Annotated in this window: 204 protein-coding genes, 3 tRNA genes and 1 riboswitch (1 of these 208 cut by a window edge); of the genes, 78 read left to right on the forward strand and 129 right to left on the reverse strand. The window is 36.6% G+C overall.

Annotated features, from left to right (window positions below):
* Positions 1-165 precede the first annotated feature (165 nt).
* Positions 166-1,848, forward strand: coding sequence for a malate dehydrogenase (quinone) (mqo, locus tag F9B76_RS05175; RefSeq protein WP_159991152.1), 1,683 nt, complete (start codon positions 166-168; stop codon positions 1,846-1,848).
* A 98-nt stretch (positions 1,849-1,946) separates the two neighbouring features.
* Here mqo and yghU read toward each other — a convergent pair whose 3' ends face one another.
* Positions 1,947-2,741: a glutathione-dependent disulfide-bond oxidoreductase gene (yghU, locus tag F9B76_RS05180; RefSeq protein WP_201289278.1), complete on the reverse strand. Its 795-nt coding sequence runs from the start codon at positions 2,739-2,741 to the stop codon at positions 1,947-1,949.
* Between the two features lie 314 nt (positions 2,742-3,055).
* Here yghU and F9B76_RS05185 point away from each other — a divergent pair, with 314 nt between their 5' ends.
* On the forward strand, positions 3,056-3,964 hold the full coding sequence (locus tag F9B76_RS05185; RefSeq protein WP_159991153.1) for an HAD-IIA family hydrolase: 909 nt from the start codon (positions 3,056-3,058) through the stop codon (positions 3,962-3,964).
* A gap of 95 nt (positions 3,965-4,059) precedes the next feature.
* On the opposite strand, the gene F9B76_RS05190 is transcribed toward F9B76_RS05185, so the two are convergent.
* Both F9B76_RS05190 and gloB read right to left on the reverse strand, forming a co-directional pair.
* Positions 4,060-5,736, reverse strand: coding sequence for a lytic transglycosylase (locus F9B76_RS05190; RefSeq protein ID WP_243140608.1), 1,677 nt, complete (start codon positions 5,734-5,736; stop codon positions 4,060-4,062).
* A 5-nt stretch (positions 5,737-5,741) separates the two neighbouring features.
* The gene (gloB, locus tag F9B76_RS05195) at positions 5,742-6,524 is read right to left on the reverse strand and encodes a hydroxyacylglutathione hydrolase (protein WP_159991154.1); all 783 of its coding nucleotides are present in this window, start codon (positions 6,522-6,524) and stop codon (positions 5,742-5,744) included.
* A gap of 18 nt (positions 6,525-6,542) precedes the next feature.
* Between gloB and F9B76_RS05200 the strand changes: the two genes are divergently transcribed.
* Together F9B76_RS05200 and rnhA are read left to right on the forward strand one after the other, a co-directional pair.
* Positions 6,543-7,265, forward strand: coding sequence for a class I SAM-dependent methyltransferase (locus F9B76_RS05200; RefSeq protein WP_159991155.1), 723 nt, complete (start codon positions 6,543-6,545; stop codon positions 7,263-7,265).
* Positions 7,262-7,702 carry a ribonuclease HI gene (gene rnhA, locus F9B76_RS05205; protein ID WP_159991156.1) on the forward strand — a complete coding sequence of 147 codons (441 nt, stop codon included), beginning with the start codon at positions 7,262-7,264 and terminating at the stop codon, positions 7,700-7,702. The genes F9B76_RS05200 and rnhA overlap by 4 nt, the downstream gene beginning before the upstream one ends.
* Before the next feature lie 4 nt (positions 7,703-7,706).
* Here rnhA and F9B76_RS05210 read toward each other — a convergent pair whose 3' ends face one another.
* Entirely contained in the window at positions 7,707-7,928 is a 222-nt protein-coding gene (locus F9B76_RS05210; protein ID WP_159991157.1) for a hypothetical protein, read from the reverse strand.
* A 264-nt stretch (positions 7,929-8,192) separates the two neighbouring features.
* Between F9B76_RS05210 and arsC the strand changes: the two genes are divergently transcribed.
* The gene (gene arsC, locus F9B76_RS05215; RefSeq protein WP_159991158.1) at positions 8,193-8,537 is read left to right on the forward strand and encodes an arsenate reductase (glutaredoxin); all 345 of its coding nucleotides are present in this window, start codon (positions 8,193-8,195) and stop codon (positions 8,535-8,537) included.
* Positions 8,538-8,631: 94 nt separating this feature from the next.
* Here arsC and F9B76_RS05220 read toward each other — a convergent pair whose 3' ends face one another.
* The 13 genes from F9B76_RS05220 to glpK all read right to left on the reverse strand — a co-directional run bounded on the left by F9B76_RS05220 (position 8,632) and on the right by glpK (position 20,062).
* On the reverse strand, positions 8,632-9,024 hold the full coding sequence (locus F9B76_RS05220) for a YchJ family protein (protein WP_159991159.1): 393 nt from the start codon (positions 9,022-9,024) through the stop codon (positions 8,632-8,634).
* 99 nt (positions 9,025-9,123) lie between these two features.
* Positions 9,124-9,453, reverse strand: a complete 330-nt coding sequence (locus F9B76_RS05225; protein ID WP_159991160.1) for a DMT family transporter — start codon at positions 9,451-9,453, stop codon at positions 9,124-9,126.
* Positions 9,454-9,659: 206 nt separating this feature from the next.
* Positions 9,660-10,265, reverse strand: a complete 606-nt coding sequence (locus F9B76_RS05230) for a nitroreductase family protein (RefSeq protein ID WP_159991161.1) — start codon at positions 10,263-10,265, stop codon at positions 9,660-9,662.
* 148 nt (positions 10,266-10,413) lie between these two features.
* Positions 10,414-11,478 (reverse strand): sulfate/molybdate ABC transporter ATP-binding protein, encoded by a 1,065-nt coding sequence (locus F9B76_RS05235; RefSeq protein WP_159991162.1) that lies wholly within the window; start codon positions 11,476-11,478, stop codon positions 10,414-10,416.
* 10 nt (positions 11,479-11,488) lie between these two features.
* A complete protein-coding gene (cysW, locus tag F9B76_RS05240; RefSeq protein WP_159991163.1) occupies positions 11,489-12,343 on the reverse strand; it encodes a sulfate ABC transporter permease subunit CysW in 855 nt (284 codons plus the stop codon).
* Positions 12,340-13,164 carry a sulfate ABC transporter permease subunit CysT gene (cysT, locus tag F9B76_RS05245; protein WP_159991164.1) on the reverse strand — a complete coding sequence of 275 codons (825 nt, stop codon included), beginning with the start codon at positions 13,162-13,164 and terminating at the stop codon, positions 12,340-12,342. The genes cysW and cysT overlap by 4 nt, the downstream gene beginning before the upstream one ends.
* 18 nt (positions 13,165-13,182) lie before the next feature.
* Positions 13,183-14,190 carry a sulfate ABC transporter substrate-binding protein gene (locus F9B76_RS05250; protein WP_159991165.1) on the reverse strand — a complete coding sequence of 336 codons (1,008 nt, stop codon included), beginning with the start codon at positions 14,188-14,190 and terminating at the stop codon, positions 13,183-13,185.
* 428 nt (positions 14,191-14,618) lie between these two features.
* Entirely contained in the window at positions 14,619-15,812 is a 1,194-nt protein-coding gene (locus F9B76_RS05255) for an NRAMP family divalent metal transporter (RefSeq protein ID WP_159991166.1), read from the reverse strand.
* A 39-nt stretch (positions 15,813-15,851) separates the two neighbouring features.
* On the reverse strand, positions 15,852-16,589 hold the full coding sequence (gene pxpA, locus F9B76_RS05260; RefSeq protein ID WP_159991167.1) for a 5-oxoprolinase subunit PxpA: 738 nt from the start codon (positions 16,587-16,589) through the stop codon (positions 15,852-15,854).
* Complete coding sequence (locus F9B76_RS05265) at positions 16,576-17,505, reverse strand: 5-oxoprolinase/urea amidolyase family protein (RefSeq protein WP_159991168.1); 930 nt, start codon at positions 17,503-17,505, stop codon at positions 16,576-16,578. Before F9B76_RS05265 ends, pxpA begins: the two co-directional genes overlap by 14 nt.
* The gene (gene pxpB / locus F9B76_RS05270; protein WP_159991169.1) at positions 17,502-18,143 is read right to left on the reverse strand and encodes a 5-oxoprolinase subunit PxpB; all 642 of its coding nucleotides are present in this window, start codon (positions 18,141-18,143) and stop codon (positions 17,502-17,504) included. The genes F9B76_RS05265 and pxpB overlap by 4 nt, the downstream gene beginning before the upstream one ends.
* 188 nt (positions 18,144-18,331) lie before the next feature.
* Positions 18,332-18,520: a YqaE/Pmp3 family membrane protein gene (locus F9B76_RS05275; protein ID WP_159991170.1), complete on the reverse strand. Its 189-nt coding sequence runs from the start codon at positions 18,518-18,520 to the stop codon at positions 18,332-18,334.
* Positions 18,521-18,580: 60 nt separating this feature from the next.
* A complete protein-coding gene (gene glpK / locus F9B76_RS05280) occupies positions 18,581-20,062 on the reverse strand; it encodes a glycerol kinase GlpK (RefSeq protein WP_159991171.1) in 1,482 nt (493 codons plus the stop codon).
* Between the two features lie 392 nt (positions 20,063-20,454).
* Between glpK and F9B76_RS05285 the strand changes: the two genes are divergently transcribed.
* Positions 20,455-21,240 (forward strand): transporter substrate-binding domain-containing protein, encoded by a 786-nt coding sequence (locus F9B76_RS05285; protein WP_201289279.1) that lies wholly within the window; start codon positions 20,455-20,457, stop codon positions 21,238-21,240.
* Positions 21,241-21,331: 91 nt separating this feature from the next.
* Here the strand turns inward: F9B76_RS05285 and F9B76_RS05290 are convergent, their stop codons facing one another.
* The gene (locus F9B76_RS05290) at positions 21,332-22,273 is read right to left on the reverse strand and encodes a YoaK family protein (RefSeq protein ID WP_159991172.1); all 942 of its coding nucleotides are present in this window, start codon (positions 22,271-22,273) and stop codon (positions 21,332-21,334) included.
* 161 nt (positions 22,274-22,434) lie between these two features.
* Here F9B76_RS05290 and bioB point away from each other — a divergent pair, with 161 nt between their 5' ends.
* The 3 genes from bioB to F9B76_RS05305 are packed head-to-tail and all read left to right on the forward strand — an operon-like array spanning position 22,435 to position 25,582.
* Positions 22,435-23,400, forward strand: a complete 966-nt coding sequence (bioB, locus tag F9B76_RS05295; protein ID WP_159991173.1) for a biotin synthase BioB — start codon at positions 22,435-22,437, stop codon at positions 23,398-23,400.
* Between the two features lie 18 nt (positions 23,401-23,418).
* Entirely contained in the window at positions 23,419-24,282 is an 864-nt protein-coding gene (locus F9B76_RS05300) for a DMT family transporter (RefSeq protein WP_159991174.1), read from the forward strand.
* A gap of 40 nt (positions 24,283-24,322) precedes the next feature.
* A complete protein-coding gene (locus F9B76_RS05305; RefSeq protein WP_159991175.1) occupies positions 24,323-25,582 on the forward strand; it encodes an APC family permease in 1,260 nt (419 codons plus the stop codon).
* A gap of 47 nt (positions 25,583-25,629) precedes the next feature.
* On the opposite strand, the gene F9B76_RS05310 is transcribed toward F9B76_RS05305, so the two are convergent.
* From F9B76_RS05310 to F9B76_RS05335, 6 genes are all read right to left on the reverse strand, one after another.
* Positions 25,630-26,604 carry an IS30 family transposase gene (locus F9B76_RS05310; protein ID WP_159991176.1) on the reverse strand — a complete coding sequence of 325 codons (975 nt, stop codon included), beginning with the start codon at positions 26,602-26,604 and terminating at the stop codon, positions 25,630-25,632.
* 195 nt (positions 26,605-26,799) lie between these two features.
* Positions 26,800-28,242, reverse strand: a complete 1,443-nt coding sequence (locus F9B76_RS05315) for an MFS transporter (protein WP_159991177.1) — start codon at positions 28,240-28,242, stop codon at positions 26,800-26,802.
* 56 nt (positions 28,243-28,298) lie between these two features.
* Positions 28,299-28,757 (reverse strand): universal stress protein, encoded by a 459-nt coding sequence (locus F9B76_RS05320; RefSeq protein WP_159991178.1) that lies wholly within the window; start codon positions 28,755-28,757, stop codon positions 28,299-28,301.
* A 205-nt stretch (positions 28,758-28,962) separates the two neighbouring features.
* Positions 28,963-29,682, reverse strand: coding sequence for a DNA polymerase III subunit epsilon (gene dnaQ, locus F9B76_RS05325; protein WP_159991179.1), 720 nt, complete (start codon positions 29,680-29,682; stop codon positions 28,963-28,965).
* A 3-nt stretch (positions 29,683-29,685) separates the two neighbouring features.
* Positions 29,686-30,468 carry an enoyl-ACP reductase FabI gene (fabI, locus tag F9B76_RS05330; RefSeq protein WP_159991180.1) on the reverse strand — a complete coding sequence of 261 codons (783 nt, stop codon included), beginning with the start codon at positions 30,466-30,468 and terminating at the stop codon, positions 29,686-29,688.
* Between the two features lie 178 nt (positions 30,469-30,646).
* A complete protein-coding gene (locus tag F9B76_RS05335; protein WP_243140609.1) occupies positions 30,647-32,509 on the reverse strand; it encodes an LTA synthase family protein in 1,863 nt (620 codons plus the stop codon).
* Between the two features lie 444 nt (positions 32,510-32,953).
* On the opposite strand from F9B76_RS05335, the gene F9B76_RS05340 reads away from it, so the two are divergent.
* Complete coding sequence (locus F9B76_RS05340; protein WP_159991182.1) at positions 32,954-33,106, forward strand: hypothetical protein; 153 nt, start codon at positions 32,954-32,956, stop codon at positions 33,104-33,106.
* Between the two features lies 1 nt (position 33,107).
* Here F9B76_RS05340 and tenA read toward each other — a convergent pair whose 3' ends face one another.
* Positions 33,108-33,770, reverse strand: a complete 663-nt coding sequence (gene tenA, locus F9B76_RS05345) for a thiaminase II (protein WP_159991183.1) — start codon at positions 33,768-33,770, stop codon at positions 33,108-33,110.
* Between the two features lie 252 nt (positions 33,771-34,022).
* Between tenA and F9B76_RS05350 the strand changes: the two genes are divergently transcribed.
* Positions 34,023-35,219: a glycosyltransferase gene (locus F9B76_RS05350; protein ID WP_159991184.1), complete on the forward strand. Its 1,197-nt coding sequence runs from the start codon at positions 34,023-34,025 to the stop codon at positions 35,217-35,219.
* Between the two features lie 244 nt (positions 35,220-35,463).
* On the opposite strand, the gene F9B76_RS05355 is transcribed toward F9B76_RS05350, so the two are convergent.
* From F9B76_RS05355 to mltA, 6 genes are all read right to left on the reverse strand, one after another.
* The gene (locus F9B76_RS05355; RefSeq protein ID WP_159991185.1) at positions 35,464-36,408 is read right to left on the reverse strand and encodes an ABC transporter substrate-binding protein; all 945 of its coding nucleotides are present in this window, start codon (positions 36,406-36,408) and stop codon (positions 35,464-35,466) included.
* 39 nt (positions 36,409-36,447) lie between these two features.
* On the reverse strand, positions 36,448-37,194 hold the full coding sequence (locus F9B76_RS05360) for an ABC transporter permease (protein WP_201289280.1): 747 nt from the start codon (positions 37,192-37,194) through the stop codon (positions 36,448-36,450).
* Positions 37,188-37,934: an ABC transporter ATP-binding protein gene (locus F9B76_RS05365; RefSeq protein WP_159991186.1), complete on the reverse strand. Its 747-nt coding sequence runs from the start codon at positions 37,932-37,934 to the stop codon at positions 37,188-37,190. Before F9B76_RS05365 ends, F9B76_RS05360 begins: the two co-directional genes overlap by 7 nt.
* Positions 37,935-38,252: 318 nt before the next feature.
* Positions 38,253-39,743 (reverse strand): DASS family sodium-coupled anion symporter, encoded by a 1,491-nt coding sequence (locus tag F9B76_RS05370; protein WP_159991187.1) that lies wholly within the window; start codon positions 39,741-39,743, stop codon positions 38,253-38,255.
* Between the two features lie 378 nt (positions 39,744-40,121).
* On the reverse strand, positions 40,122-40,817 hold the full coding sequence (locus F9B76_RS05375) for a DsbC family protein (RefSeq protein ID WP_159991188.1): 696 nt from the start codon (positions 40,815-40,817) through the stop codon (positions 40,122-40,124).
* 127 nt (positions 40,818-40,944) lie between these two features.
* Positions 40,945-42,201 carry a murein transglycosylase A gene (mltA, locus tag F9B76_RS05380; protein ID WP_159991189.1) on the reverse strand — a complete coding sequence of 419 codons (1,257 nt, stop codon included), beginning with the start codon at positions 42,199-42,201 and terminating at the stop codon, positions 40,945-40,947.
* A gap of 134 nt (positions 42,202-42,335) precedes the next feature.
* Here mltA and rpe point away from each other — a divergent pair, with 134 nt between their 5' ends.
* From rpe to rarD, 9 genes are all read left to right on the forward strand, one after another.
* Entirely contained in the window at positions 42,336-43,025 is a 690-nt protein-coding gene (gene rpe, locus F9B76_RS05385; RefSeq protein ID WP_159991190.1) for a ribulose-phosphate 3-epimerase, read from the forward strand.
* A gap of 23 nt (positions 43,026-43,048) precedes the next feature.
* Complete coding sequence (locus F9B76_RS05390; RefSeq protein WP_159991191.1) at positions 43,049-43,741, forward strand: phosphoglycolate phosphatase; 693 nt, start codon at positions 43,049-43,051, stop codon at positions 43,739-43,741.
* A gap of 251 nt (positions 43,742-43,992) precedes the next feature.
* The gene (gene trpE / locus F9B76_RS05395) at positions 43,993-45,513 is read left to right on the forward strand and encodes an anthranilate synthase component I (RefSeq protein ID WP_159992119.1); all 1,521 of its coding nucleotides are present in this window, start codon (positions 43,993-43,995) and stop codon (positions 45,511-45,513) included.
* An 11-nt stretch (positions 45,514-45,524) separates the two neighbouring features.
* Positions 45,525-46,094 (forward strand): anthranilate synthase component II, encoded by a 570-nt coding sequence (locus F9B76_RS05400; protein WP_159991192.1) that lies wholly within the window; start codon positions 45,525-45,527, stop codon positions 46,092-46,094.
* A 1-nt stretch (position 46,095) separates the two neighbouring features.
* Entirely contained in the window at positions 46,096-47,130 is a 1,035-nt protein-coding gene (trpD, locus tag F9B76_RS05405; RefSeq protein ID WP_159991193.1) for an anthranilate phosphoribosyltransferase, read from the forward strand.
* Positions 47,127-47,918, forward strand: a complete 792-nt coding sequence (gene trpC, locus F9B76_RS05410) for an indole-3-glycerol phosphate synthase TrpC (protein ID WP_159991194.1) — start codon at positions 47,127-47,129, stop codon at positions 47,916-47,918. Before trpD ends, trpC begins: the two co-directional genes overlap by 4 nt.
* An 89-nt stretch (positions 47,919-48,007) precedes the next feature.
* Positions 48,008-48,466, forward strand: a complete 459-nt coding sequence (locus tag F9B76_RS05415) for an HIT family protein (RefSeq protein ID WP_159991195.1) — start codon at positions 48,008-48,010, stop codon at positions 48,464-48,466.
* 153 nt (positions 48,467-48,619) lie between these two features.
* Positions 48,620-50,293 carry a DEAD/DEAH box helicase gene (locus F9B76_RS05420; protein WP_159991196.1) on the forward strand — a complete coding sequence of 558 codons (1,674 nt, stop codon included), beginning with the start codon at positions 48,620-48,622 and terminating at the stop codon, positions 50,291-50,293.
* Positions 50,294-50,373: 80 nt separating this feature from the next.
* Positions 50,374-51,252, forward strand: a complete 879-nt coding sequence (gene rarD / locus F9B76_RS05425; RefSeq protein WP_159991197.1) for an EamA family transporter RarD — start codon at positions 50,374-50,376, stop codon at positions 51,250-51,252.
* Between the two features lie 77 nt (positions 51,253-51,329).
* Here the strand turns inward: rarD and F9B76_RS05430 are convergent, their stop codons facing one another.
* Positions 51,330-51,755 carry a hypothetical protein gene (locus tag F9B76_RS05430; protein WP_159991198.1) on the reverse strand — a complete coding sequence of 142 codons (426 nt, stop codon included), beginning with the start codon at positions 51,753-51,755 and terminating at the stop codon, positions 51,330-51,332.
* Positions 51,756-51,993: 238 nt separating this feature from the next.
* Between F9B76_RS05430 and F9B76_RS05435 the strand changes: the two genes are divergently transcribed.
* Positions 51,994-53,154, forward strand: coding sequence for a class I SAM-dependent methyltransferase (locus F9B76_RS05435; RefSeq protein ID WP_159991199.1), 1,161 nt, complete (start codon positions 51,994-51,996; stop codon positions 53,152-53,154).
* A 62-nt stretch (positions 53,155-53,216) separates the two neighbouring features.
* Here F9B76_RS05435 and F9B76_RS05440 read toward each other — a convergent pair whose 3' ends face one another.
* The gene (locus tag F9B76_RS05440; RefSeq protein WP_243140610.1) at positions 53,217-54,380 is read right to left on the reverse strand and encodes a tRNA nucleotidyltransferase/poly(A) polymerase-related protein; all 1,164 of its coding nucleotides are present in this window, start codon (positions 54,378-54,380) and stop codon (positions 53,217-53,219) included.
* A gap of 235 nt (positions 54,381-54,615) precedes the next feature.
* Positions 54,616-56,631 (reverse strand): lytic transglycosylase domain-containing protein, encoded by a 2,016-nt coding sequence (locus tag F9B76_RS05445; RefSeq protein WP_159991201.1) that lies wholly within the window; start codon positions 56,629-56,631, stop codon positions 54,616-54,618.
* A 38-nt stretch (positions 56,632-56,669) separates the two neighbouring features.
* On the opposite strand from F9B76_RS05445, the gene F9B76_RS05450 reads away from it, so the two are divergent.
* On the forward strand, positions 56,670-57,257 hold the full coding sequence (locus F9B76_RS05450) for a 5-formyltetrahydrofolate cyclo-ligase (protein WP_159991202.1): 588 nt from the start codon (positions 56,670-56,672) through the stop codon (positions 57,255-57,257).
* Positions 57,258-57,260: 3 nt separating this feature from the next.
* Here the strand turns inward: F9B76_RS05450 and F9B76_RS05455 are convergent, their stop codons facing one another.
* Positions 57,261-58,088, reverse strand: a complete 828-nt coding sequence (locus F9B76_RS05455; RefSeq protein ID WP_159991203.1) for a helix-turn-helix transcriptional regulator — start codon at positions 58,086-58,088, stop codon at positions 57,261-57,263.
* 146 nt (positions 58,089-58,234) lie between these two features.
* On the opposite strand from F9B76_RS05455, the gene F9B76_RS05460 reads away from it, so the two are divergent.
* Entirely contained in the window at positions 58,235-59,056 is an 822-nt protein-coding gene (locus F9B76_RS05460) for a cysteine hydrolase family protein (protein WP_159991204.1), read from the forward strand.
* Positions 59,057-59,218: 162 nt separating this feature from the next.
* Positions 59,219-60,058 carry an integrase core domain-containing protein gene (locus tag F9B76_RS05465; protein WP_159990754.1) on the forward strand — a complete coding sequence of 280 codons (840 nt, stop codon included), beginning with the start codon at positions 59,219-59,221 and terminating at the stop codon, positions 60,056-60,058.
* 432 nt (positions 60,059-60,490) lie between these two features.
* Here F9B76_RS05465 and metF read toward each other — a convergent pair whose 3' ends face one another.
* The 3 genes from metF to metK all read right to left on the reverse strand — a co-directional run bounded on the left by metF (position 60,491) and on the right by metK (position 64,118).
* Positions 60,491-61,327 carry a methylenetetrahydrofolate reductase [NAD(P)H] gene (gene metF, locus F9B76_RS05470; RefSeq protein ID WP_159991205.1) on the reverse strand — a complete coding sequence of 279 codons (837 nt, stop codon included), beginning with the start codon at positions 61,325-61,327 and terminating at the stop codon, positions 60,491-60,493.
* Between the two features lies 1 nt (position 61,328).
* Complete coding sequence (gene ahcY / locus F9B76_RS05475; RefSeq protein WP_159991206.1) at positions 61,329-62,726, reverse strand: adenosylhomocysteinase; 1,398 nt, start codon at positions 62,724-62,726, stop codon at positions 61,329-61,331.
* A 133-nt stretch (positions 62,727-62,859) separates the two neighbouring features.
* Positions 62,860-62,936, reverse strand: a riboswitch (S-adenosyl-L-homocysteine riboswitch).
* Positions 62,937-62,951: 15 nt separating this feature from the next.
* Positions 62,952-64,118, reverse strand: a complete 1,167-nt coding sequence (gene metK / locus F9B76_RS05480) for a methionine adenosyltransferase (RefSeq protein ID WP_159991207.1) — start codon at positions 64,116-64,118, stop codon at positions 62,952-62,954.
* A gap of 445 nt (positions 64,119-64,563) precedes the next feature.
* On the opposite strand from metK, the gene F9B76_RS05485 reads away from it, so the two are divergent.
* Positions 64,564-65,460, forward strand: a complete 897-nt coding sequence (locus F9B76_RS05485) for a lysophospholipid acyltransferase family protein (protein ID WP_159991208.1) — start codon at positions 64,564-64,566, stop codon at positions 65,458-65,460.
* A 221-nt stretch (positions 65,461-65,681) separates the two neighbouring features.
* On the opposite strand, the gene tpx is transcribed toward F9B76_RS05485, so the two are convergent.
* Positions 65,682-66,179: a thiol peroxidase gene (gene tpx, locus F9B76_RS05490; RefSeq protein ID WP_159991209.1), complete on the reverse strand. Its 498-nt coding sequence runs from the start codon at positions 66,177-66,179 to the stop codon at positions 65,682-65,684.
* A 106-nt stretch (positions 66,180-66,285) separates the two neighbouring features.
* On the reverse strand, positions 66,286-66,945 hold the full coding sequence (gene pyrE / locus F9B76_RS05495; protein WP_159991210.1) for an orotate phosphoribosyltransferase: 660 nt from the start codon (positions 66,943-66,945) through the stop codon (positions 66,286-66,288).
* Between the two features lie 457 nt (positions 66,946-67,402).
* Between pyrE and F9B76_RS05500 the strand changes: the two genes are divergently transcribed.
* A complete protein-coding gene (locus tag F9B76_RS05500) occupies positions 67,403-68,251 on the forward strand; it encodes a DMT family transporter (protein ID WP_243140611.1) in 849 nt (282 codons plus the stop codon).
* A gap of 8 nt (positions 68,252-68,259) precedes the next feature.
* A complete protein-coding gene (locus tag F9B76_RS05505) occupies positions 68,260-69,042 on the forward strand; it encodes an exodeoxyribonuclease III (RefSeq protein ID WP_159991211.1) in 783 nt (260 codons plus the stop codon).
* A 292-nt stretch (positions 69,043-69,334) separates the two neighbouring features.
* Here F9B76_RS05505 and F9B76_RS05510 read toward each other — a convergent pair whose 3' ends face one another.
* The 9 genes from F9B76_RS05510 to ppk2 form a co-directional block, all read right to left on the reverse strand.
* Entirely contained in the window at positions 69,335-70,855 is a 1,521-nt protein-coding gene (locus F9B76_RS05510) for an acetyl-CoA hydrolase/transferase family protein (RefSeq protein ID WP_159991212.1), read from the reverse strand.
* A gap of 112 nt (positions 70,856-70,967) precedes the next feature.
* Positions 70,968-71,741 (reverse strand): 7-carboxy-7-deazaguanine synthase QueE, encoded by a 774-nt coding sequence (locus F9B76_RS05515; RefSeq protein ID WP_243140612.1) that lies wholly within the window; start codon positions 71,739-71,741, stop codon positions 70,968-70,970.
* Positions 71,731-72,159: a 6-carboxytetrahydropterin synthase QueD gene (queD, locus tag F9B76_RS05520; RefSeq protein WP_159991213.1), complete on the reverse strand. Its 429-nt coding sequence runs from the start codon at positions 72,157-72,159 to the stop codon at positions 71,731-71,733. Before queD ends, F9B76_RS05515 begins: the two co-directional genes overlap by 11 nt.
* Positions 72,160-72,161: 2 nt before the next feature.
* Positions 72,162-72,815, reverse strand: coding sequence for a 7-cyano-7-deazaguanine synthase QueC (gene queC, locus F9B76_RS05525; protein WP_159991214.1), 654 nt, complete (start codon positions 72,813-72,815; stop codon positions 72,162-72,164).
* A 253-nt stretch (positions 72,816-73,068) separates the two neighbouring features.
* Complete coding sequence (locus tag F9B76_RS05530) at positions 73,069-73,257, reverse strand: hypothetical protein (RefSeq protein ID WP_159991215.1); 189 nt, start codon at positions 73,255-73,257, stop codon at positions 73,069-73,071.
* 13 nt (positions 73,258-73,270) lie between these two features.
* Positions 73,271-74,281, reverse strand: a complete 1,011-nt coding sequence (locus F9B76_RS05535) for an asparaginase (RefSeq protein WP_159991216.1) — start codon at positions 74,279-74,281, stop codon at positions 73,271-73,273.
* A 9-nt stretch (positions 74,282-74,290) separates the two neighbouring features.
* Positions 74,291-75,535: a mechanosensitive ion channel family protein gene (locus tag F9B76_RS05540; protein ID WP_159991217.1), complete on the reverse strand. Its 1,245-nt coding sequence runs from the start codon at positions 75,533-75,535 to the stop codon at positions 74,291-74,293.
* Complete coding sequence (gorA, locus tag F9B76_RS05545) at positions 75,535-76,887, reverse strand: glutathione-disulfide reductase (protein ID WP_159991218.1); 1,353 nt, start codon at positions 76,885-76,887, stop codon at positions 75,535-75,537. The genes F9B76_RS05540 and gorA overlap by 1 nt, the downstream gene beginning before the upstream one ends.
* Positions 76,888-77,179: 292 nt before the next feature.
* Entirely contained in the window at positions 77,180-78,283 is a 1,104-nt protein-coding gene (gene ppk2 / locus F9B76_RS05550; RefSeq protein ID WP_159991219.1) for a polyphosphate kinase 2, read from the reverse strand.
* A 306-nt stretch (positions 78,284-78,589) separates the two neighbouring features.
* Between ppk2 and thiD the strand changes: the two genes are divergently transcribed.
* The 3 genes from thiD (at position 78,590) to F9B76_RS05565 (ending at position 81,646) form a co-directional block, all read left to right on the forward strand.
* A complete protein-coding gene (gene thiD, locus F9B76_RS05555; RefSeq protein ID WP_159991220.1) occupies positions 78,590-79,405 on the forward strand; it encodes a bifunctional hydroxymethylpyrimidine kinase/phosphomethylpyrimidine kinase in 816 nt (271 codons plus the stop codon).
* A gap of 240 nt (positions 79,406-79,645) precedes the next feature.
* Positions 79,646-80,323, forward strand: coding sequence for a protein-L-isoaspartate O-methyltransferase family protein (locus F9B76_RS05560; protein ID WP_159991221.1), 678 nt, complete (start codon positions 79,646-79,648; stop codon positions 80,321-80,323).
* 399 nt (positions 80,324-80,722) lie between these two features.
* Positions 80,723-81,646: a cation diffusion facilitator family transporter gene (locus tag F9B76_RS05565; protein WP_159991222.1), complete on the forward strand. Its 924-nt coding sequence runs from the start codon at positions 80,723-80,725 to the stop codon at positions 81,644-81,646.
* Positions 81,647-81,843: 197 nt separating this feature from the next.
* Here the strand turns inward: F9B76_RS05565 and F9B76_RS05570 are convergent, their stop codons facing one another.
* Together F9B76_RS05570 and dprA are read right to left on the reverse strand one after the other, a co-directional pair.
* Positions 81,844-82,128, reverse strand: coding sequence for a putative quinol monooxygenase (locus tag F9B76_RS05570; protein WP_159991223.1), 285 nt, complete (start codon positions 82,126-82,128; stop codon positions 81,844-81,846).
* A 224-nt stretch (positions 82,129-82,352) separates the two neighbouring features.
* Positions 82,353-83,501 carry a DNA-processing protein DprA gene (dprA, locus tag F9B76_RS05575; protein WP_159991224.1) on the reverse strand — a complete coding sequence of 383 codons (1,149 nt, stop codon included), beginning with the start codon at positions 83,499-83,501 and terminating at the stop codon, positions 82,353-82,355.
* 135 nt (positions 83,502-83,636) lie between these two features.
* On the opposite strand from dprA, the gene def reads away from it, so the two are divergent.
* Together def and F9B76_RS05585 are read left to right on the forward strand one after the other, a co-directional pair.
* Positions 83,637-84,143, forward strand: coding sequence for a peptide deformylase (gene def / locus F9B76_RS05580; RefSeq protein WP_159991225.1), 507 nt, complete (start codon positions 83,637-83,639; stop codon positions 84,141-84,143).
* 275 nt (positions 84,144-84,418) lie between these two features.
* Positions 84,419-85,612, forward strand: coding sequence for an amino acid aminotransferase (locus F9B76_RS05585; RefSeq protein ID WP_159991226.1), 1,194 nt, complete (start codon positions 84,419-84,421; stop codon positions 85,610-85,612).
* Between the two features lie 575 nt (positions 85,613-86,187).
* Here the strand turns inward: F9B76_RS05585 and F9B76_RS05590 are convergent.
* Complete coding sequence (locus F9B76_RS05590; protein ID WP_159991227.1) at positions 86,188-97,497, reverse strand: YadA-like family protein; 11,310 nt, start codon at positions 97,495-97,497, stop codon at positions 86,188-86,190.
* A 643-nt stretch (positions 97,498-98,140) separates the two neighbouring features.
* The gene (galU, locus tag F9B76_RS05595) at positions 98,141-98,974 is read right to left on the reverse strand and encodes a UTP--glucose-1-phosphate uridylyltransferase GalU (RefSeq protein WP_159991228.1); all 834 of its coding nucleotides are present in this window, start codon (positions 98,972-98,974) and stop codon (positions 98,141-98,143) included.
* Between the two features lie 249 nt (positions 98,975-99,223).
* Here galU (F9B76_RS05595) and pgi point away from each other — a divergent pair, with 249 nt between their 5' ends.
* The 15 genes from pgi to F9B76_RS05670 all read left to right on the forward strand — a co-directional run bounded on the left by pgi (position 99,224) and on the right by F9B76_RS05670 (position 116,656).
* Entirely contained in the window at positions 99,224-100,786 is a 1,563-nt protein-coding gene (gene pgi / locus F9B76_RS05600) for a glucose-6-phosphate isomerase (protein WP_159991229.1), read from the forward strand.
* 137 nt (positions 100,787-100,923) lie between these two features.
* Positions 100,924-102,033 carry an LPS O-antigen chain length determinant protein WzzB gene (locus F9B76_RS05605; protein ID WP_159991230.1) on the forward strand — a complete coding sequence of 370 codons (1,110 nt, stop codon included), beginning with the start codon at positions 100,924-100,926 and terminating at the stop codon, positions 102,031-102,033.
* Positions 102,033-102,836 carry a DUF4422 domain-containing protein gene (locus tag F9B76_RS05610; protein ID WP_159991231.1) on the forward strand — a complete coding sequence of 268 codons (804 nt, stop codon included), beginning with the start codon at positions 102,033-102,035 and terminating at the stop codon, positions 102,834-102,836. The genes F9B76_RS05605 and F9B76_RS05610 overlap by 1 nt, the downstream gene beginning before the upstream one ends.
* A 3-nt stretch (positions 102,837-102,839) precedes the next feature.
* The gene (locus F9B76_RS05615; RefSeq protein WP_159991232.1) at positions 102,840-103,721 is read left to right on the forward strand and encodes a LicD family protein; all 882 of its coding nucleotides are present in this window, start codon (positions 102,840-102,842) and stop codon (positions 103,719-103,721) included.
* 33 nt (positions 103,722-103,754) lie between these two features.
* Positions 103,755-104,756, forward strand: a complete 1,002-nt coding sequence (locus F9B76_RS05620; RefSeq protein WP_159991233.1) for a glycosyltransferase family 2 protein — start codon at positions 103,755-103,757, stop codon at positions 104,754-104,756.
* A 23-nt stretch (positions 104,757-104,779) separates the two neighbouring features.
* A complete protein-coding gene (locus tag F9B76_RS05625; protein ID WP_159991234.1) occupies positions 104,780-105,940 on the forward strand; it encodes an O-antigen polymerase in 1,161 nt (386 codons plus the stop codon).
* A gap of 212 nt (positions 105,941-106,152) precedes the next feature.
* Complete coding sequence (ispD, locus tag F9B76_RS05630) at positions 106,153-106,884, forward strand: 2-C-methyl-D-erythritol 4-phosphate cytidylyltransferase (RefSeq protein ID WP_159991235.1); 732 nt, start codon at positions 106,153-106,155, stop codon at positions 106,882-106,884.
* Entirely contained in the window at positions 106,881-107,927 is a 1,047-nt protein-coding gene (locus tag F9B76_RS05635; RefSeq protein WP_201289281.1) for an NAD-dependent epimerase/dehydratase family protein, read from the forward strand. The genes ispD and F9B76_RS05635 overlap by 4 nt, the downstream gene beginning before the upstream one ends.
* A 158-nt stretch (positions 107,928-108,085) precedes the next feature.
* Complete coding sequence (locus F9B76_RS10525; protein ID WP_423805513.1) at positions 108,086-108,388, forward strand: acyltransferase family protein; 303 nt, start codon at positions 108,086-108,088, stop codon at positions 108,386-108,388.
* A 1,080-nt stretch (positions 108,389-109,468) separates the two neighbouring features.
* Positions 109,469-110,536, forward strand: a complete 1,068-nt coding sequence (locus tag F9B76_RS05645) for a glycosyltransferase (protein ID WP_159991236.1) — start codon at positions 109,469-109,471, stop codon at positions 110,534-110,536.
* Between the two features lie 4 nt (positions 110,537-110,540).
* Entirely contained in the window at positions 110,541-111,584 is a 1,044-nt protein-coding gene (locus F9B76_RS05650; protein WP_159991237.1) for a glycosyltransferase family 2 protein, read from the forward strand.
* 18 nt (positions 111,585-111,602) lie between these two features.
* On the forward strand, positions 111,603-112,652 hold the full coding sequence (locus F9B76_RS05655; protein ID WP_159991238.1) for a glycosyltransferase: 1,050 nt from the start codon (positions 111,603-111,605) through the stop codon (positions 112,650-112,652).
* A gap of 9 nt (positions 112,653-112,661) precedes the next feature.
* On the forward strand, positions 112,662-113,108 hold the full coding sequence (locus tag F9B76_RS05660; protein ID WP_159991239.1) for an oligosaccharide repeat unit polymerase: 447 nt from the start codon (positions 112,662-112,664) through the stop codon (positions 113,106-113,108).
* 6 nt (positions 113,109-113,114) lie between these two features.
* Positions 113,115-114,596 carry a flippase gene (locus tag F9B76_RS05665; protein WP_159991240.1) on the forward strand — a complete coding sequence of 494 codons (1,482 nt, stop codon included), beginning with the start codon at positions 113,115-113,117 and terminating at the stop codon, positions 114,594-114,596.
* A gap of 359 nt (positions 114,597-114,955) precedes the next feature.
* On the forward strand, positions 114,956-116,656 hold the full coding sequence (locus tag F9B76_RS05670; protein ID WP_159991241.1) for a DUF262 domain-containing protein: 1,701 nt from the start codon (positions 114,956-114,958) through the stop codon (positions 116,654-116,656).
* A gap of 35 nt (positions 116,657-116,691) precedes the next feature.
* On the opposite strand, the gene glf is transcribed toward F9B76_RS05670, so the two are convergent.
* The 4 genes from glf to wbaP form a co-directional block, all read right to left on the reverse strand.
* Positions 116,692-117,858 (reverse strand): UDP-galactopyranose mutase, encoded by a 1,167-nt coding sequence (gene glf / locus F9B76_RS05675; protein WP_423805503.1) that lies wholly within the window; start codon positions 117,856-117,858, stop codon positions 116,692-116,694.
* 101 nt (positions 117,859-117,959) lie between these two features.
* Complete coding sequence (locus F9B76_RS05680; protein WP_201289282.1) at positions 117,960-118,538, reverse strand: nucleotidyltransferase family protein; 579 nt, start codon at positions 118,536-118,538, stop codon at positions 117,960-117,962.
* 33 nt (positions 118,539-118,571) lie between these two features.
* Complete coding sequence (locus F9B76_RS05685; protein ID WP_159991242.1) at positions 118,572-119,240, reverse strand: hypothetical protein; 669 nt, start codon at positions 119,238-119,240, stop codon at positions 118,572-118,574.
* 22 nt (positions 119,241-119,262) lie between these two features.
* Positions 119,263-120,687 carry an undecaprenyl-phosphate galactose phosphotransferase WbaP gene (wbaP, locus tag F9B76_RS05690; protein WP_159991243.1) on the reverse strand — a complete coding sequence of 475 codons (1,425 nt, stop codon included), beginning with the start codon at positions 120,685-120,687 and terminating at the stop codon, positions 119,263-119,265.
* Between the two features lie 190 nt (positions 120,688-120,877).
* On the opposite strand from wbaP, the gene galU (F9B76_RS05695) reads away from it, so the two are divergent.
* Positions 120,878-121,759, forward strand: a complete 882-nt coding sequence (gene galU, locus F9B76_RS05695) for a UTP--glucose-1-phosphate uridylyltransferase GalU (protein WP_159991244.1) — start codon at positions 120,878-120,880, stop codon at positions 121,757-121,759.
* 116 nt (positions 121,760-121,875) lie between these two features.
* Here galU (F9B76_RS05695) and F9B76_RS05700 read toward each other — a convergent pair whose 3' ends face one another.
* The 4 genes from F9B76_RS05700 to rfbB all read right to left on the reverse strand — a co-directional run bounded on the left by F9B76_RS05700 (position 121,876) and on the right by rfbB (position 126,177).
* Positions 121,876-123,468 (reverse strand): SWIM zinc finger family protein, encoded by a 1,593-nt coding sequence (locus F9B76_RS05700; protein ID WP_159991245.1) that lies wholly within the window; start codon positions 123,466-123,468, stop codon positions 121,876-121,878.
* A gap of 30 nt (positions 123,469-123,498) precedes the next feature.
* The gene (rfbC, locus tag F9B76_RS05705) at positions 123,499-124,044 is read right to left on the reverse strand and encodes a dTDP-4-dehydrorhamnose 3,5-epimerase (RefSeq protein WP_159991246.1); all 546 of its coding nucleotides are present in this window, start codon (positions 124,042-124,044) and stop codon (positions 123,499-123,501) included.
* Positions 124,045-124,204: 160 nt separating this feature from the next.
* Positions 124,205-125,095, reverse strand: coding sequence for a dTDP-4-dehydrorhamnose reductase (gene rfbD / locus F9B76_RS05710; RefSeq protein WP_159991247.1), 891 nt, complete (start codon positions 125,093-125,095; stop codon positions 124,205-124,207).
* Positions 125,096-125,118: 23 nt separating this feature from the next.
* Positions 125,119-126,177 carry a dTDP-glucose 4,6-dehydratase gene (gene rfbB, locus F9B76_RS05715; RefSeq protein WP_159991248.1) on the reverse strand — a complete coding sequence of 353 codons (1,059 nt, stop codon included), beginning with the start codon at positions 126,175-126,177 and terminating at the stop codon, positions 125,119-125,121.
* A gap of 323 nt (positions 126,178-126,500) precedes the next feature.
* Between rfbB and F9B76_RS05720 the strand changes: the two genes are divergently transcribed.
* On the forward strand, positions 126,501-127,661 hold the full coding sequence (locus F9B76_RS05720; RefSeq protein WP_159991249.1) for an iron-containing alcohol dehydrogenase: 1,161 nt from the start codon (positions 126,501-126,503) through the stop codon (positions 127,659-127,661).
* Between the two features lies 1 nt (position 127,662).
* Here the strand turns inward: F9B76_RS05720 and galE are convergent, their stop codons facing one another.
* Entirely contained in the window at positions 127,663-128,676 is a 1,014-nt protein-coding gene (gene galE / locus F9B76_RS05725) for a UDP-glucose 4-epimerase GalE (RefSeq protein ID WP_159991250.1), read from the reverse strand.
* A 299-nt stretch (positions 128,677-128,975) separates the two neighbouring features.
* Between galE and F9B76_RS05730 the strand changes: the two genes are divergently transcribed.
* Complete coding sequence (locus tag F9B76_RS05730; protein WP_159991251.1) at positions 128,976-129,494, forward strand: exonuclease domain-containing protein; 519 nt, start codon at positions 128,976-128,978, stop codon at positions 129,492-129,494.
* 206 nt (positions 129,495-129,700) lie between these two features.
* Here the strand turns inward: F9B76_RS05730 and F9B76_RS05735 are convergent, their stop codons facing one another.
* The 8 genes from F9B76_RS05735 to tyrS form a co-directional block, all read right to left on the reverse strand.
* Positions 129,701-131,296 (reverse strand): inorganic phosphate transporter, encoded by a 1,596-nt coding sequence (locus F9B76_RS05735; protein WP_201289283.1) that lies wholly within the window; start codon positions 131,294-131,296, stop codon positions 129,701-129,703.
* 594 nt (positions 131,297-131,890) lie between these two features.
* Positions 131,891-131,978: transfer RNA gene (locus F9B76_RS05740), tRNA-Ser, on the reverse strand.
* A gap of 222 nt (positions 131,979-132,200) precedes the next feature.
* Positions 132,201-132,821 carry a riboflavin synthase gene (locus tag F9B76_RS05745; RefSeq protein ID WP_159991252.1) on the reverse strand — a complete coding sequence of 207 codons (621 nt, stop codon included), beginning with the start codon at positions 132,819-132,821 and terminating at the stop codon, positions 132,201-132,203.
* A complete protein-coding gene (ribD, locus tag F9B76_RS05750) occupies positions 132,821-133,960 on the reverse strand; it encodes a bifunctional diaminohydroxyphosphoribosylaminopyrimidine deaminase/5-amino-6-(5-phosphoribosylamino)uracil reductase RibD (protein WP_235914872.1) in 1,140 nt (379 codons plus the stop codon). The genes F9B76_RS05745 and ribD overlap by 1 nt, the downstream gene beginning before the upstream one ends.
* A 29-nt stretch (positions 133,961-133,989) precedes the next feature.
* The gene (nrdR, locus tag F9B76_RS05755) at positions 133,990-134,445 is read right to left on the reverse strand and encodes a transcriptional regulator NrdR (protein ID WP_159991253.1); all 456 of its coding nucleotides are present in this window, start codon (positions 134,443-134,445) and stop codon (positions 133,990-133,992) included.
* 105 nt (positions 134,446-134,550) lie between these two features.
* A complete protein-coding gene (gene glyA / locus F9B76_RS05760) occupies positions 134,551-135,795 on the reverse strand; it encodes a serine hydroxymethyltransferase (RefSeq protein ID WP_159991254.1) in 1,245 nt (414 codons plus the stop codon).
* A 24-nt stretch (positions 135,796-135,819) separates the two neighbouring features.
* A complete protein-coding gene (locus F9B76_RS05765; protein WP_159991255.1) occupies positions 135,820-136,452 on the reverse strand; it encodes a YbhB/YbcL family Raf kinase inhibitor-like protein in 633 nt (210 codons plus the stop codon).
* 77 nt (positions 136,453-136,529) lie between these two features.
* Positions 136,530-137,753 (reverse strand): tyrosine--tRNA ligase, encoded by a 1,224-nt coding sequence (gene tyrS, locus F9B76_RS05770; RefSeq protein ID WP_159991256.1) that lies wholly within the window; start codon positions 137,751-137,753, stop codon positions 136,530-136,532.
* A gap of 195 nt (positions 137,754-137,948) precedes the next feature.
* Between tyrS and F9B76_RS05775 the strand changes: the two genes are divergently transcribed.
* Positions 137,949-139,058, forward strand: coding sequence for an anhydro-N-acetylmuramic acid kinase (locus F9B76_RS05775; RefSeq protein ID WP_159991257.1), 1,110 nt, complete (start codon positions 137,949-137,951; stop codon positions 139,056-139,058).
* Between the two features lie 193 nt (positions 139,059-139,251).
* Here the strand turns inward: F9B76_RS05775 and erpA are convergent, their stop codons facing one another.
* The 7 genes from erpA to pmbA all read right to left on the reverse strand — a co-directional run bounded on the left by erpA (position 139,252) and on the right by pmbA (position 145,954).
* A complete protein-coding gene (gene erpA, locus F9B76_RS05780; protein ID WP_159991258.1) occupies positions 139,252-139,617 on the reverse strand; it encodes an iron-sulfur cluster insertion protein ErpA in 366 nt (121 codons plus the stop codon).
* Positions 139,618-139,883: 266 nt separating this feature from the next.
* Positions 139,884-140,930, reverse strand: coding sequence for an N-acetyl-gamma-glutamyl-phosphate reductase (argC, locus tag F9B76_RS05785; protein ID WP_159991259.1), 1,047 nt, complete (start codon positions 140,928-140,930; stop codon positions 139,884-139,886).
* A gap of 155 nt (positions 140,931-141,085) precedes the next feature.
* The gene (rpsI, locus tag F9B76_RS05790; RefSeq protein ID WP_159991260.1) at positions 141,086-141,478 is read right to left on the reverse strand and encodes a 30S ribosomal protein S9; all 393 of its coding nucleotides are present in this window, start codon (positions 141,476-141,478) and stop codon (positions 141,086-141,088) included.
* A 9-nt stretch (positions 141,479-141,487) separates the two neighbouring features.
* The gene (gene rplM, locus F9B76_RS05795; RefSeq protein ID WP_159991261.1) at positions 141,488-141,916 is read right to left on the reverse strand and encodes a 50S ribosomal protein L13; all 429 of its coding nucleotides are present in this window, start codon (positions 141,914-141,916) and stop codon (positions 141,488-141,490) included.
* Between the two features lie 359 nt (positions 141,917-142,275).
* On the reverse strand, positions 142,276-143,382 hold the full coding sequence (locus F9B76_RS05800; RefSeq protein ID WP_159991262.1) for a TRAP transporter substrate-binding protein: 1,107 nt from the start codon (positions 143,380-143,382) through the stop codon (positions 142,276-142,278).
* 20 nt (positions 143,383-143,402) lie between these two features.
* Complete coding sequence (locus F9B76_RS05805; protein WP_159991263.1) at positions 143,403-144,509, reverse strand: TRAP transporter substrate-binding protein; 1,107 nt, start codon at positions 144,507-144,509, stop codon at positions 143,403-143,405.
* Positions 144,510-144,625: 116 nt separating this feature from the next.
* On the reverse strand, positions 144,626-145,954 hold the full coding sequence (gene pmbA, locus F9B76_RS05810) for a metalloprotease PmbA (RefSeq protein WP_159991264.1): 1,329 nt from the start codon (positions 145,952-145,954) through the stop codon (positions 144,626-144,628).
* Between the two features lie 93 nt (positions 145,955-146,047).
* On the opposite strand from pmbA, the gene yjgA reads away from it, so the two are divergent.
* The 4 genes from yjgA (at position 146,048) to F9B76_RS10265 (ending at position 150,604) form a co-directional block, all read left to right on the forward strand.
* Positions 146,048-146,587 (forward strand): ribosome biogenesis factor YjgA, encoded by a 540-nt coding sequence (gene yjgA, locus F9B76_RS05815; RefSeq protein ID WP_159991265.1) that lies wholly within the window; start codon positions 146,048-146,050, stop codon positions 146,585-146,587.
* Positions 146,588-146,610: 23 nt separating this feature from the next.
* Complete coding sequence (locus F9B76_RS05820) at positions 146,611-147,285, forward strand: alpha/beta hydrolase (RefSeq protein ID WP_159991266.1); 675 nt, start codon at positions 146,611-146,613, stop codon at positions 147,283-147,285.
* A 318-nt stretch (positions 147,286-147,603) separates the two neighbouring features.
* Positions 147,604-148,995 (forward strand): glutamate--tRNA ligase, encoded by a 1,392-nt coding sequence (gltX, locus tag F9B76_RS05825; RefSeq protein WP_159991267.1) that lies wholly within the window; start codon positions 147,604-147,606, stop codon positions 148,993-148,995.
* A gap of 643 nt (positions 148,996-149,638) precedes the next feature.
* Positions 149,639-150,604, forward strand: a complete 966-nt coding sequence (locus F9B76_RS10265) for a histone (protein ID WP_201289284.1) — start codon at positions 149,639-149,641, stop codon at positions 150,602-150,604.
* Between the two features lie 194 nt (positions 150,605-150,798).
* Here the strand turns inward: F9B76_RS10265 and F9B76_RS05835 are convergent, their stop codons facing one another.
* Together F9B76_RS05835 and F9B76_RS05840 are read right to left on the reverse strand one after the other, a co-directional pair.
* Positions 150,799-154,257 (reverse strand): acyl-[ACP]--phospholipid O-acyltransferase, encoded by a 3,459-nt coding sequence (locus F9B76_RS05835; RefSeq protein ID WP_159991268.1) that lies wholly within the window; start codon positions 154,255-154,257, stop codon positions 150,799-150,801.
* Entirely contained in the window at positions 154,254-154,895 is a 642-nt protein-coding gene (locus F9B76_RS05840; protein ID WP_159991269.1) for a MerR family transcriptional regulator, read from the reverse strand. Before F9B76_RS05840 ends, F9B76_RS05835 begins: the two co-directional genes overlap by 4 nt.
* Positions 154,896-155,119: 224 nt before the next feature.
* On the opposite strand from F9B76_RS05840, the gene F9B76_RS05845 reads away from it, so the two are divergent.
* Positions 155,120-155,689 (forward strand): YggT family protein, encoded by a 570-nt coding sequence (locus tag F9B76_RS05845; protein WP_159991270.1) that lies wholly within the window; start codon positions 155,120-155,122, stop codon positions 155,687-155,689.
* A 113-nt stretch (positions 155,690-155,802) separates the two neighbouring features.
* On the opposite strand, the gene F9B76_RS05850 is transcribed toward F9B76_RS05845, so the two are convergent.
* The 7 genes from F9B76_RS05850 to F9B76_RS05880 form a co-directional block, all read right to left on the reverse strand.
* Positions 155,803-156,747 (reverse strand): carbohydrate kinase family protein, encoded by a 945-nt coding sequence (locus F9B76_RS05850; protein WP_159991271.1) that lies wholly within the window; start codon positions 156,745-156,747, stop codon positions 155,803-155,805.
* Between the two features lie 8 nt (positions 156,748-156,755).
* On the reverse strand, positions 156,756-157,772 hold the full coding sequence (locus F9B76_RS10355; protein WP_243140613.1) for a zinc-ribbon and DUF3426 domain-containing protein: 1,017 nt from the start codon (positions 157,770-157,772) through the stop codon (positions 156,756-156,758).
* 3 nt (positions 157,773-157,775) lie between these two features.
* Entirely contained in the window at positions 157,776-158,684 is a 909-nt protein-coding gene (gene prmA, locus F9B76_RS05860) for a 50S ribosomal protein L11 methyltransferase (protein WP_159991272.1), read from the reverse strand.
* A gap of 86 nt (positions 158,685-158,770) precedes the next feature.
* Complete coding sequence (accC, locus tag F9B76_RS05865; RefSeq protein ID WP_159991273.1) at positions 158,771-160,120, reverse strand: acetyl-CoA carboxylase biotin carboxylase subunit; 1,350 nt, start codon at positions 160,118-160,120, stop codon at positions 158,771-158,773.
* Positions 160,121-160,132: 12 nt separating this feature from the next.
* Positions 160,133-160,591, reverse strand: coding sequence for an acetyl-CoA carboxylase biotin carboxyl carrier protein (accB, locus tag F9B76_RS05870; RefSeq protein WP_159991274.1), 459 nt, complete (start codon positions 160,589-160,591; stop codon positions 160,133-160,135).
* 54 nt (positions 160,592-160,645) lie between these two features.
* Positions 160,646-161,080, reverse strand: a complete 435-nt coding sequence (aroQ, locus tag F9B76_RS05875) for a type II 3-dehydroquinate dehydratase (protein ID WP_159991275.1) — start codon at positions 161,078-161,080, stop codon at positions 160,646-160,648.
* An 80-nt stretch (positions 161,081-161,160) separates the two neighbouring features.
* Positions 161,161-161,730 carry a TlpA family protein disulfide reductase gene (locus tag F9B76_RS05880; RefSeq protein ID WP_235914871.1) on the reverse strand — a complete coding sequence of 190 codons (570 nt, stop codon included), beginning with the start codon at positions 161,728-161,730 and terminating at the stop codon, positions 161,161-161,163.
* A 496-nt stretch (positions 161,731-162,226) separates the two neighbouring features.
* On the opposite strand from F9B76_RS05880, the gene mpl reads away from it, so the two are divergent.
* The 4 genes from mpl to aroE are packed head-to-tail and all read left to right on the forward strand — an operon-like array spanning position 162,227 to position 166,933.
* Entirely contained in the window at positions 162,227-163,594 is a 1,368-nt protein-coding gene (gene mpl / locus F9B76_RS05885) for a UDP-N-acetylmuramate:L-alanyl-gamma-D-glutamyl-meso-diaminopimelate ligase (RefSeq protein ID WP_159991276.1), read from the forward strand.
* A 10-nt stretch (positions 163,595-163,604) separates the two neighbouring features.
* Positions 163,605-164,174, forward strand: coding sequence for a YqiA/YcfP family alpha/beta fold hydrolase (locus tag F9B76_RS05890; protein WP_159991277.1), 570 nt, complete (start codon positions 163,605-163,607; stop codon positions 164,172-164,174).
* Between the two features lie 15 nt (positions 164,175-164,189).
* Entirely contained in the window at positions 164,190-166,091 is a 1,902-nt protein-coding gene (locus F9B76_RS05895; protein ID WP_159991278.1) for a ribonuclease catalytic domain-containing protein, read from the forward strand.
* Positions 166,091-166,933, forward strand: coding sequence for a shikimate dehydrogenase (aroE, locus tag F9B76_RS05900; protein ID WP_159991279.1), 843 nt, complete (start codon positions 166,091-166,093; stop codon positions 166,931-166,933). The genes F9B76_RS05895 and aroE overlap by 1 nt, the downstream gene beginning before the upstream one ends.
* 134 nt (positions 166,934-167,067) lie before the next feature.
* On the opposite strand, the gene F9B76_RS05905 is transcribed toward aroE, so the two are convergent.
* Positions 167,068-167,475: an OsmC family protein gene (locus F9B76_RS05905; protein WP_159991280.1), complete on the reverse strand. Its 408-nt coding sequence runs from the start codon at positions 167,473-167,475 to the stop codon at positions 167,068-167,070.
* Positions 167,476-167,659: 184 nt separating this feature from the next.
* Between F9B76_RS05905 and lptG the strand changes: the two genes are divergently transcribed.
* From lptG to F9B76_RS05925, 4 genes are all read left to right on the forward strand, one after another.
* On the forward strand, positions 167,660-168,814 hold the full coding sequence (gene lptG, locus F9B76_RS05910) for an LPS export ABC transporter permease LptG (RefSeq protein ID WP_159991281.1): 1,155 nt from the start codon (positions 167,660-167,662) through the stop codon (positions 168,812-168,814).
* Entirely contained in the window at positions 168,804-169,643 is an 840-nt protein-coding gene (locus tag F9B76_RS05915; protein WP_159991282.1) for a symmetrical bis(5'-nucleosyl)-tetraphosphatase, read from the forward strand. Before lptG ends, F9B76_RS05915 begins: the two co-directional genes overlap by 11 nt.
* A 418-nt stretch (positions 169,644-170,061) precedes the next feature.
* Positions 170,062-170,859 (forward strand): sulfite exporter TauE/SafE family protein, encoded by a 798-nt coding sequence (locus F9B76_RS05920; RefSeq protein WP_159991283.1) that lies wholly within the window; start codon positions 170,062-170,064, stop codon positions 170,857-170,859.
* Positions 170,860-170,871: 12 nt separating this feature from the next.
* Positions 170,872-171,624 (forward strand): SDR family oxidoreductase, encoded by a 753-nt coding sequence (locus F9B76_RS05925; protein WP_159991284.1) that lies wholly within the window; start codon positions 170,872-170,874, stop codon positions 171,622-171,624.
* Positions 171,625-171,755: 131 nt separating this feature from the next.
* On the opposite strand, the gene F9B76_RS05930 is transcribed toward F9B76_RS05925, so the two are convergent.
* From F9B76_RS05930 to F9B76_RS05960, 7 genes are all read right to left on the reverse strand, one after another.
* Positions 171,756-172,502, reverse strand: a complete 747-nt coding sequence (locus tag F9B76_RS05930) for a lysophospholipid acyltransferase family protein (protein ID WP_243140614.1) — start codon at positions 172,500-172,502, stop codon at positions 171,756-171,758.
* 10 nt (positions 172,503-172,512) lie between these two features.
* Positions 172,513-173,802 (reverse strand): dihydroorotase, encoded by a 1,290-nt coding sequence (locus tag F9B76_RS05935; RefSeq protein ID WP_159991285.1) that lies wholly within the window; start codon positions 173,800-173,802, stop codon positions 172,513-172,515.
* Positions 173,799-174,752: an aspartate carbamoyltransferase catalytic subunit gene (locus tag F9B76_RS05940; protein ID WP_159991286.1), complete on the reverse strand. Its 954-nt coding sequence runs from the start codon at positions 174,750-174,752 to the stop codon at positions 173,799-173,801. Before F9B76_RS05940 ends, F9B76_RS05935 begins: the two co-directional genes overlap by 4 nt.
* Positions 174,745-175,263: a bifunctional pyr operon transcriptional regulator/uracil phosphoribosyltransferase PyrR gene (gene pyrR / locus F9B76_RS05945; protein ID WP_159991287.1), complete on the reverse strand. Its 519-nt coding sequence runs from the start codon at positions 175,261-175,263 to the stop codon at positions 174,745-174,747. Before pyrR ends, F9B76_RS05940 begins: the two co-directional genes overlap by 8 nt.
* Positions 175,264-175,342: 79 nt before the next feature.
* Positions 175,343-175,747 carry a Holliday junction resolvase RuvX gene (ruvX, locus tag F9B76_RS05950; RefSeq protein WP_159991288.1) on the reverse strand — a complete coding sequence of 135 codons (405 nt, stop codon included), beginning with the start codon at positions 175,745-175,747 and terminating at the stop codon, positions 175,343-175,345.
* A complete protein-coding gene (locus tag F9B76_RS05955; protein WP_243140615.1) occupies positions 175,740-176,321 on the reverse strand; it encodes a YqgE/AlgH family protein in 582 nt (193 codons plus the stop codon). The genes ruvX and F9B76_RS05955 overlap by 8 nt, the downstream gene beginning before the upstream one ends.
* 61 nt (positions 176,322-176,382) lie before the next feature.
* On the reverse strand, positions 176,383-176,547 hold the full coding sequence (locus F9B76_RS05960; protein WP_159991289.1) for a rubredoxin: 165 nt from the start codon (positions 176,545-176,547) through the stop codon (positions 176,383-176,385).
* A 111-nt stretch (positions 176,548-176,658) separates the two neighbouring features.
* Between F9B76_RS05960 and thiE the strand changes: the two genes are divergently transcribed.
* The 3 genes from thiE to argJ all read left to right on the forward strand — a co-directional run bounded on the left by thiE (position 176,659) and on the right by argJ (position 179,919).
* Complete coding sequence (gene thiE / locus F9B76_RS05965) at positions 176,659-177,312, forward strand: thiamine phosphate synthase (RefSeq protein ID WP_159991290.1); 654 nt, start codon at positions 176,659-176,661, stop codon at positions 177,310-177,312.
* Positions 177,305-178,588, forward strand: coding sequence for a glutamate-1-semialdehyde 2,1-aminomutase (hemL, locus tag F9B76_RS05970; protein WP_423805504.1), 1,284 nt, complete (start codon positions 177,305-177,307; stop codon positions 178,586-178,588). The genes thiE and hemL overlap by 8 nt, the downstream gene beginning before the upstream one ends.
* A 107-nt stretch (positions 178,589-178,695) precedes the next feature.
* Positions 178,696-179,919: a bifunctional glutamate N-acetyltransferase/amino-acid acetyltransferase ArgJ gene (argJ, locus tag F9B76_RS05975; RefSeq protein ID WP_159991291.1), complete on the forward strand. Its 1,224-nt coding sequence runs from the start codon at positions 178,696-178,698 to the stop codon at positions 179,917-179,919.
* A 156-nt stretch (positions 179,920-180,075) separates the two neighbouring features.
* On the opposite strand, the gene proB is transcribed toward argJ, so the two are convergent.
* The 6 genes from proB to ilvD form a co-directional block, all read right to left on the reverse strand.
* Positions 180,076-181,206 carry a glutamate 5-kinase gene (gene proB, locus F9B76_RS05980; RefSeq protein WP_159991292.1) on the reverse strand — a complete coding sequence of 377 codons (1,131 nt, stop codon included), beginning with the start codon at positions 181,204-181,206 and terminating at the stop codon, positions 180,076-180,078.
* 179 nt (positions 181,207-181,385) lie between these two features.
* Positions 181,386-182,501, reverse strand: a complete 1,116-nt coding sequence (gene obgE, locus F9B76_RS05985) for a GTPase ObgE (protein WP_159991293.1) — start codon at positions 182,499-182,501, stop codon at positions 181,386-181,388.
* Positions 182,502-182,729: 228 nt separating this feature from the next.
* Positions 182,730-182,990: a 50S ribosomal protein L27 gene (gene rpmA, locus F9B76_RS05990; RefSeq protein WP_159991294.1), complete on the reverse strand. Its 261-nt coding sequence runs from the start codon at positions 182,988-182,990 to the stop codon at positions 182,730-182,732.
* A gap of 17 nt (positions 182,991-183,007) precedes the next feature.
* On the reverse strand, positions 183,008-183,319 hold the full coding sequence (gene rplU / locus F9B76_RS05995; RefSeq protein WP_023950718.1) for a 50S ribosomal protein L21: 312 nt from the start codon (positions 183,317-183,319) through the stop codon (positions 183,008-183,010).
* A 225-nt stretch (positions 183,320-183,544) separates the two neighbouring features.
* Positions 183,545-185,548, reverse strand: a complete 2,004-nt coding sequence (locus F9B76_RS06000; RefSeq protein ID WP_159991295.1) for an LTA synthase family protein — start codon at positions 185,546-185,548, stop codon at positions 183,545-183,547.
* Between the two features lie 290 nt (positions 185,549-185,838).
* Positions 185,839-187,704: a dihydroxy-acid dehydratase gene (ilvD, locus tag F9B76_RS06005; protein WP_159991296.1), complete on the reverse strand. Its 1,866-nt coding sequence runs from the start codon at positions 187,702-187,704 to the stop codon at positions 185,839-185,841.
* A 304-nt stretch (positions 187,705-188,008) separates the two neighbouring features.
* On the opposite strand from ilvD, the gene F9B76_RS06010 reads away from it, so the two are divergent.
* Positions 188,009-188,770, forward strand: coding sequence for an EI24 domain-containing protein (locus F9B76_RS06010; protein WP_159991297.1), 762 nt, complete (start codon positions 188,009-188,011; stop codon positions 188,768-188,770).
* Between the two features lie 161 nt (positions 188,771-188,931).
* On the opposite strand, the gene F9B76_RS06015 is transcribed toward F9B76_RS06010, so the two are convergent.
* The 4 genes from F9B76_RS06015 to metX all read right to left on the reverse strand — a co-directional run bounded on the left by F9B76_RS06015 (position 188,932) and on the right by metX (position 192,934).
* Entirely contained in the window at positions 188,932-189,765 is an 834-nt protein-coding gene (locus F9B76_RS06015) for a hypothetical protein (protein WP_159991298.1), read from the reverse strand.
* A gap of 117 nt (positions 189,766-189,882) precedes the next feature.
* Positions 189,883-191,103, reverse strand: a complete 1,221-nt coding sequence (locus tag F9B76_RS06020) for an AmpG family muropeptide MFS transporter (protein WP_243140616.1) — start codon at positions 191,101-191,103, stop codon at positions 189,883-189,885.
* Between the two features lie 78 nt (positions 191,104-191,181).
* Positions 191,182-191,757, reverse strand: a complete 576-nt coding sequence (gene metW, locus F9B76_RS06025) for a methionine biosynthesis protein MetW (RefSeq protein WP_159992132.1) — start codon at positions 191,755-191,757, stop codon at positions 191,182-191,184.
* Between the two features lie 22 nt (positions 191,758-191,779).
* On the reverse strand, positions 191,780-192,934 hold the full coding sequence (metX, locus tag F9B76_RS06030) for a homoserine O-succinyltransferase MetX (protein WP_423805505.1): 1,155 nt from the start codon (positions 192,932-192,934) through the stop codon (positions 191,780-191,782).
* 316 nt (positions 192,935-193,250) lie between these two features.
* On the opposite strand from metX, the gene gshA reads away from it, so the two are divergent.
* Positions 193,251-194,813: a glutamate--cysteine ligase gene (gshA, locus tag F9B76_RS06035; RefSeq protein ID WP_159991300.1), complete on the forward strand. Its 1,563-nt coding sequence runs from the start codon at positions 193,251-193,253 to the stop codon at positions 194,811-194,813.
* Between the two features lie 200 nt (positions 194,814-195,013).
* Here gshA and F9B76_RS06040 read toward each other — a convergent pair whose 3' ends face one another.
* Positions 195,014-195,505 carry a c-type cytochrome gene (locus tag F9B76_RS06040; RefSeq protein ID WP_159991301.1) on the reverse strand — a complete coding sequence of 164 codons (492 nt, stop codon included), beginning with the start codon at positions 195,503-195,505 and terminating at the stop codon, positions 195,014-195,016.
* A gap of 160 nt (positions 195,506-195,665) precedes the next feature.
* Between F9B76_RS06040 and F9B76_RS06045 the strand changes: the two genes are divergently transcribed.
* A tRNA-Arg gene (locus F9B76_RS06045) sits at positions 195,666-195,740 on the forward strand.
* Positions 195,741-195,822: 82 nt separating this feature from the next.
* Here F9B76_RS06045 and F9B76_RS06050 read toward each other — a convergent pair.
* From F9B76_RS06050 to F9B76_RS06060, 3 genes are read right to left on the reverse strand one after another with little or no spacing between them, the layout of a single operon-like run.
* A complete protein-coding gene (locus tag F9B76_RS06050; protein ID WP_159991302.1) occupies positions 195,823-196,488 on the reverse strand; it encodes a DUF799 domain-containing protein in 666 nt (221 codons plus the stop codon).
* A complete protein-coding gene (locus F9B76_RS06055; protein WP_159991303.1) occupies positions 196,485-196,901 on the reverse strand; it encodes a DUF4810 domain-containing protein in 417 nt (138 codons plus the stop codon). Before F9B76_RS06055 ends, F9B76_RS06050 begins: the two co-directional genes overlap by 4 nt.
* Before the next feature lie 15 nt (positions 196,902-196,916).
* A complete protein-coding gene (locus tag F9B76_RS06060) occupies positions 196,917-197,591 on the reverse strand; it encodes a CsgG/HfaB family protein (protein WP_159991304.1) in 675 nt (224 codons plus the stop codon).
* A gap of 438 nt (positions 197,592-198,029) precedes the next feature.
* Here F9B76_RS06060 and F9B76_RS06065 point away from each other — a divergent pair, with 438 nt between their 5' ends.
* Positions 198,030-199,244 (forward strand): sugar transporter, encoded by a 1,215-nt coding sequence (locus tag F9B76_RS06065; RefSeq protein WP_159991305.1) that lies wholly within the window; start codon positions 198,030-198,032, stop codon positions 199,242-199,244.
* 136 nt (positions 199,245-199,380) lie between these two features.
* Here F9B76_RS06065 and trhP read toward each other — a convergent pair whose 3' ends face one another.
* The 8 genes from trhP to hemA all read right to left on the reverse strand — a co-directional run bounded on the left by trhP (position 199,381) and on the right by hemA (position 207,985).
* Positions 199,381-200,796, reverse strand: coding sequence for a prephenate-dependent tRNA uridine(34) hydroxylase TrhP (gene trhP / locus F9B76_RS06070; protein ID WP_159991306.1), 1,416 nt, complete (start codon positions 200,794-200,796; stop codon positions 199,381-199,383).
* 204 nt (positions 200,797-201,000) lie between these two features.
* Positions 201,001-201,897 carry an archaetidylserine decarboxylase gene (gene asd, locus F9B76_RS06075; RefSeq protein WP_159991307.1) on the reverse strand — a complete coding sequence of 299 codons (897 nt, stop codon included), beginning with the start codon at positions 201,895-201,897 and terminating at the stop codon, positions 201,001-201,003.
* Between the two features lie 173 nt (positions 201,898-202,070).
* Positions 202,071-202,775, reverse strand: a complete 705-nt coding sequence (locus F9B76_RS06080; protein WP_159991308.1) for a fumarylacetoacetate hydrolase family protein — start codon at positions 202,773-202,775, stop codon at positions 202,071-202,073.
* A 494-nt stretch (positions 202,776-203,269) separates the two neighbouring features.
* Positions 203,270-203,836: a UbiX family flavin prenyltransferase gene (locus F9B76_RS06085; protein ID WP_159991309.1), complete on the reverse strand. Its 567-nt coding sequence runs from the start codon at positions 203,834-203,836 to the stop codon at positions 203,270-203,272.
* On the reverse strand, positions 203,829-204,158 hold the full coding sequence (gene grxD / locus F9B76_RS06090) for a Grx4 family monothiol glutaredoxin (protein ID WP_159991310.1): 330 nt from the start codon (positions 204,156-204,158) through the stop codon (positions 203,829-203,831). The genes F9B76_RS06085 and grxD overlap by 8 nt, the downstream gene beginning before the upstream one ends.
* 197 nt (positions 204,159-204,355) lie before the next feature.
* Complete coding sequence (gene prmC / locus F9B76_RS06095; protein ID WP_159991311.1) at positions 204,356-205,186, reverse strand: peptide chain release factor N(5)-glutamine methyltransferase; 831 nt, start codon at positions 205,184-205,186, stop codon at positions 204,356-204,358.
* 343 nt (positions 205,187-205,529) lie between these two features.
* Entirely contained in the window at positions 205,530-206,609 is a 1,080-nt protein-coding gene (prfA, locus tag F9B76_RS06100; RefSeq protein ID WP_159991312.1) for a peptide chain release factor 1, read from the reverse strand.
* Positions 206,610-206,695: 86 nt separating this feature from the next.
* A complete protein-coding gene (hemA, locus tag F9B76_RS06105; RefSeq protein WP_159991313.1) occupies positions 206,696-207,985 on the reverse strand; it encodes a glutamyl-tRNA reductase in 1,290 nt (429 codons plus the stop codon).
* A gap of 207 nt (positions 207,986-208,192) precedes the next feature.
* On the opposite strand from hemA, the gene F9B76_RS06110 reads away from it, so the two are divergent.
* A tRNA-Phe gene (locus F9B76_RS06110) sits at positions 208,193-208,268 on the forward strand.
* Between the two features lie 226 nt (positions 208,269-208,494).
* On the opposite strand, the gene F9B76_RS06115 is transcribed toward F9B76_RS06110, so the two are convergent.
* Both F9B76_RS06115 and F9B76_RS06120 read right to left on the reverse strand, forming a co-directional pair.
* Positions 208,495-209,181 carry a nucleotidyl transferase AbiEii/AbiGii toxin family protein gene (locus tag F9B76_RS06115; RefSeq protein WP_159991314.1) on the reverse strand — a complete coding sequence of 229 codons (687 nt, stop codon included), beginning with the start codon at positions 209,179-209,181 and terminating at the stop codon, positions 208,495-208,497.
* On the reverse strand, positions 209,171-209,500 hold the full coding sequence (locus tag F9B76_RS06120; protein WP_159991315.1) for a hypothetical protein: 330 nt from the start codon (positions 209,498-209,500) through the stop codon (positions 209,171-209,173). Before F9B76_RS06120 ends, F9B76_RS06115 begins: the two co-directional genes overlap by 11 nt.
* A 462-nt stretch (positions 209,501-209,962) precedes the next feature.
* Between F9B76_RS06120 and F9B76_RS06125 the strand changes: the two genes are divergently transcribed.
* Positions 209,963-211,198, forward strand: a complete 1,236-nt coding sequence (locus F9B76_RS06125; protein WP_159991316.1) for a chloride channel protein — start codon at positions 209,963-209,965, stop codon at positions 211,196-211,198.
* Here the strand turns inward: F9B76_RS06125 and F9B76_RS06130 are convergent.
* The 5 genes from F9B76_RS06130 to rpmH all read right to left on the reverse strand — a co-directional run bounded on the left by F9B76_RS06130 (position 211,168) and on the right by rpmH (position 215,096).
* Entirely contained in the window at positions 211,168-212,370 is a 1,203-nt protein-coding gene (locus F9B76_RS06130; RefSeq protein WP_159991317.1) for a Bcr/CflA family efflux MFS transporter, read from the reverse strand. The two genes, F9B76_RS06125 and F9B76_RS06130, sit on opposite strands and share 31 nt — an antisense overlap.
* A 246-nt stretch (positions 212,371-212,616) precedes the next feature.
* Entirely contained in the window at positions 212,617-214,245 is a 1,629-nt protein-coding gene (yidC, locus tag F9B76_RS06135; protein WP_159991318.1) for a membrane protein insertase YidC, read from the reverse strand.
* 70 nt (positions 214,246-214,315) lie between these two features.
* Positions 214,316-214,546, reverse strand: coding sequence for a membrane protein insertion efficiency factor YidD (gene yidD / locus F9B76_RS06140; protein ID WP_163764055.1), 231 nt, complete (start codon positions 214,544-214,546; stop codon positions 214,316-214,318).
* A gap of 11 nt (positions 214,547-214,557) precedes the next feature.
* Positions 214,558-214,920 (reverse strand): ribonuclease P protein component, encoded by a 363-nt coding sequence (gene rnpA, locus F9B76_RS06145; protein WP_159991319.1) that lies wholly within the window; start codon positions 214,918-214,920, stop codon positions 214,558-214,560.
* 41 nt (positions 214,921-214,961) lie between these two features.
* The gene (gene rpmH, locus F9B76_RS06150) at positions 214,962-215,096 is read right to left on the reverse strand and encodes a 50S ribosomal protein L34 (protein ID WP_023951589.1); all 135 of its coding nucleotides are present in this window, start codon (positions 215,094-215,096) and stop codon (positions 214,962-214,964) included.
* Between the two features lie 570 nt (positions 215,097-215,666).
* Between rpmH and dnaA the strand changes: the two genes are divergently transcribed.
* The 5 genes from dnaA to nrdG all read left to right on the forward strand — a co-directional run bounded on the left by dnaA (position 215,667) and on the right by nrdG (position 224,195).
* Entirely contained in the window at positions 215,667-217,352 is a 1,686-nt protein-coding gene (gene dnaA, locus F9B76_RS06155; protein ID WP_159991320.1) for a chromosomal replication initiator protein DnaA, read from the forward strand.
* Positions 217,353-217,355: 3 nt separating this feature from the next.
* Complete coding sequence (gene dnaN, locus F9B76_RS06160) at positions 217,356-218,468, forward strand: DNA polymerase III subunit beta (RefSeq protein WP_159991321.1); 1,113 nt, start codon at positions 217,356-217,358, stop codon at positions 218,466-218,468.
* 80 nt (positions 218,469-218,548) lie between these two features.
* The gene (gyrB, locus tag F9B76_RS06165; protein WP_159991322.1) at positions 218,549-220,993 is read left to right on the forward strand and encodes a DNA topoisomerase (ATP-hydrolyzing) subunit B; all 2,445 of its coding nucleotides are present in this window, start codon (positions 218,549-218,551) and stop codon (positions 220,991-220,993) included.
* A 475-nt stretch (positions 220,994-221,468) separates the two neighbouring features.
* Positions 221,469-223,598 (forward strand): anaerobic ribonucleoside-triphosphate reductase, encoded by a 2,130-nt coding sequence (gene nrdD / locus F9B76_RS06170; RefSeq protein WP_201289285.1) that lies wholly within the window; start codon positions 221,469-221,471, stop codon positions 223,596-223,598.
* Positions 223,599-223,706: 108 nt separating this feature from the next.
* Positions 223,707-224,195, forward strand: a complete 489-nt coding sequence (gene nrdG, locus F9B76_RS06175; protein ID WP_159991323.1) for an anaerobic ribonucleoside-triphosphate reductase-activating protein — start codon at positions 223,707-223,709, stop codon at positions 224,193-224,195.
* Between the two features lie 283 nt (positions 224,196-224,478).
* On the opposite strand, the gene F9B76_RS06180 is transcribed toward nrdG, so the two are convergent.
* The 6 genes from F9B76_RS06180 to F9B76_RS06205 all read right to left on the reverse strand — a co-directional run.
* A complete protein-coding gene (locus F9B76_RS06180) occupies positions 224,479-225,384 on the reverse strand; it encodes an endonuclease NucS domain-containing protein (RefSeq protein ID WP_159991324.1) in 906 nt (301 codons plus the stop codon).
* A 40-nt stretch (positions 225,385-225,424) separates the two neighbouring features.
* Positions 225,425-228,529 (reverse strand): type I restriction endonuclease subunit R, encoded by a 3,105-nt coding sequence (locus tag F9B76_RS06185; RefSeq protein ID WP_159991325.1) that lies wholly within the window; start codon positions 228,527-228,529, stop codon positions 225,425-225,427.
* A gap of 308 nt (positions 228,530-228,837) precedes the next feature.
* The gene (locus F9B76_RS06190; protein ID WP_243140617.1) at positions 228,838-229,431 is read right to left on the reverse strand and encodes a restriction endonuclease subunit S; all 594 of its coding nucleotides are present in this window, start codon (positions 229,429-229,431) and stop codon (positions 228,838-228,840) included.
* On the reverse strand, positions 229,344-230,045 hold the full coding sequence (locus F9B76_RS10360; protein ID WP_159991326.1) for a restriction endonuclease subunit S: 702 nt from the start codon (positions 230,043-230,045) through the stop codon (positions 229,344-229,346). The genes F9B76_RS06190 and F9B76_RS10360 overlap by 88 nt, the downstream gene beginning before the upstream one ends.
* A gap of 284 nt (positions 230,046-230,329) precedes the next feature.
* Positions 230,330-230,656, reverse strand: coding sequence for a hypothetical protein (locus F9B76_RS06200; RefSeq protein WP_201289286.1), 327 nt, complete (start codon positions 230,654-230,656; stop codon positions 230,330-230,332).
* Positions 230,653-230,686: the 3' end of a type I restriction-modification system subunit M gene (locus tag F9B76_RS06205; protein ID WP_243140618.1), read on the reverse strand. It continues 620 nt past the right edge of the window; the window shows 34 of its 654 coding nt (coding positions 621-654); its start codon lies beyond the right edge, outside the window; its stop codon occupies positions 230,653-230,655. Before F9B76_RS06205 ends, F9B76_RS06200 begins: the two co-directional genes overlap by 4 nt.

The raw sequence follows: 230,686 nt of genomic DNA on the forward strand, positions 1-230,686 counted from the left end.
CGTTCCCCAATACGTACTTTTCTTATAAAATACATCAAAATCCCTTTTCTTCATTTAAAAATGTATCTTTATATTTGAAATCGTTATCTACACTAGAATCAATTTTTCTCTTTCACTATTATCAGTTACAATAAAACCCTTTTAAATTTAATGGTTTTTCAAGATATGAAAAAGTTTCTGACTTCCATATTTTCGCTGTTTATTTTATTTATTATCGCAGCGATTATATTCCTTAAATGGCCACTTCATAAGACCAGTATTCCTCCAGCAGAGAATGAAGAAGCCGTAGATGTTGTCATGGTAGGCGGTGGTATCATGAGTATGACACTCGCTACCTATTTACAAGAATTAGCCCCTGATTGGCAAATCCATGTCTTTGAACGTCTTGATCAGGTTGCCCTAGAAAGCTCAAACGGCTGGAACAATGCTGGGACAGGACACTCCGCCTTTGCTGAACTAAACTATACTCCTATGGTGAATGGTGAAGTTCCTACAACTCGCGCCGTTAATATTGCCGAGCAATTTGAAGTATCTCGCCAATTCTGGGCATATCAAGTACAACAAGGTGTGCTAGGTAACCCCCGTGATTTTATTAATCCTACGCCTCATATGAGTTTAGTTTGGGGGGATGAAAATATTGCATTCCTTAAAAAACGTTATGATGCCTTGATTAAAAATCCCCTCTTCTACGGAATGGAATTTTCTACAGATCAAGAGAAAATTAAAGAATGGGCTCCTTTAACAATGGAAGGTCGTGATCCTAACCAAAAAGTAGCCGCTACCTATATGCCACTCGGAAATGATGTTAATTTTGGCGTTATCACGACCCAATTAGCAGCAAACCTTCAGAAAAAAGACTCTTTCCATCTTCACCTTAAACATGAAGTCCGTGGTTTAGAGCAAAATGAAGATAAAACATGGAATGTCGCTGTTTATGATTTAAACACAAACACACAAAAAACCATTAAAGCAAAATTTGTCTTTATTGGTGCAGGTGGTGCGGCATTAAAAATGCTTCAACTTTCTGGTATTCCTGAAGCTAAAAACTACGCAGGCTTTCCTGTAGGTGGTCAGTTCCTCTATTTTGAAGAGCCTGAAATTGCTAATCGCCACCACGCTAAAGTCTATGGTCAGGCAGAAACAGGCGCTCCGCCTATGTCAGTACCACACTTAGATAGTCGCTACCTTGATGGAAAACGTGCCATTTTATTTGGGCCTTTTGCCTTATACAGCACCAAATTCCTTAAATCTGGCTCATGGTTCGACCTATTCTCATCCATGAATACCGATAATATCCTTGGTATGCTAACAGTAGGGGTGCATAATCTTGATCTTGTTAAATACCTTGTCGAACAAAATACCTTATCGATGGATGACCGACAAGCTGAACTTATCCGCTACTATCCTAATGCTAAACAAGCGGATTGGAAATTAATCACTGCTGGTCAGCGTGTTCAGATTATTAAAAAGCGTGAAGATGGCTCTTCTGTTCTACAATTTGGTACAGAAGTTGTCGTTGATCAAGATCGTACATTAGCTGCCTTATTGGGGGCTTCTCCTGGCGCATCAACCTCTCCTCCTATTATGCTAAAACTGATGGAACAAGTATTCCCTGTTCAAATGAAGCAAGACTGGGCGGAAAAAATTAAAACAATCATTCCTTCATACGGACAAAAAATTAATTCTAGTGCAGAATTAACCAATCAAATTCGTCGTATGACAAGTGATATACTACAACTACCTTATATTGATGTCCCTACACATCTAGGGCAAGAACCAGTAGTAGAACCTACACCAACAAGTGCTGCACCCTCTCGAAATTTAAACAATGAGATGCAAGCACCTTAAAGGGTAAGCATCAATTTTAGTAATGTTATCTTAAATAAAAACCTCTTATTTATCACAAATGAGAGGTTTTTTATTATTGAAGTGTACGCTGATAGATATTAAATCACCCGATACTCTTTATGTAAGGCTTTTTGCACAGCAGGTCTTGCTTCTATTTGTTTTGCCCAACGTAATAGATGAGTATATTGTTGAACATTTAAGAACTCTGCAGCCTCATACAAAGCCCCCAATACTAATCGTCCGTACCAAGGCCAAATAGCTATATCAGCAATACTATACTCATCACCACAAATAAAGGATTTATCCGCTAGGTGTTTATCCAATAAATCTAATTGACGTTTGGTTTCCATTGTAAATCGGTTAATTGGATACTCCAATTTTTCAGGAGCATACGCATAAAAGTGTCCAAAGCCACCACCTACGTAAGGCGCACTACCCATTTGCCAAAATAACCATGACAGGCAAGTTGTACGACCTGCTAACGTTGTAGGAATAAACACATTAAATTTATCCGCTAAATACAATAAGATCGCACCAGACTCAAAGACAGGCTGAGCTGGTTCTACAGAATAATCTTTTAAGGCAGGAATTTTTGAATTCGGATTAATAGCAACAAAATTACTTCCAAACTGATCCCCTTGAGAGATATTAATTTTATAAAGGTCATATTCAGCACCCGTAATCCCCTTTGCTAAAAGTTCCTCTAATAGCATAACCACTTTAATCCCATTAGGCGTACCCAAGGAATAAAGTTGAAGAGGCGCATTTCCTTTTGGTAGCGTTTGCTCAAAAGTAGCTCCTGCCGTAGGTCTATTGGTACTGGCAAACTGCCCACCATTTGGACTATCCCATTTCCATACTTTTGGCGGTGTATAGGCTTGTGTTGTCATCATCACTCCTTAATAATTAAAAATAATCGACTAACATCTGCTAGTCCTTAACAATATTGATACATCAACCTATATTAAACATACCATATAAAAAGTCCTATCTATCAAAGAATTCCCCCTTCATTACGCTCTCTTATTTATTGAATAGTTTTGATACAGTCATTTTGAAATCATATTGACCTATTTTCTATGCGATGACGATACGAACTATTATCTTCTTTTATTTATTAAAAAGAGATATACCTTCCTCTATTTTGTTGCTTGCTATTCTTAGAAAAGCATGAAAAAATACTATTTTCTGTTGATTCTGATTGATTATGCAGCATACACTCACGGCGGATAATTTACTTTCTACCTATAAAGCAATTACCAACATATTTTCATCTCAAACGATTTTCCCATCACACTATCAGCAGCATCAACATCTAGGCGATATTGCACATCTGTATAAGGCATTCTTTTTTGATGCCTTTGGTGTACTTAATATAGGGGAAAAAGCAATCCCTTTAGCTGTAGAACGTATTCAAGATTTAAGACAAAAGGGCAAAAAGCTTTTTATTGTTAGTAATGCCGCTAGTGTGACAAAAGATCAACTATATAAAAAATATACAACATTAGGATTTGATTTTACGCCTGAAGAAATTATCAGCAGTAGAGATGCACTTGCTGTCTATCTCCGTCAACACCCCGTTGAATATTTTGGTGTTATTGCCCCTCAACAGACTAATCTATCTGATTTACAAGGTTCATTTATTAATCTTCAAGAAAATACTGACTCTATCGATCAATTAAACGGTTTTTTACTCTTATCAAGCCAAGACTGGACAGCAACCCAACAACAGCAACTTATCCAAAGTTTACAAAAAAAGAAACGCCCTATTCTCTTGGCAAATCCTGACTTAGTTGCTCCACGAGAACATAACTTTTCTATAGAACCGGGATTGCTCGCCTACGATATTTGGAAAAAAACAGGGATTAAAGCACTCCCTTTTGGAAAACCCTATGCCAATATTTTTGACATTGCCAAAGCAAAGCTCCCTAAAGACATTCATCTCCAGCAGGTCTTAATGGTAGGTGATACTTTATTTACAGATGTCCTTGGTGGCTGTATGGCAGGTGTCAATACTGCTATGGTTACTGACAATGGGTTTGCCAGTATGATTGATTGGAAAAGTACAATTCAAGAAACAAAAATCTGTCCCAACCATATTATTCATTTTATTTAAGTTTCAAAATAAATATTAAGCACTTCATAAGGTGAATTTATGATTATTTACTCTACACTCACCTTATGAATATTATTAAAATCTAAGTATATCGATTAACTATTTACCCCAGAACCAGGCATACGCAAACGTTCACCTGTTCTAATAGATCGTTCTCCTAGATTATTTAATGCACGAATATCATCTACTGTTGTACCATAACGTTTAGCAAGCGAATACAAGGTTTCTCCTGCCAATACCGTGTGTACCATCGGTGAAGGGCTACGTTGTGCATACATCGCTGTACTAGCAGGTCTAACCATACCCGCTGATTGACGTGTTGAATAATCTGCTGTTATTGCCGTTGCTCTATCAACAGCATTAGTTGCTACTGTTCTAGCACCAGCCGCATTAGGCATATTGACTGATGAGCGAGCTACTAAACTACCAATCAAATCTTCTTGATCTGATGATGCTGTGCTCGCTCGCAAAGAAGGGGTTGGCACACTAGGTGTATTAGCAACTATCATACGATTTGCAGAAGTAGAAGGGTTTCCTAAACGAATAGCCGTATTGTTTTGACGTAGAGCAGGTGCTTCAGGCATATTGACTTGATTACTTGCTAACATCGTACCACTTGCTGCGATAGGATTTTGTATATCTCTAGTATCAATACCAGAAGGGGAAGCCGTTGGAGAAACCCCCGTACCTTTTGGCACAATCATTGTTTGATAGGCCACCGCATTTTGTTGTTTACGACCATAGCCATTTAATGACTTTAACTTATCTACTGAAATACCATGACGTTGTGCAATGCTTGCTAAAGACTCATTAGAAGATGGGGTATATCCTTGCCAAGAAGAAAGCTCCCCTTTATGTTTACTCAAGTTTTTCTTATATTGTTCTGCATTTTTCTTAGGTAAGAGAATACGAGGCTGATGTTGTGCAAGCATCACGGGGCGTTTATTTGATGAATTTAATAAACGAAACTCTTCTTCTGAAATCCCTGCAAGGCGAACGATCATACTCACATCAATATCTTTACTTTTGGGGACTTCCACAAAATACGGGGTATCTGGAATATTAGGTAAACTGATACCATATTTAGCAGGATTAGCAATAATCCGCTTAATCGCCATCAACTTAGGCACATAATTACGGGTTTCATCTGGCATACGTAAAGACAAATAGTCTGTCTGTAATCCTTGTGAAGCATTACGATCTCTTGCTCGGCGAACAGCCCCCTCACCCCAGTTATAAGAAGCTAAGGCTAAGTGCCAATCCCCCCCTTGAAATTCATAGAGGTATGATAAATAATCCAGTGCCGCTCGTGTCGAATGGACGGGATCTCGGCGTTCATCTTTCCACCAGTTTTGCGCTAATTTATAGTGCGTACCAGTACTCGGAATAAATTGCCATAATCCAGCGGCTTTAGAGCGTGATAGTGCCGTAATATTATAAGCACTCTCTACAAATGGTAAAAGTGCTAGCTCAGATGGCATACCGCGTTTTTCTAGTTCTTTAGCAATATAGTAAATATATGGACGTGAACGTTGTGCCATTAATTGAACAGATTGTGGGCGAGCAGCATAGTAATTAACCCAATAATCCACTTTAGGATCTTTTTTCAATTCAGGCATATCAAAGCCCTTACGTATGCGTTCCCATACATTGGCTTGTTGTCTATTCAATTCCGCATTCGCATGAGCAGAACGGTGGGATTTATGCGTTGATGCACAGCCCGTCATCACTACCGTTGCGACAATAACCGCATAACGTAAGATTTTCATCATATTCTCTAAAAACTATTTTTCCATTCACGCAAAGCTGCTAGCACCGCTTCAGGAGAAGATAAGGGATGCCCCTTATAGTGTTCAGCTGCACGCTTAATTTCACGCTGTTCAACCCTTAAAAAAGGATTAACATTTAACTCTCGAGCCAATGTTGTCGGAAGGGTTGGTAAACCTTGATTACGCAAAGCCTCTGCCTCTTGCTTCCACTGTTGTAAGACCTGATTATCAGGATCGACAACTTGTGCCCATTTAATATTTGATAATGTATATTCATGTGCACAAAACAACAAGCTATTTTCACTCATTTTTTTAAATTTATCAAGGCTTTGGAGCATTTGTCTAGAATTTCCTTCAAATAATCTTCCTGAACCACAAGAAAATAGCGTATCCCCACAAAAAATCATTGTTGGATAGTTCTCTGCCATCGCAATATAAGCCACATGATCAAGGGTATGACCAGGGACATTTAGGACATGAAAAGCAATCGGTATAAAGGGAGGGTTGATAATATCTCCCTCTTGCACATAATGATGAATTCCTTTAATACCAGATCCTTTAGGACCATATACCTTAGCACCCGTTTCATCTACTAAAGCAAGAACACCGCCTGTATGATCAGCATGGTGGTGTGTAATCAATATTTGTTGTAAATTTAGCTTATTTTCTTGTAAAAATAAGAGAACTGGCTCTTTTTGTCCAGGGTCAATCACACAAGCATTGTTGTTATAAATAATTATCCATATATAATTATCATTAAAAGCAGAAATAGGTTTAATTTGAATTCTCATATCAATAAGGCATCATTAATGGATAAAGCGTTAGCCCAGCAATTGTATCAATGGTTTAATACCGAATTAGGTAAATCTATTCTTCAGTACGAACAAGAAAAATTAAATGAAAAAATCAATAATTTATTTGGTTATCTTGCTGTACAACTCGGTATGCCATCTGTTGATTTTTTAGCAGAAAACCGTATCCGTCACAAATGGATTGTAGCAAGTTTTGATAATTCTTGTGCAACTTACCCTGCTCCTTATGTACAAGGGATAAGCGGTCGTATTCCCCTAGAAGACCACTCTACAGACCTTATTTTACTCCCTCATACACTTGAACTACATAAAAACCCGACTAAATTACTTGAAGATGTTCATCGTGTTTTAGTTCATAATGGCCATGCTGTTATCATTGGTTTTAATCCAAATCATCTATGGGGTTTGCGTCGTTTATACAAATCTGCAGCAACCAGCCCTATTCCATACCATCGCTTAATTTCCCAATATCGTATTAAAAACTGGTTTAAACTACTGGATTTTGAGATAGTGGATAATACCCAAAAAACAGATAAGAAACCATTAAAGTTAAACTATTGGCAATTTATTGCTAATAATCCGTGGCTGGCTAAGGAAGGGGCTTTTTATATTTTAGTTGCTAAAAAAAGAACCCTTGGTCTTCATCTGATTGGACCCGCACTCAAAAAAAATCAACATAAGAACATTATTGTCGTTACTCAACAGGTACATAAAAAATGAGTACAGAATTTATTGATATTTGGACTGATGGTGCTTGTAAAGGCAACCCGGGTCCTGGCGGATGGGGGGCTGTTTTACAATATGGCCCCCATACAAAAGAAATTTATGGCGGAGAAAAAGAGACCACCAATAACCGTATGGAAATGACAGCAGTTATTGAGGCATTAAAACTGCTTAAACGTCCTTGTAAAATCCGACTACATATTGATTCCCAATATGTTAAAAAGGGTATAACCGAATGGATAGAAAACTGGAAGAAAAAAGGTTGGAAAACCGCAGATAAAAAACCCGTCAAAAATCAAGAACTGTGGCAAGCACTTGATACACTACGCCAGCAACACGACATCACTTGGATTTGGGTAAAAGGACACGCTGGTGATGTAGGTAATGAAAGAGCAGATGCCTTGGCAAACCAAGGCATTGCTGAGCTAGCTTGATGATTTATTCAATACACCCTGCACGGCGAGCATGGACACGATAAGCATCTGCCGTGGTGTTTTCTTGATATTGCGCCAGAAAGTTTTCGCCTGGATTACGTTTAACCGTAGGACTTTTAATAATATGTCCCATAATTTGAGCACATTCTGCTGTTTTTGTCTCATCAACAGGAGCATGAGTACACGCTGCTAATAAAACAATAAGGGGAAATATAATTTTTTTCATTTATGCCTCTTTATACAAAAGATTTATCTATTTTACACGATTGTTTTTTGTAGTTGAGTAATTTTTATAGAATAGGGTTATCCTGTTTCAGAACAATCTATACCAAACTATATGACAAGAAATCATATCCTATTTCTACCTTCTATTTTTATCAATAAATAAAACTTATTATTACGTTAGCGTAACAATAAGGATTTAGCCCCCTTTGCTATTTCTTCTCCTATCCACTACAATACTCTTTTTTACTAAAAGATTAAACTCACCATGACAAAAGTAACGATTTACCATAATCCCAAGTGTAGCACTTCTCGTAATACCTTAGCCTTAGTTAGAGAAGCAGGGATTGAACCAACTATTATTGAATACCTCAAAAATCCTCTTGATAAAGCAGGTATCGTACAAATTCTTAAAGATTCTGGTCTTAGTGCCAAAGCCCTTATTCGTACAAAAGAAACGTTATATCAAACACTTAATTTAGATAACGCTACCGAAGAGCAACTTATTCAAGCTATGGTAGAGCATCCTGTCTTAATGAATCGTCCTATTGTTGTGACAGAAAAAGGAACACGCCTTGCTCGCCCAATTGAACTTGTCAAAGAGATTTTATAAACATAGCGGTATAAAATTTCTATTTTTAGAATAAAAGTATATTACCGCTCTTATACTTTGCTTAAGAAAACGAATACCTCTCTAAAGTATTCGTTTAACAAACAGTAGGATCTTTAAAGTACCATCGTTGAGCAATCTTAATAAAAGTAGAAACCTCATAATGTACTTTTAGCTCGCCCTCCTCTTGATAATAGGCTTCAAACGTTACTTTCGCCTGATGTGTCCCTTGTAAGTGTTTTGTTTGTATTACCTTTAATCCTTGCCAATCAGTTTGTATACTCCATTGTCGAATTGCCTCATAATCAAGCTGTTTTTGTTGAATCGGTAATGTAGTTTGAATAATATAATCAATCTGGTGTAATACATAAGCACTATAACGAGAACGCATAAGTTGCTCTGCTGCTTTAGGGAATTGCTGCCACAAATGAAACGGCTCACAACAGACAGTATATGGTTGATATGAACCACAAGGACATTGTTTAGACACGTTTTTTTCCTATTATTAAGACACGATACCTTATATTAAACCGATATATTTCAAAAGTGATATACCTAGATGCTACCTTAGTACCAATAGTCATCGTCTCTAATGACTTACCGTTTTTGAAAAAACATTGATAATAATAACACCTGCTAAGATAAAACCTAAACCAATGATAGCAGGTATATCTAATGTTTGTTTATATAAGAAATATCCGATAATAGCGAGTAGGACTATCCCTGCACCAGACCAAATAGCATAAGCAATACCAAGTGGAATTTGTCGTAAAGCAAGTGATAACATATAAAAACAAATAATATAGCTCATCACTGTTATTACACTTGCTCCTAATTTAGTAAATCCATTAGAAGCTTGTAAGGCAGAAGTAGCAATAATTTCAAAACAAATAGCTATCGCTAAATATACCCATGACATAAAATTCTCCAAAGAATAACCAAGCTCGTATTATAACCATTTTGCCCCTATTAATAATTTTTAGAAATGATATAGTTGCAAGGCACAAAAACTATCTCATCCTCATACTAAAAAAGGTAAACCTTCATAAAAGATTTACCTTTTAAGCAAATGATTCATTTATTGTTTTATATACTTCTACAATAAGGACGCATTTAATAAGTATATTATACACCAAATACTTTAAAACGTTCTTCGTCATTTAAGTATTCTTTTTGACCAGCTGCTGCTTCAATACTACCAAATGGCATTTGAGCACGTAGTTTCCAAGAGCTTGGGATACCCCATTGTTGAGCAACTACCTCATCAATTAGAGGATTGTAGTGTTGAATACTGGCACCAATACCTTTTTCAGCTAAAGCTACCCAAACTGCATATTGAGCAATACCACTTGCCTGTTCTGACCAAATAGGGAAATTCTCAGCATAAGGGGGAAATTGATTTTGGAGATTTTTAATGGTCTCTTGCTCTTCAAAGAAAAGAACAGTACCAAACCCAGCTTTGAATGCACCATTAATTTTTTGTTCAGTATTAGCAAAAGCATCTGCTGGTACAACATTACGAAGAATATCTAATGTAGTGTTCCAAAGTTTTTCATGTGCTTCACCAAATAACACAACAACACGCGAAGTTTGCGAATTAAATGCAGAAGGGGCTTCTTTTACCGTATTTTTAATCAGTTCAACAATTGCTGTTTTCTCTAATTGAACATTTTTCCCTAAAGCATAAATAGAACGGCGTTGTTTTTGTAAATCATAAAATGTTTGGCTCATCTTAGTTCCTTTTTAATAATCTATTTAAAAATTATCTCTGTTAAATAAACAGAAGTATTTTGCATGAATAGATAAATGAAATCAATAGTCTTATAAGGAACATATCATTAACTATTAGTTAATGATTAAACAATTTTATACGATTTAACTATCTACTTTTAGGGAAAAATTGTATAAACTTAGGTGTTAAATACACTAAATCATCCACTTTAAACGTGCTTGATACATCAGTTTGTACCTCAATAAAACGATAGGTACTCGGTTCTAAAATAGTTAAACGTAAAAAAGCACCGACATCATGAATATGTTTAATCACACCTTGTAGCATAGCCTCTTGCTTATCTTGAGAAATAGTCCATTGATACGGACGGATATAAGCCGTAACAGCTGTTCCTACTGGGGTATCAGATAATAAATGTTCTTTATCTAGCTTATAGCGATATTGTTTATAGCACCAAGTGTTATCCGCTATTATCTCCCCTTCAAAAGCATTTACCTCCCCAATAAACTCTGTAACAAATGCGGTTTTAGGCGAATGTTGTAATGTACTTGCATCACCAATTTGCTCAATATTACCATGGTTCATTACCACAATTTGATCTGATATTTCTAATGCTTCTTCTTGATCATGTGTCACCAATAAACTCGTAATATGTAGCTCTTGATGAATATCTCGTAACCATTGACGTAACTCTTTGCGTACCTTAGCATCTAAAGCACCAAAGGGTTCATCTAAAAGTAAGATTTTAGGTTCTACAGCAAGTGAACGAGCCAAGGCAACACGTTGCCGTTGTCCTCCCGATAACTGATGGGGTAAGGCATGAGCAACATGAGGTAGTTGAATAAGTTTGAGTAAATGATGTACTTTTTCACGAATTTCATCCTTAGAAGGACGTAATTTTCTCGGTAAAACATTTAAACCAAAAGCAATATTTTCAAAAACTGACATATGCCGAAATAAAGCATAGTTTTGAAACATAAACCCAATATGCCTATCTTGTACTTTTTGATGCGTTACATCTTGTTCATGTAGAAAAATTTGACCGCTATCCGCTGTTTCCAAACCGGCAATAATCCGTAAAAGCGTTGTTTTTCCACAGCCAGATGGCCCAAGCAAAGAGACCAAAGAGCCTGTTTTCACTTGTAAATCAATGTTCTTTAAGGCATGAAAATCACCAAAAAACTTATTAATCTGTTTAACTTCAATACTCATAATCTTTATTTTATTTGTTTAAATGGATAGTATCTTTTCGATGTTGAAGGTATGTGAGCAAATGCTGCAAAAGCAATGTCAGTAATGCTAAAAAGGCTAATAAACTGGCACAAGCAAATGCCCCAACAAAGTTATATTCGTTATAAAGGATCTCTACTTGCAAAGGTATTGTATTCGTTAAACCACGGATATGCCCTGATACTACACTAACAGCACCAAACTCACCCATTGCTCGTGCATTAGTAAGAATTAAGCCATACAAAAGTGCCCATTTTATATTTGGTAAGGTAACTTTCCAAAAAATTTTCCAAGCAGAAGCACCTAAAATTAATGCTGCCTGCTCTTCTTGATCACCTTGACTTTGCATAAGAGGGATAATCTCTCTTGCCACAAAAGGAAACGTAACAAACAAAGTCGCTAGTACAATACCGGGAACAGCAAAAATAACCTGAATACCATATGATTCTAACCATCCTCCAACATAACTATTTACGCCAAATAGCAACACAAACATAAGACCAGCTACGACAGGAGAGACGGCAAAGGGTAAATCTAATAAAGTGGTAAAAAACTGTTTTCCTCTAAAATCATAGCGTGTTAATAACCATGCTATCGCAATACCAATTACTGCATTTAAGGGGACAACAATCGCTGCTGTTAATAACGTTAGCTTAATAGCTGCTAAGGCATCAGGATCATTCAAAGCCGCCCAATATAAATCTAATCCTTTATTTAATGCCTCCGTAAAAATAGAAATAAGCGGAATAATCAACATCACTAAAAGGAATAGACAAACAACACCTATTAAACTATATTGCACCCATTTTGGCTCAGTTGCTTTATGGGACTGGGATACCGTTCTCATACTCTTGCCCCTAAACGTTTACTTAGTAACCATTGTGCTTTATTAAATATAAATAAAATCACAAAAGAAATTACCAACATAAAGAGAGCAATAGCTGAAGCCCCCTGTGTATCAAACATCTCTAATTTACTCGTAATAATGACAGGTAAAATTTCAGAACTAAAAGGAATATTCCCTGCAATAAAAATCACTGAACCATATTCACCGGTTGCTCGTGCAAATGCCATACCCGATCCCATCACCAAAGCAGGTAATAACTCAGGTAAAATCACTCTTCTAAAAATAGTTAAAGAACCGGCCCCCAATGTTTGAGCGGCTTCCTCAAACTCAACAGATAAATCTTCTAGCACTGGCTGAACTGCCCGAACAATAAAGGGTAAACTCACTACTACCAATGCTAACCAAATACCTATCGGCGTAAAGGCTATTTTAAAGTTAAACCATTTACCTAACCATCCATTAGGTGCATATAACGTTGCTAAGGCAATCCCTGTTACAGCTGTCGGTAAAGCAAAGGGTAAATCTACCAAGGCATTAATGAGTCCTTTTCCAAAAAATTGATACCGCACAATTACCCATGCAATTAATGTACCAAAAATTACATTCGTTAATACGGCTAAAAATGATATTTTCAATGTTAAATAAATAGCCGATAAAACTTGCGGATGAGTAATGGTTGAATAAAAAGTCTTCCATCCCATCCCCCAAGTGCTATACGCCAGCATAGCAAAGGGGATAACGACCATTAAAGAAAGGCTAAAGAGACTAATCCCAAAACTTAGACCAAATCCCGGTAATATGGCACGCGATTTTAAAAACATAAATATCAATCTGCGCTATTAAGGTTGCTGAATCTGGTCAAAAACACCACCATCAGCAAAATAGGTTTTCATAATCTCAGGCCATGAGCCAAAAACATCATTGGCACGGAAAGTTTCCATAGCAGGGAAGCGTTCTTTATATTTTGCTAAGATATCAGGATTACTCGGACGTAAATAAAGGCTAGCCGCTAACTCTTGTGCGGGTTCACTCCATAAATAATCAAGATATGCTTTTGCAATGTCGGCAGAACCCTTTTGTGCAACTACCGTATCCACAACAGCAACTGGATTTTCCGCTTTAATAGAGTATGTTGGATACACTAACTCAAATTCGTTTTCGCCAAATTCCTTAGCCGCCATATTCGCTTCATTTTCAAATGTTAATAATGCATCACCTATATTACGTTTTACAAATGTTGTTGTCGCAGCACGTCCGCCATTATCAAGCACAGGTACATTTTTAAATAAAGCTTTTACATATGCTTTTGCTTTATCATGATCATCATTATTTGCTTTAAGTGCAGCACTATATGCGGCTAAGAACGAATAGCGACCATTGCCTGATGTTTTGGGGTTAGCAATAATAACCTGTACCCCTTCTTTTGTCAGATCAGTCCAGTCTTGAATATTTTTAGGATTGCCTTTACGCACTAAAAAAACGGTTGCACTCGTAAAGGGTACCGCATGATTAGGAAATTCTTTATCCCAACCAGCGTGGATTAGTCCTTTACTTTCTAATAACTCAACATCAGAGCTTTGATTCATCGTGACAACATCTGCCTGTAAACCATTTGCCACACTTAATGCCTGCTTGCTTGATCCACCATGAGACTGTTGAATATTAAGCGTAGCCCCATTATGTTTAGCAGCATATTCTTTGAGAAAAAGAGGGTTATATTCTTTATAAAAATCACGCATCACATCGTAAGATACGTTTAAAAAATTTTTTTGAGCAGACTGTGCCACTACTGAGCCAACTAAGCTAGCACCAATCACTAATACAGAAAGCTTTTTTAGTAATGTCATTTATATATGTCCTAATAAAAGTTATTTTGAATAAAGAGACTATACAAAATTTCGAGCCTATTTGCTCAATTGATTTATTCTAATCTTATAATTTGCAGTTATATAAAATATTTTCTATTTTCTTATTTTAATATAAAATTAAGTGATATAGCGGAAAATAATACGTACAATTTTTCCTCTTATATCCTTAACCATGTCCTATTAATAAGGTTTTATATCACACTATTTTCATATACCCTATGACAGACTAATTACTAAAACTGATAAAAATCATTGTGTTTTATGAATAAAGTGATCTAAACTTTACAAGCAACTTATAACGATTTACCCTATTTTTATAGATACACTTAAATTTATCCTCTCAATAGAAAACCCACCTATTTCTAAGTGGGTTTTGGCAGCTAATCCGCTATAAAATCATCAAGAGATTATACAAACAACTTCCCAAAAGATTCATAAAGCGTTTTAATACTAAGTATTCCCATAGCAATTACCACTATCCAACCACTTAGTGTCATCCATACAGGGTGTTTATAGTTTCCAACAATATGATGATTACTTGCTGCTAATAAGATTAAACCTAGTGCAATCGGTAGAATAAAACCATTTAATGTTCCTACCAGTATTAAAACTTTTTCTGGTTTACCAATCGCTACCAATACAATTGTTGAAATCACAATAAAAGCAATAATCCATTGATTACGGTATTTTGCAACAACTGAACTAAAACCAGAGATAAAAGACACAGAAGTATAGGCAGCCCCAATGACTGAAGTAATAGATGCCGCCCAAATCACAATACCAAAAATGATTTTTCCTGCACTACCAGCTACATAAGCAAAAGGGGTTTCTGCAGGATTTCCTGCGTTTAATGCAATCCCCTTACTAACGACACCCAATACAGCTAAAAAGAGAATAACACGCATGATAGAAGCAATCAAAATTGCCGTAACCGAACTGCGGCTGACTTCAGGTAATGCTCTTTCTCCTTGAATACCTGCATCTAATAAACGATGGGCTCCTGCAAAAGTAATATAGCCCCCTACCGTTCCGCCTACCAAGGTAACAATAGTGATGGGATTAATTTGTTCAGGGATAAAGGTACGATGAAGTGCATCTGCTACAGGTGGATCTGTTTTAAACATCACATAAAGCGTTAAGGCAATCATCACAAAACCCATTAATTGCGCAAAACGATCCATTACAATACCCGCTTCTTTTCGTAAGAAAACTAGGATTGCCACAATACCACTAATCACTGCCCCCAATTCAGGAGAGAGTCCAAAAATAGAATTTAATCCTAATCCTGCTCCACCCACATTACCAATATTAAAGGCTAAACCACCCATGACAACTAAAGCAGAAAGAAAATAACCAGCACCGGGAAACACCGTATTTGCAATTTCTTGTGCACGCTTACCCGATACAACAATAATTCGCCAAATATTTAGCTGAGCCCCAATATCTAATAAAATAGAGATTAAAATTACAAAACCAAAACTAGCTAATAACTCATTCGTAAAAGTAGCCGTTTGTGTTAAAAACCCTGGGCCAATTGCTGATGTCGCCATCAGAAAAGCAGCACCTAGCACCGCATTACGGCGTTGAGAGCCTGATGACATAAAAATACCTCCGTAAATTAAATAAATCCTATCGTTTCACTACGCTGTAATAACAATATGATGTTTTTGTAATTCCGCTACGATTCGTTGTGCAAAAAGTAAGGAATGCTCATTATCGCCATGTAGGCAAATACTATCTGCCTTAACAGGAACAAAACTTCCATCTATCGCTCGAACCTTTTCTTCCATCACCATCTGTAGCACTTGTGTAATAGCCTCTTCATCTGATTCAACCATTGCATTAGGTTGATTGCGTGGCACTAATGAACCATCTGGCATATAGTGACGATCAGCAAATACTTCTGAAATAGTGGCTAAGCCCTCTTCTTCTGCAACACGCAACATCAGACTCCCCGCCAATCCCATCAGTTTTAATTGAGGGTTAAATTGTTGAATTGTTCTGACAATTAATTGTGATAATGCGGTATCTTTTGCTGCTTGGTTATACAATGCACCATGTGGTTTAACATAGCTAATCGCTATTCCTTGTGCATCCGCAATCGCTTTTAAAGCTCCTAACTGATACCTCAAATACGCCATTAATGCTTGAGGTGCTAGTTGCATCGCCGTACGCCCAAAATTTTCCCGATCAGGAAAACTTGGATGCGCACCTATACGAACATTATTTTCTTTAGCAAATTTCACTGCTTTGTGCATTTCTACTGCATTTCCAGCATGAAGACCACAGGCAATATTGGCAGATGACAATAATTTTAATAATGCCTCATCATAGGGAAACCCTTCTGCAATATCTGCATTTAAATCAATACGTTTCATCAACAATACTCCTTATCTGATCAAGATAAACATCATTTTTACGACGTAATTTTGCGGCTTGTGCTAAATCAACTGCCTCAAACTGAATAGCAGTGCCTAGTCGTACTTGAGCAAGTGCACCAAGGTCTGCATCAATCACATGAGCAATTTTGGGGTAACCACCTGTTGTTTGTGCATCTGCCATTAGAATAATAGGCTGCCCATTAGGAGGAACCTGAACACTCCCAAACTGAATAGCATGAGACAACATTTCAAGCGGTTTTTCAAGATTTAATACTGCCCCCTGAAAACGATACCCCATTCGATCACTATTACTTTGTAGTGTCCATTTTGTTTGCCACCAATTATATTGTGACTTACGCGTAAACGCTTGATATTCCGAAGAAGGTAAAGCATAAATCGTATTTTTTAATGGAATAGGTGCAATACCTACTTTTTGCAATAAAAGACCATCATTTTTTGTGAGAAGCTGATCGCCAACAGCTAAAATCCGTCCATTGATTCCCCCTAATTTGGCACGAACATCGGTACTACAAGAATTCAACTCTTTGGGAATATCAAATCCACCACGGACACATAGGTAGCCATACATCCCAATTTTGGCATGATGTAACTTGAGCACTTGCCCTGCTTTTGCCTGATAACGCCAATAAGTAAAAATAGGTTCATCATCAAGGGTCATCTCATAAAAAGCACCCGTTACACAGAAACTGATTGCTTCATGAAACTTTAAGCTAATACCACCAAGAGGCACTTCAATCGCAGGCGTATTTTCTTCATTACCTAATAATAAATTACCGGCTTTAAGTGCCAATTTATCCATTGCACCACATTGGCTAATACCAAACTCTCGTAAGCCAAACCGTCCAATATCCTGAATAGTTGCACGAGAAGATACTGCTAATACTTCCATCATAATTCAATACGCTCCACAACAAATTTTACCGTATCACCTGCTTGTAATAATGTTGGTTTTTCTCGAGTTTTATCAAAGAGAGCTTGTTCAGTATGCCCAATTAATTGCCATCCCCCTGGTGAGGCAAAAGGATAAATACCCGTTTGAGCCCCTCCTATTCCCACAGAGCCAGCAGGCACTTCTGTACGAGGATTGGCACGTCTTGGCGTATGTAATGACTCAGGTAAACCACCTAAATAAGGAAACCCAGGTTGAAAACCAATCATATAAACTGTATAAGTAGGTGCTGTATGTCGATCAATAATTTCTTGTGGTGAGCAATGATGATACTCAGCAACCTCTATAAGATCCTGACCGACTTCACCCCCATAAATAACAGGGATTTCGATATGATTTCCTTGAAAAGTATTAACCGTTAATGTTTGCCATGATTGTTCTAAACGTTGAATCAGTGGTGTGAAATCTGTCATAAAATCCATAAAAACGGTGAGATTATTCATACCCACAACAACTTCAACGATATCTTCTTCCTGTTGTAGCTGATGTGCAAACGCCCATAAACGGCGTTGTTGATCTAGCGTAGCCGGTGGGGGTAAAACACAGACAACCGCTGATTCACTAATAGGAGTAATATGCATACAATTTTCCTCATATTGTTATTTTTTGTCATACATTCTCTTTGAAGACCAGTATTGTTGTCAATAATTTTGCATAAACCTAAGGAAAACCCTAATACTAAACACAAATTGAATAACACGACAAAAAATACCTATTATCGGCATGATAATAGGTACTTATAGAAAGTTTTTGATGTTTTAAACAAAAACTACTTATTTAACATATGCTTTAGTTTCTTATCTGTTTCATATTGGTTTAGTGCATAAACCGACCATAATGCAGCTGGAATCCAACCAATTAATGTCAATTGAAGAATTAAACATAAAATACCCGAAAAAGGTCTGCCAATAGTAAAAAATTGCAACCACGGCAAAAATATCGCTAGAATTAAACGCATATCAATACTCCTAAAAATATAGTAGAGATTTTCATTCAAAAAAAGTAATTTTTAATTAAGCTATTCACTCAATACACGATGGACGGCTTTTTTCCATAAAGAAAGTCTATTCATTCGCTCATCTTCACTCATCACAGGTTCAAAGCAACGATCTAATTGCCACATAGAAGACAAATCACTTTCTGTAAAAAAACCACAGCTTAAACCTGCTAGTTTAACCGCACCAAAAGCGGTTGTTTCTGTTAAAGTGGGGCGTAGCACTGGAACGCCCAAAATATCCGCTTGGAATTGCATTAATAAATTATTCGCACTTGCTCCCCCATCAACCCTTAATTCTGTTAAAGGGGTTGGTGCATCTTGTTGCATCGCATGAAGTACATCTGCCACCTGAAAAGCAATGGCTTCAAGTGCAGCACGAGCAATATGGGCTTTTTGCGTTCCCCTGCTTAATCCACTAATACTTGCTAAAGCATCTGCTCGCCAGTACGGCGCACCTAATCCTGTGAAAGCAGGAACAAGCACAACTCCATCCGTATGATCAACCTGAGCAGCAAGACTTTCCACCTCTGCACTTTCCTTAATAAAACCTAAATTATCTCGTAGCCATTGCACAATAGCACCAGCCATAAATACACTACCTTCCAATGCATATTGTGTAGGCTTACCTTTCTGTTTCCAAGCAACCGTACTCAATAACTGATGACGACTTTTAATCACTTGATCGCCTGTATTTAACAGCATAAAGCAACCCGTACCATAGGTATTTTTAGCTAATCCTGCTTGATGACAATCATGACCAAATAAAGAAGCCTGTTGATCCCCTACCGCAGCAAAAATAGGAATACGAGTACCAAACAATGCTGTATCAGTATAAGCAATTTCTTGCCCTGACGGTACAATTGACGGCAAGAGTGAAATAGGAATTTTAAAGAGCGAGAGAAGTGGTAAAGACCATTCTTGTTGATGAATATCCATCAGCATTGTTCGAGAGGCGTTGGAAACATCTGTCACATGAATACCTCCTTGAGTAAGATTCCAGATAAGCCAACTATCTATCGTACCAAATGCTAATTCACCTTTTTCAGCCAACTCTCTTGCTTGGGGAATCGCATCTAAGATCCACATGAGTTTGCTTGCACTAAAATAAGGATCTATCATCAATCCAGTAATATGCTGAATATGGGCAGAATGTCCTTTATCATGCAGTTGCTGACAAACTACAGACGTTCGGCGATCTTGCCATACAATCGCAGGGGCAATAGGTTTGCCTGTTTTCCTATGCCATACTACCGTTGTTTCTCGTTGATTAGCAATACCAATTGCTTTTATATCTGAAACGGTAATATCTCCCTTTTTCAATACATCACGAATGGTTTGTAATTGAGATAACCATAACTCTTCTGCATCTTGTTCTACCCATCCTGCGTAAGGTGTTGTAATATGGATAGGGTATTGTGCACTCGCCACTACCTTACCCTCTTGGTCAAAAAGAATACTACGGCTAGATGTTGTGCCTTGATCAAGTGCTAATAAATAAGACATTTTATGATGACTACTCACTAAAAATTACTATTCCCTGAGTTTAACCCAGATTATGCATGAGAAAAGTTTATTCTTACTGAATCCATCATCTATTATCATTAAAACCGTAGTACATAATAAACGACATAGGCACTTTCTAATAGCAGCATTTTATATGAGATAAATATAAAGCATACTTTTTTATTCTATTTGCAAAGGTTTAGTTTACACATCAAGTAAACTTACTTTCATAAAATCAACCATACCTATCCACTCAACTAGTAACGTAGTAAAGAGACTTTTTATAAAATACTTTTCATTAAAGCCTACCTTTTTAATGATAATGCTAGAATAGTACTCCTATTTAATGATATATTCACTCACTATTTTACTTTTTATATGGGGATACAACGATGTTATTTAAAAAATTTATTCGTTCTGTAGCAGTACTCACACTCATGACAAGTAGTGTTGCTGTTCATGCTCAAGAACAACGCCTTATCCGTTTTGGAAATGATGCAACATACCCTCCTTTTGAATATACAGCACCCAATGGTGAGATCATTGGTTTTGATATTGATATTGCTAAAGCCATGTGTGAAAGACTAAATGCTAAATGTACTTTCCAAAATCAAGCATGGGACGGTATTATTCCTGCATTAAGAGCTAAAAAATTTGATGTTATCGCCTCCTCTATGAGTATCACTGAAGAGCGCAAAAGAGCCGTTGCCTTTACACAAAAAATTTGGAATACACCTAATCCACTAATTGGTCGTGAAGATATTAAAGCAGAACCCACTAAAGAAGGCACAAAAGATTTAGACCTGGGTGTACAACAAGGTACGATTCAAGATAAGTATGCAACAAAATACTTTACTGATGCGCATATTAAACGTTATAAAACTTTTGAAGATGCCATTAAAGATTTAGTTACTGGTCGCCTACATGTTGTTTTTGGTGATAGTGGTGCGGCAGGTGAATTCTTAAACGGTCCAAGCGGAAAGGGATTTGCCATTATTGGTACACCTATCGCGTCTTCTTCTGATGTCTCTATCTTTGGAGAAGGCACTGGCTTTGCTGTTCGTAAAGAAGATAAACAATTACTAGAAGATTTAAACCGTGCATTTGATGAAATCCGTGCAGATGGAACATATGACAAAATTGCTAAAAAATACTTTGATTATGATGTTTATAATTAAATCTATTTTTTGATAATAAATAGTTTAGCTATTTGTCATTAAGTTATTAAAATCCTCGTTAGCCTATAAAAATCACTAACGAGGATTTTATTTATTCACTAACTTTTTGAGGTTCTGCTGTAGGTATGATTTCATCTGCATGATCCTCTTCTGTACGAAGCACTTCTTCTGTTTCTATTGTTGATAATTCTTCCGCTTCTGCTATCTCTGCTGTCGTAGGCTCATTTAACAATGTCGCTATCGTAGCAGGCTGTTCCAATACAACAGGTGGTTGGTTCAAGGCAAATAAAATTGTTTTAATATCATCAATCAAAGGACCAGCTGATAAATACACCAAAATAGATGCCATCATACAGGTAAACATAAACCCCCATGTTTTAAACCCATAAGCCCCCACTAAACCACCAATAAAAAATAGAATAAGTACTTTAACCAATAATTTAAATTTCTTATAATCAGACTGTACAGGTTGAATGGTAGGATCTTTTTTACTCGCCCGATTCCAATAAAACATCTTACCCAACTCCATACCAATATCCGTTACCGTACCAGTAACATGAGTAGAGCGTAATTTATATTGCGAAATATCTGTTGTAATGGCATTTTGTAATCCCATGATATAGCATAAGGTCGCCACCGTTAACGATGTCCATAACCAGCTATAATCCCACTGAATCCCATCTAAAAGCCCAAAGAAAATTAAGGCACACGCCTCTATAAAAATAGGTAGTGCATATTCACTTTGTAAATAACAATGTCGTGCAAAATTGATAATAATAGCGGTTGTCGCTGAACCAGCCATAAAAGCCATTACCGCCCCTAAGCACCACAACACCATACTAAACTCACCTAAAATGGCCATATCTGACATTTGGGAAACAATACCTGACATATGGGAAGTATATTGATTGATTGCTAAAAAACCACCTGCATTAATCGCACCAGCCACAAAGGATAAAAAATAGGCTAACTCGGCATTGGCTGAAGCACTTCTTACTTTTCCTGATAATCGTCTAGAATAGGCTAAAAACATAAGACCCCTTAGGATTTATTTAGCATTAATAACAATAAAAAACAGCAATTCCCTCTAATTTCGTACAAATAAACCTTTAAAGCAAGAAAAATTAAAATTGCAAAATAACAAATGCCTTATTAAGATGTCTTATTTAAAAACAGAGAAGGATAACTGAGATTATGGACGCTATTGCTGTCTCTCGCAAAACAAGCACTCGTTGGACACCCAAACAAGTTTTATCACTTTTTGAGCTTCCCTTTATGGATTTATTATACCAAGCCCAAGAAGTACATCGCACTCATCATGACCCACATCAAATACAACTATCTAGTCTTTTATCCATTAAAACAGGTGGTTGCCCTGAAGACTGTAAATACTGTCCACAGTCTGCACAAAATAATACCGATGTAGAAAGAGAACGTCTATTAGCTTTACAAGAAGTTCAAAAAGCCGCTCAAAACGCAAAAGACAGTGGTGCGACACGCTTCTGTATGGGAGCTGCTTGGCGAGGGCCAAAAGATCATCACTTAGAAGATGTGATTGAGATGGTCAAAATGGTTAAATCAATGGGGCTAGAAGCCTGTGTTACCTTGGGTATGCTAAAAGAAGGACAAGCTGAAAAACTCAAAGAAGCAGGGCTAGATTATTATAATCACAATTTAGATACCTCACCAGAATTTTATGGGCAAATTATCACAACACGCACCTATCAAGATCGTTTAGATACCCTAGAACGTGTACGTCATGCAGGGATAAAAGTTTGTTGTGGCGGAATTGTTGGTTTAGGCGAATCACGCGCTCAACGTGCTGGGTTACTTAGTCAGCTCGCCAATCTTAACCCACCTCCTGAATCCGTACCTATAAATCAATTGGTAAAAGTAGCAGGCACACCATTGGCTGAAGTCGAAGATATTGATGAATTTGAATTTATTCGCACCATTGCCGTTGCTCGTATTATTATGCCTACCTCTCATGTTCGACTTTCAGCAGGTCGAGAATCCATGTCAGATGGGACACAAGCATTATGTTTCTTAGCTGGTGCTAACTCTATTTTTTATGGTGAAGAATTACTCACCACAGCTAATCCCAAGGTAGAAGCGGATAAACACTTATTAAATCGTTTAAATTTGATTCCTCGTACTTAACAATAGAGCCTTAAAAATATGGAATATTTAGTTTTTAGTATTTTGTGTAGCGTTACTGTTTCGGTACTCTTAAAAATAGCAAGGCAATATCAAGTCGATATTCGTCAAGCGATTGCGTTTAATTATCTTATGGCAATTAGCTTAACTTATTTTATACTGAAACCAAATTTCTCTAATACGGTACATCTATCCGAACAGCAACCTTGGTTAATCTTTATTAGTTTAGGTATTTTATTACCAACAATCTTTTTAGTGATGTTTCGAGCAGTAGAAACCGCAGGGATTATTCGCTCTGATGCGGCACAACGACTATCACTCTTTATTCCTATTATTGCCTCTTTTACTATTTTTGCTGAAAGTATATCATCTTCTCGTTTAGTCAGTCTTGGGGTCGCCTTTTTAGCCCTTTTTTGTTTACTCTATAAACCAGCTTCCCATACTCAGCATAAACAACAATATGCCGCCCTCTTTCTTATAGGCACATGGCTAGGGTATGGGACAATTGATATATTATTCAAGCAACTCTCTAAGGCAGAGATAGCCTTTCCTATCGGTTTAATTATTAGCTTTGGACTTGCTGCTATTCTGATATTTAGTTATTTATTCTTTAAGCGAATCACCTTTAATCTACGCTCTGTTATCGCCGGTCTTATACTAGGGTTATTTAATTTTGGGAATATTCTTTTCTATATCCGTGCCCATCAGGTCTTTAAAGATAACCCCACACTTGTCTTTACCACCATGAATATCGGTGTTATTAGTATTGGTACAATTGTGGGGGCATTGGTATTTAAAGAAAAAATCTCTACTATTAATGCACTTGGTATTATACTAGCCATTACTGCTGTTTGCTTATTGTATTTTTGGGCTATGAAGATATAGTAGAAAGAAGTACATTAAAATAATAATTCAAGGGGGAGACATGACTATACTAAAGAAAAAAATATCACTTCTAAGTGGTGTTGCTATTGCTGTTTCTATGGTGGTAGGTTCTGGTTTATTTGGCTTGCCGGGACTGGCTATCCAACAAACAGATGCATTAACCGCCTTGCTTGCTTGGTTAGGTGTTATCGCACTGATGCCTGCCTTAATTTATGTTTTCTCTTGGTTAGGTTGCCGTTATCCCTCTGCCGAAGGAATTTCCCTTTATGCCAGTAAAGGTCTTGGGCATTGGAGTAGAGCAGGGATTATGATGATTACTTGTGGAACATTAGCGGTAGGAATGCCTGCATTTTTTCTTGTCGGTGGTAGCTATATTGCGGTATTACTTGGGTTAAATGATACGCAATGGACTATCCCTTGTGCATTACTTCTTGCTGTAGCGACAACAATAATTAATTTATACGGGGTAGAAAAATTAGGATTTATTAATAAAGTTATTGTTATTTTAGTATTAGCAGTCGTTATTTATCTTTCTATCCGCCTTTTACCGGCTATCACTATCATTTCTCCAACTATAACATCAGAAGCAATTTTTTCAATACCTATCTCTCAGTTATGGTTAGCTATGTCAATAGTATTCTGGGCTTTTCAGGGTTGGGAAAATATGACTTTTGGTTTTGAAGAAATCAAAAACCCTAAAGTTAATATTCCATTAATATACTGGCTAAGTTTTATGATTGTCTCAATCGTTTACGCTATATTTGCTCTTGCTGTATTCATTGGTGCAGCGCAAGGGGTAAATGTGAGTGGATTAAATGGTATTGTCGGATTATTACCTGAAGGATTAGTAGGACGATTGATATTAATTATTATGGTGTTTATTCTTATTGCCAACGCTAATGCTTGGGTTTTTGGTAGTTCACGAGCGTTTTTTTCTGCAGCAACAATGCATTTACTTCCTAGCCAACTTCGCTATGTCAATCATAATGGAATACCTATCACAATGCTTTATACACTACTTACCCTGTACTGTACGGTTATCTTAATCATCTATATTGGGGGAATAGACATACACTATGCTTTTTTTTTACTCACTACTCAAGGATTTATTATTTTATACGGTGGTGCTGTTATTGCTTTTATGAAAGAAGTATCATTTTGGTGGCAAAAAGTAATTGGGATAATTGCTGGAATAAGCTGGATATTCTTAATGCAAGGATTTGGTTGGTTAGTACTTTATCCTTTATGTCTTATGCTAATAGGCACATTATTATATCGCTACCACTTGATTTCTGACTAAATATACCCTTAACATTTTCTTTATATTTTTTCATTTGTCAAATTAAGCTAGACATTTTTAGACATTGCTTTTTTAAGAGCCTCTTTTAAATAGATCAGAAAAACATGGTAAGGGGTTTTATAACCGAGAGATTTTCTAGGTATCATGTTTATTTTATTAGCAATACTGGACAAATATGATTGAGTCATTCCTATAAAATCAGTCTGTTTTGGTAGTCCATGTCGGCGTAATAATCCATTAGAATGTTCATTAAGTCCTCTCTGACTTGGACAGCCTGGATCGGCAAAGAAAATATCAATATCATGTGCATTGGCAATCGTTTTCCAGTCAGAGAACTCTTTGCCTCTATCAAAGGTGATGGATTTAAATAAATGAGGTAGAGTTGAAAAAGAAGACATCCAGCGACTGATTGCCTTTTGTATATCCTGTGCTTTTCGTCCATCTGTTTGTAAGGTAATAATAGCTTTAGACTTTCTCTCAACCAGTGTTATCACCGCACTTTGATGATTTTTCCCTACGATAGTATCACCTTCTAAATGCCCAAATTCTTCCTTAAACGCTGGATAATATTTGGCTCGTTCATGAATATCCCTTACAAAAGCTTGTTTACCCCGTGTTTCTTTTCGTCCATTGGCTCTACGCTTACCTTTCCAAGGTAAATCCTCTTTCTTAAAAACACCTCGTTCCACTAAGCGATACAGTGTTCTCATCGAGCAAGAAATTTTCTTGTGATAGACCCCTTTAATCACATCAAAGTTCCACCCCTTATCCAAATGGGCTTGTATTAACGCTCTCTCTTTTTTGGATAATTGGGTTTTACCCCGCCCACAATAGCGCTTATTCTTTTTATACTGTTCATAATACTCATAGGCAGAGTAACCCTTTTTTAACATCGCTATTACCCTATAGATCGTTTGCCTTGATCGATTTAATGCCTTAGCTATATCTATTACTTTTTTACCAATTTGGTAATATGCCTCTATCATAACCAATTCATTTGTGCTAAGATGAGTGTAAGTCATTTATGTTAGTTCCTTTTCAGTAAATGTGGTGTTTATCTGAATCTAATGTAAATGGCTTTTTTTGTCCAGTTTTTTGTCTAGCTTAATTTTACAAATTGGGTTTTATTTATGAAACAATATTAAAAACTATTTAATACTTAAATAGTTCTTATATCACTATACCTTATTAGTAAGTATTATTACTTTTACATTAAACTAACTTAAAGATTTATTCTGGTTATCTATTTCAATATTTTCTTCTGTCTTATCCTCTACCGCCTTATAAGTAGTTTCCTCTGCTACAGAACGCTTTTCTTCAACACTAGGGATATCACCCTCTTCTACTACCACGCCCCCTACAGGTACTTCAGTATTTAATACTAAATCTTTTACCTGTTCCATCATTTCTTCATCATGCGAAATATCTTGACTGATATCCACACGAGGATCTAGCTCATGCACCACAGGGGCAGGTGTAATATCCACTGCCATCGGTACATATTGGGCATTCTCAATATTAGGACGATAATTTGCTCGCATTTTACTCACAAAAAGTCCCATAATCAACGCACAAGAGGCCACATACACCATATACATAGAAGAACCCCCACCATCCATCAGCATTCCTGCGATAGATGGACCAATTGTTGCTCCTACACTAAATGCCAACAGCAACGCACCACTTAATCCAACTCGCATCGCTGGTGATACATGCTCATTTGCTAATGCTACCGATAAAGGATAAAAAGTAAACTGTAAGCACCCCATACAGGCAATAACAATCAATAATAGGTGATAACTCGGATTATGGATTAAAACAAGTGGAAGTGTAAATAAGACCAAACCAAATGCACTCACTCTCAGTATTCTCAAACGATTAAACCGATCACTCAAGTAACCCATTGGATATTGTGCCAATAACCCTGCTAAAACACAGACAGAAAGAAAAATAGAAACTTGGTCATTACTCAAGCCTGCCTTATTAGCATACACTGCCGCCAAACTATAAAAAGAGCTCGTAATTGCCCCACCAAGGAATAAAACAACCATAGGAACAGGTACAATCTTAAAATATACTCTAAGATTTAAAGGGGCTTGTGAGGCTAAAACAGGGTGAGCTCGGCGTGTTAAAGCAATCGGAATTAAACATAAACTCATTGACATTGCAACGGCATTTAACACCGTCATATTTAATTCAGGAAAAGCACCAATTGACATTTGTCCAAGCACAATGCCTAAGCTACTCATCATCATATAGACAGAAAAAATAACCCCTCTATTATGTCCTTCTGACTGATCATTCAACCAACTCTCTAGTACCATATACTGTGTAACCATCGCAATCCCGACAATCACACGGAATAATAACCAAATTTCCATCGTAGGGATTAAGGTTTGAGCTAATACCATCACAGAAACAATGGCAGCACTCGCCACATAGGCTCGGATATGTCCAAAAGCACTGATTAGTTTATGCCCTATACGAACCCCTAATACCAAACCCAAATAATAGGCTGAAATTAAAAGCCCTACCCAAGATTGAGAAATGCCATCTTGTGTTAATCGTAAAGACATAAAAGTGTTATATAACCCCGTCCCTACAGATAACAACAAAATGGCAAAATAAAGTGAAGCAAAAGAAAAAATAATACGAATCATTGGTACATAACGATAAAACCAATCAAGTTATGTACCCATAACCCGATTAAACGAGATTAATTTCCTTGACCACCTGCACGGTAAACAAAGACTGAGCTAGAAGCTAAAGAAATCACTTTAGTTGTCACACTACCTAATAGAAAACGTGATAATCCACTACGCCCATGTGTTGCAATAAAGATTAAATCACAACCTTGTTTTTTAGCAGTTTCTACAATACCTTCCGCAACATTATGGTTTGATACGATAACAGAACTAGCTTTCACATCCGCCGCATCTGCACGTTCTAACACTGGTTTAAGAAAGGCTTCTGCCTCTTGTTTGGCAGCATCTTCATAATTACTCTCAGAAATCGCTGCTGCCATACCATCAAAGCCAAGTAATGCTGAAACAGGTTGTGTAACATAGATAGCAACAATTTCTGCACCGACTTGACGAGCAAAAGTAACACCCGCATTAGCCGCTAATGAAGAAATCTCTGATCCATCAACAGGAAGAAGTATTTTTTTGTACATAACAGTGCTCCTTTAAAAAAATAAAATGGGTTGTTATCATTATTATCGTCAATCATACCATACTATTCCTATTAGGTAAGCAATCTCTTACCAATTACTATTTATACAGTCTTAATATGACAATATTAGGTCTCTATCCTTATTTTTATAGGCTTTATAAATCAATAATAAGAAACACTACTTACGATAATATTTATTTTAATAACTAGTCATGCTGTGAAGGTGTCCACAGTGTTGTACCACCAGAGGCTTTTTCTAGTGCCTCTACATAGGCTTGGTGTGCGGATAACTCTTCTTCATTCGCATAAATAATAGGCAAAGCATTAACAGTTGCTGCATCTAATTGTCGCACTATATCTGCCTTTTTCTCATTATTTTCATGCATTTCTAAACTCAAACCAAACTGTTGGCGTGTCATGGCAATATAAACATCAGCCAATAACTCTGAGTCTAGTAAAGCCCCATGAAGCTCACGATGACTATTATCAATTTCAAAACGTGCACATAACGCATCTAAACTAAGACGCTTAACGCCAGGAATTAATTCCTTAGCGAGCACTAATGTATCCAGAAACTTGGGGACATATTGATGGATAGAAGGATACCCTGCAAGTGCAAATTCATGATTTAAAAAACCAATATCAAATGGGGCATTATGTGCAATCATTTCTGCCCCTTTAATATATTCAATAATCTGCTGAATCTGCTGATCAAAAGTAGGATATTGAGATAAAAAATCCGTTGTTAAACCATGCACTTTAAGTGCATCTGGCTCACTATCCCGTTGAGGATTAAAATAGAGGTGTAGATTATTGCCCGTCAATCGACGATCAATAAGCTCTACACACCCTAATTCAATAATACGATTACCGTCTTCTGTTTTAAGACCTGTTGTTTCCGTATCAAAGACAATCTGTCTCATCATAAACTACACAATACCTGATACAACGGTAGAGAAACCATTATCGACATAGATAATTTCACCCGTAATACCTGAGGCTAAATCAGACAATAAGAATGCCGCAGCATTACCAACATCTTCAATCGTAACATTGCGGCGTAATGGTGTATTCGCCTCTACTGTTTCTAGAATTTTTGAGAACCCTTTAATACCAGAAGCGGCTAATGTTTTAATAGGCCCTGCTGAAATACCATTAGCACGGATCCCTTTAGGCCCAACACTGCTTGCAACATAGCGTACACTAGACTCAAGTGATGCTTTGGCTAAACCCATGGTATTGTAGTTAGCAATCGCTCTTTCTGCCCCTAAGTAAGTAAGGGTTAATAACGAACCTTTATTTTTTTCAAGTAACGGAAGTGCAGCTTTCGCTAAGGCAGGAAAACTATAGGCAGAAATATCATGGGCAATATGGAAAGACTCTCGTGAAAACCCTTCTAAAAAATCACCTGAAATCGCTTCACGTGGTGCAAAACCAATAGAATGAACCAAACCATCTAAACCATCCCAATGTTCAGATAACATGGCAATGGCATGAGCAATACTCTCATCAGAGCTGACATCACAGGGAATAACAATATCACTACCAAAAGACTTGGCATATTCAGTTACTCTATCTTTAAAGCGATCACTAACATATGTAAAGGCTAAAGAAGCGCCTTGATCATGACATGCTTTAGCAATACCATATGCAATTGAATAGTCAGAAATAAGACCAGTAATGACGATTTTTTTATTAGCTAAAAAACCCATTTCTCTATCCTACGATAAAAATATACTGTTTAAAGAAAAACAATATAGTAAACACAGTATCTGGATATACTAAAATCCGTATAACCATCAACTATTAAATATGATGAAAACCAAATTTTAACATAACGTTAGAGGGCTATACGGATAAAAACTTCATTATTACCTAATAGAAGTATATTTAGTGATGCAAAGAAGGTAATGTGTACCATCCTTTATCGTACATCATAGATGGCCATATTGCATGAGCACGGGCTAATGTAATAAGTGTTTCATCCATTGATTGTACAGGGGTATATGTTTCAGGAGCGGTATAGATAACTTGTTGTGCAGGTAATAAGGGCTGCAATACCGTCAGAATATCCCCTTTAAGATACCCATAATTATCATTGTATTGCATCATCGCTCTACCGCCAGACATAGCTAACGTTAAATCTTGACCAATCATAGGGTGTTCTGCTTGAATACCCGCTAATGATAATAGCGTAACAGGCAAATCTAACTGACTCATAATACGATCATCTTGCTTAACAGGAACTCCTCCTCCAAGGATAAGTGCCGGAATATGAAAATGTTTTAAAGGCACTAGCGATTGTCCCCAAACACGAGAGTCGTGGTCAGCCACAACTAAAAATAATGTATCTTTCCAATACGGCGATTGTTTTGCTTTTTCAAAAAATTCACCAATACACCAATCCACATAACGGACAGAGTTTTCTACACTTGCCTCTTCACCAATAGGTGTAATACGTCCTTTCGGATACTCCCATGGAGTATGATTTGTAACAGTAAAAGCAAGGCTTAACTTAGGGGTTTCCAGATCATCCATTAAAACTTCATGTAATTTGGCAAACATATCTTCATCTGATACCCCCCATGTTCCCTCAAAAACAGGTTGGCTAAAACTCGCACGATCATAAATCTCTTTAAACCCATTCCCTAGGAAGAAAGAACGCATATTGTCAAAATGCGACTCACCTCCATAGATAAAACTTGAACGATACCCTAATGGATTTAATAATTGAGCCAAGGTAAAAAAACGAGATTGTGATTTATTTAACCGTAATACAGCATCTGATAAAGTAGGCGGAAAACCACTACTCACCGCCTCTAAACCTCGAACAGAACGAGTTCCTGTCGCATAGCACCGCTTAAATGCCCAACCTTCCTGCATTAAACGATCAAAACAAGGGGATAAATTTTGCCCTCCTAAACTACCAATATATTGCGCACCTAAACTTTCTTGAACAATCAATACAATATTCTTATAGCGTTGTGTTGCTTTTTGCTCTGATAAACTATTTTCCACTGAAGTAGGTACTTGTAAATGCAAGGAAGGAATATGTAAATTATTAGCAATAGGTGTTATTGACGCCGCTTGATTAACAAGTTTAATCACCTCCTCATCATTCATATTCACATACGCATCACGAGCAGAACGTTCATTTTTAATACTATAAATCGCATAATACACACTATAGAGAGAATTCAGTGGTAATGTATTGACCATACTATCACCACAATAAGCAACCGTAGATGGATTAATTGGGCGATGTTGTAATGTTCCTCTAATCATGAGTGTAATGATTGCCGCACTGACTAAGAACTCAACGACTTGCCATATAAAAGTAGTGCTTCCCCAACTGGGCGATGGTGATTTAAAAAGCTGATATGCCCCATACATAAGTAAAGCAACACTTATTGTTCCCACTATTAGTACAGCTTTAAATCCTTTCCATAACATACCTAGCACTTCTTGCGGGTGCTTTAAATAATCCACAAAAAGTCGGTTAGGTCGAGTATCATACTCCATAATAAACTGAGCAGAAGCAACCTCCGTAATTAAAACGAGTAAGCTCACCAAACAAAACCAAAAAGTTGTTAAAGATTGTGCAATAGCATTACCATCTAACCAAGGTGCAAACAAAGCAACCGGAGCAATTAAAATACCGAGTGTTGATAAATCAATCCGTAAACCACCGATAAAAAGAGGCGATAAAGCATATTGTCGTACACGATGCCATTGCCAGATAACTAAACCCATTCGCGACAAAGTCAGTATCAGTATCAGAGCTATTGAAAAAGTTAAAATTTGCGCATACATAGTGGTCACTAGATAAAAATAAAAAGAGTATTTATTATAAAAGAAACTGTTTATCTATTTTTACTTCTATTACAAATACCATCATATCCCCCTATTGACTTTTATACAAAACTTTATTAGAATGGATAACACTGCTTAGTTTATTAACCCAACAAACTATATTAAAAATATCCTTATTTAAGCAGTCCATTTTCAGGTAAAGTTAGCACGCTATTTATTATTATCCTCTCACTAAGTCGTGCATAAAACAATCCCATTTACACATAGATTATTACTTTTAAGATGTCTGTTTTATTCATACGCCTGAAATATATTTACGTTAATCTACATCTTATTGATATGTGATTAGCTTCTCCAATAATTATTTTTACAAAGGAACTTTTTATGAAATTATTAACTCGTTTACGTGATGAATTTTCTTCACAAATTATCGCTCATACAACTGGTTCAACCATCAGTAAAGTACAGCGAAATGCTAAAGTCGCTTCTGCATTATTATCAAAAGCGACCAAAGTAAGTGCTAGTACCAAAAATTAATTTAGGCTAATTGGTGTAAACCCATTTCCCAAAAAGCCACTTCCATTCGAGTGGCAGTTTTAAATATATCAATCAGCTTATCTTGTTGTGCAGGTGTCAATCCAGACACCATGCACTCAAATTGTTGCTTAGCAATCTCAACAGCTTCTGTGTATTCTTTACTACTATACATCGCTATCCAAGGATAATAAGGATTATTTTCCTCAATGGTAAAAGGCTGTGCCAACAACCATTCTACTGTTTCAGCGTAACCAACTAAGCAAGGCATCAATGCCGTATATAACTCTGGCAAAGAACCACTCAAACCACAATCTAACACATACCGTGTATAAGCTACGCAAGCACTGGATTCTGGTTCTTGCAAAAGCTGCTCCTCTGTAATGCCCCATTCTTTACAATAATCAATATGTAGCCCAATTTCCGTATCTAATAGTGCATTAATACCTGTTTGGGCATAACGCATTTGAGCAAAAGAATGACTTTTATAAATCGCTAATCCCCACGCTCGAGTAAAGTGCAATAAAAATAAATAATCTTGTTTTAAATAATGCTGAAAGCTTTCTTTTTCTAGCGTACCTTTTGCTAGCAAACGAACAAACTCATGTTGTGTATAGGCTTGCCACTCTTGTTTAGCAGCTAATTTTAATTGTTCAAAAAACATCATACTCTCCTGATCATTATCTCATTCGGTGTAATGCATATTTTTACCACAACATGGAAGGATAAGACAATTTTTTACTTATTCTATGTTGAAAATTATTCAATACGGATAATGAAATACTATTCCACCTTTACTTGGCTAGAAGTCACCTCACTTCACAAGCAAAAACAAAATATCTCTAGTCCCTAAATACGCTTTATCGCTTATTTTCATTATAATATGCCATTAGTTGATTGTTAAAAGTAAATATAGGTTATGGCAACGAAATCTGATAAAAAAACCATTTGTCTCAATATGATTGTCAAAAATGAATCAGCCATTATTGAACGCTGCTTAGATTCATTGATTAACCAAATTGATTATTGGGTCATTATCGATACAGGCTCCACAGATAATACACAACAAATTATCAAAGATTATATGCAGAAACATAATATTCTGGGGGAATTGGTGGAGCGCCCTTGGGTTAATTTCTCCCATAATCGTAGTGAAGCATTGGAATTAGCTGAAGATAAAGCGGATTATATTTTATTGTGCGATGCCGATATGGTTTTAGAAGTTATTGATCCTAAGTGGAAATCAGAATTAAAAGGCGATCCTTCTTATTTAGTTGTGCAAAAAAATAATACATTAAGATACCATAATATTAGATTAGTAAATGGTCGATTAAAAGGAAGAGAGCGTTTTCGCTATTGGGGCGCTACGCACGAATATTGTGATTCTATTGATGGGAATAATTCTTCTGCCTTTATAAGGGGAATTGAATTTGCAGATTATCAAGATGGTGGGGCAAAAAATGATAAATTTGTGCGTGATATAAGATTACTTACCGAAGAAATTAATCGACTCAAAGCATTGGAAAATGCGACTGAAGAAGAAAAAAATAATGCAATGGAAGTTGGGTTATGGCACCGCAGAGAAGGGTTAATTCAGCGTTGTACATTTTATTTGGCTCAAACTTGGCGTGATTTAGAAGAAAACCAACAGGCATTAGAAACATATAAACAGCGTGTAGCACTTGGTGGTTGGGTGGAAGAAATTTATTATTCATTACTACAAATAGCACTGCTAAAAATTAAATTAAATAATTCTTTAGATGATATTCATCAGGCATTTTTAGAGGCTTATGAATATCGTCCCCAACGAGCAGAAAGTCTCTATTTTTTAGCTCGTCATTTACGTTTAAATAATCGTATTAAATTAGCTTATATTTATGCTTTGACAGCAGTGAACATACCCAAAAATGAAGATCGATTGTTTATTAATTATGAGGCTTATGGTTGGCAAGCAAAAGATGAATTAGCAGTTGCTGCCTATTGGGTGGAAAATTATCAGCTTTGTTATGATTTATGTCTTGAATTACTTGATAATCCTTCTATTCCTGAAAGAGATAAGCAACGTTTTAAAGAAAATCTTAAGTTTGCAGAAGAAAAATTAGCTCTAAAACAGTAATTAACTAATATGAATAAAAAATTGGTCGGTTTAAATATGATCCGTAATGAAAGCAATATTATTGAATCCATTAAAATTTTTCATCAATAGACAATAAGAACAGAAAGTTTAGCACTTAAATATCTTCATTTAGTTGAAGATTCACCCTTACCTACGGCAGCAAGATTGATTCTTGAACTGGCTAATAAGTTACGTCAATAATAAGGGCGATAGTAATATATCACCCTTTTATTTATCCTACCTATTAAGGTGCTATTGCATAGCTCTCAACAGGCAGTACTTTTTTAATCAATGATTGTTGATGCATAAACTCTGCAAAATCAGCATAACGCTTTTCTACTAATTTAGCAGGCTCTTTGGTTAAATACGGTAAAGTATCTTTCCATGCACGGCGATTAAGCTCAGTATCTAATACTGCGGGTTTATAGCTAATAAAATCATGCCATGCCTGCTCTGTATCTTGGTGAATATATTGTACAGCTTGCGTTAATGCCTGATTAAAACGCTTCCATTTATCCGTTTGGTTTCTATCTTTATTATTTACAACCAAAATTAATTCCTCATACACAGGAACACCATGTTCTTCTACAAAAAATGCTCGTCCCGGATGCTGCTCTATATCCATTTGATTCAATTCAAAATTACGAAAAGCACCGATTACCGCATCTGTTTTTTGAGTAATTAAAGAAGGGGATAAAGACCAATTCACATTAATTAACTCAACATCTTTTAATGATAAACCATGATAGTTCAACATAGCACCAAGAAGCACTTCTTCAAAACCACCTACAGAAAAACCAACTTTTTTTCCTTTTAAATCCTTAATAGACTGGATATCACTCTTATCCAATACCACTACAGAATTCAATGGATTATCTACTAATGTTGCTACACGCGTTAAAGGCAATCCCTCATCAATTTGCATATGTAATTGTGGTTGATAAGTTACCGCCATATCAGCTTTACCTGCAGCCACTAATTTAGGTGGCATAGAGGGATCAGCAGGCTCAACCATTTCAACCGCAAGTCCTTGTTCTTTAAAAAAACCCTTTTGTTGTGCAATCACTAAAGGGGCATGGTCAGGATTAACAAACCAATCCAATAAAACAGTTACTTTCTCACTCGCTTGTGCATGAAGAGAAAATACCGCTAAACTACTGGCTAATACAACTTTTTTTAAAATTTTCATATAGTTCCTTTGATGAAATAAATACCCTAAATATATAGCCTATTTTCCTGCCCATGGGATACTTTTACGCAAAATATAATCCATACTAAAATAGACAAGTAATGCCATGACGGCTAAAACAAAAAGGCAAGCAAACATCACATCTACTTGCATTCTTGCATTGGCTTGCAACATTAAATAACCAAGTCCTGAACTAGAACCTACCCACTCCCCTACAATCGCCCCAATAGGTGCAATAGAAGCAGCCACACGCAAACCTGATGCTAATGAAGGTAAAGAGGCTGGTAACCGAATATAACGTAATTGTTGCCATGCACTCGCTTGCATAGTCTGTGCAAGGTACAACCATGTACGAGGTGTTTGCCGTAAACCATCATAACATGCCGCCGTTACGGGGAAAAAGATTATCAAACTCGCCATAATGACCTTGGAAACCATGCCATACCCAAACCATAGCATCAATATAGGCGCTAAAGCAAAAACAGGAATAGCTTGGCTGATAACTAAAACAGGCATTAACCACGGACGGATCGCTCGCACCGCCTGTAATAATAAAGCACTCAAAAAACCAGCTGTACTACCTAATAAAAGCCCAAGGATAATTTCGATTGCAGTTGTTAAAGTATGTTCAGCAATAAGCGCATAACGCTCTGTTAAAACCATATAGACATCAAAAGGGCTTGGTAGAATAAATCGAGGGACATGAGTAATCCATATAATCCCTTGCCAGAAAACTAATAACCCAGTCGCAATAATTAACAAACGAATAAAACGGTGCATTAGCATAATAATGTCTCACTCTCCATCAAGGTTAAGAGCTGATTCTGCCAAAATAACACCTTATGATCATCAAGTTGCCTTGGGGTTGTTGAATCTAACTGTACAATCGAAGAAAGAAATGGCGACTTATGTTGCATTAGCCAGACCTCTTGACTTAATCGTAAGGCTTCTAATGGATCATGCGTTATTAATAATACTGTCTTATCTCTTAATAACTGTACAAATAGTTGTTGTAATTGTAGTCGTGTTACCGCATCTAAAGCCGAAAAGGGTTCATCCATTAGCACAATAGGCTTTTCTTCCATTAAGGTACGAGCAAGTGCCACTCGCTGTCGTTGCCCCCCTGACAATTGATAAGGCATTCGTTGTGCAAAAGCAGCCAAACCCACTTTCGCTAATAGATCTAAGGCTTTAGCTTTTATAAAATCAGACTTCTCTTGTCGTAAGTGATAGCCTAAATAAACATTTTCAATAACTGTTAGCCAAGGTAAAAGCAAATCATCTTGCGCCATCCAAGCAATACGATGATGCAAATCATTACCATCATCTGCTTGGATAGTTCCTATTAATTGTTCTTTTTCTAATAAACCAGCTATCGCTTTTAGTAAGCTACTCTTTCCTATGCCTGAAGCACCCAGAATACTATGCCATTTTCCTGCCGAAAAATGAGCCGATACCCCATTAAAAAGAACTGTCTGTTCATATTGCAAACCTACTTCCTGTAATAAGATACCGGTTACTTTCATTTGCTCCCTCTTCCCATCCTATATTTATATCAAATAGCATATTCAAAAAATTATGCCATATTTTTACTTTATTTTCCTAAGATATAATATTAGTTTAACAGTATAGAACGGATAGATTTTTATAAAAATAATGTTTAAAAATGGAATAAGAAAAAATATACCCTATATCTAAACTAATTTTGATAAAAAGAATAACATTATTATTCTAAAAATACAGAAAAATAATAGATATAGAGTACATGATTGAACACAACAAAAAGGGAAGAAGTTTCCTTCTTCCCTCTCGTTGCATTCACAATAAAAACGACATCAACACAACTATAAGATTCCCAACCATTTCCAGTAAGTACCTGCAAATACCAGCATTAGAAGATACCCAACAAGAGTAATCGCTATCCCCACCTTAGCAAATTGCTTCGCATTAAATGTTTCTGTCCCTAAACAAACCATATTTTGTGGAGCATTAATAGGAAGAATAAACCCATAACTAATCACAAAGCCTAATACCATTGTCATGCCAATACGATTAATATCACCGGGAAGTTTTTCTATTAAAGAAATCATTATAGGAATCATCGAAGAAGAAAGCGCCGTGGCACTTGCAAAACCAAGGTGAATAACAATCAAAAATGCTGCCAATATTGCAAAAACTACTAAAGGCCCAAAAGCATCTAATCCTGTTTTACTAATAATTTGAGACCCTAGCCAATCCCCCGCTTGTGTTTGAAGAATCGTTGTTCCTAAGCTAATACCCACACCAAACACAATGACTGTTCCCCAAGGTACTCGACTTTGAATATCTTTCCAGCTAATAACACCAATTTTAGGTAAAAGTAAAATCGCCAAAGCCACCGTTGTCGTTGCCGTTGTACTGTAATTATGTAATTTACCTTCTGTTGCCCAAACACAAATCAGAGCTAGTGTAACAAGCAATAAACGTTTTTGTGCAGAAGTCATTGCACCTAATTCTGCAATTTGTTTTCTGACCGTTTCCTGACCACCTTGAAGCCCTTTCACTTCTGGAGGAAAGAATTTCATTGTGATAATGACAAGTACAACTGACATGATAATAGACCATGGCACACCGGCGATAAACCAATTTACCCATGCGACACGTTCGCCAAGCTTACTCTCCATAAAACCTACTGTTAATAAGTTTTGTGCTGCCGCTGTCTGGATACCCACATTCCATATACTGATACTCTGTGCTACCACAATCATTAAGCCTGCAGCCAAATTAGAACGTTTATCCACACCAAAAGCAGCAATAATACCCAAAATCACCGGTATCATGGCAGCACTACGGGCAGTCGCACTTGGGACAACAAGACTCAATATAATTGTTACCAATACCGTACCAATAAAAATAGATTTTGTACTTGTACCGACCAGATTCATGGTTGTTAATGCAATTCTTCTATCTAAACCAGTATAAGTCATGCAAGCAGCTAAAAATAATGCCGCCGCCACCAATGCTAAAGCGGCATTACTAAAACCACCTAAGGCTAACGATAAAGATTCTTTTGTTCCCCATAAAGTACCTACCGCTGCGTTAGGATTAATACTAGGCGATAAGCCAACTAGAAAGATAATTAAACCTAATATAATAATGGAACTAGCTTCATACGAAATCGCTTCGGTAATCCACACTACTACCGCAAAAATCAAAATTGCCAACGCTCGATGACCCGCAATAGTTAAGCCGTCAGGGGTAGGGAGTAAAAGAATAACGATTAATGCAATAAACCCAGCTAACAAACCAAAGGGAAACTTCCCCGGTGCAAAGAATGGTTCTTTTGGTGTATTCATCGAAAACCTCTTTAATAAAGTATCATCAAAATATATTGACCATATCTATGGTAAATATACACAGCAATTGAGTCATTTGTATTTCACTTCTTTCATACTATATAAACATCTTGTTAAGAGTAATATATGGTACCTACAACCTACTCAATACTCTTAGTTAAGTGAATACCTAACTAAGCCAAATTATACTCTGCCCCCCTATTACTTATCCTAGTATTTTTACCTTCTTTACAAAACGCAACGGTACATTTCTAATCAATAATATTTTAAATCTAAAATATAAAAATCCTTAAAAAACAAAAAGTTACAAATCCATAAAAATAGAGCGACAGGATTCACACTGTCGCTCTGCACATATCAATAAACTAGACAACAGTATTATTTTTTTAAGGCTTCTTCAATCATTGATGCATTGACAAAACCATTAAAACGTTCACCATTACCTAATAAAATCATTGGTGTTCCTCGCATTTGGAATTTTCTCGATACTGCTAATGCATCAGGAATGGGTGCATCACACTCTTTTGCCGATTCTGGTGTTTCACCTTTATGCATCCAGTTTGCCCAAGTTACATTTGGATCAGAAGAGCACCAAATATTATTTGCCTTTTTCACAGAGTCTCTACCTAAAATTGGCACAATAAACGTATAGATTGAGGCATTATCAATTTTATCGAGTTCTCCATATAAACGTTTACAATAGTGACAATTAGGATCTTCAAAGGTAATAATTTTTCGCTCACCGTTACCATTAACACGCTTAATCGCTTTATTCAAAGGCAATGCCTCTATATCCTTTAGACTTAACTGTTTTATTTTGGTTTCAGTTAAATCTACTTTACTCTGAGTATCAATCAAATTACCTGCCAAAATATATGTCCCTGCTTTATCGGTATAAAGGATAGTTTCATCCGTTACTACCTCATAAATATTAGGATACTTAGTCGGTTCTACACTCTCAATATTGATATCAAAAGCTTTCTCTAAATTTTTCTTGATGGTATCTGTTTCTGCTGCCATCACTGCAGAACCTAAAAAAAGACTGAATAGGGTTAATTTTTTGATTAATTTCATTATTTCTCCTAGTTGAGTATCTCACTATAGCGGCTTATTGTACCTTAACACTACACAAAACAATACTATCTCACCGCCCTAAAAAATAAAAACACATTATTTTATAATGTAACTATCTCATAAAAACTTATCTAGCACTAGGCGATCCTGCTTCTCTTGGCCATAAAATCCACATTTTACCTTGTTGCTTCATACGACCTGCCATTTGCCCTGCCTGATCACCACTTCCCCAGAAAAAGTCTGCTCGAGCAGCCCCTTTAATAGCAGCCCCCGTATCTTGTGCAAATACCACACGTTGTAGCGGCTCATTACTATTAGGCTGAGTTGTCGCTAAAAATACAGGACTACCTAATGGGACATAGGTTGGATCAACGGCAATAGCGTGCTGAGCAATCAATGGAATACCATAAGCCCCTTTAGGTCCAGCAATTTGATCACGAATACGCTCTTCCCTAAAAAATACCATTGCCTGATTACTATTTAACATCTCAGGAACACGATCAGGATTCTGTTGCGCCCATTTTTTAATATTCTGCATAGAGGCTTGTTGCACAGGAAGCTCACCTTTATCGGCTAACCATTTCCCAATTGAGGAATACTGTCTGCCATTATGATCGGCATAAGCAAGACGGAAAGAAGAACCATCTGTCAGCTGTACTCGACCAGATCCTTGTACTTGTAAGAAAAACGCTTCAACAGGATCATCTAACCAAGCAATGACAGGTGGTTTATCTGTACGTTGTTCAATTTCTGCACGCGTATCATAAGGAACAACCTTATTATCAACAACTTTTCCTCGGATACGCTTACCTGCTAATTCAGGGTAAACCTTACCTAAATCAATCGTTAATAAATCAGAAGGAGGGGCATACATTGGCCATTGATAGACACCATCTCTTGAACGAGAGCCATTAACAATAGGCTCATAATAACCCGTCACCAAACCCTGAGAGCCCTGACTACCTATTACTGCCCAAGGCTGTAAGTATTGTTGTAAAAAGTTTTTCGCTTCTTGTCCATCAACATTTACCCCCTTTTGAGCCACCGCTTGGCAAACAGGGTACCATACTTGAGGGGTAGCTCTTGCAGGAATTGTCAAAGAACCTGATATCGGTCGCATTAACCCTCGGCAATTATTCACCAATGCTAACCAAATATTTTCACCATCTTCTTGAGACCATCCCGGTAAATCTCCCCAATTTACCGCCTGATACTGTGCATTAAGTGTTCGAGAAGGCGTAGTTTTAAACACATCACTAGCAGGGATATTAAGTGGGGCATAAATATCTATACTCTCATCGGCTACCCCTTGATAATCCGCATAATCTGAACGTGTTGAACACGCAGCCAACAACACAGCACTACATAGCAATAATTTTTTCATACCTATATTCTCAATATCCTTATGGCTAAGAAAATATCTAGCCCATCGTAAATAAAACCATAATCTAAACAGTAGTAATATAATACTTTATTCCCAATTCTTTCACGATTTCCTTATTTCTATACTTACAAATTATGACAGTTAATCACGATATTCGTATTGCACCTAGTATTCTTTCTGCCGATTTTGCTCGCTTAGGGCAAGAAGTACAAGATGTTATTGCGGCAGGAGCAGATTGGATTCACTTTGATGTGATGGATAATCATTATGTTCCTAATCTCACTATTGGCCCTATGGTCTGTCAAGCAATACGCCCCTACACCCAAGCACCGATTGATGTCCATCTAATGGTAGAACCTGTTGATAGCCTAATTCCCATGTTTGCAAAAGCAGGTGCTAATATCATTACATTTCACCCAGAAGCCTCAAAACATATTGATCGTAGCCTTGCCCTTATTCGTGATCATGGTTGTCAAGCAGGACTTGTTTTTAACCCTGCCACCTCTTTACATTATTTAGACTATGTCATGGATAAAATCGATATTATTTTATTAATGTCTGTTAATCCCGGATTTGGTGGACAATCCTTTATTCCTGCGACATTAGATAAAATCCGAGCCACTCGCCAACGTATCCAAGACCATCAAGCAAAAGGGGGACAACCCATTCGCCTTGAAGTAGATGGAGGAATTAAAGTGGATAATATTGCCGAGGTTTATGCCGCTGGTGCAGATACCTTTGTGGCTGGCTCTGCTATTTTTGGTCAAAAAGATTATGCAGATGTTATTGCAAAAATGCGTGCTGAAATTGCTAAGGTTGCTTAAATAGTATGCTATAGGAAAGTATTATGAATACCTTATCCTCACGCTATCGTGCGGTTTTATTTGATTTAGATGGTACGCTAGTTGATAGTATCCCCGATTTAGCGAGTGCAACCAATGCAATGCTCAACGACCTTGGTATGGCGACACTCCCTTTAGCACAACTAAGCCAGTTTGTTGGTAAAGGGTCGGATATGCTTATAAAGCGAGCATTAGCCAATAAACTCATACCTGATGAGCCTGAAGAAACCCTATTTTCTCGTGCTAGACAACTCTTTAAAAAACATTACCATCACGATAATGGCACACAAAGTCAGCTTTATCCTTATGTGGTAGAAGGTCTTCATACATTACAAAAAGCAGGACTTCTCCTCGCTGTTGTCACCAATAAACCAGAAGAGTTTACTCACCCTCTACTTGATAAAATGGGCATTACCCATTTCTTTGATTGTATTGTTAGTGGCGATACTTGTTCTCGCAAAAAACCCTTTCCCGATCCTCTATTTTATGCGTGTAAAAAACTAAATATATCCCCTCAAGAAGCCTTATTTATCGGCGATTCTATTAATGATGCCCAAGCTGCACAAGCCGCACAAATGGATGTTTTACTCCTTCCTTATGGTTACAATGAGGGAATTTCTGTGCAAACTTTAAAAGTTAATGCTATAGTAGAGGACATACGTTTTGTTGCAGAATGGATTTCTGCACAAAATAACTAGTTTTTAACCTTGATTCTTTTATGATGCATAATATTCTGACTTTCAACACTTTTTCTTATACCTATTATGGGTATTGGTGGTGTTCGTCTGTCGGGTTTATGGTGTCTCAAACAAAAGCGGTGTCACGCTAATGTTTAAAGGCTCAAATCGTTAAAAACAGCTTATTAATAAACCCGGCAACCTTAATGGAAAGACCGGGTTTTTTTATAGCAACTCGGTTAAACCATCAATTACTTTAGAAGACAAATATGATGACTGAAATTGAATTTAATGCATTAGCAGCTCAAGGCTACAACCGCATTCCCTTAATTAAAGAGACCTATGCTGACCTAGATACTACCTTGGGTATTTATTTAAAACTCGCCCATTCTGGAAAAGAGTCAGGCAAAATGAGTTGCTTACTAGAGTCTGTTGTAGGTGGTGAACGGTTTGGACGCTACTCTTTTATTGGCTTACCCGCCAAAACAGTGATTAAATCACAAGGACAACATACTGAGGTATTACATCAAGGTAAAGTTGTTGAAACCCATGAGGGCGATCCATTAGCCTTTATTCAAGCCTACCAAAAACGATTTAAAGTGGCTCTTCGCCCCGGTATTCCTCGCTTTGCAGGTGGTCTAGCAGGATATTTTGCTTACGATACTGTTCGCCATATTGAGACCAAACTAGGGCCAACCGTTAAACCTTTCCCCGAAGGATTGGATAACGTTCCTGATATTCTACTGATGCAAGTAGATGAAATGGTTATTGTGGATAATGTGATTGGTCGTACTTATCTTATTGTCTACGCCGATCCTACACAGGAAGAGGCTTACTCACAAGCACAAAAACGCTTACTTGAACTACGTATCCTTTTGCGTAAACCCGTAGAAATTCCTTATAGCTTACCAAGTCTTGTTACCGAAGAAATTCGTAGCTTTAAGAAAAAAGATTTTATTGCTGCTGTTGAAAAAGCCAAAGAACATATTGCTGCTGGCGATTTAATGCAAGTACAAATCGGACAAGTAATTGCAAAACCTTTCCGTGATTCCCCTCTCTCACTCTACCGCTCTCTTCGTAGCCTTAATCCTTCTCCTTATATGTATTACTGGAATTTTGGGGATTTCCATGTGGTAGGGGCATCACCTGAAATTCTTGTTCGTCAAGAACAGTTTATTGATGAACATCAGGCAACACAATCTAAGATTACTATTCGTCCATTAGCAGGTACTCGTAAACGTGGCGATAGCCCAGCAGAAGATATAGCACTTGCTCAAGAACTTAAAAATGATCCTAAAGAGATTGCTGAACACTTAATGTTAATTGATTTAGCACGTAATGATATTGGACGAGTTGCAAAAGTAGGCTCTGTTAAAGTAACGGATCAAATGACCATTGAACGCTATTCTCACGTGATGCACCTTGTTTCTAATGTAGAAGGCACACTCAATAACAATATGGATGCTATTGATGTATTACGGGCTACTTTCCCAGCAGGTACGCTAACAGGCGCACCCAAAGTGAAAGCGATGGAAATTATTGATGAACTTGAGCCTGTTCGCCGTGGTATCTATGGTGGTGCAGCAGGGTATCTCAGCTATAACGGGGCAATGGATATTGCCATTGCTATTCGTACAGGATTAATTAAAGATGGTATGCTTTATGTCCAAGCTGCCGCTGGTATTGTTGCCGATTCTGATCCTGAAAAAGAATGGTTAGAAACCGAACATAAAGCGCGTGCCGTATTACGTGCCGCCGAACAAGTGCAATATGGTTTAGATCAACCTATCTAAAAGGATTTACTATGTTATTAATGCTAGATAATTACGACTCATTCACCTATAACCTTGTTCAATATTTTGGTGAATTAGGGCAAGAGGTTAAGGTACTTCGCAACGATCAAACGACTATAGAAGAAATTGAAGCTCTTAATCCTGATTATATTTGTATTTCTCCCGGGCCATGCGACCCTAAACAAGCGGGGATTTCAATGGATGTGATTCGTCACTTTGCAGGCAAAAAACCCATCCTAGGCGTTTGTTTAGGTCATCAAGCCATAGGTGAAGTTTTTGGTGGCAATATTGTTCGTGCTAAAACGATTATGCATGGCAAAGCTAGCAAAATTACGCATACCAATACCGATATTTTTAGCCAGATTCCCTCTCCTTATTCAATTATTCGTTACCATTCACTCGCTATTGATCGTGACACCCTACCCGATTGTCTTCGTATTACTGCCGAAACAGAAGATGGCGAAATCATGGGAATTGCTCATAAAACCCTTCCTATCTATGGCGTACAATTTCACCCTGAGTCTATCCTCAGCGAGCATGGACATCAACTTCTCCAAAATTTCTTAAACGTAGAGGTTTAGCATGAGTATTTCCTATCAAGAAGCGCTTACCCGTTGTATTGAGCATAGAGAAATCTTTCAAGAAGAGATGACCGAATTAATGCGTGCCTTAATGCGTGGAGAAATGCCTGAACCCATTGCTGCTGCATTACTCATGGGATTACGCGTCAAAAAAGAAACAGTTGGTGAAATTTCTGCAGCCGCCCGTGTCATGCGTGAATTTGCAACACCAGTACAAATTGATAATGCCGATCAAGCCTTAGACATGTGTGGAACAGGTGGTGATGGTAGCCATACCTTTAATATCTCAACCACAGCAATGTTTGTTGCTGCTGCAGCAGGTGTACCTATTGCTAAACATGGCAATCGTAGTGCCTCCTCTTCTAGCGGTAGTGCAGACGTACTCGAAGCCTTAGGAGCAAACATTGATATTAAAGATCCTCAAAAAATCCGCGAATGTATGCAAGCAACCAATATTGCCTTTATGTTTGCACCCTACCATCATAGCAGCATGAAAAACATCGCACCCGTACGTAAATTGCTAGGGGTAAGAACAATGTTCAATATTCTTGGGCCTCTTACTAACCCTGCTGGTGCTAAGAACCAGTTAATGGGTGTTTTTCACCCCGATCTTGTAGGTATTCAAGTAAGGGTACTCAAAGAACTAGGGTCTAAACACGTTCTTATTCTTCATGGAATGGACGGTTTGGATGAAGCCTCATTAGGTGCAAAAACACGTATTGGGGAACTAAAAGACGGCCATATTAGAGAATATGATATTCACCCAGAAGACTTTGGTTTATCTATGCACTCCACTAAAAATATGCGTGTTAAAGATACACTAGAATCACGCGATGTTATTCGAGGGGTACTCAATAATAATCCCGGACCTAGCCGTGATATTGTCGTACTCAATGCTGGACTAGCTATCTATACAGGAAATAAGGCAACGAGTATTGAACAAGGTATTCAACTCGCCAATGAACTTATCAGTAACGGAGCAGCACTCGCTAAAATGCACCAATTCTGTGAGTACACAAGGAAGTTAGCATCATGAATGATATTCTTGAGAAAATTCTTACGGTCAAACGCGAAGAGGTCGCTGTCTTACGACAAATGCGTAGTGAGACAGATTTACTTGCTGAAGCAACAGCACGTCAGGATATTAGGGGCTTTGCTAACCATCTAAGAGAACAAATTTCTGCCAACCAAAATGCAGTGATTGCAGAAATTAAAAAAGCCTCCCCTTCAAAAGGGGTTATCCGTGAAAACTTTAACCCCACCGAGATAGCAACCAGTTATGCAGCACATGGTGCAACTTGCTTATCTGTATTAACCGATCAACAATTTTTCCAAGGTTCACCTGATTATCTTCGACAAGCCCGTGCTGCTTGTGCATTACCTATTTTGCGTAAAGACTTTATGATTGACCCTTACCAAGTTATTCATGCTAGGGCATTAGGTGCAGATTGTATCTTGTTGATTGTTGCCGCATTGTCCGATACACAGTTACAGGAACTTGAAGATACCAGTATAGAACTGGGTATGGATGTCTTAATCGAAGTACATAATCGTGAAGAGTTAGAACGTGCTTTACAGCTTAAAAGCCCACTTATCGGTATTAATAACCGTAATTTACGCACTTTTGAGGTTAGCCTAGATAATACCGTAAACTTACTTAATGATATTCCTACCGATAGAATGGTCATTACTGAAAGTGGTATTCATACACGAGAAGATGTACAGACTATGAATAAGCATCAAGTCTATGGTTTTCTTGTGGGTGAAGCCTTTATGCGAGCAGATAATCCCGGCGAAGCACTCGCTAAATTATTTGATATATAAAGTATTTGTCGTATATAGGAAATAATAGGGTGGATAAATAAATCTACCCTATTTATATCAAAGAAAATACAATCTTTAGAGAAAATTTTATGTCAGATCATTGTATCTTATGCCAAACAGTCGGCGGAAAGCTTATTTATCAAAATGATTTTATCCGTATCATTAATGCACAAGAACCACATTACCCTGCTTTTACACGCGTTATCTTACAGCAGCATCAAGTAGAAATGACTGACTTACCTCATCAAGATAGACAACGCTTAATGGACTATGTTTATCTTGTTGAACAAGTACAACGAGATATTTTGCAACCATATAAAATTAATCTAGCCCAATTTGGTACGATGGTACCTCATATACATTGGCATATTATCCCCCGTTACCAAGAAGATTTACATTATCCTGCTAGTATTTGGAGTCAAAGTGATAAAGATATGAACGCATCTGACTATCTTACCTTTTTAGAAAAACAGCATACCTTTCTTGAGACTTATCACCAAACACTACAAGAACGATTACATCAATTCGACAGTAAAACAACTAAATAATTGATTTTTCTATATTTTTCTTTACATCTTTTACTAATTAAGGTATGCTTTTTCTCTTTCATATTGATTCATCGCACCTACCTTCTTGATCCTACTATATGTATTGGATTGTTCTGGTCGGCTCGATGACCGACTTTACAGGAACAATTCCCTATGTCATTTGACACCTTGGGCTTAGCCCCCGTTTTGCTTAACGCGATTAAAAAAGCAGGATTTACACAACCTACCCCCGTCCAATCAGCCGCTATTCCTATGGCACTCAATGGGCATGATCTTATCGTTACCGCACAAACAGGCAGCGGTAAAACAGCTGCATTTATGCTACCTGCCCTACAGAAAATAGCCACCCAAACACCAAGTAAAGATAAAAAAGCCAGTGTACAAATGCTTGTTCTCACACCTACGCGTGAATTAGCATTACAAGTGGCAGAAGCAGCTAAGATCTATAGTTCTGGGATAAAAGATTTACGCATAGCAACCGTTGTAGGGGGTATGCCTTATGGAGCACAGATTAAAGCACTTTCTCGCCGAGTAGATATTTTAGTCGCCACACCGGGACGACTAATTGATCATCTACAAGCCAAACGCGTGAATTTATCTAAAATTCATAGCCTTGTACTGGATGAAGCTGACCGTATGCTCGATATGGGTTTTATTGATGATATTGATCGTATCGTGGCGCAGACTCCCAAAAACCGACAAACGCTTATGTTCTCTGCAACCTTTGAGGGAAGTATTGTACGTTTAGCCCAAGAAATACTTAATGATCCGCAAAGAATTTCGATTGCCGATCAAAAAGATAAACATACCAATATTAAACAATGTCTCTTATATGCAGACGATCTTGGACATAAATTCCGATTATTAGATTATTTATTACGTGATGCACGTTTAGAGCAAGCAATTGTCTTTACCGCAACAAAACGTGGTGCAGATGATTTAGCCGAACGCCTAGAAGATGCTGGGTTTGCTGCTGCTGCTTTACATGGTGATATGAATCAACGACAACGTACCCGTACTTTAAATTTCCTACAAAAAGGACGTATTCAAGTGCTTGTCGCAACCGATGTTGCTGCCCGTGGGATAGATATTCAAGGTATTACACACTCTATTAACTATGATTTACCCATGCAAGCCGAAGATTATGTACACCGTATCGGTCGTACAGGACGTGCCGGACGTGATGGATTAGCATTCACGCTTGCTACACATAGTGAGCGTTTTAAAGTACGCCGTATTGAAAAATTTATTGGTCAAACCATTGAAACAGATACCATCCCAGGTTTAGAGCCAACACCAAAACCTATCAAAACCAAAGAGAGCAAATCACGTCATAAAGCAGATTCGCGTAAAAACAAATCTTCACAAGAAAAAGAATTGGCACGTGATGGTTTTGCTCATCGTAAAGGGTTAAAAACAGAAAAAAATAGTGAGAAAATCAGTAAATCCACTCGTACCAAAGCGATTACTACTCATCAAGAAAACTTTTTTGAAGATAGCAATCCTTTTCAAGCATCACGTCCAACCACTACATCTCGTACTAAACGTATAAAAGAAGAACGCACACCACACCACACACTAGAGGGCGATTTTGAAATATTAAGTGCTTCTGAAGCCAGACAACTGAAAAAACAACTGGGGAAAGCACCTAAATTTGCAGATTATGAACGTGGCGCTCGTAGTAGTAAAGCAAAATACAATCGAGAAACAAAACGTACTCGCACCAGCCGAGATGATCCTAAACGTGGTAAACGTACGACAGCAGAAGCAAATCGCGCAGAGACACGCAAGAAAGTGAGTCGAAGCCATAAACGCAAAGCACGTTAATACGGGTAAATATTGATTAAGGGGCTATTAGCATAGCGATAGTAACAATAATATATAAGGTTATCAATTAAGGTAGTTTTATGTTAAAAGGCATTTGTTTTTCATTATTTTCTTCTTGCCTATTTAGCTATTTATATTATTTTTCAACACTATTATTACCGCTAAGTGGTACAGATGTTTTTGGTTATCGTGTTCTTTTAACCGCCCCTTTTGTCGCACTAGCTATTATTCTATTTAAACAACAAGGTAAATTTATCCATCATTTGAAACGGATACAAAAACACCCTCTACTTATCCTTATTTTTATGATAAATGGTGGTATTATTGGCTTTCAAATGTGGCTATTCCTATGGGCACCAAATAATGGTAGTGCAATAAGTGTTTCTATCGGCTATTTATTACTTCCTATCGTCATGGTAGCCGCAGCACGTTTTATTTTTAAGGAACATATTTCACCCTTAAAATTTACAGCCGTTATGGTCGCTATGATAGGTGTTATCATCACTATTTTGACTAAAGGCGAACTATCTTGGGAAGCCTCTGCTATTTGTATTGGTTACACCACTTATTTTAGTTTACGAAAAAAACTTAAAATGATGGATATTACCGCCTTTTTTATTGAAATACTACTATTACTTCCCCTCTGCTTATACTTTATCTGGCAGACCGATATACAAAGTGTTCAGCTCCAAAACCCCTCTATTTTCTATCTTTTACCTATTTTAGGCTTAATCAGCGGAACAGCTTTAATTTCTTACATACTAGCCAGTAATTATTTACCTATTAATCTATTAGGATTATTAGGTTATATCGAGCCTATTATTATGTTCTGGATAGCCATTCTAATTGGTGAAACAATGGATAGCGATACCTATCCATTATTTGTATGTCTTATTATGGCGATGGTTTTGATTGTTATAGATGGAATAAGATATGCTAGGCAAGCAAAGTATAAATAAGGATATTTACGTCCAATATTATTTATATTTAAAATAACCAAAAAGTGGGCTTGCCTTGCCCACCAATTATTACTGCTCTATCTAGCCCCATCAAAAACAGATTTAAAATCATCTATTTTTATAATATCATTTTCCTTAACCACCTTAATATCCGTAATTCCTTTCCAGCCCATATCAAGATACTCAACACGATACCATTGACTATTATCTTTAGGGGTAATATTAATGATTTTACTTTTAGCATTCTCTTCTAACTCATCTTGCGCACCTGTACGTAAAGCCTCAGTGGCATAGCAAGTATCTTCACAATCATACTCATAAAGGTCTTGTAGTTTTTGTAAAAAATGGGCTGTCCCTACTTTTTTATTTTTAGCTAAATCCTTTATTCCAAAAACATATTGTGTATAAAAATTTGAAATAGCAGATTGAGCATCATTAACACTAATAGCAAAAACTTGAGTTGAAACCAATAAAGCTAATAAAGCTATTGTCATTTTTTTCATTTTTCACCTATTATATAAATAATTAAAACAAAATATTTCTATCCATAATAACAAGACTCCCCCTTTTCTACAAGTTCCTCCTTACTCTATAATAGTATGCTAAGTTAAACCATACTTATACTATAAAATCTCTTTTACATATAGCTTAGATTTAGGTTCGAGCGATTAAACGGTATAATGAGGCATCTTAATTTAGTTTTTTAAAACTTACCTCAAAGAATTTTTATATATCAATATAATGAGTAAACCACTACCCACCCCTCACCCTGAAGCTATCCATCATAGCCAAGCCTGCTTTGAAGCCATCAAAACTAAATATGCACCTGCAACACAGATTCCTTTTGAAGCATGGATGGATACCGCCTTATATCTACCTTATTGGGGATATTACACCGGGGGGCTACCTAAGCTTAGTGGAGAAAATACCGCTCAATCGGCTTTACAAGGCGACTTTACCACAGCACCAGAATTAAGCCCTTGGTATGGTCGTGCATTAGCAATACAAGTACAACAAGTGCTTGATGCTTCACAGAGCCATACTATTCTTGAGTTTGGTGCGGGTAGTGGAAAACTTGCCCTATCTATACTAGAACAACTTAATAACCCCAGCATTCATTATTTTATTCTTGAACTATCAGCAGATTTGCGTGAACGTCAAAAGGCAACACTTCATCACTATACCCATCAAATCACTTGGTTAGACCAGCTACCTAGCTCCTTTGAGGGCTGTATTATTGCTAATGAAGTATTAGATGCTATGCCTGTCAAATTAGTACAATGGAATCAGCACCATCAGCTTGAAGAGGTTTATGTATCATGGGAAAATGGTTTGCCAAGTTATAAAAACTTACCTGCTTCTACTGAGCTTTCGCAAATAATGTCAGCCCGTATGCCAGCACTCCCCCATTATCAAACTGAAATTAATCTTCGTGGTGAAGCATGGGTAAAGGCAATGGGGAGTTACCTTAAAAAAGGAGGGGCACTCTTAATTGATTACGGTTTTCCTCGTCATGAATACTATCACCCTCAGCGACATCAGGGAACATTAATGTGCCATTTCCAGCATCATGCACATGATAACCCACTTATTTATGTAGGCTTACAAGATATTACCGCTCACGTTGATTTTACGGCTATAGCTGATGCTGCACTTGAGGGAGGATTAGAGGTATTAGGTTATACTAGCCAAGCACGTTTTTTAATGAATTGTGGTTTATTAAACTTACTTAGTCAGCTTGATCCTCAAAATGTACAACACTATGCACAACAAATAGGGCCTGTACAAAAATTACTATCCGAAGCTGAAATGGGCGAACTATTTAAGGTGATGTTATTAGGGAAAGAGTTAGATATAGATCCCATTGGATTTATGAATGGAGATAGAAGGTATATGCTTTAGTATTATAAGAAATAGTTTAAATATAAATTATTTCTTATAATTCATTTACTTAATAACAAAAATCACCCCAACAATACCCCTTCTCTCGCCTCTCTTACCGCTATTTTAATCTGTTCTACTTGCCCTTTATATTGTTGGGCAATTTGCCCTGCTTCTACTGATTTTACCTTTTGAAGTACCGTTTTCCAGAAATCCAAATAGGCAATACTTTGCACCACAGACATTTGATGAATAATCGTACATACTTCAATCAACTGCCATAGTCTTTCTGGTTTACGAATACCATCTACTTGTTCAATAAAACTAACTATTTGATGGGCTTGGTCTGATGTCATTGGCAGCTGTTGAATCCCTTGTAATTCAGAAAATCCCTTATACACAATCGGTAGATAATGCGCATAGTCTGCCTGTTCTTTTGCTACCCGTAATTGTTGAGACAATCGTTTTACTTGTTCACTTTTCCATACCAATAAAGCATAGCGTTGTGAAAGCGTTAGTCTTCTTTTCGCACTTTCTACTAAGTATTCTCCTATTGAAGTATCCCAATGTAATAAGGGAATCACAACAGACAATGCCCCTATATCGGCTAAAAAGGTAAAACAGCGTTGTGGTTCTTTTTCCATCAAGGCACGAGAAATTTCTTTCCATACTCGCTCTGCTACTAGAGCATTCACCTCACCATTACACACCATTTGCCGACATAGTAAGATAGTTTCAGAAGCCACAGAAAATGTACTCAATCGACTTAAAAATCGCCCTAATCGTAAAATCCGTACAGGGTCTTCAACAAAGGCTTCACTCACATGGCGAAATAATTTTATATTTAAATCATTAACCCCCTGATAAGGGTCATAAATATTTCCCTGTTGATCTGTTGCTATCGCATTAATCGTAAAGTCTCTACGCTTTAAGTCTTCCGCCAGACTAACATCTTTCCCTGTATAAAAAGTAAACCCCTGATACCCTCGTCCTGATTTTCTTTCTGTACGAGCAAGGGCATATTCTTCCTTTGTAATAGGGTGTAGAAAAACAGGAAAATCACCGCCAACAGGGATAAATTGCCGAGCCACCATCTCTTCTGGTGTACTGCCTACCACTACCCAATCTTTATCACCTGATGGTAAATGTAGCAAAGCATCTCTTACCGCACCACCGACACAAAAAATAGATAATCCTTCTGTGTATTGATCAGATTCAAAGGCTAGGTTAGAAAGCGTTATTGTCACGGTGATATCCTTATTTTTACTGAAAATCTTTATGGATGAGCGAGAATACCTACACTCCCTATTACCAATCATAGTATGGGTTTTCTAGCCCTCTATATAATACTTTACTAATTTCATAAAATATATAAATACAAAAAAAGCACAAAATAGTGATTAACCAAGCGAAAGAGCAAAACCCCTAACCCTTATGGCAATATTCACCAATAAGGGTAGTATTTATATACCCAATATTTTATTAAGGTGCAATTGTCCCCAAGCGATTTTTCAGTGATTTCACTTTTCCTTTATTAAACAAAGCGTCATACCATACCGCATTTGCCAAAACATTCTTCACATAAATCCGTGTTTCTGTAAAAGGAATGGTTTCTGCAAAAATAGCGCCCTCTACAGGATGTGTTAATGCTGATCGCCAACGTTTCGCCCGATTAGGTCCTGCATTATAGCCAGCCGTAGCCAAGACCTCTTTCCCATCTAAGTCAGCTTGTATCATGCTTAGATAATTTGTACCTAAAATAGTATTCACTTCAAAATCATTCACGCGACTAGGTGAAAAATCACTCATTCCTATTTTATTAGCTACTAGCTTTGCCGTTCCCGGCATTAATTGCATCAAACCTGATGCCCCCACCGTTGATCGGGCAACCGATACAAAACGAGACTCTTGACGAATTAAGCCATATACCCAAGAGGGAGCAATACCCACACTTCTCGCTTGCTGTCCTACTCGACCTTCAAATGGTGCTAAAAAGCGTTGATGAAAATTCACTTCTCGCTTAGTGAGCATAGAGGTATTAATCGCTCTATCATAAATATGTTCATTCTCTGCCCATTGTGCAGCCGCTAATAAGTCTCTATCCCCTAATCCCACAATGGCATAGTTCCACTCGGCTACCGCTTCATTACGCCAACCTAGTGAAAATAAAGCAACTGCTTTTTGTAAACCTGTATTTTGCTTAATATGATTTAGTTCAGCGGTACTAACAGGCGCTGCTTGTGTAGGAAAAGTAATATGACCATGTAATGCTTCTTGCCCTAATAAACCATAAAAATCATATTGCCCCTCTAATTGTGCAAATAAAGCATTGGCTTGTGCTGTATGCCCTCTTTCTTTTAAGGCACGAGCTTTCCAGTACGTCCATACAGTTTCTTTTTGCTGCGTAGAATCCATTAAATTAATCGCTTTTTCTACCCATGCCCAATCAATTTTAGGTTGACGTAATGCGGCTCTTACTCGCCATGCCGCATTATATGGACTGAGCTGAATATCTTTGCCTAACCGGTACCATTGATCTGCCCGATCCTCCAGATTTAAGACAGATACCAAGGCAAACTGTGTATAAGCCCATTGCTGGTCTTTAGCACTTAATAAAGCCGCACCCTGTGTTTTTAAAAAATGAATACCATTCTCTCGATCTTGTCTTGCTAAACGACTAAATGCCAATGTTCTTAACTCTGCCTGCTCTATATTCTTTGCAGGACCAAATTGAGTATCTAACCATTGTTTAGGATTATTTATTATTGCATTAAACTGCTGAAAACCCTCTGTAGTAAAGGCTACTCGAGCATAACGCTGAGCCATTGCTTTATTATCATACTCTACCGCTTCTCTCAAAGGTTCTCTTAGTTTATGTAAATCAACTAAACCTTTTGATTTTAAAGTATTTAACATTGCACCACAGGCATCATTATTCTTAGCACTTGCCAAGGCTTCCGATATGGATACTGACTGACCCAATGCTGCTTTTGCCTGATAATAGGCACAAATACCAGAAGCATGGTTAATTGTCGGTTTACCTAACTGTACTGCCGTTCTAAAATCCCCTTGCTTTGCCGCAGCTACTACCCAATCAGCTTTTAAGCGTGCAGAGACATAGGTATTAGGATACTGCTTAAAAAAAGATTGTAATAGGGTCACAGGTATATTAGTTTGACTTAATTGTTGGCGTAAGTACCAATACATAGGATATGCCCCTAGTTCATGATCATTTTGTGCTGCTATGGCATAATTTGGTAACAAATCCCATTGGCGATTTTTCATGGCTTGATAGGCTTGAATCACACTTTGCCGAGCAGCCATATCCACAGATTGAATAGGCTTATATTCAATAGGGTGCTTAGCATTAATAGGGCTTGCTTGATGTGTTGTTCCCAGCTCTGTACTGGCATGAACAGTTGATTTATTGGATGAAGAACAACCAAGTAACAAGCCAAATATCGATAAATATAAACCTTTTACAAGCTTTTTTTGCATATAATAAATCCTTTAGATGCTCGCTTTAGTTAGACAAAATGATATGTTCCACTGATTATACTGTTTTACGCCAACAACTTTTAGCAAAACGCAAGAATCTCAGCGTATCACAACGTATCCAATGTAGCCAAATATTAAACAATACCTTATTACCTTTTATTGAACAGCATTTTCCTAAGGGCTCTTTAATTACCGCCTTTTGGCCCTTTGGTGATGAAATTGACATTAAAGAAACGTTATACCAATTGGATAAGAAAGGCTATATACTCGCCCTCCCGCGTGTGGTTGAGCGGGATGCCCCCCTACGCTTTTATTATTGGACAAGTCAAACACCTATGAAAATCGGGCATTTTAATATCCCAGAACCTCAAATGACCGAGGAGATACAGCATATTCCCGATCTAGTGCTCACGCCCTTACTTGGCTTCACACACCATAAAGATAGGCTAGGCTATGGTAAAGGATATTATGATCGTACATTAAGCAAATGGTTACAACAAAAAGAAAATCTTGCTACTATTGGCATTAGCTGGGATGAAGGGCTTATTGATGATCCTTCTTATCAACCTGCACCCCATGATGTACCTTTACAACGAATTTTGACACCATCTGGGTGGGTAGCATAAAAATTAACTCATCTCTCTATGTTTCATCAACCATTCTGTTGGTGTTAAACCAAATTCTCGCTGAAAAATACGTGTTAAGACAGAGTTATGACTATACCCCACTTTCTCTGCCACAATAGAAACAGGTAGCCCTTTTAATAAGAGCATTTGAGCAACAGCAATCCGCCAATTGGCAAGGTAACTCATTGGAGGGATACCCATTACCGCTTTAAAATAGGAAGAAAAAGAAGAGCGTGACATCAATGCTTTTTCTGCCATCATTTCTACTTGCCAGTTTTTTTCGGGATATTGGTGAATCTCCAATAAAAGCCCACTCAAATACTTATCTGTTAATCCTTGTAGTAGACCTATTTGAAGTAATTTTTTTGCTAAACAGCAACGTACTACTTGTATCGTAAAAAAAGCACATAAATGATGTACTGCTGCTTGGTAACCACAGGTTTGTTTTGTATTTTCCTCAAAAATCTGGTTGGCGATTACTTGTAACTCTGGACTATCCTCTAATGCTAAAACAACTATATTATTTAAGGTTTGTGTAATGGGATTCCGTACACCACTCCCAAAATCAAAGCTAATACAAAAAATATCTAAACCTGTATTATCCAATGGTTGAATATGATGCAATACCTGAGAAGGAGAAAAAATAATACTTGGTTTATGAATATATTGACTTTTCCCATTATATAGTTGTAATTGACAAGCCCCCTGACGAATAAAATGTAAATACCCCTTATTTGGCTCATCAAAACTTCCTCTTCGGCATAGATTACCAATAAAGAACAAATCAGTACGAAATGGAAAATAGGTAAAAAGGTGGGTTAATGCATCCATTTTTACTCCTTTTGGTGTGATGGTCGAATTTTTTGGATAATCAGTCAAAACAAAAGAAAATGAACATTCTACAATACACTCTCACACTAAATTAGCACAAATTGTTGCTTTATTTAACTGTTATCTACCCTAAAAAGGAATGCAAAATGTCTGAAAAAATTAATGAAAATCGACGTCAAGCCTTAACTAAAGGTACTAATATTGCTATGGCAGCAACTGTTTTAGGTGCAATGGGTGTAACGAGTACAGCCACTGCAATGGAACAAAAAGCAAATGATAAATATGCTGAACCAAAAGAATACGATTTGAAACGTTTTCCTATGACCATTGATAAACAACGTGTTGCCTTAGTGGTTGTTGATCCTCAAAATGATTTCCTTAGCCCTAATGGCATTATGTGGGGAGTTTTAAAAGAAACTATCCAGAAAAACAATACTATTGAAAATATTGAAATGCTCTTTAAAACTGCTAAAGAAGTCAATATGCCTGTATTTGTTTCACCCCACCACTACTATCCAACCGATGATTTTCATTTTGGTAGTCCCGGTGAACACTTTATGCACGACAGTGGTATGTTTGCTCGCAAAGGTCCTTATACAATGGAAGGTTTTGAAGGCTCAGGGGCAGATTTTGTTGAACGATACAAACCCTATATCTTTGATGGTAAAACAGTGATTGCTTCACCCCATAAAGTATTTGGTCCTGAAACAAATGATTTAGTGTTTCAATTACGCAAACGTAAAATTGATCAAGTTATTCTAGCTGGTATGGCAGCCAACTTGTGTATTGACTCACATATGCGCGAATTAGTAGAGCAAGGATTTGAAGTAACCGTTATTAAAGATGCGACTGCTGGTCCTACTATTCCAGAGGGAGATGGCTATCTTGCAGCATTAGTTAATTACCGTATTATTGCTAATGATCTTTGGACAACAAAAGAAGCCGTCGAAAAGATGAAAAAAGCATAATTCATCACTTATCCCCTTTTCTCTATAAAATAACTCACTCCTAAGTAAACTGTACGCTGAAAGTTGAATAATCAACCCAAAGCGTACAGTTTTTAGTGATTCTTTATGAATCATTTGTAGAATAAACTAGCGTTGTTTACATTATTTTAAGATAATAGTACGATGAATATACACAAAAACACTCGCTTATTACCTCGCCAAAGAGAAGAGATTTGGCTAGCCTATACTCAAAACAAACAAAATGTCACTTCTTTAGCGAAAGAATACAAGGTTTCTCGCCCCACTATCTATAAGATACTCAAACTCGCTCGTGGTCGATTATTAAAACCTCAGACCAGTATCAATAATCGGTTTAGACAGGCTAAATTTGGGATTAAGCGCTTAGCTAAAGTAGAAAAGTCCATCCAAGAACGATTAAAGAAACAAGCTAAACGCTATAATAAATCCTATCCTGGCGAAATGGTTCATGTCGATACAAAACGCTTGCCTTTACTGAAAGGACAACACACGCAAAGTCAAAGGGAATATCTGTTTGTGGCTATCGATGATTACTCGCGTGAATTATATGCGGCTATTATGCCAGATAAAACCGCCTTTAGCGCAGCTACGTTCTTAACCCAACATCTGATAGACCCTTGTCCTTATACCATAGAGGTTATTTACTCAGATAATGGAACAGAATATAAAGGAACAAAAGAACATGAGTTTGGTAAAGCTTGTTATCAACATCATATCAATCAAAAATTTACTAAAGTCGCCAATCCTAAAACCAATGGAAAAGCAGAACGGGTAATTAGAACCTTGATGCAAATGTGGCATGATAAACATGAATTTACCGATAGCCAGCATAGAAAACAGGAGCTTACCCGATTTATTAATTTCTACAACACCGTAAAACCACATAGTGCTCTTGTTTACCAAGATCAACTTGGTCATAAACGGACACTGACACCTTACGAATATTTAGAAATTTATTTTGCAAATAGTGTAAACAACGCTTGAGTTTTTAACAAATCATTTATTCCACTTAGCAATAACTGAAATATTTTTTAAAATAAATGACACATAGGTTATATAAAATACAAATACATATAGAAAATATTGAGACTATACTGCATTATTAAATAATATTTATTGTAGGTTATTCCCATCACTAAGACAGGCTTTAGATCCACTCATCAAATTCATACCAATAATCATTTCTTTGTTATATTCTCTATTATCCATAACCGATCTATTACGAATACCATTAGAAAATTTAATAAAGTCATAACTTTTTCTAAACTAATTAATAAACCAGTATTTCTTGTTTAATCATCTCTGTAAGACTTTAACTACAGCATCCACTCTTCTAAATTAAGCCCTAGAAAAATAACTCCTTGATGAAATACATCATCTAGGAGTTATTAGAGAGTAGAATTGACAAGAATAGCTTTATATTTTTAAATTCTGCCAAATCGCTAAGGTTGCCTTAGACTGATTTAACGTATAGAAATGAATTCCTGGCACTCCATTATCAATAAGCTTCTGACAAAGCTGTGTTACGACATCTATACCAAAGGCTCGAATAGAGGCTTGATCATCACCAAACTCTGCTAATCGTAAGCGTATCCACCGTGGGATCTCTGCCCCACACATTTGTGAGAAACGACTTAGCTGTGAATAATTGGTAATCGGCATAATCCCTGCATAGACGGGAATAGTCACTCCTTTTGCCGTTAATCGATTCACAAATTCATCATAAGCATCTGGATTATAGAAGTACTGTGTAATCGCACTATCTGCACCAGCATTTACCTTAGTGATAAAGTGATCTAAATCCTCACTGGGTGAAGTCGCTTGTGGATGCATTTCTGGATAAGCCGCTACTTTGATATTGAAATAATCACCATAGTGCTGACGAATAAATGCCACCAAATCACTCGCATGACGTAATTCAGAACTGGCTAAACCCATACCTGAAGGTAGATCCCCTCTAAGCGCAACAAGTTGTGTGACACCAATCTGCTTAAATTGCTCTAAATACGCCAAAATTTGCTCTGGCGTATTTCCCACGCACGATAAATGAGGCACTGCTTCTAAACCACGGTTTTTAAGCATTCTCACCGTTTCTATTGTGCCTACCTGCGTTGAACCACCAGCTCCAAAAGTTACACTCATATAGCTAGGACGAATAACCTGCAATTCTTGAGTGGTTTTTTGAAGCCGTTCTGCCGCTGCTACATCACGAGGCGGGAAAAACTCTACACTAAAAAAATTATCTCTTGCCATTTTAGTAACGATAGTGTTCTGGTTTATAAGGCCCTTCTACAGGTACTCCGATATAATCCGCTTGTTTTTGCGTTAGGGTAGATAGCTGTACACCTAATTTTTTGAGATGTAAGCGTGCTACTTTTTCATCTAAATGTTTTGGTAAAATATATACCTTACCTGCTTCATAATGCTCTCCACGAGTGAAAAGCTCAATTTGTGCAATCGTTTGATTAGTGAAAGAAGCCGACATCACAAAAGAAGGATGCCCAGTAGCACAACCCAAATTAACCAAACGACCTTTTGCCAATAAGATAATACGTTTACCATCAGGGAAAATCACATGATCCACTTGAGGTTTAATTTCTTCCCACTGTAAATCCTCTAATGCAGATACTTCAATTTCATTATCAAAGTGTCCAATATTGCACACAATCGCTTCATTTTTCATTTTTTCCATATGTGCACGTGTAATAACATTGTAATTACCTGTCGCTGTTACAAAAATATCTGCCTTATCGGCGGCATCTTCCATCGTAACAACTTTAAATCCTTCCATAGAGGCTTGTAAGGCACAAATAGGATCAACCTCACATACCCATACTTGAGCACGTAAAGCAGCAAGTGCTTGAGCACAACCTTTACCCACATCACCAAAACCAACAACCACGGCAACTTTACCTGCAACCATCACATCAGTCGCTCGTTTAATACCATCAACTAAAGATTCACGGCAACCGTATAAATTATCAAACTTAGACTTTGTGACAGAATCATTCACATTAATCGCCGGGATTTGTAGCTCACCTTTTTGAGCCATTTGGTATAAACGATGTACTCCTGTCGTTGTTTCTTCTGTTACCCCTTTAATTTGTGCTAAACGGGTAGAATACCATGTGGCATCTTGTGCTAACTTAGCTTTAATAGCAGCAAACAGTACACGCTCTTCTTCACTTTGTGGGTTATCTAGTACAGAAATATCTTTCTCTGCTTTTGCCCCCAAGTGTAATAAAGTTGTTGCATCACCACCGTCATCTAAGATCATATTGGCTTGTTCGCCCGGCCATTCAAAAATCTGATGAGTATATTGCCAATAATCTTCTAGACTTTCCCCTTTAACCGCAAAAACAGGAATACCACGAGCAGCAATCGCAGCGGCAGCATGGTCTTGCGTAGAGAAAATATTGCATGATGCCCAACGCACTTCTGCCCCTAATGCCACTAGTGTTTCAATCAATACACCTGTTTGGATAGTCATATGTAAACTACCTGCAATACGAGCCCCTTTTAATGGTTGTGAGGCAGCAAACTCTTCACGTGTTGCCATAAGACCTGGCATTTCTGTTTCAGCAATAGATAATTCTTTACGCCCCCAATCTGCTAAAGAAATATCGGCAATTTTATAATCAACTGTACTCATATTTATCCTTTACATATAAATGATTAAACGTTTTCATTCTACCGTACTTACTCTCTATTTCTGTACAAATAGTCGGTATTCCACAAAACTTATACAACAAAAAAGCACTCACCTTATACTGACTTTTTTGCAGATAAGATGAGCGCCGTTATATTGATAATCATCTGTTTGAGCCTAGCAGAAAAATCTGTTGCAACGCCCCTCAAACAGTGAAAAAAGAATAGGCTACAAACCAACTGCCGCTCTTAAAGTAGCCGCTTTATCAGTCGCCTCCCACGAGAATTCAGGTTCTGAACGACCAAAATGTCCGTATGCTGCTGATTTACTATAGATAGGACGTAATAAATCTAGCATCTGTACAATTCCTCTTGGACGTAAATCAAAATGCTCGCGTACAAGTTTTTCTAATTCAGTATCAGGAATAACACTTGTACCTTCTGTATAAACCGTAATATTAATAGGTTCAGCTACACCAATTGCATAACTCACTTGAATTTGACATTGGCGCGCTAAACCAGCAGCTACAATATTTTTAGCAACATAGCGTGCTGCATACGCTGCCGAACGATCTACTTTTGAAGGGTCTTTACCTGAGAATGCACCACCCCCATGAGGGCAAGCACCACCATAGGTATCCACAATAATCTTACGACCTGTTAAACCACAATCCCCTTGAGGTCCCCCAATCACAAAAACACCCGTAGGATTTACAAAGAATTTTGTATTGGGTGTGATTAAACCCTCAGGGAAACTTGGTTTAATAATTTCTTCAATAACCGCTTCTCGAATATCCGCTTGCTTGATTTCTGGGTGATGTTGTGTAGAAAGCACCACGGTATCCACTTCTACAGGTTTACCATCTACATAACGGAAAGTAACTTGAGATTTGGCATCAGGACGTAACCATGATAGCGTACCATTTTTACGCAATTCACTTTGACGCTGTACTAAACGATGTGCATACCAAATTGGCGCTGGCATTAAGTCAGGTGTTTCATCGCAAGCATAACCAAACATCAGCCCCTGATCCCCTGCTCCTTGATTAAGAATTTCTTCTTGAGAACGATCAACCCCTTGAGCAATATCAGGAGATTGTTTATCATAAGCGACCAACACCGCACAACCTTTATAGTCAATACCATAATCGGTATTATCATAACCAATACGTTTAATGGTCTGACGGGCAATATCAATATAATCAATATTAGCGGTAGTGGTAATTTCTCCTGCCAATACCACTAAACCTGTATTACACAGTGTTTCTGCCGCAACACGTCCATTGGGATCTTGTTCTAAAATGGCGTCTAAAATCGCATCAGAGATTTGATCTGCTACTTTGTCGGGATGCCCCTCCGAAACAGATTCTGACGTAAATAAGAAATCATTAGACATAAAAAAAGCGTCCTTAAAATGAAAAAACGAAAAGAGAACGCGAAGCAACTTGGAAGAAAGTGCGACGCTTTAGCGGTTTTTATGATTCGCCCCGCAAGTTGTCTGTTTAACTCAGCGAATAATATTTGCATTTATCAAAAATACAGTCTGCCTATTGTACTCTAATTTAGATTCAACGTGGTTATTTCACTCTTTTTCTAAGATAATCATTACTCCCTATCCTCTTTATCATCATGATTGAATAGATAGTTATAGCCTATTTATCATAAACAACCCATACCTGTCTTTAGTTTATTTTTATACTTTTTATACCGTAGATTTCTCTTGATATGCTGATATAACACCTTATTTATTAACCTTTTTCAGCACTTCAACAGGATAACAAGGTATCCTATCCAATATTCTTTTAAAATAATAAAATTACGGATTCCTCCTTATCAAATATATGGAAAAGACTTTTAAATATCGTGTGCTTGAATTTATTTTTAAAAGCATTAGCCGTCTCTCTCATAAAAACAGACTACGTTTAGGGGCAACAATATCGTGGTTTTTTCCTAAAGTGGCCAAACGTCGTGCACGAATTGTTTATACAAATTTACGTTTAGCATTTCCTGAAGCATCAGAAGCACAAATTCATACTTGGGCAAAGCAGAACTTCCGTCTCACCACACAGTCTTTTATCGACAGGGCGGTATTATGGTATGCCCCAAAAGCAAAAATAGATGAAATTTGTCAGCTATACGCCTGCCCTGAATTTGAGTCTATTCGACAAGGGAAAGAGCCTCTATTATTACTAGCCCCTCATTTTATCGGGTTAGATGCAGCTGCTTCCTATCTTTCTGCTATGTTCCCTGAAAGCTGTTCAATGTATAAATCACAACATGACCCTGCATTTGATGCCATTATTGCCAAGGGAAGAGCAAGATTTAACAAAGTTCACCTACTTAGCCGACAAGATGGTTTTAGAGGTTTAGTACGTTACCTCAAAAATGGTTTTCCGCTGTATTATTTACCCGATATGGATTTTGGGAGAAAAGAATCTATTTTTGTTCCTTTCTTTAATATCCCTAGTGCCACATTACCCAGTACAGCACAAATTGCACAATTATTTAAACCTAATGTTTGCCCTATTGTAACGGCATTAGATATAAAAACAGGAATTTACCATATCAAGTTTCTATCCCCTCTTAAAGACTTTCCAGGGGAAGATTCTATTGAAGAAGCAACCGCTCGTATTAATCGCTTACTAGAAGAGTGGATTCGAGAAGACCCTGCTCAGTATTACTGGGTACATCGCCGCTTTAAAACCCGCCCTGAGGGAGAAAAAAGCTTTTATGACTAAATGATTTTATAGTTGTATTATTTAAAATATTACGCTTCTATCGTTAGTTAAAATATCTTTTTATATCATCGGTAGCTATTAAAATAACAAGTACCTGTACTCATTTTTCATAAAGAGTAATAAACTTTCGTACTAAAGCCTATAAAAATCTTTATAAATAAAATTTTTAAATTGAAAAAATAAAACAATAATTTTACAAAGATTTCACAGGCTTTTATTATTTATAATACCGCTACTGCAGCATCATAATTAGGTTCATTCTTAATTTCTGAAACCAATTCGCTATGTAATACCTGATTATTTTCATCTAATACAATCACGGAACGAGCGGTTAAACTAGCAATTGGTCCTGTTACCATATTAACACCTAATTGATCATGTACTTCTTTATGACGGAAAGTAGAAAGCATTTGTACATTTTCGATACCTTCTGCCCCACAAAACCGTGCTTGAGCAAAAGGTAAATCCGCTGAGATACATAATACAACCGTATTATTTAAGTTAGCTGCACGTTGGTTAAACTCTCGTACAGACATGGCGCAAACACCCGTATCAACACTAGGGAAGATATTGAGCACTTTGCGTTTACCAGCAAAACTTTCTAAGTTAATATCGGCTAAATCTTTATTGGTAAGGGTAATACCCTCTACTTTTTCACCCTTTTGAGGAAAATGTCCTTTAATCTCAATAGGATTACCCATCATTGTAACGGTTGTCATAAAAACTCCTGTTTGATTTCAATATAAAATATAAATACTTTATCACTATTGAATAAGCATTATCAAAGTGCCTATCAAAAAGAATAAATTTATTCAAATATATAAGCTATACCCCATACTTATCACGATAGGCTTGTACACTATCTTTATAAGAGGCAAATGTATTATCTTGTATTAATAATTGCATAATATCATTTAAAGAAGCAATACTAACAACTGGAATACCATATTTTTGCTCTACTTCTTGCACCGCAGAATGGGGCGATAAAGCATCATCTGCCCCAGCTCGTTCCATACGGTCAAGAGCAATCAATACAGCCGCTGGTGTTGCGCCTGCTTGGCGGATAATTTCAACAGATTCTCTCACCGATGTACCTGCCGTAATCACATCATCAATAATTACCACTTTACCTTGTAGTGGTGCACCGACTAATACACCACCTTCACCATGATCTTTTGCCTCTTTACGGTTAAAAGCAAAAGGGACATCTTTTTCTTGCTTAGGGTGATTTCCCAAGGCAACCGCTGTTGTTGCCGCTAAGGAAATACCTTTATAAGCGGGTCCAAATAGCATATCAAAAACCACACCAGAATCTACTAAAGCATTCGCATAAAATGTAGCTAATTGTCCTATTGATCGCCCAGTATTAAATAAACCTGCATTAAAAAAGTAAGGACTTAACCGCCCTGATTTTACTTTGAATTCTCCAAATTTTAAAACACCTTGTTCCAAGGCAAAACGTACAAAATCAAGACGATTACTCATATATTTTTCCCAAAAGTAAAGTGAAAGGGTAACAAGTACCTCTAATAATATATTTTCCTATTTTCATAAAATATTTATAAAAATACTTTATAAACCTCTATTTTAATCTTATTACACCTTGAATATCATTATTTTTAAACGAAACAGCATATTAGAAATATATTCCCTCTTTAAGCAATAGCGCTATTTTTCCTAAAACTGCAGAATAATCCTATTATTCAACCCTAATCAAATTCCTTTAAATTCTCTATTTAAAATACTTATTTTAAAAATACGGCAAACTACATTGGTTTGATTTAGACATAAACTAATTTTTATTTTATACAGCTGAATACACCAACAAATATCACAAATACTTTTCTCTTACTTTAAAACCTTTTATCAATATCATCTAAATATGCTATAACTATCTCTTATACTTTTTATAAAATACCCCTAAAGAAAAAGGAAGCGTCAATTGCCACACCATACAAAAGGTTTAATCTTCGCCCATATCGCCGCTGTATTATTTGGTATGACAGGTATTCTGGGGGCATTGATCAGTACAGATGCCAACTTTATTACCTTTGGGCGAGCAAGCTTTGCTTTTATAGCGCTTGCACTTGTTGGCTATACATTAAAAGTACCTTTAAATCCTATGATGAGTCGTCCACTTCGCCGTTCTCTTTTCTTATCAGGTACATTATTAGCAATACATTGGATCACTTTCTTTTATGCCATCAAAGTAGGGGGCGTTGCTATGGCAACCTTAGGTTTTGCGAGTTTTCCTGCTTTTATTACACTTATTGAACGCTTTATACTTAAAGATACTATTAGCAAAAGTGCTTGGGTACTAGTTGCCATTGTTATTATTGGCTTATTGCTTGTCTCTCCCGAAATGGATACAAAAAATATCAATACAACAGGGCTTCTTTGGGGCATTTTATCGGGGTTTAGTTTTGCTAGCCTTGCGGTGATTAATCGCACGATTGGTCATGCACTTAACCCCCTTGCTATTGCTTTCTGGCAAAATCTTATTGTTGCTCTTGTTACCATACCACTTGTTCTTTGGAGTCCCCCTCTCTTAACCTCTTCTGATATACTGTGGCTCTTTATTTTGGGAGTGATATGCACCGCTCTTTCTCATTACTTATTTGTAAGCAGTGTACAATATATCAGCGCACGCACAACAGGGTTAATTATTGCTTTAGAACCTGTTTATGCAATTGTCGTCGCATGGTTATTGTTTGGTGAAGAACCAACACTCAAAATGATAATTGGTGGATTACTGATTATCGGTGCGGCTATTTATCCTAAAACAACATAGGACTTATTGTGTTAAGAATTACCTCTATCAATGTCAATGGTATTCGCTCTGCCACTAAAAAAGGGCTAATGGAATGGTTAGCAAAACACCAAGCCGATATTGTTTGCTTACAAGAAATCAAAATTAGTGATGCAGATCTCACCGATGATTTACGCCATCCTCTGCACTATCAAGGACAATTTAATCATGCCGTCAAAAAGGGTTATAGTGGAGTAGGTATTTATACGCACTTACCCGTTAAAACCTATACTTTAGGCATGGAGAGTGAAGAGTTTGATACCGAAGGTCGTCTTATTTGTGCTGATTTTGGCACATTTACAGTGGTAAGTGCCTATTTACCCTCTGGTTCTAGTAGTCCAGAACGTCAAGAAGCTAAGTTTCGTTTTCTAGATCAATTTGGACCGTGGATTGATAAAATGATGCAGCACTATAAAGAAACAGGGCATGACTATATTATCTGTGGCGATTGGAATATTGCGCATAAAGAAATAGACCTTAAAAACTGGAAAGGCAATCTTAAAAACTCTGGTTTTACCCCTGAAGAGCGTGCTTGGATGAGTGATTTGTTTGATCGCCGTGGTTTTGTAGATGTTTTCCGTACGCTTAACCCCTCTGCAGATCAATATACGTGGTGGAGTAATCGTGGTCAAGCATGGGCAAAAAATGTTGGTTGGCGGATTGATTACCATGTAGCAACCCCCGGTATTGCTGCCAAAGCAAAAGCAGCCTCTATCTATAAAGATGAACGCTTTTCAGATCATGCACCATTGACAATTGATTATGATGTTTAAGCAAATAAAAAGATTGAATACTTTTTATTTAAATTATTTTATAAAATATCGCTCAAAACAGTTGGTGATAGTTCAGTAAAATAACTCTCTCAAATTGGTTAGAGAGTTGCTAAAACAACTCTCCTCTTCTTAGTCACTAAATATCATTAATTTATCCATTTATCTTAAATCATTAACTACCTATCCCCTCTCTTTATAGTTTTTCTTTTCTCCAACAAAAAAAGACGAACATCCATAGGATATTCGTCCTTTATTTTACCTAACTACTTAGAAATAATTCACTTCAATAAAATTATTTCATTGAGCCTGTTTTAAGGTATTTATCATGCCAGCTAAGTGCTTCTGAAAGAATATGAGGTGTATGTTGTGCGCCTGATTCTTGGGCACGGTTAAAGTAATCCCATAATTTTTCTTTGTAATCAGGGTGAGCACAATTCTCAATAATTGCCTTAGCACGTTGGCGAGGCGCTAAACCACGCAAATCAGCAAGACCTTGTTCAGTCACGATAATTTGTACATCATGCTCGGTTTGATCAACATGAGAAACCATTGGCACAATACCCGAAATATCACCATCTTTAGCAACAGATGGGCGAACAAAGAATGATAGGAAGCTATTACGGGCAAAATCACCAGAACCACCGATACCATTCATCATTGAACTACCCATAACGTGTGTAGAGTTCACATTACCATAGATATCAGCTTCTAGCATACCATTGATAGCAATTGTACCTAAACGGCGAATCACTTCTGGATGATTACTGATTTCTTGAGGGCGAAGAATAATACGCTCACGGTAGAAATCAATATTTTCATTTAGATCATCGACTGCTTCTGGGCTTAGTGATAAGGCAGTAGCAGATACTTTGGTTAATTTACCTGATTTAATTAAACCTAACATACCATCTTGAATCACCTCAGTATAGGCAGTTAAGTTTTCAAACTCACCATGTTCCAAGCCTGAAATAACAGCATTAGATACATCACCGACACCTGATTGTAACGGAAGTAAGTTTGGAGGTAAAATACCTTTTTCTACTTCTTTCTCCAAGAAGTTAAGAATATGACTAGCGATTTTTTTCGCTACTTCATCAGGCTCACTAAAGCTATTCACACGGTCTCTATCATTGGTTTCAACAATACCAATAATCTTATCCGCAGGGCAATGATAATAAGGATCACCGATACGATCATCTGTTTTATGAATTAAGATAGGTTCACGATGAGGTGGCAATGGTGTACCTGCAATATCATGCATCCCTTCTAATTTTTCGCTAAGCGCATAATTGACTTCGATCAGCACTTTATCCGCTTGCTCAATCCATGTTTTATTGTTACCCACAGAAGCAGACGGGATAAGTGAACCATCTTCACGGATGCCAACTACCTCAATAACAGCAATATCTAACTTGCCATAGTAACCTGCTTGCACTTGTTGAGTAACGTGTGATAGGTGAATATCAATATAATTAATATCACCCGCATTAATTTTTTTACGACAAACGGGATCACCTTGGAAAGGCATACGCAACTCGATACCATCCACTTCGGCTAATACACCGTCTAATTCTGGTGCAGTTGATGCACCCGTTAATAATTTAATTTTAAATGCTTCTCCTTTTGCATGAGCGGCACGAATACGCTCTGCTAAAGCACCAGGGATTCTTTTAGGATAACCTGATCCCGTAAAACCACTCATACCAAGTGTTGCACCAGGGGGAATAAGCGCTGCCGCTGCCTCTGGTGTCATTAATTTACTGTGTAATTCTTTACATTTAATTCGAGATAATGATTGAAAGTTGTCTGCCATAATAAGTCTCTTTTTAAAATTAAAAATAATAAAGTATGAGCTTTCATTATAGCAAAGCATTTTTTTGTGGCAACTCTTTTCTTATTATTTAGAAATAAAATTAAACGCTCCTTTACTGTATATTCGCTAATTTATGCGTTTGCAAGCTCAATTGCCAGTGTGGTTTTATGGTTTCTTTGGCGTGCTTTTCTTCTTCATTTCGTGCATTTAATTGCCCTATTAATGCCAATGTTTGCAAAATATTCATCTGCCCCCCTTCTTCCAAAGGCGATAAAAAATAATGTTTTGCCTGAATTTTATTCGTAATATGCTGACACCATGCGATAAACCGTGCTTGAGCAAGTTGAATTTGTTCTGGTGCTAGAGGTGGTTCATATTGTGATGATTCCTTTGTCTCTGTCGTAACAGGTTGCCCTATTTTAAAAATATCTACGACAATTCTTACCTCATCTGCTTGAGCAATACAGTCTTTTTCATAACGTTCTTCATAGCAATATTTAGGGCTGACAGCAATATAATCAATAAGCGGTGAAATAGTATGTAAGGCATTACTTTCAATACATAAAAAATACCCTTTTGCTTTCAGTGCAGACAGCAACACCTCTAAATGAGGATGAATACTAGGCTCTCCTCCAGTAATAATGATATTTTTTGCTGTATAAGTCGCTATTGCTTGAAAAATATCATCTATACTCATATGCTGATATCGTAAATAATCCGTATCGCACCATGAACAGGCTAGACTACATCGCCCTAAACGAATAAAAATGGCAGGCATTCCTGTGTTATGCCCTTCTCCCTGTAAACTCTCAAAAATCTCAACAATACGAAAAGAAGGGGAAGAAGTCATCACAGGTTTAAGCATGATAGGAGACTTAACCATCATTTTCATCATACTCACTATAAGAGTTTGGTGTTTCCCATAACCGTACGCGTGTAACAGGTAGTTGATGGGATTGAAGTACCTTAAAAATATGGCGGCTCATCACCTCAGCGGTTGTTCTTTGTGTTAGTGCATAGGTCTTTAATTGCCATTCTTCTAGCATTTTGGCGATAGTGGCTTCTCTTTCATTATATTGGTTATATAGAAAGGCATGATCCATTTTATCGACAATATGTGTTTTGACTACGGCTTTTAAATCACTAAAGTCAATCACCATACCCTCTTTAGGCCCACTATCATGGAGCTTACCACTAACCTCTACTTCCAATTTATAGGTATGTCCATGCAAGTTCTTACACTTCCCATCATGCCCGTCTAGTAGATGTGAACTATCAAATGTAAATACTTTAACAACTTTCATCTTTACTCTTTTGTCGCTAAATACGTCATTAATCCTTGGTTACGAAGTTGGCAACTAGGGCATTCACCACACCCCCCTACAACACCAAGGTAACAAGTATGTGTATGCTCTCTGATATAGTCTAAATAACCCAAACTATCTGCCAATGCCCATGTTTGTGCTTTTGTTAAATACATTAAAGGCGTATGCAACTGAAAAGCATAATCCATCGCCAGATTAAGGGTAACATTCATGGATTTGATAAAAACATCTCGACAATCAGGATAACCACTAAAATCCGTTTCACAGACCCCAACAATAATATGTTTAATTGCTTGGGATTTCGCATAAATTGCTGCATATAAGATAAATAAAGCGTTACGTCCATCTACAAAGGTATTTGGCATACCTTTTGTATCTGATTGAATGGTCGCTGTATTATTCATCAACGCATTATCCGTAATCTGCTGAATAAGCGATAAATCAAGAATAGTTTGGGGAACACCTAAATCTTGAGCGATCCACTTTGCTTTTTCTAATTCAATGGCATGGCGTTGACCATAGGCGAAACTAATGGTTTGAACATTTTCTTTGCCATAAGTGGCAATTGCCTGTAATAAACAGGTTGTTGAATCCTGACCACCTGAAAAGATGACCAAGGCTTTTTCTTGAGACATGATAAGTTCCTTAGTTTTGATTTCGTTATCGTGATAAAACACATAACGGCATGGGAGGATTGCGAACCATGCATAAATAAACAAGTATTATAACGAATAGTTATCGTGTATTCTATCTTTTAGCACGTACTTACCTTATACGCTTACTATTCATTAACGATACAGCAGAAAATGATACCTATTTACCCTTTTCCTGTAGCGGTAAGTTAGGCAAACGACTATCTGCATTCACCATTTACCTAATAACGATACATTACCGCTCTGTTATATCTATTACACTTGCCTTATTCGCTGAGATTTTATCCTCTTGCACTTTCACCTGTTGCTCAATTTCTTGTGCATATTTATTCAACTTAGGTTTTATCCAAAGATTCCATATTAGCCAATGAAATACAAGTGTTGCAAGCACTAGACCAACGCCCAACATAAGGTATAACCACATTTACTCTCTCCCATTAATACGCATTGTAAAGATGCAGATATTTTTGTAAAGCCTGCTCAACCTGCTGACGATTGCCTTGCGTTGCCCATAGAATAGCACTCAGTAATAAGCGAGTCTTACGAGGGCATAAAAAGCCAGCCATTATTACACCAAGTTGCTGCAAATCAACTTCTGCACCCTTATAACCATACACCGCATTGGTGGTGCTACCTGAGCCTGTCCGAGAGGTCATAATAACAGGCATTTTCTGGATGATAGGCGGTAAAGTATCTCGCACTTTTTCAGAAACATGACCACTACCTACCCCTGCAATAACTAAACCTTGATAATTAAGTGACGGTAAAGCAGAATATAGCTCTGTCGCTTCATCCAGTACTGTTTCAATCAGCAATACCTTATCACTGGTTTGGCTAGGTACAGGTAAAATTGCTCTTTCACTAGGCGCACGAAATATTCGAACACCCCCCTCTTGTATATAACCTAAAGGTCCAAATACAGGAGAAGTAAATGTTGCTAATGATACAGTATGGGCTTTTTTCACAAATCGTGCTTGGTGAATTTCATCATTCATTACAACCACAACACCATGATTTCGTACCTTTGGACTCATTGCGACTTGAATCGCTGCTAATAGATTAGCAGGACCATCTGCACCTGCTTTATTTGGAGAACGCATTGCTCCTGTTAAAACAAGCGGGGCAGCATAGGGCCAATATAAATCAAGAAAGAAAGCTGACTCTTCTAAAGTATCCGTTCCTTGTACCAGTACCACACCAGACGCACCACTATCAATTTGTTGTTTTGCCCATGTTAAAGCAGCAAATAAGTGTTCAAATTGAATAGAGCCACTCGCCAAATTTGCCAAAGTATGAAGGCGAAGATCAACAGAAAGTGCCGAAAGTCCCGGTACACTAGCGACAAGTTGTTCCGCACCCAATGTAGAGCTAACACCTTTCTCATTATCCTTAGCCGTCATTGTAATAGTACCACCCAGTGTACCGACTGCCACCATACGCTTTGTCATCTCTCTGTCCTATTGTATGTGTTGTGCAAATGCTTCTCGCATATCATAGCCCGTTGGATTCTGATAAATACGTAAGTCAAATTCACTCACTACTGCAAAAATATGATCAAAAATATCCGATTGAATATCCTCATAGTTTACCCAAGCCACATCATTACTAAAACAATATATTTCTAGTGGAATACCCTCTGAGGTTGGTGCTAATTGTCTCACCATAACCGTTAAATCTTGACGAATCTTAGGATGGTTTTTGAGATAACGCACTAAATAGGCACGGAAAGTACCAATATTGGTTAATCGTCTGCCATTTAATCGTAACGATAAGTCAGCCGTTTTATTCGCCTCTTCAAGCTCGCCCGATTTAGTAATAATATATTCAGCTAATAAAGGGCTCTTCGTTAAACGAGAGACATCTTCTTCTGAAATAAAATGCACTGAACTAGCATCAATCATAATCGCTCGTTTAATACGACGGCCACCAGACTCTGTCATTCCGCGCCAATTTTTGAAAGAGTCAGAAATCAAGGCATAGGTCGGAATGGTTGTAATAGTATTATCCCAATTTTGTACCTTAACTGTTGTCAGCCCAATATCAATCACTGAACCATCAGCATTGTATTTACTCATTTCTAACCAATCACCTAAATTCAGCATATTATTAGCCGATAACTGAATCCCTGCAACAAGTCCCAAAATAGGGTCTTTAAATACGAGCATTAAGACAGCCGTCATAGCTCCCATACCAGAGAGAATAATCAATGGCGATTGTCCAATAAGGATAGAGATAATACTGATACCAATACCAATTGAAATGAGTATTTTAAGCGTCTGCACCAACCCTCTTACGGGGAAGTGTGTCGCAAATCCACGATCAAAACACCACTTGGTTAAAGTATCTAAGAGTGCAAAACTGATAAATAAAACAATCAGTAATGTCCAACTCTCTGTTGAAACTTCAGCAATACTACGTACTACACCAGGTTCAAACCATATTTGTGCTAATTTATTAATCACTAAAGAGACCAATAAATAATTAATATAGACAAATAGCTTGGTCTCTCCTAAACGTCTTAAAAAGATAAAACGTGAATTGACACATACTTTTTGCAATAAGCGCCGTGTCAATAGATAGGCAACGTAATAAATAACAAAAGCAGCAATAATCAATCCTAAAGCAACCAAACCAACTGAGAGATGATCGGTATAAAAGGTAATATTATTTGCCAATAACCATTCTTTAATTTGAACTTGCATTATTTCTCCACAGGGGTACGCATCGTAACAAACTCTTCTGCTGCGGTTGGGTGAATTCCAATGGTACTATCAAAAATCGCTTTTGTTGCACCTGCTTTGAGGGCAACCGCAAACCCTTGAATAATTTCACCAGCCTCATCACCTACCATATGAACACCAACAACCTTATCACTGGCTTTATCAACAATTAATTTCATTAAGGTACGCTCATTTTTACCTGTCATGGTATGTTTAAGTGCTTTAAAATCAGAGCGGAAAATCAGAATATCACCATATTTTTCACGGGCTTGTGCTTCACTCAATCCAACCGTAGCCACATTCGGTGTCGTAAAAATAGCCGTTGGAATATTATCATAGCTCATCTGACGTGTACCATCACCAAATAGGGTATCAACTACTACCATACCTTCAGCCAAAGCAACTGGTGTTAAGTCTAAATGACCGACTACATCACCTACCGCATAAATAGATGGAATATTGGTTCTAAAATGTTCATCAACCAGTATTTCACCTCGTTTACCTGTTTGGATACCAAGTGCCTCTAGATTTAATCCTTTGGTATTAGGACGGCGACCTGTTGCAAAAAAGACTTGATCCACTTCTTCCGTACGACCATCTTTAAACGTTGCCAAAATACCCGTAGCGGTTTTTTCTAATGAGGCAATATCGCTATTCACACGTAAATCCACCCCGTGTTTTATCATTTCTTGCATCACAAAATCTTGTAAATCTTCATCAAAAGAGCGAAGGATTTTTTCAGATCGATATACTTGGATGACTTTAGCACCTAATCCATTAAAAATAGAGGCAAATTCACTGGCAATATAACCACCCCCAACAATTAATAAACGCTTAGGAAATACAGGCAAATCAAATACTTCATTAGACGTAATCGCTAATTCTTTACCAGGAATATCAGGAACAACAGGCCAACCACCCGTGGCAATAAGAATATGTTTAGCCGTATAAGTCTTTTCCCCTACTTTTACGGTATTAGCATCAACTAATGCACCATGTCCTTTTAGTAATTGCACACCAGAGTTTTTAAGTAAATTACCATATACCTCATTAAGACGAGCAATTTCAGCCGCGCGATTATGTTTAAGTTTTTCCCAATCTAATGTAGAGGATACTTGACTCCAGCCAAATCCTTCCGCTGAACTAAACGCACCAGGAAAACTAGAGGCATAGCTATATAGTTTTTTAGGGATACATCCTACATTGACACATGTACCTCCTAAAAAGGTACTTTCTACAACCGCTACTTTTACACCTTTGGCAGCTGCCATACGAGAAGCTCTAACACCACCACTTCCAGCACCAATCACTAATAAATCAAAATCCATCTTCATAACTCCACAATAAAACCAATGTTCTTTTGTAACCCTGTATTTTACTCAATTTTTATAAACTCTGCGATATATTGATAAAGGGAAACAGATAGAGATGCCAAGCATTTTTTATATTTAAAATACCAGTAATTTTGGCTAAATATAAACTATCTGTCAGAAAACACACCCTATTTTTGCTATAGTCCCTCAATCCTCATTCGGGGAAATTTCAAATATTAAAGAATATTATCACTCCATATATACCAGCAAAAAACGCCTTACAAAAGGCGTTTTTTATACTATAACGGTAAAATTACTTTGATTTAGACACGTCAGTATCAGCCGTCTCATACATCGCATTAGAACGACCAACAATGAGTGAATCTATCTTACCAATCTTGTCAATATTCTTATTCTTATAGGTAAAACGATGCAATACAAAACGTAAAGCATTTAATCGTGCACGTTTTTTACAATTGGATTTAATCACCGTCCACGGCGCATCACTAGTGTCCGTATGGAAGAACATCGCTTCTTTTGCCTTCGTATAATCATCCCACTTATCTAAAGATGCCATATCAATAGGGGATAATTTCCATTGTTTTAAAGGATGTGATTTACGCTCACGGAAGCGACGGCGCTGTTCATCTCTTGTTACAGAGAACCAAAACTTAATTAAAGAGATACCACTACGCACAAGATTACGCTCAAACTCTGGCACTTCACGCATAAACTCCTGATATTCTTCATCAGTACAGAATCCCATAACACGCTCTACACCTGCACGGTTATACCAAGAACGGTCAAAGAGTACAATCTCCCCTTTTGTAGGTAAGTGCTGCACATAACGTTGGAAATACCATTGCCCTGCCTCGGTTTCAGTTGGTTTTTGAAGAGCAACAACACGTGCTGTACGGGGGTTCAAATGCTCCATAAAGCGTTTAATCGTTCCCCCTTTACCTGCGGCATCTCGTCCTTCAAACAAAATAACAATTCGGGATCCTGTTTCTTTCACCCATTGTTGAAGTTTTAATAATTCAACTTGTAAATTATATTTTTGAAACTCATAATTACGGCGAGACATTAAATAGCGATAAGGATAAACACCCATTTCTTGCCAGTTCTCAACTAACTCATTATCAGGATTATCTGATTTTTCACTTTCTAATTTACGCTTTTCTTCTTGTAAGAGTTTAAATAGTGCTCTTTTATCATCTAAAGATAACCCACCCAAAAGGTTCTTCACATTGGTTGAGTTTGTCTCCTGATCCAGTACACCAACAACTGCTGCACTTTCTTTATCAATTCTGGCACGAACACGATTTTTAACAACATTACGGCGAGTTTGTGCTTTCGTATTTCCTGTCGCAATATCTCCCTCAGAAGCATGACGACTAGTAACTTTTTTTGTTGCCATAGATTTTCCTTATGCTTGTTGAAATAAAAATAATCCCACATCTCTTTTAAGAGTGTTTTAAACGCATTTTACTCCTATTTGTTTATAAAATTGATGAAAAAGTATGTAAAATGATAAAACTTTCTTAACAAACCTCTTTTATAAAAGGGTTTTTAACACTTTCTACTTTCTCGTGATTATTTACGTTAAAATAAGTATAGGTATATTCTCCCTTAGCATAAAGATAAGATAAGCAAAAAACAGTAAAAATCGATTGCTTAATAAGATACTTCTTTATGCCAAACAATACTTTACAAAGAGGTAGGTATGATTAAAAATACATTAACCATTGCTGGGGTTGATCCTTCTGGTGGAGCAGGAACACTTGCTGATGTCAAAACGATGTCTGCTCTTGGCACTTTTGCTTGTGCAGTTATTGCCGCACTCACCGCACAAAATACGCAGAATGTAACAGGCATTCAGCCTATCCCTCCTGATTTTATCCGTTTACAGATAGATACCTTATTTCATGATGTCCGTATTGACGGGGTAAAAATTGGTATGTTAGGACAGACCCCCGTTATTCATACCGTAGCAGATAGTCTTGAAAAATATCAACCTCCTTTTGTTGTACTCGATCCCGTTATGGTCGCTAAAAGTGGTGATTTATTACTTGAAGAAAAAGCCGTTGCCTCTCTTATAGAGGTATTAATACCACAAGCCCATATGATTACGCCTAATTTACCCGAAGCAGGTGTCATTCTCAAAAGTAGCACACCAGAAAGTATTAAGGAAATGTATCATTTTGCGGAAAAACTCCATAAACGAATGGCTAGCTCTGATGAACGATGGGTACTCCTTAAAGGAGGGCATCTTCCTAGCCAAGATACAGTAGATTTACTGTTTAATGGCGATAAAATGATAGAGATTCAACACTCCAAGATTCAAACTAAAAATACACATGGAACAGGTTGTTCCCTCTCTTCTGCCATTTGTGCGTTACAGGCTCGATTACAAAATATTCCTCTCGCAACACAGCAAGCAGTTGATTTTATTTATCAATCTATTCAACATGCTGATGAATTAAGCGTTGGTCATGGTCACGGCCCTATACATCATTTTCATGCTTTATGGTCTCAATAGGTAAAATCATGCTTTAACCCTAAATAGCTTGGTGTTATCAGCCCAAATAAAGCACCGATAGATCATAATTCTCTTTAAGCCTAATATTACAAAACCTTAGTGATGTATTTTTGTTAGAATGGGTGATAAGATTTTAAGAAAGGCTTGTTTGATAGCGTTAATGACACATGGTTTTATCGCCTATTTCTTGATACACAAGCCTATTTTCTCTGTTTAACTTTTATTTTTAAAGCGTTTGTTATGAGTACTCTATCTCCTTTATTAGAAAAAAGTCGTTTCAATATGATTGCACAACAAATCCGCCCTGCTGGTATTTTAGATGAAAAAGTATTAGAAACCTTATCTACTTTATCTCGGGACGCTTTTGTCGATGAACAATACCAAAATATCGCCTATACCGATACAGAGATTCCTATTGTTGTAGAAGGCATCAAAACCAATGAAACAATGCTAACACCTATTTTAGAGGCACGTTTAGCAGAGGCACTTCAGTTAGCTCCCTCAGATACTGTACTTGAAATTGGTACAGGTAGTGGCTTTCAAGCAGCATTACTTGCTCAACTCTGTAAACATGTTACCAGTGTTGAGGTTGATCCTAAGATTGCCCAATTTGCTATTGCTAATCTACAAAAAAACCATATCACCAATGTTAAGGTAGAAATCGGTGATGGTCAAAATGGCTGGGGAACAACAGAGTTTGATGCGATTGTGGTAACTGGCTCATTACCAGAAATATCAAATACCTTAAAATATAAACTCGCGGAAGGCGGACGTTTAGTTGCCGTCATTGGTACTGGTCCTTCTATGTCTTTAGTGAGGGTTACTCGCCAAAGTGCCACTGATTTTACGGAAGAGCATTTATTAGAGACCTATATTAAACCTCTAAATGGCCCCCATATTTCACATTTTAAATTTTAAGTAAGCTATACTGCTACTTTTTCTAAATATGCGTACTAGTATTTCTTCAAATTAAACGAAGTAGCAGAAACTAATAGAGAAGCTACCTAAAACTTAAATTTTCAAAGGTAAAACCTATAGAGTAAAAAACACCCCAAGGTAAATACTCAAAGGGACGATTCTACAGAAAATAGGATAAAAGGGAATGGTTATTCTATTCCCTTTTGTGCATGATATTTCTATCTTTTTAAAAAGAGATACCTTTTAAATTCGTAACTGATTTATCCCTAGTAAATTAAAGGCAAATCCCTTTCTTAATAAGCCATTCTTTTGTATGATTACTATTAGAAAGAGGAAGATTTATCCTCTCTTTTCTATTGTAAAATAACATTTCCTGTCCCCTATAACTTAATATTTAATATGGATACAACAACCTCCACATCAATAAATGCCACTATACAACGGCAAAAAGCGGCAAGCAAATCGACATGGGTAAGTGTTATTGTTAATATTTTCTTATGCGTTGTACAAATTATCACAGGGTATCTTACGGCATCCAGTGCGTTAGTAGCTGATGCTATTCATTCACTATCTGATTTAATCTCTGATGCGGCCGTACTCATTGCAAATCGTTTTGCTAACATCCCTCCTGATGAAAACCACCCCCACGGCCATTATCGTTATGAAAATATAGCCAGTTTCTTTATTGGTTTATTATTACTGAGCGTTGGTCTGGGGATGATTTGGAATAGTGTTCATCAGCTCTTATTAAGTGAGAAAACACCAACTGATATACACTATGCAGCCCTCTTTATTGCTCTTTTTGTACTCATTGCCAAAGAGGGTTTATTTCGTTATTTATTAGCGATTGGCAAAAAAGTCGGTTCTACTATGCTGATAGTGAATGCATGGCACGCTCGCTCAGATGCTTTATCTTCACTCATTGTTTTTATTGCTATTATTGCCTCTATCATGGGGGTTTTATGGGCAGACAGTGTTGCTGCCTTATTAGTTGGTGCAATGATTGCTCATATGGGGCTTCAATTTACATGGAATGCTTTACAAACCCTAAGCGATCTTGCCGTTAGCCCAGAGGAACAGCAAGAAATAGCTAAAATCATTCAACAGACCGAAGGGGTTATTCAATTTCATCAGCTCAAAACACGAAAATCTGGTGATTTTATCCATGTTGAGGTACATTTAGAGTTTCCTGAAGAAACCACTATTAAAACAGCACATGATATAGGATTAGCTGTTAGCCATCGCTTAAAAGCAAAAGGTAATATTATTGATGTGACAACACATTTTGATCCTATTTCTACAGATCATCATTCTTTAGATTAAAGAATTTCTTATCAATTGGGCTTATTAAAACCCTATTACAATAAACCTCAGAAAACTTCTAACACTTTTATATAAACCAAGGTATCTTAATCCTTCTAAGCATCATTAAGATACCTCTTTTCTTGATTAAAAATATGATACGATTAGATGAATAAATAAAGAAAAAACTAAGTAAAAATTAATTCTCTATCGCTTATTTAGATAAAATTTACAATATTAATATCTAAACCATTTTCCAACATTTCTTCTAGTTTAGGCGCATTCTGTTGAAAAAATAAAGAGTTCAGATGAGCATCTAACTCCACTTGACTTGTCCAGCGTTCAATAAAACAATAATGTCTTTCTTTTCCTGAAACAACACCACAATCATAGCTTTGGCAACCTACATGAGTTCGACTTTCAGAAATAAACTGTTTTACCAAATTTTCAAATTTTGCTTCAAAGCCTTGCTTTACTTGGCAAATTGCGTAAACACCAATCATTATTTACTCCTTTTTAATCATAAAGAATTAGTTAATTCTATCACTATTTTTACGCATTAAAAATGGCTCTACTACCGTCCAAACTACTTGAAACAATATAATACTGATATTGTCATTCAAGCTATCATAACATCACCTAATAATCCTGATAATATAGTGTATCCTCTAAGCAAAATGGCATACACTAATTTGTACACCTCCTAATTATTTGGCTTGTAACCTTATCAATCAAGTAGATGATTTGCCAAATGCACTTGCTGATACCGACCATCACGCAATCGAATAATCCATCCATCTAATTCCATTTGTAACAAACGAGCCGCTATCTCATCTAACGCAAGAGAAGAAGCTTGTTGTAACGCCATTAATTCCGTTGGATCAAATCCCATTAAATCCAATAATTGTTGATTGATAGGGTCTATTTCTTTATTCGATTGTTTTGCATCAGGTTCTGGTGCTTTATGATGAATAGGGTAGCCTAACTCTTCTAAAATATCTTGCCCTGTTTCAACTAATTTTGCCCCCTGCCGTATTAAACGATGACAACCACGAGACAAAGGAGAATGAATTGAACCAGGAATGGCAAAAACATCTTTCCCCATTTCACTTGCCAATTGAGCCGTAATTAAAGAACCACTTTTTTGAGCTGCCTCTACCACAACAACACCTTTGGATAGCCCTGCTACAATACGATTACGCATCGGAAAATGAAATGCTTGTGAGCGTGTATCCAAGGGAAACTCTGTGACTAAAGTCCCTTGTTCCCGAATACGCAAAGCTAAGTTTTTGTGTTCTGCTGGATATAAACGGTTAATTCCTGTTCCCATAATGGCAATCGTTGCCCCTTCTTGACCTGAAGCAAGTGCCCCCTCATGAGCTGCTGCATCAATACCTAAGGCTAAACCACTAATAATACTCCATCCTTGTTGAGCAAGATATTTTGCAAAAGCATGTGCATTTTGTACTCCTCCCAGAGTAGCATTTCGTGAACCCACTATCGCTAAAGCTGGTTTCTGAAAAGCCGCTAATTGACCATCAACATAAAGCACGACTGGGGGATCATGTGTATCCAATAAAGATTGAGGGTAATGCTTATCAGCTAATGTTAAGAGATAATGATCTTTTTTTTGCAACCATTCCTTAGTTTGTTCAATCTTTGCTAGTATTTCAGATGAGCATGGTGCACTTAGCTGACGGGCTAACTGTTCACCCACAACGGTTATTAACGCCATATATTTTGCTTCAAAAATGGCTTGCGGCAGACCAAACCGAAGTAATAAATTCTTAGCTGTCACCGAACCAACTCCTGGCTCTAGGGTTAAACGTAACCAAGCATTTAGCTCCTCATCTGATAAGACTGCTGTATTTTGCATAAACAAATCCCTTGAAATTTAGGAAAATATACTTATTATAAAATTGATTTATCCTTTTTAATATGGTGATGAATCAACTTATCCATTCGTATTTCTACTATAATCTCTTTTTTATTGATACGATTATTATTCATTATGGCATTACTTCCTATCTTACATTATCCTGATGCACGCCTACATACTGTTGCAAAACCCGTTGAAAAGGTTGATGACCGCATTCGTCAAGTTGTCAAAGATATGACAGAGACAATGTATGAGTCTTCTGGTGTAGGTTTAGCTGCCACACAAGTAGATATACATGAGCGTATTGTCGTTATTGACGTATCAGAAGAAGGTAATGATTTACGCGTACTGATTAATCCTGAAATTACATGGAAAAGTGAAGATACCATTATCTATGAAGAAGGGTGTTTATCTGTCCCTGGGATTTACGATAAAGTAACTCGCTCTGCTAAAGTAAAAGTAAAAGCGCTCAATGAAAAAGGTGAAGAATACGAATTCCATGCAGAAGGATTACTAGCTGTATGCGTTCAACATGAATTAGATCACCTAATGGGTAAAGTATTTATTGAACGATTATCTGCTTTAAAACAAAGTCGTATCAAGACAAAAATTAAAAAACAAGCTAAACAACAAGCATAATCAAAAGGTTAATCTCTGAAAGCTATTTATTATCTGTTTTCAGAGATTTTTTTGCTAAACAAGAAAACCATATTAATAGTATTAAAAAATTTTAGCGTCAAGCAAAGTAAGTACTTTGAACATATAATATATCAGCGGTAGTTCTGTACTACTTTAGTGTTTTATACTATCATCTGAATCAATAATTTTTCTTTCATGTAAAATATCTTTTATAAATTAAAAAATTATTTATTATTTTGAATTTCAAATAATCTTTGATATAAAAAGAGGTATTTATGTTCCAACATGTTGCTTACTATGCAGGGGATCCCATTTTAGGTTTAGTTGATAAGTTTAATGCTGATCCTCGCCCCCATAAAGTTAATCTCAGCATTGGTATTTATTTTGATGAAAAAGGTAAACTACCCGTTTTATCATGTGTACGTACCGCAGAAATTGAGCGTGCAAGAGAAGCACAACCGCGTAGCTATCTACCCATGGAAGGTTTAGCAAGCTACCGACAAGCTATTCAACATTTTGTTTTTGGAAAAAACAACCCTGCTTTACTTAACAACCGTATTGCCACTATTCAAACTATCGGTGGATCAGGCGCACTCAAAATAGGCGCTGATTTTCTCCATCAATGGTTTCCTCATGCTAAAGTCTATGTAAGCGATCCTACATGGGATAACCATAAGAGTATTTTTGAAGGAGCGGGATTTAGTGTTAGCACATATCCTTACTATGATGCTCAAACCATTAGTGTTAAATTTGAAGAAATGGTTAGCTTCTTCAAAACACTACCAGCAGATAGTATCCTTATCCTACACCCTTGCTGTCATAACCCAACAGGCGTAGATCTCAATCCTCAACAATGGGATGAGGTACTCCAGATTATCCAAACCAATAAACTGATTCCTTTTATGGATATTGCTTATCAAGGCTTTGGTGATAGTTTTGAAAAAGATGCCTATGCTATTCATAAAGCGATTGAGATGGGCTTATCATTTTTTGTTAGTAACTCTTTTTCTAAAAATCTATCACTATATGGTGAACGTGTTGGTGGTCTTAGTGTTGTTTGCCCCTCAACAGAAGAAGCGCAATTAGTCTTTGGTCAGCTTAAAGCAGGTGTTCGCCGTATTTACTCTAGCCCCCCTTCTCATGGTGCTTATATTACGGCTCAAGTCATCAATACTCCAGCACTTTTCCAAGAGTGGGAACAAGAAGTTGCGCAAATGCGAGAACGGATTAAAACTATGCGTCAACAACTATACCAAACACTTAAAACAAAACTACCTCATCGTTCATTTGAGTATTTTATCCAACAACGTGGTATGTTTAGTTATACAGGTTTAACACCCGAACAAGTTCAACGCTTACAAGATGAATTTGCCATTTACCTAGTCGGCTCTGGACGTATGTGTATAGCAGGGTTAAATACAAGCAATATTGAGTATGTAGCAAATGCCATTGCAGAGGTACTTGCTTAAAACCTATCTCTATCTAAAAAAGAGAAATAGTCTATTTAACTATTTCTCTTTTTTGTTATATACAAAGTATTGCTTATCTATTCTATTTCTTCTACAGCAGTGAATATATTGACTAAATAAATAGATATTTTATAGGTTTAATAGACTTAAACATAGAAGCATAACATTCTAATAAGTTTAAGATAAAGATATACACTACCATACTTTGCTTATCATTTTCCATCTATCTATAACAAGATAATAAAGCCCATTTAAGAATAATATTCTTATTATTTATGCTAGGGATAGCCACACTATTTAACTATTTTAGGAATATAAAATAAGTCATGTACACACGTTTTAGCCATTTCTTGTGCACGTTGTAGTTATACGCACACGTTTTAGCCGTTTCTTGTGCACGTTGTAGTTATACACACACGTTTTAGCCGTTTCTTGTGTAGATAAGTTTTATAAACTGGGTGTTAAAAACACAGTACAAAAAAGGTCGGAATAGATACTATTCCAACCTTTTAATTTATTATTAATGAGTATGTATATAACTAACCTTTTATTGGTAAGCTATATACATCACTAGATTACCACTGATAACCAATACCAGCGGATGCTCCTACATCTCCTCGAGTATTTGCATTACCTTGCGCTTTAATGATAATCTTACCGTTATCACTAATTCGCGAGAAACCTACTGCTACAGCACCTTCATTTTTGTAAGTCCCTGCTGAAGCAGCCAACATAGACTTACCAGGAAGGAAGGCTTGTGGTAAGCCTACTGCCGCATTGGCTCCTGCAATACCAGCACGAAGGTCTTTATTATTACGGTCAATTCGGTTATAAATATCACCAGTTCTTTGGTTCAATTGATTAACATTCACCGCATCAGTACCATTCACACCTGGTGCAACATTGGTAATACGCTGACCACCTCCACTAATACCGCTTGAGGTAATACTTGGACCATTATTAATCGTTAAACCACCTTGATTCAAGGTTGTACCGCCAATATTGACACTACCATTACTATCCAATGTTACGTTATTGGCCAATTGGGTTTTTAAGCCTCCTTTACCATCATTAACAACACGGATATTATCCTTGGTAGTAGCATCTTTAGCACCACCCGTAATATTTAAGTTAGAACCCAGTGTACGATTCACCGTAATACCATCATCGCCCGTAAATTTAAGACCATCATCCATTGTGGCAACTTCACGGGTAGTATTATTCCCATCAGTATATTTAATACGGTCAATTTCTTTACCCGCATCTTTTTCAGCAACAGTTGTTGATCCTTTTTCTGGTTTAAGGGTAACACTTGATCCAGCCTTACCATCTGCACCACGAGGACCTGTTAGACCAATAGATCCATCTTTACCGTTGATAACTACTGATGAACCATCTTTACCATTTACTCCGATAGTACCATCAACACCGTCTTTGCCAGCTTTTCCTACAGTAACAGAATTAGCTTTCAAATCTTTGTCTAAGGCAACAACTACCTTACCATTTTTGGTAATAGTTTTAACGTTCTCAGCACTATAGTTAGTATCGGCTTTTGTACCCTCACCCACAATCTCAAGTTTTTCACCTAAATTTTTGTGGATAACTGAACCAGACTGCGTACCAAAGTCTAAACCTTTATTAACAAGCTCTTGCTTAGTATTATGCAACTGTGAACCATTGATAGCATCTTTAGATGTTGAACTAATCTCACCATCAGCAACATTAACAACTTTATTACCACCGTTATCTAAACCTTTATTAGTTAAGGTCACGTTGTTTTTACTACTATCCGATGCTTTGATAGTAATACCACTATCATTCATGGTTGTATTGCCTGTGGTTACAGTCGTGAAATCAACATTATCTTTTGTTTTCACAGTATATGTCGTGCTACCATCAGCATTTTTAGTTGGTGTCACTTCCATATTTTTACCTGCTTCAACTTTTGCTGTCGCTTGTGTCAGACCATCTTTTAACTGTTTAACATTAACTGCATCAGTATCAGCTTCACCAGCTTTCACGTTAGTGATCTTGTTACCATCAACACTTAAGTTACCGCCAGAGATGGTTGTTCCGCCCTCTTTAAACTCAAGTTTTTGACCATCTTTATTTGAGATAGAATCAATATTTTTCAAGTCTTTTGCAAGTTGAGCTTCTAAAGTGCCGTTTCCATCAGCTTTTACATTAATATTACCGCTTGCTGATTTAAAGTTTTCAGAATCCTCTTTACTAACCCCCTCACCTTTAATAGTAACGAGAGAGTTAAGTGTATGGTTATTGACTACGCCATTATTGCCAGTAAATTTCAAGCCATCATTAAGTGTTGCCACTTCTTCTCTTGTAATATTACCCGCATTATCTTTAGTTTCATAAACCATACGCGTTTTAGTGTCACCATCTTTACCATCAACACCAGCCTTACCCTGTGCCATAGTAATAGATCCACTAGAACCATCTTTACCATTGATGCCGATAGTACCGTCTTTACCATTCAAGGCTATGCCATCTTTACCATCAGCACCTTTCAAGCCAATAGAGCTATCTTTACCACTGATAGTAACACCATCTTTACCATTTTCACCTTTAACAGTAATAGTCCCTGGTTCATTATTATTACCGATAGTGACATCTTTATCTAAACCAATTTGTAATTTAGATTTGCCATCTTCAGTAACAACTTTAGTGGTTACACTGCCATCACCTTTTACAGTGACGGTTTCACCAAGTTTGGCTTTAACATCCTGACCTTTTTCATCGGTTAGACCAAAGCCACCACCTTTTGAAGGGTCAGTAATACTATTAACAGATTCTTTTAAGTCACCCACATTGACCGCATTATTTAATGTATCACCTGTAGCATTTGCTAAAGATACTTTATTACCACTAGCGTCTTTCAATCCACTATCAACATTAACAATTTGGTTACCACCATTGTTTAGACCTTTGTCGGTTACACTAACTGTCTTATTAGCAGGCGCATCTTTTGATGTAATCACTAAACCATTACCATCAATCACAGATTTACCGCCCATATTATTGATAAATGTTGCACTCGTTAAATCTTGTAGCTGTTTAGCCATTTTAAGAATTAATCGACCGTTTTCATTATCAACTCGTAAGTTTTTATCTGTTACATCAGCATTTTTACCAAGGCGACCTAAGATTTCTAGCTCTTCATTCAGTTTCTTAGCGATAGATTCACCCGTATCGCCTTTGAAACGTAAACCATCATTAAGGGTTGCCACTTCTTCGGTAATGGTTTTGTTCGGGTCTTTCGGATCTTTGGTTTCGTAAACAATACGTGTTTTGCTTTCACCGTCTTTTCCGTCAACACCTGCTTTTCCATCAGCACCTTTAATGGTTAAACCATTTGCTCCATCCTTACCATTTAAGCCGATTGAGCCGTCTTTACCATTAATAACTACTGATGAACCATCTTTACCGTTCACACCGATAGTACCATCAACACCATCTTTACCGTCAGCACCTTTTTCACCAACAGTCACTTTATTGGCGGTTAAGTCTTTTGCTAGGGCAACAACAACTTTACCGTTTTCAGTGATAGTTTTGATGTTAGTTGCATCATATTCGGTATCTGCTTTTTCTCCCTTACCCACAATCTCAAGTTTTTCACCTAAGTTTTTATGGATAACAGCATCACTACCTGTTGATTGCGTACCAAAATCCAAACCTTTATTGATTGTATTGGTTACATTATAAAGCTGTGAACCATTAACAGCATCTGTAGAGTTCGCGCTTACATCACCCGCTTGAACATGCGTGATTTTATTACCATCAACACTTACATCACCGCCTTTAATGGTTGTACCACCATTTTGATTGAATACGATACTTGATTTACCATTGGTAATAGATTCAATACCGTTAAGGTTTTTAGCTAAACGGGCAGTCAAGTTATTAGAACCATCAGAAATAACACCAATGTTATTTTCTTCCGACAGTTTATTTCTATCGGTAATACCACCGACAACATTGACTTGTTCATTTAAACGTTTTTTGATAACACTTGTATTTGCAATGGCATCACCATAGTATTTCATACCATCATCATGCGTCGCTACTTCATGTTCTTTACCATCTTTATCTTGGTAAACGATACGGGTGATACCATCTTCGCCGTCAACACCAGCTTTACCTTTTTTAACAGAAATATCAGCCGTTGCATTTTGTCCGTCTTTACCAGCAGGACCTGTTAAGCCAATATGACCAACACCATCTTTACCAGAAATAGATACGGCATCTTTACCGTCTTTACCACTGATTCCGACTTTACCATCTTCACCATTTTGACCGTTAGGGCCAGTAATAGTCACACCATCTTTACCATTTTGACCATCTTTGCCATTCACAACGATTTTGTCTAAATTCGTTAATTCTGAATCTAGGCTATAGGTGTATTGTTGGTTTTCACCATTGATAGTCTGTTTAACAGATAAATTCTTACCTGCGGCAAAGGCAACTTCATTTCCTGGTTTTACAACAGTAGAAGTAGCAGTATCAATTAATTTACCACCATCTGCTTTTGCAGTAGCTTTCCAACCACTACTATTAATTGCTTTGGAAATGTCCTCTGTGGTGGCAATACCATTTTTACCATCAGTACCATCGGCACCTTTAGTACCATCAGCCCCAGCTTTACCATCTTGACCAACAGCAATTTTACCAATAGTCACTGCATAGTTCACAACGCCATTATCAGCAACACTTGCCGTTAGGTAATCACCCGTAGCTTGGAAATCTAAACCTTTTTGTAAAGTCGTTTGTTTCGCCGATGTTGCATCTCCATTAGCTTTATATGTTAATTCGGCGGTTTGTTCCACTTTATCCTTAGAAACGCTTACTTCATAAGTAGCATTTGGATCACCAAATTTTTGACCATTTTGAGGCGTTACCGTTGCTAAGTTATTGGCATCATCTGCCGCTTTCACTTTTTCTGTTGAAACCGAAGCATTGACAACTTTATTTAGTTGATTAACATTAACGGCATCCGTACCATCTGTCCCTTCAGCAACATTAGTAATCTTATTACCACCGTTATTGAGACCATTATCTGTTAACGAAACCGTTTTGGTCGGATTATTCGAATTAATGGTAATACCACTACCATTGACGATCGTTGTTTTATCGCCGTCTTTAAACTCAGCACTGGTTAGATCTTTAAGCGTTTTGGCTAATTTCACCGTTAAAGAACCATTGGCATCACCGATTACACCAATATTGTTATCCGCCAGTTTAGTTGCGTCAGTCTCCCCACCAACAATACTTAATGTCTCACCAAGTTGACGATTAACATTAACATTCGCATTATCACCTTTAAAATTCAGCCCTTTTGCAATATCATCTGTATTTTTGGTGATATTTTGCGTATTGTTCGTCACATTTTGGTTGGTAGCATACAGTTGTGAGCCATTGACGGCATCTTTACTATTTGCATCAACCGTTCCGTTCGCCACATCGGTAATCTTATGATTATCGACACTAACATCTCCGCCAGAGATTATCGTTTTACCATCCTTACCTAACTCAATTTTATGCGTACCGTTAGCGATAGAATTAATATCGGTTAGGTCTTTCTCTAATGCGTAGGTATAAGTATGATCACCGTTTGTCGCTACGTCTTGTTTAATATTTAAGTTTTGACCAGCCGCATAATTCACGGTGGTACCCGGTTTAACAATGGTAGCCGCAGCCGTTGAACCTGATGCCACGTTACCTGTTGCATTACCTAACCAACCTGAGTTGTTAATGATATCTACCACTGTTTTGACGGTTGCAATACCATCTTTACCATTAACACCCGGTTGACCCGGTACACCCGGCTTACCATCATTAATTGTTGGCGCTTCACCTAGTACCACGTCATATTTAACCACCCCATTTTTATCAACCGAGGCAGTTGTGTAGTTACCATTGACAAAATCTAAACCGTCTGACACTTTAACGCTTTGTTTCGTACTCGCATCACCATTCGATTTATACGATAACAAGGCATCGCCTAAGTTTTGAGCAATCGCATTAACGGTATATGTTTTCTGTCCTGTCGTTGCATCAGATGTTTCGTCAACTGTCACATTATCGCCGGCTTTCACCACTGTGCCTAAACCTGTAATCACTTTTTTACCTTCATTGGTAATATTAGTAAGGTTATTATCCGCGGCATTATCGATTTTATCCTTAGTTTCCTTCGTTAAATCGACAGCAACTTGGCTACCAGATGCTTTAGTTTCAACATATTTTTGGTTATCTCCTCCTACCACATCAAACTGCAAGCCACCTGCTTTATTAAGTTGCTGAGTTTCTGTTGCAGTATTTTTATCAGCACCTAGCTTAATCGTATTATTACCTAATTTATTTAGCTGATTAACATTAACGGCATCCGTACCATCTGTCCCTTCAGCAATATTAGTAATCTTATTACCGCCGTTATTGAGACCATTATCTGTTAATGAAACCGTTTTGGTCGGATTATTCGAATTAATGGTAATACCACTACCATTGACGATCGTTGTTTTATCGCCGTCTTTAAACTCAGCACTGGTTAGATCTTTAAGCGTTTTGGCTAATTTCACCGCTAAAGAACCATTGGCATCACCGATTACGCCGATATTATTATCCGCTAATTTAGTTGCATCAGTCTCGCCACCAACAATACTTAAGGTCTCACCAAGTTGACGATTAACATTAACATTCGCATTATCACCTTTAAAATTCAGCCCTTTTGCAATATCATCTGTATTTTTAGTGATATTTTGCGTATTGTTCGTCACATTTTGGTTGGTAGCATACAGTTGTGAGCCATTGACGGCATCTTTACTATTGGCATCAACCGTTCCGTTCGCCACATCGGTAATCTTATGATTATCAACACTAACATCACCGCCAGAGATAATCGTTTTACCATCCTTACCTAACTCAATTTTATTGGTACCATTAGAGATAGAATTAATATCGGTTAGGTCTTTCTCTAATGCATAGGTATAAGTATGATCACCATTTGTCGCTACATCTTGTTTAATATTTAAGTTTTGACCAGCGGCATAATTCACGGTGGTACCCGGTTTAACAATAGTAGCCGTAGCTGTTGAACCTGACGCTACATTACCTGTTGCATTACCTAACCAACCTGAGTTGTTAATAATATCTACCACTGTTTTGACGGTTGCAATACCATCTTTACCATTAACACCCGGTTGACCCGGTACACCTGCTTTACCATTACTAATTGTGGGCGCCTCACCTAGTACCACGTCATATTTAACCACCCCATTTTTATCAACCGAGGCAGTTGTGTAGTTACCATTAACAAAATCTAAACCGTCTGACACTTTAACGCTTTGTTTCGTATTCACATCGCCATTTGATTTATACGATAACGAGGCATCGCCTAAGTTTTGAGCAATCGCATTAACGGTATATGTTTTCTGTCCTGTCGTTGCATCAGATGTTTCGTCAACCGTCACATTATCGCCGGCTTTCACCACTGTGCCTAAACCTGTAATCACTTTCTTACCTTCATTGGTAATATTAGTAAGGTTATTATTGGCGGCATTATCGATTTTATCTTTCGTATCTTGAGTTAAATCAACGGTTACATCTGTACCACTGGCAGTTGTAGCCACATATTGAGCATTGTCACCACCTTTAACATTAAACTGTAAACCACCTTGTTTTGATAATGCTTGGTTATCCGTTGTTCCTGTATTACCACCTAATCTGATATTATTGTCACCAATCTTACTATCACCAACAAGTTTTAATTGCTCTTCAGTTGCTGCACGACCTGATTTGGCAAAGTCAGCACCATCAATAGTTTTATTGGTTAAACCAGTAATATCACCTCGGTTTCCATTCAGACTGATTGGGTTATTTCCAGCAATATTCACCACACCATTATCGGCAAACTCAACCTTACCACTACCCGTTTTGTTAGTGATAGATGTCACATCTGCTAAATCACCTTGTACATTAACTGCATATGTATCGGTCTCACCATCTGCACCCTTAGTGACAGTAGTGTTCTTACCATCAACCACTTTAATGGCTTTTTTCGCTTCATTACGGATAATAGTTTTACCACCTTCCGTAATATTCGTTAGGTTGTTATTAGCAGCATTATCGATTTTATCTTTTGTTTCCTTCGTTAAATCGACAGCAACTTGACTACCAGATGCTTTCGTTTCAACATATTTTTGCTTGTCTCCTCCTACCACATCAAACTGCAAGCCACCTGCTTTATTAAGTTGCTGAGTTTCTGTTGCAGTATTTTTATCTCCTCCTAATTTAATCGTATTATTACCCAATTTATTCAATTGACTAACATTGACGGCATCACTATCATTTGTACCATTTGCGACATTGGTAATCGTTTTATTACCCGCATTAATACCAGTATTAGTAACACTAGGACCATTTTTAATGGTTAAACCGTTATTATCTAAAGAAGTATTACCTGTCGTTACATTGGTAAAAGACACATTTTCTTTGGTAGCAACAGTTAAGTTTTTACCATCTTGAGTTACTTTAATATTATTACCCGCAATGACTTTAACCGTATCGCCCATTTTAACGGTTTGAGTTGTATTGCCTGTAACTTCACCTGTACCTGTTTGACCACTGGTAATATTCCAACCCTGCTCAACACGAGAAGCTACTGCATACAATTGTGATCCATTAATAGCGTCTGTAGAATTTGCATCAATATGGCCTGCGGCCACATTTTTAATTTGACGTTCTGAACCTCTACCACCGACACTGACAAATTTTCCAGCATCTGCAACTGCACCAACAAATCCCGTATAGATATATCCTCCAACTTCGGCTTGAGTAACTGTCTCAGTTGTATGAGAACCTTCTGTTTTTGAGTTATCCCCAAGCACGACTGACCCATTAGTCGCTGCCGTAATATTGTTACCTAAAACAACGGTATTTTCACCACTGACGGTATTATTTGCACCAATAGCAGTAGAACGACTTCCTGATACCTTGTTCCCAAGCCCAAGTGCTATACTTGCATTAGCCGAAACATTTGCCTCACGACCTAGCGCAATGGCATTTTCTGCTGTCGCTTTTGCTTGTGTCCCTTGAGCAATTGTATTATCAGCTGTTGCTTGACTACTACGACCAATAGAAATTGATTGATTACCCGTTACAACAGCACTACTACCTAGACCAACAGAGTTAGCTACACTGACTGCTTTCTCTCCATTGACATAGTTACCAATCAGTACGTTTCGATCATTATTAAGTGCATTACTACCTGTTTGAGGTCCCATAATGATGGAACGATCGTTTGTTGCGTTTGATCCTGCTAGGTGTCCCATTAAGATATTATTATCACCCTTAGAATTACGACCAGCTAGATTACCTATGGCAACGGTACCATCACCCGATAAGTTTTCACCAGCAGCCGCACCTATTAGCGTATTAGCGCCAGCACCAAATCCTTCAAAATTATTATTCTGACCATTATCTGATTTCACTCCCTTACCAGCACCATTACCAATCGCAATGTTCTGTACAGAACGACTATCCGCTATATTTTGTCCCGCTTCTCGACCAATCGCAATAGTCCCATAGGAAATCGTATCCTTACCCGCTTCCTTACCAATTAAAACACTTGGTGAACGATCACCATCTTTTGTCACGGAATTATTTTGTAAAGTTTGGTTCGCCTCGGTTAATGCACCAGCTTGATAACCGATAGCAACACTATAGTCTTTCTTAGAGCGTTGACCAGCTTCAGAACCAATATTTACATTATGAATATTCCAATTATCTTTTGTACCAACACCTGCATTTTCACCAATTGAAATATTACGACCGCCTTTAGTAGCTGCACCATCACCTATTGCAATATTGGCACGCTTACCTACTACGGCACGGTAAATAGGATTATTATTATTTTGATTAGCGTTAAAATAACTTCTTAACTCTTGCTCACTCGCAAATTTCTGATTCGTTGTTGGGTTAGTCAAATTTGCCCAATTACTAAAGTCATTATCAGAACCAGCCGCTGCATTTTTACCAATAGCAATAGAGCCATCATTAACATTTGAAATATTTGCACCTAATGCAATGGCATCTCTACCGGCAATTTTCGTACCTAAACCAATCGCTACTGAATTCTCTGCTGTAGTTGTCGTGCCAGCAAACTCACCCAATGCAATAGATCCCCTTGCTTTAGCACCTAAATTATCATAATTACTATTTACATCGGTTTGTCTATTCTTATCTGCATTCACACTGACATAGTTGGTTTGAGCAAGCTCAACCGCCTCTTTTACAGTGTTAAGCACTTTATTTTTAATGTAAAAGTCAGGCGCTTTATAGGTATAACGACCATTACCATCAATGCTATAACCCGTATAGTTATTACCAGCAATCGTACGGGCAAGGTTATCATTCACTTCTGATAATTGTTTAACATTCACCGCATCAGTATCTTCACGACCCGCTGCTAAATTAATTAAACGGCGCTCTGATCCTTTATTAGCAATAGCAACAACACCACGCTCAACATCAAAACCATCATTCGTATATTTTGCATTTCTGTTTTTAATGTCTTCTTGATTGATAATTGTACCGCTACCCAAAGCTAAAGAGTTATTCGCGTTAGATTGAGCCCCTTCCCCAATAGTCATCGCTCCTTTTCTAGTTGCTTTAGAGTCTTTACCGATGGTAATGACATTTTCATGTGATGCTTGGGCATTTGTACCAAAGGCAATAGAACTTGTGTTATTTGTACTTGCATTTGTACCGAAAGCAATTGAATCAGTCTCACGTGACATTGCTCCAACACCAAATGCAATAGAGTTTTCTTTGGCACCATAAGAATTAGAACCAAAAGCTACTGATGCCTTACCCATAGCAACCGCTTTTGAACCAAAGGCAATAGCTTTCTCCGCTACGTTATACCCTGGACGATATACATCTTCTTGTAAATACCCATCTCTTTCTTTAGAAAATCCTCCTGTTCTCGCCTCCGAACCAAACGCAAAAGAATCATCACCATTCGTTCTAGCACCCGTACCAAATGCAACCGAACGAGCACCATTTGATTGAGTATTATTTAATCCATCATATTTCGTTCTTTTCGCTTCCCCTCCTCCTGAGATACCGTCAAGCGTTCGAGGTGATGCATTACCAATCGCAATAGATTGATCCCCATTAGCAGTAGCCGAAGCACCAAAAGCAAAACTTGCAGTTCCTTTAGCATAAGCAACCGTACCAATTGCTGCAGAGTAATCACCAATTGCAGCTGATTGACGCATTATTGCCAAAGAGTTAAATCCTGCTGCACGAGCCGCGGTACCAATAGCGGTTGATCCTGTACTCTGTGCATTAGAGAATGAGCCAATAGCAGTAGCTAGTCCACCAGTAGCCCGAGAATAGTCACCTATTGCAACACCATTTGATGAGCCATCTCTTTGAACAGCACTACTCCTATTACCAATTGCAACGCCAAACGCATATTTTCCATCAGTCGCATATCCATCAGATTTATTACTTTGCTGATTAGCATCATCATAAGATTTATTACCAGGATTGTTATAATCGTATGGCCAAGTATTAGAACCACCAGCACCAGGTCTAGCATTAGCACTAGGGGTAGATTGCCCTTGACTTGCTGTACCCCCTATCTCAACATAAGCATTAGCTACAACAGGCGCTAATGCCAAAGGTACCACCGCTATAATTGTTTTTAATTTAAATGAGGGTGCGTTAAGTGAGGAACGAATTGACTCTTCTGAAGAGACTTTCTTCACAGCAGATACAGAAGAGACAGGTTTTGACTTAGACAATTCAGAAACAACCATCCATATTTGACGTACTTTACACCAAATGACCTTGAAAATTTTGTTCATAGTTATAATCCCATAAAAACAAAAACGCGATAATAAAATTAACTCTTTAAATCTCTTGGTATAGGTCTATCTTTTTTGTATTTTTAGAATAATAGGAGTCTATAAACTAAACTCTTCTATAACAAGCCTGTCTCATTTTTATATGTAGCTATCAGATAAGCATTCTAAATAACTCCTTGTTATATGGCGAATTCTATAGAGTTATTTATTTTTCATAAAGTAATAAGGAATAAATTCACAAATTTTTACATGAAACTCATCTTTTTGTTGTATTTTATGCATATAAAATACAATTTAAAAATAAAGTAATATTTTGATAATTATAGAAAAAATATAAATATTTTTAAATTTTATTTAATATATTAAAAATTTAAAATATTATCAAATGAAATATAAAGAAGTTTATATATTAACTTCTTATGTTATATTCGCCTGATATTAGGCTAACTTAAACCAGAAACTACGCCTCTTATTTAATATACAATTCAATATTTTTATAATTTAAGATTCAAATAAATATAGGGACTATCCTTATGTTATTACCTACCTTATCAGTAAAAACAACAACAGTCCCTATAATTTTCTAATATACCTAATTAGCAGCCATTATTTTTAATATTATTTTCCTACTGCATCCCCTACTCTATTCAAAACCGTGGTATTTTTTGCCTAGGGCAATATTTGCTCTAAAGAACCCTTCCTTACTACCACAATCATAACGAACACCCTCATAGTTGTAGGCAAATATTTTACGCGTTGCCAACATAGCAGCAATACCATCTGTTAGTTGAATTTCACCACCAACACCTCGCTCAATATGGCGTAAATGCTCAAAAATTTCAGGCTCTAAAATATAACGCCCTACGACGGCTTGACGAGAAGGGGCTGTTGCAATATCAGGCTTTTCAACAATACGCTCTACACGCATCGTACGATCCGCACAGTCTTTCCCTGCAATAATCCCGTATTTATAGGTTTCCTCTAACGGTACTTCTTGTGTTCCTAATACACCCCCATTTTGTGCATGTGCTACCTCAATTAATTGCTGAGTAACGGAAATATCCGAATCAATCAAATCATCAGCCAGCAATACCGCAAAAGGCTCATTCCCCACAACAGGTTCTGCACATAAGATAGCATGCCCTAACCCTAAGGGGACAGGCTGACGAATATAAATACAATTCACATTATCTGGTAAAACCCCTTGGATAATAGACAGCAACTCTGTCTTACCTTTTTGCGCCAACTCTGCCTCTAACTCTGGCATGCGGTCAAAATGATCTTCGATAGAACGCTTATGACGACCTGTAATAAAAATCAAATCCGTAATACCTGCCTTTACTGCCTCCTCAACAGCATACTGGATTAAGGGCTTATCCACCACAGGCAACATCTCTTTAGGCATCGCTTTTGTGGCAGGTAAGAAACGTGTACCAAGCCCAGCCACAGGAAAAACAGCTTTACGAATAGGATTCATACTAAAAACCTTTAAAATTAACAAGTACCATCGCTATATTATAATCATATATTTATCTTCACGTTATAAGACAGACAATTAAAAAGAAAGCAAGCCTAGCACATGATTTTTCTGAAAATATCAGAAACACTTCTTATTATTATCTTATAAAAATAGTTAATACAAAGTATTTACACACTCTATTTCACACCGTACAATAACCATTGTAGTAGTACAAAAAATAAATAATCTTATTTTCGCAATTATTCTATGACAACGCATTACTCTACCCCATTACACCAATTACCTGAATGGCAAGCCTATAGCGATGCTATTCGTACTTCCTGTATTAATACCAATCACCTACGTCTTTTAAAGGTAGCAGGACTTACGCTTGATTTAAGTGCACAACGATATTCATCTGAGATAGAGAAGGCAATAGAACAATTATTAACCGCTCGCCAACTGACTACCCATCGTGAGTTACTTTTAAATGGGGGCATAGCTAATCCTATTGAAAATCGCCCTGCTTGGCATACCATGTTACGCCAACCTCATCCACTACCTGAAGTCGCCGAAGAACGTAATCGGGTTCTTGAGTTTGTCCGCCGTACCGATAGTAATCGCCGTTGGCGAAATATTGTTCATATTGGTATTGGTGGTAGCGACTGGGGAGTACGACTGGCAACAGCAGCTTTTGGTTATGCAGGAACATGGCGTCATATTCGTTATGTTGCTAATATTGATGGACACGCGATAGAAGCTGGGTTAGCAGGACTGGATCCCCACGACACCTTAATTGTTGTCGCGACCAAATCCTTTACAACAGCAGAAACATTAGCTAATGCAGATCGTGCACTTGAATGGCTAAAAGCCGCCAAAGTACCTAATCCCTATAACAATATTATTGCTATTACCGCTAAACCTGAGGTTGCCTTAGCTTGGGGTGTGCCTAAGCATAATATTTTTAAATTCTGGAGCTGGGTTGGTGGTCGGTTCTCTTTATGGTCTGCAGTGGGTGTAGCAGCAGGGCTTACCGTAGGATCTAATGTATTGGCAGGCTTACAAAGTGGGGCTCATGCCATGGATCAACACTTTTTAAACGCTCCTATTGCTGAGAATGCACCAATCCAACTTGCCATGGCAGATATTGCCAACCGAAGTATTTTAGGTTATGGTTCTCGTAATTTAGCCGTTTATGATTCACGCTTAGCCAATCTTATCCCTTATTTACAACAGCTTGAGATGGAATCACTTGGTAAATCAGTCGATTTAGACGGTAATCCTATTGAAGTTCCCACAGGGTCTGTTGTCTGGGGAATGCCGGGGACTGATGCTCAGCATACTTTCTTCCAATGGTTACACCAAGGCACAGATGGTGCTCCTGTTGATTTTATTGTCTGCCAGAAAGCAGATCACCGCTATACTGAACACCATCGTCAATTACTGGCACACTGTCTTGCACAGCGAGAAGCCTTATTAAACGGAAAAACAGAAGAAGAAGCCTACCAAGAAAACCTTAACGCAGGAATGGAAGAAGAACGCGCTCGCCTTATTGCTAAACATCGTAAATTAGCTGGTGGCAAACCTTCTAGTCTTATTGTATTACCACAACTCACACCATTTGCTCTTGGTGCATTATTGGCTTTATATGAACATAAAGTTTTTGTCGAAGGGCTAGTCTGGGGCTTAAATCCCTTTGACCAATGGGGGGTTGAGTTAGGTAAAGTATTGGCTAAAGATATTGAAAAAGCCTTAGCCAGTGGACAAACTGATCCACAGACCCATAATCCATCGACAAGTTATTGGATTGAACAATTTGGAGAAGAGTAATACATCTCATTTACTTGGGTAGTATTAAACCATCGGAAGAATTAAGCCTAAAAGGATATTTTTATATAATAACCATAGAGCATATATAGAGATATTGTTTTTTCATTCTTTTAAGTATTTTTAGATTTACCCCACTTATGACAAAACAAACGAATACGTCCACTTACCAAGAAGAAATTGATTTAGTAGAGCTGATTAAAGTGCTTTGGACTAAAAAGATACCCATTTTACTCATTACCTGCCTTTTTGTATTATTGGCAGGTATATATGCTTTTACCGCAAAAGAACAATGGACATCTAAAGCCGAAGTGATTGAACCACAACTTAATGACCTAAATAGTTACCTCACGGTACAACAAGAATATGCTCGGATTTTGCATACCGATTTTAAGGCACAAGAGCTAAGTACACAATTATTTTCTCATTTTACGCGTCTTGCCGCCTCCTCTGATGAGCGCCGTCAGTTCTTTGAACAATCTCCACTCTATCAATCATTAATTGCTGAGAAAAATGAAGAGGTATCTCGCGAAATACTAGAAACATTAGTAGCAACAAATGTCTCTATTGTAAAACCAGATCCCAAAAAAGAACCTAATGCGATTGGTCAACGTTTATCCTTATCGGCACAAACTGCAAAAGAGGCACAAGAAACACTAAACAGTTTCGTACAATTTATTAATGAAAAGGCTTTTTCACTTGATAAACAAAACTTTTTAATCATGTTTGAAAGAAAACTAAACGATTTACGATACGAACAAAAACAAATTAACCAAACCCTTATTGCGCAGAAACAAGTTTCTCTCAATAATTTGGATAATGCCTATACGATTGCTAAAACGGCAGGTATCTCTAATTTTAGTCAAGCCTTTAATGAAAGTGTGACTATCCCTACTTTGGCATTAAGTGATGCAAAAATTCCTCTTTCTGATTCTAAACTATCAGATGGATCATACTTATTTATGTTAGGGACAAAATATCTAAAAGCTCAAATTGATACGATTGCAGAGGCGGATATTATCTACCCACCTCGTTATTATGAAATTACCAATCAGCTTCAAGATTTAGAACCGCTTTATGAAAAAGCGAAAGCTACACGAGCGAATACGTTTAAATATCAAGCTTCTCCTAGTTATCCAATCAAGAAAGATTGGCCCAAGCGCACTATCCTATTATTAATTGGTGCTGTACTCGGTGGAATTATTGGTTCTATTTGGGTTTTACTCCGACATTTTTTAGGACGTAACTAATGGCTAAAAATATTAAAATTATTATCGCTACACATAAACCACACTTTATGCCATCTGACCCGATGTATCTTCCTTTACATGTGGGTAAAGAAGGTAAAGAGGATATTGGTTATCAAGGCGATAATGTTGGAGAAAACATTTCATTAAAAAACCCTTATTTTTGTGAATTAACTGGCTTATATTGGGCTTGGAAGAACCTAACAGCAGATTATATTGGTTTAATCCATTATCGTCGTTTCTTTAGTGTAAAAAGTTATTCTGCACGGAAAAATAGCCCTTTAGAAACATTGTATCTAAGCAGTAAAGAAGCCGATAATCTACTAAGTCAATATGATGTTATCGTCCCAAGTAAGCGTCATTATTATATTGAAACCCTATATTCTCACTATGCAAATACACTATATGCAGAGCATTTAGACGTTACCAGAGAGATTATTGTAGAAATTTGTAATGAGTTTTTAGGAAGTTTTGATACTGTTATGAAACAACGTAGTGGATATATGTTTAATATGTTCATTATGTCCAAAGCATTAGTTGATAACTACTGTGCGTGGTTATTCCCCATTCTCTTTGAATTAGAAAAGCGTATCCCAGCCGAACAATACTCTGCCTTTCATGCCAGATTTTATGGTCGAGTGAGTGAATTATTATTCAATGTTTGGTTAAAACACTATACCGAAAAAACACCATTAAAAATTAAAGCAATTCCTTTTGTATATGGTGAAAAAATTAACTGGTTAAAAAAAGGAACAGCCTTTTTAATGGCAAAGTTTTTTGGTAAAAAATATGAGAAGAGTTTTTAATTTATGAGTATAAATACCATATATAAAACATTACACCATAATAGCCTTATCCTCATTGATGAAGAAAAAAGGGATTTAATAAAAAAAGAATTACTTATTATGATGAATGATCTTAATGAGTTTTTCAAACTTCATAATATTCAGTATTCATTAGGTGGAGGGAGTATGCTTGGTGCAATTAGACATCAAGGTTTTATTCCTTGGGATGATGATATGGATATTAATATGAAAAGATCTGATTTTTCAAAGTTTTATCAACTTTTCCAATCTTCTGAGCTAAGTAAAAAGTATGAACTAGTCATTCCTGGTGATAAAAATTACTATTATCATTTTCCTCGACTAATGAAAAGAAATTCTAAATATCGAACTGTACAAGATTTGCCACTAGATAAAGTTGGATTACCTATAGATATTTTTATCTTAGAGAATATATCAGATAATAAATTTAAGCGTTTTATTCATGGAACAATATCTACTCTACTACTTTATGTAGCCTCCGCAATAAGAACTCATAGAGCAAAAAAACAACTTTATGAACTAGGGTTAGATAAGAAATATTTTAAAAAAATCTGGATTAGAACTTTCTTGACTCCAATATTTTCTTTAGTTAATTATAGATATTGGTTTAGATTAATGGATAGGACTTTTTCCTTAAATAAAACACAAGGAGAAGATATTGTCATTCCCACAGGAAGAAAACATTTCTGGGGAGAAATCTATTCTCGAGAAAAAATGGAAAATATAACTAATCGTCAATTTGAATCATTCCAATTTTCTACTTATAAAGATGAAAGCTATTATCTCCATCTACTTTATGGTGATTATATGAAAATTCCTGAAGACTCTAAGAAAGAAAAACACTCTCTGCTAGAGCTAGTTCTATAAAAATATAATTTATATCAATTCAAGAGAAATACTATGTCTAAAGTTTTAACAATTGCTATTCCTTCCTATAATGTCGAAAATTATATCAATCAGACATTAGACTCAATGGTTACTATAGATAACTTGAACCTACTCGAAATTATTATTGTTAATGATGGTTCAAAAGATAATACTATTAATATTGCTACACAATACGAAAGGACTTATCCTAATAGTATTAAAGTTATTGATAAGGAAAATGGAGGGCACGGTTCAACCATAAATGCTGGACTACAAGTAGCAACTGGAAAATATTTTAAAATTGTTGATGGTGACGATTGGGTAGATTCTAAAGGTTTAGAAAATTTAATTAATTTTCTAAAGGATATAGATGTTGACTTAGTTTTAAATCCTTGTATAAAAGTATATGAAAGTGGAGAAAAAGAAGAGCAAGAACCATTTAAGCCTGGTGCACCTTACAATACTGTACTTCCCTACCAAGATATTTTTAAGTATCTTGGTAAACTCCAAGAAATGCATATGACCACATATAAAACAAATCTACTAAAAGAAAATAATATAAAAATAACAGAAAGAATTTTTTATGTTGATAATGAATATATCCTTTATCCACTGTTATATGTTAATACCGCTTGCTTATTGCAAGAGGAACTCTATCAGTACCGATTAGGAAGAGTAGGACAAAGTGTATCTATCGAATCTCTCGTAAAAAATCGTTTTATGCTAGAAACAGTTATAAAAAATAGCTTAGAGTTTTATTATAGTCAAAGTAAAATACAAAATTTATCACCTATTCGCTCTAAAATATATTTAGATAAAGTTGAACGATTAACTTATGTAAGAACTAGAATTTCTTTATTATATGAAGCCCCTCAAATAGCACAGTCAGAGCTTCAAAATTTTTACAAAGAAATAAAATATAATTACCCTATCTTTTATAATCACTTAAGCTCTAAATTAATAAAATTATTAATTTATACTAAATTTAGATATATAGGTATTATAAAAAATATTTATAGAGTATTGAAAAAATAATATTTAATTACTTAGGTGTTCAATTGAGTGATAAATATTCAAATAAAACTGTTATATATTTAATTGGTTTGGTATGTTATATTACTAATATGTTCTTGAACTATTCAATGTTCAAGTATACTTCTGGTATTCTGCTTGCTAAATTTACTCTTTTCCCTATTATAATTTTATGTTTATTTTATAAAATTTTATTTATAGATAAAGTTTCTCTAAAAGAACTTATTTTCTATTTATTATTCGTTGGAATAGCTGTTATTGTTAGTATTAAATCAGGCAATAGACAAATTTTAACACTATCGTTACTTATAATATCATCAAAAAATATTAATTTTAGGTATATTTTACTTACTTTTCTAATAATAGTACCTTTGCTATTATTTATTACTTTCTTATTTTCGCAAGCAAATATTATTCCAAATTTACAATACTTTAGGGTAAGGGAGGGGGAACTAAAAATAAGAAATTCCTACGGAATGATTTACCCTACTATATTCGCAGCCTACTTACAATATATCGTTATAGGATATTCTTATTTTATGAGAAAAAATAGTTTATCTCATATAACTTTTATTATATTATCCATTTTATGTTTTTTCATTTGTTTATATATGGCAGATGCTAGAATGTCTGCCTATAGCATAGTACTTTACCTATTTATTTTTTATTTTTGTTCATTATTTTTCAGAAATATTGGGCAATATAAAATATTATCTACTTTAACAGTTTTTATATTTCCTTTATTCTTTTGTGCTATTTATTTCTTATCCGCTAAATATGACCCCTCATCATCTATACTAGAAACAATAAATAGTGCATTAAGTGGTCGTTTAAGGTTAGCACATTCAGCACTAGAGACATATGATATACCATTACTTGGACAAGAAATAAAATTTGTAGGATTAGGTGGAGCTGTACAAGATATGGGGGAAGATTATAACTATGTTGACTCCTCTTTTCTACAATTTTTACTTAGTTATGGAACAATTTTTTCTATTTTTTCAACTCTTTTAATGATGGTGATTACTTGGAAAAGAATTAAATTATCAGACTATAGATTTCTAGCTATTATCATAATATTATCGTTTAATAGTATGATAGAGGATAGATTATTGGATATTTCTGTTAATATTTACTGGTTACTAGCATTAGCATATTACAATAATACTAGAATAAAACATGATTAAATTATTATCATTTAAAATTATATTTTTCCTGGGATTAGTAAGCATAATTACTTACTATGCCTGTCCTTTATTATCTTATAATTTATTTACCAATCTTTCTATTATCTCTATTATTTTTTATATTTTATATATTCAACATAACTCTACTAAAAGAGTAACTCATTTACTATATATTTAAACTTTTCAAGAAAAATTATCCTAGGAGTATTCCTATGAATTATGCCGTTATTTTCGCAGGTGGCACAGGTTCTCGTATGAACTCAAAAGTATTACCTAAACAATTTTTAAAAATTTATGGTAAACCCGTTATTATTCACACCCTAGAAGTTTTTCAAAACTGTGATGAAGTTGATGAAATTATTGTCGTCATTTTAGAAGGTTGGGAAGAATACCTTCAATCACTTATTAAACAATATCGTCTTAGTAAAGTTAAGAAAATTGTCTGTGGCGGAGAAACAGGTCAGCAATCCATTTATAATGGATTAAAAGAAATCAAGGAAGACGGTATTGTTCTGATTCACGATGGTGTGAGACCATTTATAACCCAAGAACTTATTAAAGAAAATATTAATGTAGCTCAAAGAGCAAAAATAGCCATTACTTGTGTAAAAGCAAAAGAAACCCTCATATCTGTTGAAAATAACACAATTCAAGATATTTTAAAAAGAGAAGTTTCCTATATGGCAAGAGCTCCACAGACATTTGATATAGCATTATTAAAATCTGCCCACCAAAAAGCGATTACTGACAATAATTTTTCTTTTGTTGACTCCTGTGCTATTGTAAAATACTATTTCCCTAATGCTGATTTTAATATCGTGGAATGCGGCTCTGAAAATATTAAGATTACAACTCAAGAAGACTTTTATTTAGCTAAAGCAATGTTTTCTCTGGAAGAGGATGAACAACTCTACGGATTTAAAAGAGGAGATGAAAAAAAATGATTGATAACCCTATTCTACAAGAGGATTTAGAATTTATAGCAAATAAAATTCTAAATAATGGGTATTTTTCTAATTCAACTATTTTAATAACTGGAGCAACTGGGTTACTAGGTTCTCTTATTGTGAAGAGTTGCCTTTATGCCAATAAAATATTTAATACAAATATCACTGTTTTAGCAACTATTAGAAATAGAGAGAAGGCAGATCAAGTATTCCAAGGCTTTACGAGTAATCCTAAATTAAAGTTAATAACAAATAATTTATTAGAACCAATAACTATTAATGAATCTATTGATTTTATTGTACATACTGCTAGCATTACTGCATCAAAAGAAATGGTAGAGAATCCTACTAGCGTTTTATTAACTGCTTTTGAAAGTACAAAGAATCTTTTAGAATACTTAAAAAAACATTCTAATACTAAAATGGTTTATGTTTCCTCTATGGAATATTATGGTCAGATTTCAGATAACTATGAAAATGTTACTGAAGAGCAATTAGGCTATATAGATTTAAGTAAACCAAGGAGTAGTTATCCTGAGAGCAAAAGAGTCTGTGAGGCATTGTGTAATGCTTATACCGCACAATATAATCTAGAAGTATGTAGCGCAAGATTAGCACAAACTTTTGGAGCTGGAGTTCCTTTATCTGACAGTAGAGTTTTTGCTCAATTTGCCAAAAGTGCTGTAAACAAAACAGATATTATCTTACATACATCAGGACAATCTGAAGGTAATTATTGTTATACAGCAGATGCAATTTATGGGTTATTTTTATTACTGCAAAAAGGACAACAAGGACAAAGCTATAATATTGCCCATAATCATAGTTCTATTCTCAATATGGCAAAGATGGTTGCAGAAAAAATAGGACATAATCAAATTAAAGTTAAAGTTCAAATTCCAGAAAATATTAATAGCCTAGGTTACGCACCAGACGTTAAGTTAAAACTAAATTCAGATAAACTTAAAAATTTGGGATGGCAACCAGAAGTTGACCTTGAAAATATGTTTAAGCGTATGATTAAAAGTTGGGAGTTTTAGTTCATATAGAAACTATCTAGTATAGTAGAATATCTAAGGCTCAAAAGTATACAAACATTAAAAAATATGAAATCACTCAATACAAATTATTTTTCTCGAGTAGATCATCTTCGTTTTTTTGCTGCAATGATTGTTATTTTCACCATTTTAGAGGAAAAATAACACTAGACAATACTACAAACGCTCTAAATTACTTTGCAACAACATGGTTAGTCAATGGTTCTACTGGTGTCAGCCTATTTTTATTTCTTACTGGTTTTCTATTCTGTATCATTAGTGGGTATGGTGGAAAAAAGATCCAATATAAGGGATTTATTTATAACAGAATATTACGTATATTCCCTTTAATGATATTAATGGTTTTTATCGTGATTACCATTAATAGAGTAAACTCTACTCCAATGGATATATTCCGAATATTAACATTACAACTAAACACAGGGCATTCTTACACAGGATAGGGACATAATATTTATCCTATAGGTCCAATATAGACAATTGCTGTTGAATTTCAATTTTATTTACTCTTCCCTTTTCTTGCACACTATTTTTAGCTAAATATGGTTTACGCTATTTAATTGCACTTGTCATATTATTAATTGCATTAAGGTTTAATATAACACTCTTAACCGATAAGCCGATGTATTATAATTTTTATCAATTATTAGCTAAGAAATAATAGTATTTACTTGAAAATAAGTGATAATTTCTTATAAATGCACCCTCTAACAAGCCTATTTTTAACTGATGATAGGGAGTTTCTATAAATTGAGGGCATACTCTAGATTAGTAGTAATGTTAGTCTATAAAAATAAAGATGAGTCCTTATAGATTAAAGATATTTCTACAAAAGTATTTACTAGATTTATTGTGCTAGAAGTAACCTCTTAATTAGTAGCAAATATACTTAGATTAATCCTATAACAAACGTACTCTTTTCTCACAAGACAAGAGGTTATTAACCATTATTTAGCTCTCAAAGCAGCTAAATTTAAAAAGAGAGGAGATAATAAAACCTAATGGGGTTAATTTTACAAATTGGAGAACAAAATAACGTAGACCCAGTAATCGTATTTGGGATATTAAAAAGACAAGTTTTTTACCCTATTATGATATAGAACATCATAAAAATTAAAATGTTATAATATATCAAAAATAAATTTCTTTATCTCCTTTTGTTTATCTTTTAGATTTATTGATAGCCAATTTTATAGCTCTAGGTACACCCTACGAACATCACTTGTATACTCCTAGTTAACAAGCAATTTAAATGTGTAAAGATATACTTACCAATCACTCAGAAACTTAGTATCTTTTTTATATAAGATATGCATAATGTTTCACAAATCTTTAATATTTAGAGTTGATAATTAAGGAGGACACTTGTATATCGTACATCATCGACTCATTATTTAATTTTGTTATATGTCTATTTTGAACTTAAGTGAGAAAACTAACTGTTTAAAGAAAAGAACAGCCTTTTTAGTGGCAAAATTTTTTGGAAAAAATACGAAGCAAACTTTTAACTACGGGAATAAATAATGAAACGTATACTTGTATATGGTATGACCGATAATTTAGGTGGAATGGAAACCTATATTCACAATATATACCAACACCTAGATAGAGATAAAATTCAATTTGATTTTGTATGCGATTTCCCTACAATGACTTTTAGCGATTTTTATCTTAAGAATGGTTGTCAAATCCATTACATTCCACCTAAAAACAAAGGTCTTTTTCGTAGTTTATGGGAAATGCATAAAGTCATTAAGAAGAGACATTATGATACCATTTATTTTAATATTATGAACGCAGGATATGTACTCAATATGCTTCCTGCTTTCTTATTAAGAAAAAAAATTATAGCCCATTCACATAATGCAGACACAACAAAGAAAAAATTACATTACTCATTAAGATGGTTCCTCAATAAATTAAGTGATATAAAACTGGCTTGTTCTGAAAAAGCTGGAGTATTTATGTATGGTAAAAATGAAAAGTACCAAGTAATTAAAAATGGGATTTCTCTTAATAACTATTTCTATTCCAAGGATAGATATAAAAATATTAGAAATACTCTGGGATGGGGTACTAAACCCATAATCTTATATGTTGCCAGAATGAACCATCAAAAAAATCCTTTTTTTGCTCTAGAAATAATGCGAGCTTTAAATAAATCAATACCTGATGCTTCTATGGCTTATGTAGGTGATGGAGAGTTAAAGGAGGATATCGAAAAATATATTTTAAATAAAAATATTAAGAATATCTCTTTTATGGGAATTCGTAATGATGTCAATCAGCTTATGATTGCATCAGATATTCTTATTTTACCTTCTTTATTTGAAGGATTACCCATTGTTGTAATTGAAGCACAAGCATCAGGTTTACCAACACTATTATCAAATAATATTTCAGAAGAAGCAAAATTAATATCTTCAACAGAATTTTTACCAATAGATGATGTAAAAAACTGGGTAAATAAAATTATATCAATCTTAGAAAATAAGAGTCTAAATAGAATAAGTGATAGTACCACCTTAGAAAAAAATGGATATAACATTATTCAAGTTTCTAAGACTATACAAGAAATTTTATTAAGTTAATATTATGAAAATTAGTCTAATTCTTGCATGCTATAACGTATCTAATTATATAGATAAGCTATACCACCTATTAATCTCTCAACCATACAAAAATGTTGAATTTATTTTTGTAGAGGATTGCTCTACAGATAATACAAGAAATGAACTACTTGCCTTAAATGATCCAAGAATACATATTATTTTAAATGAAAAAAATATCGGTGCCGCTAATAGCAGAAATAGAGGTATTGAACAAGCAACAGGAGATTATATTTGGTTTCCTGATCCTGATGATTTATTTGATACTGAATTACTCGTAAAAGTAAGTAAAATTATTGCAGAATTTAGCCCTGACGTAGTTAGTGTTGGAATGCAAGAAAGACATGAAATTAACGGTAAATTATTATACGAGAAAGATATTTTAAGTAAATTTAATGGGCTGATTAAAGAGGATTTCAATCTAGTATTAGTTAATTTAGAAGAAACACTCTTATTTGGATATACCAATAATAAATTTTATAAAAAAGAAATTATTGATAAATATCAAATTAGAAACAAACACCAAGCACTAAAGGAAGACTTTGAATTTAATGTTAAGGTCTTTAATGTGATATCTAACTTCTATATTCTTAATGAGCCCCTATACTTTTATATGAAAAGAAATAATAGCAGCTTAACCACTAAATTTGTACCTGATTATTTTACTATCCATATGAAAACACTTTCCTCCTTTATTTCTCTTTTACAAACGAGAGGAGAATTGAGCCAAACAGCAATAAAATTATTAGTAAATCGATTTATTCGATATGCTTTATCTGCTATTGAGAGAAACACTTCTCCTCATGCAAAACTAACCTTTAAAGCGCAAAGAAAGTGGATTATTAATCATATTTTTAATCAAGACCATTTTAGATTAATGGAAAATAATCCTCACTTAATTACCAAGAAACAAAAACCTATATATTTCTTATTAAAATATAAAATGGCATCACTTTTAGTGGTACTAGGTAATTTTGTAAAAGTAGTCAAAACTAAGCTACCTATTTTCTTTACAAAATTGAAAGGTTAAATAATACAAGGCTATAAAATGAAAAAATACCAGATTATTGAGTTAAGTGCAGAACAGCATCATGCAGGCAGTAAGGCAGTACAAGATATTTTTGAAGTTGCTAAAAGCTTAGGCTATGAATCTCAAATTATTAGAACAGCAACAAATACAGATTCTTTATGGGGAAAAATTAGGCGACAAATACTATTTTTTATTGATTGGCTAACTCTCTACTTTTCTATTACACCCAATTCTTTAGCACTGATTCAACATCCGTATCACCATAGGCAGCTTATTCGCCACTGGGTTCTTAATCAACTAAAAAAAAATAAAAAAGTAAAATTTATCTCCTTTGTTCATGATGTAGAAGAACTAAGAAAGAGTTTATATAACACCTATTATGAAAAAGAATTTAATTTTATGTTATCCATCGCTGACTCTATTATTGTGCATAACAATATAATGAAATCATTCTTTATTAAAAAGGGTATTCCAGAATCTAAATTAATTAGTCTTAAAATTTTTGACTATTTGATAGATAAGCAAAGTTCTGTATCTAAGGCTGTATTTGAACGATCTATTTCAATAGCAGGTAATTTGGATATAAAAAAATCGGCTTATATTGCACAGCTTGGTACTTTAGACATTACTATTCACTTATATGGCCCTAATTTTTCTCATTCCTTAGAAAAATATAAAACTATTCAATATCACGGTTCATTTCCAGCATCCGATATTCCCAATCAGCTTAATTCAGGTTTTGGCTTAGTTTGGGATGGAAATAGTATAGACACCTGTAGTGGCGATTTTGGAGAGTATCTACAATACAACAACCCTCATAAACTTTCACTATATTTAGCTTCAGGGATTCCAGTGATTATTTGGGATAAAGCTGCAGAAGCAGGTTTTGTGAAAGAAAATCATATCGGAGTTTGTGTTTCATCATTAAGTGAATTAAAAAATAAATTAGAGCAAGTATCTGAATATCATTATCAAGAAATGATAAAGAACGTTGCTCATATTTCTGGATTACTACATCAAGGCGAATATACAAAAAGAGCCATAAAATTAGCTGAAAATTTATTTTAAGGTTATATCATGTTTCTGTATCCAGAAATATCTCAAGCATTCATTTTTGGAGAGCAAATGTTTAGAGTGTTATATGGATATATCGCCAAGCATTCAGGAAATGAGTCATTAATTTTTGATACGATAGATAAGTTTACCTTTAGCAATAATGGTATTGAGATTGGTAATGTTTACACTACGTTTTATTCCTTTATTTATGACTTTAATTATATTGGATTTATTCCACTAATTATTATCATTTCACTATATTATGTATTGACTTATCAAAAGATAAAGAGTACAAATATTTCCTGTTTTAGTTTTGCATTATTTATTTATGCTTATTTATTTAACGATCTCATTATGTTAGCTTTTTCTAATAGATTCTACACTACTATATTAGATGCTGGATTTATAAAGATAATAATATTTTCTTTAATATTTAAAACCCTATTTTTAAAAACAAGAGAGAAATAGTATTCTATGAGTACAACCATTAAGAGCATAAAATTCAACTTTATCATGAATTTTATACTGACCGTATCTAATTTTCTTTTCCCTCTTATTACATTTCCTTATGTCTCAAGAATCCTACTTCCTGAGGGAACAGGAAAAGTTGCTTTTGCTATTTCTATTGTAAGTTACTTTGCTATTTTTGCTTCTTTTGGTGTCACAACTTATGGTATAAGAGCTATAGCACAGGTTAGAGATGATAAAGAACGCTTATCTAAAACGGTACATGAACTATTATGTATTAATATTGTATCAATGATAATCGTTTATTTAGCATTAACATTAGCTATATTGACTGTTCCTAAATTCTCTGTAGAAAAAGAGCTCTTTTGGGTAGCTTCACTTTTTATTCTATTTACAATTTTAGGTGTTGAATGGCTATATAAAGGGTTAGAAAAATATCAATATATTACAGTTAGAACAATAATTTTTAAGCTCATTTCATTATTTTTAGTATTTATTTTTGTTAGAAAACAAGAAGACTATATTATTTTTGCTTTTATTTCTATCTTTGCTATTGTTGGATCTGGTATTCTAAATTTCATCAATTCCCGAAAACTTATTAATTATAAAATTTACCATCACTATGAATTTAAGAAACATTTAAAACCTATGTTTTTTTTATTCTTAACTTCACTTGCTATTGCAATCTATACAAGTTTAGATGAGGGTTTATTGGGTTTACTAAGTTCACCAGAACAAGTAGGTTACTACAATGCAGCCGTCAGAGTAAAAGGGGTTTTATTTACATTAATTACCTCTCTAGGTGTTGTTCTATTACCTAGATTATCCTACTATGTTGAAAATAATATGGAAGCTGAATTTCATGAAGCTTTATCAAAATCCACAAACTTTATTATCGTTATTGCCGTCGCTATTGTTATATTTTTTACATTATTTGCCAAAGAAACTATTTTTATTCTTGCCGGAGATAACTATATAGCTTCTATTGTGCCATTACAAATTATAGTATGGGCATTAATACTAAGTGCTATAACAAATATTTTGGGTATCCAAATCCTATTACCCCTCAAAAAAGATAAGCAATTATTATTTTCTGTTTTGTGTGCAGCAACTGTAGATGTTATAGCAAATTTTATTTTAGTACCTAGATTTGCTGCTGTTGGAACAGCTTTAGCTGTTATTGCTGCAGAATTTTCTGTCTTACTCATACAAGTCATTATTTTGCGTAAATATATGAAAATTCTCTTTTCTGGATTACAGTTACATAAGATTATTATTGCGCTATTTATTGCAATATCCTGCGCGCTAGGGGTTACAGAGCTTATTGAGTTTCGTTCAATTTTAACTACCTTTTTATTAGCAGGTTCAATTTTCTTCCTTACTTATTTCACTATTCTTCTTATATTAAAAGAGAAATTTATGATGTATGTCTATAATGCAATCTTTATTCTAAAAGTAAGGGGAACAAAAGTATCGAATAATAGATAAAGAACAGTACCATATATCTTTTATCACCAATTAGTTATTTGAAATATTGTGCTTTGGGGGTAGAATTTTTATCACATTAATTTAACATAATGAGATTAACTCAATTGAAACGCTAATTAGTAATTACTGTTGTACACCCTTTTGTATAAATAAGATAAAATTAGTACATCTACTTTTGATTAATTTAAGAAAACCCTTTTCAAAATCTCTCAAATACTTTTTAATACCAATTTATAAAATATCGTCATCCCAATAATTATTCCAAATAAATCAACAAGATCAATCTACATTAAATTAAAGGTACAATAAAGATAAATTATCTAGACTAAAAATAGATTTTGTATAAAGGTAATGGGAATATGTTAGCCACCAACTTCAAAACTGAAAATAATACCCTCAGAAAACTTATCGGTAATGGTTTGATCTATAAAATTCCTCGTTTTCAACGAGACTATAGCTGGGAGACAGAGCAATGGGAAGATCTATGGGCTGATATTATGAGTATCATAGAAGACACTGATCATCCTGCTCACTATATGGGGTATCTTGTGCTCCAATCAACAGATGATAAATCTTTTGAAGTCATTGATGGACAGCAACGTTTAACCACAACAACTATTATCATTTTAGCCATTTTAAAAAATCTTCAAGATTTAATTGATGCAGGTAATGATATACAAGCGAATACCCAACGATTGAATCAAATTCGTCAGACTTATATTGGCTATTTAGATCCTGTTACCTTAATTTCTCGTCCTAAACTTACCTTAAATCGTAATAATAACGACTATTTCCAAAATTATCTTGTTCCTCTTGGACATTTACCACAACGTGGGTTACGAGCATCTGAACATTTATTGCGTAAAGCTTTTGAATGGTTTTATCAGAAAGTTAATCAATACTTAGAAAAAGAGAGAGGAAATGAAGGTCCTCGATTAGCACAGCTTGTTGAATATATTAGTGATAATCTGTTTTTTACTGTTATTACAGTATCAAATGAATTAAATGCTTATAAGGTATTTGAAACACTTAATTCTCGTGGTGTTCGACTTTCTTCAACAGACTTATTAAAAAACTATCTCTTTTCTATTCTTGATAAAAACCAAGATAATACACATGAGTTACAAAATTTAGAGACACGTTGGGAAAATATAGTAAATCGATTACAGTCAGAGAAATTCCCTGATTTTTTGCGTATTTATTGGAACAGTCGATATAAATTCACACGACACACTGAATTATTTAAAGTTATTCGACATCATATCAAAGATAGAGAAGCCGTCTTTAACCTAATACGAGGAATAGAAGAAGACTTAGATACTTATTTAGCCTTATCTTCTCCTGAAGGATCAAATTGGTCTCTTAATGATAAACGCTTAATTCATACATTAAAACTTTTTCGAGTACGACAACCTTTCTCTCTACTATTGAGTGCCAAGCGTTATTTAGAAACAGACGATTTCTCAACATTATTACGAGCAGTTGTTATTATTTCCTTTAGATATAGCATTATCGGTTCATACAGTCCTACTGATTTAGAGCATACCTATCATCATGTTGTACAGCAAATCAATCAAGGAAAAGCAAATAGCATCCATAAAATATTAAATTTATTAAAACCCGTCTATATTAACGACGATCGCTTTAGTAAAGATTTCACAGAAAAAGTGATTAAAAATACCCGTTTAGCTCGTTTTATTTTGTGTGAACTTGAATACTATACTTCTCAAGCTGAGCTTGATTTTACAAGTGATACATTTAATATTGAACATATTCTTCCCCAAAACGCTCCAGATGGCTGGGGAGGGTTTAACCATGAAGAAATAAACACCTTAACTTATCGATTAGGTAATATGGTTTTATTATCATCAAATACTAATCGCGATGTAGGTGTCCTAGAATATACACAAAAAAGAGAACTTTTAAAACAAAGCCACTTTTCACTTACTCATAAGCTAGCAGAGCAATATGCTGAATGGACTCCACAAACCATTACTGCTTGGCAACGACAACTAGCCAAACAAGCCAAAACTATATGGAGAATAGCACAATTGAGTTAAAAAATAGGTCGTATCCTAAAAATACGACCTATGTTCTAAACTATACCCCCAACCCCCATACTCACATAAAATGGCTGTAATGCTTGATGCTCTTTTAATTGAGCCTTAACCGTATCCGCCACTTCAAGCGCCTCTTTAATCGTAACATCCATATCAAGATAACGATATGTACCAAGTCGTCCAACAAAAGTCACTTTTGTTTCTTGCTGTGCTTTTTCTACATATTGCTGTAATAGAGCTTTATCTTTGACTAAACGAATAGGATAGTATGGAATATCATTCTCTCCACAGGCACGACTAAACTCTCGATAGCAGATAGTTTTCTCATGCTCTTCCCAAGGAGCAAAGTGTTTATGTTCAGAAATACGAGTATAAGGTACTTCTTCATCACCATAGTTAATAACAGCATTCCCTTGGAAATCCCCTTCATCATGGAAAGCTTCAAAATCTAAAGTTCGATAACCTAAACGACCTAACTCAAAATCAAAATAAGCATCTAAAGGACCTGACCAAAAAATATGGTCAAAATCTGATTTCATTGATGTATCAAAAGGTGTATTTAATCGTACTTCAATATTTTTATGATTTAGGATATTTTCAACAATAGCCGTATAGCCCTCTTTTGGCATACCTTGATATTTATGAGCAAAGTAGTTGTCATTATAATTAAAACGCACAGGTAAGCGCTTTAAAATACTCGCTGGTAATTCCTTTGGTTCTACCCCCCATTGTTTTTTGGTATAGCCATAAAAGAATGCTTTATATAAATCTTTCCCCACAAAACGCATCGCTTGTTCTTCAAATGTTTGTGGATCAGTAATTGACATATCTGCTTGGCTTTCAATAAGCGCCTTAGCCTCTTTAGGGGAACAGGTTTTACCAAAGAACTGATTAATAGTATGTAAATTAATCGGTAAAGAATATACTGCACCTTGGCTAATTGTTTTTACACGGTTTACAAACGGCATAAACTCACCAAACTGGTTCACATAATGCCATACCCGCTCATTATCTGTATGAAAAATGTGTGGACCATATACGTGTACCATTATATCTGTCTCTGTATCACGTTCAGTATGGCAATTGCCCGCCACATGATATCGTTGATCAATAACGGTTACTTGATAACCTTGCTCGGCTAATTCACGCGCAATAACCGCATTTGAAAAACCTGCACCAACCAAAAGAAACTTTTTCATCATATCCTTTTTATAATAACTAGTTAATCATTAACAAAAATATTACAAGTGAAACTATATAAACACTCTAAATAGTTACATGATAAAGCACTATCACAAAATCTTCACTCATGCAATTTACTCACAAAGGAACGTTTATATTTTATATGACTTTGAATGTTTTGTTCGGCATCTTTTTTATCCCATACCTGTAATTCCCAAGGATAATAAAAGTTACTTGCATTTTTAAAATAAATATGGATACCTACATAACCATCTCTATCTCTTAAATACCAGTTTTTTAAACCATATTGTTCTTGCCAGTGATCTAATGATTCTATTACTTGCTTAATTTCCGTTGAATTAACAATAATTCGAGCACCAAAAATATCATTTAAAATACTATTAACAGGATACCCCTCACTTCGTTGTTTAAATCGCTCTATCTTATCTAAAATAGACTCTGATGTTTTTACTCGATAGAAATAGGGAATATCATACAGATTAGCACGATATAAATAATCATTAATCGATTCATGTAAGTTTAACCGATAAGCCAAAATATGTTCTGTAGGTACTTTGGGCAAAGTATGCTTTAAATTAACTTTTTCAATTTTGCCTGTTTCAAAATAGTCTTGAGAAAAAGCAAGATGTAGCTTATTAATTTCACTAATTAAGCGTTCAATTTTTTCAAGTGTCATCATAAATGATTATTTGTACAAAACTTTTAAATAGTATTATTTTGGGATTCTATATTTTAGATAATTAAGAATATGTAAATAATATTGGTATCCTCGGATTTTAAACCAGGAATATATACTCATGGTAATAATTAATATAATAACTAAAGCTAAAACAAAAAGCCAAATAGGCATAACCAAAGATTCTGCTGTTACAAACTCCCTAATAACTAAAAAGACACTACCTATACTTGTAGGAGGGATAAACCAAAGAATTACTTTAACAGCAGAGTATATGCCCCTTTGTTCCTCTATCATATATTTTATTGTTCTTTTAGTATCTTTCAATAATAGAAGGTTTATAGATTCTGAAAGATTCTCAATAATTTGAAAATCATGTAGTACTCTAATTCTAGGATAATTTACTTTTCTTGTTTGGAATGCTTCAAATATATCTTTAATAAAGTAATACATAAATTGCGTTACTAATATTATGTACGACACGAAAAAAATTATACTAGATATACCTAGGATAATTTGATAACTATCTACAACAAATAGTCGCAATAGGAATGCCACTAACATTGCACCTAAAATAATATTTTTTGTTCTAGTTAATTTAAAAAAATCATTTATCGGAGATGGAATAACTCTTTCTTTCCTTGCTTTTTCTAAACTAGCTATTATTCCCCATACTTTTTCACCTTGACTTAACTCTTCTTCCATATTATCTCCTCCATCATCAAAATCAATAAGCCCCTTTTCGCTTTAAAACAACATTAACGGTTTTACATAAAATAGCAATATCATTCCATAATGACCAGTTTTTCACATACCATGCATCAAAATAAACCCGTTTTTCATAGTCCACGTCATTACGTCCACTCACCTGCCATAATCCTGTCATACCCGGTTTTGCCATAAGATAGTAATCAACATCTTCTTCATAACGTTCTAACTCATCTTTTACAATCGGACGTGGACCAACAAGACTCATTTCCCCTTTTAACACATTAAAAAGTTGGGGTAATTCATCTAGGCTTGTCTTACGTAAGAAATGTCCGATTTTTGTAATACGAGGGTCATTTTTTAATTTAAAATCTTTCTCCCATTCCGCTCGTGCTTCTGGGTCATTTGCCAATAATTCTTCTAAAATTTCTTTAGAATTTACCACCATTGATCTAAATTTTAAACAATTAAAGGTTTTTCCTTTTCGTCCAATTCTAGGATGCCCATAAATAGCATTTCCACCATCTCTTTTAATAAGGAAAAAGAGTGTTATTAATAGTGGAGAAAGTATGGTAATAATCGCTAATGAACCAAAAATATCAAATGTTCGCTTAATAAAGCGTGAAGATCGTTTTGCCAGATTATTACTAATACGCATCATGATTAATTCATGACTAAATAAAAAAACAATATTAGTGCTATATAAAGGCAATCCTCTTAATGTCGGGATAACCGATACAAAACGGTAATGGCGATTAGTTAAGAATCGTAGCCAAGCATTCCTCTCATGTAACTCATCATCTTCAATTGCAATGGTAAATTGTGTATCTTGATCACAAATAGAGGTAAGATTAGCTTTATCAAAATTCTCTAAAATAGGAACACCCAATGAGTCCAAATCAGGGTGTTTATGTTTTAACACAATAAATGCCTGAATATTTAATCCCAGATAGCGCTCTTCCATTAAGGCTCTATAAGTATCAATTGCATTCTCTCCTGCTCCAATAATAATCGTATTTTTAAGATATGCACCTGATTTAATGAGAATACTTTTAACAACAAATCGACCAATAGGTACAAGAAAAAGTGCAATGATCCAAGTTAATACCCACAAATTACGAGAGCTATAGAGTTTTGAAAAAGCAATAATAGCCAACTCAATAACCGATAAAATAATCAGTGTTCTAACGATTTCTTTTTGTTCAAACCAAAAAGGTTTCCGATAAGTATAATGACGTAAACGAACCCAAAACCATCCCATACCTATGATTGCAATAAAAAGATGAATCCATAATCGATCAGAAAATTGTGAATTGGGTAGAAAAGAGTCTATATTCCCTCCGACAAATGCTCGCATCACACTTATCGCCAAATAAAAAGAGACGAATATTAAGAAAAAATCACAGGAGGCAATAATTAACTTAGGTAAAGTACGTTTTAGCATTGCTTTTTCTAATTCATATGTTTAACTTAATACTATTGTAATAGTCTTCTATACTCACGACAAGAAAGTGACACTTTTATGTTGTTTTTTCTTATGCTAAGCATGATAAAATACAAACTTTACACATAAACAAACCATTTTGTATTTTTACACTTCATAAAAACGATTAACTCAATAATAGGATTTTATTATGCTAAAAGCCGTTATCCCCGTTGCAGGTCTTGGTACTCGTATGTTACCTGCGACCAAAGCCATTCCAAAAGAAATGCTTACGTTGGCAGACAAGCCTTTAATTCAATATATTGTTGAAGAATGTATTGCTGCAGGGATTAAAGAGATCATATTGGTTAATCACGCTTCTAAAACAGCGGTAGAAAATCATTTTGATACGCACTACGAGCTAGAAGATCAATTAGAACGTAAAGGTAAAACAGCCTTATTAGCAGAAATCCAAGCGATTAAACCAGCTGATGTTTCCATTATCAGTGTCCGACAAGGAACAGCCAAAGGCTTAGGTCATGCTGTTTATGCCGCTTACCCTGTTGTTGGCGATAATCCTTTTGCTGTTTTATTGCCTGATATGCTGGTAGATGAAATAGCTTGTAATCCTCTACGTGATAATCTAGCAGCGATGATTGCTCGATATCAAGAAACAGGATTTAGCCAAATTTTGGTTGAACCTGTTCCTGAAAAAGAAGTGGATAAATATGGTGTTGTAGATTGTGGAGGTGCGCAATTACAAGCAGGACAAACGGCAAAAATGACAGCTATTGTCGAAAAACCTCCTATTGATAAAGCCCCATCTAACCTAGCTGTTATTGGTCGATATGTTTTTTCAAAAGGAATCTGGTCTCTGCTGGCTCAAACAAAACCGGGGGTTGGTGGTGAAATTCAACTTACCGATGCTATTGCTGCACTAATGAAAGCAGAAACCGTTGAAGCGGCTGTTATTACTGGCAAATCTTATGATTGTGGTGATAAATTAGGATATGCAAAGGCTTTTGTCGATTATGCCCTACGTCATGGCAAAATTGGCAAAGATTTTGAACAATGGTTAAAAACCAGAGTATAAATATCTAACCACCCTAAAAATTAAAACACCACATGATACTGTGGTGTTTTTTATAAGTATAGTTATTGCTAATCCCAAAAGACTTCAACTATGCTAATAAGATAGCGGAAGATTTATCAAGGTAACTCCTCCCTATACCATGCCAAATTTAGCAAAATTCTATCTAATTCTTCTATAAAAGCAGGTCTATTCTGATACTGCTCTCGTAAAGCACTTAATGCTGCTTTTATTTCATGTTGTAATGCAGGATACGCCTGTTTTAATTCTCGTATATCATAACACCATCGTTGATATGCCGTTCTACCCGTTTGTATTGTTTTAAATTCTTTCATTTTAAGTTTAAACAAGTGCCTTGCTATCTCTATATGATATTCTTTAGGTAATACGTTCAAAAATTGCTTAATTAAACTTACATCATTACTTATTCGTAATAATTTTGCTAAATCATCCCATAGACGTTCATGCTGATAAATTTGAGCAATAAGAATTGTCGCACCTTTTAATTTTTTAATTGTCTGATTTCTTACTTCTACCCATTCAGAGGGTTGATAACATTCTTTCCATCGTTCAAAAGCAGAAACATTTAAACCAAAACCAGCAAAGGTCAACAATTTAGCATAGTGTGCAATTTTTTCTGTATCCTTTTGTCGTTCACTTAACTCTATTAATTGGTAAAGCCACTCTCCACGAAGTTTTCCTGAACCGCCCTTTTTAACAGCATTCAGTAGTAAAGCCTCAGCTTCTTTATAATCACCCCTATTCATTAATAGGGTTGTATATCGAGATAAAAACTCAGGTATCTCTAAGTGTTGTTCTAAAAATGCTATGGCTTGCTCTTGATTAATCATATACAGTAATCGTAATGTTCTCTGATGCCACTTATCTTGTTGATAGCTACTTACCGTAGTTTGCTGATCATCAATCCATTTTAATAATTTCTGAGGAGGCACTTTTTTATTTAGCATAGCATCAAGCCAAATATCTGCTATACCTTCCGTCTCAGCAATCCAGTGTTTATCTGGATTTTCTGCGAGTGTTTTCCAAAACTTCTCTATTTTCTTCTGTAATACCTCATCTGCTTCTTCATAAATTACCTCAGATTCATTTAAGCAAGTAATAATTGCATCACCAATCAACCCATCAGAATCATCTGATTTTTCAATAATCGTTATTAATCGTTTATAAATAAGCTGAAGTAATTCAAACTGCTCTTCTAGTGAAAATAGATGACGCTGATTAATGATCTGTTGAATACTACTAGCAAATGCACTCGCTTGATAATAAGAGCAACCATTCCTAGCCTTATTACAGATTTTCTTCACATCATCTATTAAATCTTGATAAGCTATCGGTGATGGAGAAAAGGCAGCAGAGAATATATTTGACGTATCTTGTGTTTGCTTATCTACATGGCTACTAATCCCTAATGAAGATTTATCTATTTTTTGTTCTCTATCCAAGACAGCAAACCAAAGTGCAGCAATATGCTTACAATACGCATGGTTATAAGGGCAATTACATTGCGCATCTAATAAAACACCTGTTTTACTCAGTTTTATAACCGCATGATAAATTTGAGAGCCCATAATTTGAGCCGTCCAATAAGATGCACGCTCTTCCAAATCACGCACTTTATTTTGTATAAAATAATCCCATCCTCGTTCTGCTATTTTTTCACCAACAACTTCTGCCACTTTTTCAAAACACATACGCTATCTCTCTATAAAAATCGACTATCACTACCTATCAAACGCCACGGCTTCTTTTAATAATACACCCTTTTTATCCTTTTCTGACAAAATAGGCTCTCCTTTTAAAGGCCAATGAATATTTAATTCAGGATCATTCCACAGCAAAGTTTGTTCTGCATGAGGACAATAATAATCCGTACATTTATACATAATGCTAGCCTGCTGACTTAATACATAAAACCCATGTGCAAATCCCTCTGGTACCCAAAGTTGATATTTATTTTCAGCTGAAAGTGTTGTACCTACCCATTGCTTAAAAGTCGGGGATTGTCGGCGTAAATCAACGACAACATCAAAAATTTCACCCTCAAGCACATGGATTAACTTACCTTGCGTTTGTTTCGTTTGATAATGCAATCCTCTTAATACCCCTTGATAAGAAGTAGAGTAGTTCTCTTGCACAAATCGGCAATCAGCTATATGTGTATTAAACCATTCCTCTCGAAATGTTTCCATAAAAAATCCCCGCGTATCTTCCCATATTTGGGGGATCAATACCTTAACATCCGAAATGGCGGTATCCCTAATTTTCATTGATATAACCTCTTTATATACGATCTATCTTTTTTTATTTCATCTATAACCACTTTCTTTTTATGATTTATTCTCTACTATTTTTATATTTTACCCTACCTAGATTTAGTTACCCAAAAGCATAGCCCATTTCATCATACTCCCCCTATTTCCACAATACTCACTCTATATACGGATGTAATTTTACTAATGCTTTTTGCCAATCACTTGGTTCAATAGCAAAGGTACGCTTTATTTTATCCATAGCTAAACAAGTATTAAGTGGGCGCTTTACTATTGAAGCATACTCCTTGCTACTTATCGGTAAAAGTGTAGGAAGTTTACTAAGTATTTTCTGCTGTTGTGTTTGCGCTAAAATAAACTGAGCAAATAGATACCAACTAATATAGGGAAAGCCAGAGAAATGATATAAGCCAAACACATCTTCTCTTCCCTCTTGTATTTGTAAGGCTATTTGGACTAAAACCTGAGCAATATCCCCTGCATAAGTAGGTGCGCCTATTTGATCAGCCACTATTTGTAAAGTTTCTTTTTCTTTGGCTAACCTTAATATTGTCTTAACAAAATTATGCCCTTGTTCACTAAAGACCCATGATGTTCGTAAAATAATATGCCGTGGATTAATACTTTTTACGATTAGCTCCCCTGCTAGTTTTGTTTTTCCGTACTGATTTAACGGGTTTGTTAAATCCTCTTCATGATAAGGTTGCTTTAATTGCCCATCAAAGACATAATCACTGGATAAATGTATTAAACAAGCCCCTATCTGTGCAGTTGCTTCAGCTAAGTTTTGCACTCCTTTTACATTTGTCTTTTCAGCGACTTCTGGATGATGCTCTGCTTGCTCAACATTGGTATAGGCTGCTGCATTTATCACAATAGTAGGCTGAAAATCATTTATCAGCGATTTGACTGCCTTAGTATGAGTAATATCGACACTCTCTCGCCCAACAGCTAATAACGCTAGATTATCAATAGGATAAGACTGTAAAACTGAATTTAAGTGTTTACCTACTTGACCATTAGCACCGATAATTAACCACCTTGACACAATTTACATCCTTTTTAACAGTATCAATGGTTCTGAGAAGTCATTTGATAAGTGCCTTCAACAATCGCTTTCCACCACGCAGTATGATGTAAATACCATAATACCGTTTTACGGATACCTGAAGAAAAGGTTTCTTGAGGAGACCACCCCAATGTATGGTGAAGTTTATGTGCATCTATAGCATAGTGACTATCATGTCCCGGTCTATCTTGTATAAACTGGATTAAATCCTGATAATGCTTTACCCCAATAGGTTTATGAGGAACAAGCGTTTCTAATAAAGTACAAATGGTTTTAACAACCTCAAGATTACTCATTTCCTGATGAGCACCAATATTATAACGTTCCCCTACTTTTCCCTGCGTCAGCACTAGATACAATGCCCGTATATGATCATCAACATAGAGCCAGTCCCTTATTTGTTGTCCATCACCATAAATCGGTAGTGTTTTTCCTTGAATAGCATTCAGTATCATTAAAGGAATCAATTTTTCTGGAAATTGATAAGGGCCATAATTATTAGAACAATTGGTGAGCAAAATAGGCAAACCATAGGTTCTATACCAAGCATTCACCAGATGATCACTCGCCGCTTTGGAGGCAGAGTAAGGACTACTCGGTTGATAAGGAGAATATTCTGTAAATAATTGCTGAGATTGTTTTAAATCCCCAAATACTTCATCCGTTGAAATATGTAAAAATCGAAAAGACTGCTTTTGTACGGTTGGCAATAATTCCCAATAGGCTCGGCTAGCCTCTAATAAAGTATAAGTTCCTACAATATTCGTTTGAATAAACGCATCCGCCTGATGGATAGATCGATCCACATGGCTTTCTGCTGCTAAATGAATAACCGCATCAGGGCAGTAAGTCTGAAATAGCCTATCAAGTGCCTCTCTATTTATAATATCTACTTTTTCAAATACATAACGTGTATGCTGACTCACCATCTGTAAAGAAGCTAAATTACCCGCATAACTCAGCTTATCCACATTAATAACCGTATCTTGTGTATGAGCAATAATATAGCGAATCAAAGCGGATCCAATAAACCCCGCACCACCAGTAATAAGAATTTTCATGAGAATTTATGCCATTTTTTCCTATTTGTATTTTAACGAAAATAATACTATTGAACGCTTATTTCTCTTATGATACTTTAACTAAAAAATACGGATATGCTATTTTACCGATAACACTCATCTATTTCTAATCAAGTCAAAGTAGAAAAACACATAAGGTATTCTAAATAAGTAGCGTTAAGCATAGAATCGGCAAAATAGTAGCTTATCCATTTAGACTATAACATCCTTATTGTTCATTTATTTTTCGTATATATACACTCTTTTTAATATAACTGTGATAAAGAACCTGTACTATATTCATTTTTTAGGGAGATGATTTCATGTCTAACCGTATTTTATTACCCCGTATTATTGAAATTGGTAAAAATGCCTGTCAAAAACTACCTTCTATTTTAAGTACATTTAATATTAAAAAAGTATTAATCGTTACTGATGATACGATGGTAAAGTTGGGTTATGTTCAGCTCATTCAAGATATTTTAAATTTAAATAAAATTGAATCAACGGTTTATGCTGATACAATACCAGAACCCACTGACGGCTCTATTACAGCAGGAATAAACTTAGTTCATCAAAGACACTTTGATGGTATGATTGCCTTGGGTGGAGGGAGTGTTATTGATAGTGCAAAAGCAATCAGTATTTTGGGTAAATTGGGTGGAAGTATTCGGGATTATAAATTTCCTCGCCAAGTTGATGAACAAGGCTTACCCCTTATCGCTATCCCAACAACAGCAGGTACAGGCTCTGAAGTAACCAAGTTCACTATTATTACCGATGAAGAGAAAAATGAGAAATTACTCTGTGTCGGCGCAGGCTTTATGCCTATCGCAACCATTGTTGATTATTCATTATCCCTTTCTGTTCCCCCTCGTACTACAGCGGATACAGGGATTGATGCAATGACGCATGCAATAGAGGCCTATGTCAGTCAGAAACATAATATTTATAGCGATCAACAAGCATTAGCAGCTATGCGTCTTATTGGTCCTAATTTAAAAAGAGCTTTTCACAATGGCCAAGACCAAGAGGCACGAGAAAAAATGATGTTAGGTGCTACCTTAGCAGGAATAGCATTCAGCAATGCCTCTGTAGCACTGGTTCATGGGATGAGCCGACCAATTGGTGCTTTTTTTCATGCCCCTCATGGTTTATCAAATGCCATGTTATTACCCAATGTTACCGCCTTCTCTATCCCTGCTTCCCCTAGCCGCTATGCTGATTGTGCAATAGCCCTTGGGGTAGCCTCTCACACTGACACCATAGCGCTTGCCAATCAAAAACTTATTCAATTCTTAAAAGATTTAAATCAAGAGTTAAATGTCCCTACTCTAGCTGAGTTTGGTGTACAACAAGAGAAGTTTAATAATTTACTGGATACACTATGTGAGCAAGCCTTCGCCTCTGGCTCACCCAACAATAACCCCCGCATTCCAACCGTAGATGAAATGCGGTCTATATATCGCTCATTATGGCTATAAATTACTCAAATCCATTCGGATTCTGTTGTTGCCAATGCCAACTATGTGCGACCATATCATTTAAATCATAATTAGCTTGCCATTTTAACTCTCGCTGTGCTTTAGCAGGATTAGACCAACACTCAGCAATATCCCCAGCACGGCGAGGGGCAAGCGTATAGGGGATTTTTACCTGATTGACTGACTCAAAAGCTTTTACCATATCCAATACAGAATAACCTTTACCTGTACCAAGATTCCAAGCATGGCAACCTTTATGCTGCTGCAAATAATCTAACGCAGCAAGATGCCCCTTAGCTAAGTCCACTACATGAATATAATCTCTTACACCTGTACCATCTGGTGTAGGATAATCACTACCAAATATAGAAAGTTGCTTTAATTTGCCAATCGCCACCTGTGTAATATAAGGCATTAAATTATTGGGAATACCATTTGGATTCTCACCAATCAAACCACTAGGATGCGCCCCAATCGGATTAAAATAACGTAATAGAGCAATAGACCATTGTTCATTTGCTTTAGCCGTATCTTGTAATATACGCTCAACCATCCATTTCGACATACCATAAGGGTTAGTTGGATTACCTAAGGGACAATTTTCAGAAATAGGAATTTCTTGAGGATTACCATAAACAGTAGCAGATGAGCTAAAAACAAGCGAAAAAACACCCGCATCTCTCATTGCCTCAACTAGCGTTATACTACCTGCAACATTATTCTCATAATACTCAAGCGGTTTTTGTACACTCTCACCAACTGCTTTTAAGCCGGCAAAATGAATAACAGCATCAATGGCACAGGTATTAAAGATATGATCTAAAGTGGCACGGTGACGGATATCCCCCTCTATAAGTTGTACTTTCTTTTGCGTAATTGTCTCAACCGCTGCTAATGCCTTTGGAGAGCTATTAACAAAATTATCTAATACAAAGACATTATGCTGAGCATTTAATAACTCAACTAGCGTATGAGAGCCAATATATCCTGCTCCACCTGTAACCAAAATATTCATTGTCACTATCCTTAAAGTATATATGCCTTTATTATACTCTTTTTACCCTATTTCCTAAATACTCCCTATTTCCACTTAATACCGTACTTACCTCATCTACTCATTATTTAACACATAGCCTATCTACTTTGGATTTAAGCTATATTCGTTTTAACCATAAAGAGAAATATAAAACCTTTTCAATCACTCATCTCTTTATCTAAATAGATTTTTCCCATACTTTCATTTAGTATCCTCACGCATACCACAATCGCATATAATCAACAAAACCCTTTAATTAATTATCACATAAGTCCCTTATGTCTCATTTTGTTGCTATTGATCTAGAACTTGCCAATAATAATCTTTCTTCTATTTGCCAAATTGGCATTGCTGTATTTAAAGATGACCAACTGATTGAGACATGGAGCACCTACGTTAATCCAGAAGAATTTTTCTCTCCTTTTAATACGCGTATTCATGGGATTACCGCAAGACAAGTATATGGTTCCCCCAAAAAGCATGAAATCATTGAACCACTTTTGCATTATCTGGAAGGAAAATCCATTGTTTCTTATGGCACGTTAGATAAACAAGTCATCTTTCTAAACTATCCAGATTTACTTAAAAATATTCATTGGATTGATGTTACCACTATTGTTCGTAAAGTATGGCCTCAATTTTCAAAAGGGGGATTTGCCCTCAATAAAATGGCAGATTATCTAGGGATTGAGCAAACAAATCACCATGATGCCTTAGAAGATGCCATTATTTGTGGTGAGATTCTCTGTGAAGCCCTATATGAATCAAATACTCGTTTAGAACACTGGCAAAAATAAAGGTATTCTATCTTATACGATAAAATACCTTTTTGATAGGCGGATAATACAGTGATTAATCGCTATTTTTACTATGAATATCTAAATAATAGCGTAGGCAATTCTATACTTATTTCATCTACTATTCATGATAATTAACTATGTAGAAAATAAAAATTATAGAATTTGTACCTTATATCACTACTATATCGCCTAGCTTAAAATGATTAAAAAATAGTTCTTAATACTAAGAAAATAATCGCTCCTAAGCAGGCAGCAGAGGGCAGTGTAATCACCCATGCCATACCAATCGGCTTCATTAAGCGCCAATTAGCATTACGGTTTACCATACCAATACCTAATACAGCACCTACTAAGATATGTGTACTTGAAACAGGTAAACCCATTAAAGAAGCAAGCATCACCACCGTTGCCGCTGATAACTCTGCCGCAAAACCAGAGGCAGGATGCATTTCCGCCAAATTAGTACCAATCGTTTTAATCACTTCTTTACCAATAAACCATAAACCAACCACAAGGGCAATACCAAAGGTAATCATAACAATCGGTGGAATACCTGCTGTATCACCAATCTCCCCTGTGCGTAAGACATCCATAATGGCGGCAAAAGGCCCAATGGCATTCGCAATATCATTGGCACCATGACTAAATGCAAAACCTGATGCTGTAAATACTTGCATCCAGCTAAAGATAATAAAAGTAGATTTCCCTAAGTCTTTACGCTTTAAGGTACGAGCATAAATATATGTTGCCATCCATACCAACGCACCCGCCATAAAAACAATTAAAGAATTATGTAAAGCCGTTAAGCCAAGGTTAAGATTATTTAAACCTTTAAATAGCAACATCGCTACAATCATCATTAACCCCAAACTTGAGATAATGGGTACCCAAGACTGTAATGCTTTATAAATACTTAATGATTGACGGCGTTTTTCAAATTCATAGAGCGTTCGATAATACTCTGATTCAAACTCTAACTCTTCTTCTGCTGACTCTCTATCACTAAAAATTTGTGCATCTTGAGCCATTGCAGAAGCCGCCTCTAGTTTTTCTTTTTCTGGTAGAGCATCAAAACGAAGCTTGTATTGTTCTTTAAACTGTTTTTTCTCTTTTTTAATTTCTTTTAGTTTTAGTTCTACATCGGTATTGTAATCAAGGACATATACCTTAATAAGCCTAAATAGGACATAGGCTAGCATACCCCCCAATAAAGGCGATAAAACCCAAGAAACAGCAATTTCTGCGATTTTATTCCACTGCACAATATCCCATGTATTGGAATCACCTGAAGAAATAATAAATCCTAAGGTCAGCGCTGCCCCCATAATACCACCAATAATAGAGTGGGTTGTAGAGACAGGTAACCCTTTATAAGTCGCAAATAACAACCATAATGCAGCCGCTAATAAGGCAGCCATCATCACAAATACAAAATCATGAGGGACGATATGTAAAGTACCTAAATCAACAATCCCTGATCGGATAGTTTTGGTTACTTCTCCCCCTGCAATCACCGCTCCTGATACCTCAAAAATAGCAGCAACCCCCAGTGCCTGTGGAACGGTTAATGTTCCTGCACCTACACTCGTACCGAATGAGTTAGCAACATCGTTACCTCCGATATTAAATGCCATAAAGACACCAAATAATGTCGCTAAAATAAATAAAACAGGGCTATTGTAATGGGTGTATCCTAACCCCCAAAAAATGAAATATCCTACCATGCTAATAAGCATGACAGCAAAAATAGTGCTAGTTGTCTTTTGTACCTTATTAACAGTTGTCATTGAGGCATTCATATAAATTCCCTGTACATGGATAATAACCGAGTAGTGCTGTTTTTATAAATATATCTATTATATTTAGTTAAAACCCACTGCTTTGCTACAAATATCAAAATGATAAATACTATACATATAAACCATTACTCTATTTGCTCAATAATATACTTTCCCTCTTTACCTATCAAAATACAGTTGTACGCTTTCTCTCTTGTTTTTGATAAGGTACGGCGGATACCTATATTATACGCTACATTCTCTGTGATTAATTTCTGATTGTGGGGTCTTTGCACGAAAAGAAAGTAACAGAATTATAATAAGATAAATATATAAAATTTATTCATAAACTATATTTTTATTTAATTAGATACATTTAGTGATTTACACAAATACCTTAATTCTGGACACGGATATTGATAAACATAGATTCAAATAGATAAACCATATTTTAAAGAATGAGAAGATCGTAAGAGGTATGTGATGTTATTCTTTGACTTTATCAAAAGATAAGCTCTTCCACGATAAATCTTTTTGTTTTATAACAATATCTACGCTGAATAATATTATCTTTCTACAGGCAAGGGAATGCTCTTGGATAAGTAATCAACATAATGGCGGACTGGGGGGGATTCGAACCCCCGATACGTTGCCGTATGCACGCTTTCCAAGCGTGTGCCTTAAGCCTCTCGACCACCAGTCCTATAAATACTACTTCCAATATTTCCCTAAAGATGAAATAAGGACTTCATTCTACCTGATTTATCCATCAAATAGCAATATAAATACAAAAATAGCCTTACTTTATATCTACATTACACACGAGAAGAACCGCTGTTCTTCTTTATCAGAACAAATTTTGCGAATAAGACAAACATCTATAGTGCTATTACCTATATTCCTTATTTACAGATAACTTTTCTAGTTAACTAATAGACTTTACTTTTAGCATTCTTTCTACATAGCGTGCAATCGTATCGACTTCTAAATTAACATCACTATCTTTATGTAAATGCTTTAAGGTTGTTACTGCAACAGTATGTGGAATAAGATTGATATCAATCAAGCACCCTTCTGTATTATCTTGAACGGCATTTACTGTCAAACTCACACCATTTACGGTTACTGACCCTTTATATGCCATATAAGGACTTAATGCAGAAGGCACTTGAATACGTAGTAAATACGATTCCCCAACAGCTTCAAAGGCAGCTACTTTACCTAAACCATCAATATGTCCAGAAACCAAATGACCATCTACCGTATCCGATAATCGCATAGCATGTTCTAAGTTTACTTCACCTTCTTGATCTAATCCCCGTGTTTTTGTAAGACTTTCTCGAGAAACATCAACCTGAAAACTATGAGAATCAAAGTCCACTACCGTCATACAAGCACCTTGAATAGCGATAGAATCTCCTAATTTCACACGACTCATATCAAAATGCTCAACCTCAATACGGATACGTACACCATCCTGATCACTTGAGCCCAATGGTTTAACTTGTGTAATTCTACCTAGACCTGCCACAATACCTGTAAACATTATATCTTCCTATTTATCTGTGAAAGTAATGCTACCCAACGCTTACTATTTCGTAAGCGTAATCGCATATCATTACCTATTTGCTGTTGCTCTACCCATTCAAAAGTGGGGACATTATCTAAACTTTCTAGGACAGGAAGTGAAAAACTTCCCTTTCCTGAGCCAATCAACTTAGGCGCCATATAAATCAATAATTCATCCATTAATCCTGCCCTTAGTAAAGCAGAATTTAGACCTACCCCCGCCTCTACATGAATCTCATTAATATGTTCAGTTTGAAAAATCTGCCATATAGCTACTAAATCTACATAACTATTTTTTTCTGGTACATTAAAAACCTTAGCATTTTTGGCTTGCAACCGAGCGACTTTCTCTGGATTAGACTGATACGTAAAAATCCAAACAGGATCGCCATTAAATAAAGCTGCATCCTCTGGTATTAGAAACTGCCCATCAATAACCGCTCTAATAGGCTGCCTTTCTGTAGGGAAAGATCGTACATTTAATAATGGATTATCTTTTAAAATTGTTCCTATTCCTGTCAAAACCAGACTACTTCTCGCTCGCCAATATTGCCCATCTACACGAGCAGGTTCTTCTGTAATCCATTGTGACACCCCATTTTCTAGGGCTATTTTACCATCTAATGAACACGCTATTTTACTCCAAACCCAAGGTTTTCCTTCTGCCATTCGAGCCATAAACCCGACATTCAGAGCAAGCGCTTCTTCTTCCATCAACGGATAACTTACCTCGATACCTGCCTCAATAAGTCGCTGAATCCCTTTCCCTGCAACAAGTGGATTAGGATCAAGCGTTGCAATCACTACCCGTTTAGGTCTTAATTGAATAATCGCCTCAACACAAGGGGGGGTTCGACCATAGTGGCTACACGGTTCTAATGTCACATAAAAAGTAGTATTTTGAAGAGATGCCTCTGTAAAACCTTTTGTTTTAGCATCACGTATTGCCATGACTTCAGCGTGTGGTCCTCCCACTTTCTGTGTTGCACCTTGAGCAATCATTTGATCATCTTTAACAATCACACAGCCAACCCGAGGATTAGGATCTGTTAATGTTAATACGCTTTCTGCCAAAGATAAGGCTTGTTGCATATAAAAAATATCACGATGCGACATGATGATAGACTCTACTCAACCATAAGTGATTACTTGATATCTTGCATCTCTTGAATAGCATTAGTAAACTGATTAATATCCTCAAAACTTTTATAAACAGATGCAAATCGTATATAAGCAACTTGATCTAATTGCCATAGTTCTTGCATAACAAATTGACCGATCTGATCAGTATCTGCCTCTTTAACTTGTAAATTCATCAGTTTTTCTTGAATACGAGTAACTGCCTCATCTAATTGTTCTACTGTTACAGGTCGTTTTCTAAGGGCAAGACGCATACTTGATTTTAATTTTTCAACATCAAAATCCTCTCGCGTACCATTTCGTTTAACGACAATAGGTAAGGGTAATTCTGTTCGTTCATAAGTGGTAAATCGCTTTTCACACGATTGACAACGGCGACGACGGCGAATGGTGAACCCATCTTCAGAGACCCGTGAATCTACGACTTGCGTATCAGATTTTGAACAAAAGGGACATTTCATAGTCTTGCCTATACAATAAAGCAATGCACTTATCAAAGATACGACATAACATTGCCTTTAAGAGAGGGAAAAGGAATTTTATTCTTTCTCCCTCCCTTAATATTTTTATTTATACACAGGGAAACGTTTTGTTAATGCATGTACTTTTTCTCGAATAGCTGCTAAGTGAGCCTCATCCGTTGGATTTTCTAGTACATCAGCAATTAAGTTAGCCGTTATTTCCACTTCTTTTTCCGTAAAACCACGCGTCGTAATCGCTGGTGTACCTACTCGGATACCACTGGTCACAAAGGGTTTTTCTGGGTCATTAGGAATCGCATTTTTATTTACGGTAATATGGGCTTTACCAAGTGCCTCTTCCGCTGCTTTACCCGTAATGCCTTTACTACGAAGATCCACTAACATAAGATGGCTTTCTGTACGACCCGAAACAATACGTAAACCACGTTTAACCAAGGTTTCTGCTAATACTTTTGCATTACGAACAACTTGCTCTGCGTATGTTTTAAACTCTGGTGATAACGCTTCTTTAAAAGCAGTTGCTTTACCAGCAATCACGTGCATTAATGGTCCACCTTGAATACCCGGGAAAATAGAAGAATTAATAATTTTCTCATATTCCGCTTTCATCATAATGACACCACCACGAGGGCCACGCAATGATTTATGTGTCGTTGATGTCACAAAATCAGCATAGGGAACTGGGTTAGGATATTGTCCACCCACAACTAAACCAGCATAATGTGCAATATCAACCATAAATAAAGCACCGTTATCGTGAGCAATTTTTGCCATACGCTCAAAATCAATGCGTAAAGCATATGCAGAAGCACCACCTACTATTAATTTGGGTTTATGCTCTTTGGCAAGTCTTTCAAGCTCATCATAATCAAGCTCTTCTTTCTCATTAAGCCCATAAGAGATAAAGTTATAAAGTTTGCCTGAAGCATTCACAGAAGCACCATGTGTTAAGTGTCCTCCTTCTGCTAAACTCATGCCTAATACCGTATCACCAGGTTTAAGCACGGCCATATATACCGCTTGGTTGGCTTGAGAGCCTGAGTTAGGTTGAACATTCGCTGCCTCTGCACCAAACATTTGTTTGAGACGATCAATGGCTAATTGCTCAACAATATCGACAAACTCACAACCACCATAATAACGTTTACCAGGATAGCCTTCTGCATACTTATTGGTTAATTGAGAGCCTTGTGCCTGCATAACCGCAGGACTAGTATAGTTCTCTGAAGCAATTAGCTCAATATGCTCTTCTTGACGTACATTTTCTTTTTGAATAGCAGCCCATAAATCTGGGTCTTGTTTATCAAGGGTTAGCGAACGGTCAAACATAAAATAAAACTCCTTTAAAGATAATTACGCCGCTAAGCGTGGATTTAATGTATAAGTTCCCATCAACGTATCTTCTGCTAAGATATGTTCTTTAATAAGGGATAATACCTGTTTTGCATCAAAAACACCTGATACAGGCACTTCTTTAATATCTAAGGCATAAAGTGTAAAGTAATAGCGATGTATTCGTGCATCATTAAAGGGTGGGCAAGGCCCATCATAGCCAAAATAATCACCCTTCATATCAGCATCAGCAGCAAACCACTCTGTATAGTTATTTAAGCCTTGTCGCATTGGTGGGAAAGCAGTTAATGGACCACTTTTTCCTTTAGGACTGACATTTTTGGAAAATGCACCCTCTTCAATATGACGCATATCCGCAGGAATATCAATCAATGTCCAGTGATAAAAGGGTACTCGTGCTAACTCTGCAGGTACTTCTCTATCGACTTGATTAACATCATCTGCTTTACTAGGTGCATCTATATCTACAGCAATTAAGACAAAAGACTGCGTTCCCTCTGGCACATCTGACCATGAAAAATCAGGACTGATATTATCTGAAAGTGCAATATGGGTCTCTTTATTTGACTGACCAAAAGCATATCGCGCAGGAATAGGGGAACCATTCGTTATAGCTAAGCTTGTTAATTTCATCGCACTTTCTCCAATGATAGGGTTTATAAAAAATGGTTTACACCATACGCATTTATCACTTATGAACTAAGTATAAATTAAGAACTGATGGTAATACGTGCAAATTTACGTTTGCCTACTTGTACAACATAAGTACCTGCACTCAATTGTAAGGACTTATCCTCAATTCTTTGTCCATCAACTTTTACACCGCCTTGCTGAATATGACGAGAAGCCTCTGAGCCTGAACTCGCTAAACCAGATTCTCTTAATAATGCCACAATTCCCATGGGTTCTGCAAATGTAAATTCAGGCATTTCATCAGGAATTTGTCCATCACGGAAACGGGCTTCAAAATCAGCTAAAGCTTTTTCTGCTGCTTGTGCATTATGGAATCGTGTAATAATCTCCTGTGCTAAGGCAACTTTGATATTTCGTGGGTTTTCACCTGCTTCAGCCGCTTTTTTCAACGTATCAATTTCATCTAATGTCTTAGCAGATAATAGCTCATAGTAGTTCCACATCAGACTATCTGAAATAGACATAATCTTACCGAACATACTCTCTGGGGTTTCAGTAATACCAATATAGTTATTTTTGGATTTAGACATTTTTTCAACACCATCTAAACCAACCAATAATGGCATAGTAAGTACAGATTGTTGTGCTTGTCCGTATTCTTTTTGTAGTTCACGCCCAACCAACAGATTAAACTTCTGATCCGTTCCGCCAAGCTCTACATCAGACTTTAAAGCGACAGAATCATAGCCCTGTAGTAAAGGATACAAGAATTCATGAATGGAAATAGGAATACCACCCTTAAAACGCTTGGTAAAATCATCACGCTCAATAATTCGTGCTACTGTATAGCGAGAAGCAAGTTGGATTAGCCCTCTTGAGCCTAATTCATCACACCATGCTGAATTATAACGAATCTCTGTTCTTTCTGAATCAAGGATTTTAGCAGCCTGTTCATAGTAAGTTTGTGCATTTACCTCAATTTGCTCGCGTGATAAAGGGGGACGTGTCACATTACGTCCACTCGGATCACCAATAGCTGCCGTAAAATCCCCAATTAGAAAAATAACTTGGTGTCCCATATCTTGCAATTGACGCATTTTAGTCAATACCACGGTATGACCAAGGTGAATATCTGGTGCAGTCGGATCCATCCCTAATTTAATACGTAGGGGCACACCAGTATCGCGACTTTTTTGTAGTTTTTGAGCAAATTCACTCTCAACAAGTAATTCATCAACACCACGCAATACCGTACGCATATCACGTTCAACTTCTGCACTTATTTTAATTTCTTCCGACATTCTTTATCCCTATAATCTAACAAAATCCTCTGCAAAATATTAAGTTTAGTCTATAAAAATAGCTTTATTAAATTACTCTACCCTAGTAAAAATTTAATAATATTCTATTTCACAAAGGTTTTAATAAAGATTCCTTTACAATACCATATCAGTAAATAATCTCTCATTATACCTGTCTTTAGAGGAAGTTTTAATATGAAATCTTCAACATCAATGTATTTTATTGGTTTGATGTCTGGCACAAGTACAGATGGTGTTGATGGTGTTTTAGTTGATTTTCAAGAGCAGACACTTCCTAAAATTATTGGTTTTACCAGTTTAGCAATGCCAACTCCTCTTCGAGAGATTTTTTTAAGCTTAAACCAAAAAGGAGAAAATGAGTTAGAAAAGGCGTTTATAGCAGCCAATCAGCTCGCTGATATCTATGCACAATGTTGCCATACCTTATTAAAAGAAACAGGCCTCTCTGCGTCTGATATTGTTGCTATTGGTGCACATGGCCAGACTGTTCGACACCGTCCCGATTTAGGTTTTACAGTACAATTAAATGCCCCTGCCTATCTTGCTGAGCAAACGGGTATCAATGTGGTCGCTGATTTTAGAAGTCGAGACATTGCTGCTGGTGGGCAAGGCGCACCCTTTGCACCCTTATTACATCAAGCCCTATTTAGTGACCCTCAACGTAATAGAGTCATTCTTAATCTGGGAGGTATTGCTAATATTACGTTATTAGCCCCTCATCAGCCTTTACTGGGTTTTGATACAGGTCCAGCCAATGCCCTTATGGATTACTGGATACAACAACATCAACAAAAAGCCTATGACCATCACGGAGAATGGAGCACTAGTGGTCAAGTACATCATAGGTTACTAGCACAGTTATTACAAGAGCCATATTTTCAACAAGCCGCCCCTAAATCAACAGGAAGAGATTTATTTAACGCTCAATGGCTCTCAGCGATACTAGATAACTTTCCTTCCCTTGCTCCACAAGATATTATGGCAACACTACGTGCATTAACCTCCCATAGTGTAGTAAATGCCATTCAACGCTATATGCCAACCGTAGATGAAATTATTGTTTGTGGAGGTGGTGCTAAAAATCAAGTACTACTTCAAGAAATTGGCTCCTTAGCAGATTGCCCTGTACATATTATGAATGAATATGGTATTGATAGCCAAGCAGTTGAAGCTCTTGCTTTTGCTTGGTTAGCTAAAGCTTTTATAGATAAAACCCCTTTGAATTTTCCAACCATTACAGGCGCTCGTCATGCAACAATTGCCGGGGCTTTTTATCCAAAATAAGAGAGACGACAATAATATCAATATAAAATATTTTTCGCCTGAATTCTCTTAAACATAATAAGAAAAACTATAGCTAAACAAACAGTACCACAGTCTATAGAAAAGGCTGTTATCCTAATAAAAAGATAACAGCCTTATTTCATCAGAAATTTTTTAAATAAACTGTATAGAAAATATATATAATAAATATGAACTATACATCAAAAGAAGAACCACAACCGCATGTTGTTGAGGCATTTGGATTACGAATAACGAATTGAGATCCCTCAATATCTTCTTTATAGTCAATCTCTGCACCTACAAGGTATTGCAAGCTCATCGGATCCACTAAAAGCTGTACGCCCTCTTTGTCAATAACGGTATCATCTTCACTAATGGTTTCATCAAAAGTAAAACCGTATTGGAATCCTGAACAACCACCACCTTGAACAAATACGCGTAATTTTAAATCTGGATTACCTTCATCAATCAGTAAATCTTTTACTTTTCCGGCGGCAGCATCGGTAAATACCAATAAAGATGGGGGTGCCTGTAAGTCCACTGTTTCGGTCACGCTCATAAATTAGCTCCTGGTGATTATAATCACCTAATTTATTACTTCAAAAAAAGATTTTAGCATAATGCGAAAAAGCCTTTACAATAACCATACTCAAAACACGGAGAAATCGCATTATGCAGATAAGCAAATTTTCTACTTTCCCTCTGGCTATTAGGTATAAGTAGGTAAAAAGTTTATATTCTACGTAGAAAATGGGGGTACTTATTTCTTTTTCAAGAAGGTATTGTGTTCACCCATATTCTCTACTCATATTATTTTTAACGATATTATGGTAATACTGCTATCTGTTGTAATCCAGTCGATTCTGGTAAACCAAACATAACATTCATATTTTGTATAGCTTGACCTGCCGCTCCCTTAACAAGATTATCTTGAACAACCACAATAACCAATGTGTCTCCACCTTGGGGACGATGTACCGCAATACGCAATTGATTAGACGCTCTGACACTACGCGTCTCAGGAAGACTACCCGCAGGCATAACATCGATAAAAGGTTCATTTGCATAACGCTCTTCATATAGTCGCTGAAAATCGATATCAACAGCCTCAGGCTTAATCTTCACATAAAGCGTAGATAGCATTCCTCTAATCATCGGGACTAAATGCGGAACAAATAATAAAGACACCGGACTATTCGCTAATTGGCTTAATTGCGCCACAATCTCTGGATGGTGTCGATGCCCTGCTACACCATATGCTTTAATATTATCAGAGGTCTCTGAAAATAATGTTCCTACTTCTGCCTTACGCCCTGCACCAGAGACCCCAGACTTACAATCAGCTATGATAGAGTTAAGTTCTATAAGTCCTTTTTCCAAAACAGGTGCTAATCCTAAAATAACCGTTGTAGGATAACAGCCGGGATTACCAATCACTCGACTATGCGAAATTTTTTCTCTATTGATCTCCACTAAACCATATGTACTTTCTTGAAGAATATCAGGGCAAGTATGTGGTATCTTATACCATTGCTCAAAAACAGCCGTATCTTGTAAACGAAAATCAGCTGCCAAATCAATTATCTTAACACCCGCTTCCAATAAGGTTCTCGCTTGAGACATCGCTACACCATGAGGCGTTGCAAAAAAAACAATATCACATTCTGTTAGTGCGGTACTATCAGGGCTGCTAAAGATAAGATCAACTTGTCTCCTTAAATTAGGAAATATTTGTGCTACTGGTATATCTGCTTCTTGCCGCGAGGTAATGGCATGTAAGACAACCTCAGGGTGTAGTGCCAGTAATCGCAAAAGCTCTACCCCTGTATAGCCTGTACCTCCCACAATACCTACTTTAATTTTTTGATGCATAGACACCTTCTTTCTAAAAATAATATTAACTTATCCTTATTGTACGGTATTTTCTACGTTTACTAACCTTTTCTTAGCTCTGTTATATAGAGAAAAATACAAAAAACCCGCCAAAGCCAATAGCTGTAGCGGGTTGTTCGTAAATCGCAAAAAGATTAGCGTTTGCTGAACTGCTTGCGACGACGTGCTTTGCGAAGACCAACTTTTTTACGTTCAACTTCACGAGCATCGCGTGTTACATAACCTGCTTTAGATAATGCAGGTTTAAGTGTTTCGTCATAATCAATTAACGCACGAGTGATACCGTGGCGAACAGCACCAGCTTGACCACTCTCACCACCACCGTGTACATTGATTTGAATATCAAATGACTCTTGCATATCAACTAATACTAAAGGTTGGCGAACCACCATACGACCAGTTTGACGAGCAAAGTATTCATCTACAGATTTACCGTTAACAACGATATTACCTGAACCTTTTTTCAAGAAAACACGTGCCACAGATGTTTTGCGGCGACCTGTTCCATAATTCCAATTACCGATCATAATCTATCCTTAAATATCCAACTGTTTAGGTTGTTGTGCAGCATGAGGATGCTCGCTACCAGCATAGACCTTAAGTTTTTTGATCATAGCATAGCCTAAAGGGCCTTTTGGTAACATACCTTTAACCGCTTTCTCGATGGCACGACCGGGGAAACGTTCTTGTAATTTACGGAAATTTGTTTCGTAAATACCACCAGGATAGCCAGAGTGACGGAAGTATTTCTTGTCTTCAAACTTGCTACCTGTTACAACGATGTCTTGAGCATTGATAATTACAATGTAATCGCCAGTGTCAACGTGAGGTGTAAATTCTGGTTTATGTTTACCACGCAAACGGCGTGCAACTTCGCTGGCTACACGACCAAGGACTTTGCCTTTTGCATCAATAACAAACCACTCACGTTTGACTTCATGCGGCTTAGCCACAAATGTCTTCATGATTTATATCCTAAATAAATTAAAAAATACTATCCCACTATCATTCTTAACAAAATCATAGTGTTGCCATGCCGTTATATTTGTATGGAAACCCATCGGCAGTACAAAGAATGGATAAGTCTGCCACTATAACATGATTTTTTTATTTTTTCTATATAAAACAAGGAAATAGATTATTTTTTAAAGAAAACCAGCAAAATGATGCATGAAAAAGACAATATATTTATTATTTTTACTGTATATACCTCGTTTTATTTTACCAAATCCCAGCAATATCAATGTATTTTTATAATACATTTTAAGCATAAAACTATCCAAAAGAAAATTCTTCTGGATAGTACAGAAAAATAATAAGTGAATTATGATTTCTTACGGTTTTTAGCAATCATTTGCGATACAAATCGTGTATAAGAGCCTTCCACTGCGTTAAACCAAGGCATTAAATTATCGCGGAATGCCATATGGTCCTCATAGATTTTTTTAAACATGGGGTCTTTATCACTATACTCTTTAAACATCTCTTGTGCGGCATTATATGCGGCTTCCATAATATCCCGAGGAAATTCTTGCAATTTAACACCTGCTGCCAACAAGCGACGTAGAGCCTGTGGGTTTTGAGCGTCATACATTGAAAGCATATCTATCGCTGCCCAACGAGAAGCAGCCTCTAAAATTGTCTTATAGCTAGCCGGTAATGCTTCATAAGCATCCTTATTAGTATAAAGCGACACTTGAGGACCAGCCTCCCAAAAACCAGGGTAATAATAGTATTTAGCGACATTAAAGAAACCTGATTTTTCATCATCTACTGGGCCAACTAATTCAACCGCATCTAATGTCCCTTTTTCTAGTGCAGGATAAATATCACCACTTGCTAACTGCTGTGGCACAACACCTAAGCGAGACAGTAAACTCCCATTCATACCAGCCGTACGCATTTTTAGCCCTTTTAGGTCTTCTAATGATGTTAATGGTTTACGATACCAGCCACCCATTTGAGCACCTGTATTACCCATCATAAAATTCACAATATTTGCTGGCTCAAATAACTCTCGTAACAGCGTCATCCCATTACCTTCTGTCATCCATGCAAACATTTGACGTGCATTAAGACCAAAAGGAACACAGGTATCAAAACAATAAGCTGGATTTTTACCAAAATAATAATATCCACACGTATGCCCTGCCTGTATCGTACCATTTGATACGGCATCCATGACTTGCAAGGCTGGCACAATCTCCCCGGGTGGAAAAGAGTCAATTGTAAATTGACCATTGGTCATTTCTTTAACATATTTAATAAATTTTTCCCCTGTGCCATATAACGCGGGAAGACTACGCGGGAAGCTAGACACCATGCGCCATTTAATGGAGGGATTTTCTTGGGCGATAGCAGGTGCACCAATAACCGCACCCCCTGCAATAGCGCCCATACCTGCTTTTTTTAAAAAAGATCGACGTTGCATATCATATTCCTAAAAAGTTATTAAGATTTTTGACGGCTTTTAGCAATCATTTGCGATACAAACCGCGTATAAGAGCCTTCCACCGCATTAAACCAAGGCATTAAATTATCACGGAATGCCATATGATCCTCATAGATTTTTTTAAACATGGGATCTTTATCACTATACTCTTTATACATCTCTTGCGCAGCATGATATGCAGCTTCTAATATATCACGAGGGAACTCTTGCAATTTAACACCTGCTGCCAATAATCGCCGCAATGCTTGTGGATTCTGAGCGTCATAAGTCGCTAACATATCCATTGTTGCCGAGCGAGAAGCGTTCTCTATCACCGCTTTATAATGCTCTGGCAATGCCTCATAGGCATCTTTATTGGTATAGAGCGACAATTGAGGCCCCGCTTCCCAGAATCCTGGATAATAATAGTATTTAGCGACATTAAAGAAACCTGCCTTTTCATCATCAAAAGGGCCAACTAATTCAACCGCATCAAGCGTTCCTTTTTCTAATGCTGGATAAATATCACCAGTAGCTAATTGTTGCGGTACAACGCCTAAGCGAGATAACAATTCCCCTGTAAGCCCTGCCACACGCATTTTTAAACCTTTTAAATCCTCAACAGAATTTAATGGATTACGATACCAGCCACCCATTTGAGCACCTGTATTACCCAACATAAAATTCACAATATTTGCCGATGCGAATAACTCACGCAATAACGTCATCCCATTGCCCTCTGTCATCCATGCAAACATTTGACGCGCATTAAGACCAAAAGGGACGGCAGTATCAAAACAATAGGCGGGATTTTTACCAAAATAGTAATAACTACTCGTATGCCCTGCTTGTATCGTACCATTTGACACGGCATCCATGACTTGCAAGGCTGGCACAATCTCCCCGGGAGGAAAAGAGTCAATTATAAATTGCCCCCCTGTCATTTCTTTTACATATTTAACAAACTTCTCTCCGCTACCATATAAAGCAGGTAAACTACGAGGATAACTAGATGCCATGCGCCATTTAATAGAGGGATTTTCTTGGGCGATAGCAGGCGCACCAATAACCGCACTTCCTACAATAGCGCCCATACCTGCTTTTTTTAAAAAAGATCGACGTTGCATATAAATTCCTAAAAATAAAAAACCTATATCCTCAAGTAGAGGATATCTCTCTTATAACATTATTCAGTAAAACATTGAGAGCAAAATATTTTAATTTAATATAGTCTCTACCCTACTTATAACCCTGCTACCGACATTTGTTCAATTAAAATAGAGCCTGTTGTTTTTGATCCTCTTGTATAACTATCTGATCCAACAGCTATAATTTGCTGGAACATATCCTTTAGATTACCTGCAATAGTAATTTCTTGTACCGCATGCTGAATTACCCCGTTTTCGACCCAATAACCAAAAGCCCCTCTTGAATAATCACCTGTTACGTAATTAATACCCTGTCCCATTAATTCGGTTACAAATAACCCTGTACCCATTTTTTTTAGCATCACCTCCAAGGTATCTTTTTTCTTAGTATGAGAAGATAATAAGCTTAGATTATGAGATCCTCCTGCATTACCCGTTACAGGTAAGCCTAGCTTACGCGCAGTATATGTGGATAGTAAATATCCCTGTAGCATACCCTGTGTTAATAGATGGCGTTTTTGTGTTTTAACACCCTCTTCATCAAAAGCAGAACTACCCATTCCCCCTATAACAAAAGGATCGTCCACAATATCCAAATGATTCGCCATCACTTGCTTACCTAAACTATCACATAAAAAGCTAGATTTTCTATATAAAGCCCCTCCACTTATTGCCTGTGTAAAAGCCCCCAATAAACCAATAGCTAGTGGTGCTTCAAAAAGTACGGGATACTTTCCTGTAGGGATTCGTTTGGCACCTAAGCGAGATAAAGCTCGTTGTGCCGCATATTCCCCTACGGCCTTAGGATTTGACAATCGTTCTGGATAACGATTTGCCGTGTACCAATAATCTCGCTGCATTTGTTTACCTTTTCCAGCAATAATGGCCACCGAGAAACTATGGCTAGAATAAGGATAGCCTGCCATAAATCCCAAAGAATTAGCCAATACAAATCGCCCTGTACTGGTATTAACACTTGCCCCTTCAGAATTACTGATCATCTTATCATAGGCTAAAGCAGCCTTCTCTGTTGCTAAAGCAATATCTATTGCCTCTTGAGAAGAAATATGCCATGGTTTATACAGTTTTAAATCAGGAAATTCCGTGGCAAGATCCTCTACCTCTGGTAAACCAGCAAACTCATCCTCATTCGTGTATTGCGCAATATTCCACGCCGCTTTTACCGTATCCTTAATGGCATCAGGCGTGAGTGAAGACGTTGAAGCAGACGCTCTTGCTTTTCCTTTATAAACCGTTACGCCTAAAGAACGGTCATTCGTTTGCTCTACCGTCTCAATTTCTGCTTTACGGACAGAAACTGACATACCATTTGATTCAGAGATTTCAGCAACTGACTGTGTTGCTCCTAATTTTTTGGCCTCAGCTAAAGCTAACTGCACTAATTCTTCAAAATTAATTTTCATGTTTTAAATACTTTAAGTAAACATAGGCAATATATTACAATGAATAGTATCATAACGGATATTCTATTTAATTTTTAATAAATTGATGATTTTATGAACGAGACGAATTACGAAGACGATGATTTTTATGATGGCCCTAGTAAATCTCAAATCAAAAGAGAGTTATTAGCCATCACTGAATTGGGTAAACAGGTTATTGAGTTACCTATCGAAAAAATAAAGCAACTTCCTCTAGACGAAAAATTACTTGATGCCATCAAAGTATGCCAAAAGATTAAAACAAGAGGTGAAGGTCGCCGCCGACAGGTTCAATATGTCGGAAAATTAATGCGTCATGCCGACATTGAAGCGATTAGAAAACAGCTTGATACATGGGAAAATGGCTCAAAAGAAGCAACTGCTCAAATGCATCAACTCGAAACATTAAGAGATCGCTTAATTGCCAGTGATGACGAATTAACAATTCTATTAAATACCTACCCTGAGATAGATGTACAACCACTTCGCGCTTTAATCCGTGCTGCTCGCAAAGAAATCACGCATAATACAACACTGGCCGAAGGTCAAGAACCTCAGAAGAAAAACTACCGTGCCTTATTTCAGTTTTTAAAACCTTTTGTAATGCAATCATAGCCTACTTATTTAGGAATACTCATATGCCAAACCTTGAAACAATCGAACAACAGACGGCTGATACCGTACAATACAGCATTATCTGGTTACACGGGCTAGGAGCAGATGCCAATGACTTTGTGCCTATCATACCCGCACTTAATTTCTCTCCTAGCATAGGTATTCGGTTTATTTTTCCTAATGCCCCTGTTCGTCCCATTACCATTAATAACGGCATGGTAATGCGAGGTTGGTATGATATTTTAAGTTTAGAACGCATTGAGTCCGCAGAAGACAATCAAGGCTTATATAATTCTAAACAAGCAATTGAAGCATTGATTCAACAAGAAAATATCAGAGGGATCCCTAGTGAGCGTATTTTCCTAGCAGGCTTTTCACAAGGTTGTGCAATGAGTTTATTTACTGGGTTACGTTACTCAGAACGCCTTGCAGGTATTATTGGTCTTTCAGGCTATCTACCCTTATACAAACAAACAGCTATCGAATCCTCTCCTATCAATAAAGATATTCCTATCTTTTTAGCACATGGAACGGTAGATCCTGTCGTACCACTATATTTGGCACAACGTAGTCGAGATTATCTGATTGAACAAGGCTATACCATACAATGGCATGAATACCCAATGGCTCACCAAGTATCAAATGAAGAAATTGTTGATATTGCTTCCTTTATTCATCATATTATTCATAATAAATAAACAGATAAGTAAATGACAAGTAATATTTCTCATACTTAAATGATTTTTATAAAAATTATTAAACCACATCATTTCTAAAGCACGGAAAATAGTAATTGGTCAAGCGAGTTTTACAAACATAGAGAGGAATTGCCCGATCAACTCAACACTATGCCGTGCTTTTTTATATACCTTACTAAAATACTTATCCATTCTATACATTTCACCTAATCTGTAGTCTTCACATAATTATTGATAAATTTCTCACTCTAAAAAAACCTTTACTGACTAAATTTAAGTTAAACTTAACACTAATTTTTTATTTCAACACTATTTATCATGTCTATTGTTCGCACTCGTTTTGCTCCATCTCCTACTGGTTATTTACATCTAGGTGGCACTCGTACAGCTTTATTCTCATGGGCATTTGCTCGTCATCATAAAGGGTCTTTTGTTTTACGCATTGAAGATACTGACTTAGAACGCTCTACACCAGAAGCCGTTCAAGCCATTTTAGAAGGAATGCAATGGTTAGGATTAAATCATGACGAAGGTCCTTTTTATCAAACCAAGCGATTTGATCGTTATAAAGAAGTTATCGCTCAAATGTTAAAAGAAGGAACTGCTTACTATTGTTATAGCACACCAGAAGAAGTAGAAAAAATGCGCGAAACAGCTAAAGCGAAAGGACTAAAGCCAAAATATGATGGTACTTGGCGTCCTGAACCCGGTAAAGTACTTCCACCTATTCCAGAAGGTCGCCAACCCGTTGTCCGCTTTAAAAATCCACAAGAGGGTTCTGTTTCATGGGATGATATGCTCAAGGGGACAATTACAATTGATAATCAAGAACTAGATGATCTAATTATTGCTCGTCAAGATGGTTCACCCACCTATAATTTTTGTGTTGTTGTTGATGATTGGGATATGCAAATTACACATGTTATTCGTGGTGATGATCATGTTAATAACACACCCCGCCAAATTAATATTCTTAAAGCCTTAAATGCACCCTTACCTATCTATGGTCATTTACCTATGATTTTGGGGCCTGATGGTCAAAAGCTATCTAAACGACATGGTGCTGTTAGTGTTATGCAGTATGAAAAAGAGGGTTATTTACCTGATGCAATGATTAACTATCTTGCCCGACTTGGTTGGAGTCATGGTGATGATGAAATTATCTCTCGCCAACAATTAGTTGATTGGTTTGATACGCATCATCTTTCTAAATCTGCTGCACAATGGGATCCCAAAAAATTAAATTGGGTAAACGCACATTATATTAAACAATTAAGTGATGAGGCTTTAGTTGAATTAGTTACCCCTCGTATTCAAGCGAAAGGGGGAAATACTTCTGGTATTGATTTAAAGGCGGTACTTGCTTTATACAAAGATCGAGCAGAAACCCTAGAGCAACTGGCAACAGATGCCTTATTATTCTGCCTACCTTTCTCTCCTGCTTCACCAGAACTAACAGAACAGTTCATCACAGAAGAAGCTAAAGCGATTGTTGCTGACTTTGCACAAGCTGCTTCAGCATTATCAGAATGGACAAGTGAGCAAATTGCCGCTACGATTAAGGCAACACTTGCAAAACACAATGCAAAAATGCCTGCTCTTGGCATTCCATTACGTTTATTGGTAACAGGGCAGAAACAGACACCTGCTGTTGATCAGGTTCTGGCTATTTTTGGGAAAGAAACAGTTCTTAATCGTCTTAAAGTATAATCCCCTCACTCTTATTCACTGAGTATAAACAATACCTTATACTCAGTGAATATCTATTTATATGCTCCCCTCTTCAACTCATTATTTCGCTACTAATCTACTTAATCATTTTCAATATGATGTTATTTTGTTGGTTTTATGCTAATAAGCAACTCAAATAACTTTCAAATTAAAATAAAAAGTTTTAACCATATTATTTATTTTAAATTTAAAATAAATAATTAAATATTTTATCTCTATTTACTATAATATTTCTAAATCAAAACTCAATAAAACTATATGCTTATTTCTGAAAAACGCTTTAATTTCAATGAGATTTTATTAATTTTTATAATATACGCTGTATTTTTTTATAAAGTTTTAATTCTATTTTTTACTTAAATTTAATTTAAATAAATATTTTAAATATAAAATATTTTCTATAGAAAATAATTTAAAAACTTGTTTAAAAATACTATCAATACAAGCTAAGCTATTGATGAATAATAAAAATTTAGTGATTTTACATTCAGTTTGTTATAATCTCTAGCTATACAGCATTATATGCGTATAATAGAAGATAGTTTTAGGTCATTAAACCTATATAGAATGCCTTAAAAACTCGTTTATTTTTTGAATAGGGCCCTACCTCAGGAGTATGATTATGGCACAAGCCAAAGTAGCAAGCAAAAAAACTTCTGTCAAAAAAGCAGAAGACACCCCAAAAAAAACCGTTAGCAAAACTGAAACAACAGCAGTAAAGACTGCCGCTAAAAAAGCACCAAGTAAAAAAACAGCCAGTACAAGTAAAACTGCTGCAGTAAAAACAGTTGCCAAAAAAGCAACTCCAGCTAAAACGGCGAGCAAAGCTACTTCGGCAAAAACAGCAGCCAAAAAAACAGCTCCAGCAAAAACCGCTAGTAAAACGACTGCTACTAAAACAGTCGCCAAAAAAGCAGCCCCAGCTAAAGTCGCTAGCAAAACAACGGCTACTAAAACAGCCGCTAAAAAAGCAGCTCCTGCTAAAGCCGCTAGTAAAACAACCGCTACTAAAACAGTAGCTAAAAAAGCAGCTCCTGCTAAAGCCGCTAGCAAAACAACCGCCACTAAAACAGCTGCTAAAAAAGCAGCTCCTGCTAAAGCCGCTAGCAAAACAACCGCTAGCAAAACAACCGCTACTAAAACAGTCGCTAAAAAAGCAGCTCCTGCTAAAGCCGCTAGCAAAACAACCGCTACTAAAACAGCCGCTAAAAAAGTAGCTCCAGCAAAACCCGCTAGCAAAACAACCGCTACTAAAACAGCCGCTAAAAAAGTAGCTCCAGCAAAACCCGCTAGCAAAACAACCGCTACTAAAACAGCCGCTAAAAAAGTAGCTCCAGCAAAACCCGCTAGCAAAACAACCGCTACTAAAACAGTCGCCACTAAAGCAACGGCAAAAACCACAGCCGCAAAAGAAACTCCTGCTAAAAAAGTAGAAGCAACACCAGCGGTTAGTGCACCAGCTACACAAAAAAAAAAGGAAGTAAGCGTTGAGGAAAAAGCACCAACTCCTGTTACCAAAGCAAGTGCAAGTAAAAAGGTAACAACACCTAATCCATGGCCTTTTCCAACAGGAACACATCGTCCTTAAATAGTGAGAATCGCCTGAATAGGTAGTAATATCATTTTAGAAAAAATAAAGCCCCGTATCAAAATAGCGGGGCTTTATTCTTATTAAGCAAATTTAGTTAATGTTTAAATTACCATTCATCAATTAAATAAAATGTTTCAACGCATATTCTCTCCTTTCTTCCTAGGCTTATACACCATCAGAAAAACAAGATGCTATGCCAATGATGTACTTATCATTTTCAGTGCTAGTTGCTTCGCCCCCTTAAAATCTACTTTTCCACTACCCAATAGCGGAATATCATCTATCAAGAAAACTTGACGAGGAAGCATAATCGGCGGAATATTAAGCGATTTAATACGGGTATTGATTTCTTCAAGGCTGAGTGGTGACTTAACAAGTAGTACAACACTTTCACCCTTTTGCTCATCATTAACCGCAATCGCAACAAACTGGTTTTCATCATTAAGGACTTGAGCAATATTCTCTTCTACACTCCCCAGACTAATCATTTCTCCACCAATTTTGGCAAAACGAGAATAGCGATCAACAATAGTAATAAAACCATTTTCATCAATATGACCTTTATCACCTGTTTTGTAGTAACGTACGCCATCTAGTTCAACTATCACCTCTTCTGTTTTAATAGGGTCATCCAAGTAACCTTTCATCACTTGTCCTCCACCAATGATAATTAAACCGTCCTCTCCTACCTTTAACGTTTCTAAGGTGATTGGATCAACAATTTTAATAATCGTTCCTGGTAATGGCATACCCACTGTACCTACTTTATTAAAAGTAAACTCTTTTAAACTATCTGGATCTAAAATATTGGGCATATTCACACTGGCTACAGGGGCAGTTTCTGTTGCACCATACCCCTCATAAATTTCTAGACCAAATTTTAATCGGAATACCTCTTTCACATCAGCCTTTAATTTTTCTGCACCAGCAATTACCATTCGCACACTTTGCAACATTAGGGGATGCAATTTTCTATTACGAACATATAAACGGAAAAATGTTGATGTACCAAACATAATACTCACATGATGACGAGCGCACATTTTACCTACTTCTGCTCCATCGGTTGGGTCTGCTACGCTCACCATTTTGATTCCTTCACATAGGGGAAGCAAAGTCGTTACCGTTAAACCAAAAGAATGGAAGATTGGTAATGAATTTAAGATAACATCATCTTCTTGGAAATTAAGCAATTCACTCACTTGTTTAATATTAGTCAGTAAGTTTTTATGGCTTAACTCAATTCCTTTGGGTGTACCCTCACTACCACTACTAAATAAAATAGTTGCCGTATCATTGAGATGAACATTAGCAAAGTATCTAAACTTAATCCACCAACGCGGTGCAAATAAAGCAGTTAAAAATGCGCGTACCTTATCCCCTTTAGCAAAGTCTTTTCCTATTGCCTCTGCCAAAATTGTTTTTCCTGCTAACACTTTATCAAAAGCAAAGCCCTTGGCATTTAGTTTATTTAAGAATTTTTCAGCAGTAATTACCTTATTGATATTTGCTTTAGTAAGGGCTTTTTCCATTACATCGGGGCTAAGTGTATAGTTTAAATTCACTGGTACTTTACCCATCATCATTAATGCCATATTGACAATAGCACCAATAGCAGAGCTTGGTAACAACACACCTATATTTTTCTCATCACCCAAAACTTTTTTAAACTGCTTACTAAACAATAATACTGCTGTGATAAATTTAAGGTTATTCAGCTTCATCCCTTGCCCATCTACAACACACTCTTTGAACAAGTTAGATTTTGCATTATTTAACCAATGATGCATCAGCGGTTTACGTTTTGCCATTATGCTTTCCCACACCGAAAAAGAAAGTTCGAGTACCTTTTGTTTCATCGCTGTGGCATCAATAAAACCATAAATGGGTTTGCCAAAAGCCACTAAAATTTCACGTTTTCCTTGTTTTTTTGTTAAGTTTTTATAATAGCTATCCGCACGAGAAAAACTACTTCCCCATAAGCCACGCAAATAAAAAGGTACAGTAGTAACATTATCCAGATCTTTTAAAACATATTCAAAACCTTTTTTAAACTCATTAATCTGTCCGTTATAACTAATATGCCCTTCTGGAAATAACGCAACCACTTCACCACTCATTAAATATTGACGAATCGTTTCTATTGACTCACTACTTGAGCCTGCCCCAATAGGAATTACACGGAAAATACGCAAAAACCATGTAAGATACCATTTATTGTAAATTGGACGGAACATCACAAATTTTATTGCTCTTGGACTCGCCGCCTGTAATACCAACCAATCAATCCAGCTGATATGATTACCAAGTAATAATACCCCTCCACTTTGTGGTAAATTTTTTAACCCTTCTACATGGAAACGATAATTTGTTTTTAGTAAAGGTAATAGCAACAAACGCACAAATAAATGGGGAAGTTGCCACATGGCATAAAGACTGCCTAATAAGCACACTACTGAAATTGTTAAGAAAATACCTGCAGTAGAAAGACTGAATTCTACAAACAAGATACTCAGTAGTAAAAAGCCTACCATAAAGATATTTTGGATAAAATTATTACCCGCCATAATTTTGCCACTTATTTTTTCAGGGGCAAAATATTGGATGGTTGCATTTAATGGCACAATAAATAATCCACCCGAAAAACCAAATCCAAAAGAACACACTATTAATAAAATATGCGTATGGGCAAAGGTTAATCCAAACAGTGAAAGAAAAATCCCTAATGCACCAATAGGCACAATACCTAATTCAATATGTAAATGTGAGGCTCGCCCTGCCAGATAAGAACCTGCTATTAATCCTAAACCACTAACAGCAAGAATCGCCTGAATCATCACCGCATTATCCGCATTAAATAAGGCTTTATAATGGGCAGGAAATGCTGCAACGATAACTTGAGAAACACCCCAAAACAAACCCAAACCAATCACACTTAACCAAATATTTTTATCTGTCCGTAAAGTGCGAAAGTTATCTTTTAGATACCCTAGTGATACATATTTTTGCATGGAGAATTTTTCACTTTCTTCTGTTTCTTGTGGGAAAAACGGAATTTTAAAAGCAAAAAAAGCTTCAAGCGAACTAAATACCACTAATGCTACCCCAATCATCCAAACACTTTGCAATACTTCGTTCGGATCATGAGAGGGTACATAATACCCTTCAAAGAAAATTGAAAAAGCAAAAGAGCTAAATAAAATGGCAACAATAGTAAGTGCTTGAATAACACCATTCGCCAGCCCAATATTTTCTGTTCCGACAATGGATTTAATAATACTGTATTTGGCAGGTGAATAGATGGCACTTTGTGCTGCTAAAACAAGTGTTAGGGCAAAAGCAAGATAAAATTCACCCAACATATAACTAAATAAAATAGCAGTAGAAACCCCTACAGCAGCCAAGCTACTCCAACGAATAACTTTAGTACGGCAAAATTTATCATTGATAAAAGCAGATGGTGAAAAAAGAAAGACAAAGGGTAATAAAATCATCGCATTAATTAATGCGGTTAGTATCACTAAGGTATTACCCTCAAAGCTTTTTAGTAATACATTTTGAATCGTTATTTTATGTGCTAAATCAACACTCGCATTTAAAAAGGCAATAAGCAAATAAGGTAAAAAGCCTGTATATTTTAAGAGTTTCATGTTGAACTCTCCCTCTGATAAATATTTAATGTTTGCATATTTAAAATATATGGTTTAAGCACTAACAATAAATCGAAAAGATGTTTGAGCTTCTCATCTTTTTGTTCACTTTCTTTTAGTGCTGATAACGTTAAATTAACTTCTTGTTCAGCAAGTTTTTTAGCTGTTTGTAAATAGGTTTTTACCATTTCATACTCTGCTTCATTACAGCGACAAATAATCGCTAAGATATCTCGCTCTTTCGCCGTAAAAATCCCTTCTCGAGGATTTAATAAACCATCATCTACCATAGTTTGTAGCGCCGATTCAGAAAGAGAAAATTCTTGGCAAAGTGCTTTAGGTGAAAAAGTTTCATTCTCCGCCCCCATAATGATATTAATTAATGAAATTAAACTTTCATAAGGATTTTGCCAATCAAAATTAGGGTGGGTAAAGAGTTGTTTTATTTGAGAAATACTTGCATTGAAATTAGTTTGCAAATATTTAATAAACTTTAATAAACCGATACAACGCTCATCATAAAGATGAAAGTTAGGTTTATCTTTTAAAGGTTCTGGTAAAAGACCTTCTTTAATGTAATACAACACGGTTGATTTCGGTGTTTGACTTAATTTCACCAAATCATTCATTTTCAGCATAAGACTTCTCCTATCAGTAGGAATGACACTATTTTATCGTTTATTTTTTAAAAAGTAAAGAGTGTTACTTTACAGTTTTATAATAGTAAAAAAATATAAAACCCTATCCTTATTTGAGTCATATTTTCACCATACGCTATCACCCTCTACCTGCTTCTATGCTAAACTTCTTTCATTCAACTATTAAGAGTTTCTCTAGCCCTTTGATTTAACAAGGCATCATCATGACAAATGCATTGATTTTTCTTATTACCACTTTTAGTAATTTATTCTGTATCGCCTTATTCTTACGTGCATGGATTTTCTGGCGGCGTATTTCTCCCTTTAATAATCCATACTGTACATTTATTTATCAAATCACCGACTTTATTGTCGTCCCTGTTAGAAAAATAATACCCTCTAGCAAATATCTTGATTTTCCAAGTTTACTCATTGCATACCTTGTTGGTTTATTACAAACCGTATTAAACTTATTGATTGCAAGTACAGGTCTTTTCTTTACCTTAGCCCCTTTTATACCTATTTATGCCGTACTGGTTTTCTTCGATAACTTACTTTCATTAGTGCTTTGGTTAAGCCTATTTTATGCGGTTATGTCATGGATTAGTCCTATTTCACCACTACAAAATTTCTTACGAACATTAATAGAGCCTATCTTAACACCTATTCGTCAAATGTTACCCAACCCCCTTAAAAAAGGACCTTTTGATTTCTCATTATTATTTTTGATGATGATTATTATTGCCTTACAAATGATTCTTAAATCAGCTTATAAAATAAATATACCATTGTAAGAATGGATATAAAATAAATTATCAATCTATTTTTTATCCCTATTTAATACATGAAAAAGTCCCCATGCATATTATGAAGGGGACTTTTTAGAATAAGCAAAACGATATTAAATCTATTTTAAAAGCCCAATTCCATAAGCATCTTCTAATTTTTGTGCTAATTCTTCACGAGAATAATGATAATTCTGAGGCCCCTCTACCGCTATTTTTAACGTCCCCATTAAACTCGCTAAACACGCACTTTCATACCAAGGCCAGCCTTGTGTTAAACCGTACAATAAGCCACCTCGATGCGCATCACCACACCCTGTAGGATCACATATTTTTTCTGCCTTAACTGGTGGAATGTGTGTTTCTTCACCTTTAATATATAAACTAGCTCCCTCATCCCCTTTTGTCACTACAATCGCTTCTACACAGTGCGAAAGCTCCTCAATACGCTTTCCAACACGCTGAGCAATAATAGAAGCTTCATAATCATTTACTGTAATCGCTTGTGCTAAGCCAATCATTTTCTCAAGATCTTGCTGCTCAAATAATGGCATTGCTTGCCCCAAATCAAAGATAAAGGGAATCCCCTGTTGGTGCAAACGCTCTGCATGCGCAAACATCCCTTCCTTAGCATCTGGTGCAACAATCGCCCATGCAGCATCTGTTATCTCAACCGTATTAGTGGCTGAAGCCGACATTGCTCCTGGGTGAAAAGCAGCTAGTTGATTACCATCTAAATCAGTGGTGATATGACATTGTGCCGTAAAGGCATCTGAGATGATTTTAATACCATCTGTACGGATACCTAATTGCTCAAAATAATGCAAATAATCTGTCGCATCTTTTCCGACTGTCGCCACAGGTATAGGATTGCCACCCAACATTTTTAAACTATAAGCAATATTACCTGCACAACCACCAAACTCTTTGCGCATAGTAGGTACAAGAAAAGAGATACTTAGCGATTTGATATTTTCAGGAAGAATATGCTCTTTAAAATGACCTTCAAATAAAGTAATCGTATCAAAAGCAATTGAGCCACAAATAAGCACTGGTGATGATGACATAATAATCCTTAGTGGTAGAAAACATTAATTTCGTAATTTTTAACCATTTGCCCAGAAAAAACAAATGGAACAGTTATAGGTACTTTAGTATTTGCCATAAAAGGCTTCATCAGTTGATCCGCCACTAAATAATCCTTTGGCATAATATTCCGACTACTCATCACGGCACCTGTTTCATTCTTTAAACTTAAACCAAGTACAGGCCATTCCTGTGTACTAGCCGTTTTATTCACTAAGGTAACATGTAGTAGTAAGGCATATTCTCCAACTTTCACTGTTCGTGATTTATCTTCTGATAAAGAAGCATTTTCAAGACCAATACTATGAGCTGATTTTTGTAAATTTACTTCACATTTCAACAAACTACATAGCTGTGTAATAAACGGCTGCGTCTTAGGGAAAGCACTTGCAAGCTGATTACGAAAGACATATAAAAATTGCCCAACCATGAGCAATAAAGCTACCAAAGCAATAATTAACCAAATGAAAGAAGAATGACTTTCTCGCTCATATTCATCTGAATAGGCTCTTTCTCCCTGCACGGAAAAAGGTTCATCATAAGCTCGCCCATCATGTACAGAACGACTTCCAATATAATGATGATTGCTTTCCCCTATGCGATCCCTTTGCTGAGCGGTAGGTTGTGTATTATTAAGATGAATATGTACCGCAGCTTGTTGTGCTGAAGGTTGTGGTTGATAAACCGATTCAACAATAACAGGTTCTTTATAATGAGAAACTGGTTCTGTATGAGTAGTTGTTGTTATACCCTCAACAAATTTTGTACGATGTTCCTCTACTCGAGGAGAAGGAACAGCACGTTTCTGTATGGCAATAGCCCCCGCCTCTTCTTCGGGAGTATCTTCCTCTGTCAAAATAGGATAATCTTCTTCCTCATAAAGATGTTCTACCGCATTAAATACTTGACGACATACACCACAACGTACCATACCTTGACGTTGCTCAACCTGCTGTTGATTAACTTTTAAAACAGTATCACATATAGGACAACGTGTTTTCATCATGATTTATTTCACACCATGTAAACAAACCCACCCTTCTTCAGCTTGCCACACTTGTAACTGAATAAAAGGAGCATAAGCATCTATCACCTCATCTGCCTGACGTTCTAACACCCCTGACAAGACAAGATGCCCACCTTCACGCACTCGTGCAGCAAGCATAGGTGCTAATACTTTGAGTGGGTTAGAAAGAATATTAGCGACAACAATATCAAACTGACCAGATCCTAAACCATCTGGTAACATAAACTGAATATCAACGTGATTATTTTTAGCATTATACCCCCCTGTTGTAACCGCCTGCTCATCAATATCGACACCCATGACATTTCCTGCGCCCAATTTTTTAGCAATAATCGCTAAAATGCCTGAACCATGTCCATAATCTAATACAGAATTTGCTTGCTGTATATTTTTAGCTAACCATTCTGCACAAAGGTGTGTCGTTGGATGGCTACCTGTACCAAAGGCTAATCCCGGGTCTAGCTCAATAAAGATATTTTTTTTATTTTGATTAGCGGCAACAATCTGTGGGTTTTCTTTATGCCAACTAGGAACAATCCAAATATACTCTGCTATTTGGATAGGGTCAAACTGTGCTTGGGTTAATCGTACCCAATCCTCATTGGCAACCTCTCGTATATGCGCTTCAGTCGAAAAGTCCTTACCCGTGAGGGATTGTAAATCACTTAATAGTTGTTCTACTGTTAAATCATCTGGTAATAAGGCAATGACATAATTACGCGTCCAAGCCTGCACTTCTGGTTCTGTTCCCGGTTCTCCAAATAAAGGCTTTTCATTCTCTGTATTAAAATCAGCATCCTCAACAGATACCGATAAAGCACCACACTCAAGTAATATATCTGATAATTGTTCAGCTTCACTTTCTAAGCTCGAGAGGACAAGTTCGCGCATAAGACTACCCTTTAATACATAAAAGTAAAATACAACCCCGACCAGATGGACGGGGTTCGTAAAAAAGAAAACATTAAACGAATGCCTTATTTAACCAGTTCGCTTAATTTTTCTTCAAGATAATGAATGGTGGTACCACCTTCCTCAAAGTTAGCATCTCTAATTAAATCACGATGCAGAGGAATATTGGTTTTGATTCCTTCTACGACCATCTCAGATAAAGCAATATACATACGAGCAAGTGCTTGCTGACGTGTCGCCCCATAAGTAATTAGCTTACCAATCATCGAGTCGTAATTAGCAGGAACACGATAACCCGTATAAACATGAGAATCTAAGCGTACACCCGGACCTCCTGGGGTATGCCACGCCGTAATTGTACCTGGAGAAGGAATAAAATTATACGGATCTTCTGCATTAATTCGGCATTCAATCGCATGACCAACAAGCTTAATATCCTCTTGTTTTAATCCAAAAGGTACTTTAGCTGCTACTTTAATCTGTTCTTGCACAAGATCAATCCCTGTAATGCATTCTGTTACCGTATGCTCTACTTGGATACGCGTATTCATCTCAATAAAGTAAAATTCGCCTTTTTCATACAAGAACTCAAACGTACCCGCTCCACGATATTTCATTTTACGGCAAGCAGCCGCACAACGCTCACCAATCGTATTAATCAACTCACGATCAATCCCTGGTGCAGGTGCTTCTTCAATGACTTTTTGATGACGGCGTTGCATAGAACAATCCCGTTCACCTAACCAAACCGCTTGCCCCTCACCATCCCCTAATACTTGAATTTCAATATGACGAGGATTTTCAAGGAATTTTTCCATATAAACGTCTGGATTATTGAACGCAACAGAAGCCTCTGTTTTGGTCATTTGTACTGCGGTTAAAAGAGCAGCTTCTGTATGTACTACGCGCATACCACGACCACCACCGCCACCAGCCGCTTTAATAATAACAGGGTAACCAATACGTTCTGCTGTTTCAAGAATATAGTTTGGATCATCAGGTAAAGCACCTTCTGAACCGGGAACAACAGGAACACCAGACTCAATCATTGCCTGTTTAGCACTGACCTTATCACCCATAGTACGAATAGTTTCTGGTCGAGGGCCAATAAAGACAAAACCGCTACGCTCTACGCGCTCAGCAAAATCTGCATTTTCTGATAAAAAACCATATCCTGGATGAATAGCCTCAGCATCAGTAACCTCTGCTGCTGCAATAATAGCAGGCATATGAAGATAACTCTGTTGAGGGGCAGCAGGACCAATACACACAGACTCATCGGCTAAACGGACATACTTTGCATCACGATCGGCTTCTGAATGAACCACCACTGTTTTTATACCTAACTCATGGCAAGCACGCTGAATACGCAATGCGATTTCACCACGGTTAGCAATCAGAATTTTTCTAAACATAATAGAAGCCTCTTAGGCAATCACAAATAAAGGTTGACCAAATTCTACAGGTTCACCATTCTCAACAAGAATTTGCTTAATAACGCCTGTTTTATCTGCTTCAATTTCATTTAATAATTTCATCGCTTCAATAATACAAAGCGAATCACCTTCTTTTACCGCAGTACCTACCTCTACAAATGGAGGAGCACTTGGATTTGGCGCTCGGTAGAAAGTACCCACCATTGGTGCTTTAACCACATGACCTGTCATGACTGCTTCTTCTGCACTGGCTGCTACTGCCGCAGGCGCTGATACTGGCACATCAGCAACAACAGGTGCTACTGGTGCAACATACTGCTGTACCTGAGGGGCTGCTGCACCAAATTTAACAATACGTACTTTACTATCTGTACCCTCTGTCACTTCTAATTCTGCAATACCTGATTCAGCAACTAAATCAATAAGTGTTTTTAACTTTCTAAGATCCATAATCTTTTCCAATGTGGATAATAATTTCATGGCATTAATTTAATGCCACACCCTTTATGATTGCTTGGCAATATAAGATAAAGCAGCTTCGTATCCAAAAGCACCTAGCCCACAAATAACAGCAACCGCTTTATCTGCTAAATAAGAATGATGTCGAAAAGCTTCTCGTTGATGCACATTTGATAAATGTACCTCGATAAAAGGAATAGCAACACCTAATAAAGCATCACGAATGGCAATACTTGTATGTGTATATGCACCTGCATTGATGATAATATAATCTATATTACCCATTGCTTGGTGAATCCGATTAATCAGCTCTCCCTCGCTATTACTTTGGAAAAAAACACATTCTACCCCCCACTCTGTCCCTTTTTGAGAAAGGTTCTGATTAATTTGCTCAAGTGTTAATGCCCCATAGATATGAGGTTCTCTCATTCCTAATAAATTCAAATTAGGCCCATTAATCACTAAAACTTTGGAAGACATGTCTTCTCCAATATCAATTTATCGTCTATTTAATGACAAAAACGTACTTTTGTCCACTCATTTAGCAATATTGAAATATTTTAATCCAAATTCAAGGATTGCAACATCTCTTTAATTGTTTTTTCATGTAATTCCCCTAAAAATACCGATTCAATCTCACCTCTCTCATTAAATAGTGCTGTAAAAGGTAATCCTCCTTTTGAATTACCTAACTGACGAATGAGTTTTAGCTGTTTAAGTTCCACTCGCCATAAGGGGTAAGAGACGTTTACCTTTTCCTCAAACTTTTGCATATTTTTAATAGAGTCCAAGGCAATACCAACAAACGGTACGTTAGGATATTGCTTACTCACTTGATCTAAAAGAGGCATTTCCCTTACACAAGGTGCACACCATGTTGCCCAGAAATTAACTAATACTGGCTTACCTTTAAAGGGAGCCATTGTACCCTTTTCTCCCTTTGTATTTTCAAGTGTGAGTTGCCAAAATTTCTCTAACGCTTCTGCATCAATTTGAGGGGTTCTAATAATATGTTCTGTTACTTTTTCTTGCTCAACCGCCTCTGTTTGATTAACCACTGTATCAGCAAAACTTATATTCCAAGTTAGCATTGCTAACATACCCAGTAAGCACCATTTTCTTTGTTTCATGACACGTACCTCTTTATCACGATAGTTAAATAACACTCTTTTTAAAAAGAGTAAAAAGATACCTTAATCATAGAAGAGTTATAGGAACTGTGCAAGTATTTTATATCATCCATTCTTTTGAATATTGATAGATTTCTTTTATCTATCTTGTTTTACACCATGATGGAAATACTTATTTATATTGAAAAAAGACTATGCTTATCTCACTTATATATCTATTATTGAAAATAATGCATAGTAAATTTAAATTTATTAAAACAAATTCAACATAATTTAAATACCCTATCACTATATGCAGTGATTTTGAATTAACTATTTCTAATTTAAAATAAAACATAAATTGATGTACTATTGATACATTACCTTTTTATATCTAGTATGGGTAAAGGCACTTTATGTCGCTCAAACCATCTTCTTTTTCCAATTCAATTTTATATTATAAAAACTTCGTTTGGTTTGCTAAAATATACCCATCACAACATAACAAGAGAGCATAATGCATATTCATATACTAGGTATTGGCGGAACATTTATGGGTGGGCTTGCCTTAATCGCACGAGCAGCAGGACATAAAGTAACAGGTTGCGATGCAGGAGTTTATCCTCCTATGAGTACTCAACTCAGCGAACAAGGCATTGAATTTATTGAGGGTTTTGGTGAAGAACAAATAGCACTTAATCCTGATTTATACATTATTGGTAATGTCGTTACTCGTGGTAATCCGCTGATGGAAGCAATTCTGGAGCAAAATCTTCCCTATACATCAGGACCACAATGGTTAGGTGATCATATTCTTCGACAACAGTATGTTTTAGCCGTTGCTGGAACTCATGGAAAAACCTCTACAAGCTCTATGCTCGCTTGGATTCTTGAAAAAGCCGGTTTAAAACCAAACTTTCTGATTGGTGGAATTGCAAGTGATTTTGGTATATCAGCAAGGTTTGCACCTGAAAATCAATATTTTGTGATTGAGGCGGATGAATACGATACCGCCTTTTTCGACAAACGCTCTAAATTTGTACATTACCACCCTCGTACGGCTATTCTCAATAACTTAGAATATGACCATGCGGATATTTTCCCTGATTTAGCAGCGATTGAAACACAATTTCATCACTTAGTTCGTACGATAGCAAAAAGTGGGGTTGTCATCACACCTCGTCATGATGAGGCTTTGCAAAGAGTCTTAGCTAGAGGGATTTGGTCAAGACAAGATTATTTTGGACAAGATGCCAATTGGCAATACAGACAGTATGATGCCGCAGGGCAGCAATTTGAAGTCATCCATCAACACAATGTTATAGGTACTGTTCAATGGTCTCATACTGGAATACATAATATTTATAATGCCTTAGCCGCTATTGCTGCAGCTTATTCTATCGGCATTGATCCTACTATTGCAATTACAGCACTCAATGAATTTAAAGGCATCCGCCGTCGCATGGAGCTTCGTGGTGAAGTAAACCATATTAAAGTATATGATGATTTTGCACATCACCCCACAGCTATTGCAACAACACTAGATGGTTTACGTCAAAAAGTAGGAAAAGAACGTATTATTGCCGTACTAGAGCCACGTTCTAATACCATGAAACTTGGCACAATGGCAGCTCGCTTACCAGAAGCACTTGCCCAAGCTGATATTGCTTTTTGTTACGGAGAAACACAAGGTAAACATGCTTTAGGCTGGACTCCTGAGTCTATTTTTGGTCAAGATGCACATAAAGTCAAGATATTCCATGATATTGAAGCATTAAAACACGCCATTGCCGATATCGCTCAATCAGGCGATCACATTCTTATTATGAGTAATGGTAGTTTTGGTGGTCTGCATGATAAGCTACTTAACGCATTACAGAGATGATAGTATTAATATGATTTTATATTTACACGGTTTCCGCTCAAGCCCTTTATCAGAAAAGTCACAATTGTTAGAAAAAGTGATGCAAGAACGAGGTGAAGCACATCTACTGCTATCACCTGCACTACCTGCTTCACCCAAACAAGCCATTGATTTATGCTTAAAATTAATCGCTGATACCCCAAAAGAAACGCTTTGTGTGATTGGTTCTTCACTTGGGGGTTATTATGCTACTTATTTAGCCGAAACATTGGGTTGTCGAGCCGTGTGTATTAATCCTAGTGTTTATGCTCCTCGTGATTTATCCACCCAACTAGAAGTACGCACACAATACTACTCAGAAGAACCCTTTATCTTTACCGCTGATTATATTAAAGAACTTTCTTCTTTATTTATACCGCAAATTCAGTACCCTGAACGCTTCTTTTTACTAGCCAGTAAACAAGATGAATTATTAGATTGGCAAGAAATGCAAGCACGCTATAAAGGAGCAAAGCAATTAATCGTCAATCATGAAGATCATGCTTTCAGTGGTTTTGCATATTATTTACCACTTATCTTAGACTTTGTTTTTAATCCCTAATATTTCTTACTATTGATGTACGTATTATTTGAAGAATCTGGTCAATTTAAGACAGGCACTATTTTGTCAGAAGCAGAAACCAGCTTACAAGTAGAAACTGCTTCAGGAAAGCGCAGCAAAATTAAACGTGCTAACCTAATATGGTCATTTGATGATGAAGACCCTCATACTTTACTTGATAAAGCTGGTGTGTTAGCTGCTGATATTGATATTAATTTTCTCTGGGAGATTGCCCCCACAGATGCTTTTAATGCAATAAGACTCGCCAAAGAATACTATGGTGATCACGCACGAACACTCGAACAAACTGCCCTATTATTGTGTTTATATCATCATCCTATCTATTTTCATCGAAAAGGAAAAGGAGTATTTTTAGCAGCACCACAAGAGATTTTACAGGCAGCGCTTCAAGCACAAGAAAAGAAAAGGCAACAAGCCCAACAACAGCAAGAATGGGCGGATGCAATGTTACGCGGAGAAACACCTGAAGCCTTAAAAGAGATTCTCCCCAGCTTTTTAAATACACCCAATAAAAATACACTAGAATGGAAAGCCTTTAGTCAAGTACTTGAACAGACTGGTTTAAGTGTGGCTGAACTCTTACTAAAACTGCGTGTTTTCCCTCATGCATTAGCAGTACACCGTGCAAGTTTTTTTGGTCAATATTTCCCTAAAGGGATAGATAATCCTACTTATCCTATTCCCACACCAGAGCCACTTCCTCAAGCTACCGTAAAAGCTTTTTCTATTGATGATCTTTCTACAACAGAAATAGATGATGCATTTAGTATTCAACCCATTGATACGGAAAACTTTATATTTGGTATCCATATTGCTTGTCCTGCTTTAGTCATTGATAGGGATTCTGCACTTGATTTAGCCGCTCGCCAACGTATGTCCACTGTTTACTTTCCAGGGGATAAGATTCCTATGCAAGAAGAGGCACTGATTAAAGCCTTTTCTTTAGATGAAGGCAAGTATTGCCCCACCCTATCACTCTATATCACAGCCAATATCACAACAGGAGAAATCCAAAAGGAAGAAACTCGATTAGAGCAAGTCTTTATTCAAGCAAACCTTAGAACCAACCACTTAGAATCGCTGCTTACAAAAGAAACACTAGAAAATCCAACAAGTGATATACCACACGGCACTCTTTTTAAACCGATGTGGGCATTTGCCAAGCACCTTTTGAAAGCCAGAGAAGAATACCGTGGTAAGCCTGAAATATCCGACCGTGTAGAATATTTATTTAATCTTGAAGGATCTCCTGATGATCCAGATGCTAAGCTCATTCTTACCCCTCGTATGCGCAATGCACCATTGGATAAGATGGTCGCTGAATTTATGATTCTATGTAATAGTCGTTGGGCAAAATACTTAGATGAATTGGGACTACCAGGGATTTTCCGTTCACAGCAAAATGGACGTGTTCGTATCAGTACACATTGCTTACCTCACGAAGCCATTGGGGTAGAATCTTACGCATGGACAACTTCTCCTTTACGACGTTATATTGACTTATTTAATCAAACTCAGCTGATTGCTGCTGTTAAGCATGGTATTTCCGCTCGTCTTGTTGCCCCTTACAAGCCCAAAGACCCTGCGATTTTCTCTATTATTAATGCATTTGAATCCAAATACACCAGTTATCTTGACCATCAACATAAAATGGAACGATATTGGTGTTTACGGTATCTAGAACAAAACCATATTCAGCGTACAACGGCTACAGTAATAAGGGATACGATTATTCGTTTTGATCATCTACCACTTACCACCTCACTACTTGATTTACCTGAGTTAGAAAAAGGAACGCCAATTGAGATTGATATTCTTGGCATAGATTTATATCAATTAACGGTATCCTGCCGTTTGGTGGCTATTCATTCATCCCCTACAGAGGAATTATCATAATGTCCCATTTTGCGGTTTTTGGTTATCCTATCCAACATAGTCTATCCCCCCGTATGCATCATTTATTTGCGGCACAATGTGGTTTAACACCTTTTCGTTATACAAAAGAATTAATTGAACCCCATCATTTTACTAACGCTGTACATTCTTTTTTTCAACAAGAGGGAAAAGGTCTTAACATTACCGTTCCTTTTAAACAAGAGGCTTTTTTACTCGCACAGCATCACTTAACAGAACGGGCAAAAACAGCAGGCGCTGTCAATACCTTATGGATAGAGAATGGTTTTTTACATGGCGATAATACCGATGGTATTGGTCTTGTTAATGATATAAAGCGACAAGGAATTTCCTTAAAAAATCAACGTATTCTGATTCTAGGAGCTGGCGGTGCCACAAGAGGGGTTATTCTACCGTTATTACAAGAAGAATGTGCTCTCTTACATATTGCAAATCGTACGGCAAGTAAAGCACAGGATATTGCCAAAACTTTTCAGGCTTATACCCCTATTCCCATCAGTGCCAGTGGATTAACGGATATTCCTAATCAGTGGGATATTATTATCAATGCAAGTGCTAGTAGCCTAGATAATACAGCTTTACCTATATCTTCCTCTCTTTTTACATCCACCTATTTTACTTATGATATGGTCTATACCCATAGCGGTAATACACCCTTTTTAGAGCAAGCACAACAATATGGTGTCAAACAATGTTCAGATGGTTTGGGTATGTTAGTCTATCAAGGTGCCGAGGCTTTCTTTATTTGGAATCACTATTATCCTGATGTGGATAGTGTTATTAAGACTCTTCGACATGATTTACACTCAATACAAAGCACTTAATCCACTCACCACCAATGCTAAGGGCTATAGTTATAGCCCTTTAGATACATATATCTATTATTAACATACAAAATAGAGTAAATACATTTTTTAAATATCAATTAATATTCCAAAAGATGCTCACCCTATATTTTCTATTGATAAATAAAATTAAACTTTTGTTCTAAACTAGGGTGTAAACTACGTCCAACAATACACATTTCTGTTGTTGCACTCTCTAGTATTTGACGTAATTCAGGCGAATATGCGGCTTTTAGATAAAAAGTAATTTCTATTTTTACGACGCTAAAATCTTCCATAGAAACTGTTTTACCACTTTCTGCATAGCAACCATTAAAACTAGCACCTGCACTTTCAGCTTTAAGCGCCATAATTGTCATTGCACATGTTGTTAAAGCAGAAACAAGTAAATCTGTCGGAGCAGATAATTCGCCCTTTCCACCCGCTGCCAAAGGACCATCAGTCAAAAACTGTTGCCCACTTGCTAAGTGTGTAACCTGTTGTTGTAATGCCCCTTGATAAACCACTTTAATGCTATTCATTCGTTAATACTCCTATCGATATAGCATAGATACTACCAGAAAATACATGACATATTTATATGAAAATTTTATGACGATTTCATTCTCTTTCTATACTTTACAATGAAACAAAAAATCACTCTAATAAATCGCCACAATCTATTATAATAAGCCATTCTACTTGATTTATCATCATAATATTTTTATGAGAACAGCTCGCCGTTATCTTGCCAGTGAAATCTATCGCACCACACTAGGAGTGATGCTTGTGCTACTAGGGCTTTTTACTTTCTTTGAAATGATTGATACGCTTGATAATCTTAATGAGCGTTTTTCATTTCTTTCGATGCTTTATTTACAAGCCCTACAAATCCCTACCCGTTTATACGATTTACTTCCTATCAGCCTTTTAATTGGTGCTGTCATTGCTTTAGCAGGATTGGCTCAACGTAATGAATTAGTCATTCTTCGTGTTTCAGGAATCAGTAGTAAAAAACTACTCTTAATGCTTTGGGTCATTACGATTCCTATTATGGTAATCGCCACCCTATTATCAGAGATTGCAACCCCCTTTGCCGAAGAAAAAACCAGTGAAGTAACCCTCTCCGTTTTAGGAAAAAGCAGCAATAAAATGAATAGTGGTTATTGGTTTAGAGAGCCTATTGATGATAGCCATTATCGTGTGATTAATATCCGCAAACTAAACTCTCTCAATGAAATTTCTACAGTTGTTATTTTTGAGTACAACACCCAAAAGAATGAGTTTTCTCGTATGATAACCGCTCAAAAAGCTGCACTACAAAATGGGATATTAAGCCTTAATCACGTCAATATCACCACCAGTCTCATTGATATTCAAACCACATTAAGCCAAGCAGATGCCCCTATTCAACAGGTATCTTCTATTCAACAATTAAATCAGCTTGAGTTCCCCACATCCTTAACAACAGAACGTCTTGTGGCGACAGAACTACAGCCTGACCGTATGTCAACCATTAATTTATTGAACTATATTCAATATCTTGAAGAAAACCACTTACAATCCAATCGGCATATTGTTGCTTTATGGCGTAAGGGTAGCTATCCTTTCACCCTCTTAGTCATGATTACCCTTGCCGCTCCTATTGGTTTTGTACAGAATCGAAAAGGTGGTGTTGGTGCTAAGATTTTTATCGGTATTTTAATAGGCATTATTTTCTTTATGGCAAATCAGCTTGCCCTTAATGTCGGTATGCTTAATAATTTACCCCCTTGGCTCACCGCCTTACTACCCAACATTATTGCTTTAACCCTTGCCTTTACAGCGCTTTATCTTATAGAGCGGCGAAGCAAACCGAGTACTTTTATTCATGCAAAATAAGACAAATCCTACTATTTGGGCAATTGGAGATGTTCAAGGTTGCTGTAATGCCCTTGATGATTTACTTCAACACCCTGAAATTGCCGAAGACCCTAATGCACATTTCTGGTTTGCTGGGGATTTAATTAATCGAGGACCATCCTCATTGCGCACCCTACGCACCATTATGAGTTTAGGGGACAGAGCTGTCTGTGTCTTAGGCAATCATGATTTGCACCTCTTAGCGGTCTATGCAGGTATTCGTCATCAAAATAAATCCGATACGATTGATGAGATTTTATATGCCCCTGATGCAGAAGAAATCATTCACTGGTTACGCCATCGTCCACTGGCTCATTATCAATATGATCACTTAATGGTTCATGCTGGGGTAATGGCAAATTGGGATGTCAAAAAAACCATCAAACTCGCTGATGAAATTGCAGAGGTTTTGCAATCTAAACAGTGGAAGAAATACCTTCAAAAAATGTATGGTAATGAGCCTAATCGTTGGCGAGACTCCCTCACTGGTTCAAAACGTCGCCGAGTTATTATCAATGCACTTACTCGAATGCGAATGTGTTATCCCGATGGCTCAATGGAATTTGGCTCTAAAGACTCACCCTCTAACCATAAAAGTGCTAACTTACTACCTTGGTTTGATGTACCTAACCGTAAAACAGAGAAAACAACGATTATCTTTGGTCATTGGTCAACACTAGGTTTAATGGTTCGCAAACACTTATTAGCACTTGATACCGGTTGTGTATGGGGAGGAAAACTGAGTGCTATTCGTCTTAACGACCGTAAACTCGTACAAGTAGATTGCGAAGGAAAAGGAAAGAAATAGAAATAAAACGTGTATTTTTGTAATGGTTTTTACTAATTGTTCACTTATAAGTTTTAGATAAAAATTATCTTATAGCAGTAACATCAGTTGATATATAAAAACCATTACAGCAGAGGAAAGCTATGCTAAGCAATAATGCACTATACGAGAAAGCTCTTTCTTTTATCAAAGAAAATCATTTTTATCATCTATATGCCAAAGATTTGGAATGGCAACCTTAATAAGACCTATTTATTAATAACATAATAACAGGTAGCCTTTTTGATATACATTTTATATCAGCTCACCTTATACAATAATTATTCTACTTACCTAAATAGCACATTTATTCGATGATGTAGTTTAATCAAAAACCACCGCATCATCTCTTTGTCTCACCAGATTGTCATCATCACTTAAAAACAGCATAGGAGTATTTATGAACCCTACCTTTATTGACGGCAGTATTATTGCACAGTATTTTTATTTAGGACTTTTATTATTAATTATTGCTTCTTTTGTGGCAGGCTATATTGATGCTATTGCTGGTGGCGCAGGTCTCATTTTAATCCCCTCTTTCTTAATGGTCGGCTTACCTCCTCAATTAGCCCTAGGACAAGAAAAACTCGTCAGTACCATTGGAACAATTGCCGCCATTAAAAACTTTATGAAAAGTAGTGCTATTATTTGGCAAATTGTCCCTGTTGGTATTATTTCTGCTTTATTAGGGGCTTATTTAGGAGCAGAGGCTATTTTAATGTTACCCACTCATGTGATTAACTATATTATCTTTGCACTTCTTCCTTTAGGCTTACTTGCCACCTTATTTAAAGGGAAATTACTCGTTAAAAATCCATCAGGAACAGAGATTAAAAAATCTGCTCTAGCCGTATTTATCACCTGCCTAATTGTTGGTTTCTATGATGGTTTTTTTGGACCGGGAACAGGGAGTATCTTTATTATCGCTCTCTTTATTATTAATAAATTACCCTTACTTCAAGCCTCTGCTACCTCCAAAATCTTTAATTTCGCCTCTAATATAGGCGCTTTTGTTTCTTTTTTAATCGCAGGAAAAATGGCATTCCTTATTGGTATTCCTATGATTATCGCCAACTTACTAGGTAATCATTTTGGTAGTCTTCATGCTATTCACTCCAATGGTGAAATTATTAAAAAGGTTTTAGTGATTACCGTTGGTCTATTAATGCTATCATTAGCCTATAAAGCACTCTCTTAAAAGGAATATAAGATGAAAACCGCATTAGTAACAGGCGCAACGTCTGGTTTTGGTTTAGCCATTTGCAAAACACTTCTCCAAACCAACTACCGTGTCATCGGAACAGGTAGAAGAGGTGAACGTTTAGAAGAACTCTCCGCTCAATTTGGAGAGCAATTCTTACCGCTTGTTTTTGATATTCAGGACATTAATGCCATAGAAAAACAACTAACAAACCGCCCTAGTCAGTGGCAATCTATCGATTTATTAGTGAATAATGCTGGGCTAGCACTCGGTTTAGAATCAGCAGACAAAGCCAATTTAAACGATTGGTTCACCATGATTGATACAAATATCAAAGGATTAGTCGCTATCACACGCTTTATTCTACCCGAAATGGTTGCTAAGAATAGTGGGCATATTATCAATATTGGTTCCATTGCGAGTTCATATCCCTATCCAGGCGGTAATGTCTATGGAGGAACAAAAGCCTTTGTAAAACAATTTAGTTTAAATTTACGTGCCGATTTAGCAGGCACAGCTATCCGCGTGAGTAATGTTGAGCCAGGGTTATGCGGTGGAACAGAATTTTCTAATATCCGCTTTAAAGGCGATGATGATAAAGCAGCAAAGGTCTATGAAAATGTACAATATGTTAGCCCTGAGGATATTGCTAATATCGTATTATGGATTAACCAACAACCTCCTCATGTCAATATTAATCGTATTGAGGTTATGCCAACCGCACAAACATTTTCACCATTGGCGGTGGCAAGAGAGGGTTAATATAGATTAAATCTATACAAAAAATAACCCCTATAGACAAAGGGGTTATTTCATCACTAAAAATAGTTTATATCTTAAATAATATTATAACTACTTAATTTAACTATCAATTAAGCAACAATCTTTTACTGTTACTCCACACTCACTTCTTTCAGCAAAATCTCACGGATCTGTTCAATGAGTTCTTGACGAGTAATCAATACCTCTTCCCCCGCTTTTGTAACTGGTGGCAAAAACCGTACAGTTACCCCTACATCTTTACTACTCAATAATACCCACATATTGGCTAATAAGGTTTGTTCACCAATAAACGCTACTCGACCACTACGTTGTTGTTGATAATAGAATAAGAGGGCAACAGGCTGAATAGGAACTCGGGCATTCATTGCACCCTCTAATAAACCACTATACATATGCAGAATACTTAACCCATCACTTGTCGTCCCCTCAGGGAATAGACCAATACACGTATTTTGATCAAAATGGGCTTTCATACTAGCATTGATGGTAACAACATCTGATTTTGAGCCTCTTTGAATAAAAATAGTCCCCACAGCCCCAACTAACCAACCAATCACTGGCCATTGACGAATTTCTGCTTTTGCAATAAATGAGGTCGCTCGTTGGCTATTAATAATAAAAATATCAATCCATGAGACATGGTTAGCCACCAACATAACAGGTGCATCTAAAATAGGTTTTCCCTCTTGCTGAATATGCACACCTGTCATCTTCATTAAGTAGTATGACCAATACCGCACAATCGTCTCTCTGGTATTTTTCTTTAGCCAAGGAAATGATAAAGATACGATTAATAAACCAATTATTAGCCAAATAACTAAAAAGAATAATCGTACACTAAAACGCAAGTAAGCCAATATTCTCTCCCTACTGCCAAACCACTTGACCACCAACAATGGTCATTTTGACTTTTGCAGGAACTTCATAATTTTTAAAGGGTGTATAGGCACTTTGGCTAACTAAGTTTTTATCATTCACTTGCCAACTTTCATCTAAATCCACAATTGCCAAATCAGCAGGAGCACCAACAGTTAATTGCCCTGATACGGGTACTTGATTTTTACCACTTAAAGATAAAATCCGATATGGATTAAGGGTAATTTTTGCCAAAGCCTCTAAGAGAGGAATACGATTCTCGATTGCCCATTTATAGACAAGACTAAATAATAACTCTACCCCTGTTGCTCCAGGAACCGCTTCGCCAAAAGGCAATAGTTTTTCTTCATCATCGAGTGGATTATGATCTGAACAAATCGCATCAATTGTACCGTCCAATAAACCTTGTGTAATTGCATCTCGATCTCGCTGAGAACGTAAAGGAGGATAAAGGCGATAATTACTATCAAAGAAACCAATATCACTATCAATTAAATGAAGATGATTAACAGAGACATCACACGTTACAGGCATACCTTGTGCTTTTGCATGACGTACTAAATCAATCCCTTCCGCGCTACTTAATCGGCATAAGTGTAAACGAACACGAGGGTTGCGATTAAGCTCAAATAAAGCATGTAACGCAATGGTTTCAGCTTGAACAGGAATACCTGATAAACCTAATCGAGAAGCAAAAGCGCCACTTGCCGCAACACCAGCCCCCGCTAAATCAGCATCAGAGGGTTGAATCCATAGCGTACAATCAAATGTTCTGGCATATTGCATGGCTCGGCTTAATACGGTTAAATTTAATAAGCCTTTATTTGCTTGAGAAAATCCAATACAACCTGCTTCTGTTAAGGCTGCCATCTCGGTAAGAATATCCCCTTTAAGCCCTACTGTTAAAGCCCCTAAGGGGTAAAGATGAGCTTGATTTAATTGCCTAGCCCGATTTTTAAGCATTTGTACCAAACCCGGCTCATCTAAACTTGGGTCAGTATCGGGTGGTAAGACTAAACTTGTTACCCCTCCCGCTATTGCTGCCTTCATTTCAGATGCCAAAGTAGCACGGTGTTCATTTCCTGGTTCTTTAAGACGCACCGATAAATCCACTAATCCAGGGATAACAACTTTATGAGAAGCATCAATCGTTTGATCAGGCACAAAACCATCTATTGTATTAATCCCTACAATCTTACCCTCTGCAATATCAATCGTTGCTAACTCATCTTGCTGTGTACTAGGATTTAATAATCGTCCATTTATAATTCTTAATTTCATACGCTTGCTCCTGCCACAATACTCATCACTGCCATACGCACTGCAATACCAAAGGTTACTTGATCTAAGATAACCGCTTGAGAACCATCAGCTACAGCTGAATCAATCTCTACGCCCCTATTCATAGGTCCAGGGTGCATCACAATTGCATCCGATTTTGCTAAGGCTAATTTTTCCTCTGTCAAACCATACTCTTTAAAATATTCTTGAGGTGACGGTAATAAAGCCCCTTTCATACGCTCATTCTGTAATCGCAACATAATAATGACATCAACATCTTTTAAACCTTCTTTCATATCGGTAAAGACACGGACACCCATTTGCTCTAAACCACTCGGTAATAATGTCCACGGTGCTATAGCACGAATTTCAGGTACACCTAGTGTTGTTAAAGCATGAATATCAGAACGTGCCACTCGAGAATGAAGAATATCACCCACAATGGCTACCGTTAGATTAGAAAAATCTTTTTTAAAGTGGCGAATCGTGTACATATCCAATAAGGCTTGTGTCGGATGAGCATGACGACCATCACCTGCATTAACCACATGAATATGCGGATTAACGTGCTGAGCAATTAAATAAGGGGCTCCACTCATTTCATGACGAACCACAAATATATCTGCTTGCATCGCCGTTAAATTGCTAATAGTATCTAATAAGGTCTCCCCTTTTGAGGTTGAGGAAGAACTAATATTTAAATTAAATACATCAGCTGATAAACGTTTTGCGGCAATTTCAAAGGTTGTACGCGTACGTGTAGAATTTTCAAAAAATAAATTAAATACGCTCTTTCCTCGTAATAAAGGTACTTTTTTAACCTCTCTATCGGCAAGAGGGACAAAGCTTTGTGCTGTATCCAGAATATGCGTAATAATATTTTTGGGAAGCCCCTCTGTTGTCAATAAATGCGTGAGCTCTCCATGTCGGTTAAGTTGAGGATTAAACACCGCTTTTTTCCTTTTCAATTGCTATATCAAATAAATGCTGTTCATTATATGAAAGAACGAAATTTGTACCTTGTGCTAATGGAATATAGCCACCAACAACATTTGCCTCAATCGGTAACTGACGACCACCTCGATCAATTAAGACTGCCAGTGCAATAGAAGCTGGACGACCATAATCAAATAACTCATTCATCGTGGCACGAATCGTACGACCCGTATAAAGAATATCATCCACCACAATAATGTGCTTATCATTTACATCAAAGAGAATTTGTGTGGGTTGTTTCTGTGTATGAAGCCCTATTTTATGAAAATCATCACGATAAAAACTCGTATTGAGATACCCTACCTCATTTGTAAGATTTAAATCTTTTTGAAGGCGCTGCACAATCCATGCACCACCAGAATAAATACCAACTAGATGTACTTGATGAAGAGGTTTTGTTTTTATGAGTTCTTCTATCCCTTTTTTGAGTTGCATATATAACTGTTCCGCTGTAGGTAATTGCATATGATTTCCTTTCAAATAGTTAGTTTATTTTACATCAGATTGCTTATCTACATATTGATTACAGCAACAGATAGATAAGCTAAACAACCTCATTTGGATAATGATCAAAATACCTTTCTAAGATAATGGCTGCCGCCATATCATCTTCATCACCATGCCGACCTAAACGCTCTTGTGCCTGCATACTACTTCCTCTTTCATCAACCAGAACAACAGGCAAATGAAAGCGACCATGTAACTGATTGGCAAATCGTCTTGCATGACCTGATGCAAACTGCTCACCCCCTTCTTCCGTTAAGGGTAATCCTACCACTAATATATCTGGTTTCCATTCTTCTAATAAGGTTTGGATTCGCTCAAAACGTTCTTGCCTCGTTTGCGAACGGATAATTACCAAGGGGCTTGCCTCTCTTAATAAGGTATTACCTATCGCTACCCCTATTTTTTTTAAACCAAAATCAAATGCTAATACTGTTTTATGCATGACCCGCTTCACCTGATAACAAACTCGGATCAAATCCTAATAATTTGATGGCTCGGTAATAACGCTCAGAAACGGGGCATTTAAAGATAATATCGGTTGAGGCTTTTACCGTTAGCCAAACATTATCTGCTATCTCCTCTTCTAATTGACCAGCATCCCACCCTGCATAGCCTAGCGTTAGCATAAAATGTACAGGACCTTCTCCTTTAGCAATATCAATCAAAATATCCTTAGAAGATGTCATACGCAAATCACTCTTATCAATGGTTGAGCGATATGTTTTATCTAAAGTATGTATAACAAACCCTTTATCATCATTAACCGGCCCCCCAAAATACACTAAATGGGGAGCTGTTTTTTCTTTGGCTTCTTCTTCACTTACACCATATTCTGTTATATCACCCACCAAATCATGAAAAGGAATGGTAGAGGGTTGATTAATAATAAACCCAACCGCACCATCCTCATTATGGCTAAATACATAAATAACGCTACCATCAAAAAGATCTAACTCCTTAGAAGGCATCGCTATTAAAAAATGCCCCTCTAAATTTAGGGATTCATTATCACTCATATCTTTCCATTGTGTTTGCTTAGCCTTTGATTACGCTAACGCTTTTAAGATAATACCTATTTTAAATGGCGACTATTTGGAAATCTGCCTTACTTGCTCCACATTCTGGACAGGACCAATCATCAGGGACATCTTCCCATTTCGTACCAGGTGGGATACCCTCTTCTGGATCACCAACTGCCTCATCATAGACCCAACTACAAATTAAACATTGCCATTTCTGCATAAAAGTATCCTTTGTTATACAATAAATAGTTCGTACTGTATTAATAAACTGTACGCTATTTTACAGCAAACACACCATACTTTTTCTAAGATATCCTAGGTTTTACCGAGTATGCATACACTATTTCCCTCTGGACTCTATGGCATTACCCCCGAATGGACAGACTTTCCTCGATTATTAAAAGCCATTGAACAAGTCTGTTTAGCAGGTATCCCTACCTTACAATGGCGGCGTAAAGGCATACCCTTTGAACAAGCCTGCGAACAAGCTGCCCAAGTACTTACTCTCTGCCAAAATAGTGGAACATTGTTAGTGATTAATGATGATTGGAAACTCGCCTTACATATTGGTGCTCCTGCTGTTCATATCGGAAAAGATGATGGCAATATATTGCATATCAAAAAAACACTAACACAAACACAAAAATCGCTACTTATCGGTGTCAGTTGTTATAATCAACTATCACTTGCACAGCAAGCTATCCAGCAAGGAGCAGATTACGTTGCCTTTGGAGCTGTTTTTCCATCTAGCGTCAAACCCAACGCTGTCAAAGCACCATTAGACTTATTTTCCCAGATAAAAACAGTTGTGAGTAACCCACCACCAGTCATTGGCATTGGTGGCATTACATTACAGAACGCCCATCAGGTAATTCAGGCTGGTGCAGATAGTATTGCTGTTATTTCTGGTCTATTTGAGCAAGATGATATACGTCAAACTTGCCAAGATTTTATCCAACTTTTTAAACAGAATAATCATGACTAATCAAGAAATTTTTCAACGTGCGCAACAAACTATTCCTGGGGGAGTTAACTCTCCCGTTCGTGCTTTTAAATCCGTCGGTGGAACACCCCGTTTTATCGCCAGAGCCGAAGGCGCTCATATTTGGGATATTGAGGGCAAACAATATATTGACTATCTAGGATCTTGGGGACCTGCTATTGTAGGACACGCTCACCCAGAAGTCGTAAAAGCTGTTCAAGATGCTACACTCAATGGACTATCTTTTGGTGCACCTACCGAGGGAGAAGTTGTTTTAGCCGAAAAAATTGCCGAGTTACTTCCCTCTATTGAACAAGTACGCCTTGTGAGCTCAGGGACAGAAGCAACCATGAGTGCTATTCGTTTAGCACGTGGTTTTACTGGTCGAAAAAAAATTATCAAATTTGAAGGCTGCTATCATGGTCATTCAGACAGCTTGCTTGTTAAGGCTGGTTCTGGGCTATTGACTTTTGGTAACCCCTCTTCTGCAGGTGTTCCTGCCGAATTCGTTAGTCATACTATCGTACTAGACTATAACGATATAGATAAGGTGAAAAAAACCTTTGAAGAAGTCGGTCATGATATTGCCTGCATTATCGTAGAGCCAATTGCAGGGAATATGAATCTTGTAAAACCTGTTGTTGGCTTTCTCGAAGGACTACGAGAGTTATGTACTGCTTACGGTGCTTTATTGATTTTTGATGAAGTGATGACAGGTTTTCGTGCTGGTCCTAAAGGGGTGCAAGGGCTTACAGGTATTAAACCTGATTTAACCACCCTAGCCAAAGTAATTGGTGGGGGTATGCCTGTCGGTGCATTTGGTGGACGTAAAGAAATTATGCAACATATTGCCCCTATGGGTGCTGTTTATCAAGCAGGAACATTATCTGGCAATCCCATTTCTGTTGCAGCAGGGCTAAAAACACTCGAGATTCTCTCTCGCCCCGGATTTTATGAAAAATTAACATCAGCTACTGAAGCCCTTATCACTGGACTTAAAGAAAAAGCCGCTAAACACCATATTGCTTTTAGTGCAGACTCTGTTGGGGGAATGTTTGGTATTTATTTCCGCTCTAGTATTCCTACTCGTTTTGCTGAAGTACATGAGAGCAATATTACTGCCTTTAATACCTTTTTCCATGCTATGTTAGATGAGGGGGTTCATCTCGCACCATCTGCTTTTGAAGCTGGATTTGTCTCTGCCTGCCATGATAATGAGGTATTAAATAAAACCTTTGAGGCTGCCGATAAAGCTTTTGCTAAAGTAGCAGCACTTTAACATTCAAATACGATAAAGCACCAAAAATAACATTGGTGCTTTATTATTATTTATACCCAATTTATCTATTGGGTAATATATAACAAGTATTATTTTAGGAGGATAGTATGCCAATCAATTTCCATATTCCAAAGCACCATGAAATTTACCCTGTTAAGGGAGTAAAAATCGGTATTACTTCTGCTGGTATTAAAACAGAGGGGAAAAAAGATATTACCGTTTTTTATTTTAGCGAACATACCACTGTTGCAGGGGTATTTACAACTAACCGTTTTTGCGCAGCACCCGTACAAATTTGCAAACAACGATTAGCCTCCCATGCTGCTATTAGAGCCTTATTAATTAATACAGGTAATGCCAATGCAGGCACGGGGGAGCAAGGAATACAAGACGCATTAGCAACCTCTGCTGTCTTAGCCAATACATTACATTTAAATGAAAACCAGGTCTTACCCTTTTCAACTGGGGTTATTTTAGAACCACTACCTACGGATAAAATTAAAAAAGCAATTCCTGATGCCGTTATGCATTTAGCCGAGAATGAATGGTTTAATGCTGCCTATAGTATTATGACAACCGATACTGTTCCTAAAATTGCATCTCGCCAGTTAATCATTGATGACAAAACAGTCACGATAACAGGTATCAGCAAAGGGGCTGGTATGATTCGCCCCAATATGGCTACCATGCTAGGGTTTATTGCAACAGATGCACATATTGCTCAACCATTATTAGAAAAAATGACCACAGCCATTGCCAATCAATCCTTTAACCGTATTACTGTTGATGGCGATACCTCAACCAATGATTCCTTTATTATCGCGGCAACCGGTCAAAGTGGTGTGAATGCGATAGAGGGAACAAAAACTTTTGATATTATCCAAACAGCACTTACCGATATTGCGCGTGAACTTGCTCAAAAAATTATCCGTGATGCAGAAGGGGCAACTAAATTTATCACCATTACCGTTGAACAAGCTAAGAACAGTGATGAAGCCTTAAAGGTTGCTTATGCTATCGCCCACTCACCACTGGTAAAAACCGCATTCTTTGCTTCAGATCCTAATCTAGGGCGTATTCTTGCGGCAATTGGTTATGCAGGGATAGCCGATTTAGATACACAATCCCTTTCTCTCTATTTAGGCGATGTATTAGTAGCGAGTAATGGTGGTCGCCATCCTGCCTATCAAGAAGAACAAGGACAAGCCGTAATGAAAGAGGAAGAAATTACCGTGCGTGTTGTGCTGTACCGTGGAGAGGTAACAGAAACAATTTATACTTGCGATTTTTCTTATGATTATGTGAGGATTAATGCGGACTATCGGACGTAGGGGAAGAGATAATAGGGTTATATTACTTTTAAGCTAAAAGCAATAAAGGGAAAAGCACGGAAAAATAGTGTTGAGTCGCTCAAACAGTTCTTTCGCTTCGCTACAGAAAACTCGCTTTATCAATTATTTTTTCTCAAATAAATGATTAGCAAAATTTTACGATAAAACCACCATATTATTCCGATGGATCATCTCTTCATTATGAATATCCCCTCCTAGCATATCAGCTAATTTGTGCGTAGGCTGTCGTAAAATACGGCGAGCATCTGAAGCATCATAATTAATTAATCCTCTCGCATATTCTTGTCCCTTTTCATCAACACAAGCCACCAAATCACCTCGCATAAAATCCCCTATTACAGCAATCACACCAATAGGTAATAGACTCTTACCAGCAGCAACTATGGCTTCAATCGCTCCTGTATCTAATACGATCTTTCCTTTTACGCGTAAATGATCGGCTAACCACTGTTTACGTGCAGAACGTATATTCTGTTGTGCTTCTAATGCTGTTCCTATTGCTTCACCTGCTGATAAACGGCATAGCACATTAGGCTCTTGTCCCGATACAATAATCGTATGCGCACCTGTACTCGCTGCTCGTTTAGCCGCTAACACCTTGGTAATCATACCCCCTGTTCCAACCGAAGAACCACTTCCCCCTGCCATATCCTCTAATATCGTATCTCCTGCCATTGCATGATGAATAAAGCGAGCATTTGGATTTTTTCGAGGGTCGCTATCATATAAACCAGATTGATCGGTCAAAATAATTAAAGCCTCTGCCTCGATAAGATTAGTCACCACAGCACCCAATGTATCATTATCACCTAGTCGGATTTCATCTGTGACTACCGTATCATTTTCATTCACAATAGGAACAACCCCTAACTCTAATAATGTAAATAAGGTTGATCGGGCATTGATATACCGTAGGCGGTCAGCTAATTCCTCATGTGTTAATAAAATTTGAGCCGATAATAAACCATGTGAAGAAAATGCTTTTTCATACGCCTGCACTAAGCCCATCTGTCCAATAGAGGCAGCGGCTTGTAATTTAGCCACTTCTTTAGGACGTTGCTCCCAGCCCAAACGCGCCATTCCCTCCGCAATTGCTCCACTTGAAACCAAAACAACTTGCTTTCCTAATTGACGTAAATAAGCAATTTGATTCACCCATGATGTTATCGCCTGATGATTAATTCCCTTTCCATAATCCGTGATAAGTGATGAACCGATTTTGATCACAATACGATGAGCAGACTGTACAAGAGAAACATGAGACATAGGCAGACCCCAATGATAAAGATATGCTTTCTATCTTATCAAATCAATCTATTCTTGAGATTATTTAGGTATAAAAAGAGAAATTTTTAATAAGTGAATAAGCAAGAGCCCCCTCAACACTAGTACCTTAATTGATACTAAATCTTTTTTACCTAAATTTAATACACTTATTTTTTTCTTTATTCAATCTCGTCAATATTCTGTCTTGATTGATCAAAACGAGGATCTTCTGGTACATAATCAAGCGCTTTTTCATCTTCTTTCTGGTTCTCTTTGGCTTTTTCTTGATCAAGATAATCTTGTAATGCCCATATAAGGGCTTGCGTACCCTCACCATTCAAAGCGGAAATAGCAAAAACAGGGCCTGTCCATCCAAACTTTTGACAAAACTCCTCTTTTACCTGCTCTGGATGATCAACCATATCTAATTTATTCAGCACTAACCAGCGTGGTTTTTCATATAAATCCTGACTATATTTTTGTAATTCATTCACAATGGCTTTGGCATCTTCGACTGCCTTATCAATCGCTTGAATATCAGGGTCGATACTTGAAACATCAACAAGATGTAATAATACTCTTGTACGTGTCAAATGACGTAAGAACAAATGCCCTAACCCCGCTCCTTCAGAAGCACCCTCAATAAGTCCGGGAATATCCGCTACAACAAAACTACGAGAAGCAGATGTACGAACAACCCCTAAATTGGGGTGTAAGGTTGTAAAGGGGTAATCTGCTACTTTAGGACGTGCATTTGAAATCTTGGTAATGAAAGTAGATTTACCTGCATTCGGCAAACCTAATAAACCAACATCCGCTAAGACTTTTAGCTCTAAACGTAATTTACGTTGTTCACCCTCTTTACCATAGGTAAATTGTCGTGGGGCACGATTCACACTGGATTTAAAATGTAAATTACCTAAACCACCCTGTCCACCAGCAGCTAAGGTGACTTTTTGCCCATGATGATCCAAGTCAAATAATTGCTCTCCCGTTTCATCATCATAGATAACTGTCCCTACAGGCACACGAAGTGTAATATCCTCTGCTGCCGCACCATATTGATCTGAACCTCTGCCATTTTCACCATTTTTAGCACGGTGTAGTCGAGCATAACGAAAATCAATTAAGGTATTAATATTTCGATCGGCTACAGCAAAAATACTACCTCCTCTACCACCATCACCCCCATCAGGCCCACCTTTTGGGATAAACTTTTCACGGCGAAAACTCGCTGAACCATTACCGCCTTTACCCGCAATAACTTCAATTCTGGCTTCATCAACAAATTTCATATCTTAATAATCCGAATTATTTCTTTCTTTGCTATTCTCACTACACGATAGAAACAAAAAAAGATAGGCTTTATGATGGCAAATCACTTATCTAAGACAAGGATTGCAAGGATGATAACTATTATACAAGGGATTCTACAATACAATAAGCGCTTGCATCATACAATAAAAAACGCCGTCCCAAACGAAAACGTCTTGAACGGCGTCTATAACCGATACAGGTTAGACTTATTCAGCAGCAATCACTGAAACTGTTTGCTTATTAAGCGCACCGCGAACAGAGAATTTTACTTCACCGTCCACTAAAGCATATAAGGTATGATCCTTACCGATACCTACATTTGTACCTGGGTGGAAACGAGTACCACGTTGACGTACAATAATAGAACCAGCAGGGATAGATTGACCACCGTATACTTTAACACCTAAGCGTTTTGCTTCTGAATCACGACCGTTGCGGGTTGAACCGCCACCTTTTTTCTGTGCCATGTTTTAACTCCTGCAAATTAAGCTGCGATAGATTCGATAACGATTTGAGTGTAATTTTGGCGATGGCCTTGGCGTTTTTGATAGTGCTTACGGCGACGCATTTTGAAAATTTTCACTTTATCGTGACGACCATGTGCAAGAACCTTTGCTTTTACCACAGCACCAGCAACTAATGGTGTGCCTACTTTTAAAGACTCACCTTCGCCTACTGATAAAACTTGATCTAGCGAGATTTCTTGCCCGATGTCTGCTGGTATCTGTTCTACCTTAAGTTTTTGACCTTGGGCAACGCGATATTGCTTGCCGCCGGTTTTTATGACCGCGTACATATTGGGTTAACCTCAAAAATAAATTAAAGAAAACTAGCCAAAACTTGGCTAGCCCTCTAATTTAACAAAAAAATCTTTTAAAGTCAATTAATTATAGTTAGAATAACAACACTCTATTATTTTATAATCTTTTTACGACTACTTTTCTCTTGATCGTTCAAAAAACATAAGGTATCGCGGTGATTACTATCATATTAAAATCAATATATCCATCAAAAAATATATTTATACCTTAACCTCTCGTGTTGCTTGCATCACTAAATAGTTAGTCTGCCACACAAGGAAATCCTGATAAGCATTTATTTTTTCCTGACTATCTACAGGTACTAAATTATCCTCTCTTTTTAGGTATAAACTATCCCCATCCCATTGATGCATAATAAACGGTTGAACACTTGTATCAACAACACCCTCTTTATCGGCATAACAAGCACCCACACTACTGGCAAACGCAAAAGCCGTCTGCTCTTTACTTCCCAATAAGTTTTGTCCACACGCATGCCAATAAGTAGCCTGCGATAAACTGACGGCATACAGTGTTGGCATAATATCTTTATGAGAACCTATTCTCTCTTTATCAAAATGAATATTCAGTGTTGCCTTTAATGAATCAGGCAGATGTAATAAAAAAGGGACTGCTTTTGATAAAAAGCCCTCTTTAGGATTATCCACAAAAACATTTCTTACATGGTGATCACCTGTTGCAGCAATAATTGTTTTATCCCCTAATACTTGATGCTCACTAATTTTTTGCATAAACTGCCCTAAGGCATTACACGCATATTGATATGTCCCTAACATGGCTGCTCGCTCATGATTATCTTTGCCATAGCGTTGCTGTAAACATTCTGCATTAATCTTTTTCACCGTATAAGAGGCAGGTACAGTGTATGGAGGGTGGTTGGTAATCGATAAAAAGCTAATAAATAAAGGCTCTTGGCTTTCTTGCAATAATTTTTCAATCAGTTTAAACCCATATTCATCGGCAATTCCCCAATAGGAAAGTGTCTCTTTTGCCTCAGGGAATAAGTCCATAATATCATTTTGATCATAAACCCTATCTACCCCTTGAAGCGGTAAATAATTGGATAAATTACGCCACATGATATTACCAGCCGTAATAAAGACCGTTTTATAACCTTTTGCTTTATATACCTTAAATGGTGTTTCTGCTAAGGACTTATCCTGTGCCACTGATTGACTAATATTCTGTACATGACTATGAAAAAAAATATTGGCCAAACTAGGGGCTGTGCCATTATATTCCGCACAAAATCGTTTAAATAAAAAACTTTTTTCTGTGAAAGGACGTAAACTTCCTAGTAAATCATTATGTATAGGATCATCATATACCCATATATTCGATCCCATACTTTCCATTAAGGCAAATACCACATGAGGACGATTTTCAGCGAGATATTCATTTTGCTCTGTTTGTGCATAAAAACGTTTATCTACCCCCATTTTGGCTAATAATACCATTCCCTCTTCTTCTGTTACCTCTTTGAATGAAATATCGAGCTTTCTTGCCATAAAAGCCCAGCCCATTGCCGTTAGCCCATTGGGAACCATTTTATTAATAACACCTACCGAACACACTTGTGCATGCCCTATACCTAAAGGACGAGAACGTAAAGTCCCCCTTGCTAAGAGTATCCAAAGCATAAAGGCTGCTAATCCCACTAATACTTGCAACCAACTATTCTCAATCGCAAATATTTGATAATACACACTGTTATAAAGAAAAATAGCAGGTAATAAGGCACTTATCACTATCCCTATTAATAAACGAATCACAGGGTAATCATCTATAATATTTTTTATCACTGCCTTGGTATCATCCTCTACCAAACCAAACATAAAAATATCATAGTGATTTTGGTAGGTTTTAAAATAATAATAGTTAGTAACAACCACACCATTAACCAGCAAACAGAGTAAAAACACAATAATTGCCAAACCTAAGGCAATAGTAGAAAGATATTGCTCAATCCACTGCCCTCCCATCATCGATAGACATACGGTAACTAAAAATAAGGGTAATCCAATTAAGATAGAGAGTATTTTTAAATCAAATCGCATTCCTAAGAGATACATTCGCTTCATGGCTACTGACTGCTCAGTAACAATTTCATGCGGAACAAAAGTCTTAACCATCGCATAACGATTAAGACTTAAAAGAATACCCTGATAAATAAAAATGCCTATGATAGGAATCAATAACATCATATACATGAAAAAAACCTTATTTATAATGAATAAGATAAATAATTTTATTTAAACAATTTACGTTATTATCACAATAAATCAATACACTTATTACGCTTTCATCATGACATTATGGCAAATACCACCCCTTTCCTATAGATAAGGGTATCTGCACAAAATCACTTTTACGCGTATTATGATTATTTATCCACCTCAATATAACAACTTAAATATAAAGTATTTAATTTTAACTGAGGCTTATTGTACCCTACTCAAATAAAAAGGGCATTGTTTAACAATGCCCCTCTCTCTTATTTCAATCGTTTTAATTGATTTAAATCACGCACAGCCCCTTTATCTGCTGATGTTGCCATAGCTGCATATGCTTGTAAAGCAACAGAGACATGACGTTCTCGGTTTTCAGGTTTCCATGCCCGATCACCTTTAGCTTCCATCTTAGCACGGCGAGCGGCTAACTCTTCATCAGAAATCGCAAGATGAATAATACGGTTAGGAATATCAATCTGTATTTCATCACCATCTTCCACCAATGCGATATTTCCTCCCTCTGCGGCTTCTGGTGATGCATGACCAATCACTAACCCCGAAGAACCACCAGAAAAACGGCCATCTGTTAAAAGCGCCGCTTTTGCACCTAATCCTTTTGATTTTAGATAAGAAGTCGGATAAAGCATCTCTTGCATACCGGGACCGCCTTTAGGGCCTTCATAGCGGATAATAACAACATCTCCCTCTTTTACTTTATCGCCTAAGATACCTGCTGTTGCCTCTTCTTGGCTCTCAAATACGACTGCTTTACCGGTAAATTTTAGGATACTTTCATCAACACCTGCCGTTTTAACAATACAGCCATTCTCCGCCACATTACCATATAACACGGCTAACCCACCATCTTGAGAATATGCATGTGCTTTATCACGGATACAACCATTTTGGCGATCTACGTCTAAGGTTTTATAAAAGCGATTCTGGCTAAAGGCGGTTTGTGTTGGAATACCACCGGGTGAGGCTCGATAAAACTGAAGTATTTCATCAGATGGTTGATCCCCTTTAACATCCCAGTGTTCAATCGCATTCCCCAATGTACCACTATGGATATTATTAACATTTGTATGAATTAAACCTGCACGATTTAATTCTGCAAGAATACCAAGAATACCACCTGCCCGGTGAACATCTTCAATATGATATTGATTAGTTGCTGGTGCGACTTTACATAAGCAAGGAACACGACGAGAAATCGCATCAATATCTTTCATTGTAAAATCCACACCCGCCTCTTGTGCTGCTGCTAATAAGTGTAGAACCGTATTGGTTGATCCCCCCATAGCGACATCAAGCACCATCGCATTTTCAAACGCTGATTTTGTCGCTATTGAACGAGGAAGAACACTCGCATCATCTTGCTCATAATATCGTTTAGTAATATCAACAATCAGACGACCTGCCTGCTCAAACAATCCCTTACGACTTGCATGAGTCGCTACAACTGTACCATTACCTGGCAGAGATAAACCTAATGCTTCCGTTAGGCAATTCATAGAATTAGCTGTAAACATACCTGAACAAGAACCACAGGTTGGACAAGCACTGCGTTCTACAGTATCTGTTTCTTCATCAGTCACATTAGGATCGGCTGCCATAATCATGGCATCAACAAGGTCTAACTTAATCACATGTTCCGAATCTGGTGCTTGTACTTTACCTGCTTCCATAGGACCACCCGATACAAAAATAGTAGGAATATTGAGACGGAACGCCGCCATCAACATACCGGGGGTAATTTTGTCACAGTTAGAAATACAGACCATAGCATCAGCACAGTGCGCATTTACCATATACTCTACTGAGTCAGCAATAAGATCGCGTGAAGGTAAAGAATAAAGCATACCACTATGCCCCATCGCAATACCATCATCAATAGCAATGGTATTAAATTCTTTGGCTAAACCACCTGCTTGTTCAATTTGACGAGCAACTAATTGCCCCATATCTTTTAAATGAACATGACCCGGCACAAATTGCGTAAAAGAATTTACTACCGCAATAATGGGTTTTCCAAAATCATCATCTTTTACACCAGTGGCTCGCCATAAAGCACGAGCACCAGCCATATTACGACCATGTGTAGAGGTTTTTGAACGATAAGCAGGCATACAAATGACTTCCCTAAGAACAGATAAGTAAAATTAGTTTTTATCTAAAATAATAAACTTCTTTATTCAGATATAAAGAGTGTTTTTGATTGTACCATAGCAAAAATACTTTGTAATCTTACTCATTTTTATAAAGATCAGCCTACTTATTCCTCCTCTCTATATTAAGGGCTATTTTTAATAAGTATTTTTACCATTACTTTTTATCACTATCGTATCTATACAAATGAAATTTGAATATCTTCATTGAGTACATTAAAATTGAGGAATTGGTAATTAACTCTCTTTTATAGGTCTATCCTCTATGGCGATTCCACGCATTTCTACCTCATTAACCCAAGGCTTAGCCATTCAAATGCACCCTAAAATGCTTTTAGCCATTTTATTACCTTTTCTTATTGCTATCTTTAGCATGATTATTTTATGGTCTTTTGCATGGACACCATTAAGTGATTGGTTATTAGCACAATTAAGTGGTTGGCGTTGGTTTGAGCAACTACAAAATGGTGGGGGTGATAGTTTTTTATTTATGCTTACTTCTAGTGTAAATAGCCTACTTTCTTTTATTAGTTTATCTGCTATAGGTGTGGTGATTGGTTTAGCGGCAGCAGCAATTATTGTGACACCGATTGCCGTGAAATATATTAGTAAAGCCTATTTTCCTCATCTCGCTAAAAAGGGGCAAAATGCCAATACTGTTAGTATTGCGAATGCCGTTAAAGTTTCTCTTATTTTTGTTTTTGGGTGGTTAATTACACTTCCTCTTTGGTTTTTCCCCTTAATGCCTATTGTTTTACCCCTTTTCTGGGCTGCCTATGCCTTTTCCCACATGTCACAAGTTGATGCCATTGTAGAACATGCTACAGCACAAGAACGTCAATATATTCTGACACATTATAAGAAAGAATTTTGGGGAATAGGCTTTATTTGTGCTTTATTAACCCTAATCCCCTTTATGGGATTTGTTGTGCCTGTTTTTTCAATTATTCTTTGCACACACTTTGGCTTATCTGCACTGGAACATTATCGTGAGACGGTTATACAGTCTATCCCTCCAGCACAGTAATACAGATGTAAGGCGGTTTTCTGATGAAATCGCCTTAATACTTTTCTTCTATCGATATATATATAAGTTCTACCATAACGGTATAGTATCAAAAAATCATTTGTTTTAAAAAAGAATAAAATTACATTACTTTTTTGCTTATATAGTCATACTCATTCAAACTATTCACTGCTTTCCTTATTTGCCTGAATAATTTTTTCTATCCATTTAACCATCGTTTCAGATTCCCATTTTTCAATAGAGGCAGGAGAATAAAGATAATCTAAAGTCTTATCCTTACACCAAGTAGAAAATACCCTACCGTTTAAAATAAGCTTAGCATTAACCAAAGAAGCCACCCCTTCCATGGCAAGACTTCCAGAGCTTACCTTATAAACAATGTAGTCTTCACCCTCTGCAAAGACATGGGATGCTGTTTGGTGTATGTTTTCTTTTTGTTGTCTAATAAATGCATCACCTATGTCTTTTCTTATTTCTTTCTCTTTTTGAGGCTTTGATTTCACCAACGGTTCAAACATCTTATGAAGCAAGTTAGAATATAAAGATACATCAGCTATATAACAGGCTTTTGCTATTCCCTTTTGCATCAACGTATCAGAACAACGCTTCCCTATATATCGTCCTGCCGGAACCCTACTACAATTTTTAACCCAATAAGGCTCTGGAGGAGGAAATATATAAGCTGCTAATAAAATACGCTGCTCCACTCCTACAGCTAATTGCTTATCTATCTCTATTTTAACCTGTGCTGAATCTACTTTAGAAAAATCAACTTTGTAAGCACCATCAGGATTGGGTAGAATAAACGTATCACTTTCTACCGTTATAATTTGATTTTGTTTTGTTTCTTCTTCCGTCTGAGAACTATATTTCAATAAAGAGGTCGTTTTATATTTCTCATAATTATATTCTTCATCTTTCCTCTCTTGGTTATCTTCAAAAGCCACAAGGCAAAACAAAGATAAAACAAGAGCAATCAATGTAAATTTTTTCATGTAGATCACAATTTAAAAAAGAAAAATAAGCAAAACCACATAGCGGTAGTAAAAAACGGAAACTTCCGTTTCTTAATACCACTTTAAAGGATTTCTATTTACAGCAAGCATATTCTTTTAAATCGCCTCAATACGTTGTCGATACAAACGCAATAACACTAACCCCGGTATAGCAATAAAGACCGTTAATAAAAAGAAATTTGCCCACCCCATCGTATTCACAATAGGTGGGGTTAAAGGACCAGCCAAAAACACACGCCCAACGGTTGATAATGCTGATAATAAGGCAAACTGTGTAGCAGTATATTTAATATTACATAGTCCCATAATCAAGGCAACAAAAGCAGCCGTACCCATACCGCCACAAAGATTTTCAAAACCAATGGCAAATGCCATAACAGGAAGATTTTGAGGAATTACCGCTACTAACCAATAAGCCAGGTTTGATAATGCCTGTAAAATACCAAATAGCATTAACGCACGATACAGACCTAATTTAGAAAGAATAGCCCCACCAAATAAAGCACCTACAATGGTTGCAATAACAGCCAAAATTTTATTAACCCAACCTACAGTTTCCGCTGAAAAACCTGCGCCTCGAATTAAAAAGGTTGTTGACAACGCACTTGCAAAAGCATCCCCTAATTTATACAGAATAATTAATAATAAAATTGCCCATGCCTCTGGTCGAGAGAAAAACTCTTTAAAAGGAACAATAAACGCTTCTTCTAATGTTCGTGGCGCTTGATTATATTTAGTATCAGGCGATAGCATGCTCACAAAGGCAAACACAAACATAAAACACCCCATCAGCATATACATACCGCCCCAACCTAGCCAACGTTCAGCGATAACCATGGCTAGACCGCCAGAGACAATCATACCAATACGATAGCCCAATGTTCTAATAGCTGCTCCCGATGCTCGTTCTTCTTTATCAAGGACTTCTGTACTATAGGCATCAAAAGCAATATCTTGTGTGGCTGATAAAAAAGCAACAATAGTGGCTAATAAGGCTAACCAAATTAAATTTTGTTGAGGATTTAATAACCCCATACCTATCAGCACGATCCCCAATAGAATCTGTGTTAGGATCATCCACCCCTTACGTCGCCCAAATAGAGGAGGGACATAACGGTCAATAAAAGGTGCCCATAAAAACTTAAAGGTATAAGCCATTCCAACTAAGGTTAAAAAGCCAATCTGTTTAAGGGAGACCTCTGAAACCGTTGCCCATGCCTGGAGTGTACCGCCTGTTAGTGCTAACGGCAATCCACTGGCAATACCTAATAACAAAAGGGATCCCATAGTGGGACTAAAATATTGTTTAAAAGACATATTTATAATTCTCTATAAAGTTATTATAAAAATCACCAACAATCCAAACTGCCGATAGATGGGATACTTCATCATGTACTACGATTGAAAATGGTATAAAGCTAAGGTACTGCGCCACCCCGGTAATATACTGATTTCTTTACCTTCATTGAAAGTGCTTCGCTCTAATACTTTAAGCCCTAGCTTTTGTGCTAAAGACTCAAAATCTTTTAAGGTACAAAGGTGAATATTCGGCGTGTTATACCATTCATAAGGCATTTGTCCTGTAACGGGCATTGTTCCCTTAAAGATAGACCACCAATGCGTCCAATGTCCAAAGTTAGGGAAAGAAACTACACCACGCTTTGCTACACGCGCCATTTCTTTTAGGATATGTTCCGTATTTAACATCGCTTGTAATGTTTGTGAAAGCACCACTACATCAAACTGTTGGTCATCAAAAAGGGCTAAACCATCTTCAAGGTTTTGTTGGATAACATTTACCCCTTTAGTAATACAAGCAATCACTCGCTCATTATCAATTTCTACACCAATACCATCGACTTGTTTTTCTTCTTTAAGATGTTTTAAGAGCGTACCCATACCACAGCCCAAGTCTAGTACACGAGAGCCTGACTCTATCCATGAAGCAATACGCTGTAGGTCAGGGCGCATCACTGAGTTATGTAAATTCACCTTAAACTCCTTGTGTTAATTGGGTAGCAATACGTTCAAAATAAGCACGAACCACTCGATGATAGGTTGGATCATCTAATAAGAACGCATCATGTCCATGAGGGGCATCAATTTCAGCATAAATCACGTCTCGCTTATTTTTTAATAAGGCTTTTACTAACTCACGCGAACGTTCAGGCGGAAAACGCCAGTCTGTCGTAAATGATACTATCAGAAATTTGGCTTGTACCCCTGCTAAGGCTTGATGTAAATTACCATTACCATATTGACGTGCAGGATCAAAATAATCTAAGGCTTTTGTAATCGATAAATAGGTATTCGCATCAAAATACTTAGAAAACTTTTCCCCTTGGTAACGAAGATAAGATTCTACCTCAAACTCAATATCATAACCGTATTGATATTGTCCATTTTCGGCTTTATTGCGACGATCTCGACCAAATTTTTCTGCCATATCATCATCAGAAAGATAAGTAATATGCCCAATCATTCGTGCAACAGATAAACCTCTTTTCGGTACTGTTTGATAATCATAATAATGCCCTTGATAAAATTCAGGATCTGTAATAATCGCTCGTCTCGCTACCTCATTAAAAGCAATATTCTGTGCGGATAACCCTGGCGTACTAGCAATGACAATACAATGTCCTAAACGATCTGGATATTGTATCGCCCAGCTTAATGCTTGCATACCCCCTAATGATCCTCCCATTACGGCAGCAAAACGTTTAATCCCAAAATAATCCGCTACCCGAAGCTGTGCATTTACCCAATCTTCAACCGCCATCACGGGAAAATCAGATCCCCACGGCTTACCCGTTTTGGCATTAATACTTGCAGGCCCTGTTGAACCAAAACAAGAGCCAAGGTTATTAATACCAATCACAAAAAACTTATTCGTATCTAGCGGTTTTCCTGGACCAACCATATTATCCCACCAACCGATTTCTTGTGTATCAGGATTTATTCCTGCCACATGATGAGAGGCATTTAAAGCATGGCAAATCAATACGGCATTACTTGCTTGCGCATTTAATATGCCATATGTTTCAACCGCTAGCTGATAATTCTCAACAACTTGCCCGCTTGATAAAACCAAAGGTTCTTTGAAATCAAGCATAACTGGGCGTACATAACCAACAGAATTCTGCGACATAGTAATCATCAAAAGTATTTTTAATATTATATGATTCTACCATTATGTAACCATATTTTCTAAGGTTTTACATTACTTATTTCTGAATCTCATTTAAAATAGAAGAAAATTTTGGATAGTGCTTTTTGGACTTGACGAATAAGCCTTAAAAACGACAAAATTTCTTATAAGAGAAATTAATATTTACGTTTAAACTATTCATAACGTTATTTAAGGCTTCTTTAAAAGGAAAACACGAACATATTTTCGTCTTATCCTCTTGGCAAACAGGGCTTTTTTATAGCCCTATTAATTATTATTCTATTTAGGGTGAATCGTGCTGACTACTACAAACCTTCAACAATACCTTCCCTTGCTTTCTCAACTTCAGCGAGGGATTGAAAGAGAAACCATACGTCTTGATAATACAGGATATTTTTCTCAGACACCACATCCTATTGTACTAGGGTCAGCACTTACACACCCTTATATCACCACAGATTACTCTGAATCACTACTCGAAATCATCACAGATCCACAACCATCTGTAGAGGCATTACGACAACAATTACTTGAAGTACATACATTTGTACAACAAAATATCCCCGATCAAATTTTATGGGGACAATCTATGCCATGCGAGTTACCCAAAGAAGAAGATATTCCCATTGCTCAGTATGGTTCTTCTAATTCGGGTAAATTACGCCATGTCTATCGTCAAGGCCTAGCAGTTCGTTATGGTAAAAAAATGCAATGTATTGCAGGACTTCACTATAACTTTTCAGTACCAGATGCCTTATGGGATATACTGCCCTTATCAGGAGGGACACATCAAGATCGCCAGAATAATGGCTATATGGGGCTTATTCGTAACTTTAGACGCTATGCTTGGTTATTAATGTATCTCTTTGGTGCATCACCTGCTATCAATGGTTCATTCTTAGACGAACAGCAAAAATCTTTTCTCAAACCTTTATTTGAAGGACAAGACCATACCTATTATCTTCCATGGGCAACCAGTTTGCGCATGAGTGATTTAGGCTATAAAAATGATACTCAAGCACAATTAAAATCGTGCTTTAATGATATTCATGGTTTTGCCAAACTAATTGTTGATGCCGTTACCACTTCTTGGCCAGCTTACGAAAAAATAGGGACACAAAAAAATGGGCAATGGATTCAACTGAATACCAATATACTTCAAATAGAAAATGAATTCTATAGCACTATCCGTCCTAAAAGAACACATGGACGAGGAGAACGTCCTGTCACAGCACTCATCAAGCATGGTATTCAATATATTGAGGTTCGTTGTATTGATATTAACCCCTTTGATCCACTGGGAATTGATGCAGATACCTGCTATTTCCTTGATACCTTCTTAGTTTTTTGTGCTATTAAAGAAAGCCCTCTTTTTGGTGGCTCTGGTGATTGCACTGAAAGTAACCTTAATTTTAATACTGTTGTCAATATGGGACGAAAACCTAATTTACAACTTAGCGATCACGGAAAAGCCGTATTACTGAAAGATTGGGGGATTTCGTTATGTGAACAATTAGCACCAGTAGCAGAATCGTTAGATACCGCTTATCAAACACACCATTATACACAAGCACTTGCTCGCCAAAAAGCTAAGTTACTAGATGCTTCCCTTTGCCCTTCTCATCAAGTGCTATCTCTGTTGCAGCAGTCTAATACTAGCTTTAATGAAACCTTCTTAAAAGTAAGTCAACAGGCCTCTCATTATTTAGCCTCTGTTGATTTATCTGATACCGTTCGCCAACATCTTACACAAACTGTTCAAGATAGTTTAATCAAACAAAAAGAAATTGAAGCTAGCGATAATATTAGCTTTGAAGCATATCTTCAGCAGTTCATTGATGCTTTACAGTTAAATTAAATCTTAATAGTAAATTTTTAATTACCATTAAAATTTATTCAGAAACCTCTATATACCTATAGAGGTTTTTAATTTCTCTATATTATTAGCTATTAACTTTTTCTGACCCCCAATCCCCTAGCAGAAAACAAATAATATAAACAAATATAAAAAGGGCAGTACATAACCACCCTTTTTACTCATTACAACATCTACCCGTTTTATTCTTCTGCTGGTTCAGCAAATTGACCACCAGAAGCATTAACCATATACACCACGGCACGTTTCACTTCTAAATCACTCAATGAAGCATCACCACCTTTAGCTGGCATACCATTTAAACCCAAAATAGCATGTTTATAAACGGTTTCTTCGCCCTGTGCAATACGAGGAGCCCATGTTGCATCATCTCCCTTTTTAGGCGCACCCGCTAAACCTGCATCATGACAGGACATACAAAGTTTTTTATAAACTTGTTCACCCGTAAGAGGACCAGTTGCCTCATCTTGCTTAGCCACAATACGAGGAGCACCAATATTGTATTGAGCAACAGGAGCAATACGATTCTCAATGGCTTCTTGTGTTAATAAAGCAGGATCTGCCTCTGGTGAGCTAAAAGATTTGACCAAGGCAACAATCACAATAATTGGTACTAGTAATGCCAAAGCAAGTTTAATAAGTGTTGGGCCTGATTTATTCGTATTTGTGCTCATAAGTTATCCTAAATATAAAAGTAAATGACAAATAACTGAGCAATTATAACTTTACTCTAGGCTATTCTGCAAAATACCTGAATTTTTTGCTATTATTATTTACCTTTTAGTGGTTTTAATAAGACGTTTTCCTATTTTTGTCATACAATAGCGAGCAATACTCTCCGTAGTTCAATGGATAGAATAAGAGTTTCCGAAGCTCTTGATACAGGTTCGATTCCTGTCGGAGAGGCCATTATACAGAGATTAATAAATATAAAAAACACCTCTATTCACTTACTGTCAATAGAGGTGTTTAATCTAATCAACACTATTATTTATTGCTTAGGCTGATTTTTCCAATATTTTGGTGAACGAGGGCCATAAAGAATACCATCTGTCACACTAGCCGATAAGAGACGATTACTTGTAACACCTGCTATATCATAGCCTTTATCTGCCACAGATTCTACAATTTGCTGAATAACCGCAGTGAGTAACATACCGATAATATTACCACTACTATTATTGTTACCCTCATTAGAAGAAGCTCTTGCTGAACCTGTCCATAAAGTAGCACCTGTACGTGCATCTACGAGTCTAGCATTAGCAGCTACATCAGTACCACTTTGTACAACACGATAACTTGTACCATACTCTGTTACTGTAATATAGAGTACAGCATCTGTACCAAACACCTCTTGTAGCTTATCAAGTGGAATGGCATGAATATCGTTAGGAACATCTAAACCATTATGACGAAAAGCTTGTTTAACCACTTCAACCGGGAACACATAATAGCCTGATTCTGCCAATGGATATACCGTATTCGTCAGTACACTATTTGATGCAGCAACATCTGGCGACTCATTAATAGGCGGTAATACTAAAATAGAAGCAGGATTACTCGTTTGAAAAGCAGTGTAATCATAAGCCTGTCTATTTGATGCGCAGGCTGTTAATAATAAAAGACCCGCTAAGGCTATCCAAAAACGTTTTTTCATTTTTTAGCCCCTCCCTTTTTCTTGGTTTTTGCTGATACTTTTTTAGCAACAGGTTTATCTTCTGTCGGTGTATCCATTTTGGCTTTATCTTTAAGCAAGAAACTCATAAATTGAGCAGACTCCGGGAAAAGCTCTTGCTCTTTTAAAAATGCACTTCTCGCCAACTCTTGTTTCCCTATTTCAGAATACAAAAGACCTAATTGCGCATAAGCACCAGGAGCAACATTTTTACCCCCTGATGTCGTTTGTTCAATATATTTTTCTAAACGACCAATCTGTTCATCAGGAGAGAGTTCACTTTGCATTCCTTTATACATATCGCTTGGATAAGTTCCCCAAGAATACAAGTTTTCAGGGCCACTTGCGCAAGCGGCTAAAGATAAAATAAGGGGGAGTAACCATAATTTTTTCATTTATTATCCCCAGTCTTAGCGTACAGGATTCCACGCACCACTTTCGATACCATTAACTAATTTATCAACAGCTTCACGAATCGCCAAATCAAGTACCTTACCACTTAATGTTGCATCATAACCTGATGTACCACCAAAACCCACTACTTCACGGTTAGATAATTGATATTCACCTGCACCTTGTGAAGAGTACACAACTTCAGAAGATGTAACGTCCACCACATTGAGACTCACTTTAGCATAAGCCACCTGTGTTTTACCACGACCTAAAAGACCAAATAACTGACGATCACCTACTTCTTTACGACCAAATTCAGTCACATCACCCGTAATCACATAGTTAGCACCTTTGAGTTTTTGCCCCTTACCACGGATACCCGCTTCTGTTTTGATTTCATCCATATTGGTACGATCAAGTACATTAAAACGACCTGTTTGTTGTAAGTGAGTGACTAAAATAGTTTTAGCTTGGTTGCCAACTTGATTATTACCATTTGAGAAAATACCTTGTTGATAACCTGAGCGATTATCAAATTTACCCACGGCAATGGGGCTACGAACACCATGATATTGACTCGCTGTTGCAGCACTTGCTACTTGCTGTGTTTCAACAGATTTAAAGCTTTCTGTTGCACAACCTGCTAATACAACAACAAGACCACCTAAAGCGAATTTTGATAATTTTTTCATTTTCATTGCCTCTATTAAAAGAATAAATACTCATCAAATATTACCATAATTTTCAATAAATTATAAATATTTACTATATAATTACTATTCTTATTTAAAATAAATAAGAGTGAAATAACAGTAAGTAGTTACACTAAAAAGCTATTCCATCCGCTCCCTCTATAAAAAATAAGAATAGTTATACGATTAACCCTAAATAATAAGGAAATAACGATCATTAATCACCATATTATTTATAATAAAAATAGCTTAATGGATATTGATAATTTATGTTTACTTATAATGCAGATGCAAATAATATCCATACAAGTTAATAAAAATTACTCTTTTTCTTGTAAAATTTCGTTAATAAAAAAATAAGCACTAATCTGATAGCATACTCCCCATTTATAATACGACAATCCTTTATCATCATAGATTATTTTTATCCGCTTTCCTATGTCTCAACATCAATCCCCCACAACCACCCATGAAAATGGCTCTTGGTTTGTGATTGCTATCTTTGCCTTTGCTGCCTTTATTTTTAATACCACTGAATTTGTCCCCATTGGTTTGTTACCCAATATCGCCCAATCACTTGAGATTCCTGAGTCACAAACTGGTTTATTAATGACAATTTATGCTTGGTCTGTTACCCTGCTATCCATCCCTTTAACACTAGCGACAGCCCGTATCGAACGCAGAAAATTACTCGCTATTCTCTTTGCTGTTTTCTTACTTGCCCATATCGTATCAGCATTCGCATGGGATTACTATAGTTTAATGGCAAGTCGCTTATTAATTGCTTGCACACATGCTATTTTCTGGGCAATTACCATTCCTCTTGCTACACGCCTAGCACCACAAGGTAATCGCATCAAAGCACTCGCTTTTATGGTAACAGGCTCTTCTCTAGCCACTGTACTTGGTGTTCCCCTTGGTACTGCCATTGGTCAGCATATTGGTTGGCGTACTACCTTTGGACTTATTGCGGTTATTGCTGGGATTATTATGATATTACTCATCAAAGAATTACCTCAATTACCCAGTAAAAACGCAGGTTCTTTAAAATCATTACCCTCATTGATGAAAAGACCTACCTTAGTCTATGCTTTCCTACTCACTGCACTAACGATTACAGGCTACTTTACTGTCTATACCTATATCACTCCTTATTTACGAGAGGTAGGTGGTTTTGATGAAACATTTGTTATTTGGGTACTCTTTACCATTGGTGGTGCAGGGATTATTGGCGGATATTTATTTACGCGACTGAATCGTCTCTTACCCCTCAATACCTATTCTATTAGTGCCATTATTTTAATATTTTGCTTAATCTTTTTAAAATTCAGCTATCAGCATAAAGTGATTGTATTAGCACTTGCCCTTTTCTGGGGGATTGCCATTACCTTAATTGCTATGAGTTTACAAACAAAAGTCCTTGAAGCTGCCAGTGATGCTGCTGATATTTCTGTTGCTATTTTCTCTGCTACTTTTAATATTGGTATTGGTAGTGGTGCGCTCATAGGAAGTATGGTACTGGATCATTTGGGTGTTAAGCATATTACCCATATTGGTTCAGCTTTTATCTGGGTGGCATTATTGATTTTCTTAGTTTTAGCACGGAGAGTATGGATAGTGAAGGAAGAGCCTACCTCACAGCCTAAAAGATAAGGATAAAAATATAAGGTGGGTTTTGCTAGCCCACCTGTATAGCTTACTATTTCCAAATATAAAAAAGGCTATATTTAATTTATCAATATAGCCTTTTATAAATACCGTTAAGAAAAAATATACTTAATGATAAACACTATCCCTTTTTATTTTTACGGGTTTCGCCACGGATAATTTGCTCTACTTTATCTTTAGACTTTTCATCTAAAATTCGAGCAATCACCGCTTTTTCCTTACCATGCATATTAGGTACTCTCACTTGGATACCATTACCGGGAGCAACATCAATCGGATTACCATCTAATTCAATGGCTTCTACTAACATCAATTGATTACCATCAGGGTGCACTACCTCAAGCGTATCACCTACCGCAAAACGATTTTTTACTTCAATCGTTGCCCAGCCCTCTTCATCTACAGATAGCACAATACCGGCATATTGTGTTTTCTTAGAAATAGAGTAGTTATGGAGATAATTTTGATATTCTTGTGTTTGATGGCGCTCTAAGAACCCTGGTGTATAACCACGATTAGCCAAGCCCTCTAAATCCGCTAATAATTCAGGATTAAATGGACGACCAGCAACCGCATCATCAATCGCTCGGCGATAAGCCTGAGCTACACGCGCCACATAATAAATAGATTTAGTACGTCCCTCTACTTTTAGCGAGTCCACCCCAATTTTAATTAAACGTTCTACCTGCTCAATTGCCCGTAAATCTTTAGAGTTCATGATATATGTACCATGCTCATCTTCCATAATAGGCATAAATTGCCCTGGACGATTACTCTCTTCTAATAGATAAACCTTATCTGCGAGTGGATGACGAGGAGCACCCCCACAAGCTGCAAAATTAGCATTTGCTTCTTCTTGCAATTGGTTAAAATCAAATCCTTGCAACAGCTGTGCATCACCAGCATCACTTTCTTTCGTTTCATGCACTTTATAGTCCCAACGACAAGAATTCGTACAGGTTCCTTGGTTAGGGTCACGCTGGTTAAAATAGCCTGACAATAAACAACGACCAGAATAGGCAATACATAATGCCCCATGCACAAAAACTTCTAATTCAATATCAGGACATTCTTGACGAATTTCTTCAATCTCATCCAATGATAATTCACGAGACAGAATAATACGCTCTACCCCAGCTTTTTGCCAGAATTGTACACCCCAATAATTTGTTGTATTCGCTTGAACCGAAAGATGAATAACCGCTTCAGGCCAACGCTCTTTGGTTTTCATAATCAAGCCCGGATCTGCCATAATCAGCGCATCTGGCTTCATTTCCATAATAGGAACAAGATCATCCAAATAAGTTTTTAGCTTAGAGTTATGAGGAATCACATTACTCGCCACAAAAAACTTTTTACCACGAGCATGTGCTTCGTCAATCGCTTGTTTCATTTTTTCAAAACGCACAAACTCATTGTTACGAGCACGCAAAGAATAACGAGGCTGACCAGCATAAACAGCATCCGCCCCAAAGTCAAAAGCCGCACGCATACGGTCTAAACCGCCAGCCGGCAAGAGTAGTTCAGGAGATTTCATAGATAAATTTATTTCATATAAGCAAGTCAATCAAACCATTTTGATTGATGCCATGATTTTAACACTACTTTTTAATCAATGAATTTTTAAGGATATATTTTATGATTAAAGTAAAGCCATATCACAAAGAAATGATTACCTTCAATCTCTACTCTAGTGGTAAAAAGTAGAGATTGAAATAGCGTATTAGAAACAATAGCAGTTTTACTTTTTGAGGGTACCTAAAAGCTCACCCATTTTGACGGGTTCACCTGCTTTTAAGTTTAGGTTTAAATTAATACTCTCTTTAGGGAAAAGATTAATAACGGTAGAACCCAACTGGAAAGCCCCCATTTCTTGCCCTTTTTTAAGACTGACGGATCCATAACCAGATTCAGGATATTCCCATACTTTAACCTCATCATAGCGTGGTGGATTAATCACGCCAGCCCAAACTGTACTGATACTGGCAGTTACTGTAGCACCTACTAGAATTTGTACCATAGAACCAAAGGTAGTATCAAAGACACAAATCACCCGTTCATTACGTGCAAATAAATCAGGAATATGGCGTGCTAAAAATGGATTAACTGAAAAAAGCTCACCCGGGACATAAACCATCTTGCGTAAAGTAGCATCACAAGGCATATGCACTCTGTGATAGTCTCTTGGAGAAAGATAGGTCGTTATAAACTGCCCATCTACAAATTGCTGAGCAAGTTCATCATCACCGGCAAGTAAAGCACTTAACGTAAAATGGTGCCCCTTTGCTTGTAATAATTGTTGTGTTTTAATTGATCCACACTCACTGATACGACCATCTGCTGGCAAGCATAAATCAGAAGAATCCTCTACAATAGGACGAGCATCTTCTTTGAGCTGACGGATAAAAAAAGCATTAAAGCTCGCATAATCCTCTGGTTTTTCTTTTAATGCTTCCTTAAAATCTACTTGGTAAGCCTTAGCAAAAAGTTTGATAACCGTATGCGTCACAATACCCCATTCTTTCTGAGCAAACCAGCCTGCCAATCGAGTAATACATTGTTGCGGTAACATATAATGAAACGCTATTTTTAAACGTTCACGATAAGTGGGTGATGGATACGGTTTAAGAGAAGACATTTTTTATCCTTAACTATAAATCCAATAATAAATATATAAAACCAAGGTTTCCATTATAAAGATAATTCCCCTACATTACAAAGTGCTATTTAAAAATTTAGCCTATTTTTTTGATAGAAGAAAAAACTAAAAGGGATAAAACCATCAAAAATAGCCCTTTTAGTTGAATGAAATCAAACAGCCGCTATCGTTAATGCTAAAGGAGAAAGTCCCTCAATTTCACCCAGTAAAGTATCACCTGCTTGAATAGCACCAACACCCTCTGGTGTCCCCGTCATGATTAAATCACCCGCCTGTAGATGATAAAAACGAGAAATATACGCTAGTAATTCTGCAACCGACCAAATCATATTAGCCGTATTACCAGACTGGCGGATTTGTCCATTAATAGAAAGCGTAATCTGTGCTTTATCCATTGATTGCTTAACTTTTTCTTTAGGTGAAATAACTCCTATGACAGCAGCATTTTCAAAATCTTTCGCATCATCCCAAGGCCATGATTTTTCTTTATCTTTGGCTTGTAAATCACGGCGAGTTAAATCAAAACCAACCGCATAACCATAAATAGCCTCTAGTACCTGTTTCTCAGTTGCTTGGAAAAGCGGTTTATCTAATGCCACCACTAGCTCTATTTCATGATGAAAATTATTAGTTTCTGGTGGAAAAGGAATTGTTTGCTGATGACCAATTACATGATGAGCCGATTTAAGAAAATAAAAGGGGTCTTGTTTTGATTTATCTACACTAGCACCCATCTCTGCTGCATGTGCCGCATAATTACGTCCAATACAAAAAACACGATAAACAGGAAATTGTGCTGTTTCATCTAAAATAGGAAGTGTCGTTACTGGGGGAGCAGAAAATAAAAGTTGCGTCATAAGAATACCTCTTATAAAAAGAAAGGAAACCCACCATTATCAATCGTCTTTATTAATAACGTACGATAGGGATTTATAGCATCATATCAGAATTATTTCCGCCCTATTACATTCTTATACTTATGTCTCGTTTTCCCCTAATACAGATAAATAGCTCAGTTATACTTTATTTCTTTATTTAAGGTTTTCTTATTATCATTTATAGTAGTCATACATTTTTTATCGCTATTTCTCTCGTCTAAAACCTTAAATATTCATCCCTCATGACTAAGAAACTTTTAACTTATATAGTATTTTCTATATTTGCTTGATTAATTAAGCACGGTAGATTGGATTTACCTTAGGAAATGGGTTAATTAATACTTAACGTTACTATCTATCAACAAGCAACAGCCCTATTTATTTCATCAGTCAAGAATAACTAATGCATGAATAATATATCTTCTCATTAGACATATAAACCAATTATATAAATTGGTTTATATCTTTATTATCTAATTTACCCCTTCCCATTGTGGAGATTCAATATGAATATCAAACAAAGCCAACATTCTCGCTACCGTATGATCAATCATATCGTCTAATGTTTTAGGGTGATGATAAAAAGCAGGCAGAGGGGGGAAAATAATGCCACCCATCTCTGTTACTGCTGTCATATTACGTAAATGCGCCAAATTAAAGGGAGTTTCTCGTATCGCTAAAACTAAACGGCGACGTTCTTTCAGATGAACATCAGCTACCCGTGTAATCAAATTATCTGAAAACCCATGTGCACAGGCGGCTAATGTTCTCATTGAACAGGGGAGTACAATCATACCAACAGTATTAAAAGCCCCACTTGCTAATGTTGCACCAATATCTCGAAAACTATGAACAACATCTGCTAAGGCATTAACTTGCTCTCGCGTCATCCCTAATTCATATTTAATATTGAGTAAACCGGGAGGAGAAACAATGAGATGTGATTCCACATCAGGTACTGCCTTTAGTTTTTCTAGCATACGAATAGCATAAATAGCACCCGTTGCCCCCGTAATACCAATGACTAATCTTTTAGTCATTAAATGCGCCCACAGCTTCTAATGCTGTTTTTAACTCACCACTTGCTGCCATTTCAGCCATAATATCCGCACCGCCGAGGAACTCACCGTTAATATAAAGTTGTGGAATAGTTGGCCAATTAGAGAATTGTTTAATACCATCACGCACTTCTGCGTCTTCAAGTACATTAACAGTAACTAATTTTTTGACTCCTAATTCACGTAAAATTTGAACAGCACGTCCTGAAAAACCACATTGTGGAAATTGAGCAGATCCTTTCATAAATAAAACAACAGGATGCTCTGTAATAGTTTGACGGATAAAATCTTGAACTTCGCTCATAATAGAACCTTTGATGAAAGATAAATAAAAGAATTATTTTAACTGTTTTAGATAATTTCTACCCAAAAACATAGTATATTCTAAGGTTATTCATCATAATTTATTTATAAATTATATTTTATGAGGATAAGGGTAAGTGATTTCTTTTCCTAGTATCTTAAAAAAGAGAGGCTAGCACCTTATTTTTTTAAAATAAACTATACAAGGAATACACCACCACTCACTCGTTCAATACCTGATAAATCTTTTATACTTGAAATATTTGAAAATCCAGCTTCATATAAAATTTTTCTTATACTTTCTGCCTGATCCCAGCCATGTTCAACATATAAAGCACCATTTTCTTTTAAATATAAAGGGGCTTGTTGAATAATAGTACGGTAGCATGATAGACCATCTGAAAAATCAGTTAAAGCAGATAAGGGCTCAAATCGTAAATCCCCTTGAGATAAATGGATATCATCTGGATGAATATAAGGTGGATTAGAAACAATCAGATGAAATGATTGCTTAGGAATCTGCGAAAACCAATCACTTTGTATAAACTGAACTGACTGATTTAACTGTAACGCATTTTGTTTTGCCACAGATAAGGCTGCCTCACTTACATCACTTGCGACAACCGAGGCTGTGGGACAATGATAGGCAATTGAAAGCGCAATTGCTCCACTACCCGTCCCCATATCCAACACACTTGCCGTAGGATATTTTTCCAAAAATGCTAATGCGGTTTCAACCAGAATTTCTGTATCAGGACGAGGAATCAGTACCGAAGGATTAACGGAAAAATTCAATCCCATAAACTCTCGTTTACCCACAATATACGCCATTGGCTCACCTTGTAAACGGCGTTGTACAAGTATTTGTAATAAAGCCCAATCCTTATCTGCTATTCTATCGGTATCATGAGCAACCATCCATGCCCTTGTTACCCCTAGCACTTTTTCAACTAACATCTTTGCTTCTAAAAGAGGTAAACCTGATTGAGCAAAAAAAGTACGTAATGTTTGAGGTTGAATAGTCGTCATAGAGGGCAAAACAGGTATAAAAAAATATATGAAACCTAAATAATATATTGGATAATAAGCTATCATTAATATGATTTCTTTTACATATCATCTAGGTCAAAAATACAGAAAATAGTAAATATTAAAGGTATATTTCTAATGTTTACCAAAGAATAATCTATGTTGCTTACTACTTATATTTTATCTTAAATAAAATAGCAAAAGTTTATGGATAATGAATACACCATTCCTCTTATATACTCTCTAAAGACAAACCATATCCTCTATACGGAAACAGCGCTAATTTTTTACTTCTACTATATTATCTATGTAGAAAAGGGGAAAAACTCCCCCCTATTTTTTCTTAATCATCACCTAATGCCGCTAATAACTCCGCTTGGCGTTCAGCAATCAACGCATTGGTCAGCTCATCTAAAGAACCATCCATAATTTGTTGTAATTTATAGAGTGTTAGATTAATACGATGATCCGTTACGCGCCCTTGAGGATAGTTATAAGTACGGATACGTTCAGATCGATCCCCTGTTCCTACTAAACTCTTACGCTCAGCAGCTTCTTTTGCCTGTTGCTCTTGACGTTGAATATCATTAATTCTCGCTGCCAATACACTCATAGCACGTGCTTTATTTTTGTGTTGAGAGCGATCATCTTGACACTCTGCCACAATACCTGTTGGGATATGGGTAATACGCACTGCAGAATCTGTTTTATTAATATGCTGACCACCTGCACCACTAGCACGGAAGGTATCAATACGCAAATCAGCAGGATTTAATACAACCTCTGCTAACTCATCCGCCTCTGGCAATACGGCTACTGTACAAGCAGAAGTATGTACTCGCCCTTGCGATTCTGTTTCAGGAACACGTTGAACACGGTGCGCTCCTGACTCATATTTGAGGCGACCATACACCCCCTCTCCCTCGATACGTGCGATTATTTCTCGATATCCCCCTAGTTCAGAAGGGTTCTCACTCATAATTTCAACGCGCCAACCTTGTTGTTCCGCATAGCGACTATACATACGGAAAAGATCTCCCGTAAAAATAGCACTTTCATCACCGCCTGTTCCTGCACGAATCTCAAGGAATACACTTCGTCCATCATCAGGATCTTTAGGTAATAACTCAACTTGTAATTGTGCTTCTAATGCCTCAATATGTTGCTTGGCATTCTTCATTTCCTCTTCACCCATTTCTTTCATATCGGGATCAGACATCATTTCAATGGCTGTTGCCAAATCACCCTCTGTACGGACATAATCTTTGAATAAGCTAACAACAGGCTCAATCTCACTTCGCTCTCGTGATAATTTACGAAAACGATCCATATCTTGAACAGTATCAGGTTCTGCCAAAATAGCATCCACTTCAATAAGACGCTGGCTCAATTGTTCTAAGCGAGAACGCATAGATGCTTTCATAATAGTAATCTCAACTTATAAAATAATTTGTACTTAAAATAATAAAGGTACGCTTAAAGCGTTTCTGACAAGGAAGAATAGCAAGGCTAATGCTCAGAAGAAGTATTTTCTGGCATTTGAAAAGGGAAAAGCTTAGGCAATACGCCTAATAACTGAGCTCTCTCATCTTGCTCACTACGGTTAAGAACCTGCATGGGGGCATGCATATATTTTTGTGTCAATGCTTTTGCTAAACGCTCTAATGCCTCTTCTGGACTAACCCCTTTGGCTAATAATTTACGCACTTTTTCAAGTTCAATCTCTGCTACAGAATGGGCGGCTTGATTAAGCCCTTGGATCACAGGAACTACTTGACGGTTATGTACCCAATGCATAAAACTTTGTACACGACTATCAATAATCGCTTCTGCCTGAATTACAGCGGCTTGACGGGCATCATTACCCATCTGCACCACACGTCCCAAATCATCTACCGTATAAAGATACACTTCATCAATAGACGCGACTTCAGGTTCAATATCACGAGGGACAGCTAAATCAACCATCACCATAGGACTAAAGCGTCTTTGACGAATGGTTTTTTGAATCATCCCTAGACCCAAAATAGGTAAAGCAGATGCCGTACAGGAGACCACAATATCATATTCATGTAGCACATTAGGTAAATCGGCTAAACGCATTGTTTTAGCATCAAAGCGAGCCGCTAAGGCCTCTCCTTTTTCAAGCGTACGGTTAGCAATCATCATGGATTTAGGATTTTGTGCCGAGAAATGCGTTGCACAAAGCTCAATCATTTCACCCGCCCCAACAAATAAGATTTTGGTTTGACTTAAATCACCAAATACTCGCTCTGCTAAACGCACTGCAGCTGCTGCCATAGAAACAGATTGTGCCCCAATGGCTGTTTGAGTACGAACCTCTTTTGCAACTGAAAAGGTTTTTTGGAAAAGCTGATTTAGCATAGTACCTAATGCACCTGCTTCATTTGCTGTGCGTACCGCTGTTTTCATTTGACCTAAAATTTGTGCTTCACCTAGCACCATAGAATCTAAGCCTGAAGCCACACGGAATGCATGGCGAACCGCCTCTTCTTGATTATATTGATAAAGATGAGGTTTGATCAGGGTAGAATCTAGCGAATTAAAATCTGCCATCCATGTAGGAATATGTTCAGCAATCTCTGGTTTTCCTGCGACATAAATCTCTGTACGATTACAGGTTGATAAGATAGTGGCTTCTCTTAGAGAAGATCCAAACGCAGAACGCAACGCATCTAAAGCAGGACGAATTAAATCGCCAGACATAGACACTCGCTCACGCACTGAAACAGGTGCGGAGTGATGATTTAAACCAAAAGTTAATACATCTGTTGTCATAGATTACGCATTGAGAAACTGAAAATATAAGCGACATATATTATGCCAGTAGTATTATACTCTTTTGGCGATACCTTTTTGTATCAAATAAACAACACTTTTAATAAAAAATACTCATAATATCAATAGCAAGATATACAAAACAACATTTTTAAAAGAAAAAACTACACTTATTCTTATTTTTAGGTTAATATATCAATCTTTAGAGGCCAGGTAGCTCAGTCGGTAGAGCAGAGGATTGAAAATCCTTGTGTCGGCGGTTCGATTCCGCCCCAGGCCACCAGATTTAAACCCCGTAGAGCTAGTATTTACGGGGTTTTTGCTTAATATCGCCTTTTTTATAATTTCTCCCCAAAACACTAAAATATTAGACAGTGTCTAATATACAGTACTGGATAAAAGGGTAATTAAAATTGTAAGTGGTCAGTTTTATTATCCAATACACGCATCATGATTACCCCACCAGTAATTTTAAGTTTATACCTTAAAAACACTATAAAAATTATATGTTAACCATATGTCTTTAATGGTAATAAATGCTTTTCTAACGATATATCTTGATAATAGTTATCTCTATTAAAAGCATCACTACTAGCCTGTTGCAATCTATTTTTATCTTCTTGTGTTAGTAAGGCAAAGTCTCCACCTTCAAAGTAGCTTATTGTTTTTAGTGCAAGTTGTGGTGAGAATTCAGGTTTATACATTTTTGTCGCAATAGATAACGCTAAATCAATATCTACACCATATTTAAGCATAGCTGATATATCTTGATAGTCTTTGACTTCAACCCGTTGCATCACTGTCTTAAGTTTTGTGGCTAATAAATCTTCTAAATGGGCTATGTATAATACCCCATCTTCCGTTTGAAGAGGATCATTAAAACGTCCATTCGTAATTGCACCAAAGAAAGAAATTTTAACAAAGTCCTCTTTAATAGGCACAATAACACTTAATGAATCTACTTCATCTTGAATCACTGTTGCAAAAGACATAAAAGAAAACTCATTAAAAATACGCTTTTTATCTAATGGTAACTCTGTAAAAAAATCAAAATCCACTGACTGCCTATGTCCTAGCTGTAAAGCAACCGCTGTACCACCATACAAGACAAAGCCTAATGATTTACTGGGAGCCAAGTCATTCCACAGGAATTTTTGAGCGAAAGGTAAAATATCAAAATGAGGTTTAAAGTACATTTGGCAAATTCCTTTTAGGCAATGGTGGAACATTAAATATATTTTGCTGTTGTTCTTCATCCGTACGACAAATAATATGCCAGAAGTTCCATGATTTAGGAGTAAACCACCCTGCTATTGCATGATCTAATACGTCTTTAAATACGCCTTTTCCCACACTTTTATACAATAACTGTGTATCTTCTGCTGTTCCCAATTCCATCACTTGAGCAATTACTCTATATGGATTTTTAACCGCCTCATCTGGTGTTTGCCACCAGATATAAGTTTTACTTAATTGCTTAATAATAGCTAACTGCGAATTAGATAAAGGTAACATTAAAATAAATATCCTTTAGTAATATTTTCCATTTACTTCTTAGCTAAAATGGCATGCCCTCTCTTATCTTTCTGTTTATTACACAATATTGGTGATGCATTTTGTTATTGCCTTGCTCTAAATTCATCTAGGGATTCACTCCGAATATGATTAGGAAGTGGTCTATGAAACTTAACTTCTTCATCAGTAATAAAATAAGGTTTATCTGTCATGACATTCTCCTAAATCAAACAGTTTCTGGTTGGCATTCCCTTTTGTGCTATTCATATTAGCTATCTATTATCCCAATTATAATAGATGACCATACTTGGTATCTTACCATTTATTGATTTTACTATTACCTCTTCAAAATTTTATACAATACTAAAACGCATTGAATAAAGGCAATCGGTTATAGTATAGTCATGATGCGCGATTAAATCGCTCTTTTTAACTGCTATTGCTTATAAGGTTCAATTCAAATTGTCTTCTCGCATCACTATTCTATTGGCTATTCTGGCGACAGGTATTCTAGCTGGTTTAGGAGCAGCCGCTTTAACATGGCTCATTCATGGTATTGAATACTTAGCTTTTGGACAGAGCGAGGCAACAAAACGAATCATTACCGCAGGAACATCACCCAAAAGACGAATTATCGCCATGTTTATTGGCTCTATTATCGTTGCCTTAGGTTGGTATTATCTTTCATATAAAGAAAGAAATATTATTCATATCCATACTGTAGTAGAAGGTACTCACCAACAACACCCTGCTTTCTTTCCTAGTGTATTACATACCGTACTCCAAATCATTGCTGTTGGCTGTGGTGCCCCTATTGGTCGAGAAGCCGCCCCTCGTGAATTGGGTGCATTATTTGCTGAACGAATAAGTCATTATTTACACATAGATCCCGTTACTCGAAAAACAATTATTGCAAGTGGTGCTGCCGCTGGTCTCGCCGCTGTTTATCAAGTACCTTTTGCTGGCGTACTGTTTACACTTGAAATTTTACTAGGGGTTTTCTCTATTACCAATGCCTGTATTGCCATTGCTATTTCTGTTTTAGCCGTTTTTGTGGCACAAATAGGTGTCAATGCAGAAACCTTTTATCTTGTAACTCAAATTGAGGGAGATATTTATACAACATTAATTGCTGCTGTAGTAGGTGCAATCATTGGAATTCCTGCTACTTACTTTAGTCTTGCTATTCAACAAGCAGAAAAACAGCGTATAAAAGGAAAAAAGATTCTCTGGACACTTCCCCTTGCCTTTTTAATAACAGGGATATTAGCTATCTATTTCCCCCAAATTCTCGGTAATGGTCGCTCTGCGGCACAAATAGCTTTTTGGGGAAGTTCGCTCTGGCTATGTATTGGTTTACTTATCAGTAAAGCACTAGTGGTTTGGCTCACCTTAAAATCAGGTGCTTATGGCGGAACACTCACACCTAGTGTTGCGTTAGGTGCTTTATCAGGCTTGCTAATTGGTCTTCTATTACAAACTTACTACCCCAGTATTGATTTAACCGCTATGTCACTTGCTGGTGCCGTTGCTTTCCTAGCCGTAAGTATGCGCGCCCCTCTTACCGCTTTTGCGCTGATTATTGGCTTTACTGGACAAGAATTTGATGCCTACCTTCCCCTATTAGCCGCAGTCACTTGTGCAATGGGTACATCCTCTTTTATCAACTACTCAAAACCTTTAAGTGATAAACCATAACGCGTATAATAATGCACCAAGATAAAACTCACTATACTCACTACAATACCAATAATACCTAGGGTTATAACATAACCTGTATCTACCGCACTCGTGATAAACATTCCTATAGAACCTAGAGCTACATAAATAAAACTAATCATCGAGGCGGAAGCTCCTGCATTCATCTCTGGTTGTCCTAATAGCACATCCGTTGCAAAAGACCGCATAAAACTATTACTTAATGCCACAGGAGCAAAGCAAATTAAAAATAAAAGAGGAGAATACTGCCCTATTGTTGCCGTTAAAATACTCGCAGTAAAAATGATAAACAAAGCAGATCGTAAAATAACCGAGGGTTTATAACGTTTCTTTATAATCAAATAAGTTTTAGGGCCAAGTACCAACAGCATAGAATTAGCGGCAAAATAAAAACTAAAACTTGTTTCACTCAGACTAAACCAAGCAATATAGATATAGGAGCTGATTGCCAAATACCCCATAAAAATTACTGAGGTCATCGCTGTTGAAAAAAGAAAAAGCATAAAGCTCTTATTTTTAATAACCTCTTTTAACGAAAGAATAGACTGAAAAACACCCACCTTTAATCGTCGCTCTACTGATAGCGTTTCTTGAAAGAAAATAGCCAAAAGTAAACTTATTATCGCTACAAATGCCAAAACAATAAAACTCGCATGCCAAGAAAAATACTTAATTAACTGAGCACCCAGCACAGGCGCAATTGTAGGCCCTAATACGGTAAACATCTGCAAGGTAGCAATTGTTCTTGTACGTTCTTCATCAGAAAAACTATCCTTAATAATCGCCATAGGGACTGATACCATACCACCAGCACCAAAAGCCTGAGCAATACGAAAAACAATAAATAACTCAATATTAGGTGTAAACACAATACCTAAAGAACTAATAATATACACCCCTAACCCTATCAATAAAATAGGTTTTCGACCAAATTTATCACTTAATGTCCCCATTAATAGCATACCAATTGCCATAAAAAGCGAAAAACCAATTAAGGTAAAACTCAACATATGGGGTGTTGTTTGCAAATCTTTTAAAATCAAAGGAAATGCAGCCAAGTACATATCAATTGAAAAAGGGCCTGTTAAGCCCAAAAGGATAAGTAGAAGAAATAAGCCTTTCTTTTTTAAGACTATTTGTATTGTTTGCATGGTTAATCTATTGAATGCTTATGACAAAAATATGTTGAATTTAAAATAGCCATTATTATATCGTTTGAACACTATTATCGAATAGAGTAACCCTTTTATTAAAACCTTAATTTTAAGGTTAAAGTAAAAAAATGAACCATCTACCCCTCTAATTACCCTCCATACACAAGCACCATAAAATATCCCTAATAGATACTTATCTATTAGGGATACCTTTTAATTAAAAAATATTTTTAAAAAAGAACTTTATTTATGTGTCAAAATCTGATCATTCGCCGCTTTATTTAAACTGCGTGTAATCCACCATTGTTGAATAATCGATAAAATATTATTGACAACCCAGTAAAGCACTAAACCTGCAGGGAACATAAACATCATCGCACCAAACACTAATGGCATAATCATCATGATACGCGCCTGCATAGGATCAGGTGGTGTTGGGTTTAACTTCATCTGCAAGAACATTGTTGCCATCATAATTAACGGCAGAATAAAGTACGGGTCAGCTGCTGAAAGATCCGTAATCCACCCTAACCATGGAGCACCACGCATTTCAACACTTGCTAATAGCACACGGTATAACGTTAAGAATACAGGGATTTGTAATAAAATAGGTAAGCACCCACCAAGCGGATTAATTTTCTCGGTACGGTACATTTCCATCATGGCTGCATTCAATTTTTGGCGATCATCACCATATTGCTCACGTAATGCCTGAATACGAGGCGATACATTTTTCATTTTCGCCATTGAACGGTAACTAGCCGCTGATAAGGGATAAAGTAATAGCTTGATAATAATTGTCAATACAACAATCGTCCAACCCCAGTTACCAATCCAGCTATATAACCAACTCATTAGTTTAAACATGGGTTTGGCAATAAGGGTAAGCCAACCATAATCCACGACTAAATCTAACGTAGGATCAATGGCTGCTAAGGCTTTTTGATCTTGAGGCCCTACCCATAATGTTGCTTTAGAGATTGTTGATTGACCTGGCGATAAAGTTCCTAATGCCTCAACAGTGCTAATAGCATAGACATCTTTACCTGCTTTACGCAGTTGAATAGAACGCTCTTTTCCTTGCTCTGGAATCCATGCTGTTACAAAAAAGTGTTGAATAAAACTAATCCAACCATCAGAAGCCGTTTTAATATACTCAGCCGAATTCTTATCAATCTCTTCAAAAGTTACTTTCTGAAAACGCTCTGCATCCGAATAAACTGCCCAACCTGTATAGGTAGGAGCCATTGAAATACCTCCTGCAGGCTCATGATTATCACGGGTAATTTGCAAATAGAGTGAAGGACTTTGTGATTCGGTACTGATATTTTTGACATCATCTTTCACATCAATACGGTAATTGCCTTTATGTAAGGTATAGGTACGTGTTAGCTCAATACCATCAGATTCGGCACGAAAGACTACATCAAGCGTATCACCACTTAATACTTTTTCAGAAGAAACGAATGTAAAAGGCGTATCTTGTTTAGGATAGGATTTTTGTACATTCGCTGCAGCAATTAAACCACTTTGTACCGTGTAAGTAAATTGCTCATTATCCAAAAGTACAGTCGCTTTTGTCTTATCTTCAGTATCATAATGCTTAATTAATTCTGCATGTACTAATTGCGCACCCAACGTATCAAAAGTTAGCTTAAACACATCAGTGGTAATCACTACCTTTTCTGAAGGAGCTGTCGTCGTATTTGTTGCAACCACATCCGAAACAGAAGCTGGTACATTATGCTGTACAGGTGTGGTAGTATTTGCTTGTACAGGCTGTTGAGGCGCATTGTACATTTGCCAATTACTCCAGACCATAAAGGACGAGAAAATAAAAATCATCCACAGGATGGCACGTTTAATATCCATTGTAACTATTCTTATAAAATCAGTTGTAAAGCCATAAGTTTACCTTAGAAAGCTTATGCAAAACAGCACTTTAAGGTTTTTTTATCACATCAGGTACTGGGTCATGCCCCCCTTTACACCAAGGATTGCATCGACAAATACGATGAGCACCCAAATAAACACCTTTAAAAGGACCATGCTTTTGAATGGCTTCTATAGTGTAAGCCGAACAAGTTGGCGTAAACCGGCAGCTTCTACCTAACCAAGGGCTTAACACATATTGATAAAATCTTATGGGGGCTATAAAAAGTTTACTCAACATATCTCTTAGCATCATTTTTGCTCCAGCTGTTTCTCAAAAAGCGATATGATTTCAGTACGCACCATTTTCCGTAAAGCTCGCAAAGAACAAGGTTCTATATGACGATGAAGACGGACAACATAATCTTTGGGATAAAGTTGGTGTTGATGTAAACGAAAAACTTCTCTAATAACACGCTTAATTGTGCTTCTCGTTACAGAAAGTGCAGCATTCCGTTTAGCAATAATTATACCTAAACGCGCTCGCTCAACAGAATTAGGGCAATAATGCAAAGTAAACAAAGCCCCTCGAGTTGCGCGTTTATGAGAAAAAACTTGAGCAAATTCAGAGGGGCGATGCAGACGCGCCTCTTTGGGATAGTTGGCGCTAGACATGCTTTATAAACCTAAAGGAAAAACCGATAGGTTTCAAGGACTTAAACAGCTAAGCGTTTACGACCTTTTGCACGACGTGCGTTAATAACAGCACGACCACCACGAGTTTTCATACGAACACGGAAACCGTGAGTGCGTTTACGACGAGTAACTGAAGGTTGGAAAGTACGTTTCATGATAATCCCAAAAAAGCTAATTTTGTTAATTTTAAAATAAGTACCTAGGGTTAAAAGTACTTAACGAAATAAGAGTATGAGAAATAGATTTTCTAATGAACTATTTCAATGAGCCATATTTATGTAAATTATACCTAATTTAATAACAGCTTAATATCTGACTAAATACTGTATCTTCTGAAAGGTTATTACATGATTCATTAGGACTCTCTTGGTTGTAAATACATTTTGTAAAACAACCAAAACACCAAATTTTATTTTGGCAAGCCATACATTTCACCAAAAATTTTCAATTTAGTCAATAGGTGTTTGATTTTATGCTAAAAATTTCTTCAAAAGTGTCTTTTTTAGGATCGAAACACCAAAAAAAGACTGTGCATAACTTTGAATAAGTAATAAATGCTGTGGAAAAACCGCACAAAAAACACCTGAATATTAAACATAAAAAACCAAAAATAGGTTAAAATAGACGATTAAATATACTTTCCCTGAAAACTATGGGCAAGCGTTAATTTGATAATTTTTTTACACCTCCTTAGCGCTTTCTACATAGTAGGAAAATCACAGAAAATGATTGAATTTTGGCAACAATGTACTAATCACCTCTCAAAAGGTTTACCCCCCACACAAATTAAACAGTGGATATTACCTTTGGTACCATTAGGGTTTAATGAAGAGGAAACAGAATTTCATATTTCAGCACCAAGCCGTCTTAAACAGAAATGGGCTCAGCAGTATTACGCTCCTGTCATACAGCAGTTTATTAAAGATAATTTTAATCATGATGCTAGAGTCGTTGTGTTAATTAATGCACCCGAAGCAGCAGATATCGCAAAAACCATTACCGATAGCAAAGAGGCATCTGAGGAAAACACAATATCTACTGTCGCCACAGAGCAAGTATCTTCCAGTCAAACGCCAAAAACGACTCTAGATGTTGTAGAAACGTCAATAGCACCTGTTGAGCAAGTATATACTACTAAAGACTCTTCCCTCATTGCTCAGCCTAATCATATTGAGCTTATCGAAGGAATTGAGGTTGAAATTGATGAAAGTGGTATAGAAGAACCTATTGAACAAAATTTTTCTCAGCAAATAAGCACCCATTCCCCAAAACAGCATTCGGGTAAGGGTAAGCATCAACCTGATACCAAAGTAGATTTTATCTACAAAGGTATCTTAGATGTTCCTGCTTCACTTAAAAGCGTGTATGATGCGACTCGACTGAATCCTAACCATACCTTTGCTAATTTAGTCGTAGGGCATTCTAATGAGTTAGCACACGCTACAGCAGCTAACGTTGTAACGCATATTGGTCAAATGGGCTATAATCCTCTATTCCTCTATGGTAGTACAGGTTTAGGTAAAACGCACTTAATGCACGCCATTGGCAATGAAATTTTTCAGAAAAAAGAATTACGAAAAATACGCTACATCCACGCCAATGATTATTACCTTGATGTCGTTAGGTCTGTCAAAGGGGGTGGGCTGTTTGAATATAATACGCAGATTATGCAAGAATACCAAAATCTTGACTTACTGCTTATTGATGATATTCAGTTCTTTCAAAATAAAAAATCCACACAAGAACAATTTTTCCATCTGTTTGATCTAATGGTTAGCAAAAACAAACAGGTGGTCATTAGTTCAGATACCTATCCCAAAGAATTGGCAGATATTGATGCACGCTTAATTTCACGCTTTAGCTCGGGTTTAACCATTCAGATTGAACCCCCTGAGCTAGAGATGCGTGTGGCTATTTTGATGCGAAAAGCAGAAAACCATCCTATTATTCGCCTAACCGATGAAGCCGCTTTCTTTATTGCGAAACATATCCGTAGTAATATTCGTGAATTAGAAGGTGGTTTACAGCGTGTTATTGCGACAGCTACCTTTAAGAAAGAACATGAAATCACGGTTGATTTATGTAAAGAGGTTTTAAAAGATGTTCTTCGTGTGTCTAATGGTTTACTCACGGTAGAGAATATTCAAAAAACTGTCGCTGATTTCTATAAAATACGCGTAGCGGATATGTACTCTAAAACGCGAAAAGCCAATATTGTTCGCGCTCGTCATATCGCTATGTATCTAGCCAAAGAATTAACCCGTAAAAGCCTACCCGATTTAGGGGAAGCTTTTGGGGGTCGTGATCATTCAACAGTGCATCATGCTGTTGAAAAAATCACAGAGCATCGTGCAAATGATCGAGAGCTCAATCATGATTTGCATGTTTTAGAACAAACGTTAAAAGGATAATTTATGCAATTATTCCAAGCCAGTACAGATGCACTCTTAAAACCACTTCTTACCGTGGTTGGTATTGTTGAACGTAAAACAACAATGCCGATACTTTCTCATGTTTTATTGAGAAAACAAGGTGACAAAATGGCTTTTGTTGCCAATGATATGCTGATCCAGATTACCACACATGCTAATTTTGGCGTGGGTGATGATGTGGAAGCAGTCACCGTTTCTGCTCGTAAACTGCAAGATATTTTACGTGCTTTGCCACCAGCTGGACAAGTCAGTGCCAATGTCATTGATCAAAAAATGACATTACAATGCTCAGGTAGTCGTTTTTCACTACAAACATTGCCTGGTAAAGATTTTCCTTCTTTGGCAGAACCTGAACAATGGAATCATGAATTTACCATGAGTCAAGGGCAATTACGCCGTCTCTTTAATATGATTCATTATGCCATGGCGCAACAAGATATTCGCTATTACCTCAATGGTATGTTGTTGGTATTAGAGCCGGGCTTAATTCATACAGTCGCAACCGATGGTCACCGCTTAGCCCATACCGCAGAAGTGGTTGAGCAAGTCAATAGCGAGGCGAGTGTCATCATTCCTCGTAAGACAGTGGATCAGATGATGCGTCTATTAGATGATAGCGATCAAGAGGTGGCTATTAGTATTGCAGATGCACAAATCCGTTTCCGTTTTGGTGATGTTGAGCTGATTTCTAAACTAGTTGAAGGTAAATTCCCAGACTATAAGCGTGTTATTCCTACCGATTATGAGTTACACCTTCAAATTAACCGTGAAGAATTACTTCGCAACCTACAACGTGCCGCTATTTTAGTCACTGAAGATAAATTACACAGTATCAAACTCCATTTTGGTGAGAATCTGCTTCGCATTTCTTCATCTAACTTAGAGCAAGAAGAATCCAAAATGGAACTTACTCTTGATTATCAAGGCACACCATTTGATATTGGCTTTAATGCAACCTATCTTTTAGATGTACTCAATATGGCAAAAACCGAAAGCGTTATTATTTCACTCAAAGGAGAATCTAATTCTTCTGTGGTGATTTCATTACCTAATAATGAACATTTCCGCTATGTGGTCATGCCATTACGCATTTAAATAATTTATATTTAAAATAAACCTCCACTAGCGATATACCTAGTGGAGCAATCCATTCATTACTAAAAAGCTTACTCATTATGACCGATTCAATAAATACCACTAATAATTATGGCGCCGATTCCATCAAAATGCTGAAAGGATTGGAAGCTGTTCGTAAACGTCCAGGTATGTACATTGGTGATACCTCAGATGGAACAGGCTTACATCATATGGTTTTTGAGGTTGTCGATAACGCCATTGACGAAGCATTAGCAGGGTACTGTGATGATATTGTTGTCACTATTCATGCCGATAACTCTATCTCTGTTACCGATAATGGACGTGGTATTCCTACCGATATTCATAAAGATGACGAATATGGTCGCAGTGCAGCTGAAATTGTCATGACAGAACTACACGCTGGTGGTAAATTTGACCAAAACTCTTATAAAGTATCAGGTGGTTTACATGGTGTTGGGGTATCATGTGTTAATGCCCTCTCTGAATGGTTACGTCTAACAATTTACCGTAATGGTCAAGTGCATCAAATGGAGTTTAACCGAGGTGAACGTGTTGAACCTCTCAAAGTAGTAGGCTCTACCGATAAGCATGGTACACGTGTACAATACCTTGCCGATCTTGAAATTTTCGGAAAAGTTGAATATTCCTATGAAATCTTTGCAAAACGACTAAGAGAATTATCTTTCCTTAATAATGGCGTAGGCATTCGTTTAGTGGATGAACGCCAAGGCAAAGAAGAAAACTTTTCATTCTCTGGGGGTGTTAAGGGCTTTGTAGAGTATATTAACCGTAGCAAAACCGTTTTACACCAAAATATCTTTTATGTTTCTAATACATCAAGTGCAAGCGGTACTGAAGTCGGTGTAGATGTTGCTATGCAATGGAATGATAGTTATGGTGAACAAGTCCTTTGCTTTACCAATAATATTCCTCAGCGTGATGGCGGTACTCACCTAACTGGTTTACGCGCTGCCATGACACGCGTTATCAATAAATATATTGCCGATAATGAGTTAGCTAAAAAAGCAAAGGTAGAAACGACAGGTGATGATATGCGAGAAGGTCTTAGCTGCGTATTATCTGTCAAAGTACCAGAACCCAAATTTAGTAGTCAAACCAAGGATAAATTGGTTTCTAGCGAAGTCCGCGCACCCGTTGAAGAGGTCGTTGCCAATGCCCTAGAAACATGGTTACTAGAAAACCCCAATGATGCAAAAAGTATCTGCGGTAAGATTGTAGAAGCCGCTCGCGCTCGCGAAGCTGCTCGTAAAGCCAGAGAACAAACTCGCCGTAAAGGTATTCTTGAAGGTGCAGGCTTACCCGGTAAACTTGCTGACTGCCAAGAACGAGACCCGGCTAAATGTGAACTCTATATTGTCGAGGGTGATTCAGCGGGCGGTTCTGCTAAACAAGGTCGTAATCGTAAATTCCAAGCTATCTTACCGCTTAGAGGTAAAGTCCTTAATGTTGAAAAAGCACGTTTTGATAAGCTCTTAGCCAGTGAAGCAATTACTACCCTTATCACCGCATTAGGTACAAGTATTGGGCAAGAATTTAACCTTGAAAAGTTACGTTATCACCGCATTATTATCATGACCGACGCGGACGTGGACGGTGCGCATATTCGTACCCTATTACTCACACTTTTATATCGTCAGATGCCTAAACTCGTGGAAGAAGGTCATGTCTATATTGCCCAACCTCCTCTTTATAAGGTTAAGGTTAAAGGAAGTAAACTAGAGCGTTATCTCAAAGATGAAGCCGAAGAAGCTGTCTTTATGGAAGAAATTGCCTTAAAAGAAGCTGGTATTAAACAAGGTGATCGTATTATTGAAAATGAAGAGTTAAAACAATACTTTGATTTATACCTCTCAGCCGACAAAGTGATTAAACGTTTATCCCGTGTAATGGATGAAAAAACACTAACAGCTATCAGTGAGGGTATCCTTATTGATATTTCATCTGAAAGTGCTGCACAAGCAAGTGCTAAAGCATTACAAGATACACTATTTGATGTTCTCAATCCTCATGCAGTTACCGTAAGTGCTGAATTTGAAGAAGAGTCTAATAGTTACCGTCTAGTTGTTCGCCGTATTCATCATGGCAATGTACGTTTAACCTTATTAAATCAAGAGTTCCTCAATAGTGCAGATTATCGAACACTTGCTCGAGCAGCAGAAACTTTTGATGGCTTGATTAAAGAAAATGCAGTTGTTTTCCGTGGTAAAACCGATAAACCCGATTCACAACCCGTCAATAACTTCCGTGATGCGGTTATTTGGTTAAGAAAACAAGCCGAATCTGCCGTAAGTAAACAACGCTATAAAGGTCTTGGTGAGATGAATGCCGAACAATTATGGGAAACTACCATGGATCCTAGTGTTCGCCGTTTATTACGCGTACGTATTGAAGATGCTATCGCAGCGGATCAAATTTTTGAAACCCTTATGGGTGACAAAGTTGAACCTCGCCGTGAGTTTATTGAAAATAATGCTTTATCGGTAAACGATTTAGATATTTAATACTTGTTATCTAGCATTTTTACTTCACTCAGTTGTTGCATTTTCTGCAATAACTGAGTTTTTTATGCACACTATTTTGTTTACCATTTTATACCGTATTAGAACTATCTATTTTTTTCTTATTGCATATCCATCAATTAGTTTAAGCATAAATCATTTATATAAAATTTTTAATAAAAACAATTAATTAGAAATAATATTTCGATTAGAAAAAATAATTAAATCAGAAAAATATATACCTTATTAGTACCTTTTCTACAACAAACTATCCTTAGAAACAAATTATTTTTCTTTTATATTGCCTTATTATTTTAATCTTAAAATGCTTTATTAAAGCCAATGACAGGCATTTTTGGCATAGTTAATTTATCATTATTCACACCAAAAACACTATATATTGTGCATTGACACCATTAAAAAATCTATATATAGTACATATAGCTTTCTCAGCAATATAGTTATAGGAGGTAATGATATGATGAGTACGCTCTCTGTTATTAAACGTGATGGGTCTCGTGTTGTATTTAATTTTGATCGTATTTTAGATGCCATAAAAAAAGCAGCACAAGCCATAGCACTTAAAGATGAAACCTTTTGCCAAAAAATAGCGGGACAAATTTCGCATGAAATTTTAGCCTCTGATCAACAAGAAATAGATATTCACCAAATCCAACAAACCGTTGAAAATCATTTAATGGCAAGTCAATATCCACAAATTGCACGTGCCTATATTGAATATCGTCATGACCGTGATTTAGCCCGTGAAAAACGTAGCCAATTAACAAAAGAAATTAAGGGTTTAATTGAGCAAAGTGATGTACAAATACTGAATGAAAATGCCAATAAAGATGCGAAAGTCATTCCTACACAACGTGATTTACTCGCAGGGATTGTCGCTAAGCACTACGCAAAACGTTATATCCTCCCTCGTGATATTGTACAAGCCCATGAAAAAGGTGAAATTCATTATCATGATTTAGATTATGCCCCATTCTTCCCTATGTTTAATTGTATGTTGGTTGATCTTAAAGGAATGCTGACACAAGGGTTCAAAATGGGTAATGCAGATATTGAGCCACCCAAATCTATCAATACGGCTACTGCCGTTACTGCCCAAATTATTGCACAAGTGGCTAGCCATATTTACGGCGGAACAACGATTAACCGTATTGATGAAGTACTCGCCCCTTATGTACAACTTACCTATGATAAACATCTGAAAAATGCACAACAATGGCAAATTGCCGATAAAGAAGGCTATGCTAAAGCCCTTACAGAAAAAGACTGCTATGATGCGTTTCAATCATTGGAATATGAAGTCAATACATTACATACCGCCAATGGACAAACTCCATTTGTTACCTTTGGGTTTGGTTTAGGTACAAGCTGGCAAGCTCGCTTAATTCAACAATCGATTTTACGCAATCGTATTGCTGGTTTAGGTAAAAACCATAAAACTCCCGTTTTCCCTAAACTTGTCTTTACACAAAAAAGAGGGGTTAATCTTGATCCACAAGACCCTAATTATGATATTAAACAACTGGCATTAGAGTGTGCTAGCAAACGGATGTATCCTGATATTCTGAATTATGATCAAGTGGTTAAAGTCACAGGGTCTTTTAAAGCCCCTATGGGTTGCCGTAGCTTCTTAGGAGCATACCAAGAAAATGATCAAGAAATCCATGATGGTCGTAATAATTTAGGGGTTGTTAGTATCAATTTACCACGCATTGCTTTAGAAGCTAACGGAGATGAAACGCGTTTTTATCAATTGCTTGATGAACGTTTGGCACTTGTTAAAAAAGCGTTACTCACTCGTATTGCTCGTCTTGAACAAACCAAAGCACGCGTTGCCCCTATTCTTTATATGGACGGTGCTTGCGGTGTACGTCTAAAGGCAGATGATAATATCGCTCAGATTTTCAAAAATGGACGTGCTTCTATCTCTCTTGGTTATATTGGTATTCATGAAACCATTAATGCCTTATACCGTCAAGGACATATTTTTGATGACGATACCTTACGCGAAAAAGGTCGTCAGATTGTTGAATACTTACATAAAACGGCTAAAAAATGGCGTGAAGAAACAGGTTATGCGTTTAGCTTATATTCCACCCCTAGTGAGAACCTTTGCGATCGCTTCTGCCGCTTAGATAGCAAACAATTTGGCAGTATCGAAGGCGTTACAGATAAAGGTTACTACACAAATAGCTTCCACCTTGATGTTGAGAAAAAAGTCAATCCATTTGATAAGCTGGATTTTGAAATGGTTTACCCTCCTTTAGCCAATGGTGGTTTTATTTGCTACGGTGAATATCCTAATATTCAGCATAATCTGAAAGCATTGGAAGATGTATGGGATTATAGCTATGAGCGTGTACCTTATTACGGTACAAATACCCCCATTGATGAATGCTATGAATGTGGATTTACAGGTGAATTTGAATGCACCAGCAAAGGCTTTACTTGCCCCAAATGTGGTAATCACGATAGTAGCAAAGTATCTGTTACACGCCGTGTTTGCGGTTATCTTGGCAGCCCTGATACTCGCCCCTTTAATGCGGGTAAGCAGGAAGAAGTCAAGCGCCGTGTTAAGCATTTATAAACGTAAAATACCCCATTTTATGCATTTAAAAAATGGGGTGACATGCTCCATTTTTTAACTTAGGTATTCTAAAAAATATCCTATCATTTTTAATAGTATTAAGAGAAAATGAATTATTTACAATATTATCCCGTGGATATTGTAAACGGTGAAGGTACTCGTTGCACACTTTTTGTAAGTGGTTGCATCCATGCTTGTAAAGGTTGCTACAACAAAAAAAGCTGGTCTTTTAAAGCAGGGGTAGAATTTGATCAAGCAATGGAAGAGCAGATTTTACGCGATTTAAAAGATACTCGTATTAATCGACAAGGTTTAACATTGTCTGGTGGTGATCCCATGCACCCCAAAAATATAGCCACTTTATTACCTTTGGTACAGCGTATCAAACGAGAATGTCCCGATAAAGATATTTGGCTATGGACGGGTTATCGACTATCAGAACTTGATGATTATCAACAGCAAATGTTACCTTATATTGATGTACTGATTGATGGTAAATTTGAACAAGCACTAGCTGATCCTAGCCTAATATGGCGAGGGTCATCTAATCAAGTGGTTCACCGCCTCAAGGTACAAGCAGCTTCCACTCCCTCATAAAAAGCGTGTTTTATTAATGATAAAGGTTAATCTTTCCTTACTGAATGTTTGATAACTCTTCATCGTAAGGTAGTGTAAAGAAAGAGTGTGTGACTATTGATTAACCTTATTATTCTACTATCAATTTTATCATCTAATAATCACTCTACTAACAGGATAATAGGAGTGAGGTGAGGAGACTTGGGATTGTATGACAATATCGTACAATCCCTTTTTTTATAAAGGTGTGTTTGTTATTGGATAATATGAAAAGCGATATTAAAAATTATGATAACTTACCTACTTATAAAGCCTGTTTAATCAAACTCATAATATATTCCAGATAATGCGTATCTTTTACAATTAGCTGATAATCACCATTACCATGATGCCCTATCTGTGATACATCTTTAGCTAAACCTTTAGGATCATCTAGTTGACCTTTACTCATATTAATCCATATTTTTATACTTCTTTGCTGAATAGCAAAATCAACAATATTTTTATTCTTCTTAAAAGCAATATAAACCTTTTTAGCAGTAACTTCTATATCAGAATCCAATCTTAAAATCGCTTGTTTAAAATCTTCATATAGCTCTTTTACTTCTTCACTTTTATCTGCCAAGTGATCTTCTTCACTATAGACTTTAATCTCTATTTTTAATTGTTCTAAAGCAGAAGACGGCACTGTCTTTATCTGCTTAATACTAGGAGCAGCTTTAGATTTTTTAAGGGGATTAACGATAAGAACACCATGGTCAAATTGATTCACTTGCCATAGTTCAATAGGTAAGTCTTTAAAGTTTGATGCTTCAATCTGAAAATCTGTAAAAGCTGGTGATACAAAAATTACTTTAGATTGTGACCAGTCCACATCTTCTCGTTTTAAGGTCATCTTCTGTGTTTCATTATATTCTACAATAAAATCCGCTTTATACTCTAGCATTAAGCTCAGATAAGCCATTCCTTGATCAACAACACTTAAATTCTGACTACGTTTATACTCAATAATCACAAAGGTTTTATTCTCCGGGTCAAAAGCTAAGGTATCAATACGATGATTCTTAATCGTAAATTCTGATTTAATCAATTGATATGGTGTTAGTAAACTAAGATGTTCTTCAAAAAGTTTTTGAATATCTTTTTCTAATTTAAAAGGTTTTTCCTTTAAATGAAGTAGTTCTTTTTCTGTCTTCTTCAAAATTAACATCTTTCTCTCACCCCTTTACATAAACAATCATAAGTTTCTACTATACAATATCCCCACCAATACCGCTAAACTTCTCAATAAAAGCCGCAATTTTCTGGAAAACTCTTTGTTTTAAACCAAGGTACTGTGGATTAAGAGGACTCATCTTAGGTAGAATATTGTTTAAATCCGTACCGTTTTCACTCGCATATTCCCGTTTTAAAGAAGTATTAATATAACGTTTAGCCGCCTCTTCATTCAGAGACTCCATATTAATCAACTCTTCTGCTTCACGCTGTTGTTCTACCTGTGCAAAGGTAAAGAAAGACTCAATAATACTTGCCTTATCAGGAATACTATCTAAATCCGTTTGATTGATAAAGTTCACTATTAAGCTTTCTTTTGCTCTGTTACCAAGACTAGCACGAATTGTACGGCGAACCTCTTCGATCACCGCTTCTTTATTTTTCACTTTTTTATGATGATCAAAAATCAGTTCTAAAATATAATCTAAATTAATTTCTTGTGATTTGAGTAAATCAACCTCAAACACCACATCATCCCAATTAATTGTTGATGTCGATTTTTCCTCCCCTTGTTGCTGATGACGTAACCAATCCCGAATATCATTATAAGTTGAGCGATAATCCTGCACATCACGCTCAGTAGGAATAACAGCAACTAACGCTTGCATCTGAGGTAAATCATCATCGCTCACATAATAAGTTGCTTGAAATGCTGCCATTGCCTCTTTATCTTGAGGATCAATTTGCTTTAAGGCTTGTAAGGCAGCAAACTCATCATAGTTTTGTAGGATATTTTCAACCTTGAGATACTCCCCAAATAATTTAGCAAAATCCTTTTTATCTTGCTCCTTAACAATTTCACTCGGGTCTGGAAAACGCTCTTGTAACTCTTTGGCTATCTCTAAGAAACCTCGGCGAGCCTCACCTGCATTGGTATAACCCTCCATATAGTCTTGATAGCTTTTCTCAAGCACAATCTGGCGTGTATTGGCGTCCCCAAAAAGCGTAATAGCATCTACCGTATTTTGCTCTAAATCACGAAATGTAATAATATTCCCAAATGTTTTAGTAGCATTATAAATACGATTTGTGCGTGAATAAGCTTGGATTAACCCATGATAACGTAAGTTTTTATCGACAAATAAGGTATTTAATGACGGTGCATCAAACCCCGTGAGGAACATTCCCACCACAATTAATAAATCCACCTCTTGCGTTTTAACACGCTTCGCTAAATCACGATAATAATTCTGGAAAGATTGACTGTCCACACTGTAGTTAGTGGCAAAATAGGCGTTATAGTCATTCATCGCTCTCGTCAAAAATTCCTTTGCACTCAGTTGCATTGCCGATACATCAAAGCCTTCATCGGGAATATCCCCTACCGCCTCTTGTTCTTCATTTGCTGCGAAGGAGAAAATTGTTGCTATTTTTAAAGGTTTTGCAGTATCTTTTTGTAAACGCATTAGCGTTTCATAATAAAGTTTTGCTGCATCAACACTACTTACCGCAAGCATCGCATTAAAGCCCTTGCCTACTGCATTAAGACGGTGAGTTTTCTGGTTAAAATGCGTGAGAATATAGGTTGAAATTTCCTCAATCCGTTTAGGGTGTAAGAAAGCCTGTTTTTGCTCAAGAGCGGTCAGTTTTTCATTATCTTTTTCCGTTTCTATCGCTTTAAATTGAGGGCGAACATCATTGTAATCCACCTTAAATTTCAGCACTTTTTCATCACGAATGGCATCGGTGATAATGTATGAATGTAATTGAATCCCAAAAACACTCTGTGTGGTTTCTGCCCCTAAGGCATTCTCAGGAAATATTGGTGTTCCCGTAAAACCAAATTGATAAAATTTTTTAAATTTACGTTGAAGATTCTTTTGTGCCTCACCGAATTGCGAACGATGACATTCATCAAAAATAAAGACGACTTGCTTTTGATAAATGGGTAAATGCTCCTCTGATTTCATTAAATTATTCAGTTTTTGAATCGTGGTAACGATAATCTTATTATCTTCTTTTTCAAGATTACGCTTTAGCCCTGCGGTACTGTCCGAACCGTTGACACTATCAGGGGAAAACCGCTGATATTCTTTCATTGTTTGATAATCTAAGTCCTTACGATCCACCACAAAAAAGACCTTATCAATAAAATCAAGGGCTGTCGCTAATCGAGCAGCTTTAAAACTAGTCAATGTTTTACCAGAACCTGTCGTATGCCAGATATAGCCACCACTCTCTTTATGACTCCAATTCTTACTTTGATAAGAACTCTTTATCTTCCAAAGAATACGTTCTGTTGCAGCAATCTGATAGGGACGCATAATCAGTAAGGTATCACTCGTATCAAATACGCAATAGTGGATTAAAATATTCAGTAAGGTGTTTTTCTGTAAAAAGGTCGCTGTAAAATCCTTTAAATCTTTAATAGTGATATTTTTTGCCGTTGCCCAATTCATGGTGAAATCGTAGCTATTTTTATCACGCTTGGTGGTATTAGCAAAATAGCGCGTATCCGTACCATTTGAAATCACAAAAATCTGTAGATATTTAAAGAGTGAATTATCTTTATTAAAACTTTCTTTACTGTAGCGGTGAATCTGATTAAATGCCTCTCGAATGGCGACACCTCTTTTTTTCAACTCTACCTGCACTAAAGGAAGCCCATTTACTAAAATCGTCACATCATAACGATTGATAGATGATCCTGTTTGCTCAAACTGATTAATTACTTGTACACGATTACGGGTAATATTTTGCTTATCCAGTAGATAAATATTCTGAATACGCCCATTGTCAAACACAAAATCATAAATATAATCATCATGAATTTTACGGGTTTTATCAATCAGGCTATCACTGGACTTATCCAGATACTCCTCTAAAAAACGTTTCCACTCTGCATCTGAGAACGCTACTTGATTCAACGTTTGTAGTTGTGTGCGTAGATTAGCAAGTAATTGCGTATGATTGGTTATCTTAGGCAAATACTCATACCCCTGTTGTTGTAAATCCTCGATAAATTCACATTCTAAACTTGCCTCTGTTTGATAACCCGCATTGGGTTCTTTTAATAATTTTTCGTATTTATCTAAGACGATAAAATGGTTGGTTTCGGCAATAGAGGTGTATTGAATCATGATGGTTTCCTGTAATCAGTTATCTATTCAATTTTTATAGTGTTTAATAAAGTATTACGTTATTGTAATAGTTGTTGTCTTAATATACCTGAATAAATCCATAAAGAAGTGTATTTTTTGTAAACATAGTGGGGACAATGTTTTCTAAAATTCTTTGCTTGACATATTTTGTCTTTATCGAGTACTATCGTAAGCAATAATTCCCCTAACTTTGCCTCTTCTACGTGAGGTGGAATTACAGTTAGGGGCTATCTATTTAGGTTGCCATAAACCCATTTTTCTTTCTATACCTCCAAACACTATATAGTCTATTGAGGAAAACGTAATAACTGCTCACGATAGTATTCATACTGCTGACGTCTTAGCATAATTTCTTTTGGTAAACCCTCTGTAATAGAGTTGGTAAAAGTTTCAAATTTATCAAGAATATCCACAATTAATTGTTGGGTTTCAAACGAGGGAATTGGGATAGGTAAAGCTTTGATAATATCAGAATTCAGATTACTCACTGAACCACTATTGATTTTCCCTTCCCAATATTTTTTGACTTTATCTGATGAAAGATAATGATATAAGTAATCAGAATTAAGATAATTAGCAAAATCACTAATTGACGCCCATCCATCATGAATTGCACCATCTATACCTAAAATATAGGGTCTCCCATAACTCATTGAGTTAGAAATAATAAAATCTCCTCTTTTCAATAATCTAGATTTATTAGCTCCCTTTAATGTAATTCTCTGCTCTGTTTTAGAAACATATTTAGAATTTGGCATAGTATCTCCTATTTTAATCCACGGAATACCACTCATCAAATCTTCTGTAATATATTGTGAAATAGGTCGAGGAGACGCCCCTCTCTGAATTTTTGCAACCTCTCCCAAAGTCTTAAAAACCACCTCAAAACGGTTGATTTGCAAGGTTTTGAAGATTGGATTAGTCTCGTACCCCCCCTATCAGAAATATTATCAAAGGTCAATAGCTGATTACGGTAATATTCATATTGTTTAGTCCTCAAAGCTAATTCAGCTTCCAGCTCAGTGAATTTGTCAAGTACTTTTACAATTTTTTGTTGTATTTCTAACGGTGGAATGGGAATTATTAATTTAGCAAGATCTTTAGGATAAACATGAGGAACACCAGATCCTTTTTTTAGACCATAAATTTTTTGTTGATTTTGTAATAAAAAATAATATACATACTTTAAATCTAAAATACTATCTTCTGATTTAATTGAAAACGCATCACCTACAAAAATAGGTTTATCCCAAAACATTATAAATCCTGCATACGCACCACTACCTGCAACTGTTATTGTTCTTCCTTTCCTATTACTTTCATTATGATAGTACGCAGGTTTTTGTCCTCCACTAATTACTGGAATATTACCATCTTTCACATTCTTAGCAGTAATGGACTGCCCCCTTTTCATTTCGACAACATCACCCAATTCTTTCCATTCAACCTTAGCCCCATCCAATAATTTCTCTAAAAAAGTGCGGTCATTTTTCATCTCATTTTCCTATTTATCTTTCTACATAAAGATTTACTTTACCCAAATCTTTTTCCTTGCTTAGCCTATATTAAATCTTGCTTATTTTACCCTAAAACTTGCTTAATCAATTTTAACCCTTTATTTTCAATAGGTTATAAAAATACTTTTTCCTTGCTTAGCCTGTATTAAATCTTGCTTATTTTACCCTAAAACTTGCTTAACCGACTTTAATTCTTTATTTTCAATGAGTTATAAAATATCTTTTTCCTTGCTTAGCAAGTATCAAATCTTGCTTATTTTGCTTAATATCTCCCCCTTAAAGATGGTGCTTTGCTGATGTCGACGACATCAATGTCGTCGACATATAGTAACTTAATGTTTTTTAAGGATTTTCCTCTTAAAATACGATAACCATTTTTTATTAATTCTTCTCCTTTTGATTCAATATAGCGATCAACCGTACGCTCATCAATATCCAAAATCTGAGCAACTTGAGCCTTGGTAAAAACCGTTTCTCCTTCAAATTGAATGCCACCTAACTGTAAATGCTCCTCAAGTTTACTGATAGCATAAGTATTATTTAAGATATTATTTCTCGCCACTAAAGAGGTTGTTAATTTATCCATCATACCCCCTCAATTTCCGCCACAATCTTATCA

It is taken from the genome of Pelistega ratti (genome assembly GCF_009833965.1).
GTDB lineage: Bacteria > Pseudomonadota > Gammaproteobacteria > Burkholderiales > Burkholderiaceae_B > Taylorella > Taylorella ratti.

What these genes read in the sequence shown, in the direction of transcription:
- mqo (WP_159991152.1), top strand. Translation starts at nt 166, where the DNA reads ATGAAAAAGTTTCTGACTTCCATATTTTCGCTGTTTATTTTATTTATT.
- yghU (WP_201289278.1), bottom strand. Translation starts at nt 2,741, where the DNA reads ATGATGACAACACAAGCCTATACACCGCCAAAAGTATGGAAATGGGAT.
- F9B76_RS05185 (WP_159991153.1), top strand. Translation starts at nt 3,056, where the DNA reads ATGCAGCATACACTCACGGCGGATAATTTACTTTCTACCTATAAAGCA.
- F9B76_RS05190 (WP_243140608.1), bottom strand. Translation starts at nt 5,736, where the DNA reads ATGATGAAAATCTTACGTTATGCGGTTATTGTCGCAACGGTAGTGATG.
- gloB (WP_159991154.1), bottom strand. Translation starts at nt 6,524, where the DNA reads ATGAGAATTCAAATTAAACCTATTTCTGCTTTTAATGATAATTATATA.
- F9B76_RS05200 (WP_159991155.1), top strand. Translation starts at nt 6,543, where the DNA reads ATGGATAAAGCGTTAGCCCAGCAATTGTATCAATGGTTTAATACCGAA.
- rnhA (WP_159991156.1), top strand. Translation starts at nt 7,262, where the DNA reads ATGAGTACAGAATTTATTGATATTTGGACTGATGGTGCTTGTAAAGGC.
- F9B76_RS05210 (WP_159991157.1), bottom strand. Translation starts at nt 7,928, where the DNA reads ATGAAAAAAATTATATTTCCCCTTATTGTTTTATTAGCAGCGTGTACT.
- arsC (WP_159991158.1), top strand. Translation starts at nt 8,193, where the DNA reads ATGACAAAAGTAACGATTTACCATAATCCCAAGTGTAGCACTTCTCGT.
- F9B76_RS05225 (WP_159991160.1), bottom strand. Translation starts at nt 9,453, where the DNA reads ATGTCATGGGTATATTTAGCGATAGCTATTTGTTTTGAAATTATTGCT.
- F9B76_RS05230 (WP_159991161.1), bottom strand. Translation starts at nt 10,265, where the DNA reads ATGAGCCAAACATTTTATGATTTACAAAAACAACGCCGTTCTATTTAT.
- F9B76_RS05235 (WP_159991162.1), bottom strand. Translation starts at nt 11,478, where the DNA reads ATGAGTATTGAAGTTAAACAGATTAATAAGTTTTTTGGTGATTTTCAT.
- cysW (WP_159991163.1), bottom strand. Translation starts at nt 12,343, where the DNA reads ATGAGAACGGTATCCCAGTCCCATAAAGCAACTGAGCCAAAATGGGTG.
- cysT (WP_159991164.1), bottom strand. Translation starts at nt 13,164, where the DNA reads ATGTTTTTAAAATCGCGTGCCATATTACCGGGATTTGGTCTAAGTTTT.
- F9B76_RS05250 (WP_159991165.1), bottom strand. Translation starts at nt 14,190, where the DNA reads ATGACATTACTAAAAAAGCTTTCTGTATTAGTGATTGGTGCTAGCTTA.
- F9B76_RS05255 (WP_159991166.1), bottom strand. Translation starts at nt 15,812, where the DNA reads ATGTCATCAGGCTCTCAACGCCGTAATGCGGTGCTAGGTGCTGCTTTT.
- pxpA (WP_159991167.1), bottom strand. Translation starts at nt 16,589, where the DNA reads ATGAAACGTATTGATTTAAATGCAGATATTGCAGAAGGGTTTCCCTAT.
- F9B76_RS05265 (WP_159991168.1), bottom strand. Translation starts at nt 17,505, where the DNA reads ATGATGGAAGTATTAGCAGTATCTTCTCGTGCAACTATTCAGGATATT.
- pxpB (WP_159991169.1), bottom strand. Translation starts at nt 18,143, where the DNA reads ATGCATATTACTCCTATTAGTGAATCAGCGGTTGTCTGTGTTTTACCC.
- F9B76_RS05275 (WP_159991170.1), bottom strand. Translation starts at nt 18,520, where the DNA reads ATGCGTTTAATTCTAGCGATATTTTTGCCGTGGTTGCAATTTTTTACT.
- glpK (WP_159991171.1), bottom strand. Translation starts at nt 20,062, where the DNA reads ATGTCTTATTTATTAGCACTTGATCAAGGCACAACATCTAGCCGTAGT.
- F9B76_RS05285 (WP_201289279.1), top strand. Translation starts at nt 20,455, where the DNA reads ATGTTATTTAAAAAATTTATTCGTTCTGTAGCAGTACTCACACTCATG.
- F9B76_RS05290 (WP_159991172.1), bottom strand. Translation starts at nt 22,273, where the DNA reads ATGTTTTTAGCCTATTCTAGACGATTATCAGGAAAAGTAAGAAGTGCT.
- bioB (WP_159991173.1), top strand. Translation starts at nt 22,435, where the DNA reads ATGGACGCTATTGCTGTCTCTCGCAAAACAAGCACTCGTTGGACACCC.
- F9B76_RS05300 (WP_159991174.1), top strand. Translation starts at nt 23,419, where the DNA reads ATGGAATATTTAGTTTTTAGTATTTTGTGTAGCGTTACTGTTTCGGTA.
- F9B76_RS05305 (WP_159991175.1), top strand. Translation starts at nt 24,323, where the DNA reads ATGACTATACTAAAGAAAAAAATATCACTTCTAAGTGGTGTTGCTATT.
- F9B76_RS05310 (WP_159991176.1), bottom strand. Translation starts at nt 26,604, where the DNA reads ATGACTTACACTCATCTTAGCACAAATGAATTGGTTATGATAGAGGCA.
- F9B76_RS05315 (WP_159991177.1), bottom strand. Translation starts at nt 28,242, where the DNA reads ATGATTCGTATTATTTTTTCTTTTGCTTCACTTTATTTTGCCATTTTG.
- F9B76_RS05320 (WP_159991178.1), bottom strand. Translation starts at nt 28,757, where the DNA reads ATGTACAAAAAAATACTTCTTCCTGTTGATGGATCAGAGATTTCTTCA.
- dnaQ (WP_159991179.1), bottom strand. Translation starts at nt 29,682, where the DNA reads ATGATGAGACAGATTGTCTTTGATACGGAAACAACAGGTCTTAAAACA.
- fabI (WP_159991180.1), bottom strand. Translation starts at nt 30,468, where the DNA reads ATGGGTTTTTTAGCTAATAAAAAAATCGTCATTACTGGTCTTATTTCT.
- F9B76_RS05335 (WP_243140609.1), bottom strand. Translation starts at nt 32,509, where the DNA reads ATGGGTTTAGTTATCTGGCAATGGCATCGTGTACGACAATATGCTTTA.
- F9B76_RS05340 (WP_159991182.1), top strand. Translation starts at nt 32,954, where the DNA reads ATGAAATTATTAACTCGTTTACGTGATGAATTTTCTTCACAAATTATC.
- tenA (WP_159991183.1), bottom strand. Translation starts at nt 33,770, where the DNA reads ATGATGTTTTTTGAACAATTAAAATTAGCTGCTAAACAAGAGTGGCAA.
- F9B76_RS05350 (WP_159991184.1), top strand. Translation starts at nt 34,023, where the DNA reads ATGGCAACGAAATCTGATAAAAAAACCATTTGTCTCAATATGATTGTC.
- F9B76_RS05355 (WP_159991185.1), bottom strand. Translation starts at nt 36,408, where the DNA reads ATGAAAATTTTAAAAAAAGTTGTATTAGCCAGTAGTTTAGCGGTATTT.
- F9B76_RS05360 (WP_201289280.1), bottom strand. Translation starts at nt 37,194, where the DNA reads ATGCTAATGCACCGTTTTATTCGTTTGTTAATTATTGCGACTGGGTTA.
- F9B76_RS05365 (WP_159991186.1), bottom strand. Translation starts at nt 37,934, where the DNA reads ATGAAAGTAACCGGTATCTTATTACAGGAAGTAGGTTTGCAATATGAA.
- F9B76_RS05370 (WP_159991187.1), bottom strand. Translation starts at nt 39,743, where the DNA reads ATGAATACACCAAAAGAACCATTCTTTGCACCGGGGAAGTTTCCCTTT.
- F9B76_RS05375 (WP_159991188.1), bottom strand. Translation starts at nt 40,817, where the DNA reads ATGAAATTAATCAAAAAATTAACCCTATTCAGTCTTTTTTTAGGTTCT.
- mltA (WP_159991189.1), bottom strand. Translation starts at nt 42,201, where the DNA reads ATGAAAAAATTATTGCTATGTAGTGCTGTGTTGTTGGCTGCGTGTTCA.
- rpe (WP_159991190.1), top strand. Translation starts at nt 42,336, where the DNA reads ATGACAGTTAATCACGATATTCGTATTGCACCTAGTATTCTTTCTGCC.
- F9B76_RS05390 (WP_159991191.1), top strand. Translation starts at nt 43,049, where the DNA reads ATGAATACCTTATCCTCACGCTATCGTGCGGTTTTATTTGATTTAGAT.
- trpE (WP_159992119.1), top strand. Translation starts at nt 43,993, where the DNA reads ATGACTGAAATTGAATTTAATGCATTAGCAGCTCAAGGCTACAACCGC.
- F9B76_RS05400 (WP_159991192.1), top strand. Translation starts at nt 45,525, where the DNA reads ATGTTATTAATGCTAGATAATTACGACTCATTCACCTATAACCTTGTT.
- trpD (WP_159991193.1), top strand. Translation starts at nt 46,096, where the DNA reads ATGAGTATTTCCTATCAAGAAGCGCTTACCCGTTGTATTGAGCATAGA.
- trpC (WP_159991194.1), top strand. Translation starts at nt 47,127, where the DNA reads ATGAATGATATTCTTGAGAAAATTCTTACGGTCAAACGCGAAGAGGTC.
- F9B76_RS05415 (WP_159991195.1), top strand. Translation starts at nt 48,008, where the DNA reads ATGTCAGATCATTGTATCTTATGCCAAACAGTCGGCGGAAAGCTTATT.
- F9B76_RS05420 (WP_159991196.1), top strand. Translation starts at nt 48,620, where the DNA reads ATGTCATTTGACACCTTGGGCTTAGCCCCCGTTTTGCTTAACGCGATT.
- rarD (WP_159991197.1), top strand. Translation starts at nt 50,374, where the DNA reads ATGTTAAAAGGCATTTGTTTTTCATTATTTTCTTCTTGCCTATTTAGC.
- F9B76_RS05430 (WP_159991198.1), bottom strand. Translation starts at nt 51,755, where the DNA reads ATGAAAAAAATGACAATAGCTTTATTAGCTTTATTGGTTTCAACTCAA.
- F9B76_RS05435 (WP_159991199.1), top strand. Translation starts at nt 51,994, where the DNA reads ATGAGTAAACCACTACCCACCCCTCACCCTGAAGCTATCCATCATAGC.
- F9B76_RS05445 (WP_159991201.1), bottom strand. Translation starts at nt 56,631, where the DNA reads ATGCAAAAAAAGCTTGTAAAAGGTTTATATTTATCGATATTTGGCTTG.
- F9B76_RS05450 (WP_159991202.1), top strand. Translation starts at nt 56,670, where the DNA reads ATGATATGTTCCACTGATTATACTGTTTTACGCCAACAACTTTTAGCA.
- F9B76_RS05455 (WP_159991203.1), bottom strand. Translation starts at nt 58,088, where the DNA reads ATGGATGCATTAACCCACCTTTTTACCTATTTTCCATTTCGTACTGAT.
- F9B76_RS05460 (WP_159991204.1), top strand. Translation starts at nt 58,235, where the DNA reads ATGTCTGAAAAAATTAATGAAAATCGACGTCAAGCCTTAACTAAAGGT.
- F9B76_RS05465 (WP_159990754.1), top strand. Translation starts at nt 59,219, where the DNA reads ATGAATATACACAAAAACACTCGCTTATTACCTCGCCAAAGAGAAGAG.
- metF (WP_159991205.1), bottom strand. Translation starts at nt 61,327, where the DNA reads ATGGCAAGAGATAATTTTTTTAGTGTAGAGTTTTTCCCGCCTCGTGAT.
- ahcY (WP_159991206.1), bottom strand. Translation starts at nt 62,726, where the DNA reads ATGAGTACAGTTGATTATAAAATTGCCGATATTTCTTTAGCAGATTGG.
- metK (WP_159991207.1), bottom strand. Translation starts at nt 64,118, where the DNA reads ATGTCTAATGATTTCTTATTTACGTCAGAATCTGTTTCGGAGGGGCAT.
- F9B76_RS05485 (WP_159991208.1), top strand. Translation starts at nt 64,564, where the DNA reads ATGGAAAAGACTTTTAAATATCGTGTGCTTGAATTTATTTTTAAAAGC.
- tpx (WP_159991209.1), bottom strand. Translation starts at nt 66,179, where the DNA reads ATGACAACCGTTACAATGATGGGTAATCCTATTGAGATTAAAGGACAT.
- pyrE (WP_159991210.1), bottom strand. Translation starts at nt 66,945, where the DNA reads ATGAGTAATCGTCTTGATTTTGTACGTTTTGCCTTGGAACAAGGTGTT.
- F9B76_RS05510 (WP_159991212.1), bottom strand. Translation starts at nt 70,855, where the DNA reads ATGGCAGACAACTTTCAATCATTATCTCGAATTAAATGTAAAGAATTA.
- F9B76_RS05515 (WP_243140612.1), bottom strand. Translation starts at nt 71,741, where the DNA reads ATGATGGTTAAGTCTCCTATCATGCTTAAACCTGTGATGACTTCTTCC.
- queD (WP_159991213.1), bottom strand. Translation starts at nt 72,159, where the DNA reads ATGAAAGTTGTTAAAGTATTTACATTTGATAGTTCACATCTACTAGAC.
- queC (WP_159991214.1), bottom strand. Translation starts at nt 72,815, where the DNA reads ATGTCTCAAGAAAAAGCCTTGGTCATCTTTTCAGGTGGTCAGGATTCA.
- F9B76_RS05530 (WP_159991215.1), bottom strand. Translation starts at nt 73,257, where the DNA reads ATGTGGTTATACCTTATGTTGGGCGTTGGTCTAGTGCTTGCAACACTT.
- F9B76_RS05535 (WP_159991216.1), bottom strand. Translation starts at nt 74,281, where the DNA reads ATGACAAAGCGTATGGTGGCAGTCGGTACACTGGGTGGTACTATTACA.
- F9B76_RS05540 (WP_159991217.1), bottom strand. Translation starts at nt 75,535, where the DNA reads ATGCAAGTTCAAATTAAAGAATGGTTATTGGCAAATAATATTACCTTT.
- gorA (WP_159991218.1), bottom strand. Translation starts at nt 76,887, where the DNA reads ATGAAGATGGATTTTGATTTATTAGTGATTGGTGCTGGAAGTGGTGGT.
- ppk2 (WP_159991219.1), bottom strand. Translation starts at nt 78,283, where the DNA reads ATGGCAACAAAAAAAGTTACTAGTCGTCATGCTTCTGAGGGAGATATT.
- thiD (WP_159991220.1), top strand. Translation starts at nt 78,590, where the DNA reads ATGATTAAAAATACATTAACCATTGCTGGGGTTGATCCTTCTGGTGGA.
- F9B76_RS05560 (WP_159991221.1), top strand. Translation starts at nt 79,646, where the DNA reads ATGAGTACTCTATCTCCTTTATTAGAAAAAAGTCGTTTCAATATGATT.
- F9B76_RS05565 (WP_159991222.1), top strand. Translation starts at nt 80,723, where the DNA reads ATGGATACAACAACCTCCACATCAATAAATGCCACTATACAACGGCAA.
- F9B76_RS05570 (WP_159991223.1), bottom strand. Translation starts at nt 82,128, where the DNA reads ATGATTGGTGTTTACGCAATTTGCCAAGTAAAGCAAGGCTTTGAAGCA.
- dprA (WP_159991224.1), bottom strand. Translation starts at nt 83,501, where the DNA reads ATGCAAAATACAGCAGTCTTATCAGATGAGGAGCTAAATGCTTGGTTA.
- def (WP_159991225.1), top strand. Translation starts at nt 83,637, where the DNA reads ATGGCATTACTTCCTATCTTACATTATCCTGATGCACGCCTACATACT.
- F9B76_RS05585 (WP_159991226.1), top strand. Translation starts at nt 84,419, where the DNA reads ATGTTCCAACATGTTGCTTACTATGCAGGGGATCCCATTTTAGGTTTA.
- F9B76_RS05590 (WP_159991227.1), bottom strand. Translation starts at nt 97,497, where the DNA reads ATGAACAAAATTTTCAAGGTCATTTGGTGTAAAGTACGTCAAATATGG.
- galU (WP_159991228.1), bottom strand. Translation starts at nt 98,974, where the DNA reads ATGAATCCTATTCGTAAAGCTGTTTTTCCTGTGGCTGGGCTTGGTACA.
- pgi (WP_159991229.1), top strand. Translation starts at nt 99,224, where the DNA reads ATGACAACGCATTACTCTACCCCATTACACCAATTACCTGAATGGCAA.
- F9B76_RS05605 (WP_159991230.1), top strand. Translation starts at nt 100,924, where the DNA reads ATGACAAAACAAACGAATACGTCCACTTACCAAGAAGAAATTGATTTA.
- F9B76_RS05610 (WP_159991231.1), top strand. Translation starts at nt 102,033, where the DNA reads ATGGCTAAAAATATTAAAATTATTATCGCTACACATAAACCACACTTT.
- F9B76_RS05615 (WP_159991232.1), top strand. Translation starts at nt 102,840, where the DNA reads ATGAGTATAAATACCATATATAAAACATTACACCATAATAGCCTTATC.
- F9B76_RS05620 (WP_159991233.1), top strand. Translation starts at nt 103,755, where the DNA reads ATGTCTAAAGTTTTAACAATTGCTATTCCTTCCTATAATGTCGAAAAT.
- ispD (WP_159991235.1), top strand. Translation starts at nt 106,153, where the DNA reads ATGAATTATGCCGTTATTTTCGCAGGTGGCACAGGTTCTCGTATGAAC.
- F9B76_RS05635 (WP_201289281.1), top strand. Translation starts at nt 106,881, where the DNA reads ATGATTGATAACCCTATTCTACAAGAGGATTTAGAATTTATAGCAAAT.
- F9B76_RS05645 (WP_159991236.1), top strand. Translation starts at nt 109,469, where the DNA reads ATGAAACGTATACTTGTATATGGTATGACCGATAATTTAGGTGGAATG.
- F9B76_RS05650 (WP_159991237.1), top strand. Translation starts at nt 110,541, where the DNA reads ATGAAAATTAGTCTAATTCTTGCATGCTATAACGTATCTAATTATATA.
- F9B76_RS05655 (WP_159991238.1), top strand. Translation starts at nt 111,603, where the DNA reads ATGAAAAAATACCAGATTATTGAGTTAAGTGCAGAACAGCATCATGCA.
- F9B76_RS05660 (WP_159991239.1), top strand. Translation starts at nt 112,662, where the DNA reads ATGTTTCTGTATCCAGAAATATCTCAAGCATTCATTTTTGGAGAGCAA.
- F9B76_RS05665 (WP_159991240.1), top strand. Translation starts at nt 113,115, where the DNA reads ATGAGTACAACCATTAAGAGCATAAAATTCAACTTTATCATGAATTTT.
- F9B76_RS05670 (WP_159991241.1), top strand. Translation starts at nt 114,956, where the DNA reads ATGTTAGCCACCAACTTCAAAACTGAAAATAATACCCTCAGAAAACTT.
- glf (WP_423805503.1), bottom strand. Translation starts at nt 117,858, where the DNA reads ATGATGAAAAAGTTTCTTTTGGTTGGTGCAGGTTTTTCAAATGCGGTT.
- F9B76_RS05680 (WP_201289282.1), bottom strand. Translation starts at nt 118,538, where the DNA reads ATGATGACACTTGAAAAAATTGAACGCTTAATTAGTGAAATTAATAAG.
- F9B76_RS05685 (WP_159991242.1), bottom strand. Translation starts at nt 119,240, where the DNA reads ATGGAAGAAGAGTTAAGTCAAGGTGAAAAAGTATGGGGAATAATAGCT.
- wbaP (WP_159991243.1), bottom strand. Translation starts at nt 120,687, where the DNA reads ATGCTAAAACGTACTTTACCTAAGTTAATTATTGCCTCCTGTGATTTT.
- galU (WP_159991244.1), top strand. Translation starts at nt 120,878, where the DNA reads ATGCTAAAAGCCGTTATCCCCGTTGCAGGTCTTGGTACTCGTATGTTA.
- F9B76_RS05700 (WP_159991245.1), bottom strand. Translation starts at nt 123,468, where the DNA reads ATGTGTTTTGAAAAAGTGGCAGAAGTTGTTGGTGAAAAAATAGCAGAA.
- rfbC (WP_159991246.1), bottom strand. Translation starts at nt 124,044, where the DNA reads ATGAAAATTAGGGATACCGCCATTTCGGATGTTAAGGTATTGATCCCC.
- rfbB (WP_159991248.1), bottom strand. Translation starts at nt 126,177, where the DNA reads ATGAAAATTCTTATTACTGGTGGTGCGGGGTTTATTGGATCCGCTTTG.
- F9B76_RS05720 (WP_159991249.1), top strand. Translation starts at nt 126,501, where the DNA reads ATGTCTAACCGTATTTTATTACCCCGTATTATTGAAATTGGTAAAAAT.
- galE (WP_159991250.1), bottom strand. Translation starts at nt 128,676, where the DNA reads ATGAATATTTTGGTTACAGGTGGAGCAGGATATATTGGCTCTCATACG.
- F9B76_RS05730 (WP_159991251.1), top strand. Translation starts at nt 128,976, where the DNA reads ATGTCTCATTTTGTTGCTATTGATCTAGAACTTGCCAATAATAATCTT.
- F9B76_RS05735 (WP_201289283.1), bottom strand. Translation starts at nt 131,296, where the DNA reads ATGAATGCCTCAATGACAACTGTTAATAAGGTACAAAAGACAACTAGC.
- F9B76_RS05745 (WP_159991252.1), bottom strand. Translation starts at nt 132,821, where the DNA reads ATGTTTACAGGTATTGTGGCAGGTCTAGGTAGAATTACACAAGTTAAA.
- ribD (WP_235914872.1), bottom strand. Translation starts at nt 133,960, where the DNA reads ATGTCGCATCGTGATATTTTTTATATGCAACAAGCCTTATCTTTGGCA.
- nrdR (WP_159991253.1), bottom strand. Translation starts at nt 134,445, where the DNA reads ATGAAATGTCCCTTTTGTTCAAAATCTGATACGCAAGTCGTAGATTCA.
- glyA (WP_159991254.1), bottom strand. Translation starts at nt 135,795, where the DNA reads ATGTTTGACCGTTCGCTAACCCTTGATAAACAAGACCCAGATTTATGG.
- F9B76_RS05765 (WP_159991255.1), bottom strand. Translation starts at nt 136,452, where the DNA reads ATGAAATTAACAAGCTTAGCTATAACGAATGGTTCCCCTATTCCTGCG.
- tyrS (WP_159991256.1), bottom strand. Translation starts at nt 137,753, where the DNA reads ATGTCGGAAGAAATTAAAATAAGTGCAGAAGTTGAACGTGATATGCGT.
- F9B76_RS05775 (WP_159991257.1), top strand. Translation starts at nt 137,949, where the DNA reads ATGAAATCTTCAACATCAATGTATTTTATTGGTTTGATGTCTGGCACA.
- erpA (WP_159991258.1), bottom strand. Translation starts at nt 139,617, where the DNA reads ATGAGCGTGACCGAAACAGTGGACTTACAGGCACCCCCATCTTTATTG.
- argC (WP_159991259.1), bottom strand. Translation starts at nt 140,930, where the DNA reads ATGCATCAAAAAATTAAAGTAGGTATTGTGGGAGGTACAGGCTATACA.
- rpsI (WP_159991260.1), bottom strand. Translation starts at nt 141,478, where the DNA reads ATGATCGGTAATTGGAATTATGGAACAGGTCGCCGCAAAACATCTGTG.
- rplM (WP_159991261.1), bottom strand. Translation starts at nt 141,916, where the DNA reads ATGAAGACATTTGTGGCTAAGCCGCATGAAGTCAAACGTGAGTGGTTT.
- F9B76_RS05800 (WP_159991262.1), bottom strand. Translation starts at nt 143,382, where the DNA reads ATGCAACGTCGATCTTTTTTAAAAAAAGCAGGTATGGGCGCTATTGCA.
- F9B76_RS05805 (WP_159991263.1), bottom strand. Translation starts at nt 144,509, where the DNA reads ATGCAACGTCGATCTTTTTTAAAAAAAGCAGGTATGGGCGCTATTGTA.
- pmbA (WP_159991264.1), bottom strand. Translation starts at nt 145,954, where the DNA reads ATGAAAATTAATTTTGAAGAATTAGTGCAGTTAGCTTTAGCTGAGGCC.
- yjgA (WP_159991265.1), top strand. Translation starts at nt 146,048, where the DNA reads ATGAACGAGACGAATTACGAAGACGATGATTTTTATGATGGCCCTAGT.
- F9B76_RS05820 (WP_159991266.1), top strand. Translation starts at nt 146,611, where the DNA reads ATGCCAAACCTTGAAACAATCGAACAACAGACGGCTGATACCGTACAA.
- gltX (WP_159991267.1), top strand. Translation starts at nt 147,604, where the DNA reads ATGTCTATTGTTCGCACTCGTTTTGCTCCATCTCCTACTGGTTATTTA.
- F9B76_RS10265 (WP_201289284.1), top strand. Translation starts at nt 149,639, where the DNA reads ATGGCACAAGCCAAAGTAGCAAGCAAAAAAACTTCTGTCAAAAAAGCA.
- F9B76_RS05835 (WP_159991268.1), bottom strand. Translation starts at nt 154,257, where the DNA reads ATGAAACTCTTAAAATATACAGGCTTTTTACCTTATTTGCTTATTGCC.
- F9B76_RS05840 (WP_159991269.1), bottom strand. Translation starts at nt 154,895, where the DNA reads ATGCTGAAAATGAATGATTTGGTGAAATTAAGTCAAACACCGAAATCA.
- F9B76_RS05845 (WP_159991270.1), top strand. Translation starts at nt 155,120, where the DNA reads ATGACAAATGCATTGATTTTTCTTATTACCACTTTTAGTAATTTATTC.
- F9B76_RS05850 (WP_159991271.1), bottom strand. Translation starts at nt 156,747, where the DNA reads ATGTCATCATCACCAGTGCTTATTTGTGGCTCAATTGCTTTTGATACG.
- F9B76_RS10355 (WP_243140613.1), bottom strand. Translation starts at nt 157,772, where the DNA reads ATGATGAAAACACGTTGTCCTATATGTGATACTGTTTTAAAAGTTAAT.
- prmA (WP_159991272.1), bottom strand. Translation starts at nt 158,684, where the DNA reads ATGCGCGAACTTGTCCTCTCGAGCTTAGAAAGTGAAGCTGAACAATTA.
- accC (WP_159991273.1), bottom strand. Translation starts at nt 160,120, where the DNA reads ATGTTTAGAAAAATTCTGATTGCTAACCGTGGTGAAATCGCATTGCGT.
- accB (WP_159991274.1), bottom strand. Translation starts at nt 160,591, where the DNA reads ATGGATCTTAGAAAGTTAAAAACACTTATTGATTTAGTTGCTGAATCA.
- aroQ (WP_159991275.1), bottom strand. Translation starts at nt 161,080, where the DNA reads ATGTCTTCCAAAGTTTTAGTGATTAATGGGCCTAATTTGAATTTATTA.
- F9B76_RS05880 (WP_235914871.1), bottom strand. Translation starts at nt 161,730, where the DNA reads ATGAAACAAAGAAAATGGTGCTTACTGGGTATGTTAGCAATGCTAACT.
- mpl (WP_159991276.1), top strand. Translation starts at nt 162,227, where the DNA reads ATGCATATTCATATACTAGGTATTGGCGGAACATTTATGGGTGGGCTT.
- F9B76_RS05890 (WP_159991277.1), top strand. Translation starts at nt 163,605, where the DNA reads ATGATTTTATATTTACACGGTTTCCGCTCAAGCCCTTTATCAGAAAAG.
- F9B76_RS05895 (WP_159991278.1), top strand. Translation starts at nt 164,190, where the DNA reads ATGTACGTATTATTTGAAGAATCTGGTCAATTTAAGACAGGCACTATT.
- aroE (WP_159991279.1), top strand. Translation starts at nt 166,091, where the DNA reads ATGTCCCATTTTGCGGTTTTTGGTTATCCTATCCAACATAGTCTATCC.
- F9B76_RS05905 (WP_159991280.1), bottom strand. Translation starts at nt 167,475, where the DNA reads ATGAATAGCATTAAAGTGGTTTATCAAGGGGCATTACAACAACAGGTT.
- lptG (WP_159991281.1), top strand. Translation starts at nt 167,660, where the DNA reads ATGAGAACAGCTCGCCGTTATCTTGCCAGTGAAATCTATCGCACCACA.
- F9B76_RS05915 (WP_159991282.1), top strand. Translation starts at nt 168,804, where the DNA reads ATGCAAAATAAGACAAATCCTACTATTTGGGCAATTGGAGATGTTCAA.
- F9B76_RS05920 (WP_159991283.1), top strand. Translation starts at nt 170,062, where the DNA reads ATGAACCCTACCTTTATTGACGGCAGTATTATTGCACAGTATTTTTAT.
- F9B76_RS05925 (WP_159991284.1), top strand. Translation starts at nt 170,872, where the DNA reads ATGAAAACCGCATTAGTAACAGGCGCAACGTCTGGTTTTGGTTTAGCC.
- F9B76_RS05935 (WP_159991285.1), bottom strand. Translation starts at nt 173,802, where the DNA reads ATGAAATTAAGAATTATAAATGGACGATTATTAAATCCTAGTACACAG.
- pyrR (WP_159991287.1), bottom strand. Translation starts at nt 175,263, where the DNA reads ATGCAATTACCTACAGCGGAACAGTTATATATGCAACTCAAAAAAGGG.
- ruvX (WP_159991288.1), bottom strand. Translation starts at nt 175,747, where the DNA reads ATGCATAAAACAGTATTAGCATTTGATTTTGGTTTAAAAAAAATAGGG.
- F9B76_RS05955 (WP_243140615.1), bottom strand. Translation starts at nt 176,321, where the DNA reads ATGAGTGATAATGAATCCCTAAATTTAGAGGGGCATTTTTTAATAGCG.
- F9B76_RS05960 (WP_159991289.1), bottom strand. Translation starts at nt 176,547, where the DNA reads ATGCAGAAATGGCAATGTTTAATTTGTAGTTGGGTCTATGATGAGGCA.
- thiE (WP_159991290.1), top strand. Translation starts at nt 176,659, where the DNA reads ATGCATACACTATTTCCCTCTGGACTCTATGGCATTACCCCCGAATGG.
- hemL (WP_423805504.1), top strand. Translation starts at nt 177,305, where the DNA reads ATGACTAATCAAGAAATTTTTCAACGTGCGCAACAAACTATTCCTGGG.
- argJ (WP_159991291.1), top strand. Translation starts at nt 178,696, where the DNA reads ATGCCAATCAATTTCCATATTCCAAAGCACCATGAAATTTACCCTGTT.
- proB (WP_159991292.1), bottom strand. Translation starts at nt 181,206, where the DNA reads ATGTCTCATGTTTCTCTTGTACAGTCTGCTCATCGTATTGTGATCAAA.
- obgE (WP_159991293.1), bottom strand. Translation starts at nt 182,501, where the DNA reads ATGAAATTTGTTGATGAAGCCAGAATTGAAGTTATTGCGGGTAAAGGC.
- rpmA (WP_159991294.1), bottom strand. Translation starts at nt 182,990, where the DNA reads ATGGCACAGAAAAAAGGTGGCGGTTCAACCCGCAACGGTCGTGATTCA.
- rplU (WP_023950718.1), bottom strand. Translation starts at nt 183,319, where the DNA reads ATGTACGCGGTCATAAAAACCGGCGGCAAGCAATATCGCGTTGCCCAA.
- F9B76_RS06000 (WP_159991295.1), bottom strand. Translation starts at nt 185,548, where the DNA reads ATGATGTTATTGATTCCTATCATAGGCATTTTTATTTATCAGGGTATT.
- ilvD (WP_159991296.1), bottom strand. Translation starts at nt 187,704, where the DNA reads ATGCCTGCTTATCGTTCAAAAACCTCTACACATGGTCGTAATATGGCT.
- F9B76_RS06010 (WP_159991297.1), top strand. Translation starts at nt 188,009, where the DNA reads ATGGCGATTCCACGCATTTCTACCTCATTAACCCAAGGCTTAGCCATT.
- F9B76_RS06015 (WP_159991298.1), bottom strand. Translation starts at nt 189,765, where the DNA reads ATGAAAAAATTTACATTGATTGCTCTTGTTTTATCTTTGTTTTGCCTT.
- F9B76_RS06020 (WP_243140616.1), bottom strand. Translation starts at nt 191,103, where the DNA reads ATGTCTTTTAAACAATATTTTAGTCCCACTATGGGATCCCTTTTGTTA.
- metW (WP_159992132.1), bottom strand. Translation starts at nt 191,757, where the DNA reads ATGCGCCCTGACCTACAGCGTATTGCTTCATGGATAGAGTCAGGCTCT.
- metX (WP_423805505.1), bottom strand. Translation starts at nt 192,934, where the DNA reads ATGTCGCAGAATTCTGTTGGTTATGTACGCCCAGTTATGCTTGATTTC.
- F9B76_RS06040 (WP_159991301.1), bottom strand. Translation starts at nt 195,505, where the DNA reads ATGAGCACAAATACGAATAAATCAGGCCCAACACTTATTAAACTTGCT.
- F9B76_RS06050 (WP_159991302.1), bottom strand. Translation starts at nt 196,488, where the DNA reads ATGAAAAAACGTTTTTGGATAGCCTTAGCGGGTCTTTTATTATTAACA.
- F9B76_RS06055 (WP_159991303.1), bottom strand. Translation starts at nt 196,901, where the DNA reads ATGAAAAAATTATGGTTACTCCCCCTTATTTTATCTTTAGCCGCTTGC.
- F9B76_RS06060 (WP_159991304.1), bottom strand. Translation starts at nt 197,591, where the DNA reads ATGAAAAAATTATCAAAATTCGCTTTAGGTGGTCTTGTTGTTGTATTA.
- F9B76_RS06065 (WP_159991305.1), top strand. Translation starts at nt 198,030, where the DNA reads ATGTCTCAACATCAATCCCCCACAACCACCCATGAAAATGGCTCTTGG.
- trhP (WP_159991306.1), bottom strand. Translation starts at nt 200,796, where the DNA reads ATGAAATCTCCTGAACTACTCTTGCCGGCTGGCGGTTTAGACCGTATG.
- asd (WP_159991307.1), bottom strand. Translation starts at nt 201,897, where the DNA reads ATGTCTTCTCTTAAACCGTATCCATCACCCACTTATCGTGAACGTTTA.
- F9B76_RS06080 (WP_159991308.1), bottom strand. Translation starts at nt 202,775, where the DNA reads ATGACGCAACTTTTATTTTCTGCTCCCCCAGTAACGACACTTCCTATT.
- F9B76_RS06085 (WP_159991309.1), bottom strand. Translation starts at nt 203,836, where the DNA reads ATGACTAAAAGATTAGTCATTGGTATTACGGGGGCAACGGGTGCTATT.
- grxD (WP_159991310.1), bottom strand. Translation starts at nt 204,158, where the DNA reads ATGAGCGAAGTTCAAGATTTTATCCGTCAAACTATTACAGAGCATCCT.
- prmC (WP_159991311.1), bottom strand. Translation starts at nt 205,186, where the DNA reads ATGACGACTATTCAACCTCAAACATTACGTACTTTTTTTGCTCAATCA.
- prfA (WP_159991312.1), bottom strand. Translation starts at nt 206,609, where the DNA reads ATGAAAGCATCTATGCGTTCTCGCTTAGAACAATTGAGCCAGCGTCTT.
- hemA (WP_159991313.1), bottom strand. Translation starts at nt 207,985, where the DNA reads ATGACAACAGATGTATTAACTTTTGGTTTAAATCATCACTCCGCACCT.
- F9B76_RS06115 (WP_159991314.1), bottom strand. Translation starts at nt 209,181, where the DNA reads ATGTACTTTAAACCTCATTTTGATATTTTACCTTTCGCTCAAAAATTC.
- F9B76_RS06120 (WP_159991315.1), bottom strand. Translation starts at nt 209,500, where the DNA reads ATGTTACCTTTATCTAATTCGCAGTTAGCTATTATTAAGCAATTAAGT.
- F9B76_RS06130 (WP_159991317.1), bottom strand. Translation starts at nt 212,370, where the DNA reads ATGCAAACAATACAAATAGTCTTAAAAAAGAAAGGCTTATTTCTTCTA.
- yidC (WP_159991318.1), bottom strand. Translation starts at nt 214,245, where the DNA reads ATGGATATTAAACGTGCCATCCTGTGGATGATTTTTATTTTCTCGTCC.
- yidD (WP_163764055.1), bottom strand. Translation starts at nt 214,546, where the DNA reads ATGTTGAGTAAACTTTTTATAGCCCCCATAAGATTTTATCAATATGTG.
- rnpA (WP_159991319.1), bottom strand. Translation starts at nt 214,920, where the DNA reads ATGTCTAGCGCCAACTATCCCAAAGAGGCGCGTCTGCATCGCCCCTCT.
- rpmH (WP_023951589.1), bottom strand. Translation starts at nt 215,096, where the DNA reads ATGAAACGTACTTTCCAACCTTCAGTTACTCGTCGTAAACGCACTCAC.
- dnaA (WP_159991320.1), top strand. Translation starts at nt 215,667, where the DNA reads ATGATTGAATTTTGGCAACAATGTACTAATCACCTCTCAAAAGGTTTA.
- dnaN (WP_159991321.1), top strand. Translation starts at nt 217,356, where the DNA reads ATGCAATTATTCCAAGCCAGTACAGATGCACTCTTAAAACCACTTCTT.
- gyrB (WP_159991322.1), top strand. Translation starts at nt 218,549, where the DNA reads ATGACCGATTCAATAAATACCACTAATAATTATGGCGCCGATTCCATC.
- nrdD (WP_201289285.1), top strand. Translation starts at nt 221,469, where the DNA reads ATGATGAGTACGCTCTCTGTTATTAAACGTGATGGGTCTCGTGTTGTA.
- nrdG (WP_159991323.1), top strand. Translation starts at nt 223,707, where the DNA reads ATGAATTATTTACAATATTATCCCGTGGATATTGTAAACGGTGAAGGT.
- F9B76_RS06180 (WP_159991324.1), bottom strand. Translation starts at nt 225,384, where the DNA reads ATGTTAATTTTGAAGAAGACAGAAAAAGAACTACTTCATTTAAAGGAA.
- F9B76_RS06185 (WP_159991325.1), bottom strand. Translation starts at nt 228,529, where the DNA reads ATGATTCAATACACCTCTATTGCCGAAACCAACCATTTTATCGTCTTA.
- F9B76_RS10360 (WP_159991326.1), bottom strand. Translation starts at nt 230,045, where the DNA reads ATGAAAAATGACCGCACTTTTTTAGAGAAATTATTGGATGGGGCTAAG.
- F9B76_RS06200 (WP_201289286.1), bottom strand. Translation starts at nt 230,656, where the DNA reads ATGATGGATAAATTAACAACCTCTTTAGTGGCGAGAAATAATATCTTA.